This is a genomic window from Mycolicibacterium obuense, from assembly GCF_055397605.1.
In genome coordinates this window covers 1,817,020-2,043,615 of sequence record NZ_AP043663.1, presented here as the reverse complement: position 1 = coordinate 2,043,615, position 226,596 = coordinate 1,817,020, and the positions used below count along the sequence as shown (strand labels likewise).

General features: G+C 68.4%; 216 protein-coding genes, 2 tRNA genes and 1 pseudogene (2 of these 219 cut by a window edge). 61 read left to right on the top strand and 158 right to left on the bottom strand.

Annotated elements, in window-relative coordinates:
- The 10 genes from ACZ50N_RS09715 to ACZ50N_RS09670 form a co-directional block, all read right to left on the bottom strand.
- Positions 1 to 1,988 carry the 5' portion of a GcvT family protein gene (locus ACZ50N_RS09715; RefSeq protein WP_464475238.1) on the bottom strand. 478 nt of this gene lie to the left of the window's left edge, so 1,988 of the gene's 2,466 nt are visible here — the first part of the coding sequence; its start codon is at positions 1,986 to 1,988; its stop codon lies off the left edge, out of view.
- Position 1,989: 1 nt separating this feature from the next.
- The gene (locus ACZ50N_RS09710; protein WP_464468381.1) at positions 1,990 to 2,922 is read right to left on the bottom strand and encodes a phosphotransferase; all 933 of its coding nucleotides are present in this window, start codon (positions 2,920 to 2,922) and stop codon (positions 1,990 to 1,992) included.
- A 38-nt stretch (positions 2,923 to 2,960) separates the two neighbouring features.
- Positions 2,961 to 3,749 (bottom strand): GntR family transcriptional regulator, encoded by a 789-nt coding sequence (locus ACZ50N_RS09705; protein ID WP_133413206.1) that lies wholly within the window; start codon positions 3,747 to 3,749, stop codon positions 2,961 to 2,963.
- The gene (locus tag ACZ50N_RS09700; protein WP_464475237.1) at positions 3,746 to 4,066 is read right to left on the bottom strand and encodes an ArsR/SmtB family transcription factor; all 321 of its coding nucleotides are present in this window, start codon (positions 4,064 to 4,066) and stop codon (positions 3,746 to 3,748) included. Before ACZ50N_RS09700 ends, ACZ50N_RS09705 begins: the two co-directional genes overlap by 4 nt.
- A gap of 49 nt (positions 4,067 to 4,115) precedes the next feature.
- Positions 4,116 to 4,961 carry a class I SAM-dependent methyltransferase gene (locus ACZ50N_RS09695; RefSeq protein ID WP_464475236.1) on the bottom strand — a complete coding sequence of 282 codons (846 nt, stop codon included), beginning with the start codon at positions 4,959 to 4,961 and terminating at the stop codon, positions 4,116 to 4,118.
- Between the two features lie 70 nt (positions 4,962 to 5,031).
- The gene (locus tag ACZ50N_RS09690) at positions 5,032 to 5,763 is read right to left on the bottom strand and encodes a FadR/GntR family transcriptional regulator (RefSeq protein WP_046366816.1); all 732 of its coding nucleotides are present in this window, start codon (positions 5,761 to 5,763) and stop codon (positions 5,032 to 5,034) included.
- A gap of 20 nt (positions 5,764 to 5,783) precedes the next feature.
- Positions 5,784 to 6,560: a 3-oxoacyl-ACP reductase gene (locus ACZ50N_RS09685; RefSeq protein WP_172835711.1), complete on the bottom strand. Its 777-nt coding sequence runs from the start codon at positions 6,558 to 6,560 to the stop codon at positions 5,784 to 5,786.
- Entirely contained in the window at positions 6,557 to 7,927 is a 1,371-nt protein-coding gene (locus tag ACZ50N_RS09680) for an aldehyde dehydrogenase family protein (RefSeq protein WP_464475235.1), read from the bottom strand. The genes ACZ50N_RS09685 and ACZ50N_RS09680 overlap by 4 nt, the downstream gene beginning before the upstream one ends.
- Positions 7,924 to 8,700: a gamma-glutamyl-gamma-aminobutyrate hydrolase family protein gene (locus ACZ50N_RS09675; protein WP_201778428.1), complete on the bottom strand. Its 777-nt coding sequence runs from the start codon at positions 8,698 to 8,700 to the stop codon at positions 7,924 to 7,926. Before ACZ50N_RS09675 ends, ACZ50N_RS09680 begins: the two co-directional genes overlap by 4 nt.
- Positions 8,687 to 10,051 carry a glutamine synthetase family protein gene (locus tag ACZ50N_RS09670; protein ID WP_046364926.1) on the bottom strand — a complete coding sequence of 455 codons (1,365 nt, stop codon included), beginning with the start codon at positions 10,049 to 10,051 and terminating at the stop codon, positions 8,687 to 8,689. Before ACZ50N_RS09670 ends, ACZ50N_RS09675 begins: the two co-directional genes overlap by 14 nt.
- Before the next feature lie 182 nt (positions 10,052 to 10,233).
- Between ACZ50N_RS09670 and ACZ50N_RS09665 the strand changes: the two genes are divergently transcribed.
- The 3 genes from ACZ50N_RS09665 (at position 10,234) to ngg (ending at position 15,529) form a co-directional block, all read left to right on the top strand.
- A complete protein-coding gene (locus ACZ50N_RS09665; RefSeq protein WP_464475234.1) occupies positions 10,234 to 11,805 on the top strand; it encodes an amino acid permease in 1,572 nt (523 codons plus the stop codon).
- Positions 11,806 to 11,948: 143 nt separating this feature from the next.
- The gene (locus ACZ50N_RS09660; RefSeq protein WP_048425349.1) at positions 11,949 to 13,754 is read left to right on the top strand and encodes an N-acetylglutaminylglutamine amidotransferase; all 1,806 of its coding nucleotides are present in this window, start codon (positions 11,949 to 11,951) and stop codon (positions 13,752 to 13,754) included.
- Positions 13,751 to 15,529, top strand: a complete 1,779-nt coding sequence (gene ngg / locus ACZ50N_RS09655) for an N-acetylglutaminylglutamine synthetase (protein WP_048425417.1) — start codon at positions 13,751 to 13,753, stop codon at positions 15,527 to 15,529. Before ACZ50N_RS09660 ends, ngg begins: the two co-directional genes overlap by 4 nt.
- Positions 15,530 to 15,539: 10 nt before the next feature.
- Here the strand turns inward: ngg and ACZ50N_RS09650 are convergent, their stop codons facing one another.
- The 9 genes from ACZ50N_RS09650 to ACZ50N_RS09610 form a co-directional block, all read right to left on the bottom strand.
- On the bottom strand, positions 15,540 to 17,279 hold the full coding sequence (locus tag ACZ50N_RS09650) for a dihydroxy-acid dehydratase (RefSeq protein WP_464475233.1): 1,740 nt from the start codon (positions 17,277 to 17,279) through the stop codon (positions 15,540 to 15,542).
- Positions 17,276 to 19,006 (bottom strand): phytoene desaturase family protein, encoded by a 1,731-nt coding sequence (locus ACZ50N_RS09645; RefSeq protein ID WP_464475232.1) that lies wholly within the window; start codon positions 19,004 to 19,006, stop codon positions 17,276 to 17,278. The genes ACZ50N_RS09650 and ACZ50N_RS09645 overlap by 4 nt, the downstream gene beginning before the upstream one ends.
- 1 nt (position 19,007) lies before the next feature.
- Positions 19,008 to 19,334: a RedY/HapK family protein gene (locus ACZ50N_RS09640; protein ID WP_464475231.1), complete on the bottom strand. Its 327-nt coding sequence runs from the start codon at positions 19,332 to 19,334 to the stop codon at positions 19,008 to 19,010.
- Between the two features lies 1 nt (position 19,335).
- Entirely contained in the window at positions 19,336 to 20,772 is a 1,437-nt protein-coding gene (locus ACZ50N_RS09635) for an aminobutyraldehyde dehydrogenase (RefSeq protein ID WP_464475230.1), read from the bottom strand.
- Positions 20,773 to 20,807: 35 nt separating this feature from the next.
- The gene (locus ACZ50N_RS09630) at positions 20,808 to 21,380 is read right to left on the bottom strand and encodes a TetR/AcrR family transcriptional regulator (protein ID WP_464468389.1); all 573 of its coding nucleotides are present in this window, start codon (positions 21,378 to 21,380) and stop codon (positions 20,808 to 20,810) included.
- A 94-nt stretch (positions 21,381 to 21,474) separates the two neighbouring features.
- Positions 21,475 to 23,028, bottom strand: a complete 1,554-nt coding sequence (locus ACZ50N_RS09625) for an APC family permease (RefSeq protein ID WP_464475229.1) — start codon at positions 23,026 to 23,028, stop codon at positions 21,475 to 21,477.
- Positions 23,029 to 23,123: 95 nt separating this feature from the next.
- Complete coding sequence (gene dmpG / locus ACZ50N_RS09620) at positions 23,124 to 24,140, bottom strand: 4-hydroxy-2-oxovalerate aldolase (protein WP_201778427.1); 1,017 nt, start codon at positions 24,138 to 24,140, stop codon at positions 23,124 to 23,126.
- On the bottom strand, positions 24,137 to 25,072 hold the full coding sequence (locus tag ACZ50N_RS09615) for an acetaldehyde dehydrogenase (acetylating) (RefSeq protein ID WP_048425344.1): 936 nt from the start codon (positions 25,070 to 25,072) through the stop codon (positions 24,137 to 24,139). Before ACZ50N_RS09615 ends, dmpG begins: the two co-directional genes overlap by 4 nt.
- A gap of 21 nt (positions 25,073 to 25,093) precedes the next feature.
- Positions 25,094 to 26,056 (bottom strand): hypothetical protein, encoded by a 963-nt coding sequence (locus ACZ50N_RS09610; protein WP_464475228.1) that lies wholly within the window; start codon positions 26,054 to 26,056, stop codon positions 25,094 to 25,096.
- A gap of 145 nt (positions 26,057 to 26,201) precedes the next feature.
- On the opposite strand from ACZ50N_RS09610, the gene ACZ50N_RS09605 reads away from it, so the two are divergent.
- Positions 26,202 to 26,975, top strand: a complete 774-nt coding sequence (locus tag ACZ50N_RS09605) for an IclR family transcriptional regulator (RefSeq protein WP_464475227.1) — start codon at positions 26,202 to 26,204, stop codon at positions 26,973 to 26,975.
- Complete coding sequence (locus ACZ50N_RS09600; protein WP_464475226.1) at positions 26,972 to 27,739, top strand: SDR family NAD(P)-dependent oxidoreductase; 768 nt, start codon at positions 26,972 to 26,974, stop codon at positions 27,737 to 27,739. The genes ACZ50N_RS09605 and ACZ50N_RS09600 overlap by 4 nt, the downstream gene beginning before the upstream one ends.
- A 28-nt stretch (positions 27,740 to 27,767) precedes the next feature.
- Here the strand turns inward: ACZ50N_RS09600 and ACZ50N_RS09595 are convergent, their stop codons facing one another.
- From ACZ50N_RS09595 to dxr, 10 genes are all read right to left on the bottom strand, one after another.
- Positions 27,768 to 28,331: an alpha/beta fold hydrolase gene (locus ACZ50N_RS09595; RefSeq protein WP_073682365.1), complete on the bottom strand. Its 564-nt coding sequence runs from the start codon at positions 28,329 to 28,331 to the stop codon at positions 27,768 to 27,770.
- 60 nt (positions 28,332 to 28,391) lie between these two features.
- The gene (locus ACZ50N_RS09590) at positions 28,392 to 29,051 is read right to left on the bottom strand and encodes a hypothetical protein (protein ID WP_464475225.1); all 660 of its coding nucleotides are present in this window, start codon (positions 29,049 to 29,051) and stop codon (positions 28,392 to 28,394) included.
- Positions 29,052 to 29,071: 20 nt separating this feature from the next.
- Positions 29,072 to 29,929 carry a type I methionyl aminopeptidase gene (gene map / locus ACZ50N_RS09585; RefSeq protein ID WP_464475224.1) on the bottom strand — a complete coding sequence of 286 codons (858 nt, stop codon included), beginning with the start codon at positions 29,927 to 29,929 and terminating at the stop codon, positions 29,072 to 29,074.
- Positions 29,930 to 29,971: 42 nt separating this feature from the next.
- Positions 29,972 to 30,550 (bottom strand): DUF1707 SHOCT-like domain-containing protein, encoded by a 579-nt coding sequence (locus ACZ50N_RS09580; protein ID WP_046364913.1) that lies wholly within the window; start codon positions 30,548 to 30,550, stop codon positions 29,972 to 29,974.
- Positions 30,551 to 30,593: 43 nt separating this feature from the next.
- On the bottom strand, positions 30,594 to 32,417 hold the full coding sequence (locus tag ACZ50N_RS09575) for a penicillin-binding transpeptidase domain-containing protein (RefSeq protein ID WP_464475223.1): 1,824 nt from the start codon (positions 32,415 to 32,417) through the stop codon (positions 30,594 to 30,596).
- A 129-nt stretch (positions 32,418 to 32,546) separates the two neighbouring features.
- On the bottom strand, positions 32,547 to 33,224 hold the full coding sequence (locus ACZ50N_RS09570; RefSeq protein WP_048425341.1) for a GNAT family N-acetyltransferase: 678 nt from the start codon (positions 33,222 to 33,224) through the stop codon (positions 32,547 to 32,549).
- Positions 33,221 to 34,087, bottom strand: a complete 867-nt coding sequence (locus ACZ50N_RS09565; RefSeq protein ID WP_464475222.1) for a GNAT family N-acetyltransferase — start codon at positions 34,085 to 34,087, stop codon at positions 33,221 to 33,223. The genes ACZ50N_RS09570 and ACZ50N_RS09565 overlap by 4 nt, the downstream gene beginning before the upstream one ends.
- A 50-nt stretch (positions 34,088 to 34,137) precedes the next feature.
- Entirely contained in the window at positions 34,138 to 35,307 is a 1,170-nt protein-coding gene (gene ispG, locus ACZ50N_RS09560) for a flavodoxin-dependent (E)-4-hydroxy-3-methylbut-2-enyl-diphosphate synthase (protein WP_048425340.1), read from the bottom strand.
- Positions 35,308 to 35,317: 10 nt separating this feature from the next.
- A complete protein-coding gene (locus ACZ50N_RS09555; RefSeq protein ID WP_046363474.1) occupies positions 35,318 to 36,562 on the bottom strand; it encodes a M50 family metallopeptidase in 1,245 nt (414 codons plus the stop codon).
- A 29-nt stretch (positions 36,563 to 36,591) separates the two neighbouring features.
- A complete protein-coding gene (dxr, locus tag ACZ50N_RS09550; protein WP_073683598.1) occupies positions 36,592 to 37,746 on the bottom strand; it encodes a 1-deoxy-D-xylulose-5-phosphate reductoisomerase in 1,155 nt (384 codons plus the stop codon).
- Between the two features lie 163 nt (positions 37,747 to 37,909).
- Between dxr and ACZ50N_RS09545 the strand changes: the two genes are divergently transcribed.
- The 3 genes from ACZ50N_RS09545 (at position 37,910) to ACZ50N_RS09535 (ending at position 40,662) form a co-directional block, all read left to right on the top strand.
- Complete coding sequence (locus ACZ50N_RS09545; RefSeq protein WP_046363472.1) at positions 37,910 to 38,593, top strand: fasciclin domain-containing protein; 684 nt, start codon at positions 37,910 to 37,912, stop codon at positions 38,591 to 38,593.
- A gap of 38 nt (positions 38,594 to 38,631) precedes the next feature.
- Positions 38,632 to 39,210 (top strand): fasciclin domain-containing protein, encoded by a 579-nt coding sequence (locus ACZ50N_RS09540; protein ID WP_073683599.1) that lies wholly within the window; start codon positions 38,632 to 38,634, stop codon positions 39,208 to 39,210.
- 108 nt (positions 39,211 to 39,318) lie between these two features.
- Complete coding sequence (locus ACZ50N_RS09535) at positions 39,319 to 40,662, top strand: cryptochrome/photolyase family protein (protein ID WP_464475221.1); 1,344 nt, start codon at positions 39,319 to 39,321, stop codon at positions 40,660 to 40,662.
- A 9-nt stretch (positions 40,663 to 40,671) separates the two neighbouring features.
- Here the strand turns inward: ACZ50N_RS09535 and ACZ50N_RS09530 are convergent, their stop codons facing one another.
- Positions 40,672 to 41,520 (bottom strand): mycofactocin-coupled SDR family oxidoreductase, encoded by an 849-nt coding sequence (locus tag ACZ50N_RS09530; protein WP_464475220.1) that lies wholly within the window; start codon positions 41,518 to 41,520, stop codon positions 40,672 to 40,674.
- Between the two features lie 61 nt (positions 41,521 to 41,581).
- On the opposite strand from ACZ50N_RS09530, the gene ACZ50N_RS09525 reads away from it, so the two are divergent.
- Positions 41,582 to 41,836 carry a DUF2631 domain-containing protein gene (locus tag ACZ50N_RS09525; RefSeq protein WP_046363468.1) on the top strand — a complete coding sequence of 85 codons (255 nt, stop codon included), beginning with the start codon at positions 41,582 to 41,584 and terminating at the stop codon, positions 41,834 to 41,836.
- Positions 41,837 to 41,857: 21 nt separating this feature from the next.
- Here the strand turns inward: ACZ50N_RS09525 and ACZ50N_RS09520 are convergent, their stop codons facing one another.
- On the bottom strand, positions 41,858 to 43,282 hold the full coding sequence (locus tag ACZ50N_RS09520; protein WP_464475219.1) for a WS/DGAT/MGAT family O-acyltransferase: 1,425 nt from the start codon (positions 43,280 to 43,282) through the stop codon (positions 41,858 to 41,860).
- A gap of 108 nt (positions 43,283 to 43,390) precedes the next feature.
- On the opposite strand from ACZ50N_RS09520, the gene ACZ50N_RS09515 reads away from it, so the two are divergent.
- On the top strand, positions 43,391 to 44,188 hold the full coding sequence (locus ACZ50N_RS09515) for an acyl-CoA thioesterase (RefSeq protein WP_464475218.1): 798 nt from the start codon (positions 43,391 to 43,393) through the stop codon (positions 44,186 to 44,188).
- A gap of 46 nt (positions 44,189 to 44,234) precedes the next feature.
- Positions 44,235 to 45,248 carry an NADP-dependent oxidoreductase gene (locus ACZ50N_RS09510; protein ID WP_464475217.1) on the top strand — a complete coding sequence of 338 codons (1,014 nt, stop codon included), beginning with the start codon at positions 44,235 to 44,237 and terminating at the stop codon, positions 45,246 to 45,248.
- Between the two features lie 2 nt (positions 45,249 to 45,250).
- On the opposite strand, the gene rlmN is transcribed toward ACZ50N_RS09510, so the two are convergent.
- The 5 genes from rlmN to ACZ50N_RS09485 form a co-directional block, all read right to left on the bottom strand.
- Complete coding sequence (gene rlmN, locus ACZ50N_RS09505; RefSeq protein WP_464475216.1) at positions 45,251 to 46,360, bottom strand: dual-specificity RNA methyltransferase RlmN; 1,110 nt, start codon at positions 46,358 to 46,360, stop codon at positions 45,251 to 45,253.
- 16 nt (positions 46,361 to 46,376) lie between these two features.
- Entirely contained in the window at positions 46,377 to 47,258 is an 882-nt protein-coding gene (locus tag ACZ50N_RS09500) for a phosphatidate cytidylyltransferase (RefSeq protein WP_464475215.1), read from the bottom strand.
- 1 nt (position 47,259) lies between these two features.
- Entirely contained in the window at positions 47,260 to 47,817 is a 558-nt protein-coding gene (gene frr, locus ACZ50N_RS09495; protein ID WP_464475214.1) for a ribosome recycling factor, read from the bottom strand.
- Between the two features lie 55 nt (positions 47,818 to 47,872).
- Entirely contained in the window at positions 47,873 to 48,625 is a 753-nt protein-coding gene (pyrH, locus tag ACZ50N_RS09490; RefSeq protein ID WP_046363461.1) for a UMP kinase, read from the bottom strand.
- A 107-nt stretch (positions 48,626 to 48,732) separates the two neighbouring features.
- Positions 48,733 to 49,419 (bottom strand): class I SAM-dependent methyltransferase, encoded by a 687-nt coding sequence (locus ACZ50N_RS09485; RefSeq protein ID WP_464475213.1) that lies wholly within the window; start codon positions 49,417 to 49,419, stop codon positions 48,733 to 48,735.
- Between the two features lie 37 nt (positions 49,420 to 49,456).
- Between ACZ50N_RS09485 and ACZ50N_RS09480 the strand changes: the two genes are divergently transcribed.
- Positions 49,457 to 49,882, top strand: coding sequence for a MarR family winged helix-turn-helix transcriptional regulator (locus tag ACZ50N_RS09480; protein WP_464475212.1), 426 nt, complete (start codon positions 49,457 to 49,459; stop codon positions 49,880 to 49,882).
- Positions 49,883 to 50,062: 180 nt separating this feature from the next.
- On the opposite strand, the gene ACZ50N_RS09475 is transcribed toward ACZ50N_RS09480, so the two are convergent.
- From ACZ50N_RS09475 to rpsB, 9 genes are all read right to left on the bottom strand, one after another.
- On the bottom strand, positions 50,063 to 52,075 hold the full coding sequence (locus ACZ50N_RS09475; protein ID WP_464475211.1) for a primary-amine oxidase: 2,013 nt from the start codon (positions 52,073 to 52,075) through the stop codon (positions 50,063 to 50,065).
- Complete coding sequence (locus ACZ50N_RS09470; RefSeq protein ID WP_046363457.1) at positions 52,075 to 53,586, bottom strand: APC family permease; 1,512 nt, start codon at positions 53,584 to 53,586, stop codon at positions 52,075 to 52,077. Before ACZ50N_RS09470 ends, ACZ50N_RS09475 begins: the two co-directional genes overlap by 1 nt.
- 15 nt (positions 53,587 to 53,601) lie before the next feature.
- A complete protein-coding gene (locus ACZ50N_RS09465; RefSeq protein ID WP_048425330.1) occupies positions 53,602 to 54,297 on the bottom strand; it encodes an ABC transporter ATP-binding protein in 696 nt (231 codons plus the stop codon).
- A gap of 1 nt (position 54,298) precedes the next feature.
- Positions 54,299 to 54,865, bottom strand: a complete 567-nt coding sequence (locus tag ACZ50N_RS09460) for an FtsX-like permease family protein (protein WP_133413223.1) — start codon at positions 54,863 to 54,865, stop codon at positions 54,299 to 54,301.
- On the bottom strand, positions 54,862 to 56,037 hold the full coding sequence (locus ACZ50N_RS09455; protein ID WP_048425328.1) for an ABC transporter permease: 1,176 nt from the start codon (positions 56,035 to 56,037) through the stop codon (positions 54,862 to 54,864). Before ACZ50N_RS09455 ends, ACZ50N_RS09460 begins: the two co-directional genes overlap by 4 nt.
- A 123-nt stretch (positions 56,038 to 56,160) precedes the next feature.
- Positions 56,161 to 57,567 (bottom strand): amidase, encoded by a 1,407-nt coding sequence (locus ACZ50N_RS09450; RefSeq protein WP_046363453.1) that lies wholly within the window; start codon positions 57,565 to 57,567, stop codon positions 56,161 to 56,163.
- Positions 57,568 to 57,618: 51 nt separating this feature from the next.
- A complete protein-coding gene (locus tag ACZ50N_RS09445; RefSeq protein WP_464475616.1) occupies positions 57,619 to 59,040 on the bottom strand; it encodes a sugar transferase in 1,422 nt (473 codons plus the stop codon).
- Positions 59,041 to 59,488: 448 nt separating this feature from the next.
- A complete protein-coding gene (tsf, locus tag ACZ50N_RS09440; protein WP_046363452.1) occupies positions 59,489 to 60,304 on the bottom strand; it encodes a translation elongation factor Ts in 816 nt (271 codons plus the stop codon).
- 10 nt (positions 60,305 to 60,314) lie between these two features.
- Positions 60,315 to 61,172 (bottom strand): 30S ribosomal protein S2, encoded by an 858-nt coding sequence (gene rpsB, locus ACZ50N_RS09435; protein ID WP_046363451.1) that lies wholly within the window; start codon positions 61,170 to 61,172, stop codon positions 60,315 to 60,317.
- A 290-nt stretch (positions 61,173 to 61,462) separates the two neighbouring features.
- On the opposite strand from rpsB, the gene ACZ50N_RS09430 reads away from it, so the two are divergent.
- Positions 61,463 to 61,963, top strand: a complete 501-nt coding sequence (locus ACZ50N_RS09430; protein WP_464475615.1) for a M23 family metallopeptidase — start codon at positions 61,463 to 61,465, stop codon at positions 61,961 to 61,963.
- Between the two features lie 3 nt (positions 61,964 to 61,966).
- Here ACZ50N_RS09430 and ACZ50N_RS09425 read toward each other — a convergent pair whose 3' ends face one another.
- From ACZ50N_RS09425 to ACZ50N_RS09395, 7 genes are all read right to left on the bottom strand, one after another.
- Positions 61,967 to 62,869 (bottom strand): tyrosine recombinase XerC, encoded by a 903-nt coding sequence (locus tag ACZ50N_RS09425; RefSeq protein ID WP_046363449.1) that lies wholly within the window; start codon positions 62,867 to 62,869, stop codon positions 61,967 to 61,969.
- 33 nt (positions 62,870 to 62,902) lie between these two features.
- Complete coding sequence (locus ACZ50N_RS09420; RefSeq protein ID WP_464475210.1) at positions 62,903 to 64,063, bottom strand: lactate 2-monooxygenase; 1,161 nt, start codon at positions 64,061 to 64,063, stop codon at positions 62,903 to 62,905.
- 72 nt (positions 64,064 to 64,135) lie between these two features.
- Positions 64,136 to 64,981, bottom strand: a complete 846-nt coding sequence (locus tag ACZ50N_RS09415; RefSeq protein WP_046363478.1) for a siderophore-interacting protein — start codon at positions 64,979 to 64,981, stop codon at positions 64,136 to 64,138.
- Positions 64,982 to 65,076: 95 nt separating this feature from the next.
- The gene (locus tag ACZ50N_RS09410) at positions 65,077 to 65,382 is read right to left on the bottom strand and encodes an MGMT family protein (protein ID WP_048425324.1); all 306 of its coding nucleotides are present in this window, start codon (positions 65,380 to 65,382) and stop codon (positions 65,077 to 65,079) included.
- Positions 65,383 to 65,534: 152 nt separating this feature from the next.
- Entirely contained in the window at positions 65,535 to 66,680 is a 1,146-nt protein-coding gene (gene dprA / locus ACZ50N_RS09405) for a DNA-processing protein DprA (protein ID WP_464475209.1), read from the bottom strand.
- The gene (locus ACZ50N_RS09400; RefSeq protein ID WP_464475208.1) at positions 66,677 to 68,188 is read right to left on the bottom strand and encodes a YifB family Mg chelatase-like AAA ATPase; all 1,512 of its coding nucleotides are present in this window, start codon (positions 68,186 to 68,188) and stop codon (positions 66,677 to 66,679) included. The genes dprA and ACZ50N_RS09400 overlap by 4 nt, the downstream gene beginning before the upstream one ends.
- Positions 68,188 to 68,559 carry a YraN family protein gene (locus ACZ50N_RS09395; RefSeq protein WP_046363443.1) on the bottom strand — a complete coding sequence of 124 codons (372 nt, stop codon included), beginning with the start codon at positions 68,557 to 68,559 and terminating at the stop codon, positions 68,188 to 68,190. Before ACZ50N_RS09395 ends, ACZ50N_RS09400 begins: the two co-directional genes overlap by 1 nt.
- 142 nt (positions 68,560 to 68,701) lie before the next feature.
- Here ACZ50N_RS09395 and ACZ50N_RS09390 point away from each other — a divergent pair, with 142 nt between their 5' ends.
- Together ACZ50N_RS09390 and ACZ50N_RS09385 are read left to right on the top strand one after the other, a co-directional pair.
- On the top strand, positions 68,702 to 69,532 hold the full coding sequence (locus ACZ50N_RS09390; protein ID WP_046363442.1) for a DUF1206 domain-containing protein: 831 nt from the start codon (positions 68,702 to 68,704) through the stop codon (positions 69,530 to 69,532).
- A gap of 18 nt (positions 69,533 to 69,550) precedes the next feature.
- Positions 69,551 to 72,037, top strand: coding sequence for a non-ribosomal peptide synthetase (locus tag ACZ50N_RS09385; protein ID WP_464475207.1), 2,487 nt, complete (start codon positions 69,551 to 69,553; stop codon positions 72,035 to 72,037).
- On the opposite strand, the gene ACZ50N_RS09380 is transcribed toward ACZ50N_RS09385, so the two are convergent.
- The 8 genes from ACZ50N_RS09380 to rplS all read right to left on the bottom strand — a co-directional run bounded on the left by ACZ50N_RS09380 (position 71,997) and on the right by rplS (position 78,448).
- Complete coding sequence (locus ACZ50N_RS09380) at positions 71,997 to 72,827, bottom strand: acyl-CoA thioesterase (RefSeq protein ID WP_464475206.1); 831 nt, start codon at positions 72,825 to 72,827, stop codon at positions 71,997 to 71,999. The genes ACZ50N_RS09385 and ACZ50N_RS09380 overlap by 41 nt on opposite strands.
- Complete coding sequence (locus ACZ50N_RS09375) at positions 72,824 to 74,029, bottom strand: CoA transferase (protein WP_464475205.1); 1,206 nt, start codon at positions 74,027 to 74,029, stop codon at positions 72,824 to 72,826. Before ACZ50N_RS09375 ends, ACZ50N_RS09380 begins: the two co-directional genes overlap by 4 nt.
- 21 nt (positions 74,030 to 74,050) lie before the next feature.
- A complete protein-coding gene (locus tag ACZ50N_RS09370; protein WP_046363438.1) occupies positions 74,051 to 74,824 on the bottom strand; it encodes an HAD-IIA family hydrolase in 774 nt (257 codons plus the stop codon).
- 41 nt (positions 74,825 to 74,865) lie between these two features.
- Positions 74,866 to 76,095: a lipase family protein gene (locus ACZ50N_RS09365; protein ID WP_157850969.1), complete on the bottom strand. Its 1,230-nt coding sequence runs from the start codon at positions 76,093 to 76,095 to the stop codon at positions 74,866 to 74,868.
- 47 nt (positions 76,096 to 76,142) lie between these two features.
- Positions 76,143 to 76,448, bottom strand: a complete 306-nt coding sequence (locus ACZ50N_RS09360) for a DUF2469 domain-containing protein (protein ID WP_043407609.1) — start codon at positions 76,446 to 76,448, stop codon at positions 76,143 to 76,145.
- A complete protein-coding gene (locus ACZ50N_RS09355; RefSeq protein WP_464475204.1) occupies positions 76,445 to 77,188 on the bottom strand; it encodes a ribonuclease HII in 744 nt (247 codons plus the stop codon). Before ACZ50N_RS09355 ends, ACZ50N_RS09360 begins: the two co-directional genes overlap by 4 nt.
- Positions 77,189 to 77,223: 35 nt before the next feature.
- Positions 77,224 to 77,991 (bottom strand): signal peptidase I, encoded by a 768-nt coding sequence (lepB, locus tag ACZ50N_RS09350; RefSeq protein ID WP_419196953.1) that lies wholly within the window; start codon positions 77,989 to 77,991, stop codon positions 77,224 to 77,226.
- Between the two features lie 115 nt (positions 77,992 to 78,106).
- Positions 78,107 to 78,448, bottom strand: coding sequence for a 50S ribosomal protein L19 (gene rplS, locus ACZ50N_RS09345; RefSeq protein WP_046363434.1), 342 nt, complete (start codon positions 78,446 to 78,448; stop codon positions 78,107 to 78,109).
- A 373-nt stretch (positions 78,449 to 78,821) separates the two neighbouring features.
- On the opposite strand from rplS, the gene ACZ50N_RS09340 reads away from it, so the two are divergent.
- Positions 78,822 to 79,763: a serine hydrolase gene (locus ACZ50N_RS09340; protein WP_048425316.1), complete on the top strand. Its 942-nt coding sequence runs from the start codon at positions 78,822 to 78,824 to the stop codon at positions 79,761 to 79,763.
- A gap of 17 nt (positions 79,764 to 79,780) precedes the next feature.
- Entirely contained in the window at positions 79,781 to 80,698 is a 918-nt protein-coding gene (locus ACZ50N_RS09335; RefSeq protein ID WP_048425315.1) for a serine hydrolase, read from the top strand.
- Between the two features lie 27 nt (positions 80,699 to 80,725).
- Here ACZ50N_RS09335 and trmD read toward each other — a convergent pair whose 3' ends face one another.
- The 5 genes from trmD to ACZ50N_RS09310 form a co-directional block, all read right to left on the bottom strand.
- Entirely contained in the window at positions 80,726 to 81,412 is a 687-nt protein-coding gene (trmD, locus tag ACZ50N_RS09330; RefSeq protein ID WP_073683943.1) for a tRNA (guanosine(37)-N1)-methyltransferase TrmD, read from the bottom strand.
- 12 nt (positions 81,413 to 81,424) lie between these two features.
- On the bottom strand, positions 81,425 to 81,949 hold the full coding sequence (gene rimM / locus ACZ50N_RS09325; protein ID WP_046365804.1) for a ribosome maturation factor RimM: 525 nt from the start codon (positions 81,947 to 81,949) through the stop codon (positions 81,425 to 81,427).
- The gene (locus tag ACZ50N_RS09320) at positions 81,950 to 82,192 is read right to left on the bottom strand and encodes an RNA-binding protein (RefSeq protein ID WP_003928628.1); all 243 of its coding nucleotides are present in this window, start codon (positions 82,190 to 82,192) and stop codon (positions 81,950 to 81,952) included.
- 8 nt (positions 82,193 to 82,200) lie between these two features.
- Complete coding sequence (rpsP, locus tag ACZ50N_RS09315; RefSeq protein ID WP_046365805.1) at positions 82,201 to 82,710, bottom strand: 30S ribosomal protein S16; 510 nt, start codon at positions 82,708 to 82,710, stop codon at positions 82,201 to 82,203.
- Between the two features lie 152 nt (positions 82,711 to 82,862).
- A complete protein-coding gene (locus ACZ50N_RS09310) occupies positions 82,863 to 83,282 on the bottom strand; it encodes a nuclear transport factor 2 family protein (RefSeq protein WP_046365806.1) in 420 nt (139 codons plus the stop codon).
- A 45-nt stretch (positions 83,283 to 83,327) separates the two neighbouring features.
- On the opposite strand from ACZ50N_RS09310, the gene ACZ50N_RS09305 reads away from it, so the two are divergent.
- Both ACZ50N_RS09305 and ACZ50N_RS09300 read left to right on the top strand, forming a co-directional pair.
- Positions 83,328 to 84,212 (top strand): D-alanyl-D-alanine carboxypeptidase family protein, encoded by an 885-nt coding sequence (locus ACZ50N_RS09305; protein WP_048425314.1) that lies wholly within the window; start codon positions 83,328 to 83,330, stop codon positions 84,210 to 84,212.
- A gap of 103 nt (positions 84,213 to 84,315) precedes the next feature.
- On the top strand, positions 84,316 to 85,155 hold the full coding sequence (locus ACZ50N_RS09300; RefSeq protein ID WP_048425313.1) for a D-alanyl-D-alanine carboxypeptidase family protein: 840 nt from the start codon (positions 84,316 to 84,318) through the stop codon (positions 85,153 to 85,155).
- Between the two features lie 7 nt (positions 85,156 to 85,162).
- Here ACZ50N_RS09300 and ACZ50N_RS09295 read toward each other — a convergent pair whose 3' ends face one another.
- A complete protein-coding gene (locus ACZ50N_RS09295) occupies positions 85,163 to 85,834 on the bottom strand; it encodes a cyclase family protein (protein WP_464475203.1) in 672 nt (223 codons plus the stop codon).
- Between the two features lie 178 nt (positions 85,835 to 86,012).
- Here ACZ50N_RS09295 and ACZ50N_RS09290 point away from each other — a divergent pair, with 178 nt between their 5' ends.
- On the top strand, positions 86,013 to 87,545 hold the full coding sequence (locus ACZ50N_RS09290; protein WP_464475614.1) for a diflavin oxidoreductase: 1,533 nt from the start codon (positions 86,013 to 86,015) through the stop codon (positions 87,543 to 87,545).
- Here ACZ50N_RS09290 and ACZ50N_RS09285 read toward each other — a convergent pair whose 3' ends face one another.
- The gene (locus ACZ50N_RS09285; protein WP_048425312.1) at positions 87,546 to 88,619 is read right to left on the bottom strand and encodes an amidohydrolase family protein; all 1,074 of its coding nucleotides are present in this window, start codon (positions 88,617 to 88,619) and stop codon (positions 87,546 to 87,548) included. It abuts the gene before it with no gap.
- A complete protein-coding gene (ffh, locus tag ACZ50N_RS09280; protein WP_464475202.1) occupies positions 88,619 to 90,175 on the bottom strand; it encodes a signal recognition particle protein in 1,557 nt (518 codons plus the stop codon). Before ffh ends, ACZ50N_RS09285 begins: the two co-directional genes overlap by 1 nt.
- Before the next feature lie 125 nt (positions 90,176 to 90,300).
- Here ffh and ACZ50N_RS09275 point away from each other — a divergent pair, with 125 nt between their 5' ends.
- Positions 90,301 to 92,493, top strand: a complete 2,193-nt coding sequence (locus ACZ50N_RS09275; protein WP_464475201.1) for a molybdopterin-dependent oxidoreductase — start codon at positions 90,301 to 90,303, stop codon at positions 92,491 to 92,493.
- A 4-nt stretch (positions 92,494 to 92,497) separates the two neighbouring features.
- On the opposite strand, the gene ACZ50N_RS09270 is transcribed toward ACZ50N_RS09275, so the two are convergent.
- The 4 genes from ACZ50N_RS09270 to ftsY all read right to left on the bottom strand — a co-directional run bounded on the left by ACZ50N_RS09270 (position 92,498) and on the right by ftsY (position 98,338).
- Positions 92,498 to 94,957 carry a [protein-PII] uridylyltransferase gene (locus tag ACZ50N_RS09270; RefSeq protein ID WP_048425410.1) on the bottom strand — a complete coding sequence of 820 codons (2,460 nt, stop codon included), beginning with the start codon at positions 94,955 to 94,957 and terminating at the stop codon, positions 92,498 to 92,500.
- Positions 94,958 to 95,033: 76 nt separating this feature from the next.
- Positions 95,034 to 95,372, bottom strand: coding sequence for a P-II family nitrogen regulator (locus ACZ50N_RS09265; protein ID WP_011779408.1), 339 nt, complete (start codon positions 95,370 to 95,372; stop codon positions 95,034 to 95,036).
- A gap of 5 nt (positions 95,373 to 95,377) precedes the next feature.
- A complete protein-coding gene (locus ACZ50N_RS09260; protein WP_046366681.1) occupies positions 95,378 to 96,742 on the bottom strand; it encodes an ammonium transporter in 1,365 nt (454 codons plus the stop codon).
- A 186-nt stretch (positions 96,743 to 96,928) separates the two neighbouring features.
- Positions 96,929 to 98,338, bottom strand: coding sequence for a signal recognition particle-docking protein FtsY (gene ftsY / locus ACZ50N_RS09255; protein ID WP_464475200.1), 1,410 nt, complete (start codon positions 98,336 to 98,338; stop codon positions 96,929 to 96,931).
- A 39-nt stretch (positions 98,339 to 98,377) separates the two neighbouring features.
- Between ftsY and fni the strand changes: the two genes are divergently transcribed.
- A complete protein-coding gene (fni, locus tag ACZ50N_RS09250; RefSeq protein ID WP_464475199.1) occupies positions 98,378 to 99,406 on the top strand; it encodes a type 2 isopentenyl-diphosphate Delta-isomerase in 1,029 nt (342 codons plus the stop codon).
- Here fni and smc read toward each other — a convergent pair.
- The 14 genes and pseudogenes from smc to ACZ50N_RS09180 all read right to left on the bottom strand — a co-directional run bounded on the left by smc (position 99,390) and on the right by ACZ50N_RS09180 (position 114,130).
- Complete coding sequence (smc, locus tag ACZ50N_RS09245) at positions 99,390 to 102,974, bottom strand: chromosome segregation protein SMC (protein ID WP_464475198.1); 3,585 nt, start codon at positions 102,972 to 102,974, stop codon at positions 99,390 to 99,392. The two genes, fni and smc, sit on opposite strands and share 17 nt — an antisense overlap.
- A gap of 26 nt (positions 102,975 to 103,000) precedes the next feature.
- Positions 103,001 to 103,285 carry an acylphosphatase gene (locus ACZ50N_RS09240; RefSeq protein ID WP_048425307.1) on the bottom strand — a complete coding sequence of 95 codons (285 nt, stop codon included), beginning with the start codon at positions 103,283 to 103,285 and terminating at the stop codon, positions 103,001 to 103,003.
- The gene (locus ACZ50N_RS09235) at positions 103,269 to 103,685 is read right to left on the bottom strand and encodes an OsmC family protein (protein WP_046366017.1); all 417 of its coding nucleotides are present in this window, start codon (positions 103,683 to 103,685) and stop codon (positions 103,269 to 103,271) included. The genes ACZ50N_RS09240 and ACZ50N_RS09235 overlap by 17 nt, the downstream gene beginning before the upstream one ends.
- A 94-nt stretch (positions 103,686 to 103,779) precedes the next feature.
- On the bottom strand, positions 103,780 to 104,631 hold the full coding sequence (gene mutM / locus ACZ50N_RS09230; protein ID WP_048425306.1) for a bifunctional DNA-formamidopyrimidine glycosylase/DNA-(apurinic or apyrimidinic site) lyase: 852 nt from the start codon (positions 104,629 to 104,631) through the stop codon (positions 103,780 to 103,782).
- Positions 104,624 to 105,343, bottom strand: a complete 720-nt coding sequence (gene rnc, locus ACZ50N_RS09225; protein WP_046366019.1) for a ribonuclease III — start codon at positions 105,341 to 105,343, stop codon at positions 104,624 to 104,626. The genes mutM and rnc overlap by 8 nt, the downstream gene beginning before the upstream one ends.
- Positions 105,340 to 105,930, bottom strand: a complete 591-nt coding sequence (locus ACZ50N_RS09220; RefSeq protein WP_464475197.1) for a YceD family protein — start codon at positions 105,928 to 105,930, stop codon at positions 105,340 to 105,342. The genes rnc and ACZ50N_RS09220 overlap by 4 nt, the downstream gene beginning before the upstream one ends.
- Positions 105,931 to 105,999: 69 nt before the next feature.
- Positions 106,000 to 106,737: a cell division protein SepIVA gene (gene sepIVA / locus ACZ50N_RS09215; RefSeq protein ID WP_046366020.1), complete on the bottom strand. Its 738-nt coding sequence runs from the start codon at positions 106,735 to 106,737 to the stop codon at positions 106,000 to 106,002.
- 109 nt (positions 106,738 to 106,846) lie between these two features.
- Positions 106,847 to 106,990, bottom strand: a pseudogene (locus ACZ50N_RS09210) (hemerythrin domain-containing protein); the annotation flags it as partial.
- A gap of 24 nt (positions 106,991 to 107,014) precedes the next feature.
- Positions 107,015 to 107,491, bottom strand: coding sequence for a pantetheine-phosphate adenylyltransferase (gene coaD / locus ACZ50N_RS09205; protein ID WP_046366021.1), 477 nt, complete (start codon positions 107,489 to 107,491; stop codon positions 107,015 to 107,017).
- A gap of 46 nt (positions 107,492 to 107,537) precedes the next feature.
- Positions 107,538 to 108,104 carry a 16S rRNA (guanine(966)-N(2))-methyltransferase RsmD gene (gene rsmD / locus ACZ50N_RS09200; protein WP_082164403.1) on the bottom strand — a complete coding sequence of 189 codons (567 nt, stop codon included), beginning with the start codon at positions 108,102 to 108,104 and terminating at the stop codon, positions 107,538 to 107,540.
- Positions 108,101 to 111,541 carry a pyruvate carboxylase gene (locus tag ACZ50N_RS09195; protein ID WP_046366023.1) on the bottom strand — a complete coding sequence of 1,147 codons (3,441 nt, stop codon included), beginning with the start codon at positions 111,539 to 111,541 and terminating at the stop codon, positions 108,101 to 108,103. Before ACZ50N_RS09195 ends, rsmD begins: the two co-directional genes overlap by 4 nt.
- Positions 111,542 to 111,569: 28 nt before the next feature.
- Complete coding sequence (locus tag ACZ50N_RS09190) at positions 111,570 to 112,208, bottom strand: vitamin K epoxide reductase family protein (RefSeq protein WP_046366024.1); 639 nt, start codon at positions 112,206 to 112,208, stop codon at positions 111,570 to 111,572.
- Positions 112,205 to 112,969, bottom strand: coding sequence for a DsbA family protein (locus tag ACZ50N_RS09185; RefSeq protein ID WP_046366025.1), 765 nt, complete (start codon positions 112,967 to 112,969; stop codon positions 112,205 to 112,207). Before ACZ50N_RS09185 ends, ACZ50N_RS09190 begins: the two co-directional genes overlap by 4 nt.
- Before the next feature lie 54 nt (positions 112,970 to 113,023).
- Positions 113,024 to 114,130, bottom strand: a complete 1,107-nt coding sequence (locus ACZ50N_RS09180; protein WP_111508583.1) for an alpha/beta hydrolase — start codon at positions 114,128 to 114,130, stop codon at positions 113,024 to 113,026.
- A 149-nt stretch (positions 114,131 to 114,279) separates the two neighbouring features.
- Here ACZ50N_RS09180 and ACZ50N_RS09175 point away from each other — a divergent pair, with 149 nt between their 5' ends.
- The 6 genes from ACZ50N_RS09175 (at position 114,280) to ACZ50N_RS09150 (ending at position 119,232) form a co-directional block, all read left to right on the top strand.
- On the top strand, positions 114,280 to 115,119 hold the full coding sequence (locus ACZ50N_RS09175; RefSeq protein ID WP_046362334.1) for an aldo/keto reductase: 840 nt from the start codon (positions 114,280 to 114,282) through the stop codon (positions 115,117 to 115,119).
- A gap of 20 nt (positions 115,120 to 115,139) precedes the next feature.
- Positions 115,140 to 115,673, top strand: a complete 534-nt coding sequence (locus ACZ50N_RS09170) for a hypothetical protein (protein ID WP_464475196.1) — start codon at positions 115,140 to 115,142, stop codon at positions 115,671 to 115,673.
- A gap of 122 nt (positions 115,674 to 115,795) precedes the next feature.
- Positions 115,796 to 117,214 (top strand): PepSY-associated TM helix domain-containing protein, encoded by a 1,419-nt coding sequence (locus ACZ50N_RS09165; protein ID WP_073685068.1) that lies wholly within the window; start codon positions 115,796 to 115,798, stop codon positions 117,212 to 117,214.
- Complete coding sequence (locus ACZ50N_RS09160; RefSeq protein ID WP_046362384.1) at positions 117,207 to 117,704, top strand: copper chaperone PCu(A)C; 498 nt, start codon at positions 117,207 to 117,209, stop codon at positions 117,702 to 117,704. Before ACZ50N_RS09165 ends, ACZ50N_RS09160 begins: the two co-directional genes overlap by 8 nt.
- A 5-nt stretch (positions 117,705 to 117,709) precedes the next feature.
- A complete protein-coding gene (locus tag ACZ50N_RS09155) occupies positions 117,710 to 118,900 on the top strand; it encodes a Dyp-type peroxidase (protein ID WP_133413243.1) in 1,191 nt (396 codons plus the stop codon).
- Between the two features lie 92 nt (positions 118,901 to 118,992).
- Entirely contained in the window at positions 118,993 to 119,232 is a 240-nt protein-coding gene (locus ACZ50N_RS09150; RefSeq protein WP_131705458.1) for a hypothetical protein, read from the top strand.
- Positions 119,233 to 119,234: 2 nt separating this feature from the next.
- Here the strand turns inward: ACZ50N_RS09150 and ACZ50N_RS09145 are convergent, their stop codons facing one another.
- From ACZ50N_RS09145 to ACZ50N_RS09135, 3 genes are read right to left on the bottom strand one after another with little or no spacing between them, the layout of a single operon-like run.
- Positions 119,235 to 119,942 carry an HNH endonuclease family protein gene (locus tag ACZ50N_RS09145; protein ID WP_046362338.1) on the bottom strand — a complete coding sequence of 236 codons (708 nt, stop codon included), beginning with the start codon at positions 119,940 to 119,942 and terminating at the stop codon, positions 119,235 to 119,237.
- The gene (gene recG / locus ACZ50N_RS09140) at positions 119,939 to 122,170 is read right to left on the bottom strand and encodes an ATP-dependent DNA helicase RecG (RefSeq protein WP_464475195.1); all 2,232 of its coding nucleotides are present in this window, start codon (positions 122,168 to 122,170) and stop codon (positions 119,939 to 119,941) included. Before recG ends, ACZ50N_RS09145 begins: the two co-directional genes overlap by 4 nt.
- A 1-nt stretch (position 122,171) precedes the next feature.
- Complete coding sequence (locus ACZ50N_RS09135; RefSeq protein ID WP_133413244.1) at positions 122,172 to 123,836, bottom strand: fatty acid kinase ATP-binding subunit FakA; 1,665 nt, start codon at positions 123,834 to 123,836, stop codon at positions 122,172 to 122,174.
- A gap of 231 nt (positions 123,837 to 124,067) precedes the next feature.
- Between ACZ50N_RS09135 and rpmB the strand changes: the two genes are divergently transcribed.
- Positions 124,068 to 124,262, top strand: a complete 195-nt coding sequence (rpmB, locus tag ACZ50N_RS09130; RefSeq protein ID WP_014815134.1) for a 50S ribosomal protein L28 — start codon at positions 124,068 to 124,070, stop codon at positions 124,260 to 124,262.
- Between the two features lie 45 nt (positions 124,263 to 124,307).
- Here rpmB and ACZ50N_RS09125 read toward each other — a convergent pair whose 3' ends face one another.
- A complete protein-coding gene (locus ACZ50N_RS09125; RefSeq protein ID WP_048425295.1) occupies positions 124,308 to 124,985 on the bottom strand; it encodes a uracil-DNA glycosylase in 678 nt (225 codons plus the stop codon).
- Between the two features lie 70 nt (positions 124,986 to 125,055).
- The gene (locus tag ACZ50N_RS09120; protein WP_464475194.1) at positions 125,056 to 126,012 is read right to left on the bottom strand and encodes a thiamine-phosphate kinase; all 957 of its coding nucleotides are present in this window, start codon (positions 126,010 to 126,012) and stop codon (positions 125,056 to 125,058) included.
- A 135-nt stretch (positions 126,013 to 126,147) separates the two neighbouring features.
- On the opposite strand from ACZ50N_RS09120, the gene ACZ50N_RS09115 reads away from it, so the two are divergent.
- The gene (locus tag ACZ50N_RS09115; RefSeq protein WP_464468442.1) at positions 126,148 to 126,387 is read left to right on the top strand and encodes an Lrp/AsnC ligand binding domain-containing protein; all 240 of its coding nucleotides are present in this window, start codon (positions 126,148 to 126,150) and stop codon (positions 126,385 to 126,387) included.
- A 24-nt stretch (positions 126,388 to 126,411) separates the two neighbouring features.
- A complete protein-coding gene (locus ACZ50N_RS09110; RefSeq protein ID WP_046362343.1) occupies positions 126,412 to 126,960 on the top strand; it encodes a DUF3515 domain-containing protein in 549 nt (182 codons plus the stop codon).
- A 3-nt stretch (positions 126,961 to 126,963) separates the two neighbouring features.
- Here the strand turns inward: ACZ50N_RS09110 and ACZ50N_RS09105 are convergent, their stop codons facing one another.
- Genes ACZ50N_RS09105 through ACZ50N_RS09095 form a run of 3 tightly spaced genes read right to left on the bottom strand, consistent with a single transcriptional unit; the run spans position 126,964 to position 130,201 of the window.
- Complete coding sequence (locus ACZ50N_RS09105) at positions 126,964 to 128,067, bottom strand: D-alanine--D-alanine ligase family protein (protein WP_046362344.1); 1,104 nt, start codon at positions 128,065 to 128,067, stop codon at positions 126,964 to 126,966.
- 12 nt (positions 128,068 to 128,079) lie between these two features.
- Positions 128,080 to 129,201, bottom strand: a complete 1,122-nt coding sequence (locus ACZ50N_RS09100; protein WP_133413245.1) for a cystathionine gamma-lyase — start codon at positions 129,199 to 129,201, stop codon at positions 128,080 to 128,082.
- A 4-nt stretch (positions 129,202 to 129,205) separates the two neighbouring features.
- Entirely contained in the window at positions 129,206 to 130,201 is a 996-nt protein-coding gene (locus ACZ50N_RS09095) for an NAD(P)H-dependent glycerol-3-phosphate dehydrogenase (protein ID WP_236694426.1), read from the bottom strand.
- A gap of 53 nt (positions 130,202 to 130,254) precedes the next feature.
- On the opposite strand from ACZ50N_RS09095, the gene cofC reads away from it, so the two are divergent.
- The 3 genes from cofC (at position 130,255) to mutT1 (ending at position 134,096) form a co-directional block, all read left to right on the top strand.
- Positions 130,255 to 130,920, top strand: a complete 666-nt coding sequence (gene cofC, locus ACZ50N_RS09090; RefSeq protein ID WP_046676524.1) for a 2-phospho-L-lactate guanylyltransferase — start codon at positions 130,255 to 130,257, stop codon at positions 130,918 to 130,920.
- Between the two features lie 62 nt (positions 130,921 to 130,982).
- Positions 130,983 to 133,166 (top strand): RNA degradosome polyphosphate kinase, encoded by a 2,184-nt coding sequence (locus tag ACZ50N_RS09085; protein ID WP_464475193.1) that lies wholly within the window; start codon positions 130,983 to 130,985, stop codon positions 133,164 to 133,166.
- A gap of 33 nt (positions 133,167 to 133,199) precedes the next feature.
- Positions 133,200 to 134,096, top strand: coding sequence for an 8-oxo-(d)GTP phosphatase MutT1 (gene mutT1 / locus ACZ50N_RS09080; protein ID WP_046362347.1), 897 nt, complete (start codon positions 133,200 to 133,202; stop codon positions 134,094 to 134,096).
- A gap of 73 nt (positions 134,097 to 134,169) precedes the next feature.
- Here the strand turns inward: mutT1 and ACZ50N_RS09075 are convergent, their stop codons facing one another.
- From ACZ50N_RS09075 to leuC, 3 genes are all read right to left on the bottom strand, one after another.
- A complete protein-coding gene (locus ACZ50N_RS09075) occupies positions 134,170 to 134,850 on the bottom strand; it encodes an HU family DNA-binding protein (protein ID WP_046362348.1) in 681 nt (226 codons plus the stop codon).
- A gap of 201 nt (positions 134,851 to 135,051) precedes the next feature.
- The gene (leuD, locus tag ACZ50N_RS09070) at positions 135,052 to 135,645 is read right to left on the bottom strand and encodes a 3-isopropylmalate dehydratase small subunit (RefSeq protein WP_046362349.1); all 594 of its coding nucleotides are present in this window, start codon (positions 135,643 to 135,645) and stop codon (positions 135,052 to 135,054) included.
- A gap of 16 nt (positions 135,646 to 135,661) precedes the next feature.
- On the bottom strand, positions 135,662 to 137,107 hold the full coding sequence (leuC, locus tag ACZ50N_RS09065) for a 3-isopropylmalate dehydratase large subunit (protein WP_048425291.1): 1,446 nt from the start codon (positions 137,105 to 137,107) through the stop codon (positions 135,662 to 135,664).
- Between the two features lie 36 nt (positions 137,108 to 137,143).
- Here leuC and ACZ50N_RS09060 point away from each other — a divergent pair, with 36 nt between their 5' ends.
- Entirely contained in the window at positions 137,144 to 137,845 is a 702-nt protein-coding gene (locus ACZ50N_RS09060) for an IclR family transcriptional regulator (protein WP_046362351.1), read from the top strand.
- 55 nt (positions 137,846 to 137,900) lie between these two features.
- On the opposite strand, the gene ACZ50N_RS09055 is transcribed toward ACZ50N_RS09060, so the two are convergent.
- The 4 genes from ACZ50N_RS09055 to ACZ50N_RS09040 form a co-directional block, all read right to left on the bottom strand.
- Positions 137,901 to 137,973: transfer RNA gene (locus tag ACZ50N_RS09055), tRNA-Glu, on the bottom strand.
- A gap of 61 nt (positions 137,974 to 138,034) precedes the next feature.
- Positions 138,035 to 138,109, bottom strand: a tRNA-Gln gene (locus ACZ50N_RS09050).
- A gap of 129 nt (positions 138,110 to 138,238) precedes the next feature.
- The gene (gene gltX / locus ACZ50N_RS09045; protein ID WP_073684633.1) at positions 138,239 to 139,699 is read right to left on the bottom strand and encodes a glutamate--tRNA ligase; all 1,461 of its coding nucleotides are present in this window, start codon (positions 139,697 to 139,699) and stop codon (positions 138,239 to 138,241) included.
- 11 nt (positions 139,700 to 139,710) lie between these two features.
- A complete protein-coding gene (locus ACZ50N_RS09040; RefSeq protein ID WP_046362353.1) occupies positions 139,711 to 140,499 on the bottom strand; it encodes a fumarylacetoacetate hydrolase family protein in 789 nt (262 codons plus the stop codon).
- A gap of 118 nt (positions 140,500 to 140,617) precedes the next feature.
- Here ACZ50N_RS09040 and ACZ50N_RS09035 point away from each other — a divergent pair, with 118 nt between their 5' ends.
- On the top strand, positions 140,618 to 141,841 hold the full coding sequence (locus ACZ50N_RS09035; protein ID WP_464475192.1) for an MFS transporter: 1,224 nt from the start codon (positions 140,618 to 140,620) through the stop codon (positions 141,839 to 141,841).
- On the opposite strand, the gene ACZ50N_RS09030 is transcribed toward ACZ50N_RS09035, so the two are convergent.
- Genes ACZ50N_RS09030 through serA form a run of 3 tightly spaced genes read right to left on the bottom strand, consistent with a single transcriptional unit; the run spans position 141,820 to position 145,015 of the window.
- Entirely contained in the window at positions 141,820 to 142,371 is a 552-nt protein-coding gene (locus tag ACZ50N_RS09030) for a hypothetical protein (protein WP_413783382.1), read from the bottom strand. The genes ACZ50N_RS09035 and ACZ50N_RS09030 overlap by 22 nt on opposite strands.
- A gap of 38 nt (positions 142,372 to 142,409) precedes the next feature.
- Positions 142,410 to 143,420: a 3-isopropylmalate dehydrogenase gene (locus ACZ50N_RS09025; protein WP_046362356.1), complete on the bottom strand. Its 1,011-nt coding sequence runs from the start codon at positions 143,418 to 143,420 to the stop codon at positions 142,410 to 142,412.
- 8 nt (positions 143,421 to 143,428) lie between these two features.
- Positions 143,429 to 145,015, bottom strand: a complete 1,587-nt coding sequence (serA, locus tag ACZ50N_RS09020; protein ID WP_464475191.1) for a phosphoglycerate dehydrogenase — start codon at positions 145,013 to 145,015, stop codon at positions 143,429 to 143,431.
- 56 nt (positions 145,016 to 145,071) lie between these two features.
- Between serA and ACZ50N_RS09015 the strand changes: the two genes are divergently transcribed.
- Both ACZ50N_RS09015 and wrbA read left to right on the top strand, forming a co-directional pair.
- Entirely contained in the window at positions 145,072 to 146,502 is a 1,431-nt protein-coding gene (locus ACZ50N_RS09015) for a phytoene desaturase family protein (protein WP_464475613.1), read from the top strand.
- Between the two features lie 30 nt (positions 146,503 to 146,532).
- Positions 146,533 to 147,129, top strand: a complete 597-nt coding sequence (wrbA, locus tag ACZ50N_RS09010; protein WP_046362359.1) for an NAD(P)H:quinone oxidoreductase — start codon at positions 146,533 to 146,535, stop codon at positions 147,127 to 147,129.
- Between the two features lie 54 nt (positions 147,130 to 147,183).
- Here the strand turns inward: wrbA and ilvC are convergent, their stop codons facing one another.
- From ilvC to ACZ50N_RS08995, 3 genes are read right to left on the bottom strand one after another with little or no spacing between them, the layout of a single operon-like run.
- On the bottom strand, positions 147,184 to 148,197 hold the full coding sequence (ilvC, locus tag ACZ50N_RS09005) for a ketol-acid reductoisomerase (protein WP_048425290.1): 1,014 nt from the start codon (positions 148,195 to 148,197) through the stop codon (positions 147,184 to 147,186).
- 35 nt (positions 148,198 to 148,232) lie between these two features.
- Positions 148,233 to 148,733, bottom strand: a complete 501-nt coding sequence (gene ilvN / locus ACZ50N_RS09000; RefSeq protein WP_046362361.1) for an acetolactate synthase small subunit — start codon at positions 148,731 to 148,733, stop codon at positions 148,233 to 148,235.
- Positions 148,733 to 150,583, bottom strand: coding sequence for an acetolactate synthase large subunit (locus ACZ50N_RS08995; protein WP_048425289.1), 1,851 nt, complete (start codon positions 150,581 to 150,583; stop codon positions 148,733 to 148,735). The genes ilvN and ACZ50N_RS08995 overlap by 1 nt, the downstream gene beginning before the upstream one ends.
- Before the next feature lie 324 nt (positions 150,584 to 150,907).
- Between ACZ50N_RS08995 and ACZ50N_RS08990 the strand changes: the two genes are divergently transcribed.
- Positions 150,908 to 151,300, top strand: a complete 393-nt coding sequence (locus ACZ50N_RS08990; RefSeq protein ID WP_166429170.1) for a PH domain-containing protein — start codon at positions 150,908 to 150,910, stop codon at positions 151,298 to 151,300.
- Between the two features lie 3 nt (positions 151,301 to 151,303).
- Here the strand turns inward: ACZ50N_RS08990 and ACZ50N_RS08985 are convergent, their stop codons facing one another.
- On the bottom strand, positions 151,304 to 152,137 hold the full coding sequence (locus ACZ50N_RS08985; protein WP_046362364.1) for a DoxX family protein: 834 nt from the start codon (positions 152,135 to 152,137) through the stop codon (positions 151,304 to 151,306).
- A 147-nt stretch (positions 152,138 to 152,284) separates the two neighbouring features.
- Here ACZ50N_RS08985 and ACZ50N_RS08980 point away from each other — a divergent pair, with 147 nt between their 5' ends.
- A complete protein-coding gene (locus ACZ50N_RS08980; protein ID WP_046362365.1) occupies positions 152,285 to 153,406 on the top strand; it encodes a PQQ-dependent sugar dehydrogenase in 1,122 nt (373 codons plus the stop codon).
- Here ACZ50N_RS08980 and ACZ50N_RS08975 read toward each other — a convergent pair.
- The 6 genes from ACZ50N_RS08975 to gatC form a co-directional block, all read right to left on the bottom strand.
- Positions 153,403 to 154,773, bottom strand: coding sequence for a sensor histidine kinase (locus tag ACZ50N_RS08975; protein ID WP_111508614.1), 1,371 nt, complete (start codon positions 154,771 to 154,773; stop codon positions 153,403 to 153,405). The genes ACZ50N_RS08980 and ACZ50N_RS08975 overlap by 4 nt on opposite strands.
- A gap of 8 nt (positions 154,774 to 154,781) precedes the next feature.
- Positions 154,782 to 156,293 (bottom strand): Asp-tRNA(Asn)/Glu-tRNA(Gln) amidotransferase subunit GatB, encoded by a 1,512-nt coding sequence (gene gatB, locus ACZ50N_RS08970; protein WP_464475190.1) that lies wholly within the window; start codon positions 156,291 to 156,293, stop codon positions 154,782 to 154,784.
- A 9-nt stretch (positions 156,294 to 156,302) separates the two neighbouring features.
- On the bottom strand, positions 156,303 to 157,523 hold the full coding sequence (locus ACZ50N_RS08965) for a sensor domain-containing diguanylate cyclase (RefSeq protein ID WP_464475189.1): 1,221 nt from the start codon (positions 157,521 to 157,523) through the stop codon (positions 156,303 to 156,305).
- Positions 157,524 to 157,637: 114 nt separating this feature from the next.
- Entirely contained in the window at positions 157,638 to 158,669 is a 1,032-nt protein-coding gene (locus ACZ50N_RS08960; protein WP_046362389.1) for an ATP-dependent 6-phosphofructokinase, read from the bottom strand.
- Between the two features lie 18 nt (positions 158,670 to 158,687).
- Positions 158,688 to 160,211: an Asp-tRNA(Asn)/Glu-tRNA(Gln) amidotransferase subunit GatA gene (gene gatA / locus ACZ50N_RS08955; protein ID WP_048425286.1), complete on the bottom strand. Its 1,524-nt coding sequence runs from the start codon at positions 160,209 to 160,211 to the stop codon at positions 158,688 to 158,690.
- Positions 160,208 to 160,507, bottom strand: coding sequence for an Asp-tRNA(Asn)/Glu-tRNA(Gln) amidotransferase subunit GatC (gene gatC, locus ACZ50N_RS08950; RefSeq protein WP_046362390.1), 300 nt, complete (start codon positions 160,505 to 160,507; stop codon positions 160,208 to 160,210). Before gatC ends, gatA begins: the two co-directional genes overlap by 4 nt.
- A 73-nt stretch (positions 160,508 to 160,580) precedes the next feature.
- Between gatC and ACZ50N_RS08945 the strand changes: the two genes are divergently transcribed.
- Positions 160,581 to 161,249: an ACT domain-containing protein gene (locus ACZ50N_RS08945; protein WP_046362369.1), complete on the top strand. Its 669-nt coding sequence runs from the start codon at positions 160,581 to 160,583 to the stop codon at positions 161,247 to 161,249.
- Here the strand turns inward: ACZ50N_RS08945 and ligA are convergent.
- Positions 161,246 to 163,387: an NAD-dependent DNA ligase LigA gene (gene ligA, locus ACZ50N_RS08940; RefSeq protein WP_048425285.1), complete on the bottom strand. Its 2,142-nt coding sequence runs from the start codon at positions 163,385 to 163,387 to the stop codon at positions 161,246 to 161,248. The genes ACZ50N_RS08945 and ligA overlap by 4 nt on opposite strands.
- Positions 163,388 to 163,525: 138 nt before the next feature.
- Between ligA and ACZ50N_RS08935 the strand changes: the two genes are divergently transcribed.
- Positions 163,526 to 165,142 carry a 4-coumarate--CoA ligase family protein gene (locus ACZ50N_RS08935; RefSeq protein WP_046362371.1) on the top strand — a complete coding sequence of 539 codons (1,617 nt, stop codon included), beginning with the start codon at positions 163,526 to 163,528 and terminating at the stop codon, positions 165,140 to 165,142.
- Between the two features lie 16 nt (positions 165,143 to 165,158).
- Here ACZ50N_RS08935 and ACZ50N_RS08930 read toward each other — a convergent pair whose 3' ends face one another.
- Positions 165,159 to 166,169 (bottom strand): uroporphyrinogen decarboxylase/cobalamine-independent methonine synthase family protein, encoded by a 1,011-nt coding sequence (locus ACZ50N_RS08930; RefSeq protein WP_133413252.1) that lies wholly within the window; start codon positions 166,167 to 166,169, stop codon positions 165,159 to 165,161.
- A gap of 35 nt (positions 166,170 to 166,204) precedes the next feature.
- Here ACZ50N_RS08930 and ACZ50N_RS08925 point away from each other — a divergent pair, with 35 nt between their 5' ends.
- Entirely contained in the window at positions 166,205 to 166,858 is a 654-nt protein-coding gene (locus ACZ50N_RS08925; protein ID WP_464475188.1) for a sensor domain-containing protein, read from the top strand.
- Positions 166,859 to 166,864: 6 nt separating this feature from the next.
- Here ACZ50N_RS08925 and ACZ50N_RS08920 read toward each other — a convergent pair whose 3' ends face one another.
- Positions 166,865 to 167,467, bottom strand: a complete 603-nt coding sequence (locus ACZ50N_RS08920; protein WP_073682401.1) for a TetR/AcrR family transcriptional regulator — start codon at positions 167,465 to 167,467, stop codon at positions 166,865 to 166,867.
- A 95-nt stretch (positions 167,468 to 167,562) separates the two neighbouring features.
- On the opposite strand from ACZ50N_RS08920, the gene ACZ50N_RS08915 reads away from it, so the two are divergent.
- A complete protein-coding gene (locus ACZ50N_RS08915) occupies positions 167,563 to 168,282 on the top strand; it encodes an SDR family NAD(P)-dependent oxidoreductase (RefSeq protein WP_464475612.1) in 720 nt (239 codons plus the stop codon).
- Between the two features lie 40 nt (positions 168,283 to 168,322).
- On the opposite strand, the gene mnmA is transcribed toward ACZ50N_RS08915, so the two are convergent.
- From mnmA to ACZ50N_RS08900, 3 genes are read right to left on the bottom strand one after another with little or no spacing between them, the layout of a single operon-like run.
- A complete protein-coding gene (gene mnmA / locus ACZ50N_RS08910; protein ID WP_464475187.1) occupies positions 168,323 to 169,396 on the bottom strand; it encodes a tRNA 2-thiouridine(34) synthase MnmA in 1,074 nt (357 codons plus the stop codon).
- 2 nt (positions 169,397 to 169,398) lie between these two features.
- Positions 169,399 to 170,592, bottom strand: coding sequence for a cysteine desulfurase family protein (locus tag ACZ50N_RS08905; RefSeq protein ID WP_110815016.1), 1,194 nt, complete (start codon positions 170,590 to 170,592; stop codon positions 169,399 to 169,401).
- Between the two features lie 47 nt (positions 170,593 to 170,639).
- A complete protein-coding gene (locus tag ACZ50N_RS08900; protein WP_236694425.1) occupies positions 170,640 to 171,353 on the bottom strand; it encodes a lysophospholipid acyltransferase family protein in 714 nt (237 codons plus the stop codon).
- Positions 171,354 to 171,363: 10 nt separating this feature from the next.
- Here ACZ50N_RS08900 and ACZ50N_RS08895 point away from each other — a divergent pair, with 10 nt between their 5' ends.
- Positions 171,364 to 171,495, top strand: a complete 132-nt coding sequence (locus tag ACZ50N_RS08895) for a hypothetical protein (protein WP_269083363.1) — start codon at positions 171,364 to 171,366, stop codon at positions 171,493 to 171,495.
- Here ACZ50N_RS08895 and ACZ50N_RS08890 read toward each other — a convergent pair.
- The 3 genes from ACZ50N_RS08890 to ACZ50N_RS08880 all read right to left on the bottom strand — a co-directional run bounded on the left by ACZ50N_RS08890 (position 171,482) and on the right by ACZ50N_RS08880 (position 174,282).
- Positions 171,482 to 172,330: a GNAT family N-acetyltransferase gene (locus ACZ50N_RS08890; RefSeq protein WP_464475186.1), complete on the bottom strand. Its 849-nt coding sequence runs from the start codon at positions 172,328 to 172,330 to the stop codon at positions 171,482 to 171,484. The two genes, ACZ50N_RS08895 and ACZ50N_RS08890, sit on opposite strands and share 14 nt — an antisense overlap.
- Positions 172,331 to 172,477: 147 nt before the next feature.
- The gene (locus ACZ50N_RS08885; protein WP_133413255.1) at positions 172,478 to 173,434 is read right to left on the bottom strand and encodes an electron transfer flavoprotein subunit alpha/FixB family protein; all 957 of its coding nucleotides are present in this window, start codon (positions 173,432 to 173,434) and stop codon (positions 172,478 to 172,480) included.
- A 56-nt stretch (positions 173,435 to 173,490) separates the two neighbouring features.
- The gene (locus tag ACZ50N_RS08880; protein ID WP_046362378.1) at positions 173,491 to 174,282 is read right to left on the bottom strand and encodes an electron transfer flavoprotein subunit beta/FixA family protein; all 792 of its coding nucleotides are present in this window, start codon (positions 174,280 to 174,282) and stop codon (positions 173,491 to 173,493) included.
- A gap of 191 nt (positions 174,283 to 174,473) precedes the next feature.
- On the opposite strand from ACZ50N_RS08880, the gene ACZ50N_RS08875 reads away from it, so the two are divergent.
- Genes ACZ50N_RS08875 through ACZ50N_RS08865 form a run of 3 tightly spaced genes read left to right on the top strand, consistent with a single transcriptional unit; the run spans position 174,474 to position 178,091 of the window.
- Positions 174,474 to 175,289, top strand: coding sequence for a class I SAM-dependent methyltransferase (locus tag ACZ50N_RS08875; RefSeq protein WP_464475185.1), 816 nt, complete (start codon positions 174,474 to 174,476; stop codon positions 175,287 to 175,289).
- Entirely contained in the window at positions 175,286 to 176,851 is a 1,566-nt protein-coding gene (locus ACZ50N_RS08870; RefSeq protein WP_464475184.1) for a 1,4-alpha-glucan branching protein domain-containing protein, read from the top strand. The genes ACZ50N_RS08875 and ACZ50N_RS08870 overlap by 4 nt, the downstream gene beginning before the upstream one ends.
- A gap of 1 nt (position 176,852) precedes the next feature.
- On the top strand, positions 176,853 to 178,091 hold the full coding sequence (locus tag ACZ50N_RS08865; RefSeq protein WP_048425278.1) for a glycosyltransferase family 4 protein: 1,239 nt from the start codon (positions 176,853 to 176,855) through the stop codon (positions 178,089 to 178,091).
- Here the strand turns inward: ACZ50N_RS08865 and ACZ50N_RS08860 are convergent.
- Complete coding sequence (locus ACZ50N_RS08860; protein ID WP_046362381.1) at positions 178,088 to 178,825, bottom strand: acyltransferase; 738 nt, start codon at positions 178,823 to 178,825, stop codon at positions 178,088 to 178,090. The two genes, ACZ50N_RS08865 and ACZ50N_RS08860, sit on opposite strands and share 4 nt — an antisense overlap.
- Positions 178,826 to 178,957: 132 nt before the next feature.
- Here ACZ50N_RS08860 and ACZ50N_RS08855 point away from each other — a divergent pair, with 132 nt between their 5' ends.
- Entirely contained in the window at positions 178,958 to 180,235 is a 1,278-nt protein-coding gene (locus ACZ50N_RS08855; RefSeq protein WP_464475183.1) for a BamB-related PQQ repeat family beta-propellar protein, read from the top strand.
- Positions 180,236 to 180,351: 116 nt separating this feature from the next.
- Positions 180,352 to 181,902, top strand: a complete 1,551-nt coding sequence (locus ACZ50N_RS08850) for an alanine/glycine:cation symporter family protein (protein WP_073682409.1) — start codon at positions 180,352 to 180,354, stop codon at positions 181,900 to 181,902.
- Between the two features lie 12 nt (positions 181,903 to 181,914).
- On the opposite strand, the gene ACZ50N_RS08845 is transcribed toward ACZ50N_RS08850, so the two are convergent.
- From ACZ50N_RS08845 to ACZ50N_RS08810, 8 genes are all read right to left on the bottom strand, one after another.
- Positions 181,915 to 182,604 carry an esterase gene (locus tag ACZ50N_RS08845; protein WP_082164400.1) on the bottom strand — a complete coding sequence of 230 codons (690 nt, stop codon included), beginning with the start codon at positions 182,602 to 182,604 and terminating at the stop codon, positions 181,915 to 181,917.
- A gap of 87 nt (positions 182,605 to 182,691) precedes the next feature.
- On the bottom strand, positions 182,692 to 183,909 hold the full coding sequence (locus ACZ50N_RS08840) for a THUMP-like domain-containing protein (protein ID WP_413783383.1): 1,218 nt from the start codon (positions 183,907 to 183,909) through the stop codon (positions 182,692 to 182,694).
- Entirely contained in the window at positions 183,855 to 184,865 is a 1,011-nt protein-coding gene (locus ACZ50N_RS08835) for a class I SAM-dependent methyltransferase (protein WP_046363626.1), read from the bottom strand. Before ACZ50N_RS08835 ends, ACZ50N_RS08840 begins: the two co-directional genes overlap by 55 nt.
- 34 nt (positions 184,866 to 184,899) lie before the next feature.
- Entirely contained in the window at positions 184,900 to 185,565 is a 666-nt protein-coding gene (locus ACZ50N_RS08830) for an enoyl-CoA hydratase (RefSeq protein ID WP_133413259.1), read from the bottom strand.
- Positions 185,562 to 186,407, bottom strand: a complete 846-nt coding sequence (locus ACZ50N_RS08825; protein ID WP_133413260.1) for an NUDIX hydrolase — start codon at positions 186,405 to 186,407, stop codon at positions 185,562 to 185,564. The genes ACZ50N_RS08830 and ACZ50N_RS08825 overlap by 4 nt, the downstream gene beginning before the upstream one ends.
- Complete coding sequence (locus ACZ50N_RS08820; RefSeq protein ID WP_046363623.1) at positions 186,404 to 187,255, bottom strand: ABC transporter ATP-binding protein; 852 nt, start codon at positions 187,253 to 187,255, stop codon at positions 186,404 to 186,406. The genes ACZ50N_RS08825 and ACZ50N_RS08820 overlap by 4 nt, the downstream gene beginning before the upstream one ends.
- Before the next feature lie 13 nt (positions 187,256 to 187,268).
- The gene (yczE, locus tag ACZ50N_RS08815; RefSeq protein WP_236694432.1) at positions 187,269 to 187,892 is read right to left on the bottom strand and encodes a membrane protein YczE; all 624 of its coding nucleotides are present in this window, start codon (positions 187,890 to 187,892) and stop codon (positions 187,269 to 187,271) included.
- A 71-nt stretch (positions 187,893 to 187,963) separates the two neighbouring features.
- Entirely contained in the window at positions 187,964 to 188,116 is a 153-nt protein-coding gene (locus ACZ50N_RS08810; RefSeq protein WP_157863537.1) for a hypothetical protein, read from the bottom strand.
- 62 nt (positions 188,117 to 188,178) lie between these two features.
- On the opposite strand from ACZ50N_RS08810, the gene yczR reads away from it, so the two are divergent.
- Positions 188,179 to 189,618 (top strand): MocR-like transcription factor YczR, encoded by a 1,440-nt coding sequence (gene yczR, locus ACZ50N_RS08805; RefSeq protein WP_464475182.1) that lies wholly within the window; start codon positions 188,179 to 188,181, stop codon positions 189,616 to 189,618.
- On the opposite strand, the gene serB is transcribed toward yczR, so the two are convergent.
- Together serB and ctaD are read right to left on the bottom strand one after the other, a co-directional pair.
- Positions 189,619 to 190,848 (bottom strand): phosphoserine phosphatase SerB, encoded by a 1,230-nt coding sequence (gene serB / locus ACZ50N_RS08800; RefSeq protein ID WP_110797866.1) that lies wholly within the window; start codon positions 190,846 to 190,848, stop codon positions 189,619 to 189,621.
- A gap of 28 nt (positions 190,849 to 190,876) precedes the next feature.
- Entirely contained in the window at positions 190,877 to 192,622 is a 1,746-nt protein-coding gene (gene ctaD, locus ACZ50N_RS08795) for an aa3-type cytochrome oxidase subunit I (protein ID WP_046363637.1), read from the bottom strand.
- A 215-nt stretch (positions 192,623 to 192,837) separates the two neighbouring features.
- On the opposite strand from ctaD, the gene ACZ50N_RS08790 reads away from it, so the two are divergent.
- Positions 192,838 to 193,983 (top strand): iron-siderophore ABC transporter substrate-binding protein, encoded by a 1,146-nt coding sequence (locus ACZ50N_RS08790; RefSeq protein ID WP_048425399.1) that lies wholly within the window; start codon positions 192,838 to 192,840, stop codon positions 193,981 to 193,983.
- Here ACZ50N_RS08790 and ACZ50N_RS08785 read toward each other — a convergent pair.
- From ACZ50N_RS08785 to ACZ50N_RS08735, 11 genes are read right to left on the bottom strand one after another with little or no spacing between them, the layout of a single operon-like run.
- A complete protein-coding gene (locus tag ACZ50N_RS08785; protein WP_048425271.1) occupies positions 193,976 to 195,007 on the bottom strand; it encodes an isopenicillin N synthase family dioxygenase in 1,032 nt (343 codons plus the stop codon). The genes ACZ50N_RS08790 and ACZ50N_RS08785 overlap by 8 nt on opposite strands.
- 20 nt (positions 195,008 to 195,027) lie before the next feature.
- Positions 195,028 to 195,543 carry a hypothetical protein gene (locus tag ACZ50N_RS08780; protein WP_464475181.1) on the bottom strand — a complete coding sequence of 172 codons (516 nt, stop codon included), beginning with the start codon at positions 195,541 to 195,543 and terminating at the stop codon, positions 195,028 to 195,030.
- On the bottom strand, positions 195,540 to 196,559 hold the full coding sequence (gene alc / locus ACZ50N_RS08775) for an allantoicase (protein WP_464468461.1): 1,020 nt from the start codon (positions 196,557 to 196,559) through the stop codon (positions 195,540 to 195,542). The genes ACZ50N_RS08780 and alc overlap by 4 nt, the downstream gene beginning before the upstream one ends.
- Complete coding sequence (locus ACZ50N_RS08770) at positions 196,556 to 197,308, bottom strand: aspartate/glutamate racemase family protein (RefSeq protein WP_464475180.1); 753 nt, start codon at positions 197,306 to 197,308, stop codon at positions 196,556 to 196,558. The genes alc and ACZ50N_RS08770 overlap by 4 nt, the downstream gene beginning before the upstream one ends.
- Positions 197,305 to 198,606: an allantoinase AllB gene (allB, locus tag ACZ50N_RS08765; RefSeq protein ID WP_464475179.1), complete on the bottom strand. Its 1,302-nt coding sequence runs from the start codon at positions 198,604 to 198,606 to the stop codon at positions 197,305 to 197,307. Before allB ends, ACZ50N_RS08770 begins: the two co-directional genes overlap by 4 nt.
- Complete coding sequence (locus tag ACZ50N_RS08760) at positions 198,603 to 199,430, bottom strand: N-acyl homoserine lactonase family protein (RefSeq protein ID WP_046363615.1); 828 nt, start codon at positions 199,428 to 199,430, stop codon at positions 198,603 to 198,605. The genes allB and ACZ50N_RS08760 overlap by 4 nt, the downstream gene beginning before the upstream one ends.
- Positions 199,430 to 201,007 (bottom strand): ABC transporter substrate-binding protein, encoded by a 1,578-nt coding sequence (locus ACZ50N_RS08755; RefSeq protein ID WP_046363614.1) that lies wholly within the window; start codon positions 201,005 to 201,007, stop codon positions 199,430 to 199,432. The genes ACZ50N_RS08760 and ACZ50N_RS08755 overlap by 1 nt, the downstream gene beginning before the upstream one ends.
- A complete protein-coding gene (locus tag ACZ50N_RS08750) occupies positions 201,004 to 201,651 on the bottom strand; it encodes a cysteine hydrolase family protein (RefSeq protein WP_048425266.1) in 648 nt (215 codons plus the stop codon). The genes ACZ50N_RS08755 and ACZ50N_RS08750 overlap by 4 nt, the downstream gene beginning before the upstream one ends.
- Positions 201,652 to 202,656 (bottom strand): ABC transporter permease, encoded by a 1,005-nt coding sequence (locus tag ACZ50N_RS08745; protein ID WP_464475178.1) that lies wholly within the window; start codon positions 202,654 to 202,656, stop codon positions 201,652 to 201,654.
- Positions 202,653 to 203,537: an ABC transporter permease gene (locus ACZ50N_RS08740; protein ID WP_464475177.1), complete on the bottom strand. Its 885-nt coding sequence runs from the start codon at positions 203,535 to 203,537 to the stop codon at positions 202,653 to 202,655. The genes ACZ50N_RS08745 and ACZ50N_RS08740 overlap by 4 nt, the downstream gene beginning before the upstream one ends.
- Positions 203,537 to 205,546: a dipeptide ABC transporter ATP-binding protein gene (locus ACZ50N_RS08735; protein WP_464475176.1), complete on the bottom strand. Its 2,010-nt coding sequence runs from the start codon at positions 205,544 to 205,546 to the stop codon at positions 203,537 to 203,539. Before ACZ50N_RS08735 ends, ACZ50N_RS08740 begins: the two co-directional genes overlap by 1 nt.
- Positions 205,547 to 205,765: 219 nt before the next feature.
- Between ACZ50N_RS08735 and ACZ50N_RS08730 the strand changes: the two genes are divergently transcribed.
- Both ACZ50N_RS08730 and ACZ50N_RS08725 read left to right on the top strand, forming a co-directional pair.
- The gene (locus ACZ50N_RS08730; protein WP_464475175.1) at positions 205,766 to 206,431 is read left to right on the top strand and encodes a TetR/AcrR family transcriptional regulator; all 666 of its coding nucleotides are present in this window, start codon (positions 205,766 to 205,768) and stop codon (positions 206,429 to 206,431) included.
- A 116-nt stretch (positions 206,432 to 206,547) separates the two neighbouring features.
- Positions 206,548 to 207,594, top strand: a complete 1,047-nt coding sequence (locus tag ACZ50N_RS08725; RefSeq protein WP_048425395.1) for an NAD(P)-dependent alcohol dehydrogenase — start codon at positions 206,548 to 206,550, stop codon at positions 207,592 to 207,594.
- A gap of 6 nt (positions 207,595 to 207,600) precedes the next feature.
- On the opposite strand, the gene ACZ50N_RS08720 is transcribed toward ACZ50N_RS08725, so the two are convergent.
- A complete protein-coding gene (locus ACZ50N_RS08720) occupies positions 207,601 to 207,927 on the bottom strand; it encodes a DUF3349 domain-containing protein (RefSeq protein ID WP_046363631.1) in 327 nt (108 codons plus the stop codon).
- A gap of 222 nt (positions 207,928 to 208,149) precedes the next feature.
- Between ACZ50N_RS08720 and ACZ50N_RS08715 the strand changes: the two genes are divergently transcribed.
- Positions 208,150 to 209,745 (top strand): APC family permease, encoded by a 1,596-nt coding sequence (locus tag ACZ50N_RS08715; RefSeq protein WP_046363610.1) that lies wholly within the window; start codon positions 208,150 to 208,152, stop codon positions 209,743 to 209,745.
- Here the strand turns inward: ACZ50N_RS08715 and ACZ50N_RS08710 are convergent.
- The 5 genes from ACZ50N_RS08710 to ACZ50N_RS08690 all read right to left on the bottom strand — a co-directional run bounded on the left by ACZ50N_RS08710 (position 209,742) and on the right by ACZ50N_RS08690 (position 215,379).
- On the bottom strand, positions 209,742 to 210,734 hold the full coding sequence (locus tag ACZ50N_RS08710) for an FAD binding domain-containing protein (protein ID WP_464475174.1): 993 nt from the start codon (positions 210,732 to 210,734) through the stop codon (positions 209,742 to 209,744). The two genes, ACZ50N_RS08715 and ACZ50N_RS08710, sit on opposite strands and share 4 nt — an antisense overlap.
- Positions 210,731 to 211,267, bottom strand: coding sequence for a (2Fe-2S)-binding protein (locus ACZ50N_RS08705; RefSeq protein ID WP_464475173.1), 537 nt, complete (start codon positions 211,265 to 211,267; stop codon positions 210,731 to 210,733). The genes ACZ50N_RS08710 and ACZ50N_RS08705 overlap by 4 nt, the downstream gene beginning before the upstream one ends.
- Positions 211,264 to 213,432 (bottom strand): xanthine dehydrogenase family protein molybdopterin-binding subunit, encoded by a 2,169-nt coding sequence (locus ACZ50N_RS08700; RefSeq protein WP_464475172.1) that lies wholly within the window; start codon positions 213,430 to 213,432, stop codon positions 211,264 to 211,266. Before ACZ50N_RS08700 ends, ACZ50N_RS08705 begins: the two co-directional genes overlap by 4 nt.
- 110 nt (positions 213,433 to 213,542) lie before the next feature.
- A complete protein-coding gene (nrdF, locus tag ACZ50N_RS08695) occupies positions 213,543 to 214,505 on the bottom strand; it encodes a class 1b ribonucleoside-diphosphate reductase subunit beta (RefSeq protein WP_046363606.1) in 963 nt (320 codons plus the stop codon).
- A 136-nt stretch (positions 214,506 to 214,641) separates the two neighbouring features.
- The gene (locus ACZ50N_RS08690) at positions 214,642 to 215,379 is read right to left on the bottom strand and encodes a TetR/AcrR family transcriptional regulator (RefSeq protein ID WP_073682425.1); all 738 of its coding nucleotides are present in this window, start codon (positions 215,377 to 215,379) and stop codon (positions 214,642 to 214,644) included.
- A 151-nt stretch (positions 215,380 to 215,530) separates the two neighbouring features.
- On the opposite strand from ACZ50N_RS08690, the gene ACZ50N_RS08685 reads away from it, so the two are divergent.
- Positions 215,531 to 216,712 (top strand): geranylgeranyl reductase family protein, encoded by a 1,182-nt coding sequence (locus ACZ50N_RS08685; protein WP_046363604.1) that lies wholly within the window; start codon positions 215,531 to 215,533, stop codon positions 216,710 to 216,712.
- 111 nt (positions 216,713 to 216,823) lie between these two features.
- Entirely contained in the window at positions 216,824 to 217,240 is a 417-nt protein-coding gene (locus ACZ50N_RS08680) for a VOC family protein (protein ID WP_046363603.1), read from the top strand.
- 67 nt (positions 217,241 to 217,307) lie between these two features.
- Here ACZ50N_RS08680 and ACZ50N_RS08675 read toward each other — a convergent pair whose 3' ends face one another.
- On the bottom strand, positions 217,308 to 218,039 hold the full coding sequence (locus ACZ50N_RS08675) for a LysR family transcriptional regulator substrate-binding protein (protein WP_464475171.1): 732 nt from the start codon (positions 218,037 to 218,039) through the stop codon (positions 217,308 to 217,310).
- A gap of 29 nt (positions 218,040 to 218,068) precedes the next feature.
- Between ACZ50N_RS08675 and ACZ50N_RS08670 the strand changes: the two genes are divergently transcribed.
- Positions 218,069 to 218,455 carry a DUF5997 family protein gene (locus tag ACZ50N_RS08670; RefSeq protein ID WP_464475170.1) on the top strand — a complete coding sequence of 129 codons (387 nt, stop codon included), beginning with the start codon at positions 218,069 to 218,071 and terminating at the stop codon, positions 218,453 to 218,455.
- 85 nt (positions 218,456 to 218,540) lie between these two features.
- Here ACZ50N_RS08670 and ACZ50N_RS08665 read toward each other — a convergent pair whose 3' ends face one another.
- The 5 genes from ACZ50N_RS08665 to ACZ50N_RS08645 form a co-directional block, all read right to left on the bottom strand.
- Positions 218,541 to 218,924 carry a hypothetical protein gene (locus tag ACZ50N_RS08665; RefSeq protein ID WP_464475169.1) on the bottom strand — a complete coding sequence of 128 codons (384 nt, stop codon included), beginning with the start codon at positions 218,922 to 218,924 and terminating at the stop codon, positions 218,541 to 218,543.
- A gap of 29 nt (positions 218,925 to 218,953) precedes the next feature.
- Positions 218,954 to 221,122, bottom strand: coding sequence for a class 1b ribonucleoside-diphosphate reductase subunit alpha (gene nrdE / locus ACZ50N_RS08660; protein ID WP_464475168.1), 2,169 nt, complete (start codon positions 221,120 to 221,122; stop codon positions 218,954 to 218,956).
- Positions 221,089 to 221,535 (bottom strand): class Ib ribonucleoside-diphosphate reductase assembly flavoprotein NrdI, encoded by a 447-nt coding sequence (gene nrdI / locus ACZ50N_RS08655; protein ID WP_019514555.1) that lies wholly within the window; start codon positions 221,533 to 221,535, stop codon positions 221,089 to 221,091. The genes nrdE and nrdI overlap by 34 nt, the downstream gene beginning before the upstream one ends.
- A gap of 38 nt (positions 221,536 to 221,573) precedes the next feature.
- Positions 221,574 to 221,816, bottom strand: coding sequence for a glutaredoxin-like protein NrdH (gene nrdH / locus ACZ50N_RS08650; protein ID WP_046363601.1), 243 nt, complete (start codon positions 221,814 to 221,816; stop codon positions 221,574 to 221,576).
- A 461-nt stretch (positions 221,817 to 222,277) separates the two neighbouring features.
- Positions 222,278 to 222,820 carry an NADPH-dependent FMN reductase gene (locus ACZ50N_RS08645; protein ID WP_046363600.1) on the bottom strand — a complete coding sequence of 181 codons (543 nt, stop codon included), beginning with the start codon at positions 222,818 to 222,820 and terminating at the stop codon, positions 222,278 to 222,280.
- Positions 222,821 to 222,908: 88 nt separating this feature from the next.
- Between ACZ50N_RS08645 and ACZ50N_RS08640 the strand changes: the two genes are divergently transcribed.
- Genes ACZ50N_RS08640 through ACZ50N_RS08630 form a run of 3 tightly spaced genes read left to right on the top strand, consistent with a single transcriptional unit; the run spans position 222,909 to position 225,759 of the window.
- On the top strand, positions 222,909 to 223,517 hold the full coding sequence (locus ACZ50N_RS08640) for a TetR/AcrR family transcriptional regulator (protein WP_073682427.1): 609 nt from the start codon (positions 222,909 to 222,911) through the stop codon (positions 223,515 to 223,517).
- Entirely contained in the window at positions 223,514 to 224,599 is a 1,086-nt protein-coding gene (locus tag ACZ50N_RS08635; RefSeq protein WP_046366093.1) for a DNA polymerase IV, read from the top strand. The genes ACZ50N_RS08640 and ACZ50N_RS08635 overlap by 4 nt, the downstream gene beginning before the upstream one ends.
- 11 nt (positions 224,600 to 224,610) lie before the next feature.
- A complete protein-coding gene (locus ACZ50N_RS08630) occupies positions 224,611 to 225,759 on the top strand; it encodes an AAA family ATPase (RefSeq protein WP_048425255.1) in 1,149 nt (382 codons plus the stop codon).
- Between the two features lie 2 nt (positions 225,760 to 225,761).
- Here ACZ50N_RS08630 and ACZ50N_RS08625 read toward each other — a convergent pair whose 3' ends face one another.
- A protein-coding gene (locus ACZ50N_RS08625) for an SDR family oxidoreductase (RefSeq protein WP_048425254.1) crosses the window boundary here: on the bottom strand, positions 225,762 to 226,596 show its 3' portion. 29 nt of this gene lie beyond the right edge of the window; only the last 835 of its 864 coding nucleotides appear in the window; its start codon lies off the right edge, out of view; the stop codon is at positions 225,762 to 225,764.

Genomic DNA, 226,596 nt, shown 5'->3' with positions numbered 1-226,596 from the left:
CCGTAGTCGGCGCCGACCCGCATCAGGTCCTCGTAGACGCCGACGGCGAACTCGGTCGGCACGTACAGCTCCCATCCCAGCTCGCCGACGTAGGTGATGCGGGTGGCGCGCACCGTCGCATATCCCAGCGACAGCAGACGGCTCGTCCCGAAGCCGAAGGCGGCGTCGGACAGGTCGGCGTCGGTGAGCGCTGCCAACAGATCGCGTGAGCGTGGACCCATGACACCGAACACCGCGTAGGCCGAGGTGGCGTCGACGATGTGAGCATCCGCGTGTGCGCTCGGCAGGTTCCTGCGTACGTGGTCCTTGTCCCGCTCGGTGCTGGCCGCGCCGCTGACGACGAGGAACTCCTGAGCGCCGGTCCGCGTCACCGTGACGTCGGCTTCGTAGGTGCCGCGCGCGTTCAGCATCCCGGTGTAGACGGCCTTGCCGATCGGCACGGCGACGTCGGCGGTGCACAACCACTGAAGTGCGGCCTCGGCATCGCGGCCGACGACGAGATACTTCGAGAACGACGTCTGGTCGAAGACCGTCACGGCGTTGCGCGTGCTGGCCTGCTCGGCCGCCGACCACACCAGCCAGTTCGGTGCGTCCCAGGTGTACTCGATCACCGGCGCCTGCCCGTCCGGGGCGAAGAAATTGGCGCGCTCCCACCCCATCTTGCTGCCGAAATTCGCCCCGGCAGCCTCCAGAAGATGGTGTACCGGCGAGCGCCGGAACGGCCGCGCGGTGGTCATTTCCCGGTTGGGCCAAGGGATTTCGTAGTGGATGCCCAGCACCTCGGCGACGCGGTCGTGCAGCCAGCGGTTGTTGCCGTTGAACGGTGCGAAGCGCCGAATGTCGACGCCGGTCAGATCCGTGGTCGGGGCGCCCTCGACGATCCACTCCGCGAGTGCCCGCCCTGCGCCACCCGCCGTCGCGATCCCGACGGAGTTGAAGCCGGCACCGACGAAGAAGTTCCGGCACTCGGGGGCCTCGCCGAGGATGAACTGGTTGTCGGGGGTGAAGCTCTCCGGACCGTTGTAGAACTTCTTGATGCCGGTGGTCTCGAGCGCCGGGATGCGCAGCAGGGCGCTGTTCATCAGGATCTCGAAGTGCTCCCAGTCTTCCTCCAGCAGTTGGAATTCGAACGGGTACGGAATCGCGTCCGGTGACACCCACGGTTTGGCCTCGGGTTCGAACCCGCCAATGACCAGACCGCCGACCTCTTCTTTGAAGTAGGTGTAGCCGTCCGGGTCGCGCAGGATCGGCAGGTCCGGGTGCACCCCGGCGATGGATTCGGAGACGACGTAGAAATGCTCGGCCGAATGCAGCGGCACGTTGGCGCCGACCATCGCGGCCACCTGTTTGGCCCACTGGCCGGCGCAGTTGACGACGATGTCGGCCTCGATGTCACCGGCGTCGGTGCGCACTCCCGTCACCGCGCCGTCGGCGGTCGTCACGTCGAGCACCCGGGTCTTCTCGACGATGCGGGCGCCGCGCATCCGAGCCCCCTTGGCCAGCGCGAAGGTCAGGTCAGTCGGATTGGCCTTGCCGTCGGCAGGTAGCCAGATCGCGCCGACCAGATCGTCGGTGCGCATGACCGGGTAGTGGTCGGCGGCCTCGGCGGGGGTGAGGAGCCGGCAGTCGAGGTCGAATGCCGCCGCGTTGGCGGCGGTGCGGCGCAGTTGCTCCATGCGGTCCTCGGTGCGTGCCACCGTGACGCCGCCGCACTGCTTGTAGCCCGCCGACAGACCCGTTTCCGCCTCGAGCTCGGAGTACAGGGTCGTCGAGTACTGCACCAGGCGCGTCATTCCCTCGGAGGCGCGCAACTGGCCCACCAAACCTGCTGCGTGCCAGGTGGTCCCGCTGGATAGCTGCCCCTGTTCGATCAGCACCACATCGGTCAGGCCCAGCTTCGTCAGGTGGTAGGCCACGCTGGTGCCGATCACTCCCCCGCCGATGATGACAGCATGGGCGCGCGTGGGCAGGGACTTCGCGGAAGTCATGTCATCCTCGTCCGTCGTCGGCTGCTACCTGGTCGAGCAGCCGGTGATAAGCGGGACTGCGGAACTCGGCGACAGCAGCCTCGAAGCGCTCCATCGCCCAATCCCAGAAGTCGAAATCAAGTGCACTGGAGCCGCTTTGGATACAACCCCACAGGGTCCAGCCGTACTTGGCCACGATGCCCTGCAGGTGGGCCCGCGCCGTCATCTGCGGCCGCGGGCGACCGCAGTAGGCGGTGACGAGCTCGTCGAGTTGCTCCAGTGACAGTCCGCACTCGCTCCAGATGTTGCCCAGCTCGAAACACGGGTCGTTGTTGCCCGAGTATTCGTAGTCGATCAGATGGATGTGGTCACCGTCTTCGATGAAGTTGCCGGCCAGCAGATCGTTGTTGCAGGGCACCAGCGGGCTGTCACCACCGGCGAGCGCCCGCCGCGCCTCGGCGAACGCGTCGGCGTGAGCGTGGTACTCGGCCGGGATCGGGAACCCATGCCTCGCACAGGTCGCGAGGTAGGCCGGCTGGCGTTCGAACATGTCGAACCGGTTCACGAAACGCGGGCCCTCATGCAGCGCACGCACCGCGCGCGCGGACTTAGCGAGCACGCCCGGGCGACCAAAGTCGCTGTTGCACAGCGTCTTACCTTCGAGGTATCCGAGGAGCAGCACCCCGAGATCCGGCCGGTAGTCCAGCACCGGCGCCCCCACCCCGGCGCGGTGCGCTGCGACGCTGTTGGCGTGCTCGCAGTCCCGGTCGATCTCGAGCAGGTTGCGGGTGGTGTCCACACAGCGCGCGACGTAGATCCCGTCGGCCGTGGTGATCTTCACGTTGCGGTTGGTCAGACCACCGGAGAGGTCTTCGAGCGTCCGCGCCCGCCCGGCCAACACCGGGAGCTGTTCGAGCAGCTCGTCCAGGTGATCGTCCGACAGCGGTGACGACATCGCTTCACTCTACGGTGCATCGCCTCAAAGGTCTAGACTTAACCCGCCTCAGGCTCAGCGCGCGACCTGACCCGGATCGTGGTGCGGTCCGAGCGGTGGTAGTCACGCGAGTGCTCCACGGCAATGCCGTTGTCCGCGAACGACGTTCGCACGATGAGCAACAGCGGGCTGGCCGGGTCGACGCCGAGGATCGCGGCCTGCTCCGGGGTGGCCGACGTCGCCTCGATCCGCTCGTCTGCCGACGACGGCCCATGGCCATAGCGGCGCATCAGCGCATACAGCGAGCCGTCCAGATCGTGCTCCGGCAAGTCCGGAAAGACCGAGGCGGGCAGATAGGCCTCTTCGTAGACGATCGGCTCGCCGTCGGCCGTGCGCGCTCGCAGGATCTGGTGCACCTGATCGGCTCGGCGCAGTCCCAGCGCCCGACTCACGTCGGGCTGCGGCGCACCCGTGTGCACGCCGAGCACCTGGGCACCGGGCTCGACCTCGATGCGACGCATCTGCTCGGTGAACCCGGGCAGGCTCGCGTGGTCGAATTCGATTCTGGGCGATGTGACGAAGTTGCCGCCGAAGCGGCCACGGCGGCGATCGATCAACCCCTTGCTCTCGACGGCACCGAGCGCCTGCCGCAACGTCATCCGACTACACCCCAGCGCCGTGGCGATCTCCACCTCCGGCGGAAGCTTGTCCCCCGGCATCAGCCGTCCGGACGCGATGAGCCCCTGCAGCCAGGCGGCGATGCGCGCGTGCACCGGCCCGTCGCTCTTGCCGCCGAGGACCGGGCCCGGCGCCAGCGGCGGCTCGTCGATGCTCAGGACCCGCGTCACCCGTGTCGGGCTCCGATCCAGTGCAGCAGGTCGTGGACGGTGTCGTCGTCGAGGCGGTATCGCACCGACCTGCCGACCCGCTCGTTGCTCACCCACCCCTGTTGGCGCAGCACCCGCAACGCCTGCGACACCGCGTTCTCCGAGCGGCCGAGTGCGGCGGCCAGATCGCTCACGACGATTCCCGGCGAACGGTGCAGGCACAGGAGGATCTCGAGGCGGTGCGGATCGGAGACCAGGTCGAAGCGCTGCGCCCAGCCCGCCGTGTCGACCTCGGCCAGCGCCGATGACGCACGTTCGACGAGCTCGGCATCCTCCACACGTGCAATCTAGCGTCCGGACCACCGCGGGTGGCCGACATCCGCGCCGTCAGCGCTTCGTCGCGGTGACGAGGAGGTACTCCGCGTCGTAGGCGGTGCTGCCGGTGTCGTCGCTGCGATTCCACACGGTGAGGAACTCCAGGAAGTCACGGTCGAGGGCTTCGACGCGCTCGGGGTGCTCGCTGGTGAAGCGGTAGGCGGCGATGGTCGGACCGTAGTTGCGTTTCCAGTACTCCCTGAACTCCAGCGGCGAGGCACAGTGATCCATCCGCACGCTGCGCCGCCGCATCGACAGATCGGCGACACGTTCGCCGAACAGCTCGCGGACGTGGTCTTCACTGCCCCACAGGGGCGGCGGGCTGGCCCCGGGCGGGGGCGGCGGTGCGTACGGTTTCACCGTCGCGAACAGGTGTCCGATGAACCCCCCCGGTGTCCAGCTGATCAGACCGATCCTGCCTCCGGGTCGGGCCACCCGGATCAGTTCGTCGGCGGTGGCCTGGTGGTGTGGCGCGAACATCGCACCGACACAGGACATCACGATGTCGAAGCTGTCGTCGGCGAACGGGAGCGCCTCGGCGTCGGCTTCCACCCACTCGAGCGTCACCCCGCGCTCACCGGCGAGCCGTCGCCCCTCGTCGAAGAGCTCCGGGGTGAGGTCGCTGGCGGTGACGACGGCGCCTGTCGCAGCCGCAGGGATCGCGGCGTTGCCGGAGCCGGCGGCGACGTCGAGCACCCGGTCGCCGGCGGCCACGCCGCAGGCCGCGACGAGCTCGGGACCCAGGCTCGGGATGATCTCGGCGGCGACGGCGGGATAGTCGCCGGAGGCCCACAGCGCGCGGTGCCGGGCCTTGAGTGCCCGATCTTCTGCCGCCCGATGTTCTGTATCGCTGACCATGAGCGCTACCTCCGCACAGCGATGATCCCACTCCCCGCCGTGACCGACGAGCGTTTTCGCGCCCCTGGGTTCAGTCCAGGAAGCCGTGCAGCAGGGCCGCCGAACCCCACACGTGCGCCGCCATCGTCTGCGCGGCGGTGTCGACGTCACCGGCCAGGATCGCCGCGACGATCGCCTCGTGCTGCTCGTCGGAGTGTGCGATGTTGCGGCCCAGCAGCGGGATGCAGTCGAGCAGCTCGTTGAGCCGCATCCTGTTCTGCGCCACCAGCGGTACCAGCGACGGCACCCCGGCCGCCTCGGCGATCGCCAGATGCAGCCGGGAGTCCAGGCGCCGGTAGTCGGCGGGATCAGCGCCGCGCACATCGATCAGCCTGCTGCGCAACGCCTCCCGCTGGGCGGCGTCCAGCGTGCGCTCGGCGGCCATGCGTGCCGCCCCCACTTCGAGGATCTCGCGCAGCCGCAGCGCGTCGTCGATGTCGGCACGGCGCAGTTCGACGTCGGCGGTCCGCGGTGCGGGCAACTCGTCAGCGAGGAAAGTGCCACCGTAGCGGCCGCGTCGCGACACCAGATATCCCGCCTCGGCAAGGGATTTGATCGCCTCCCGCACCGTGTCGCGGCTGACGCCGAGTCGGGTGGCGAGCTCCCGTTCCGGCGGCAGCGACTCCCCCGGCGCCAGCACACCCAACCGGATCGTCTGCAGCAGCCGCTCGACCGTGTTCTCGAACGCGTTGAGCGGCCGCACCGGGCGCAGCAGTGCCGCACCCGGGTCGGAGTCCTCAGAAGGGTGGGGGCCGGCCGTCATCGCGTGTCCCGAGCGGCGTCTTACAGCGGTGTGACGTAGTGGCCGCTGATACCACCGTCGACGAGGAACGACGACGCGGTGATGAACGAGGCGTCGTCACTGGCCAGGAACGCCACCGCGGCGGCGAGTTCCTCCGGCTCGGCGAAGCGGCCGACGGGCACGTGCACCAGACGGCGCGCCGCACGCTCCGGGTCCTTGGCGAACAACTCCTGCAGCAGCGGGGTGTTCACCGGGCCGGGGCACAGCGCGTTCACGCGGATCCCCTGCCGGGCGTATTGCACGCCGAGCTCGCGCGACATCGCCAACACCCCACCCTTGGACGCGGTGTAGGAGATCTGCGAGGTCGCCGACCCCATCACCGCGACGAACGACGCGGTGTTGATGATCGAGCCCTTCTGCGCCGGAACCATGTGCCGCAGTGCGGCTTTGCAGCAGAAGAACACCGACTTGAGGTTGATGTCCTGCACCCGCTGCCACGCGTCGATGCCGGTGTTCTCGATGAGGTCGTCCTCGGGCGGGCTGATCCCGGCGTTGTTGAACGCGATGTCGACCCCGCCGTGCACCTCGAACGCCGTGTCGAACAGCTTGTCGACCGCCACCTGGTCGGAGACGTCGACCTGCACAAAGGTGACGTTCATGTCGCCCGCGACGCTGCGGCCGGTGTCCTCGTCGAGGTCGCCGATGACCACGATGGCCCCCTCGGCCTGCATGCGCTTGGCCGTCGCCAGACCGATGCCGCTGGCACCGCCGGTGATCACGGCGACCTTGCCCGCCAGACGCTGGGTGAGATCCATCAGTTTCCTTCCTCAACAGCTATGAAGACGTTCTTCGTCTCGGTGAACGACAGGGGGGCGTCCGGGCCCAGCTCACGACCCAACCCGGACTGTTTGAAGCCGCCGAACGGCGTGGTGTAACGCACCGACGAGTGCGAGTTGACCGACAGGTTGCCCGATTCCACGGCCCGGGACATCCTCAGCGCCCGCGACAGGTTGTCGGTCCAGATCGACCCGGACAACCCGTAGGGTGTGTCGTTGGCCAGTGCGATCGCGTCCGCCTCGTCGTCGAACGGCAGCACCGTCACCACCGGGCCGAAGATCTCCTCGGTGACCGTGCGATCGTCGGGCGCGGGGGTGAGAACCGTTGGCGGGAACCAGTACCCGGGGCCCGACGGCGCCTCGCCGCGAAAGGCCACGGGGGCGTCGTCCGGTACGTAGCCGGCGACCGATTCCCAGTGCGGCTTGGACACCAGCGGCCCCATCTCGGTGCCCTCGGCCCGGGGATCGCCCACGACGACACCCTTGACGGCAGGCTCGAACAGCTCCATGAAGCGGTCGAAAACACTGCGCTGCACCAGGATTCGGCTGCGCGCACAGCAGTCCTGACCGGAGTTGTCGAAAACGCCGTACGGCGCCGTCGCCGCCGCCTTCTCGAGATCACAGTCGTCGAACACGATGTTCGCGCTCTTGCCGCCCAATTCCAGCGTGACGCGCTTGACCTGCCGCGCCGCGCCGGCCATCACGCGCATGCCGACCTCCGTCGAGCCGGTGAACACGATCTTGCGCACATCGGGATGGGTGACGAAGCGTTCTCCGACCACCGAGCCGCGACCGGGCAGCACCTGGAAGAGGTCCGCGGGAAGTCCCGCCTCGACGGCGAGTTCGCCCAGGCGGATCGTGGTCAGCGGTGTCCACTCGGCCGGTTTCACCAGCACCGCGTTGCCGGCGGCCAGCGCGGGGGCGAAACCCCACGACGCGATGGTCATCGGGAAGTTCCACGGCGTGATCACCCCGACCACGCCGAGTGGTTCGTTGAAGGTGACGTCCAACCCGCCGGCCACGGGGATCTGCTTGCCGGACAACCGCTCCGGGCTCGCCGAGTAGTACTGCAGCACGTCGCGGACGTGGCCGGCCTCCCAGCGGGCGTTGCCGATCGGATGCCCGGAGTTGGCGACCTCCAGCTGCGCCAACTCCTCGACATGCGCGTCGACCACAGCGGCGAACGCACGCAGCGCTGCTGCCCGGTCGGCCGGGGCCAGCCGCGCCCACGCCCGCTGCGCGGAGCGGGCCCGGGCCACCGCGTCGTCGACGCCGGCCTCATCGGTGTGGGTGACGGTGCGCAGCACCTCCTCGGTGGCCGGGTTGATCACGTCACTGGTCTGGCTCATACGCTCACTTTCTGGGCTTTCTTGGCTGCGCGTTCTGCGGCGGCGCCGACCAGGCCCGCGAACAGGCGCAGGTCGTCGAGCCGCTCTTCGGGATGCCACTGCACCGCCACCACCCATCGGTCGGGATGCCGGCGAGGGTCCACCTCGATCGCTTCGACCACGCCGTCGGCGTCGGCCGCGCTGACGATCAGGCCGTCGCCGAGCCCGTCGATGGCCTGGTGGTGATAGCACTGCGCGTCGGTGGTGGGACCGACGAGCGCGGCCACCCGGGTGCCGGCCACGGTGGTGATCGTCGAGGTGGAGAACACCGCGTTGCCCTGCTGGTGGCGGGGGTGGCCGACCACATCGGGCAGGTGTTGGTGCAGGGTTCCGCCGAGCGCCACGTTGAGCACCTGCGCGCCGCGGCAGATGCCCAGCACGGGCAGCCCGCGACGCAGGGCCGCACGCAGCAGGGCCAGCTCGAAGACGTCGCGGGTGCGGCTGTCCGCGGTCGGCTCGTCGGTGGCGGGATGCGGGGCGCTGCCGTAGGCCGCCGGATCGACGTCACGCCCGCCGGTGATGATCAGCCCGTCCAGCCCGTCGAGAATCCGGTCGGCGATCGCGTCGTCGACCGGCTGCGGCGGAAGCAGGGTCGAGATGCCGCCGGCCAGCCCGACGCCTTCGAAGTAGATCGCAGGCAGGAAGCTGGCCCGCACATCCCAGACCCCGGTCTGGGCCTGCTGCAGGTAGGTGGTCAGCCCGATCACCGGGCGTGCCCCATCAGAGGCGTTCAAAGCCGCGCACCCTTTCCCAATCGGTCACCGCGGCGTTGAAGGCTTTCAGCTCCACGCGCGCGTAGTTGAGGTAGTGATCCACCACGTCGTCCCCGAACGCCTCGCGGGCGATCGTCGAGTTGTCGAACAATTCGACGGCCTCGGCCAGCGTGGTGGGCAGCCGCTCGGCGCCACTCTTGTAGGCGTTGCCCTCCAGAGCATCCGGCAGCTCGAGTTCGTTCTCGATGCCGTACAGACCGCCGGCGATCAATGCCGAGACCGCGAGGTACTGATTGACATCTCCACCGGGCGCACGGTTCTCCATCCGCATACCGGCGCCGTGGCCCACCACGCGCAGCGCACAGGTGCGGTTGTCGAAACCCCACGCGATCGCCGTCGGCGCGAAACTACCTTCGGCAAAGCGCTTGTAGGAGTTGATGTTCGGCGCGTAGCACAGGCTGAATTCCCGCATCGTGGCGAGCTGGCCGGCGATGAAGCTGCGGAACATCGGCGTCATCCCGTCCGCGGCGTCGGAGTCGGCGAACACCGCACTACCGTCGTCGCCGCGCAGCGAGATGTGGATGTGACAGCTGTTGCCCTCCCGCTCGTCGAACTTCGCCATGAACGTCAGGCTCTTGCCGTGCTGGTCGGCGATCTCCTTGGCGCCGTTGCGGTAGATCGTGTGGTTGTCGCAGGTGGTGCGGGCATGGTCGTAGCGGAACCCGACCTCCTGCTGGCCGAAGTTGCACTCCCCCTTGACGCCCTCGCAGTACATGCCTGCGCCGTCCATCCCGAGCCGGATGTCGCGCAGCAGCGGCTCCATCCGCGTCGAGGCGAGCATCGCGTAATCGATGTTGTAATCGGTCGCGGGGGTGAGGCCCTTGTATCCGGCGGCCCAGGCGTCGCGATAGGTGTCGTCGAACACGATGAACTCGAGTTCGGTTGCGGCATAGGGCACCAGACCACGCTCGGCGAGGCGGTCGATCTGGCGGTTGAGGATGCTGCGCGGCGCCTGGGTGACCGGCCGGCCGTCCGTCCAGGACAGATCCGCCATCACCAGCGCCGTACCCGGCTGCCACGGAATCAGGCGCAGCGTCGCGAAATCGGGCGTCATCACCATGTCGCCGTAGCCGGTCTCCCAGCTCGAGATCGCGTAGCCGTCGACGGTGTTGTTGTCGACATCGACGGCCAGCAGGTAGTTGCAGCATTCGGCACCGTGCTCGGCGACGTCGTCGGCGAACAACCGCGCCGAGATCCGCTTGCCGGTCAACCGGCCCTGCATGTCGCAGAACGCGACGATCACGGTGTCGATGTCCCCGGCCTCGACCAGCGCGTCCAGCTCGTCTCGCGACAACATGCCTCGTGTCCCCATCGGTGTCCCCATCCTCGTCACCCTGCGTCGACCCTCGTGCCCGTCGCGCGCTTCTCGCGCCCGAACACACTCGCACAAAACTGCCTTCAAAGGTAGGACACCAGACCAATAGCGGTTTATTGTCATGCTCTGCGCCTGCGCCGCCGCCGACGCGCACCTGTCCCCCTATACAGGAGGTCCCCGTGCCCGAGGGTCACGAACTGCTCGACGACGACGAAAAGCACCTCGCCTCGCTGGGATACACCCAAGAACTCCACCGATCGTGGTCGGCGTTCTCCAACTTCGCGATCTCGTTCTCGATCATCTCGATCCTGGCGGGCTGTTTCACCTCGTTCGGCCTGGGCTGGAACAACGGCGGCCCGGCGGCCATCGCCTGGGGCTGGCCGATCATCGCGGTCTTCATCCTGATCATCGGGCTCTGCATGTCCGAGCTGGTGTCGGCGTTCCCCACCTCGGGTGGGATCTACTGGTGGGCAGCCAAACTCGGCGGCCCCAAGGCCGGTTTCTACACCGGCTGGCTCAACCTCGTCGGACTCATCGCCATCCTGGCCTCGGTGGCCTACGGCAGCGCCACCTTCCTGGACCTGACGCTGGGCACCTTCAGTGAGAGCTGGCTCGCCGGCTACAGCCTCACCCGGACCTTCGTGATGTTCATCGTGATCCTGGTCGTCGTCGCGCTGATCAACATCTTCTCGTCGCACCTGTTGGCCGTCATCAACAACATCTCGGTGTGGTGGCACGTCATCGGCGCCCTCGCCGTCGTCGGCATCCTGTGGATCATCCCCGAGCAGCACGCCAGCCTCTCCACCGTGTTCGCCACCACCGTCAACAACACTGGCTGGTTCGGCGGCTCGACCTCCGGGTTCGGCTTCCTCCTCTTCGTGCTGCCGATGTCGGCGATCCTGACGCAGTACACGATCACCGGGTACGACGCGTCCGCGCACCTGTCCGAGGAGACCAAGAGCGCGGCCGACGGAGCTGCGAAAGGCATCTGGCGCTCGATCTTCTACTCGGCGATCGGCGGCTGGATCCTGCTGCTGACGTTCCTGTTCGCGGTCCAGGACGTCGACGGCGTGACCGCCGGCGGTGGCGCCGTGGCGACGATCTTCAGCCAGGCGATGGACTCCAAGTGGGTGGCGATCGTGCTGCTGATCTCGACGGCCGGGCAGCTGTTCTGCACCACCGCCTGCCAGACCAGCGCCTCCCGCATGCTCTTCGCCTTCAGCCGCGACCGGGCCGTGCCGGGTCATCAACTGTGGTCGAAGGTCAACGGCAATCGAGTGCCCGCCAACGCGGTGATGCTCACGGCGACCATCGCGGCGATCATCACCCTGCCCGCACTGGTCGAGGTCGACATCAACGGCGCCGCGGTGCCGGTCGCGTTCTTCGCCGTCGTTTCGATCGGCGTCGTCGGCCTGTACCTGTGCTTCGCGGTGCCGATCTACTACCGCTGGAAGGCCGGGGATTCCTTCCCGCTCGGCAGGTGGAACCTGCGCGGACACCACAAGTGGATGGCCCCCGTGGCGATCCTCGAAATCGTGATCACCTCGATCATCGCCATGTTCCCCACCTCGATCAGCGGCGCGCCGTGGGACCCGAGCTTCGAGTGGAAGTTCGTCAACTACACCCCGCTGCTCGTCGGCGGCGTGCTCATCCTGCTCTACATCTACTGGCACGCCTCGGTGAAGAAGTGGTTCACCGGGCCCATCAAGCAGGTCGACGAGTCCGGCGGCGAGCTGGAGAACGTCGGCTGACCGCACCTGTGACACGGATCTCGATCTTGATCGGCGAAAACGCGTTTGCCGTCCTGACCCGGGGGTAAACGTCGACATCGTCGCGCGTCGAAGCGCGGATGCAAACTGATCGAGGAACGCCGACACGGAGTAGGGTCGAACACGTGTGTGGAGCCACCGGCGAGGTACGCCTCGACGGAACCAGCCCAGATGTCCGCGCCGTCACCGCGATGGCCGAGGTCATGGTCCCCCGGGGCCCCGACGCCGCCGGCGTCTGGGCGCAGGGTCGTGTGGCACTCGGCCACCGGCGACTGAAGATCATCGACCTCACCGAGGCCGGCGCGCAGCCGATGGTCGACGCCGAGCTGGGCCTGTCGATCGCCTGGAACGGCTGCATCTACAACTACGAGGATCTCCGCGACCAGCTCTCGGGCCACGGTTACCGGTTCTTCTCCCACAGTGACACCGAGGTCCTGATCAAGGCCTACCACCACTGGGGTGACCGGTTCGTCGACCATCTGAAGGGCATGTTCGCGTTCGCGATCACCGAACGCGACAGCGGGCGGGTGCTGCTCGGCCGCGACCGGCTGGGCATCAAGCCGCTGTATCTGTCGGAGACGGCCAACCGGATCCGGTTCGCGTCGTCTCTGCCTGCGCTGCTGGCCGGTGGCGATATCGACACCCGCATCGACCCGATCGCGCTGCACCACTACATGACCTTCCACTCGGTGGTGCCCTCCCCCCGCACCATCCTGCGCGGCGTCACCAAGCTCCCGCCGGCCTCGCTGCTGGCGATCGAGCCCGACGGCACCCGCACCACGACGACGTACTGGGAGCCCGATTTCACCCGCCGCGCCGAGCGCGCCGACTGGTCCGACAAGGACTGGGAGGACGCGGTTCTCGATTCGCTGCGCGCCGCCGTGAAGCGCCGCCTGGTGGCCGACGTGCCGGTCGGCTGCCTACTCTCCGGCGGGGTGGACTCCAGCCTGATCGTCGGGCTGCTCGCCGAGGCCGGTCAGCACGGCCTCGCCACCTTCTCGATCGGCTTCGAATCGGTCAACGGGGTCGCCGGAGACGAGTTCAAGTACAGCGACATCATCGCCGAGCGTTTCGGCACCGACCACCACCAGATCCGCATCGACACCGCGCGCATGCTGCCCGCACTCGACGGCGCGATCGGGGCGATGAGCGAACCGATGGTCAGCCACGATTGTGTGGCGTTCTATCTGCTCAGCCAGGAAGTGGCCAAGCACGTCAAGGTGGTGCAATCCGGGCAGGGCGCCGACGAGGTGTTCGCCGGCTACCACTGGTATCCCCCGATGGGCGAGCCCGCCGCGGCCTCTCTCGAGGGTTCGGTCGCCAGCTATCGCGGCGCGTTCTTCGACCGGGATCGAGCCGGCTACAGCGACTTGGTGTCGGCGGCCTACCTCGCCGACGACGATCCGAGCGAGCTCTTCGTGACCGAGCACTTCGCACGGGCGGGAGCCGAGGGCGGCGTGGACCGTGCACTCCGTCTGGACACCACCGTGATGTTGGTCGACGATCCGGTCAAGCGGGTCGACAACATGACGATGGCGTGGGGGCTGGAAGGCCGCGTGCCGTTCCTCGACCACGACCTCGTCGAACTGGCCGCGACCTGCCCGCCACACCTCAAGACCGCCCACGAGGGCAAGGGGGTGCTCAAACAGGCTGCCCGGCAAGTGATCCCGGCTGATGTGATCGACCGTCCCAAAGGCTACTTCCCGGTGCCCGCACTGACCCACCTCGAAGGCCCCTACCTCGACCTCGTCCGTGACGCGCTGTACGCGCCCGCGGCCAAGGAGCGCGGCCTGTTCCGCCCCGAGGCGGTCGAACGTCTGCTGTCCGACCCCAACGGCAAGCTCACTCCGCTGCGGGGCAACGAGCTCTGGCAGATCGCCCTGCTCGAACTGTGGCTGCAGAAGCACGGCATCACCGGGTCGGCCGCATGACCAGCGTCGACAAGGCGGACCCGGCCGGCGAGCATTCCGAGGCCATCACGCTGGCCCTCCACGAGGCGTCCCCGCCGGACATGGTCGACGCGATGGCCGACGATGTCGTCCTCGAATTGGGCTGGGGCAGGCTCCTGTTCGGTCAGACGTTCAGCGACCCCGCCCGGCTGGCCGACGTGCTGCGCGCCGAAGCGCACGGTCGGCGCGACATCTGCATCTACGCGCGGGAACCTCACGTGCTGGTGTCGAAGGCCCCCGCGGAGCTGTTCATCGATCCCAGCCACACCTACCGTCTGCGCTTCTCCGACAGCGACGACGACGCGCCTGCGCCCACCGGTTTCCACGTGCGGACATTGGAGAGCCGCGACGACGCCGACGAGATCAACCGGGTGTACGTGCGATGCGGCATGGTGCCCGCCCCCACCGACGTCATCTGGGCCAACCATCAAGACCAGGAGTCGGTCGACTACCTGGTCGCGGTCAGCGACGAGGACGGCACCGTGCTGGGCACCGTCACCGGCGTCGACCACGCCACCCTGTTCGCCGACCCCGAGGACGGGTCGAGCCTGTGGACCTTGGCGGTCGACCCGGCGGCACCACTACCCGGCGTCGGTGCGGCGCTGACCCGCGCACTGGGGGCGCTGTACCGCTCGCGCGGGCGGGCGTACATGGATCTGTCGGTCACTCACGACAACACCGCGGCGATCGCTCTCTACGAGAAGCTCGGCTTCGCCCGCGTGCCGGTGATGGCCGTCAAGCGCAAGAACGCGATCAACGAGCCGCTGTTCACCCATCCGCCGGAAACCGTCGACGATCTCAACCCCTACGCGCGCATCCTCGCTGATGAGGCGATGCGGCGCGGCATCTGGGTGGAGGTGCTCGACGCCGAGGCCGGGGAGATGCGGCTGTCCCACGGTGGGCGAAGTGTCGTCACCCGAGAGTCGTTGTCGGAGTACACCTCTGCGGTGGCGATGAGTCGTTGCGACGACAAACGGCTGACCCGCCGCATCGTCTCCGAGGCCGGCATCGCCGTGCCGAAGGGCCGGCTCGCGACGTTCGACGCCGCCGACCACGAGTTCCTGGCCGAGGTCGGCGATGTGGTGGTCAAGCCGACGCGCGGCGAGCAGGGCAAGGGCATCACCGTGGGCGTCGACGGCGACGACGAGCTCGACGCTGCACTGGCTCGCGCGCGCGAACAGCATCCCGAGGTGCTGATCGAGCAGCGCGCCGAGGGTGATGACCTGCGGCTGGTGGTCATCGACAAGAAGGTCGTCGCCGCGGCGCTGCGGTTGCCCGCCGAGGTGACGGGCACCGGCAAGCACACCATCCGGGAACTGATCGAGACGCAGAGCCGGAGGCGAGCTGCCGCGACCGGGGGCGAGTCGAGGATCCCGATGGACGTCGTCACCGAGACGACGGTTCGGGAGGCCGGCTACTCGTTCGACGATGTGCTCGACGAAGGCGAGCGGCTGCGGGTGCGGCGTACCGCGAATCTGCATCAGGGCGGCACCATCCACGACGTCACCGCGACCGTGCACCCGGAGTTGTGCCGGGTCGCCGTGACCTCGGCCGAGGCGATCGGCATCCCCGTCACCGGCATCGATCTGCTCGTGCCCGATGTCACCCGGCCCGACTACGTGTTCATCGAAGCCAACGAGCGACCCGGGCTGGCCAACCACGAGCCGCAGCCCACCGCAGCAGCTTTCATCGACTTCCTGTTTCCCAACCAGCCGGGCCTGCCGCAGGCGTGGACGCCCGACGAAGTGGAGCGTTAGACCGCTCGGCTCACCAACCGCCCACCCAGCCGTCGAAGACGGCGTCGGGTTCGTTCTCGGGATGTTCGGACCGGCCGACTAGGAAGTCGAAGTCGCAGCCGCGGTCGGCCTGCAGCACACGGTCGACGTACATCGCCGCGTAACCGCGGTGGTGCCGCACCGGTGGTGTCTGGTCCAGTGCCGCGCGACGTTCGGCCAGTTCGGCGTCGGTCAACTCGACGTTCAGCACGCCTGCGTGAGCGTCCAGGGAGATGAGGTCGCCGTCGCGCACCAGCCCCAGCGGACCGCCCGCCGCCGACTCCGGGCTGATGTGGAGCACGCAGGTGCCGTAAGCGGTTCCACTCATCCGCGCATCGGAGATCCGCACCATGTCCGTCACCCCCTGGCGGAGCAGCTTGCTCGGGATCGGTAGCTGGCCCCATTCGGGCATGCCCGGTGCGCCGCGCGGCCCAGCGCTGCGCAGCACCAGCACGGAGTCGGCGGTGACGTCCAGGTCGGGATCGTCGAAGCGGGCCAACAGGTCCCGCATGTTCTCGAACACCACGGCCGGACCCTGGTGGACCAGCAGATCGGGGCTCGCGGCAGCGCATTTGATGACCGCACCGTTCGGGGCGAGGTTGCCGCGTACCACGGCGAGGCCCTGGGGCGGCTGGAAGGGCCGGTCCAGTGAGGTGATCACCGCGGTGTCGGCGACCGGCTGTGCGGGCAGGTTGTCGGCGACGGTCTTGCCCGTGACGGTCAGTGCATCGGTGTGCAGCAACGATTCCAGCGACTTCATCACCGCGGGGATACCGCCTGCGTGGAACACGTGTTCCACGAGGTGCTCCCCGGCCGGTCGCACGTTCACCAACAGCGGTGTGCGGGCGGACAACTCGTGGAATCGGTCGAGGGTCAAGGGCACTCCGGCGCGCCCGGCGATGGCGAGCAGGTGCACGATCGCGTTGGTCGAGCCACCGACCGCCAGCATCAGCGTGATGGCGTTGTCGAAGGCGTCGGCGGTGAGCACGTGCGACGGTCGCACCCCCTCGGCGGCCAAACCGACCGCGCGGGCGCCCACCTCCTCCGCGACCTGCATGCGCCGCGAGTCCATCGCGGGCACCGCCGCAGCGCCTGGCAGAGTCATGCCGAGCCCTTCGACGATGGTGGCCATCGTCGATGCCGTGCCCATCTCCGGGCAGTGGCCTCGCGACGGACCGGCGGCCGCCTCCAGACGCTCGTAGTCCGTCATCGACATGCGTCCGGCCCGGACGTCGTCGATGTACTCCCACAGATCGGTGCCCACGCCGAGCTGCTTGCCACGGAACACCGCGGGTGCGGCGGGCCCGCCGGTCAGCACGATGGCCGGCACGTCCGCACTCGCCGCGCCCATCAGCTGTGCGGGCACCGTCTTGTCACACCCGCCCAGCAGCACCACCGCGTCGAAGGGGTACGCGCGGATCGACTCCTCGACGTCCATCGCCATCAGGTTCCGGAACAGCATCGTCGTCGGCTTCATCAACTGTTCGCCGAGTGACATCGTCGGGAATTCGAGGGGGAAGCCGCCCGCCGCCAGCACTCCACGCCGCACTGAATCGGCGAGACCGCGAAAGTGCATGTTGCAGTTCACGACTTCGGACCACGAATTGCAGATCCCGACGATCGGCCTGCCTTCGAATGCCATCCGGGAGAACCCTGATGCCCGCATGGCGGACCGGTGGACGAAGCCCGGGACGTTCTGCCCGGCGAACCATTTGGCGCTGCGCAGAGTCATCGGACGCGTGCGGCGTACGCGGTGATCTTGCGCAGGGCGGGTTGACGCGCGGCCCGATAACCCACCCAGCGGCCCGGTCGCGTGGACATCAACGTGCCCACCATCCGCTGCTGCCAGGGCACCCGGGCGGCGCTGACCGGGGCCCGGCCCGCGGCTACCGGAACCCCCGCGGCGTCGGCGAGCGCCACCTTCGCGGCGTTGTGGCCGTTGGCGCCCATCACCCCGCCGCCGGGGTGCGTGCCGGAGCCGCACAGATAGTAATTGCGCACCGGTGTCCGGTAATTCGCGAGCTCTGGCAGCGGTCGGGCACCGAACAACTGGTCGAGCATCATCGATCCGTGGAAGATGTTGCCGTCGGTGATCAAGTACTCGTTGTCGAGGTCGTCGGGGGTGATGATCACCCGGTCCAGGATGTGCTCGCGCAGGTTCGGCGCATAGGTGAACAGATCCTCCAGCACGAGGTCGGCCCACTTCTCCTTCTCCGCAGCCCAGGTGGTGCCGGTGAGCTCCGACGGGAGCTGCTGGATGCCGAGCGTCATGGTGTGCAGTCCCCGCGGCGCCAGCGAATCGTCGGTCACCGACTGGGTGACGGCCTCGATGACGAAGGTGCTCGGGAAGGTGCCGCGCCGTTGCGCCTCGTAGGCTTCCTCGAACGCCTCGCGGCTGGGACCGAGCAGTTGATGCCCGTGGTGCTGCGGACCCTCGGAGGCGTCGGCGAACGGAAGATACTGCGGCAGTTCGTCGATCAGCAGGTGGATTCGGGCCATCGAGCCGCGTGTGTCGATGTTCTCCACGTCTCGCACCAGTCGCGCCGGCAACACGCCGCGTTCGAGAAGCGTCAGCAACGAGCGTTTCGGGTCGGCGTTCGAGAACACCTGCGCTGCGGTCACAATCGAGCCGTCGGCCAACCGCACTCCAGTGGCCACCCCACGTTCGACGATGACGGTGTCGACCGGAGCCGAGGTCCGGATCTTCGCTCCGTGAGCGCGTGCCCCCGCCGCGAGCGCCTCGCTGATCGCCCCCATGCCGCCACGCGCGAGGCCGAACTGCCCGAAGTTGCCGTTGAACTCACCCCACGAGTGGTGCCCGTAGGTGTAGGCGGTGCCGGGTGTCGACGGTCCGCCGAAGATGGACACCATCCCGAAGAACGTCAGCATGCTCTTGAGTCGCTCGTCCTCGAAGTAGCGGTCGAGCAGATCCCGTACCGACAGCAGGGTGAACTCGTCGAACAGCGTCTGCTCCCCCGCAGCCTCGAACGCGGCGAACACTTCGGAGCGCTCGGGTGGGGGCTGGAGCAGATAGGGCGTCACCAGTCCGGCGAACCGCTGCAGCCGCACCCCGAAGTCGAGGAACGCCTGGGCGTCCTTCTTGTTGATCTTCTCGAGTTCGCGAAGGGTCCGGTCGGTCTCCTTCCACATCGTGAAGGACGTGCCATCGCGGAACAGGCTGTACGACAGCGCATCTCCCTGATACAGGTCCAGACCGTACTTCGCCAGTTCCAGTTCGGCGATGATCTCGGGCCGCAGCAGGCCGGCGATGAACGCGCACGACGACCATTTCGAGCCCGGGATCAATTCCTCGGTGACGCAGGCACCGCCGACCACCTCGCGGGCTTCGAGGACCAGGACGCGCTTGCCTGCGCGGGCCAGGTAGTTGGCGGTGACCAGTCCGTTGTGGCCGGCGCCGATGATCACGGCGTTGTAGTCCGGCCCGGTGTTGTCGGGCATGTCAGATCTCCTGGGGTAGTGCGGAAGGACGGGTGAGAATGGTGGTGACGCTGTCGGGGTCGACGAGCTCGCCGAACCGCGCCAACACGGGTTCGAGTTCGGGCGCTTGGGCGAGAAGCTGTTGCCACCCCGGCCATGACGTCACTGTCATGACCTCGATGACGTCGGCCCCGCCGGGCCCGGGATCGTCGACGAAGAAGACGTCGAACGAGAGCACCACGTCGAAGGCGAGGCAGACCGGCCGGTCGAGTTCGGCGGAGAACCGCTCGAACTCGGCCAGCGCCACCCCGGGCCGCAGCCGGAACATATTGATCGCGCTGACCGCCATGTCAGGCGCTTTCGCGATTGATCATCACGTGCTTGATCTCGGTGTACTCCTCGAGTGCGTAGACCGACATGTCCTTGCCGTTACCGGACTGCTTGAATCCGCCGTGCGGCATCTCCGGCGTCACCGGCAGGTGGTCGTTGACCCACACCGTGCCGAACTGCAGCTCGCTCGAGGCCGTCATGGCTCGACCGATGTCCTGGGTGAACACCGAAGCGGCCAGGCCGTATTCGGTGTCGTTGGCCCAGGCCACGACGTTGTCGCTGTCGCCGAACCGGGTCACCGAGGTGACCGGACCGAACACCTCGTTACGCACGATCTCGTCACCCTGGCGCGCCCCGACGACCACCGTGGGCGCGGTGTAGAAGCCGGTGCCGGGGTTGTCGCCCTGGATCAGCTCGGTGTGGCCGCTCTGCTTCGCGCGCTCGACGAAGCCCTCGACGCGGTCCCGGTGCTCCGCGGTGATCACCGGTCCCATCGCGGTGTTCTCGTCGGCGATGTCGCCGAGATCCAAAGCCTTTACCGCTTTTTCGAGTCCGGAGACCAGTTCATCGTGTACCGAGTCGTGCACGTAGACCCGCGACGCCGCCATGCAGTCCTGTCCGGAGTTGCAGAACGCCCCTTCCATGATCTTGGCCACCGTCAGCGGGATGTCGGCATCGGGGTACACCAGCACCGGCGCCTTTCCGCCGAGTTCGAGGTGTAGCCGTTTGAGGTTGGTGTCCGCCGAGGCGCGCATCAGTGCCCGGCCGGTGTCGACGGACCCGGTCAGTGACGACATCCGCACCAGCGGGTGGGCGACCAGTCGCGCGCCGACATCCTCGCCGTCCCCGGTGACGACATTGAACACCCCGGCCGGGAACAGATCGGCGGCCAGCTCGGCCAGGCGCAGCACGGAGAAGGGCGTGTGCTCAGAAGGTTTGAGCACCAACGTGTTCCCCGTCAGCAGCGCCGGCGAGATCTTCCAGATCGCCATCAGCAGCGGGTAGTTCCACGGCGCGACCGAGCCGACGACGCCGAGCGGATCCCGCCGGATGATGCTGGTCTTGCCCGGCACGAACTCCCCCGCCGCGCGGCCCTCCATCGTCCGGGCGGCCCCGGCGAAGAATCGCAGGTGATCAGGGATCATCTCCATTTCTTCCAAGGCCAACCCGATCGGCTTGCCGACATTGCGCGACTCGATCTCGGCGAGTGTGCGGGCGTCTTCTTCGATGCGGTCGGCGAGCTTGAGGAAGGCTCTGGCACGTTCGCCTGCCGGCGTACGTGCCCAGTTTCCGAACGCCGCGTGGGCGGCGGCCACTGCGCGGTCGACGTCGTCGACGGTTCCGTGGGCGATCTCGGCGAACGCCTCGCCGGTGGCGGGTGCGGGCACCTGATCGACCGCGCCGCTCGACGACGGGGCCCACTCTCCGTCGATGAACATCGTGTTGTGAAAAGTCATGTCGTACTCCAATTCTCGGGAAGCGAACAAAGGATTCAGTTGTCAGCGGCGCCGGCGTTGGCGGCTGTGGTCAGCAGGGAACGCACCGCGTCCTTGGACATCGGCTGAGCGGCGATGGACATGTGCACCATCACGCCTTCGATGACCACGTCGAGCAGCCGTGCGGTGGCCCGGTCGTAGTGCTGGGACAGGGCGTCTTCTGCACGCTCCATCCATCGCTGGGTGATGCGTTTGTTGTCGGACCGTCGCACCGCGTCGCCGTAGAGCTCGTAGGTGACCGCGAGTTCGTTCGGATTGGCGGCCAGGTCGTCGGTGACTGCCGAGACGATGCACTCGATGAGGTCGTCGCCCGCATCACATGAGGCGAGTCGATCTTCGAAGCGCGTCGCGAGCTTCTCGACGTGTACCGAAAAGGCCTGGTTGACGATGTCGTCGAGGGTGGCGAAGTGGTAGGTGATGGAGCCGAGCGGGACGTCGGCGGCCTCGCCGATGGCACGGTGGGTGATACCGGCGACCCCGTCACGGGCCAGGACTGCCAACGCCGCCTCCACGATGCGTTCCTTTCTGTCGGGGTCGTGTCGGCGCGCGCGCCGGGTACCGGGAGCCATCTGCTCGCCCTTCCGTAAAGAACAGCCGTACGTATCGATAAGGACAAACGTACCTATCAATGCCCAGCCGCGCGCGCCTTCTTCGAAGATCGACCTACATCGCCTCAGGGGCGGGTTCGTCCAATTCACGTTCGTTGAGCGCTTTTCCGACGAGCTCGTATTTCTCCGGTGCGACGAACCGCAGGTAGGCGCCGTAGGCCATCCCGGCGAACAGCGCGACAAACACCAGCGAGACCATGACCGCCGCCACCACGCCCTGCACACCCAGCAGGATGTCGAGGCTGTTCAACGTCAAGACGAAGAAAGCACTCAGCCCGATGACCGCCAGGATCGGCGCGATCACGGTGTTCCACCGCCGCTTGTCGACATCGGATCTCCGGAAGAACACGAAGATCGCCACGCCGGCGACGAGCTGGGAGAAGATCACTCCGATGGTGCCGATGCCCGTGGCCCAGGTGAACAGGGTGGCGAACGGGTCGAGGCCGGCGACGGCGAACGCGATGATGACGATGCCGACCATCACGCTCTGGACGATCGACGCGACCCACGGCGTCTGACGGCGCGGCAGCGTCCAGCCCAGAGGCTTCCACACCAGGCCCTGGCGGCCCAGCGAGAACAGGTATCGCGAGACGTTGTTGTGGAAGGTCACGATCGCCGCGAACGTCGCGGTGACGATGAGGACCTGGAACAGCACCGAGATGTTGTGGCCGATGATGGTGTCGCTGGCCGCGAAGATGAAGTTGCCGCCGGTGTCCGTGGCGATCGAGACCACCTTGTCCAGGCCCAGCGCATTCATGATGAGCCAGCCGGAGATCGCGTAGAGGGTGCCCATGAACGCGATCGACAGATAGGTGGCCCGGGGAATCGTGCGCGCGGGGTCGCGCGCCTCCTCGCCGTAGATGGCCGACCCCTCGAAGCCGATGAACGAGGCGTGGGCGAACATCAACGCCACCCCGAGCGCGCCGCCGAACACGACGCTGGGCGCGAACGGCTCCAAGGAGAACTGCGAGACCGGCTCGTTGCCGCCGAACAGGCTGAACACGCTCAGCACGGTGATCATCGTGACCTCGAGGGTCATGAACACGCCGAGCACCTTGGCGCCGGAGTGCACCCCTTGCACTCCCAGTCCGAGACACGCGAGCAGTCCCACGAACGCGTACATCCACCATGGGATCGCCACGCCCAAAAGAGGATTGAGCAGCTCACTCGCGTAGTATCCGAAACCCCCGTACAGGCCGGCCTGGATGGCGTTGTAGGCGAAGATGGCCAGCGACGCCGAACCCAGCCCGGTGATCCGGCCCAAACCCAGCGTGACGTAGGCATAGAACGCCCCGGCATTGGTGACGTGACGGCTCATCGCCACGTATCCGACAGCGAAGATCATCAGCACGATTGCCGCGATCACGAACGCACCGGGCATGCCGACCCCGTTGCCTGCCCCGATGATGATCGGGTAGAGCGCGACGACGACAGTCAGCGGCGATGCGGCGGCGATGATGTAGAAGAAGATGCTCGGCACCCCGAGGCTGTTCTGCTTGAGCCCGTGGTTGAGGCGTCGGTTGCCGGCCGCGTGGGCGGCTGCCGAGTTGGCGGGCCGGCGCAAGCCGAGCCGCCGCGGGGGTGGAGTGAGTGTGGGAAGTTTTTCCATGGTGTTCCGTCTCTCGTGATTCACGATGTCTGAAGAGGGCACGACGTGTCCAGGCGCCGAACCGAGAACGGTCGAACGCATCGGAAGATCACTGTTCACCCCCTCAGATCCAGTGCGAGATCGATGAGCAGGTCTTCTTGACCGCCCACCATCGAACGGCGGCCGGCTTCGACGAGCAGCTCCCGCGTCTCGATGCCGACCTCGGCCGCGACGCGCTCTGCATGCAGCAGAAAGCTCGAGTACACCCCGGCATACCCCAGGGTGAGGGTTTCCCGGTCCACCCGCACGGGCCGCTTCTGCAGCGGTCGCACCAGATCCTCGGCGGCATCCATCAGCGAGTACAGGTCGCAGCCGTGCGTCCACCCGTTGAGCTCGGCGACCGCGACGAACACTTCGAGCGGGCAGTTCCCGGCACCGGCTCCCAAACCGGTCAGGGACGCATCCACGCGGTGCACGCCTTCGTCTACGGCGACAACGGAATTGGCGACACCGAGCGCCAGGTTGTGATGAGCGTGCACGCCGATCGTCGTCGTCGGCGCGAGCACATCGCGGTACGCCCGAACCCGGTCGCGCATCTCGGTCATCGTGAGTCGGCCACCGGAGTCGGTGACGTAGACGCACAGCGCTCCGGCCTCCTCCATGATCTTGGCCTGCGCCGCAAGATGATCGGGATCGGTCATGTGCGCCATCATCAAGAACCCCGCCACGTCGAGGCCCAGGCTGCGCGCGGTGGAGATGTGCTGGCGCGCGATGTCGGCTTCGGTGCAGTGGGTGGCGATCCGCACCGAGGTGACTCCGACGTCGACGGCAGCGCGCAGATCGTCGAGCGTGCCGATACCGGGGATGAGCAGCGTGGTGAGCCGCGCGCTGCGGATGACGTTGGCGGCCGCCGCGATCCACTCGCGGTCCTCGTGCGCCCCGGCCCCGTAGGTGAGGCTGCCGCCGGCCAGGCCGTCGCCGTGCGCGATCTCGATGGCGGCCACACCGGCCTGATCCAGTGCGCGGGCGATGCGCCGGGTGTCGGACAGGCTCAGCGAATGACCGACGGCGTGCATGCCGTCGCGCAACGTCACGTCCTGGACGTAGATCTCGGTGGTTCCGCCGGTCGTCACCGTGCAACCCTTTCGGACTGCCCCGCCATGACCGCCTGCTCGGCCACCCGAACCGCGGCGGCGGTCATGATGTCGAGATTGCCCGCGAAGGCAGGCAGATAGTCACCGGCACCCTCCACCTCGAGGAACACCGTCACCTGGGCCACGTCGACCGCCGTGTCGACGAACCGTCGGCGCCGATCATGCTGCGCCACAGCCGAATACCGCACCTCCTGACGCAGCCGGTAACCGGGAACGTATTCAGCCACCGCGTCGACCATGTCTGCCACCGCGCCGGCGACCACCGTCTCGTCGACAGCCGAGACCAACGCGCTGACGGTGTCACGCATGATCATCGGCGGGTCCGCGGGATTGAGGATGATGATCGCCTTTCCGCGTGCCGCGCCGCCGACCGTCTCGATCGCCCGCGCGGTGGTCTGCGTGAACTCGTCGATGTTGGCGCGCGTGCCCGGGCCCGCCGACCGCGAGGAGATCGAGGCCACGATCTCTGCGTAGTGCACCCTGGTCACCGACGAGAGCGCGGCGACGATCGGAACTGTCGCCTGCCCACCACAGGTCACCATGTTGAGGTTGCGCTGCCCGGTCAGCTCGGCCATGTTCACCGCGGGTACCACGAAGGGGCCGATAGCCGCCGGGGTGAGGTCCACCATCAGGCGACCCGTGCCGCGCAGCGCAGCGTCGTTGTGGCGGTGGGCCGCTGCACTGGTGGCGTCGAAGACGACGTCGACGTCGACGAAGGCGGGCATGGCCAGTAGACCGCTCACCCCATCCGCCGTGACCGGCACACCGAGGGCGGCCGCGCGTGCCAGCCCGTCACTGTCCGGGTCGATGCCGACCATCGCGGTGATGTCCAGCACGGCCGATCTCCGCAACTTGAGCATCAGGTCGGTGCCGATGTTGCCGGAGCCGATCACGGCGGCGTGGTATCTCATGGTGACTGGTCGCCGTCGGTGTCAGTTGGCGAGTGCAGGGCTGGCCGCACGGGGCCGCGGGGACACGACCACGTCGGGGCTGCTTGAGCGGGCGAGCTCGTTGAGAATCGCAGCGTGGCGGACCTTGTGGCGGATGAGCTCCTCGTGGAACTCGGGCCGCACCCAGCCGTTGTACATGACGGCTTCGGATTCGCCCGGCTCGATCTTGAAGTAGACCGGACCCGCGACGCGGGCGATGTCACCGGCTTCCCACAGCCGATTCATCCCGCCGAACGATTCGAACGTCTCGGCCCACACGTCCAGCGGCACATCGACCGCGTGGCGGATGGCGGCGAGCATCGGGCGGCTCAGGTCTCCCACCGGGTTCACGCTGTCTGCGCCGAGATCCTGGAGGATCCGGATCGAGGCGGGATTGGCGTGTCCCGCGTAGACCGAGATCTTGAACGTGGCGTCCGCCGGGATGTGCCCGGCGTCGCGCGCCTTGTTGAGGATGTCGAGGACTCCTTCGTCCCACACCAGGACGCCGCGGATGCCGGTGGAGAAGATCCGCAAGTAGTCGTCGAGCAAGTAGCGCACGTTGTCCAGACCACGGACGCGGCGGCCACCGGCCGTCCCTTCGGTGCTCAGCGCCTGGCGGCCGAGATCCCACCCGGTACGCGGCCCGGGAACGGCGATCAATTCGATGTGATTCTCGGCGGCCAACGCCGCCACATCGCTGAGTTCACTGGTGTTCAGCAGCGTGGTGCCGCCACCGAAGGCGATCACGCGGTGGATGAAGACGTCCTGCTTCGCGGCCTCGTCCAGCATCACCTCAAGCGTCGAAAGACGTTCCACGCCAGAGATTTCGAGACGGTACTGCCCGCCGTCGTCGAACGACTTGGTCGACGTGGCTAGCGAGTAGTCATCGGCCGACAGAAGGCCTTGAGACGCCAGGATGGCGGCCCCGTCGACCCTCGATGAGCGGCTGTCGGCTGCGGTGGGCATTGCATCTCCTTCGGGATCAGTGATTGCGCTATTTTCACTCAGTGAAGTATCTATGCGCTGAATGAAATCTAACTCAGGTCCACCGCCTCGTCAACAGGACGCGCCCCAGGCCGGCCCAGCACTCTGTGCTGGTAACCTTCACTGGGTGAAAACCGAAGAACGTCCGGAGAAGAGCTCGACCCTGATCGGCGTCGAACGCACGGCCCGGGTGCTCAGCGCGGTCGCCGATGCGAATGTCGGTAATCTGACCGAGATTTCGCGTCGAACCGAGCTCAACGAGGCCACGGTGCTGCGGTATCTGAACAGCCTCGCGGCGCTGGGTTACATCGAGCGTTTCAACACGACCCAGTACCGGCTCGGCTGGGAGGTGTTCCGACTCGGCCAGCGCGCATTCTCCGGCCAGGTGCCCTCCGACGCGGTCCTGCCGACCATGGAGCGGTTGATGCACGAGTTCAACGAGACCGTGAATTTCGCAGCGCACAAGGAGCGCAGCGTGGTCATCCTCGAGGTCGTCGAGGGTCGCCGCGCGGTCAAGAAGGTCAGCGATGTCGGGCAGTCCGATCCCTGGCACGCCTCCGCGCTGGGGAAAGCTCTCCTGGCCACCATGCCCGACAGTGTCTGGCGCGACATCGTCGCCTCCGCAGGCCTTCCGGAGCTCACGCCCCACACCATCACGACCATGAAGAAGATGGACGCGGAGATCAAGGAGATCCGCACGGTGGGGTTCGCGGTCGACCGGGAGGAGGCCGCGGAGGAACTGACGTGCGTGGCCGCGGCGATCCCGACCTCCGACGGCGGCCCGTCCCGCTATGCGCTCAGCATCAGCTTCCTGACGCACCGGTTGACCCCTGAGAGCCTCGAGCATGCCGGCGCCCAGGTGATCGCGGCAGCGCAGGAGATCGCCAAGAAGCTTCCGTGACGGCCGCGCAGGCGCCGGGCAGGTTCGACGGCAGGGCTGCACTGGTCACCGGAGCGACGTCGGGCATCGGGCTGGCGATCGCGCACCGGCTGCATGCCGAGGGCGCTCGGGTCCTGGCCACCGGCCGAGACCACGATCGTGGACGCGAGCTCGTCGAATCCTTGGGTGAGAGAACAGTGTTCATTGCCGCCGACCTCACCGATCCTGGTACCGCCGACCGGCTCGCAGGGGCGTGTCTGGAGTCTTTCGGCGCGCTGGACGTGCTCGTCAACAACGCGGGCCTCGACCACACCGGTGACTTCGCGACCAGCTCCATGGACTCTGTCCGGCAGGTGTTCGAGATCAACACCTTCTCGACCGTCGCGATGATGCAGAGCGCGGCACGCGTCATGCGCACCGGCGGGGCGATGGTCAACGTGACCTCGCGGCTGGCCACGGTAGGCGTGCCGACGATGGGCATCTATGCGGCGTCCAAGGGGGCGATTCACGCACTGACGCGCTCGGTGGCGATCGAACTCGCTCCGCGTGGAATTCGCGTCAACGATGTCGCGCCGGGGATGACGCGCACTCCCCTCTACGACGAATGGCTCGCCCGCATTCCAGGCGGGGAGAGCACCGAGGCCGAGGTGTTGGCCGATATCCCGTTGCGACGCTTGGCAACTCCGCAGGATGTGGCGGCCGCCGTGGCTTACCTCGCCTCGGACGACGCCGAATACGTGACGGGGACCACGATCGCCGTGGACGGGGGCTACACCGCGCGGTGACCCGCACCGACCCGGCGGGGCTGGCGCGTCACCAGGTGCTGGTGCGCATCACGATCTCAGCCGCGAGCTGGGCCGTCGAGTCGGCGGCCTGCCGCCGGCCCAGCAGGTCAACGATGCGGTACTCGCCGTAGACGAACCGCTGGCTCGCCTTCGCCACCGCGCGCGACGCAGGGGTGCTCACCAGCGCGGTGGTGTTGAGTTCGACCGGCGGGCAGGAATCGTCACGCACTGCGCCCGCCAGATCGGGCACCCGCGGGTGCCCGCGATCGATGACGACGAGCCCGATGAAACGATCCAGCCGCGTCGCCGCCAACTCCCAGGCCAGCTCACCGCCGAGGCGGTCCCCCACCAGCAGGGCCCAGCGCACGTCGAGTTTGTCGAGGATGTCGATCACCGACTTCGCGGTGAGCCGCGGATCGGGCCCGATGACGACCGTGCGCAGCGACGCGGTGTGCAGTCGCTGGCAGATGGCCTCGTAGGCGGCAGGTGCTTTCTGGGCGGCTCCGAGCAACACCACGACCGAACCGTTCTCGGGACCGGTGACCTCGACGGGCACCCCGACGCCGTCGACGGTGATCATGGGAGCGGGCATTGCGCCACGCTACCGTCCACAGCCGATTCGGCGGGCCGGATTCCTACGGTTGCGTAGGCGTCATGCCGCCGCAGCGCGTTCGGCCTGCCGCGCGACCGTGTCCAGGAAGGTCTGCGGCAGCGTGCCCGCCACCGGGATCGACGGATCGCGGGTCGGGAATGCGATACCGAAAACCGCTGTGGCACCGATGTTCTCGAAGGAGAAGTAGACCGTGCTGTCGGCGCCGGAGAGGTGCATGGTCTGCTCGTAGACCAGCGCGTCGGCGCGGTCGGTCTGCAGCCGGGTGGTGGTCATCGGAATACCGGGGTCGCTGGGAGCGAAGAACGTCTCGAACGAGGCGCAGCGCTCGGCGGTGGCGGCCAGCCGGCCGAGATCCAGCGGCCACGTCAGCACCGTGATGACCATGCGCGCTCCGTTGTAGGCCGCCACGTACTCGGCGGCGCTCCCGGGCCCACGCTGGGCGGTGGCGGCGATGTCTTTCGTCAGACCGTCGGTGCACCCCTCCGGCTTGGACAACATCGGCGGCGGGCCGCCTGCCCCGTCCGCGGTGCCCGGTTCCTTCTCGATCCGCTGGTAGCGCACGCCGGGCGGGAAATCGGCCGCCGTGAGCAGGGCCCGGTCCAGCCGCGCGCCCGGCCACGTCGCCGTTCCGGACACCGTCGGTGCGCAGCCGCCGATGAGCACCGCGACAGCGGTCGCGAGGGCGGCGCGCCTGATCATGGCATCAGGCTACCGACGGCTCAGAGCTGCGTGAGGATCTCCGCGCCGGACTCGGTGACCACCAGGGTGTGCTCGAACTGCGCGGTCCACTTCTTGTCCGTGGTCGCCACGGTCCAGTCGTCGTCCCAGATCTCGTAGTCCAGGCTGCCCAGGTTCATCATCGGTTCGATGGTGAACGTCATGCCCGGCTCGAGCACGGTCTGCACCGACGGTTGGTCGTAGTGCAGCACCACGAGGCCGTTGTGGAAGGTGGTACCGATGCCGTGCCCGGTGAAATCTCGAACGACGTTGTAGCCGAATCGATTCGCGTAGGCCTCGATGACCCGCCCGACCACCGACAGGGCGCGACCGGGTTTGACGGCCTTGATCGCACGCATGGTCGCCTCGTGCGTGCGCTCGACCAGCAGGCGGTGCTCCTCGGAGACGTCACCGGCCAGGAACGTCGCGTTCGTGTCGCCGTGCACCCCGTCGATGTAGGCGGTGACGTCGATGTTGACGATGTCGCCGTCCTCGATCACCGTCGAATCCGGGATGCCGTGGCAGATGACCTCGTTGAGCGACGTGCAGCACGACTTCGGATAGCCCTTGTAACCCAGCGTCGAGGGATAGGCGCCGTGGTCGACCATGTACTCGTGGGCGACCCGGTCCAGCTGATCGGTGGTCACCCCCGGCGCGACGGCCTCACCGGCGGCCGCGAGCGCACCGGCGGCGATCCGGCCGGCCACCCGCATCTTCTCGATCACCTCGGGCGTCTGCACCCATGGTTCGGTGCCCTCTTTCGCCGTGGGCTTCCACACGTACTCGGGACGGGGCACAGAGGCGGGCACCGGAAGCGTCGGCGACACGGTACCGGGACGCAGGGCGGTCCGAACAGACATGGGTCAATGCTAGACGCCGGGAGATCCCCCCACGTCTGCTGATCAGTGGCCGCGCCGGGGCAGGCCGACCCGCCAGGACTTCTGCGGCCCGCGGATGTCGACCGAGCCGCACACCACCTTGCCGGTCAGCACCACGTGCGGATTGCCCTCCGCGGGAGCTTCTTTGCGGTGGTCGGTGGCGCTGCCGACGTTGACCTCCACGTCGTCGATGGAAGCGCTGGCGCCGTCGGGCAGGCGCAGATCGAGACCGCCGAACTTCATGTCGAGCTCGATGATGACGATCGGTCCGGCGAACCGCGCTCTGGTGAGGTCGAGCTCCACCGAGCCCATCCGCCGGTACAGCGCCAGCCGGGTCGGCACGACCCACTCGCCCTGCCGCCTCAGCGAGCCGAACACCCCGCGCAGCTCCACGCGGTCGGCAGCCGAGGCCACGATCGCCCCCGGGCCGGGCAGATCACCGACGAGGGCATCGAGGTCGGACGGCAACCGGGCCCGCGACACCATCGCCGAGCGCTCTTCGAACTCGTCGATGTCGAGCAGGCCGAGCGCGACAGCGTTGTGCAGTCGGCGCAGGGTGCCGTTGCGGTCGGCGTCGGAGATCCGCATCTCGATATCGGTCATGACGGATCCACCGTACCGCCGGGCCGCGTCTGCAGCGCTGCCGTCAGGCCTGGTAGTCGGGCGGCAACGAGTCGAGCATGCCCTTGAGCATGCGCACCGCGTACTCCGAACTCCCACCGCCGACGATCAGCGCCGAGAACGCCATGTCGCCCCGATACCCGGTGAACCAGGAGTGCGAGCCGCCGGCGAACTCGGCCTCGCCGGTCTTGCCACGGACGTCGCCCGCGCCCTGCAGGTCCTTCGCGGTGCCGTTGGTGACGACGAGCCGCATCATCGGCCGCAGGTTGTCGACCACGCCCACGGGGATCTGCTGGCGGTCGCCGCTGATCTCGGTCTCGCGGCCGGCGATCAACCGCGGCACCGGAGTGTGCCCGGCCGCGACGGTCGCGGCCGCCAGCGCCATGCCGAACGGGCTGACCAGCACCTTGCCCTGGCCGAAGCCGTCCTCGGTGCGCTCGGTGAGATTGACCGTGGGGGGCACGGAGCCGCTGACGGTGGACAGCCCGGCGATCTTGTAATCCGGGCCTATGCCGTACTGCGAGGCGGCCTGGGTGAGCCCGCGCGGCGGCATACGGCTGGCCAGCTCGGCGAACGTGGTGTTGCAGGAGCTCGCGAATGCCCGCGACATCGGGACGGTGCCCAGGTCGAAGCCGCCGTAGTTGGGGACGGTGCGGTGCCCGATGTCGAGGTGACCGGGGCACCCGAGCAGCGTGTTGGGGGTGGCCATGTCCCGCTCGATCGCCGCGCCCGCGGTGACGATCTTGAACGTCGACCCCGGCGGGTAGAGACCCATCGTCGCGAGCGGGCCCTCGCGGTCGGCGGCGCCGTTCTGGGCGACGGCGAGGATCTCGCCCGTCGACGGCTTGATGACCACGATCATGGCCTGCTTGCCGGTGAAGTCCACCGCGTTCTGCGCCGCGTTCTGCACGGCCCGGTCCAGGCTGATGTTGATCGACGGAGCGGGTGTCCCCGGCACCTCGTTGAGGACGTCGACGTCCACCCCGTTCTGGTTGACCGTGACCACTCGCCAGCCCGGCGCTCCGTCGAGTTCGTCGGAGACCGTCTTCTTCACTTCGTCGATCAGGGCAGGCGCGAAATGTTCATCGGTGGGCACCATCTCGGGCTGCGGAGTGATCACGACTCCGGGCAGGGTGCCGATCGCCCCGGCGACGGCGTCGCGGTCCGCCTGACGCAGCGTCACCAGGTTCAGTGGTCCGGCCGTCGAGCTGGCCTGCTCGGCGAGCCGCTGAGGATCGAGGGTGTTGTCGAATGGACGCAGCGCGTCGGCGACCGCACGTGCCGTCGGCATCAGCTGCTCGCCCGCGGCCTTGGCGTCGAGAGCGAACCCGTAGCGGTAGCCCGGGACCAGCACCGTGGTGCCGCTGCGTTCGTTGACCGAGGCCCGCGGCGGCGCATCCGCGCGCAGGGCGAGCGTCTGGTTCTCGCCGAGGCGCGGATGCAGCCCGGTGGCTGTCCACCGCACCTGCCAGCGACCCTCTTCACGGATCATGTTGAGCTGGCCGTCGTAGGTCCAGCTCCGGTCCTTGGGCAGGTGCCAGGTGTAGCGGTAGGCGATGCTGCCGGTGTCCTCGGCGTATTTGGCGCTGAGGATCTGCGCGTCGAGGGCCTTGGCCTGCAGGCCGGCCCACGCCTCGTTGAGCGCCTCGCGGGCCGCGTCGGGCCGGTCGGCCAGCGCGGCCGCGGCGCTGGTGTCGCCGGTGGCGAGCGCGTCGAAGAACGCTTCGGCGGTGGGTTCGGGTCCGTCGGGCCGCGGGGTGCAAGCGCCGAGCGTCAGGGCCAGGACGACGACGCTGACGATTGCCGCCCAGCGCGCCCCTAGTGATGCGGAAGAGACTCTTGTGACCATTGGGACTGATGTTATGAAGTAACGATCCGATATCGCCGCAGGCGCACCGCGTCACAACCGCCCAAACCGACGTTTGGGCGCAAAAGTGCGAGAGAAATCGACGGTTTCGTCGATCTCGACGGGGAAAGATCAGGCGCCGGCGGCCGGGGCCCGCACCACGAGGGGCGCGGCCGGGAAGTAGGCCGCCATCTCCGAGCGCGACGTCCGCAGCGCCGCGGTGCCGTACCCCTGCTTGCGGTGGTCGGGGTGAACCCAGATCCGCACGTCGACCTCGCCGCCGGACAACTCGCCGAACACCATGCCGACCTTGACGGTGCCCGATGTGGTGCTGCCGACCTCGGCGACCAACCAGGCCGCCTCCTCGGCCGCGACCCTGCTCACCGCGTCGCGGATCTCGTCGGCCAGATCGCGCGGAGGCGCGTCGGTACCGTCCCCGGCTGCGCGGACGTCGTCGGTCCTGGCGGCGAAGATGTCCTGATCGAGATCCGCGCAGAACGGCCGCAGCCGCAGCCGGCGCGCCGAGCCCGGCGTCTGCTCAGCCGGTGCACGCACCGACTGCTGACTGGTCAGACTGTCCAACTCCGCGGCGATGCGGCGCCGCGACACCCGGGTCAGCCGATCGAACGACAACCGCAGCACCGCCTCGGCCGCCTCGGAGGTGGTGTCGAGCAGATCGGACAGCGCTTCGATCGCGGCGTCGTAGTCCTCGGAGGCCACCACCGCGTCGAGCACGTCGTGGCGGCGCTCCAACGCGCGCACCATTGCGTCGGCGACGATCGTGCGCTGCGCCGCGTCCTGATCGGTCACCAGTCCAGCAACACCGTGGCGAAGGAGGCGACCTCGGTGAAGCCGATGCGCGCGTAGGTGGCGCGCGCGACCGTGTTGAAGCTGTTCACGTACAGGCTCGCGATACGCCCGCTCGCCACGACGGCAGCGGCGACGGTCGCCGTACCCCCGGTGCCGATGCCGCGGCCGCGCAGGTCCGGGTGCACCCACACGCCCTGTATCTGGCCGACAGCCGGTGACTGAGAACCCACCTCGGCTTTGTACACCACCTGTCCGCGGTCGAAGCGGGCCCACGCCCGCCCGGCGGCGATCAGTCCGGCGACCCGGCGGCGATACCCGCGGCCGCCATCGCCGATGCGCGGATCGATGCCGACCTCGCCGATGAACATGTCGATCGCGGCGACCAGGTACGCGTCGAGCTCGTCCATCCGCACCTGCCGGACGGCCGGATCCACCGCGCACGAGGGTGCGGTGCCCAGCGCCATCAACGGCTGGTGAGCGCGAACGTCACGAGCCGGACCCCAGACCGGCTCGAGCCGCTGCCACATCGGCAGCACCAGCTCTGCGCGCCCGACCAGTGACGAGCACCTCCGTGAGGTGCTCATCGCCTTGTCCGCGAACGCATTCAGATCACCCGCCGCCCCGCGCAGCGGGATCAGGTTGGCACCGGCGTAGCAAAGAGATTCGCTGGCCCGCCGGCGCGTCCACAGCTCGCCACCGATGGCCGACGGTTCGATGCCGTGCTCGGCGACCCGCGACGCCACCATGCAGGAGGCGACCGGATCGTCGTCGAGGACCTGCCGGACGGCAGTCATGTCACGGATGTCGCGCACCACCGACACCCTTCGCTCGTCAACGAGGCGAAAAAGCGGAGGAGCCGACATCTGGACTCTTTCTGCGACGACCCTTGTGCAGCCCTAACAGGACCGTGCGTTCAGCTTACGGTCACAATCGGCGAACCGCTGGCATCCTCGGATCCTTGGGCCGTGTCCCCCATCTCGGCGGCCAACCGCATGGCCTCTTCGATCAGTGTCTCGACGATCTGCGCCTCGGGCACGGTCTTGATCACCTCACCCTTGACGAAGATCTGGCCCTTGCCGTTGCCGGATGCCACACCCAGGTCGGCCTCACGCGCCTCGCCCGGCCCGTTGACCACACACCCCATCACCGCGACCCGCAGCGGCACGTCCATGCCTTCCAGTCCCGCGGTCACCTCGTTCGCCAGCGTGTAGACGTCGACCTGGGCGCGCCCGCACGACGGGCACGACACGATCTCCAGACCGCGGGGCCGCAGGTTCAGCGACTCCAGGATCTGAGTGCCGACCTTGACCTCTTCGGCCGGTGGCGCGGACAGGGACACCCGGATGGTGTCGCCGATGCCGCGCGACAGCAGTGCGCCGAAGGCCACGGCCGACTTGATCGTGCCCTGGAAGGCGGGGCCCGCCTCGGTGACGCCGAGGTGCAGCGGATAGTCGCACTGTGCGGCCAGCTGTTCGTACGCCTCGACCATGATCACCGGATCGTTGTGCTTGACGCTGATCTTGATGTCGCCGAAGCCGTGCTCCTCGAACAGCGAGGCTTCCCACAGCGCGGATTCGACCAGCGCCTCCGGGGTGGCCTTGCCGTACTTCTCCAGCATCCGCTTGTCCAGCGAACCGGCGTTGACGCCGATCCGGATCGGGATGCCCGCGGCGCCGGCCGCCTTGGCGACCTCCTTGACCCGGCCGTCGAACTCTTTGATGTTGCCGGGATTCACCCGGACCGCGGCGCATCCGGCGTCGATCGCGGCGAAGATGTACTTCGGCTGGAAGTGGATGTCCGCGATCACCGGGATGTTGGCTTTCTTGGCGATGATCGGCAACGCGTCGGCGTCCTCCTGACGGGGACAGGCGACGCGGACGATGTCGCATCCGGACGCGGTCAGCTCAGCGATCTGCTGAAGCGTGGCGTTGATGTCGTGGGTCTTGGTGGTGCACATCGACTGCACCGAGATCGGCGAGTCGCTGCCCACGCCGACGTCGCCGACCTTGAGCTGACGGGTTGTGCGGCGCGGAGCCAGAACCGGCGCCGGCGCGGCCGGCATTCCTAAACCGATAGAGGTCATCAGAGCTTTCCTATTGGAACAACCTGATCGGGTTGACCAGGTCGGCGGTCACGGTCAGCAGCATGTAGCCGACCACCAACACCAGCACCACGTAGGTGGCCGGCATCAGCTTGAGGTAATTCACCGGCGCGGCGGCCACTTTGCCGCGCGCCGTCCGGAACAGATTGCGCAACTTCTCGTACAGCGCGATAGCGATGTGGCCGCCGTCGAAGGGCAGCAGCGGCACCAGGTTCACCGCGCCGAGCACGAAGTTGAGCTGGGCCAGGAAGAACCAGAACGCCACCCACAGCCCGGCCTCGACGGTGTCACCGCCGATGATGCTGGCGCCCACCACACTGATCGGGGTCTCCGGGTCACGTTCGCCACCGCCGATCGACTGGACCAGGGCCCCGACCTTGGTCGGGATCTTGGCCAGTGACTTGCCCAGCTCGACGGCCAGATCGCCGGTGAAGGCGAAGGTCGCCGGGACCGCGGAGAGCGGGTTGTACTGGGTGGGACCGAAACTGGCTGCGGCTACCCCGATCGTGCCGACCTGCGTCGGTGTCGGCTCGGCCCCGTCCTGCGCACCGCCCTTGATGTAGCGCTGGCTGGGCGTGACGTTGACCGTCGTGACGAACTCACGGGTCTGCCCGTTCTCGTCACGCTGCACGGTGAGCTCGGTCGGACCGTTGAGTTTGCGTACGGCGGTGGACATCTCGTCGAAGTTGGCCACCGGGGTGCCCCCGACTGCGACGATGACGTCCCCGGCCTGGATGCCTGCGGCCGCGGCAGGGCTGGCCGCCACGCACTCCCCCAGGTTGCCTTGCGTCACTTCGTCTTTGACGCACGACGTCTGCCCCACCATCGCGTTGGTGGGCTGGTGCAGGTTCGGCAGCCCCCAGATGACGGCGATCGCGTAGATGAGCACGAGGCCGATCACGAAGTTCATCCCCGGGCCGGCCGCGAGTACCGCGACGCGCTTCCACGTCTTCTGCCGGTACATCGCGTACGGGCGGTCCTCGGGGTCGAGTTCCTCGACCGAGGTCATGCCTGCGATGTCGCAGAAGCCCCCCAGCGGGACGGCCTTGACGCCGTACTCGGTCGAGCCGAGCCGGTTGGGTCGTCTGGTGGACCACAGCGTCGGACCGAAGCCGACAAAGTACCGGCGCACCTTCATGCCCGTGGCACGCGCGACCCACATGTGTCCGCATTCGTGCAGAGCCACCGAGAGCAGGATGGCCAGTGCGAAGAGCACGATGCCGACCGTGAACATCATCGTCTGAACATCCCTGTCTGCGCCTACTCCTAGCTGGTACCTGCGAAATCGTGCTCGATGGCGCGTCGGGCGCGCATCCGCGCCCAGTCCTGCGCGTCGAGCACATCGTCCACGGTAGCTGGTTCGGCGGCCCACTGGTCGGCAGCGCGCAGCACGTGATCGATGGTGCGCACGATCGAGGGGAAGCTGATCGTGCCGTCGAGGAAGGCCGCAGCCGACTCTTCGTTGGCGGCGTTGTAGACCGCGGTCAGACAACCGCCCCGCCGGCCGGCATCACGGGCCAGGGCCACCGCGGGGAACACCTCGTCGTCGAGCGGCTCGAACTCCCAGGTCGACGCCGTGGTGAAGTCGCAGGCAGCGGCGGCGCCGGCGACCCGGGACGGCCAGCCCAGCGCCAGGGCGATCGGCAACTTCATGTCCGGCGGGCTGGCCTGGGCCAGCGTCGAGCCGTCGGTGAACGTGACCATCGAGTGCACGATCGACTGCGGGTGGACGACCACCTGGATGCGGTCGTAGGCGACGCCGAACAGCAGGTGGGTCTCGATGAGCTCGAGGCCCTTGTTCACCAGCGACGCCGAGTTCAGCGTGTTCATCGGACCCATCGACCAGGTCGGGTGTGCCCCCGCCTGCTCCGGGGTGACCGCCTCGAGCTGATCGGCGGACCAGCCGCGGAACGGGCCGCCCGACGCCGTGAGCACCAGTGCCGCCACTTCGTCGGGGGTGCCCCCGCGCAGGCACTGCGCGAGCGCCGAATGCTCGGAGTCGACCGGCACGATCTGCCCGGGAGCGGCGGCCTTGACGACAAGCGGCCCGCCGGCGACCAGCGATTCCTTGTTGGCCAGCGCCAACCGGGCGCCGGTGTCCAGGGCCGCCAGCGTCGGCTGCAATCCCAGGGCGCCGACGAGCGCGTTGAGCACGACGTCGGCCTCGGTCTCGCGCACCAGGCGGGTCACGGCATCCGGTCCCGAGAAGGTGACATCACCGAGCTTGTCGGCCGCAGCGGGGTCAGCGACGGCGATGTTGGTGACGCCCGTGCGCGCCCGCTGCTCGGCGAGCAGGTCGACGTTGCCGCCGCCGGCAGCCAGCCCGACGACCTCGAACTGATCGGGGTTGGCGGCGATCACGTCGAGGGCCTGGGTACCGATCGATCCGGTGCTGCCGAGGATCAGAACGCGTCGCGTCACGGGTTCATTGTGCCGTGCCGGGAACCGGACCCGAACCTGTGAGGCGACTGTGACGCAAGTGTGACGGGAAGCCCCCCGACCGATCCGAAAAGCGAACAGCGGTGAATAACCCCCGTCAGTCAAGGACGGGCACCGACGCCCGCCCAACCGAAGGGAACACGTGATGATCACCGTCAAGCGCAAGACCGTCACCGCCGCGAGCCTGGCCGCCGTGGCCATCTTCGGAGCAGCAGCGTGCTCCAGTGAGGAAGCCGCCAGCACCGCGTCGTCGGCAACCAGCGCCGCCTCGTCGGCCGTCGAATCCGCGACCGGCAGCTCGTCCTCGCCGACGAGCGCCGCCGCCGATCCGGCCGCCAACCTCATCGGGTCGGGCTGCGCCGCCTACGCCGAGCAGGTGCCCTCGGGCCCGGGTTCGGTGGCCGGTATGTCAGCCGATCCGGTCACCGTCGCCGCGTCGAACAACCCGATGCTCAAGACCCTGACGCAGGCGCTGTCCGGCCAGCTCAACCCGAACGTCAACCTCGTCGACACCCTCAACGGCTCGGAGTTCACCGTGTTCGCGCCCACCGATGACGCGTTCGCGAAGATCGATCCCGCGACCATCGAGAAGCTGAAGACCGATTCCAACCTGCTGACCAGCATTCTCACCTACCACGTGGTGCCCGGCCAGGCCGCGCCCGACGCCGTCGCGGGCGAGCACAAGACCGTGCAGGGCGCGAACCTCAACGTGACCGGCGCCGGTAACGACCTCAAGGTCAATGACGCCGGACTGGTCTGCGGCGGGGTCAAGACCGCCAACGCGACCGTCTACATGATCGACACGGTCCTGATGCCCCCGGCCGCCTGACCCATCGGATCGACAGAACAGAACAGGAGTACACCGTCATGACCACAGCACGACACGCAGCAACGCTGGGCCTCACCGCGGCTGCTGCTGCCGCCCTGATCCTGGGTACCGCCCCGTCGGCGGCCGCCCAGCCGGCCGGTCCCGGCTGCGCTGCCTACGCCGAGCAGAATCCCGTCGGCCCCGGTTCGGTTCAGGGCATGTCGATGGCGCCCGTCGCCGAAGCGGCGGCGAGCAACCCGATGCTCAAGACGCTGACCGCGGCCGTGTCCGGCCAGCTCAACCCGCAGGTGAATCTCGTCGACACGCTCAACGGCGGCGAGTTCACGGTGTTCGCGCCGACCGACGAGGCGTTCGCCAAGGTGGATCCGGCGACCATCGAGAAGCTGAAGACGGACGCGCCGCTGCTCACCAACATCCTGACCTACCACGTGGTTCCGGGACAGGCCGATCCCGCGCAGGTGGTGGGCACCCACAAGACGGTTCAGGGCGCCGACCTGACCGTGACGGGTACGCCTGACCATCTGATGGTCAACAACGCCTCGGTGGTGTGTGGCGGGGTCAAGACCGCCAACGCGACCGTGTACCTAATCGATACGGTTCTGATGCCGCCGGCATGACCTGATCGCGTCCGGGCCCCCGCCGCTGTGGCGGGGGCCCGTTCGCGTCACCGATCCGTCAACGTCGTTTCCGTTTCCGTTGCAGCCGCACAGGGCAGCATCTAGACCATGCCCGCCGTCCTGTGGTTCCGCCGCGACCTGCGGCTCGCCGACTTGCCCGCCCTGCTCGCCGCCGCCGACGGCGATGGCGACGTGCTCGCTTGCTACGTCCTCGATCCCCGTCTCGAGAAGTCCGCAGGCCCGCGCCGGCTTCGCTACCTCTACGATGCGCTGCGCGATCTGCACGACAGCCTCGACGGCCGACTCCTGGTGACCCGCGGGGCTCCGCATTCCCGCATCCCGCAGTTGGCCAAGGCCATCGGCGCGACCGCGGTGCACGTGTCCGACGACTTCACGCCCTTCGGTCGGGCCCGCGACGAGAAAGTGCGCGACGCCCTCGGCGACATCGAGTTCGTAGCGACCGGATCGCCGTATCTGGTGTCCCCCGGTCGCGTCACGAAGAACGACGGCGAACCGTACAAGGTGTTCACGCCGTTCTTCAAGGCGTGGCAAAAACATGGCTGGCGCGCACCGGCCGACTCCAGCGCGAAGAGCGCGAACTGGATCGACCCCGGCGACGTCAAGGGCGCGAAGGCCGTGAAGATCCCGACGGGTCACAAAAACGGAGCCGAGATCGACCTGCCGGCAGGCGAGAAGGCTGCCAGAGACCAATGGAAGAAGTTCCTCGCCGACGGGGTGTCCGGGTACGACGACGATCGCAACCGCCCGGATCTGGCGGCCACCAGCCGGATGTCTGCCCACCTGAAGTTCGGCACGATCCATCCGCGCACGATGGCCGCCGACCTGGGCCGCGGCAAGGGCGCCGCGGCGTATCTGCGGGAGCTCGCTTTCCGCGACTTCTATGCCTCGGTGGTGTGGGAATGGCCGCGCAGCGTCTGGTGGAACTTCAACTCCGCGTTCGACGCGATCGAGGTGGACGAGGGCAAAGAGGCGAAGGCCGCGTTCGAGGCGTGGAAGGCGGGGCGAACGGGCTTCCCGATCGTCGACGCAGGCATGCGTCAGCTCGCCGAGAGTGGATTCATGCACAACCGGGTGCGGATGATCGTGGCGTCATTCCTGGTCAAGGATCTGCATCTGCCGTGGCAGTGGGGAGCGCGGTGGTTCCTCGAGCAGTTGGTCGACGGCGACATGGCCAATAACCAGCACGGCTGGCAGTGGGCGGCGGGTTGCGGCACCGACGCCGCGCCGTACTTCCGCGTGTTCAACCCGACCACTCAGGGCTCCAAGTTCGACCCGGACGGTGACTACATCCGGCGCTGGGTGCCCGAATTGGCCGACGTCGACAACGTCCACAAGCTCGAGGACAACCGGCCCGACGACTACCCGGAGCCGATCGTCGACCACGGCCAGGAACGCCAGGAGGCGCTGCGCCGCTACAGCAGCCTCGGGTGAGCAACCGGTCTAGCGCAGCTGCAACCCGGCGTCGATCGGCAGCGCGGCGCCGGTGATGTAGCGCCCGGACGGGCCGCACAGGAACATGATCGCGTCGGTCACGCTCGCCGGCTCCATCATCGGCAGCGTCATCAGCGGCATCTGCGACTCCCCGAACGACGGGTTCTCCGTGACGAATTGGGCCATCGCCTCGTTGATGACCATCGGCGTGGCGACACCGCCGGGGTGCACGGAGTTGACCCGGATGTTGCGGGCGGCCAGCGAGGTGGCGAAGTGCCGCATCAACCCGACGACGCCGTGCTTGGCGGCGGTGTAGCCGGCCGCGCCGTGGGTCATGGTGGCGAGGTCGGTGCTGACGGCCTTGAGCCCGGCCGCCGAACTGGTGATCACGATCGCACCGCCGTCGGGGTTGGCCAGCAGCGCCGGCAGCGCAGCGTCGACGGTGAAGTACACGCCGTTGAGCATGATGTCGACGGCGTCGGTGTACGCCCCGATCTCGCGACCCTGCTCTCCCGGTGCGGGCATGATCCCGGCGTTGGCGAGCACGAAGTCCAGCCGGCCCAATTCGTCGACACCACGCGCGACGACGGCGGCCATCCGGTCCCGGTCCCGGACGTCGCAGTGCTCGGCGACGATGCGGCGGCCCCTTTTCTCGATCAGCGCCACGGTCTCGGCGAGATCCTCCGGGGTGGCCATCGGGTAGGCCACGCTGTCCAGTTGCTCACACAGGTCGACGGCGATGATGTCGGCGCCCGCCTCGGCGAAGCGGACCGCGTGCTCACGGCCCTGCCCGCGGGCCGCGCCGGTGATGAACACCACCCGGTCGACGAAGGGCCCGTCTGGCTGCTGGGTTGCCATGGACGGGCAGCCTACGGGCTGTGTCAGAATGGCCCCAACACACGAGACCGGAGGAGCAGCCGTGGCAAGCACCGAGGTGGAGCGACACACAGGTGTCGACGTCGAGGACGTGCCGTCCGCCGAGTGGGGCTGGTCGAAGGAGAACCCCCGGCTCCAGCAGATCGGCGGGGTGTTCGCCGGGCTCTTCCTGCTGCTGATGACCCACGGTAACCACCAGGGTCACGTCGAGGACTACTTCCTGATCGTCGGCGCTTTCCTGCTGTTCGGCTACGTCGCGCGCAGCTGGTATCTGCACCGGAACAAGGACACCCGCTAAACCGGGGACACGCGCTGGCGGTCAGACCGCCAGCGGCAGCGCGCTGGCCACTGGCGTCAATGTCTCCGACAAGCCGGCCGCCGCGCGGATCTCGGCGAATGCGGCCAGGAGCGCGTCGGTCGCCTCGTGCGGATCGTCGAGTGTGCGATCGTCGGTGAGCACCGAGATGGACAGCTGATCGACGTAGCTCCACACCGTGATGTTCATGCCGCTCCCCGCGACGATCGGCCCCACCGAATAGATCTCTGTCACGGTCGCCCCCTGCACGAGCCCGCGTTCGCGCGGACCGGGCACGTTCGAGATCGTCAGATTCATCACCAATGACGACTCCAGCCGTCGGGCCTGCTGCCGGAAGATCTGCGGCGTCGTCGCCGGCGGCAGATACGACAGCCAGGACGGCAACAGGGTCGGCCCGAGCAGTCGGTGGTTCTCCTTGGCGATCGACGTGGCCGTCGCCGTCAGCCGCACCCGCTCGAGCGGATCGGCGATATGAACGGGCAGAGACGGTGTGATGTAGGTGAATTCGTTACCCATGATGCGCGTGGGCGACGTGTCGACGCTGACCGGTACGCCCGCGATGAGCGGCGCCTCGGCGGCGCCGTCGTAGCGCAGCTGCAGTGATCGCAACGCTCCGGCTGCCGTCGCCAGCACGATGTCGTTGAGCGTCACACCGAGGTGGCGCGCGGTGTCCTTGACGTCGGCCAGGGCCAACGGCGCGGTGGCGAAGCGCCGCACCGGCGACACGACGTGGTTGATGAACGTGGGCGGTGGGGCGAAGTTGCGCGCGAGGTCCGGGTGGGGCCCGCGCTCGCGGGCGCTGCGCCGCACCCGTGCCACACCCGCGGCGGTCTCGCGCAGCAGCATGGGCAGCCTGCGCAGCCCGCGGGCATGGTCGCGCCCCGCGGCGAGCAGCAAGTTGAGCGCAGCGGTCGAATCCGGGGGCGCCTCGGCCAGCGCGCCCCGCACATCGGGCTCCTCGGCCCCGATGACCATCGCCATCTGGTTCGCCGAGGCCATCCCGTCGGCGAGCACGTGGTGCACCTTGTGGATCACCGCGATCTTGTTGTTCGGCAACCCTTCTGCGACGTACATTTCCCAGAGCGGCCGCGAGCGGTCCAACGGCGTACTGGCGATCTCACCGATCAACTCGTCGAGTTCACGGCGCCCACCCGGAGCGCGGACGCGGGCCCGGCGGATGTGGTAATCCACGTCGATCTCCGCGTTCTGCACCCACATCGGATGGTGCAGTTTGAAGGGGATGTCGACGAGCTGGCATCGCAGCGGCGCCAGCGCGTGCAGCCGGGGCAGCGCCAGTTTCCGGAAGAGGTCGAAATCGTAGCCAGGTATCTGGGACACATCGAGCACCCCGATCTTGAGGGTGTGCATGTGGATCTCGGGTGTCTCGCTGTACAGCATCATGGCGTCCACACCGTTGAGCCGCTTCACTGTCCCACCCCTGCCACGCTCGCCATCCCGCTCCAACCCGTCGCCGCACTGCCGGACCTGGTACCCATTCCCTGCGATTTCGGCACCTCACGATAGCGTTCACCGTTGATGACACGTGTCGAGAAAAGCTGGATCGCCGAACTGCTGACTTTCGATCACCGCGAGGGTGACGTCTTCACCGTGGCAGCGCCGCCCGATGGACCGAACCCGACGTTGTTCGGCGGGATGATCGCCGCGCAAGCGCTCGCCGCTGCCGGCGCCACCGTGTCGGCCGAGAAACTGCCGCAGTCCCTCCACGTGTACTTCGTGCGCGGCGGCCGCTACCGCGAGCCCCTCGAATTCCGCGTCGAGCGCACCCGGGACGGACGGTCCTTCGACACCCGCCGCGTCACCGCCGTCCAGGCAGGCGCGGTGATCCTCGAGATGATCGCCTCGTTCCACGTCGCCGAACCGGGAGCCGACGAGCAGCCCGTCGCGCCGGCGTCACTGGCCTTCTCCGACGCCCAGCCGAAGATCGTGGACCTCGAATTCCTCGACCCGTTCGAGATCCGCACCGAGGACTCGGACGACACGGGGTTCGCGTTGCCGCCGTTCTGGATTCGCTCGCGCGACCGGATCGAAGACGACCCGCTGGTGCGCGCGTGCACGCTGACCTTCCTCTCCGACATCGGCCCCGTCCCCGTGGCCCGACCGTCCGGTGTCACGCTCGCGCGAGGCACCGGTTACGCCGCCAGCCTGGACCACTCGGTGTGGTTCCACCGCCCGTTCGCCCCGCACGACTGGCACCTCTATGACGTCGTGCAGCGCAACCACAGTGACTCGCGGGGGCTGGTGATGGGCTCGCTCTACGACCGGGACGGGGTGCTGGTCGCGTCGACGACGCAGGAAGCGCTGTGGCGGCCCTGACGCAACCGGGTCCGCCGCGGCTGCTCCTTCGGTAGGTTCTACCGACGTGCCGACGCTGACGAACCGCCAGATCGTGTTGCGCCGCCGACCGCACGGACTCGTTGCGCCGGAGGACACAGAACTCGTCGAGACCAGTGCGCCCACCCCCGCCGACGGGGAGGCGTTGGTCCGCACCACCTATGTCGGCATCGACGCCGCGGCCCGCACCTGGCTCGACGACCAACCGAGCTACCTGCCACCGGTCGCCATCGGCGAGGTGATCCGAGCCGCAGGCATCGGCGTCGTCGTCGAATCGCGTTGTCCGGCTTATTCGGTCGGCGACGTGGTGACGACGCTGACCGGGTTCTCCGAGTACACGATCGTGCGCGACGACCTGTTCACCACCCCGGTGCCGGGGCCGGGTGAGCAGGTCGACCAGCGCGCGGTGATGTCGCTGTACGGGCCGACCGGCGCGACCGCGTACTTCGGGATGACCGGTATCGGCAAGCCCGCGCCCGGGCAGACCGTCGTGGTGTCCGCAGCAGGCGGGGCGACGGGTTCGGTGGCGGGCCAGATCGCCCGTATCGCCGGGGCCCGCGTGGTGGGCATCGCGGGCGGACCGGAGAAGTGCCGTGCTGTGGTCGAGGAGTTCGGTTTCGACGCGTGCATCGACTACCGCAACGAGGACCTGCCCGCAGCACTGAAGACGCACTGCCCCCGCGGCGTCGACGTGTACTTCGACAACGTCGGCGGACCCATCCTCGACGCAGTGCTCGGCAGACTGGCGCACAAGGCGCGGGTGGTGCTCTGCGGGGTCATCTCGAGCTACCTGACCGGTGAGCATCCGGGGCCGGCGAACTACGTCAACCTGCTTGCCAAGACCGCGCTCATGCAGGGCTTCAATGCCCTGGACGAGTGGGGGCGATTCGACGAGGCGTTCGCCGCACTGCGGCGCTGGGACGCCGAGGGCCTGCTGGTGCACCGCGAGCACGTCTACGAGGGCATCGAGTCCTGCGTCGACGCGCTCAACGGGCTCTTCACCGGAGCGAACATCGGCAAGACCCTGGTCCGCCTCGGCTGACGTCAGTCCTGCGCGGCCAATTGGCCACACGCAGCCGCGATCTCGCGGCCCCGGGTGTCGCGCACCGTGCACGAGACACCGCGCTCACGGACGCGGCGCACGAACTCCCGTTCCGCGGGCTTGGGGCTGGCGTCCCACTTGCTGCCCGGCGTCGGGTTCAGAGGGATCAGGTTGACGTGGGCGAGCGGCCCCAACGCGCCGTGCAATTTCTTCCCGAGCAGATCAGCACGCCACGGCTGGTCGTTCACGTCGCGGATCAGCGCGTACTCGATCGACACGCGGCGACCCGTCGCGTCGGCGTAGTAGCGCGCCGCGTCGAGCGCTTCGGTGACCTTCCACCGGTTGTTCACCGGCACCAGGGTGTCGCGCAGCTCGTCGTCGGGAGCGTGCAACGACAGCGCGAGCGTGACGTTGAGCTTCTCGTCGGCGAGCTTGCGGATCGCCGGGGCCAGCCCGACGGTCGACACCGTCACCGACCGCGCGGAGATGCCGAACCCCTGCGGCGGGGGCGCGACGATCCGCCGCACCGCGGCGACGACGCGGTTGTAGTTGGCCAGCGGCTCGCCCATCCCCATGAACACGATGTTGGACAACCGCGAGCCGTCCCGCTCCCGCAGCTCCGCAGCCGCCGACCGCACCTGCTCGAGAATTTCGGCCGCCGACAGATTGCGCTTGAGACCGCCCTGACCCGTGGCGCAGAACGGGCACGCCATGCCGCAGCCGGCCTGCGAGGAGATGCACACCGTGTTGCGATCCGGGTAGCGCATCAGCACCGACTCGAACGTCGTCTGATCCACCGCCCGCCACAACACCTTGCGGGTCTCGCCCGCATCGCACTCGATCTCCCGGGCCGCGGAAAACAGCGTCGGGAACAGCGTCTGGCCCACCTGTTCGCGCACCGCGGCGGGCAGATCCGTCATCTGCGTCGGGTCCGCGATCAACCGGCCGTAGTACTGATTGGCCAGCTGTTTCCCGCGGAACGCCGGCAGACCCAGCTCGGCGACCGCAGCCCCCCGCGCGGCCTCGTCGAGGTCGGCGAAGTGCCGCGGCGGCATCGCGCGGCGCGGGGCATCGAAGACAAGGGGCAACGGAGCCCCGGCAGAACCAGACATGACTGCAGCCAGTATCTCAGGCCAACAGCGTCAAAACGATCCATCCGGCCACCGCGGACGGCAGCATCGCGTCGATGCGGTCCATCAGACCGCCGTGACCGGGCAGCAGCGTGCCCATGTCCTTGATGCCGAGATCGCGCTTGATCTGCGATTCGACCAGGTCGCCGAGCACTCCGGTGATCACCAGCATCAGGCCGAGCGGGACGCCGACCCAGGCCGGCTTCCCGAGCAGGAACGTGACCGACACCACCGAGGCGGCGACGCCGAACACCAGAGATCCGCCCAGCCCCTCCCAGGATTTCTTCGGGCTGATCGCGGGCGCCATCAGATGCTTGCCGAACAGCACACCCGCGACGTAGCCGCCGATGTCGGCGAACACCACGGTCGCGATCACCGTGAACACCCGCACCCCACCGTCGTCGGCGAAGATCAACAGCGCCGTGAAGGCACCGAACATCGGTACCCAGGTGGCCAGCAGCACGGTGGCGGCGATGTCGCGCAGGTAGTTGACCGGCTGGCTGTTCAGGCCCTGCTTGAGCAGCCGCCACACCATCGCGACCACGATCGTGCCGCCATAGCCGCCGAGTAGACCGGCCACACCGAAGGGCCATGTCAGCCAGATCATCGCCTGGCCGCCGACCAGCAGCGGGATCACCGGGAGCACGTAGCCGTGCTCTCGCAGGCGCCGGATCACCTCGTGGGTCGCGATTGCCATGGCCGCGGCCAGCAGCGGCAACCACCAGATCGGGGCGAAGAGCAGGATGCCGATCGCCATCGCGCCGAGCACCACGCCCACCGCGATGGCGGCGGGCAGGTTACGGCCGGCGCGGGATTTCTTCTGCGTCGGTGGAACGTCGGTCGGCTGGTCTGCCACAGGAGTCGGTTGCTGATCGGTCACCTCAGACCTCCAGCAGCTCGCCTTCTTTGTGTTTCACCAGGTCGTCGATCTGGCTCGTGTACTGGGCGGTCGTCTTGTCGAGGTCCTTCTCCGCCCGGGTCACCTCGTCCTCGCCGGCGTCGCCGTCCTTCTTGATGCGGCTCAGTTCCTCCATCGCCTTGCGGCGAACGTTGCGCACCGAGACCTTGGCGTCCTCCCCCTTGGCCTTGGCCTGCTTGACCAGATCGCGGCGGCGCTCCTCGGTCAGCTGAGGAATGGAGACCCGGATGACGTTGCCGTCGTTGGACGGGTTGACGCCCAGATCCGAATTGCGGATCGCGTCCTCGATGTGGCGCAGCTGGTTGGCTTCGTAGGGCTTGATGACGACGAGCCGTGGCTCGGGGACGTTGATACTCGACAGCTGCGTGATCGGGGTGGCGGCGCCGTAGTAGTCGATGCTGATCCGGTTGAACATGCCGGGGTTGGCGCGACCGGTGCGGATGCCCGCCAGGTCGTCCCGGGCCACCGACACCGCCTTCTCCATCTTCTCCTCGGCATCGAAGAGCGTCTCGTCGATCACCTGAATCTTCTCCCGTCGCGTCGCTCGCCGGTCACATCACCGATCACATCACTGATCACGAGGTGGTGACCAATGTGCCGATCTTCTCACCTGCGACGGCGCGGGCGATATTGCCGTCGGTGAGCAGGTTGAACACCATGATCGGCATCTTGTTGTCCATGCAGAGGCTGAACGCCGTCGCGTCGGCCACCGCCAGGCCGCGGTCGATGACCTCGCGGTGCGTGATGGTCGTCAGCAGCGTGGCATCGGGATCGGTGCGCGGGTCGGCGGTGAACACCCCGTCGACGGCCTTGGCCATCAACACGACCTCCGCCCGGATCTCCAGCGCCCGCTGCGCAGCGGTGGTGTCGGTGGAGAAATACGGCAACCCCATGCCGGCGCCGAAGATCACCACACGGCCCTTCTCCAGGTGCCGCTGTGCGCGCAACGGGATGTAGGGCTCGGCAACCTGACCCATGGTGATGGCCGTCTGCACGCGCGTGGCAATGCCTTCCTTCTCCAGGAAGTCCTGCAGCGCAAGGCTGTTCATGACGGTACCGAGCATGCCCATGTAATCGGAGCGAGTGCGCTCCATACCCCGCTGCTGCAGCTGGGCGCCGCGGAAGAAGTTACCTCCGCCGATCACGACCGCCACCTGGACGCCGCTCCGGACCACTTCGGCGATCTGACGCGCGACCAGGGCGACGACGTCGGGGTCGAGACCGACCTGGCCGCCGCCGAACATCTCACCGCCCAGCTTGAGCAGTACGCGGGTATAGGCGGGCCTGTAGACCGATGCCGGGCCCCCGTTGGCTGTACCGTCCGCCATCCGACTCCTTCTCGCTCGCGCTTGGCCGCCCCCGAGAGTGCCGCGGACGGCTCCCCCATCCTGCCTCATCGCAGGCCGCGCGCGTCGTTCAGGGGCGCCCGGGTGTGTCAGCCCGCGTGCGCGGTCAGCAGCCAGGCGCCCACCGATGTGCGCCCTGACGCCTCATCGCGGATGTCCGCGCCGGCGAAGGCCGCGAAGTGCGCGGCGAAAGACTCCGGCACGTTGGCGTGGATGCGGGCGGGGCGGATGTCGTCGACCGTCCAGTACCGGCCGACCACCTCGCGCAACTCGGGCTCGGTGACCGCGTTGACCGGGCCGCCGGCGGGCATCGCGGCCCGATCGAAGACGAGCACGACGTACGTCGCCCCGGGAGCCGCGGCTCGCACGATCGACTGCTGGTAGCCGTCGCGCAAGTCCACCGGCATGGAGTGGAACAGCGTCGAGTCGATGATCGTGCCGAACTGGCCGTCGTAGCCGGTGAACGCACTGATGTCGGCCACGTCGAAGGTGGCATCACGCAGGCCGCGGCGGGCCGCCTCGGCGCGCGCGAGCTCGATGGCCGTCGGCGACTGATCCAGACCGACGGTGCGCAAGCCCCGTTCGGCGAGGTACATCGACACCGCCGCTTCGCCGCAGCCGGCGTCGAGCACATCACCATGACAGATGCCGGCGTCGATCAGCGCGCGGATCTCGGGCTGCGGCTCACCGATGCTCCACGGCGGCCGAGCGCCGGCCATCTCCTCGGCTTCGCCGCGGTAGGCGGCGTCGAACATCGCGTCACTGGGGTTCGTCATGCCATCCTTGGTATCAACTAGATTGATATGCGTCAAGATGGTTGACATGGGCGAGCGCGACGGCATCCCGCTGGGCTATCTGCTGCACCGGTTGGCCTCGGCGCTGCGTGCCGACGTGACGACCGCTGTCCTGGAGCCGCTGAATCTCAGCTTCCCGCAATACATCTGCATGCGGCTCCTGTCGCGGCAGCCCGGACTGTCCAACGCCGATCTGGCCCGCGACGTGATGGTCTCCCCACAGGCGATGAACATGGTGGTGCGCAGCCTGCAGGAACGCGGCCTCGTCTCGCGGCCGACCGCGGTCACGTCAGGCCGCGCGCTGCCCGCCGAGCTCACCCGCGACGGGCGGGCCCTGCTCGCGCGCACCGACGACGGGATTCGGGACGCCGAGCAGCGGGTGCTGGGGTCGCTGTCAGAGCGTGATCAGCGTGACCTGCGCCGCATCCTCTCCGCGCTGAGCTGACCCCCTCCCCGCGACAGTGCGTGTCTGCATGCGACACGACGTCCTCGACGCGAACTTCTCGCACGCTCACCCTTCAGGGCACCGCGTGCTCGTGCGCACCGCTTCGTGACGAGCGTGCACGTACTCCCGCCTGAACCGGGGGTGTCGGCCGCAGACACGCACGCTCGCGGGGATGGGCGGTCAGGACTCCATCGCGCGCTCGGCCACCGGCAGCCCGCTGTGGTTCATGTGGCACGCCTTGGGTGGTGACGGCGGCAAGTCCAACGCGGGGTTGCCGTCGAAGAAGCCGATCGGCTTGAGGTGGAAGCCCGCATAGGCACACGGCATCACCGGCCAGTCCTCCGGCCGCACCACGTGATGGGCACCGAGGGTGTACCAGAGCACCACATCCGTGTTCTCCAGCGGAGCATCGTCGGCAATGAACTCCGGCAGGCCCTGCGCGTCCGCCGACTGGTACATGTAGTCGCCCGCCGCGAACATCTCCTCGGGGTCGTATCTCGTCACCCACAGGTTGTGCTGCACGAACCGCGCGCGGTCGTAGATGTAGGAGCCTTCCTGCACCATCACCGGCACGATGTCCTTGGGCACCAGCTTGTAGGCCACCGGGCTGCCGAGTTCGTTGACTTTCTCCGGGTTGGTCACCTTCCAGTACCGCCCTGTCGACCAGTTCCAGTCGCGGGCCCCGTCAGCCTCCGACTCCACCAGTGTGTCCTGCACGATCCAGGCGTTGTGGTGTGGATTGAGCTCCGGATCTGGCTCCGGGATCGAATCCACCTCGTACACGCTGTTGTTGGGGCCGTCGACACTCATGTCGAGTCGGAAGTTGAAGAAGTGCTGGTGATTCGGACCGTAGATGCCAGGGGCGACCATCTTGCCCCACCGCGGAGTCTCGCCCTCGGCGACGGCACCGGTCGTCAGCACCCCGGACAGCTTCACCTCGACCTCGATCGAGGCGTCGTTGTACAGGTACCAGAAGAACCCGTACTCGTAGTTGCCGACGGTGCAGATCATCGAGATCACCAGCCGGCGCGACCGCCGGACCTCCACCTCCTCGGTGCGAAAGTCGGTGTGCTTCCAGGAGATCCCGTAGTCCTCCTCGTGCATGCAGATCGCGTTCGGGATCGTCACCGCGTTGCCTGCCGAATCGTTGACCGTGCCGTCGAAGTAGAAGATCTCGCCCAGACAGTCGCAGCCCAGCGTCAGCGGGTTGGCGGAGAATCCCATCCCCACTTCGCCCATGTCGAAGACGTTCTTGTTCCAGTGCGTCGGTGAGGTGTCCCCATAGGGCACAACCATTTCCGACAGCGATCCGCGGTAGAGGATCGGCCGGGTGACACCACGGTCGGTGTAGGTGACCTCGTGCAGTGTGACGCCCTCACGCGGATTGAACCCGATGCGCAGCGACCATTTCTGCCAGGTGACGTTCCAGCCGTCGACGGTGAAGCTCGGGCCGTCCGGCTGGGTGATCTCGATCGGCTTCACGTCGTCCCGGAACTGTGTGAACGCCGGTCGGTTGTTGGCGTCGAACATGAACTGCTCGGAGTAGTTGCCCGCCGTCGGCGGCATGGGCACCACCCCGTGGTCCTCCACGTCGAGCACGGTCATGGCATCGAGGTCGAACGTGACGATCAGCCCCTCGACCGGGCGGGCGTATCCGTGTTCCGAGGGCGCGGCACGCATGAACGTCAGCGGCCGGCAGATCAGCGCCGAGTTGTCGTAATGGTCTGCGCTACCGTAATAGCCGGCCGGCCACGGATCGATCATCGCGAGGCTGAAGTCGGTAACGCCACGCTTGCGCATCGCGTCCTGCCAGCGCGGATCCTCCCGGACCTTCTCCTCGACCCCGGTCATGTGCTCGACGAGGTAGGACGGGAACCGGCCCGGCACAGGCGTCCACGATTCGATGAGACGGGCGCCCAGGTTGACCACCGCCTCGTAGACCATCTTGGCCGCGGCGTCGTACATCGAGACGAACGCGCACCGGGCAACCTCGATGTCCGCGAAGGTCAGCGTGGGCGTCTTCGCCGGTTCCGCGAGGTAGATCATCACGAATTTCAGTGTCGGCGTACCGTATTCGCTCGACCGCACGATCTCAGCGGCCGCCTCGATCTCGGCGCCGGTGAGCGGATCGAGCGGATAACGGCCGACCGCGGCACCATCGTCGGCGCGCGTACGGGTGTCCTCCATCGTCATCAGACGGCCCCTTCTGTCTTGTCCTTGTCGGTGAGGTCGAAGACGGCGAGGTGCGCCAGCGAATCTTCCTTGGAGACCTTGTGCGCCGAACGCCGCCCGAAGACATAGACGATCAGGCCGAGCGCGAACATACCCAGGCTGATGCCGCCCACCCAGGTCATCCACGTCGCCGACGGCACGTCGATCCACGGGGTGACGAACGAGTAGTAGACGCCGCCGATGGTGGCCACCGTGCCCACCACGACGGTGATCCACACACCGACCATGCCGCCGGGGATGCGCCAGAACTGTTCGTTGGCATAGCGATCGGCGTACTTGCGGCGGGCGATGATCACAGGGAACAGGAAGAAGAAGCCCGACAGCAACCACACCGTCGACAGCCCGCCCTGCAGGTAGATCGTCACGTTGGCCATGCTGCTCTGCGAGTACAACCCGACCAGGATCAGCGACGAGATGACGCCCTGGATCAGGATCGCGGTCACCGGGTTACGGGTGCGCGGGTTGAGATGGGTGAACAGGCGCGGCAGATGCCGTTCCAGACCGGACACGAAGATCAGCCGGGAGTACGCCACCTGGTAGGTCATCAGCGCGACGATGATGATGAACGCGAGCACGACCGCGCAGACCTCCATCAGGCCGGGGAATCCGGCGACGTCGAGCATGCCGATCACGCCGGTCACCGGGTCGATCTCGTCGCTGGGCAGCGCCATCATGGTGCCCAGCGTGGTGAGCAGATAGATCGCGACGAGCGCGGCCGATCCCCACAGGATCATCTTGGGCCCGCTCTTGCGCACCGACAGGAACTCCGCACCCATGTTGTAGGGCGTCTCGACTCCGAGCAGGTACAGTAGCACCGTGCCATAGAGGAATCCGGCAACCGCGAAGTTCGGGACGGTGGCCTCGGCCCAGCTGAACGGCGTGCCCGAGCCGTTGTTGACCGCGAAGAGCAGTCCGCAGACGAAGATCGTCAGCGTCAGGACGCCGTACACCACGAAGACGATGTTCATGATCTTCTGATTGGCCGCCAGTTTCGCGAGAGCGAGGCCGATCACCGTCCACAGGATCACCAGCTGCAGGATGATGCTCGTGGTCAGACCGAGTTCGGTGTGGAAGGCGAGCAGCAGGAATTGCAGCACCACCGCCGGTGACGATGCGGCGTTGAGGATCACGGGAACCCAGGACAGGTAACCGCCGATGAATCCCCAGGTCTCGCCCATGGTGCGGGTGGCCCAGATGTACACCCCGCCCTGACCGGGCCACAGGTTGCCCAGCTCCACGACCGCCATGCCGGCCGGGATCAGGAAGGTCAGAATGCCCAGCACCCACATCGGGATGGCGGTCCACCCGCCGGCGGCCATCACCGACGATCCGGTGACCCAGCAGATGATGAACACGTAGGCCGCGGTGAGGCCGAACGTCGTCATCACCTTGGGCAGAATCTGTTCAGGAACCAGTTCGGTGGTCATCAAGGCGTCGCGCCCCACGGGCGGCGCGGGCTCGGTCTGCGTCATACGTTGTCTCCCAACTCAGTTGACGATCTGTCCGTCTTTCATCCGGACGACACGGCTCGCTTCGTCGGCCACCGTGGGGTCATGGGTGCTGGCGACGACGGTCACGCCCATCGTCGAGCAGAGCTCGCGCAGCAGGCGCACCACGGTCTCACCGGTGCGGTGATCCAGGTTCGCGGTCGGCTCGTCGGCCAGTACGAGTGCAGGGTTGCTGATCAACGACCGCGCGATCGCGGTGCGCTGCTGTTCGCCGCCCGACATCTTGGTCGGTTGATGATGGATCCGGTGGCCGAGGCCGACGAGTTCGAGGAGCTCGATGGCCCGCTGGCGCAACGCGTCGCGGTCGTACGGCTCGAACATCAGGGGCAGCTCGACGTTCTCGACCGCCGACAGGAAGGGAATCAGGTTGTAGCTCTGGAAGATGAAGCCGACCTTGTCGTGGCGCAGCGCGGCGAACTGGCTTTCCGTCAGGGTCGCGGTGTCTTTGCCGGCCACGGTCACGGTGCCCTTGGTCGGCCTGTCGAGCCCGCCGATGATGTTGAGCAGCGTGGATTTACCGCTTCCGCTCGGACCCATCAGGCACACGAACTCGCCCGGCATGACGGTGAGATCGGCTGCCATCAACGCCTTGACGACTTCGTCGCCGAGCTTGTGCAGCTTCCAGACATCCGAGATCTCGATGACGGGCGCGGGTGCGGGTGCGGGTGCGGTCATGTCAGCTTCCTTCGGTCAGCGATCGGATCGGAGGGCGTGACGCCGCTTTCCACGTCGGCGCGATGCTGGTGACCAGGGCGGCCACGATGCTGACGCCGACCGCCACCGCGGCACCGACTGCCGTTCCCGCGAGCGACACCCCTGTGCCGACCAGCCCGGCCATCGCCAGGACCACGGCTGTCAGCGCCGCCAGGGACGCACCGGCGAGAGCACCCACCACCGCAGCGATCGCGGGTTCGACGAGGAGCGCGGCGACCACCGGCGGGCGCGGAACACCGTTGGCGCCCAGCACACCGAGTTCCCGGGTGCGTTGCGTGACCGTTCTGGTGGTCGCGACCGCCACCTCGGCGACGCCGACCAGCAGCACGGTCACGGCGATCAGGGTCACCGCGTGACCGATCTCGTCGGCGTGCCCGAGTACCGCTGACTGCCTGCGGATTCCGTCGCTCATCCCGAAGACGAGAACCACGAGAAACGCGCCGGTGGCGGTGGTGACGGCCGGGAGCACCATGTCGCGCACACGCCGGCGGGCGGCGAGCCACCCGTAGGCCAGACCCCTGGTGATCATCGCGCACCCAGGAGCTCGACCGGCCGGTGTTGGAGCAACCGGTGTACGGGTACCAGCGCGCCGACGATGGCCATGGCGGGCAGGAACATCGCAGTCATGGCGATGCCCTGCAGCCAGGCCGTCACCGTGGCGATCCCCGGAATGACCAGAGCCACAGCGATTCCCGCGGCAGTGATACCCACCAGGTAGGCCGCCAGGAACACGATGGCGGACTCGACGAGGAAGAAGTAGAGCACTTCGTCCGCCAAGCCGATACTCGACATGATGCCGAACTCGCGACGGCGCTCGGTGACCGAGGCCAGGAACGACGACACGGCGATGACGAAACCCAATGCGAGGCCGATGGTGGAGATGAGACCGAGAGTCGACCCGGTCACCTTGCCGGAGAACAGAGCCGAGAACTTCTGTTCGAAAGTCAGCGGACCAGAACCGCCGACAGTGTCGTAGACGAGTCCCCTGCCCTGAGGGTCGGGGCGCACGGACGGATCAGGCGTGGCGGGCAGGCCCACCTCCGCGGCGAACGTCTGCGCCAGATCGCGACGCTTCTCGGATCCCGCGGGCGCCGACACGATCCACCAACCACTCTGTCCGACAACGCTTTCGGCCACCGACGTGGGCACGACAATGGATTCGCCGACGCCACGGACGCGGACCTGCAGAGCCTGCCCCCCGATGGTGACCCGGTCACCGTCAGCCAGGCCGAGGCGCTCAGCCGCACCGGTCGCCACCGCCGCCTCCCCGGTGGCGATGTCGTCGCGTCCGCGCAACGACACCGGCTGACCGCTCACCTCCGTGACGCCGGACAAGGTCCGGATGGCCGGCCATCCGACCGGGACGTCGATGTCGGGGGCCGGTCCGTCGGCGACGAGCGCTTCGACGTCGGGGTCGTAGTGCACACCGGCGGCAGGGACCACCCACAGGGCGCCGCCGTCGAGCACATCGGTGACCGAATCTTGGCCTGTGATAGCGAAACTCGCCGACACAGTGCGCACCACCGTGACGCACGCGATCGCCAGCGCGATCCCGAGCACCGACAGGATGAAGCGTTCGGGCCGGCGCCGGATGTTAGCCAGCGCAAACCGGATGAGGCACATCACGGTGTTCTGCGAGCCGACGGGCAGCCGTTCGGAGCGCATCACCGCCGGCGATTCGCCGACCCGACTGGTCTCCACGAGAGAAGATGGTGGGAGCCCTACGTAACGCTCAGCACCACCGGTGGTGTCGTCGGTGTTAATACGCCAGCGGCCCGGTTACGGCAGGGTGTACCGCACGCAACGGATTTCGTTGCCGAACCGTCAGCCAGAGATGGTGGGCCACGGTCGCGCGGCCTCGAGCTCGTAGGCGAGCTCGAGCAGCCGCGCGTCCCGCCCGAGAGGTGCGGAGAACATCATGCCGATCGGCAGCCCCGACGCCGAGCGCGCCAGCGGCAGCGACATCGCCGGCTCGCCGGTCACGTTCTGCAGCGGCGTGAACGCGACCCAGTCGATGAGCCGCTCGATCACCTGCTGGTAGTCAGCCGTCGGATCCAGATGTCCGATGCGCGGAGTGACGTCGGCCAGGGTGGGGGTCAGCAGCAGGTCGTAGGTGGAGTGCAGTCGCTCCGTGATCCGACGGGTGCGGGCGAGCCTGACCAATGCGGCGGGCAGACGCACCAGGTTGCCCGCGGCGTGCCGTTCGAGCCCGAGGGTGAGGCTGTCCAGCCGCGTGCGGTCGAATGTCTCGCCGAACGTGCGGCGGCCGCCGCGCACCAGCGCGAACGCGAGGAACGACCAGTACAGAAGAAAGTCGTCGATGAACCGTCGCGGTATCGGGTTGTCCACCACGGTGACTCGATGACCGAGCTCTTCGAGCAGCGCGGCAGTCTGCAGTGTGAGGTCGGCGATCTCCGGTGCGGAGTCCCGTGCGATCGACTGCGTGCACACCGCGATGTGCAGGCGGGCGGCGCCCGGGCCCCGGATGTCGCCGATGCGGGGCAGCTTCGGGTGGGCGACGGTGCGCTCCATTTCGCGGTAGAAGGCCGCGGTGTCGCGCACCGACCGGGTGAGCACCCCGTTGTGCACGATCTGCAGCGGCATCTGCCGCACGTTGCGATCCAGTGGTAGCCGACCCCGCGAGGGTTTGAGGCCGACCAGACCGTTGCACGCGGCTGGGATGCGGATCGAGCCGCCGCCGTCGTTGGCGTGGGCGATCGGGACGACACCGGCGGCGACGAAGGCGCCGGAACCCGACGACGACGCACCCGCGGTGTAGTCGGTGTGCCAGGGGTTGCGCACCGCCCCCAGCCGCGGATGCTCCGCCGACGCGCTGAAGCCGAATTCCGAGAGCTGCGTCTTGCCGATCGGGATCAGCCCGGTGGCCAGGTACGGTCGCGCGAAATCGCCGTCGTTCGCTTCGATGCGCGCCTGCCAGGCGTCCGCCCCCTCCCGGGTGGGCATGCCGGCGACGGCGACGTTGTCCTTGATGAACGTGGGCACGCCGTCGAAATAACCGCCGTAGGGATAGGCGAGCCGCGCGCGCGTGCGCGCTCGGTCGAAGGCCTCATGGGCCATACCGTTGAGCGCAGGGTTGACCGCTTCGGTGCGCGCGATGGCCGCGTCGACGAGTTCGGCCGCGGAGACCGTGCCCGCACGCAGGGCGTCCACGGCGCCCACCGCGTCCAGCGTGCCGAGGGCGTCGTCGGTGAAGGCGTCGATGCGGGTCATGGCGCGACGGTACCAGAGCGTACCGGCGCCGCTCGGACGGTCACACCGTCCTCATTCAGCGCGCTGCAGCACCGCCCCCACGGTCATCGCCAGGATTCTCCAGTCAAGCCACAACGACCAGTTCTCGATGTAGAAGTTGTCCCATTCGGCGCGGTCGGCGATCGAGGTCTGGCCGCGCAAGCCGTGCACCTGGGCCCACCCGGTCATGCCGGCCTTGACCCGGTGCCGGTCGCCATAGCGTGCGATCTGGGCGTTGAACAGGTCGACGTACTCCGGCCGCTCGGGGCGTGGACCGACCAGGCTCATCTCACCCCTAATCACATTGATCAGCTGTGGCAACTCATCGAGTGAGGTGGCCCGCATGATCTTTCCGATCCGCGTGCGGCGGTCCTCCCCCTCGACCCCGCCCGGCGCGCTGTCTGAGCGCCGCTCGAAGGACGCATCGGTGACGCTCGGCGGTCGCATCGAACGGAACTTGAGGCAGTCGAACACGCGGCCGTCGCGACCCACCCGGGCCTGGCCGAAGAAAATGGGTCCCGGTGAGCTCAGGCGGACCGCCAGCATCAGGGACAGGAACAGAGGCGAGATCAGCGCCAGTCCGATGCAGGCGAACATTCGATCCGAGAAGTGCTTCACCGCGAACTGCCAGCCGCGCGGGTCCGTGCTCGGTACCGAGATCAGTGGCAGACCACCGATGTGGTCGATGGTGGCGTGCACGCCGATGGTGTCGAAAATGCGCGGCACGATCCACACGGCCATCCCGTGCCGGTGGGCGACCTTGACGGCCGCGGTCATGGCTTCGTCGCGGGTGCGGGAAAACGCGACGATCAAGCATTGCGCGTGGGTGGAGTTGATGGCCTGCTCGAGATTGTCCAGCTTGCCCAGATACGGGATGGTCGACGGCTTGTCGCGATCCAGCCCCATCGAGGGCAGATCGTCGTCGATCAGCCCGATGGGCCGCAGCCCGTAGTTGGGGCTGACCTCGAGGCGCTCGACCACCTTGGCGGCGATCCTGCCGTTGCCGACGATGAGCGTCGGCGCGATCATCTTGTCGCGGTGGAACATGCGTGTCCGGACGGTGTGCCAGACGAGGCGGCCCAGCGGGATCAGTACCGCGGCGCACACCCACACCTGGGTCACCGCAGTACTGCGGGACCCCTCGATGGTCTGATTCAGGACGAGCCCGCTCAACATGAGCATCGCTGCGACTGTGATCAGAGCTTCTATTTTCGGCAACTCGTCGAGGAACGAGCGATTCAGCGACCGCTTGTACAGCCCGCGGATGGCGAACAGGCCGACCACCGTCGGCGCGAAGAAGCACATCACCAACGGTGACGGCAGCTGCTTGTGTGTGTAATTGGCGACCGTCATGCCGATCGCGACCGCCGCGGACCCGGTGGCCAGATCGATCGCCATGGCGATCAGAGGGGACCATGCTTTGCGGCGTCGAGCCGGTACGACCTCGGTCAGCATCGGTAGCTCCAACTGGCGCAGTCCGGCATCAGCCTTTGCCACTGGTGGAGCATCGATCACACCAGTCATTGCTGACCTCCCCCGATTGCGCTGTGCTGCACGAGTAGAGATTAACTCTCTCGGCGGCTCCACCGCGGCATTTGGCGTCAACGTCAGCGTTTAGACAACCTCGACAATGCCGTCAGAAAATTTGCTCTGCCACGGTCGCCAGCGGCGGCGGCAAAGCAGCGGAGTCCAGACTCACAGCCATCGGCAACGGGTGGAACACCGCGTTATTGTCGCGAACGCAACTTCTCGACCGATTTTTGCGATCGTGGCAAACATCGAGCGAGCTAAGAGCAGTTGCCGTCGGCGCTTCTACTCTCCTGCTGTGACGTCGCCGGAACTCGCCCACAACGCACGCGGCCCCCGGAACACAGTGTTCCGGGGGCCGCGTGGTGGCGCTGGGTCAGGCCTGACCGACCTCGAACCGGACGAACCGCGTCACGGTCACGCCGGCCTCATCGAGCAGAGCCTTGACGGTCTTCTTGTTGTCGGACACCGACGGCTGGTCGAGCAGCACGACATCCTTGTAGAACCCGGTGACACGACCCTCGACGATCTTGGGCAGCGCCTGCTCGGGCTTGTTCTCGTTGCGGGCCGTCTCCTCGGCGATGCGACGCTCGTTGGCGACGATGTCCTCGGGCACGTCCTCGCGGGTGAGGTACTTCGCCTTCAGCGCGGCGATCTGGAGTGCGACCGCGTGGGCAGCAGACTTGTCGTCACCGGTGTACTCGACCAGCACACCGACGGCCGGCGGGAGGTCGGCCGCGCGCTTGTGCAGGTAGGTCTCCACCTGACCGTCGAAGTACGCGACGCGGCGCAGTTCGAGCTTCTCGCCGATCTTCGCCGACAGATCGGCGATGACCTGCTCGACCGTGGTGTCACCGGCCTGAGCGGCCTTGAGCGCATCCACGTCGGTCGCCTTGGCCGCGGCGGCGGCGGCCACGATCTGATCGGCCGCGGCCTGGAACTCGGCGTTCTTGGCGACGAAGTCGGTCTCGGAGTTGAGCTCGATCAGCGCACCGTCCTTGGCGGCCACCAGACCTTCGGCGGTCGCACGTTCGGCACGCTTGCCGACGTCCTTGGCGCCCTTGATGCGCAGCAGTTCCACGGCCTTGTCGAAGTCACCTTCAGCGTCGACGAGCGCGTTCTTGCTGTCCATCATTCCGGCGCCGGTCAGCTCCCGCAGGCGCTTGACGTCGGCAGCGGTGTAGTTAGCCATAGATGTGTTCCTAGGGATTCTGTGCGGGGGTGGGTTCGGTCTGGATGTCGGCCTCGGGCGTCCCGGGCGCGGCACCGGCAGCGGTCGGCGAGGCGGTGGCGCCGGCGAGCAGCTCCTGCTCCCACTCGGCGAGCGGCTCGGCACCCGCGCCGTCCTGGCCGGCCTCGGTCTTGCCGGCACCCGAGCGGGCCTGCAGCCCCTCGGCCACCGCGGCCGCGACGACCTTGGTGAGCAGGGCAGCAGATCGGATGGCGTCGTCGTTTCCCGGGATCGGGTAGTCCACGACGTCGGGATCGCAGTTCGTGTCCAGGATCGCGATGATCGGGATGTTGAGCTTGCGCGCCTCCGCGACGGCGAGGTGCTCCTTGTTGGTGTCGACGACCCAGATCGCCGACGGAACCTTCTGCATGTCGCGGATACCGCCGAGCGAACGCTCGAGCTTGTTCTTCTCGCGGGTCAGCATCAAGATTTCCTTCTTGGTGCGACCCTCGAAGCCACCGGTCTGCTCCATGGCCTCGAGTTCCTTCATCCGCTGAAGGCGCTTGTGCACGGTGGAGAAGTTGGTGAGCATGCCGCCCAACCAGCGCTGGTTGACGTACGGCATGCCGACGCGGGTCGCCTCTTCGGCGATGGATTCCTGCGCCTGCTTCTTGGTGCCGACGAACATGATCGATCCGCCGTGGGCGACGGTCTCCTTGACGAACTCGTAGGCCGAGTCGATGTAGGTCAGCGTCTGCTGCAGATCGATGATGTAGATGCCATTGCGGTCGGTGAAGATGAACCGCTTCATCTTGGGGTTCCAGCGTCGGGTCTGATGCCCGAAGTGGGTGCCGCTGTCGAGCAGCTGCTTCATGGTCACAACAGCCATGGTTGTTCCGTACCTTCAGTTGTCGGTTGTCGTCCGGCATCGGGTGAGCCGGACCCTGGCGACTGCTTCGATGCCGGACCCGAAGGAATCGGGACCGCCCGGCATACAGGTGACGAACCGCGAGGGGCTCGTGCAGACGCGCGAAGTCAGCCCGCGCAAGCGAGCTGCGGTGAGAAGTTTACACGCCCGGACGAGGTGGTTTGACCACGCTAATCAGGACGCCGAGCAGCCATCCCCAGCCGCTGAAGTGGGCCTGGAACGGTAAGCCGCGTCGCGGTGCACTGGCTGCGATGCGCATCCTGTCCGTACTACTTCTCTGCGCCGTGGTGGCGGCAGCGTCTGCCCAGGTACCCGCGGCGGCCGACGGTACCCGGCTGGAATGGCCGTTGCGGCCGCGGCCGGCGGTGGTTCGGGCGTTCGATGCTCCGCAGCGGAACTGGCAGCGCGGACACCGCGGTGTCGATCTGGCCGGTTCCGTCGGACAGGCCGTGCAGGCCGCGGCGGCCGGCACGGTGGTGTTCGCCGGCGAACTCGCCGGCCGGCCGGTGGTCTCGATCGCGCATCCGGGTGGGCTGCGCACCAGCTACGAGCCGGTGCAGGCCGTGGTGCGGGCAGGGCAGCTGGTCAGCGCCGGGTCCGTGATCGGCGCGCTCCAGCCGGGACACGCGGGATGCGCGGCACCGGCGTGCTTGCACTGGGGCGCCATGTGGGGCCCGGCGGCGCGCGCCGACTACGTGGACCCGGTGGCATTGGTGGTGACGACGCCGATCCGGCTCAAACCGCTGCGCTGAGCGTCACGCCCGGGGATGTGCCTGGTCGTGGACCGCGCGCAGCCGGGCGACGGTGACGTGGGTGTAGAGCTGCGTGGTGGCCAGCGTGGAGTGACCGAGGAGTTCCTGCACGACGCGCAGGTCAGCGCCGCCCTCGAGGAGGTGGGTGGCGGCGCTGTGCCGCAGCCCGTGCGGGCCGATGTCGGGGGCGCCGCTGACGGCGGCCACCGTCTGGTGGACGACGGTGCGGGCCTGTCGGGGGTCGAGGCGGCCGCCGCGGGTGCCGAGCAGCAATGCCGGGCCCGAGGCCGACGTCGCCAGTGCGGGCCGCCCGTCGGTCAGCCAGGACATCAGCGCCGCGTGTGCCGGATGTCCAAAGGGGACGGTGCGTTGCTTGTTGCCCTTACCGAGCACCCGCAGCACCCGACGGGAGGTGTCGATGTCGTCGATGTCGAGCCCGCACAGCTCGCTGACTCGCATACCGGTGGCGTACAGCATCTCGACGATGAGCCGGTCACGCAGGGCGACGGGATCACCCTGCTCGGCGCCGGAGCTGGCGGCGTCCATCGCGTCGACGGCCTGGTCCTGACGCAGCACCGACGGCAGCGTGCGACGTGCCTTGGGCGCCTGCAACCGCACGGAGGGGTCCTCGTCGAGCAGGCCGCGGCGGGCCGCCCACGCCGTGAACGTCTTGACCGCCGAGGCGCGCCGCGCCAGCGTGGTCCGCGCCGCCCCCGCCGACGCCTGCGCGGCCAACCACGAGCGCAGCACCGGCAGGGTCAGCCCGCGCAGACCCGCGTCGGAGTGACGCCGGGAGAGGAAGTCGAACAGTGAGCGCAGATCACCCAGGTAGGCGCGCCGGGTGTGCTCGGAGCGGCCACGTTCCAGCGCGAGGTAGGTGTCGAACTCCTCGAGAATCGCCTCCACGCAGGTCACGGTGACATCGAAGGGGTTCTGGCTCTACAGGACGCGCCGCAATGTGTCCGGAGTGAGATCAGCCCGTGTCGGATAACCGTCGACGGCCATCGTCAGGTCGGTCTCGGCCAGCAGCGAGCGCAGAACGTGCACCACGCCCTCCTCTCCGCCGATGGCCAGCCCGTAGGCGTAGGGTCGCCCGACCCCGACCGCGGTGGCGCCCAGCGCGAGCGCCTTGACGATGTCGGTGCCGCTGCGGATGCCCGAATCGAACAGCACCGGCAGGCCATCGGCGGCAGCCACCACGTCGGGCAGGCAATCGATGGCGGGCAGCCCGCCGTTGGCCTGGCGGCCGCCGTGGGTCGAGCAGTAGATGCCGTCGACGCCGCCGTCCTTGGCTCGGCGCACGTCGTCGGGGTGACAGATCCCCTTGAGCACCAGCGGAAGATCGGTCAGCGATCGCAGCCAGGGCAGGTCGTCCCAGGTCAGCGGGTTACCGAACAGCCCGACCCACTTGAGCACCGCGGCCTGCATGTTCTCCTCGGGCGGCTGGACGAGGCCGGCGCGGAACACCGGGTCGCTCATGTAGTTGGCCAGGCAGCGGCCGCGCAGTTGCGGGAAGTTCGACGTCGACAGGTCACGCGGGCGCCAGCCGGGAATCCAGGTGTCGAGGGTGACGATGATCGCCTTGTATCCGGCCTTCTCTGCACGCTGGACCAGGCTGGCGGCCAGGTCCCGGTCGGTCGGGGTGTAGAGCTGGAAGAACCCGGGGGTGTCGCCGAACTCGGCGGCGACGTCTTCGAGGGGGTCCTCGGTCAGGGTGGACACCGCCATCGGTACGCCGGTCCGCGCCGCGGCACGGGCGGCGGCGAGATCGCCGTGCCCGTCTTGGGCGCAGATGCCGATGACACCGACGGGCGCCATGAACAGCGGCGAGGGCAGGCTCAGCCCGAACAGGTCGACCGAGAGGTCGCGCTCCGTCGCGCCGACGAGCATGCGCGGCATCAGACCCCAGCGGTCGAAGGCGGTGCGGTTGGCCCGCTGGGTGTTCTCGTCGCCGGCACCGCCGGCGACGTAGGACCAGATGGACGGCGGCATGGCGACTTCGGCTTTGGCTTCCCAGCCGGCGTAGTCCATGGGCAGGGTGGGCTGCACGCCCGAGAGGCCCTGCAGATAGATCTCGTACTGGTAGTTACCGAAAGTCATGGCCCCACCCTGCCATCGGCGTCCGGGCCGGTAGCGGAGTTTGGCCAACCGGTCACCCGGTCGCCACCTCCGCTACCCAGCTTCTGAGGCGGCCAGCTCGCGCTTCCACTCGCGGAAGGTCTCCTCGGTGCGGCCGCGACGCCAGTATCCCGAGATCGACGACGCCCACTTGGCGTCGATGCCACGTTCCTTGCGGATGTAGGGCCGGAGGTTGTGCATGACGGCCTGCGCCTCGCCGTGGATGAACACCTGCACCTGTCCGGGTAGCCACGGCGCTTCCTTGACGGCGGTGATCAGTGGAGCGTGATCGCCGGCCTGGTCCTCGAGCACGAGGTCGGCGCGTCCGCCGCGGAACACCCATCGGATGTCCACGCTCTCGGGCGCGGTGAGTTCGATCATGTCCTCAGGGCCCGCCACCTCGATGACCGCCTGACCAATCGCGTTGTCGGGCAACGCTTCGAGCGCCGCGGCGATGGCCGGCAGCCCGGCCTCGTCGCCGGCGAACAGGTACCAGTCGGCGGCCGGGTCCGGAGCGTAAGCGCCACTGGGTCCCATCACGAAGAGCCGTTGGCCGGGTTGCGCATGTGCAGCCCAGGGTCCCGCGACGCCGTGCTCGCCGTGGACGACGAAGTCGATGGTGATCTCGCGCTTCTCAGCGTCGGCGCGGCGCACGGTGTACGTGCGGACCGTCGGCCGCTGCGCGGGCGGCAGCGCCGAGAAGCTGTCCAGTGTCAGGGGTTGCTCGAGCGCTTCGGCGTCCACCTCGTCGTCGACGAACACGAGCTTGACGTAGGCGTCGGTGTAGTCGTTCGGCGAGAACGTGTCGAAACCCTTGCCGCCGAGTACGACTCGCACGACGTGCGGGCTGAGCTGCTCGGTCCGCACGACTTCGAAGGTGTGTACCGGACGTCCTGCCACCTGACCGCCTTCCCTGCTGATGTCGCGCGCCGGGTGGCGCCCCATCGACTATACGAGCGGCGCCGGCGACGCAGGGCTCTCCCTCGTCGGGCGAACTACTCGGCGTCCGGCCACCATCGCGCCGCGGCGACGTCGACGATCCCCCGCCGCAGCGGCGTGCCCTCGTGGTGCCATTGCGTCTGCGCTTCGATCATCAGGTGCGGCGGCAGTGTCCCATTGGCGCGAACGACTCGCCACCAGGTCACCGCAGCGCCGTCCCGGGCCATCACACCGCCGACACCGCGTGGCCCTCCCCGCTGCAGGTACTCGGCGATGTCGCCGTAGGTCATCACGCGGCCGGCGGGGATGTGGTCGACGACCTCGAGTACCGAAGCGGCGAACTGCTCCTGGGTGTCGTTCACCGCAGAAGTTTACTGCCGAGTCCCGACGTCGGGGGTGCGTCCACAAGCCGGTCAGGCAGTTGATCAGCGGGATGCACGGCGGCCGCCGCGGCCATGCCGGAGGGAACCGCCGCCGCGCTGCCGACCCCGGCTCGCCGCATCCGATCCCTGTGTCAGCTCTGTCCGTTGCGTCGCAGCACCTTCCATTCGCCGTCCTGCTGCGTGACCAATCCGCGGATGTCGAGCATGGTGAGCTGTCCGATGACGTCGGTCTCGGGCATTCCGGCCGCAACCGCGATCTGATCCACCGACCGCGATCCGCGACCAGGCAACGCCTCGTACACGGTGAGCTCCTCCGGACTCAACCCGTCCACCTCGCTGTGCGGCCGCGGCGGCTCGGCGGCAAGCTCCCCGTAATTGCCGACCAACTCGACGATCTCGTCGGCCCGGGTGACGAGATGTGCCCCTGTGCCGTTCTTGAGCAGCTCGTGGCACCCCACCGACGCCGCCGACGTGATCGGTCCGGGAACTGCACACACGTTGCGACCCAACGCTTTCGCCCACGCCGCCGTGTTCGCCGCACCACTGCGAATCCCGGCCTCGACCACCACGGTCGCCCCCGACAGCGCGGCGATCAACCTGTTGCGCGCCAGAAAGTGACGCCGGCAGGGGCGACTACCCGGCGGATACTCACTGACCACCACCCCATGACGGGCCACCCGATGCAACAGCGCCGAATGCCCAGACGGATACGGCACATCCACACCGGAAGCCACCACTGCCACCGTCACCCCGTCGCACGACAACGCCGCCCGATGCGCGGCCCCATCGATGCCGTACGCCCCACCCGACACCACGGCCACATCACGCTCCACCAACCCCGCCGCCAAATCCGCCGCGGCGAATTCGCCGTAGTCACTCGCAGCTCGGGTACCGACCAACGCCGCCGCCCGTGCGGCAACCTCGACCAACGATGACGGACCCACCACCCACAGTGCCAGCGGCGCATACCCCTGCGGCCGCTTGGCTTTGTCCACCCCGTCGAAGCTGCCGAAGGCCGTCACCGGCCACTCCTCGTCCCCCGGCGTCAGCAGCCGACCGCCGATACGATCCAGCACCTCCAAATCCTCACGTGCACAATCGATACCGTGCCGAGCCTCGGTAGCGGACAGCAACTTCGCATCCGGCAGGTCCCGGCGCCGCACCCGCTCAGCAGCCTCCAGCACCCCCATCGTCTTCACCAGCACAGCGATCCGCGGATTCGGCGCCTCGGCCACCCGAGACAGATACGCCCACGCTCGTCTCTCGTCCTCGGTCACGACCGCTCCCCCACCTGCCGGTAGGACAACGCCGACACCACGTGCTCCCGCGTCGGCGACACCCCACCGGCCAAATCACACAGAGTCCATGCCACTCTCAGCGTGCGATCCATGCCACGAATGCTGAGCAACCCGCGGTCGACGGCGGCCTTGACCGGCTTCATCGCCTCGGCGCCCAACCGGAACTTCCGGCGCAGCAGAGAGCCACTCACGTCGGCGTTGGTGCTGACCCCGTACGGGCGCCACCGCTCCTGCGCCGCCGCCCGGGCCGCCCACACCCGCTCGCGCACCGCCGCCGTCGACTCGCCGGCGTCATCGGCGAACGTCCCAGCCCGCGACGCATGCATCTCGACCCGCAGATCGACGCGGTCCAGCAGCGGACCCGACAGCCTGCTGCGGTAGCGGCGCCGATCGGCTGACGCGCACACGCAGTCGCGGGGATCGGGCGGTGCGCAGGGGCACAGGTTGGCGGCCAGCACGAGCTGGAACCGGCACGGGTAGCTCGCCACGCCCTCGCGGCGGGCCAACCGAATCACGCCGTCCTCCAACGGTGTTCGCAGCGCCTCGAGCGCGGAGCTGTTGATCTCGGCGAATTCGTCGAGGAACAGCACGCCGCGATGGGCCCGGCTGACAGCACCTGGCCGCGCCATTCCCGAGCCGCCGCCGACGAGCGCGGCCACGCTGGAGGTGTGGTGCGGCGCGACGAACGGCGGCCGCGTGATCAACGGTGCCTCCCCGGTCAGCAGCCCGGCGACCGAGTGGATCGCCGTGACTTCCAGAGCCTCCGGTTGTGACAGCGGCGGCAACAGCCCGGGCAGCCGCTGCGCGAGCATGGTCTTGCCCACTCCGGGCGGACCCGTCATCACCAGATTGTGGCCACCGGCCGCGGCCACCTCGACGGCCCGGCGTGCCTGCGGTTGCCCGACGACGTCGGCCAGGTCGATCGACACGTCCGGCGCCTGATCGGGGTGGTCGATGCGGGCGTGCAAATCACCTTTGCCGGCCAGCCACGCGTGCAGCTGGCCCAGCGTGCTCACGCCCCACACGTCGACACCGTCGATCAGGCTGGCCTCCGCGAGGTTCTCGACGGGCACCACCACCGTCGGCCAGCCGTGACGCTGCGCCGCCAGAACCGCAGGCAGCACCCCTTTGACCGGCCGCACGCGACCGTCGAGCGCCAACTCCCCCAGCAGGACCGCCTTCTCCAGCTTCGGCCATCCCTTCTTGCCTTCGGCCGCGAGCACCGCTGTCGCCAATGCCAGGTCATAGACCGACCCCATCTTCGGCAGCGTCGCCGGTGACAGCGCCAGCGTCAGCCGGGTCTGCGGCCAGCTGAAGCCGCAGTTGTTGATCGCCGCCCGCACCCGGTCCCGCGACTCCTGCAGCGCGGCATCGGCCAGGCCGACGAGATGCACACCGGGAAGACCGTTGGAGATGTCGGCCTCGATCTCGACGATGTGTCCCTCGACCCCCCGCACGGCCACCGAGAACGCCCGCCCGAGCGCCATCACCCCACCCCCTGCAGGTGCGTGATCTCCGGGGTGCGGGTCCGGCCCACCATGACCGCGATGACGTCGATGCGTACCTGCGCCCAGCTCCCGTCGCGGTCAGCCAGCCACAGACCTGCGAGCCGCCGCAGACGACGCAGCTTCGGCGGTGTCACCGCCGCCAGCGCCCCGCCGAACTGCTCGCTGGTCCGCGTCTTGACCTCCACGAACACCACCGTCCGCGCGTCCTCGGCGGCGGCCACCACATCCAATTCCCCGTACCGGCACCGCCAGTTACGGTCCAGAATCTCCCACCCGAGCCCACGCAGGTGCTCCACCGCGAGCTGTTCTCCCAGCGCCCCGATCTCGGCGCGACTGCCTGTCTTCGTCATGCCGCCCACACTGGCTCGGCTCGCCGACACACTCGCCCCTCGGCCGGCCGTTCATCCCCAGAGCCGAATCCATCCACAGACCCGGTTTCGCCGGCGTCAAAACCGGGGAACCGGAGGACCACTGTCGGACCCGGAGGAACGCATGACCACCACACCTGCGAACGGTTCACTGCACGGCATCGCGCACCGCGCGACCGGCAGTGACGCCTTCGAAAAGCTCGCACGCGCCGGGTTCGCCGCCAGTGGCGTGCTGCATCTGCTTGTCGCGTTCATCATCGCGCAACTGGCGTTCACCGGAGCCGGCGGAAACGCCGACCAGTCCGGCGCGCTGGCCACACTGGCCGCTCAGCCCTTCGGCAAGATCGTGCTGTGGGTCGCCGCGGCGGGCCTCGTCGCCCTCGGCCTGTGGCGCGTGGCCGAAGCGATCATGGGCGCCAAGCCTCGTGAGGGCGCAGGTCGCAAGGAGGACAACGCGGCCTGGAAGCGCGGCAAGTCCCTCGCGCTGGCCGTCGTCAACTTCGCGATCGCGTTCTCGGCCGCCAAGTTCGCAATGGGCACCGGGCAGCAGAGCAGCCAGCAGAACTCGGGGATGTCGGCCCAGCTGATGCAATCGGGCGGCGGAAAGCTGCTCCTGATCGCCGTCGGCATCGGGGTGATCGCCGTCGGCGGATACCACGTCTACAAGGGCGCCTCGGAGAAGTTCCTCGAGGAACTGACCGTCTCGGGCGGACGCCTGGTCACGGCAACCGGCGTCGCCGGTTACGTCGCCAAGGGTCTGGTACTCGGCGGTGCCGGCGTCCTCGTCGTCATCGCGACGCTGCAGGCCGACCCCGCTAAGGCGAGTGGTCTCGACGCCGCGGTCAAGACCCTGGGTCAGGCTCCGTTCGGCAAGTTCCTGCTGATCCTGGCCGCTCTCGGGATCGCTGCGTTCGGCGCCTACAGCTTCATCCGGGCCAAGTACAACCGCATGTGACCCAGTAAGGTCGCCCTTATGCGGCCGCTGATCGACCACCTGCGCCGGTTCGCAGACCGCACGGCCGTCCTGACCGAGACCACCGAGCTGACGTACGGCCAACTCGCCGATCGGGTCGAGGCGTGCGCACCGACGTTGGGAGAACGGCGAGCCCTCGTCCTGCTCGAGGTCGACAACGACGTCGACACGCTCACGCACTATCTGGCGGCATTGGCCGCGGGCCATGTGGTGCTGCCTGTGCCCGCCGCAGGCGACACCGCGCTGACCGCCACCTATCGACCCGACATCGTCGTCGACCGCACCGGCGTCCGCCATGTCGACACGGGCGGCCACGTGCTGCATCCAGACCTGATGCTGCTGATGTCGACGTCCGGCAGTACGGGCTCTCCGAAGCTCGTCCGCCTCTCCCGCACCAACGTCGCAGCGAACGCACGCGCCATCGCCGACTACCTCGGCATCGTCGAGACGGACCGGGCCGCAACGACATTGCCGATGTCGTACTGCTACGGCCTGTCGGTGGTGCACAGCCATCTGCTCGTCGGCGCCGCGCTGATCCTGACCGACCGCTCGGTGTCGGAGCAGCAGTTCTGGGACCTGTTCGTCGCGCACCGCGGCACCACGTTCGCCGGTGTCCCCTACACGTTCGAACTCCTCGACCGCGTGGGCTTTTCGCACATGAAGCTGCCACACCTGCGCTATGTCACCCAGGCCGGTGGTCCGATGCCGTCCGAACGTGTGCGACGCTACGCCGCACTCGGGGAGCGCCGCGGCTGGGAACTCTTCGTGATGTACGGCGCAACCGAGGCCACCGCCCGAATGGCTTATCTGCCACCGCATCTCGCGCAATCACATCCGCAGGCCATCGGCGTCGCGGTCCCGGGTGCGAGCCTGACCATCGAACCGCTGGACGGGTGGCCCGACGACGAGTCCGGCGAACTCGTGTTCCGGGGGCCGAACGTGATGATGGGCTACGCCGAGCACATCGAGGACTTGGCCGACGGCCCCACCCTGCAGGAGCTGCGCACCGGCGATGTCGCCCGCCGGTGCGGACCGGGGCTCTTCGAGATCGTGGGCCGGACAAGTCGATTCGCCAAGATCTTCGGGCTGCGCATCGATCTGCAGCGGCTCGAGCGGACGCTGGCCGGGCACGGCGTGACCGCCCTGTGCACCGATGCCGGCGAGCGACTCGTGGTCGTCGCCGAAGGCCCCCACAGTCCGGCCGACGTGCGCAGGGTCGTCGCCGACGCCGCGAAGGTCCCCGTCGGCGCTGTCGACGCGGTCGCGGTGCCCGAGTTGCCGCGGCTGCCATCGGGTAAACCCGACTACCCGAGGGCCCGCACCCTCGTGACCCCCCGCCCGGAGGGCGACGACGACCTCGCGGACATGTTCGCCGACGTGTTGCACCTGGACCCCTCCGACATCACCGATGACGCCACCTTCGTCGACCTGGGCGGCAATTCGCTGACCTACGTGACGATGTCGGTGCGGCTGGAGCGGATGCTCGGGCACCTGCCGGCCGACTGGCCGCGGCTGCCGATCCGCGACCTCCGGCACCGGCCCGCGCCGCGGCAGCGGTGGTGGCGATCCTGGGGCAGCACCGTGGAGACCAGTGTGGCGTTGCGCGCGCTGGCGATCGTCCTCGTCGTCGCATCGCATGCCGGGCTCTTCGAGATGTGGGGTGGAGCGCACATCCTGCTCGGTATCGCCGGATACAACTTCGCCAGGTTCTGCCTGACCCCGCTGCCGCGGCGCCGGCGTGTGCGCCACCTCGGTTCGACCATCGGCTGGATCGCGCTACCCGCAGTCGCGTGGGTCGCCGTGGCCCTGGTGGTGACCGATGATTATCACGCGTCGAACCTGTTGCTGGCCAACAAGTTCCTCGGCCCGCACGACAGTATGACCGCAGGACGGCTGTGGTTCGTCGAAGTGCTGGTGTGGACGTTGGCGGTGCTGGCCCTACTGCTGTGGCTACCGCTGGCCGACCGGGCGGAGCGGAGGTTCCCGTTCGCGTTCGCGGCGGTGTTCCTCGCCGGCGGCATGGTGTTGCGTTACGACCTGCCGGGTTTCGGGCTGGGTCGGGATGCGTGGTTCACGATGCTCGCGTTCTGGTTCTTCGCCGCCGGCTGGGCGGCTGCCAAGGCGAGCACCAGTCTTCAGCGTCTGGCCGTAACCGTGGTGCTGATCGTCGGCGTGCACGGCTATTTCGGGAACACGGTGCGAGAGCTGCTCGTGACCGTGGGTCTGGTGCTGCTGATCTGGTTGCCCGCCGTCCGGTGTCCGGCGGTGGTGGCCGTCGCCGCGGGCGCGATCGCGGAGGCGTCGCTCTACATCTATCTGACGCACTTCCAGGTGTATCCGTTGTTCGGCAGTCACAAGCTCTACGGCGTGATCGCCTCCATCGTCATCGGCATCGCCCTGTCCGCGGTGATCACCCAGATCCGGCATCGGTGGCGGGATCGCCGACTCACGAAGCAGAATCGGGCGCGGGTTCCCGCTCTGCGATGAGGCCCTCCTGGGTCAGCGTGGCGGCAATTTCCCCGTCGCTGCGGATCAACGACGCCGTCACCACACCCCGGCCCCGACCCGCTGCCGGCGAGCGACATTCGAGCAGATTCCATTCGTCGGCCCGCAGCTCGCGGTGAAACCACATCGACGAATCGGTGGTTCCGCTGCGGTGCCTACGTGAAAGCATCGAATACCCGTGGACCTGCAGCGCCGGATCGATCAGATAGACGTCGGTGACGTAGGCCGCGACCAGCGTGTGCACCAGCGGGTCGTCACCCAGGTCCACGTCGGCGCGCCACCACAGGCGTCGGACGAACCCTTCGCCCGCACCGGAGTCGACGATCCTGAGGTCGAGTTCGTCGAGTGGCATCGACGGTGCGGGGCCGGCAGGCCCGGTGCGCGGCAACGTGTCCGGAGCTTCCCCGATGTCCAAGCCGACGTCCGACTTGCCGTGCTCCGGGCCGGGCAGCGGCGCGGCGAACGACACCGTCGCCGTCGTCAGCAGCCGACCGTCCTGGGTGGCGTCCACGCGGCGGGAGGCCGCGGTGCGGCCGTCGAACACGCGGTGCACCCGGTAGTCCACCGTCGCGCCGGCGTCTCCGCCACGCAGGAACTGCAGATGCATCGCGGTGGGCGCCTTGGCCGCCTCGACGGTGCGCGCCGCGGCAGCGAGACTCTGCGCGACCAACTGGCCGCCGTAGGCGCGCTTGCCCTCCGGACCGCTGGCCCGGCCCTGCCACACGTCCTCGTCGACGGGGGCGACATCGAGCAGGTCCAGTAACCGGCTCACGCGAGCGCTCCTGCCGCGCGCAGGGCGTCGATCCGCCTGGCATCGAGCCCGAGCCAGTCGCTGAGCACAGTCTCCGTGTCGTCGCCGAGCGCCGGCGCGACGTCCGGCGGTGGGTAGCAGCCGTCGATCGCCATCGGCACACCCGTGGCGGCGAACCGCCCGATGCGTGGCTGCTCGAGAGTGGTGAACAGTGGGTTGGCGGTGACGCGTTCGGAGGCGGCCGCCTCGGCGAACGTGCGGTAGCGCTCCCACAGCACCGAGGTGCGCCCCAGCGCCGCTGCGATCTCGTCCCCGGTGTGGCGGGCGAACCACCCGGCGAACAGGGCACTCAACGCTTCGCGGTGCGTGTAGCGCTGGCCCTCGTCAGTGAAGTCGGCGCCCAGCGAATCAGCCAGTGCTGCAACATCTTCGGTGGTATCAGTGAGTGCGGTGAGGTCGCGGAAGTGCCGGTTGGTCAGCGCCACGACCATGAACGCGGAGCCGTCGCTGCCGGTGAAATCGCGGCCGTAGGTGCCGTACACGGCATTCCCGATGCGCTCCCTCGTCGTGCCGCCGACCATCACCTCGGTGAGCAGGCTGAGATTGCTGGCCGTGGCCAGCGCGACGTTCTCCAGCGGGATCGTGACGTGCTGACCGTCGCCTGTCGCGTCGCGGTGGCGCAGCGCGGTCACCACCGCCAGCGCGGCGTACAGTCCGCAGCTGACATCCCAGGCCGGTAGCACGTGGTTGACCGGAGCCGCAGAATCCGGTGCACCCGTGACGAGCGGGAAACCGATGCCGGCGTTGACCGTGTAGTCCACCCCCGTACCGCCGTCGGCGCGTCCGGACACCTCCACCTGGATGAGGTCGGGTCGCCGTTGCCGCAGTGTCGGATGGGAGTGCCAGGGCCGACCCGTGACGTTGGTGAGGAACACACCGCTGTCGGCGATCAGCCGGGTCACGACGTCTTGCCCTGCGTCGGAACGCATGTCGACGGTCAGCGAGCGCTTGTTCTTGTTCAGACCGGCCCAGTAGATGCTCTCCCCCGCGTCGGTCAGCGGCCAGCGGTGGTAGTCGGCGGCCCCGCCGATCGGGTCGATCCTCACCACCTCGGCGCCCAGCTGCGCCAACGTCATTCCTGCCAGTGGTACCGCGACGAAGCTGGAGATCTCGACGATCCGCACCCCGGCCAGTGGTCGTGTCGGGTCAACAGTGACAGTCACGGCGCCAAGTGTAGGGATCGATCAGATCAGCTCGATCGCCTCCGCGATCGACGGCAGCACGCGGCTCGGGCGGAAGGGGTAGCGCTCGACGTCCTCGATCGTCGTCGAACCCGTGAGCACCAGGATGGTCTCCAGTCCCGCCTCGATGCCGGCGACGACGTCGGTGTCCATCCGGTCGCCGACCATCACCGTGTTCTCCGAGTGCGCCTCGATCTGATTCAGCGCGCTGCGGAACATCATCGGGTTGGGTTTACCGACGAAGTAGGGCTCCCGGCCGGTGGCCTTGGTGATCATCGCGGCCACCGAGCCCGTGGCCGGCAGCGGCCCCTCGGCCGACGGACCGCTGACGTCGGGGTTGGTCGCGATGAACCGCGCGCCGCCGAGGATGAGCCGCACCGCTTTGGTGATCGCTTCGAACGAGTAGGTGCGGGTCTCGCCGAGCACCACGAAGTCGGGCTCGACGTCGGTCATCGTGTACCCGGCTTCGTGCAGCGCCGTGGTCAGGCCGGCCTCGCCGATGACGTAGGCCGAGCCGGCGGGCAGCTGGTCGGCCAGGAAGGTGGCGGTCGCGAGCGCAGACGTCCAGATCGCGGATTCCGGCACGATCAGACCGGAGCGGGCCAACCGGGCGGCGAGGTCGCGCGGGGTGAAGATCGAGTTGTTGGTCAGGACCAGGAATGGCCGCTCGCGGTCGGCGAGCGTCTGCAGGAATTCCGCGGCCCCGGGGAGCGCATGCTCCTCCCGGACCAGGACGCCATCCATGTCGGTCAGCCAGCACTGCGGTGCGGAGCGCATGTCCCCCAGTCTGTCAGTTGGCCGCGGCTGCTGGCGAGGTCTCAGCGGCGGCGGCGCGCCAGCCCTGGTAGCACGCCGGCCAGATCGCGGTAGGTGCCGGTGTCGAGGACCGCCGGCCAGGTGCTGCGACCGCCGCGATGCTCCCTCTCCAGCCGATTGCCCAACCACCGCAGGCTCATCGGCACCGCGAAGGGGTACAGCAGGAGGTGCTCGGCCAGCGGATCGCGGTGATAGCGCACCGTGGCGCCACCCTCGGTGTAGCGGCGCACCAGACCGTCGACGTCACCGACGTCGACGATGCGGTCGTGCACACCCTGGATCACCAGGACCGGCATGCTCGGGATCGCCTGGCCGAGCCGCGTCATGTCGAAGATGTAGCGCAACTCGGGGAGGGCGAACAGTTCCTCGAAGGTGAGGTCGACGTAGTCGGCGATGTCCTTGTTGCGCAGCCGGTGGATCGCCGAGCCTGTCGACATCCCCTCGATCTCGCTCAGCAGTACCTTGCCCTCGGCGGTCGCGTGCTTGTCGACCACTGCGCGCGCCTCCGGGAACACGTGCACCAGCGAGGCGATCATCAGGGCGGCCAGACCCGCCCACCGTGTCGAGTTCAGCCGTCGCGCAACGTTTTCGGGATCGACGACGGGTGAGCCCAGGACGGCACCGGCCACGTCGAGTTCGGGGGCGTAGTCCGCGGCCGCCTCGGCGGCCCAACCGGTGGCCAGCCCCCCGCCCGAGTATCCCCACATCGCCATCCGGGCGTCCGGGGACAGGCCGAGTGGCTCGTGGGAGACAGCGGCCCGCAGCCCGTCGAGCACGCGGAAACCAGCCTCGTACGGGGCGCCCCACATCCCCTGCAACCCCTCGTGATCGGGGATGGAGACCGCCCACCCGCGTGCGAGGGCCGCGGCGACGAACAGGAACTCGGCCTGCACCGATGCTCCGACCAGCTGCGAACCGAGGCGCAGGGCGTACGACGGGAAGCAGCGCGCGGCCACGGCGTCGATGGCGCACTGATAGGACAGCAGCGGGCAGGTTCTCGGATCCCGGCCCCTGGGCACTACGACCGTGGTGACCGCGGCCTCGGGGTTGCCGTGTGCGTCGGTGCTGCGGTACATCAGCTGGGTCGCGGCGCCACGGCGGATTCGGCCGAAGAACGCCAGCTGCACCCGTCGCGACCGGACGACCGTGCCCGGCGGCAAGTCGGCGAGGCCAGGTGGCGGAGCGTAGAAGGGGTCATCACCCGGCTGGGGCACCGACGACGTCGAGCCCACACGGCCCGCTGCTGAATCCTGCCCCGCGTCCACGCTCCGATGTGCCCCTACTCCGGAAGCCGCAGCTCCGGCTTGTCGACCTCTTCGATGTTGACGTCCTTGAAGGTGATGACCCGGACCTGCTTGACGAACCGAGCGGGCCGGTACATGTCCCATACCCACGCATCACCGAGGCGCAACTCGAAGTACACCTCGCCGTCGGCGTTGCGGGGCACCATCTCCACACTGTTGGCCAGGTAGAACCGGCGCTCGGTCTCCACGACGTAACTGAACTGCCCGACAATGTCCTTGTACTCGCGGTAGAGCGAGAGCTCCATCTCGGTTTCGTACTTCTCGAGATCTTCGGCACTCATCGGCTCAGCTGTCCTTCGCGTAGGTCATACATCTCCGAGTCCACTGAACCCAGTGGACTCATCCTGTCAAAGTCATCTCGGACATCGTTGTCGACCTGCCCCGCGGGTTCCCCCAGGACGAGTCGTCTCACATTGATGAACGAGTAGCGGTGCTGGGTCGACGGCCCCAGCGTGGCCAGCGCCGCACTGTGCGCCCGCGTGCTGTAGCCCTTGTGCTCGGCGAAACCGTAACCGGGGTACTCGTCGTCCATCGCGACCATCAGCCGGTCGCGACTCACCTTGGCCAGCACGCTCGCCGCGGCGATGCACGCGGCCGCGGCGTCCCCGCCGATCACCGGCAACGACGACGCCGGCAGACCCGGCACCCGGAAGCCATCACTCAACACGTATCCGGGCCGCACCGGAAGGCCGGCCACCGCCCTGCGCATCCCCTCGATGTTCGCCACGTGGACGCCGCGGCGGTCCACTTCGGTCGAGTCGATGAACACGACATGGTAGGCCACCGCATACCGCTTGATCAGCGGGAAGAGCCGCTCACGCTCGGCTTCGCCGAGCTTCTTGGAATCGTCGAGCGCGGCGAGGCTCGCCATCCGGTTGGGTCCGAGCACACAGGCGGCCACCACCAGCGGACCGGCGCACGCACCTCGGCCCACCTCGTCGACGCCGGCCACCGGGCCGAGACCGGCCCGGTACAGAGCAGATTCCAAGGTGCGCAGACCAGAGGACCTGCGGATCACCATCCTCGGAGGCCACGCCGGCACTGTCGAGCCTCCCGCTAGCTCTGCGGATCCACCGAGCTCACGCCGCCCCACCGTGACGGCGGCCAGGCGATGAAGCGGGCCTTGCCGATCACGTTCTCGACGGGGATCGTTCCCGCCACCGGGTCGCCGGTGCACAGGATGCCGCGCTGCACGTCAGCCGGCTCGTTCGAGCAATGCGCGCGCGAATCCGCCGAGTGGGTCCGGTTGTCGCCCATCACCCACAGCCGGCCGTCGGGTACCTTGACCGGCCCGAATTCGTTGCCCAGGCACGGGTAGATCGCCGGGTCGGCGTTCATGGTGTTCGGGTCGAGATAGGGCTCGTTGAGTTTCTTGCCGTCGACAGTCAGCCCGGTGGTCACCCGGCATTCGACGGTCTGGCCACCGACAGCGATGATTCGCTTGACCAGGTCGTTCTCATCCGGCGGCACGAAGCCGATGAAGGACAGCGCGTTCTGCACGGTGCGGATGGCCGGATTCTCGGACCGGATCGACTTGTAGCCGATGCTCCAGTTGGGCGGGCCCTTGAAGACGATGACGTCACCGGGTTCCGGTTGGGAGAACCGGTAGGTGAGCTTGTCGACCATGATGCGGTCACCGACGCAGCCGTTGCAGCCGTGCAGCGTCGGCTCCATCGATTCGGAGGGAATCAGGTAGGGACGCGCGATGAACGTCAACATGACGTAGTAGAGAACGATCGCGACGGTGACCAGGATCGCCGCTTCGCGCAGCGCTCCCCGCTTCTTCTTCTCCGGCTTGTCCTCGGTCGACTCCGGCGTGTCCAGCGTCTCGTCGGCGGACGGGTCGTCGGTCTCGGGGGTGTCCCTGGGTCCGGTCACGAGATCAGAGTAGCCAGAGCCGGCTGGGAACCGCGCCGATCACGGTCCGAGCGAAGCGGTGTCAGCGCTTCTCCTTGATCTTGGCCTTCTTGCCGCGCAGCTCGCGCAGATAGTAGAGCTTGGCCCGGCGCACGTCACCGCGGGTGACGACGTCGATATGGTCGATGTTGGGCGAGTGCACCGGGAAGGTGCGCTCCACGCCGACTCCGTAGCTCTCCTTGCGGACGGTGAACGTCTCGCGGATGCCACCGTTCTGGCGCCGCAGGACGACACCCTTGAAGACCTGGATGCGCTCCTTGGAGCCCTCGATGACCTTCACATGGACGTTGACGGTGTCACCGGGACCGAAATTCGGCACGTCGTCGCGCAGCGACGCCTGGTCGACGAAATCCAGCGTGTTCATCGGTCACACTTCCTCGGTGTCGGCGGCTGCTGGCGGCGTCGCGGTGACGCGCGCAGAGCCTGGTGGTTCGGGCGTCTGGGGCCTGTCGTGCAGCGGGGCGCGGAGTACCGGCCGTGCACAGACAACTGTTCGATTGTGCCAGACGGAGTCCCGATCTCCGAAATCGGCGGCACCCCGGGGGGTGGGCGGGCGACGATGAGGCCGGCTCCCTGCCCGATGACGAGGCGGTGACAGGATGGTGACCCGGCCGTGGCGGTCGGCTTGGCAACAGATGCCCAGCGGGTACACAGCCGTTACCCTGGACGGCATCGGGTGTGCCGAGCGCCGACCCGTTCCAGGCATCAGGGTAGGGCCACACTCGGGAGGATAGGCGATGCGACCGCGGCCGTGGCGGCTGGCCAAGACCGCAGCTGGCCTGGGCGTGGTCACAGTGGCCCTGGGCGGTTGCCAGGCAGAGTTGTCCGGATCCCGGCCGCATCCGGACGGCCCGCAACTGACGGTGATCGCCCCGGCGGGCGCCGACGTAGCGCTACCCGCACAGCCCGTCGATGAACCCGCCCCGACGTTTCGCGGACTCGCCGACCGTGAACGCCAGGCCACGGCCACGGCGGCAGCTGACGGCGCGGAGATCACCGCGGCAGTGCTCGACCGCAACACCGGCGAGCTGGTGACCAACGGCAACGACCGCCCGATGGCCATCGCCTCCGTGGTGAAACTGTTCATCGCCGATGACCTCCTCCTGCAGGTGGCCAAGGGGCAGACCACGCTCTCGGCGGACGATCGCGACCTGCTCGACGTCATGCTGCGGTCCTCTGACGACAGCGCGGCAGAGGTGTTCTGGAATCGCAGCGGCGGCAGCGCGATCATCACTCGGGTCGTCGCCCGGTACGGACTCACCTCCACGCGACCACCCACCAACGGCAGGTGGTTCAACACCATGAGTACGGCCACCGATCTGGTGCACTACTACGACAAGCTGCTTGCCGGTACGGGCGGGCTGCCCGGCGAGCAAGCGAGCGTCATCCTCTCGAACCTCGCCGCATCGACGCCGACCGCTCCCGACGGGATGGTGCCCGGTGGGGTGTATCCGCAGCGGTTCGGGATACCCGAGGGGCTGCCGGGCGACCCGGTCGCGGTCAAACAGGGCTGGATGTGCTGCGTGAACGCGGATTGGATGCACCTGTCCACCGGTGTGATCGGTCGGGACCGGCGCTATGTGATGGCCATCGGCTCGATGCAGCCCAGCGACGCCGCCACCGCCCGCAAGACCATCACCGACGCGGTCCGCACGATGTTCCCGGACGGCCGCATATGACTATCTCGAGGAGAGACATGCAGACTCGCCCCCGGCGGCGGTCCGCCGTGACCGCGTCCCTGCTGTGTGCCGCTGTGCTCGTGGTCGGCGGCTGCCAGGCGCAGGCGCCCCGATCCGAGCGCACCCAGTCCTCGGCGGTGGCGCCGCAGAGCAACTCGGTGCCGCTGCCGGCCGCGCCGCCGGCCCCACCGTCGGCTGGGCTCGGCGGCCTCGACGCACGCATGCAGGAGGCCACCGCCGACGCGTCGTCGACGGGTGCCGACATCAAGGCAGTCGTGTTGGACCGGACCACCGGAGCGCTGGTGTCCAACGGCGACAATCAACCGTTCCCGATCGCCTCGGTGGTGAAGTTGTTCATCGCCGACGACCTGCTGCTGCAGGTGGCGCAGGGGAAGACCACCCTCTCCCCCGGCGACCGGCAGAGCCTCGACATCATGCTTCGCTCGTCGGATGACAGTGCCGCACAGAACTTTTGGGACCGTAGCGGCGGCAACGCGATCATCGGGCGCGTGGTGGCCCGATACGGGCTGACCGGCACGACCGCGCCGTACAACGGCCACTGGGACGTGACGCAGAGCACGGCGGCCGATCTCGTGCAGTACTACGCCAAGCTGCTCGACGGTAGCGGCGGGCTGCCCCGCGAGCAGGCCGAGGTGATCCTCGGCGACCTCGCGCAATCGACTCCGACGGGCACCGACGGATATCCGCAGCGCTTCGGCATCCCCGAGGGCCTCTACGCCGAGCCGGTCGCCGTCAAGCAGGGCTGGTTTTGCTGCTGGAACGGCGGCAACCAACTCCACGTGTCGACCGGGGTGATCGGCGCCGACCAGCGCTACGTGATGGCCATTGGCTCGCTGGACCCGACCAGCGAGGCGGGCGCACGCGCCGACATCACCCAGGCTGTCAAGACGATGTTCCCCGGCGGCCGGATCTAGGCCGGTCGGGGTTTCCGAATCCCGCACTCACTCCAGGAGATCGGGCCGTCGTTCCCTGGTGCGCTCGAGGCTCTGTTCGCGCCGCCACGCGGCGATGCGGGCGTGGTCCCCGGAGCGCAGCACCTCCGGCACATCGAGGTCACGCCACGTGGCCGGGCGGGTGTAGCTCGGCCCCTCGAGGAGCCCGCCGACCGACTCGGAATGCGAATCGTCGCGATGCGACTCCGGATTGCCGAGGACGTCGGGCAGGAGCCGCAGCACCGCCTCGATCATGACCACGGCCGCCGATTCGCCACCGGGCAGCACATAGTCCCCGATCGACACTTCCTCGACCCGCATCCGGCGGGCCGCGTCGTCCATCACCCGCTGGTCGATACCCTCGTACCGGCCGCAGGCGAAGACCAGATGTTTCTCGGCGCTCCAGCGCTGCGCCGCCTTCTGCGTGAAGAGCCGGCCTGCCGGGCTCGGCACCACGAGAAGGGTGTCAGCAGAACAGATCTCGTCGAGCGCTTCACCCCAGACCGGGGCCCGCATCACCATGCCGGGCCCGCCACCGTACGGGGCGTCGTCGACGGAGCGGTGGACATCGTGGGTCCACCCACGCAGGTCGTGCACCGCCAACTCGACGATGCCGGCGTCGATCGCCCGCCCCGGCAGGGACTGCCTCAGAGGATCGAGGAACTGCGGGAAGATCGAGACCACGTCGATGCGCATGCCGGTTCTCCGTCAGTCACTCAGGTCGAGAAGACCCTCGGGCGGATCGATCACCACAGAATCCTCGGACAGAGACACCGACACCACGATCGCGGACACGAACGGCACAAGCACCTCGCGGCCGTCATCACGCGTCACCGACAGCAATTCGCCTGCGGCGGTGTGCAAGACCTCGGCGACCCTACCGACGACGATGCCGTCGACAGTCGAGACGGTGAGCCCCTCGAGCTGGTGGTCGTAGAACTCGTCGGGGTCCTCGATCGGAGGCAACGACTCCGCGTCGACGAGGAACAACGTGCCCCGCAACGCGTCGGCGGCATCGCGGTCACCGACTCCGTCCAGCCGGATCAGGAGCCGATCACCGTGACTACGCACCGATTCGATGCGATATTCGCGCTCGGCTCCCCCGCGCGGCGCGCGGCCGCGCAGGGTGGCGCCGGAGACGAATCGGCCATCCGGGTCGTCGGTGCGCACGTCGACCGCGAGCTCACCGGTGACGCCGTGGGCCTTGACCACGCGCCCGACCACCAGGTCCATTTACTGGTCGGTGTCCACCACGTCGACGCGGATACCGCGGCCGCCGATGCCGGCCACCAGGGTGCGCAGCGCGGTAGCGGTGCGCCCACCCCGGCCGATGACCTTGCCCAGATCATCGGGGTGCACGTGCACCTCGACCGTGCGCCCGCGGCGGTTGGTCACCATGTCGACGCGAACATCGTCGGGGTTGTCGACGATCCCGCGAACCAAGTGCTCGACTGCGTCGACCACGACTGAACTCACTGTGTCGCTCAGCTTTCAGTGGCGCCGGCGACGGTGGCGTCCTCGCCCTCGGCCGCGGCCTCGGACTTGTCGGCCGATCCGGACGGATCAGCGGTCGCCTCGACGTCAGACGCTTCCTTCTTCGCGGCCGGCGCCTTCTTCTTCTTCGGCGTGGTGGCGTCGGTGGACGGGCCACCCTCGGCCTCGGCAAGCGCGGCGTTGAACAGGTCCAGCTTGGACGGCTTGGGTTCCTTGACCTTCAGCGTGCCCTCGGCGCCGGGCAGACCCTTGAACTTCTGCCAGTCACCGGTGATCTTGAGCAGCGAGAGCACGGGCTCGGTGGGCTGAGCGCCCACACCCAGCCAGTACTGGGCGCGCTCGGAATCGACCTGGATGAGGCTCGGCTCTTCCTTGGGGTGGTACCGGCCGATCACCTCGATGGCGCGACCGTCGCGGCGGGTGCGCGCGTCGGCGACGATGATGCGGTACTGGGGATTGCGGATCTTGCCCAGACGGGTGAGCTTGATCTTGACAGCCATGAACTACTCCTACTGAGGTGCCACGCTGCAATTCAGCGATGCAGGCGGGTTGCCTGATCCGGTTTTGCCTTACGTGTGTGACCGCCGCGGGGCCAGAGTCCCGGGCAGACAGCCGCCCATTGTGCCAGAGGGCAGGCGCGCAGCAGAAATCGTCACAGCAGCTTGTCGAAGCACTTCTCCTCGACACGCTTGCTCATCCGCCATCCCTGTTCGGTGCGGACGAACTCGTCGACGTACCAGATCCCCACGAAGTAGACCTGACCGGAATCGCCGCCCATGACCATCGGGTTGAAGCAGATCGCGCGCGAGGTCGCGGTGTCGCCGTCCACGCGGATGTCGACGTTGCCCAGCATGTGGTAGTAGATCGGGAAGTTCGGCAGCACCTCCTTCAACCACGCCTTGACCTCGGGAAAGCGCCCCTCGATTCCGCCCGCGACGCTGTAGTCGATGTACGCATCGGGGGTGAACACCGCGTCCAGATCGTCGAAACGCTTCTGGTCGATGGCGGTCGAGTAGTCGACCAGCAACTGTTGGATCTCCAGCCGGTCGGAGATCTCCTCGAGGCTCAGCATTCCTCGATTGAACACGATCGCGACATCCCGTTAGGCTCGGCCGCCATGATGAGGCTTCTCGCGTGTCTGGCGGTGCTCCTGGGCGTGGTCGGCGGTGTGACGGCCCCCTTCGCCGCGGCGACACCGCTCGCCGGGGTGAGCCAGCCCGCCGGCAGCGTGCCGATCCCCGCCGGTCCCGCCGAAGCCTGGATCGTGGCCGACATGGACACGGGCGCGGTGCTGGCGGGCCGTGAGGAGAACACGCGGTTCGCGCCGGCGAGCACGATCAAGGTGCTGCTGGCGCTCACCGTGCTCGACGAGCTGCCCCTGGACGCGACGATCGTGGCCAACGAGGCCGACACCACTGTCGAGTGCAACTGCGCGGGCGTCACGCCCGGGATGACCTACACCACGCGCCAGCTGCTGGAGGCGCTGCTGCTCGTGTCCGGCAACGACGCCGCCAACACGTTGGCGACGATGCTGGGCGGCCGCGACGTCGCGGCGGCGAAGATGAACGCCAAGGCGGTCGCGGTCGGCGCGTTGGGCACCGACGCTGGTTCGGCGTCGGGTATCGACGGCCCCGGCATCTCGGTCTGGTCCACCCCGCACGATCTGGCGGTGATCTTCCGCGCCGCGATGGCCAATCCGGTGTTCGCCCAGATCACGTCCCAGCCCACCGCGGTGTTCCCGACCCGCACCGGCGACGTCGTCTTGGTCAACCAGGACGAGCTGCTGCACCGCTACCCGGGCACCTTCGGTGGCAAGACCGGCTACACCGATCTGGCGCAGAAGACGTTCGTCGGCGGCGCCGAACGGGGCGGGCGGCACCTGGTCGTGGCGCTGATGCACGGTCTGGTCCACGAGGGCGGGCCGACCTACTGGGATCAAGCTGCCGCGCTTCTCGATTGGGGTTTCGCGCTGGGTCCGAACGCGGGCATCGGCGCGTTGTAGAGCGATTTCGGCGTGCTCGTCGTCGCTCAGCGTCGATTACCACGCCGAAATCGCTACCCGACGGTGATCGAAACGAGTCCGGGAGCGGTTAGCGTCAGCCCTCGTGCGGCGTGGATTCGCTGGGCTGGCGTGCGCCCTCGGTACGACGGTGGCCGTGGTGACGACGATGCTGCCCGCCACTCCCGCTGCCGCCCAGCCCAGCGCTGAACCCGCTGCGGCACAGGCCCTTCCACAGGGCCCGGCGCAGGCGTGGCTGGTCGCCGATCTGGACACCGGCCGCGTGCTGGCCAGTCGCGACCCGTACGGCCGCTATGCGCCCGCCAGCACGATCAAGGTCCTTCTCGCGATGGTGGTGCTCGATCGCCTGCGGCCGGACAACTTCGCGCGGGCCAACTCCTCCCATGACGACGTCGAATGTTCCTGCGTGGGGCTGAAACCCGGCCAGGCCTACACCACCACGCAGTTGCTCTCGGCACTGTTGATGGTCTCGGGCAACGACGCGGCGAACATGCTCGCCGACATGCTCGGCGGCCAGCAGGCCGCGGTGGCAGCCATGAACCGCAAGGCCGCGCTCGTCGGCGCACGCAGCACCAAGGCATCGTCCCCGTCGGGGCTCGACGGACCCGGCTGGGAGTCGGTCACCTCGCCGCACGATCTCGCCGTGATCCTGCGCGCGGCGCTGAAGTATCCACTCATTGCGACGATCATGCGCTCGCCGACAGCGCCGTTCCCGGGCAAGACGCTGCACAACCAGAACGAACTGCTGAGCCGCTACCCCGGGGATCTGGCCGGCAAGACCGGGTTCACCAACCTGGCCCGCAAGACCTACGTCGGAGCCGCCCAGCGGGGCGCCAAACGACTGGTGGTGGTCCAGATGTACGGCAGCGGCGACCTCTACGGCCAGGCCATCGACCTGTTCGACTACGGCTTCAACCAGCCCTGAGCCGTCACTACCCGTCGACCTCCGCGAACGCCCGCACCGGGAACGTGCCGAAACCCTCGATCGCCGGCGGGGCTGCAGTGAACCGGGCACCACGTCGCGGCACCGCACCCAGATTGGTGAGGTGCTCGACGACGTGCACACCGGCCCCCAGCAGCACCGTGTGGGCCGGGCGGCTCCCGCCCGACTCGATGTCATCGATGTTGACCGAGTCGATGCCGACCAGCACGGCTCCCGCATCGATGAGGTGTTGCGCCCCTTCCCCACTCAGGAACGGCGCCCCGGAGCCGTAGGCCGGTGTCCCGAAGTGCCTGTCCCAGCCAGTGTGCAGAAGCACAGCCGCGCCGCGGACGTCACGGCCGGCGAGGTCGTCGACAGTGATCGCCCGGCCGCGTTCCGGAGCGAGGTGAATCACCTCGGCCGGGAGCCCGACGAGCGTGGACAGGTCCAGACCGGCGAGGTCGGCCCCGTCCCCGTAGCGGTGGAACGGGGAATCGAGGTAGGTGCCCGTGTTGCCGATCATCGTGATGAGATCCATCGCGAATTCTGTTCCCGCCGCGTACTTCTCACGAGAATCTTCGCGTGTCAGATACGGACTGATGACGGGAGCCGGCAGCCCGGGATAGGTGATGAGGCCGGCCCGGATCGGATGGCTCAGGTCGACGATGCGGCGCGTGGACACCGCGACATCGTAGGCCTGACCGTCGGAGACTCGACCGCAGACGGCTCACCCGCGGAAGGGACATCCCCATCGCAAGCTCCCGTCAACTAAGGTCGCCCTAACTTGCGCCGTACAGTGCGGAGCGCCGACCGAGGGAGCGTCGTTGGCCGACCAGCTGATCATCGGATTCGGTACCGACATGGGCAACGCCGAAGACGCCGCGATGACGTGTGCGGAGGCGTGCCAGGCTGCCGGTTTCGCCGTCGAAGCCAGGGAACTCAACCAGATCGGTGTCGACGAATTGCGCGCCGCGACCCACTTTTTGGCCGTCACCTCCACCTTCGGCGACGGCGAGTTCCCCGACAATGCCGCGCTGTTCTGGAATGCACTGACCGCGCAGGACATCCCGCTGGATCATCTGAGTTTCGCCGTACTCGCCCTGGGCGACATCGGTTACGACTTGTTCTGCAACGCCGGCCGATTGCTCGACGAGCGGCTCGAGGCACTCGGCGCCACCCGATTGACCGAACGCATCGACATCGACGGTCCCTACGAGCGCGCGGCTGCAGCGTGGACCACCGACGTCGTCACGCTGCTCGCGGCCGCACTGGCCGAGCCGCCCGCGCCCGCGCCGGGCGCCGAACCCGCCGGCCGTGAGCGACACCATCGCGTCGCGACCAGATGCACGGTCAATCGGCTTCTCAGTGTCGCGGATTCCGAGCGGGAAGTCCGTCACTACGAGATCGACCTGACCGGCTCGGGCATCGCCTACCGCGCGGGCGATTCGCTGGCGGTACACGCCACCAACGATCCCGTGCTGGTCGACGCGCTGCTCGCCCAGTTGGGCGCCGCGCCCGACCACATCGTGGCCGGCCACGACGAGCCACTCGGCACGCTACTCACCGAACACCTCGACATCCGCGTTCCCTCCCGCGCGCTGCAGGCCCTGGTCGGCGCCCGCACCCGCAACGCGTCGGCCGCGGCAGCACTGCGCACCCACGCGGGCTCCTGGTGCTATGGCAAAGACGTCCTGGACCTGGTGCGGCTGGCCGATCTGGATGTGGGCGAGGTGGTGGACACCCTGCGCCCCTTGCAGTTTCGCGACTACTCGATCGCCTCGAGTCCACTGATGCACCCCGACAGTGCCCATCTGACCGTTTCCACCGTGCGGTACACCTGCGGCGATCGGCGCCACGGCGGTGTCGCGTCCACCTTCCTGGCCGACCGCGGCGAGAATCTCACGGTGCAGTTGCGCCCCAATCACAGCTTCCGCCTGCCGGATCCGGCCGTACCGATCATCATGGTCGGGCCGGGCACCGGTATCGCGCCGTTCCGTGGCTTCTTGCAGGAACGTCAGGTCACGGGTGCGTCGGGCCAGTCGTGGCTGTTCTTCGGTGATCGTCATCGGGCCACCCACTACCTCTACGGTGAGGAACTCGACGCGTTCGCCCGCGCGGGTACGCTGTCGCGTCTCGACCTCGCCTTCTCGCGGGACAGCGAGACGAAAACTTATGTGCAGCATCGTATGTGCGAGCGCGGCGCCGATCTGTTCGGATGGCTTCGCGACGGCGCACACCTCTACGTGTGCGGCGACGCCGACCGGATGGCCCGCGGCGTCGACGACGCACTGCGCGAGATCGTCGCCGTCCACGGCAGGCTGGACGCCGCGGGCGCGGATGCCTTCGTCGCCGATCTGATCACGTCGCACCGCTACGTGCGCGACGTGTACTAGCTAAAAGACCTTGCCGCGCAGGATCACCCGGTCGGGCGCCGCGAGCACGGCGGCACCGGTGCGGGGATCGTCGGTGTAGCAGACCAGGTCCGCGGATGCGCCGTGCTCGAGGCCGGGCCTACGCAACCACTCCCTGGCATCCCAGCAGGCAGCACCGAGTGCGTCCGTCGACGACATCCCGATGCCTTTGAGTGCATCCACCTCTTCGGCGATGCGGCCGTGTGCCACTGCGCTGCCCGCGTCCGAGCCCGCATAGATGGGCACACCCGCTTCCCGGGCCGCTGCGATGCGCTCGCCGCACGTCGCATAGAGGGCGCGCATATGGCGTTGGTAGCGCGGGTATCTGTCAGCGCCGGCAGCGATGTCCGGGAAGTTCTCGATGTTGATCAGGGTCGGTACCAGCGCGGTGCCGTACTCGACCATCAGGTCGATGGTGTCCTCGGTGAGCCCGGTGCCGTGCTCGATGCAGTCGATGCCGGCGCGGATCAGGCCGGGCAGCGCATCCTCGCTGAACACGTGCGCGGTCACTCGCGCGCCGTGGGCATGCGCGGCGTCGATCGCCGCGGCCAACACCTCGTCGGACCACAACGGTGCCAGATCGCCTGTGTCGCGGTCGATCCAGTCGCCGACGATCTTCACCCAGCCGTCGCCACGGCGCGCCTGCTCGGCCACCGCCTGCGGCAGCTGGTCCTCGTCGGCGAGTTCGGCGGCGAAGCCCCGCTGATAGCGCTTGGGCCTGGCGATGTGACGCCCGGCCCTGATAATGCGCGGTAGGTCGTCGTGATCGTCGAGAATCCTTGTGTCCGTCGGCGATCCGGCATCACGCAGGAGCAGGGCGCCCACCTCGCGCTCGACTTGGGCCTGCTCGATGGCCTCGTCCAGCGGGATCTCACCGTCGGGCCCCAGCCCGACATGACAGTGGGCGTCGACCAGACCGGGCAGAATCCAGCCGCCATCGAAGACGGTGTCAGCGCCCGCCACGGGTTCGGCCGACAGGCGCCCGTGGACCACCCACCACTCGACGGGCTCTCCGTCGGGCAACCCACGCCCGCGGACGTGCAGCGCCCCTGCCATCAGTTCTTGGGGAACTTCAGCTTCGACAGGTCGATGTCGGCGAGCCCCGGCGGCAGCTCGTCGAGCCCCTTGGGCATGTTGGACAGGTCGGGGAAACCGGCGGGCAGGCCGCCCATGGCGCCGAGCGGGTTGCGTGCCGGCGTGGGCCCGCGACCGCCCTTCTTCTTACCCGCCTGCTTGTTCTTGCCCTTGCCCGCTTTACGAGTGTTCTTGCGTCCGAACGGCATTCCCATCTGTCCGGCCATCTGCGACATCATCTTGCGCGCATCGAAGAATCGGTCCACCAGCTGGTTGACCTCGGCGACGGTCACCCCGGAACCGTTCGCAATACGCAACCGCCGGGACGCGTTGATGATCTTCGGATCTGCCCGCTCGGCCGGTGTCATGCCGCGGATGATCGCCTGCACACGATCGAGCTGGCTGTCGTCGACAGCGGCCAGGGCGTCCTTCATCTGGCCGGCGCCGGGCAGCATGCCCAGCAGATTGCCGATCGGGCCCATCTTGCGGATCATCAGCATCTGCTCGAGGAAGTCCTCGAGTGTGAGCTCCCCGCTGCCGATCTTGGCCGCGGTCGCCTCGGCCTGCTGCGCGTCGAAGACCTGTTCGGCCTGCTCGATCAGCGTGAGCACGTCGCCCATGCCCAGGATGCGGCTGGCCATCCGGTCGGGATGGAAGACGTCGAAGTCCTCGAGCTTCTCCCCCGCCGAGGCGAACAGGATGGGCACGCCGGTGACTTCGCGCACCGACAGCGCCGCACCACCGCGGGCGTCACCGTCGAGCTTGGTGAGCACCACGCCGGTGAATCCGACGCCTTCGCGGAACGCGTCGGCGGTGGTGACGGCGTCCTGACCGATCATCGCGTCGAGGACGAACAGGATCTCGTCGGGCTGCACCGCGTCGCGGATCGCGGCGGCCTGACCCATCAGCTCCTCGTCGATGCCCAACCGGCCCGCGGTGTCGACGATGACGACGTCGTGGTGCTTGGTCTTGGCCTCGGCCAGGCCCGCGGCGGCCACGGCCACCGGGTCGGCGGTGCCCTTGACCTCGGCAGCGCCGGGTGCGGTGCCCGGATGCGGGGCGAACACGCCGACCCCGGCCCGCTCGCCGACGATCTGCAGCTGGTTGACCGCACCGGGGCGCTGCAGGTCGCAGGCCACCAGCAACGGGGTGTGCCCCTGCCCCTTGAGCCACTTCGCGAGCTTGCCCGCCAGCGTGGTCTTACCCGAGCCCTGCAGGCCGGCCAGCATGATGACCGTCGGGGGGTTGCGCGCGAACGCCAGCTGGCGCGTCTGACCGCCGAGGATGCCGATGAGCTCCTCGTTGACGATCTTGACGACCTGCTGTGCCGGGTTCAGCGCGGCGGACACCTCGGCGCCCTTGGCGCGGTCCTTGATGCGGGCGATGAAGGCACGGACCACGGGCAGCGAGACATCGGCCTCGAGCAGTGCCAGGCGGATCTCGCGCGCGACGGCGTCGATGTCGGCATCGGTCAGCCGGCCCTTGCCGCGCAGGCCCGACAGGGCACCGGTCAACCGGTCGGACAGGGATTCAAACACCTCGCCAGCCTAACGGTCGGCCCGCCGGAGCGAGAAAGCCGCGCTGACCTCTGGTCACGCCTCTGGTCGTGCAGGGTGTGCAGCCGTTACCGTGAGGGCCATCCGACCAGCCCGCGGAGGTTCTGATGACAGCCGTCGACGTACCGCTGACCACCGCGCGCCGAGACGCCGACGCGCCCCGCGGCGAGGTCACCCACATCAGCCAGTGCACGCTCTGTGAGGCGCACTGCGGGCTGCACGTCACCGTCAGCGGCGGACAGGTCACCCGCATCGAGGGCAACCCCGACGACGTGTTGTCGCACGGCTACATCTGCCCCAAGGCCACCGCGATGGGCGGGCTGCATCACGACCCGGACCGGGTGCGCACCCCGCTGCGCCGCGTCGGCGACCGCTTCGAGCCGGTCGGCTGGGACGAGGCGTTCGCCGACATCGGCCGGCGGCTGCGCGCGGTGCGCGAGAAGAGCGGCAGTCAGGCGCTCGGCATGTACCTGGGCAACCCGGCCGCCCACAGCTCGGGCGCCGCCTATGGCTTCCTGTTGAGCCGGGCGCTGCGCACCCCGAACTTCTTCACCGCGTCGTCCATCGACCAGATGCCGCACGAGTTCGCCGCGTGGAAGGTGTTCGGCTCCAACGCACTGATCCCGGTCACCGACATCGATCGCACCCAGCGGCTGGTGATCCTCGGGGCCAACCCCGCGGTGTCCAACGGATCGTTGTCGATCATGCCCGGCGCCAAACGGCGGATCCGGGCGATCCGTGACCGCGGCGGCACGGTCGTCGTCGTGGACCCTCGCCGCACCGAGACCGCCCGCCTGGCAGACCAGCACGTCGCGGTGCGCCCCGGCGGCGACCTGTTCCTGTTGCTGGGCATGCTGCACGTCCTGCTCGCCGAAAAGCTCTGCGACACACAGGCGGTGGCCGAGCAGGCGACAGGTATCGCCGAGCTGGCCGACCTGGTCGCCGACGCGACACCAGAGGCGATGGCTCCGCGGGCCGGGGTCGACGCGGACGTGATCCGCACGTTGGCCCGCGAGCACGCGGCCGCCGAATCCGCGGCGATCTACGCGCGCATCGGCATCTGCCAGCAGCCGACGGGCACTCTGGTCAGTTGGCTGGTGATGGTCCTCAACGCGGTGACGGGCAACCTCGACCGTGCGGGCGGCACCATGTTCACCACACCCGTGGCGGACGTGCCCCGCCTGGCCAAACGGATACCGTTCCGGCCGGGCCGCTACACCGATCGGTCGGGCCGCTATCGCTCGTTCCGCTCGGAGCTGCCCGCCGTCGTGATGGCCGACGAGATCCTCACCCCGGGTCCCGGGCAGATCCGCGCGATGATCACCTATGCCGGCAACCCGGTGTCGTCGATCCCGCAACGCGGCCGGCTCGACGACGCGCTGGACTCGCTCGATTTCTGCGTCGCGGTCGACATGTACGTCACCGAGACCACTCGGCACGCCGACTACATCCTGCCCCCGGTGTCGCCGCTGGAGCGCGACGACGTCAGCCTGCTCACGCCGGTGTTCCAGGTGCGCAATACCGTTCGCTTCCAACACCGTTCGTTCGATCCGCCGCCCGGGGGCCTGGAGGACTGGGAAATCCTGACGCGGCTGGCCGTGGAACTGCTGCCCCGGCCGCTGCGCTGGATGCCGCGGCCGCTGCGGTCACGACTGATCTCGGCGATCAACCCGTTGCGGCTCGCGGCGCTGGCCGTGGCCACCGGACCGCACGGCCGGCTCCGCAGGGGCCGCAGGGGCATCACGATGGCCCAGATCCGCTCCAGCCCCGGCGGCATCGACCTCGGACCGCTGCGCCCCCGCCTGCGTGAGGTGATCGCGACGAAGGATCGCCGCGTGCACCTGGCACCCGGCGAGTTCGTCGCCGCGGCGCGGAGCCACCTGCAGGGCACCGACGCTGCGAAGGACGACGGTTACGACCTGCAGCTGGTCGGCCGACGGCAGCTCCGGAGCAACAACTCCTGGCTGCACAACGTGCCGTCGATGACGGGCGGCAGCAACCGGTGCACGATCCTGATGAACCCCGACGACGCGGCGGCCCGCGGTCTCGCCGACGGCGACATCGTGTGCGTCACCTCGGCGGTCGGCAGCATCGAGGTGCCGGTGGACATCACCGCTGACATCCGCGCGGGAACCGTTGCCGTTCCCCATGGTTGGGGTCATCGCGACACCGGGTGGCGGCACGCGGACACGCTGGCCGGCGCGAACGTGAACGAGTTGCACGATCCGGATCTGGTGGACACCTTCACCGGCACCGCGGCGGTCAACGGCACGTGGGTGTCGGTGAGCGCCGCGCGGTGACGGGCTAGCTGGCTTCCTCGACGGCGGGCGGCGGGGCAGGCAGCACCGCGAACAGCTCCCGATCCAGGGTCTGCCGCACCGCGCCGCTGTCCTGAGGCAGCACCACGCCGAACGCGTCGACCACCGACGAGCCCAGCGTGGTCACCTTCGCCCAGGCGATATCCACGCCGTTGCGCTCGAACACCGCGGTCAACGCCGTCAGCAGCCCGGCACGGTCGGTGGTGCGAATCTCGAGCACCGTGCGTCCGGCGTCGTCGGTGTCGTGCCACAGCACCCGCGACGGCGCCGCGGGAGCGTGCACGGGCACTGCCGCTCGGATCTCGCCCGCGCGGGTCGACGCCTGCGGATCGCCCTTCTTCTCCAGCGAGGACACGACGTCGAGATCTCCGTCGAGAGCGAGGATCACTTGCTGGCGCAGCAGTTCGGCCGCCGGCGGCGACCCGAAATGAGGTGAGACGACGAAGGTGTTGACCGCCGAACCGTTGTGGCCGTTGACCGACGCCGAATGCACTCGCAGAGAGTTCAGCGCTAGTACCCCGGCGGTCTTCGACAACAGCCCGCGCTGGTCGGGGGCGATCATCGTGACGGTGAAGATGTGGGGACTGTCACCCGGGGCCAGCTCCACGTGCACGCCCGGCCGGCCGGCCATCTCGAGGAAGCGGGGTTCGATCGGATCGGGTTGGGGCAGCGGCTCCCCCGCCATCACCAACCTGCACCGCCGGACCAGGTCACCGAGCAGCGAGGCTTTCCAGTCACCCCACACGCCGGGGCCGGTGGCCAGGGAATCGGCTTCGGCCAAGGCGTGCAGGAGTTCGAGGACCGTCAGGTCGCCGCCCATCGCGTCGACGACGGTGGCGATGGTCGCTGGATCCTGCAGATCACGCCGGGTCGCGGTGTGGGGCAACAGCAGGTGATGCCGCACCATCGCGGACAGAATCGTGATGTCCGACGGCCACAATCCCAGCCTCGTGCCGATCTGATGAGCCAGTTCGGCACCGATCACGCTGTGGTCGCCGCCGCGCCCCTTGCCGATGTCGTGGATCAGCGCGCCGAGCACCAACAGGTCCGGCCGGGCCACCCGGGTGGTCAAAGCGCTTGCCCGCGAAACGGTTTCGACAAGATGGCGGTCGACGGTCCAGATGTGGACAACGTCGCGGGGCGGTAGGTCACGGACCGCACCCCACTCCGGGAACAGCCGGCCCCACAGCCCGGTGCGGTCGAGAGCCTCGATGGTGCTGACCGCTGACGGGCCGGCGGCGAGCATGACCAGCAGATCCTTGAGCGCCTGTCGCGGCCACGGCGTCCGCAGTTCCGGCGCCGTCTCCACCAGCCGGCTCAACGTCGACGCCGCCATCGGGAGACCCGTGGTCGCCGACGCGGCAGCCACCCGGAGGATGAGCCCCGGGTCGCGTTCGGGACGGGCGTCCCTGGCGAGGATGACTTCGCCGTTGAACTCGATGACACCCTCGTCGAGCGGCCGCCGCACCGGGCGGCGCAGCGCAGAGAGGCCCCGGCGGGGCAACGCGTTACCGGCAGTGCGAATGCCTGCGTCGACGTAGTAGCTGACCGTGCGGGCGGCGTCGGAGAGCATGCGGGCCAGGTCGAACCGATCCCCGATGCGCAGCGAGGCGCCGATCTCGTCGGCGTGCTGGGCCAGGAGGAGTTCGCGGCCACGGCCGGCGACCCGGTGCAGCTCGGTGCGGACGTTGAGGAGAGCCAGATGCGCCTCACCGAGGGTTTCGGTGGGCGAGGCCAGCGATCGGCTCGGATACACGTCGGCCAACTGCGCGATCGCCAACGCATTGAGAAGCTGGACGTCACGAAGGCCGCCGCGGCCGCATTTGAGGTCGGGTTCGGCGCGGTGCGCGATCTGCCCGCTGCGCTGCCACCGGGCGCGGGTGTGCTCGACGAGTTCCTCGAAACGCGAGCCGATTCCGGTGCGCCACTGCCGCCGGGCGCCACCGATCAACAGCGAAGACAGGTCCGCGTCCCCGGCGATGTGGCGCGTCTCGAGCATCGCCAGCCCGGCGGAGGTGTCCTCCGCGGCGACCCGCAGCGCCTCGGGCACCGTGCGAACGCTGTGGTCGAGGCGAATGTTGGCGTCCCACAACGGATACCACAAAAGCTCGGCGACCTCACTGACGATGTCGGCCGGCATGTTGTCGTGCAGCAGCATCAGGTCGAGGTCGGAGTACGGGAGGACTTCACCGCGGCCCAGACCGCCCGTGGCGACGATGGCGAACCCACTGCTGGGGGTGATGCCGATGTCGTTGGCCTTGGTGGTGAGCCAGAAATCGTAGAGGTCGAGCAGGGCGTCGCGCAGCGCCGCCGAGTCCAATCGGGCTCCCCCGGACCGCAATTGCTCGACGGCAGCGGTCAGATCAGTTGCCGGAGTTGACGATCCCGCCGCCGGACGCACCCAACGGGGTGCGCCGGCGGCGGGTCGCGGTTGCTGCTCTGTCATGAGTTGTCCTCCCGGCACTTGATGTTCCAGCGCACCCGGCGCAGGCCGGGAGACGACTCGGTGTTCGACTGGTCTGTCAGAGAGCGTCGGCTCCCCTCTCACCGGTGCGCACCCGCACCACGGTCTCGACCGGGCTCACCCAGACCTTGCCGTCACCGATCTTGCCGGTGCGGGCAGCCTGGACGATGACGTCGACCACCTTGTCCACGGCGGCGTCGTCGACGACGACCTCGACGCGGACCTTTGGCACGAAGTCCACCGAGTACTCCGCACCGCGGTACACCTCGGTGTGTCCCTTCTGCCGACCGTAGCCCTGAACTTCGCTGACGGTCATGCCGAGGATGCCCGTCTGTTCCAGACCGGTCTTCACATCTTCGAGCGTGAACGGCTTGACGATCGCAGTTATCAGCTTCATATCCCTTATCCCTCCACGCCTGGGTGACGACCGAGTGCCGAGCCCCCGCCGACCGATGCGAAGTCGTAGGCGGTTTCCGCATGCTCCGATTCGTCAGCCCCGGTGGATTCATCCTCCTCGTTCAGCCGAAGTCCGACGGTGTACTTCACTATCAGAGCCAAGATAGCTGTCCCGATCGCCGAGTAGAGCAGAACCGCGCCCGCACCGACGGCCTGGCGCCACAGCTGATCGAAGCCGCCACCGTAGAAGAGGCCGGCCACACCCGCGCCGGTTTCAGGGGCGGCAACCAGCCCGACGAGCAGGGTGCCGACGATGCCGCCGACCAGGTGGACACCCACCACGTCGAGCGAATCATCATATCCCAGTTTGTATTTCAGCCCGACAGCCAGGGCGCACAGCGCGCCGGCGACGGCGCCGATGACGAGCGCTCCCACCACGTTGACCGACGAGCAGGACGGGGTGATCGCGACCAGGCCGGCCACGATGCCCGAGGCGGCACCGAGTGAGGTGGCCTTGCCGTCGCGGATGCGCTCGGTGAGCAACCAGGCCAGCATCGCTGCGGCGGTGGCCACCGTGGTGGTGACGAAGGTCGATCCGGCGAGACCGCCCGACGAGGTCGCCGAGCCGGCGTTGAAGCCGTACCAACCGAACCACAGGAGGCCGGCGCCGAGCATCACGAACGGCAGGTTGTGCGGACGCATCGGGGTGCCTGGCCAGCCGCGGCGCTTGCCGAGGATGATCGCGAGCACCAGACCCGCAGTACCCGCGTTGATGTGCACCGCGGTACCGCCGGCGAAGTCGACAGCGGCGAGCTTGTTGGCGATCCAGCCACCCGTCTCGGCGGTGACACCGTCGAACGAGAACACCCAGTGTGCGACCGGGAAGTACACGATGGTGACCCACAGAGCGGTGAACAGGAGCCAGCCGCCGAACTTGATGCGGTCGGCGACCGCGCCGGAGATCAGGGCGACGGTGATGATCGCGAACATCAGCTGGAAGGCGACGAACACCGTGGCCGGCAGGGTGCCGACCAGCGGGATGTTCACCACGTCCGAGGCTTCCACGCCGGCAGCCGGATCGGCGACGACCGCCGCGGCCGCGTTGCCCCCGATCAGACCCTTGAGGCCGAAGAACTGGGCCGGGTTGCCGAAGAGGTTGCCGACATCGTTGCCGAAGGCGAGCGAGTAGCCGTAGAGCACCCACAGCACCGTGACGACACCCATGGCCGAGATGCTCATCATGATCATGTTGAGCACGCTCTTGGCCCGCACCATGCCGCCGTAGAAGAACGCCAGGCCAGGTGTCATCAGCAACACCAGCGCGGCGCTGGCCAGCATCCACGCGGTATCACCGGTGTCCGGTATACCCATCGTCGGGAATTGGTCCACTCGCAGATTCCTCCTTCGTCATGCCACAGCCGCGCGGAATGACGACCGTTGCCTGGGACATGACAATGCGCAGTGGATGTTTCGACGAAGACGCACCGGTGTTTCGCTCGTGTGAACGGATACGCCGGTCACGTTTCGCTGCTGTTACATCACGCGATTCGCGGGCGCTCAGCCGAGCAGCGCGTCGACGAAGGCCGCGGGTTCGAACGGGGCGAGGTCGTCGGCGCCCTCCCCGAGCCCCACCAACTTCACCGGCACGCCGAGCTCCTGCTGGACCCGGAACACGATGCCGCCCTTGGCGGTGCCGTCCAGCTTGGTGAGCACGACGCCGGTGATGTCGACGACCTCGGCGAACACCCGGGCTTGGGGCAGGCTGTTCTGTCCGATCGTGGCGTCGAGGACGAGAAGCACCTCGTCCACCGCGGCACGTTTGCTCACCACGCGCTTGACCTTGCCGAGCTCGTCCATCAGCCCGGTCTTGGTGTGCAGGCGCCCCGCGGTGTCGATCACCACGACGTCGGCACCCGCGGCGATCCCGGTGTCGACGGCGTCGAAGGCCACTGACGCCGGATCGGCGCCCTCGGGCCCGCGGACCACCTGGGCACCCACTCGGGAGGCCCACGTCTCGAGCTGATCGGCCGCGGCGGCGCGGAAGGTGTCGGCGGCGCCGAGCACCACGCGGCGGCCGTCGGCCACCAGCACGCGGGCCAGCTTGCCCACGGTGGTGGTCTTGCCGGTGCCATTGACGCCGACGACCAGCAGCACCGACGGCTTGTCCTCGTGCGGCAGGGCTCTGATCGAGCGATCCAGATCGGTCTTGAGTTCGGAGATCAGCACGTCGCGCAGGACCGCGCGGGCGTCGGCCTCGGTGCGCACGTTGGCCGAGGCCATCCGGGTCCGCAGCGCGCTCACCACCGATTCGGTGACGACCGGGCCCAGATCGGCGATCAGCAGCGTGTCTTCGATCTCCTCCCACGAGTCCTCATCGAGATCGCCGCCGCCGAGCAGGCCCAGCATGCTGCGGCCCAGCGTGTTCTGCGACTTCGCCAGGCGGCCGCGCAGCCGGTCCAGCCGCCCTTCCGCCGGCGCGATGGTGTCGATCTCGGGGGTGATCTCCGGTGCGGTGTCCGGCGCCACCTCGGTCGTCGGCGCGGGTGGCGCGTCGGGCACCACCAGGTCGGGCACCACCGCGTCGGGCACCTGCACCGGCGGTTCCGGGCGGGCCTCGGTGACCGGATCGGGCAGCCGGACATCGGAGATGCGACGTTTGGGCGCATCGCGCGGGATGGTGGCATCATCGCCGACGGCCGGCAGTCCGGTGGTGTCGATACGCTCGGGTGCCTTCGGAGTGCGCGGCGGTGCCTCCGTGGGCGGCTCGGGCGGCGCCTGGGTGGGCGCCGAGGCCGAGAACGTGATGCCCGAGGCGGCTTTGTAGCCGCCCGACCGATCTACAGGAGTGGCAGTGTCTCGAGCGGACAGGCTGATACGACGCCGGCGGTACCGCACCAGGCCCACCACGAGCGCGACGAGCAGCAGGACGGCGATGACCGCGATGGCGATCCAGAGACCCTCACTCACCCGGCCATTGTCGCAGGGGCCTCTGCCGGGCCACAGCCGGTGAGCGTCAACTCCTGCTCCGCGGTCCATCAACGCAAGCGCCGCCACATCGACGTCTGCCTCACCGAGGCGGTCGACTACCAGACCGTGACCACCGGCTTCGAGCGCTACCGACTGCCCTACAACGCCCTGACCCAGACCGATCTGCGCTCGATCGATCTACGCACCGACTTCCTCGGCCGCCGGCTGGCTGCGCCGGTCCTGATCGGCGCGATGACCGGCGGCGCGGAACTCTCCGGCATCATCAATCGCAATCTGGCCGCCGCGGCGCAGCAACTGGGCATCGGCATGATGCTGGGGTCTCAACGAGTGATGATCGACGACGACGTCGCCGCGGCCAGCTTCGCGGTTCGCGAGGTGGCCCCCGACGTGCTGGTGATCGGCAACGTGGGGTTGGCGCAGGTGTCGCAGGACATGGTGCCCGGGCTGGCCGCTGCTCTGGCTCGGGTCGGCGCCGACGCCGTCGCGGTGCACACCAATCCGCTGCAGGAGGCCATGCAGCACCAGGGCGACACGGATTTCTCCGGGTCGCTGCGCCGGCTCGGCGATGTGATCGGGGCGCTCGACTACCCGGTGATGCTCAAGGAGGTCGGGCACGGCATCGGCGCCGTCGCGGCAGCCGAACTGACCCGCTGTCCCATCGCTGCCGTCGACGTCGCGGGCGCGGGCGGCACGTCGTGGGCCCGCATCGAACAGTTCGTCCGTTACGGAGAGATCCGCCACCCCGCGCTGGCCGAGTGGGGCATCCCGACCGCACAGGCGCTGCGGGAGGTGCGTCAGACGCTGCCGGACATGCCGCTGGTGGCCTCGGGCGGTATCCGCACCGGTATGGACGCGGCCAAGGCACTCGCGATGGGCGCCCAGGTCGTCGCCATCGCGCGGCCGCTGCTCGCGCCTGCGATCGAATCGGTTGACGCGGTGGTGGATTGGCTGGGGGTGTTCCTCGAGGAACTGCTGATCTGCCTGCATGGCAGCGGCGCGGCCGACCTCGCGGCGCTGCGCGCCGGCGGCGTCACGACGGGCTGGTGACCAGCTCCTGCCCCCGCATGCGCTGGGAGATGACGGTCGTGATGCCGTCGCCGCGCATGGTGACGCCGTAGAGCGCGTCGGCGACCTCCATCGTCGGCTTCTGATGGGTGATGACGATCAGCTGGGAACGCTCGCGCAGCTGCTCGAACAGGCTGATCAACCGCCGCAGGTTGACGTCGTCGAGGGCGGCCTCCACCTCGTCCATCACATAGAACGGTGACGGCCGGGCCCGGAAGATCGCCACGAGCATCGCGACCGCGGTCAGCGACTTCTCCCCACCCGACAGCAGCGAGAGCCGCTTGATCTTCTTGCCCGGCGGTCGGGCTTCGACCTCGATGCCGGTGGTCAGCATGTCGCTGGGATCGGTGAGCAGCAGCCGGCCCTCACCGCCGGGGAACAGCGTCGAGAACACCTGCGTGAACTCGCGTTCGACGTCCATGTACGCCTCGGTGAACACCTGCAGGATGCGGGCGTCGACCTCGGCGACCACATCGAGCAGGTCCTTGCGAGCGGCCTTGACGTCTTCGAGCTGGGTCGACAGGAAGTTGTAGCGCTCCTCCAGCGCGGCGAATTCCTCGAGCGCCAGTGGATTCACCCGGCCCAGCTCGGCGAGCTCCCGCTCGGCCCTCTTGGCGCGCCGCTGCTGGGTGGGCCGGTCATACGGCATCGGCGCCGGTGCGGTCACCTGCTCGCCGCGTTCGCGCGCCTGCTCGTACTCGGCCATCTCCAACTCCGACGGCGGCAGCGCGACGTCGGGGCCGTATTCGGCGACCAGGTCCGCGGCCGCCATCCCGAACTGCTCGAGGACCTGCGCCTCGAGCTGCTCGATCCGCAGCGAAGCCTGCGCCTTGGCGACCTCGTCGCGGTGCAGCGCATCGGTCAGTGCGGTGATCCTGGCGGTGAGTTCGGCGACCTCTTCGCGGGCCTTGCCCAGGGCAGCGGCGCGCACCTGACGTTCGGCGGCGATCTCGTCGCGGATGCGCGATGCGACTCCCACCGCGCTGCTCAACCGCGCGGCGACGAGCCTGCCGGCTTCGGCCACAGCCGCGGCCATGGCGGCGGTGCGAACCCGCACCTCCCGCGCCTGCTGGGCCCGGACGCGGGCCTCCCGCTCGGCCGACGCGGCGCGACGCAACGAATCAGCCCGTCCGCGAACAGCATTCGCACGCTCCTCGGCGGTGCGGACTGCGAGGCGGGCCTCCACCTCGGCGGCGCGGGCGGCCTCTGCCGCAGCCGTCCATTCCTGGCGGTCGACGGGCTCGGCGTCGAACATCGGCTCCTGCTGGGCGTGGTGCAGCCGTGTCTCGAGCTCACTGAGCTCGGCGATGGTGCGGTTGCGCCCGGCCTCCAGCTCGTCTCGCTGGGTGATCAGCCGTTGCCATTCGTCGTCGGCGGTGCGGGCTTCCTGGCCCAGACGGCCGAGCTGCTCGTAGATCGCCGAGATCGCCGTGTCCGACTCGTTGAGCGCGGCGAGCGCCTGCTCGGCCGCATCCTGTCTGGCGGCCTGCTCGGCGAGCGCCCCCGACAGGGCCGCCGACATCTCGGCGGTCTGCCGTTCAGCGTCGGCGAGCTCGGCACGCGCTTTGTCGACTTCGGACTGGATCTCCAGCGTGCTCGGCTTGCGATCCGAACCGCCACTGACCCACCCTGCTCCGACGAGATCGCCGTCGCCGGTCACCGCCCGCAAATCCGGTTGTGCAGCAACGAGTTCCAACGCAGTACGCAGATCGTCGACAACCGCGACACCGGCGAGCATCGCCGTCACCGCACCCTGCAGCCGGGTCGCGGGCTCGACGACGTCGCGGGCCCACACCGCGCCGGCGGGCAGTGCACCGGTGCTCGACGACGGTTGCGGCCAGTCACCCAGCACCAGGGCCGCCCGGCCGCCGTCGGAGTCCTTGAGGGCGCGCAGCGCGTCTGCCGCACTGGCGATCCCGTCGACGGCAAGCGCGTCGGCGGCTGCGCCCAGCACGGCCGCGATCGCCGACTCGTGACCGGGCGCCACCTTGACCATCGCGGCGAGTGAGCCCAAAAGCCCGCTGCCGCTGTGGTTTTGCTGCAGCCACGCGGCGCCGTCCTTGCGATCCAGGCCGACCGACAGCGCGTCGATGCGCGCCTGCAGGGAAGCGACCTGCCGTTCACCTGCCCGCTCGGCGGTCTGGAGTTCGGCGACGCGCTCGTCGGCCAGCCGCAGGGCCGACACCGTGCGGTCGTGGTGTTCGTCGAGACCGACCTCGCCGGCGTCGAGCTCGCTGACGCGCGCCTGCACCGTCTCGAATTCGGCCTGCGCCTGTTGGGCCCGAGCGGCCGCCTCGTCGATGCCCGCGGTGAGCCGCGCCACGGTCTCGTCGATGGATTCCACTCGGGTGCGCATCGTGTCGACCTGACCGGCCAGCCGTGCCAGACCTTCGCGCCGATCCGCCTCGGCCCGCGCCGCCGCCATGTGGGCGCGCTCTGCGTCGGCAGCGACCTGTTCGCGTTCGGCGAGCTCGGCGCGGGCGCCGTCCAGACGCTCACGCGATTCCTCGAGCTGCTCGAGCAGCGCGCGCTCCTGCTCGGCGATCTCGTCGGCCTGGGCCTCGAGCTCGTCGGGGTCCGGACCACTGGACCGTTCGGGCTCGGCGTCCAGATACTGGGCGCGTTCGCCTGCGATGCGCACAGTGGCGGCCACTCGTTCGGCCAGCGCCGACAGCCGGAACCAGCGCTGCTGCGCGGCATCGGCGCGCTCGCTGAGCTCGGCCACAGCGCTCTCGTGGGCGTCCAGCTCGAGGGTCCGCGTCTCCAGCCGCGCCGTCAGCTCGTCGTGTTCGCGGCGGAGCGTGGTCTCGGCCTGATTGGTGTCGTCGAACTCGGACTTGCGGGTCACCAGATCGTCGGCCGCCAGCCGGAGGCGGGCATCGCGCAGGTCGGCCTGGATCGTCTGTGCCCGCCGGGCCATCTCGGCTTGGCGGCCGAGCGGTTTGAGTTGGCGACGCAATTCGGTGGTCAGGTCGGTGAGCCGGGCGAGGTTGGCCGCCATCGAATCGAGTTTGCGGACCGCCTTCTCGCGGCGTTTGCGGTGCTTGAGCACACCTGCGGCTTCCTCGATGAAGGCCCGCCGATCCTCGGGACGTGACTCGAGGATCTCCGAGAGCTTGCCCTGCCCGACGATCACGTGCATCTCACGGCCGATGCCGGAGTCGCTGAGCAGCTCCTGCACATCGGTCAAACGGCAACGGCTGCCGTTGATCTCGTATTCGCCCGCGCCGTCGCGGAACATCCGCCGGGTGATCGACACCTCGGAGTACTCGATCGGCAACGCGTTGTCGGAGTTGTCGATGGTCAACGTCACCTCGGCGCGCCCGAGCGGCGCCCGCGACGACGTGCCGGCGAAGATGACGTCTTCCATCTTGCCGCCGCGCAGCGTCTTGGCGCCCTGCTCCCCCATCACCCAGGTCAGCGCATCGACGACATTGGACTTGCCGGAGCCGTTGGGGCCCACGACACAGGTGATGCCCGGCTCGAAGCGAAGAGTCGTCGGCGAGGCGAAGGACTTGAAGCCCTTCAGCGTCAGACTCTTCAGATGCATGACGCGTTACCCTACCGGCGCGGACCTCACCGCTCGGTGAAGCCGGAGAGCGCGTCGGATGCGGCGGACCAGTCCGCGACGACGGAGTCCACCCGCCCCGGCGTTGCACCATGTTCGAGCAGGTCAAGAAGCTTTTCGCAGGCCTCTCGCGGGCCCTGGGCGACCACGTGGACGCGTCCGTCCGCCTTGTTCGCGGCGAACCCGGTCAGCCCCAGTTCCAGCGCTCGGGAACGCGTCCACCAGCGGAAACCCACCCCCTGGACATGGCCGTGCACCCACGCGGTGAGGCGGACCTCACTCTCCCCCAACATCTTTCACCTCAAACGTCACTTCAGTACCCGATTTCAACGTGCGCCCCACTGTGCACACCGTGTCGATGGCGCGCTCGACGACGGTGAGCAGTCGGGCCTTCTCGTCGGCCGACAGGCTGGACAGGTCGATCTCCAGGGACTCCGCCAGCAGCGGGTAGCGCTCCTGCTCGCGGTCGGCCACCCCGGACACGCGGATCGTGGTCGCGTAGTCGTCCCCGAGCCGGCGCCGCAGCGGTTGGTCGCTGGACAACCCGCTGCAGGCCGCCAGGGCGATCTTCAGCAACTCGCCCGGCGTGAATACGCCCTCGACGTCGTCGGAGCCGATCAGCACCTCTGCGCCCCGCGTGCTGCGTCCCGTGTAGCGCCGCACGCCGGTGCGCTCCACCCATAGTTCCGTCATGCCCTATTTCTACAACCCCGCGCGGAACAGCATTCCTGGTCGCCCGTGGCGGCTCGGCACAGCCATGACTTCTCACCGGCGCGGGTGAGGAACGTCAGCGGGCGCGTGGGCGCGGTTGGCAGCGCGGGCAGTAGCACGACGAGCGATTCATGAACTTCTCCCGCCGCATGATTGCTCCGCACCGGCGGCACGGCTCACCGTCGCGGCCGTACGCGTCCAGCGACCGGTCGAAGTACCCGGACTCCCCGTTGACGTTGACATAGAGCGAATCGAACGAGGTCCCGCCTTGGCCCAACGCGTCGGTCATCACCGCGGTGGCCGCCTCGAGCACCTCCGCCAGCTTGGCTTTCGACAGACCCGAGGCCAGCCGGGCCCCGTTGACCTTCGCGCGCCACAGGGCCTCGTCGGCGTAGATGTTGCCGATCCCCGACACCACGGTCTGGTCGAGCAGCTGGCGCTTGATCTCGGAGTGCTTGCGTCGCAACACCGCAACGACACCATTGCGATCGAACTCGGGATCCAGCGGGTCCCGGGCGATGTGCGCGACGGGCCCCGGCACGTCCGAGCCGTCGACGGTCACCATGTCGGCGAGCATCCAGCCGCCGAAGGTGCGCTGGTCGACGAAGCTGAGCGTGGTCCCGTCGTCGAGGAGCGCAGCGATCCGCAGGTGGTTCTCGTTGGGCACCGCACCGAGCAGCATCTGGCCGCTCATGCCCAGGTGTACCACCACAGCCGAGCCGTCGGACAGCGTGAGCCACAGGTACTTTCCGCGCCGGCCGGTGCCCGTGATCGTCATGTCCAGCAGACGTGCGGTCAGGTCGGCTGGGCCCGCCTCGTGGCGGCGCACCGCGCGCGGGTGGTGTACCCGCACGCCGGTGATGGTCTTGCCGGTGACGTGCGCGGCCAATCCGCGACGGACCACCTCGACTTCGGGAAGTTCAGGCATTCCGCTCTTCGCTCGGCGGGCTCTCGGAGGTCAGCGCATTCCACGCGGCCGCAGCGGCTTTGAGCTCGGCTTCCTTCTTCGTCTTGCCGACCCCGGTGCCGTACTCGCGGCCTGCGATCACGACGGTGGCGGTGAACTCCTTGTCGTGATCGGGCCCTGTGGACGTCACGATGTAGGTCGGCGCACCGAGGCCTCGAGCCGCTGTGAGCTCCTGCAAGCTGCTCTTCCAGTCCAGGCCGGCGCCCAATGTCGGTGCGGTGTCGAGCAATTCGCTGAACAGCCGGAGGATCACCTCACGCGCGACCACCGCCCCGTGTTCCAGGTAGATGGCGCCGAGCAGGGATTCGACGCCGTCGGCGAGGATGCTCGACTTGTCGGCGCCGCCGGAGTTCTCCTCGCCCTTGCCCAGCAGCAGGTAGCTGCCCAACCCCTTGTCCGAGAGGCTGCGGCCGACGTCGGCGAGCGCCTGAGTGTTGACGATGCTCGCCCGCAACTTGGCCAGATCGCCTTCGGACCGTTCGGGGTGACGGTGGTAGAGCTCCTCGGTGATCGTGAGCCCTAGCACCGAGTCGCCGAGGAACTCCAGGCGTTCGTTGGTGGGCAGCCCGCCGTTCTCATAGGAATAGCTGCGGTGGGTCAGCGCAATCGTGAGCAGATCGGGCTTCAGCCGCACGCCGAGGGCGTCGAGTAGCGGTTCGCGATCGACCGTCACTGCTCGTCTCCGGTCGGCTCGCGGAACTGGGCGAGTTTGGCCCACCGCGGGTCGATCTGGTCGTGGTGATGCCCCGGCTCGGCGTCGGCCGCCCGCACGCCGCACTCCGGGCACAGGCCGGCGCAGTCGGGAGTGCACACCGGGGAGAACGGCAGCGCCAGCCCCACCGCGTCGATGATCGGCTGTTCGAGGTCGACGGTGTCGCTGCCGCCGTCGCGGCCGACCCTGGGGATCTCGTCCTCCTCGGTGGTGGCCTCGGTGGTGCTGTCGGGATAGGCGTAGAGCTCGGTCAGGTCGATGGCGACGTCTCCGGTGACCGGTGTCAGACAGCGGACACATTCGCCCTCGGTGGGTGCGGAGACCGTGCCGGTGACCAGCACGCCCTCGGACACTGACTCCAGCCGCAGGTCCAGGTGAACCGGTGCGTCCTGCGGGACTGCGATCAGGTCCAGCCCGATGCGGAACGGGCTGGGCACCGTCTCGTCGACCGTGATCATCGAGCCGGGCCGCCGGCCGAGCCGGGAGATGTCGATGACCATCGGCGACCGTGACCCCCGGCGCGCCGCGGTGTCGTCACGCCTAGCCATGTCATGCATCGTAGACGCGGACTCTGACCACCAATACGGCCGTACCGGCGCAGGTCGACGGACGGGTGTCTAGCGGGACACGTAGTCGTGGGTACCGGCGGCGGTGCGGAGCTGATGCCGTCCGCGGCCGACCGATCGGATGGTGCCGTTGAGGAAGTCCTCGAACTCGGCAAGCTTGCTGTCGACGTAGATGTCGCACTCGCCGCGCAGTCGGTCGGCCTCGGCATGTGCCGAGTCGATCATCCGGGTGGCCTCCGCGGTGGCGGTCGCGACGATCTCGGTCTGGCTGACCAGCCGCTGCTGCTCCTTGATGCCTTCCTGAACAGCCTTTTCGTAGGCCAGGTTGCCGCTCTCGAGGAGACGGTCGGCCTCCGATTTGGCCCGGCCGGTGCTCGCCTCGTACTCGCGCTTGGCGGTGGCCGAAATGCGCGCCGCCTCCTCGCGGGCCTCTCCGACCATGCGCTCGCTGTGCTGACGCGCTTCGGCGACCATGCGATCGGCCTGGCCTTTCGCGTCTGCCAGCAAGCGGTCGGCCTCGGCGCGGGCATGGTTGACCATCGAGTCCGCCTCGGCGTTGGCCGTCGACACCGTCGATTCCGCATGGTCCTTGGCTTCCCGCAGCATCGCGTCGCGGGCATCCAGAACGTCCTGGGCATCGTCGAGCTCGCCCGGAATGGCGTCCTTGATGTCGTCGATCAGTTCCAGCACGTCCCCGCGAGGTACGACGCAGCCGGCGGTCATCGGCACGCCACGGGCCTCTTCGACGATGGCACCCAATTCATCGAGCGCTTCAAAAACTCGGTACACGGCGACACCCTCCAGGCGTAGTTGTTAGTGACCAGTGTGCCTGGTGTTACGCCTGTGACTCAGTACTGCGGGCCGGTGTGTCGCGTCCGTTTCAGCCTCGTCGTTCGATTCAGCGCAATGCGGCGCTGATCACGTCGCGGGCGCGGTCGAGCATCGAGGCGAACGGACCCACCGCGAAGGTGAGCGTGGCCGATTCGACACCCGGGTGCGGACGCATCGGCGGGATGCGGCGCGCGGGCTGTCGCGCCTGCGCTGTCCCCACCCGCGGGCAGCCGGGTCAACCGCGCAACTTGGCCTGCAATCTGGTGTTGACGGCGGCAGGCAGCAGATCGGAGACGTCCCCGCCCAGCGTGGCGACCTCTTTGGCCAGCGACGACGACACGAACGAGTACCGAGGGGTGGTGGCGACGAAGAACGTGTCGACGCCGGCGACGTGCTTGTTCATCTGCGCCATCTGCAACTCGTATTCGAAGTCGGTGCCGGTGCGCAGGCCTTTGACGATCGCGGTCAGGCCGCGCTCCCTGACGAAGTCGACCACCAGGCCGCTACCGGATTCCACTCGCAGATTCGGCAGATGCGAGGTCGTCTCGGCGATCATCTCGATGCGTTCCTCGAGGGTGAACATGCCCTTCTTCGCCGGATTCACCAACACCGCGACGACGACCTCGTCGAATTGGGCGGCGGCACGCTCGAAGATGTCGACGTGACCCAGTGTCACCGGATCGAAGGATCCGGGGCAGACAGCTCCGCTCATGGACGACGACGCTAGCAGGGGCTCGGCGTACCAGACCGTCGAGTCGCTAGTCCGCCGTGCCGATTTCGAGGCGAGTGTCGCCGTAACGGCGAGGCTTGTCCGCCGACCATCCGCTGGGCCAGGCGATTTCGGCCGCGCCCGCGGGACGTTCGAGGACGGCGACCGTACCGGGCGAGGTCCAGCCGTGGGCCAGCAGGTCGGAGAGCAGCGCTTCGACGGTGGCGGTGGGCACCTCGTAGGGCGGATCGGCCAGCACGAGATCGACGGGCCGCGGCGCCGCGCTCGCCACCACGCTCGCGGCCGGCGCGCGCCGCACCTGTGCCCCCCGCGCCCCCAGCGTTGCGATGTTGCGCTCGATGACCGCGGCCGCGCGCGCATCGGATTCGACGAACACCGCCGAGCGTGCACCGCGGGAGAGCGCCTCGAGCCCCAACGCACCGGAGCCCGCGAACAGGTCGAGCACGTCCACGCCGTCGAAACCCACGCGCGCGACGAGCATGTTGAACATCGACTCCCGCACGCGATCCGTGGTCGGCCGTGTCCCGCGTCCCGACTTCTGTTGCGGCACAACGATTCGACGTCCGCCGTATGCGCCGGCGATGATCCGGGTCAGTGGGCTTCCCCGGCGGCCTCGCTGCGACCCGCAGACCCGACGACCACGAGCAGGTCCCCGCCCTCCACCTGGGCGGTGGCCGAGACCGCGACGCGGGTGACCGTACCCCCCTTGGGCGCTGTGATGGCAGCCTCCATCTTCATCGCCTCGATCGTCGCGATGGTCTGACCGGCCTCCACGGAGTCGCCTTCGGCGACGCCGACTGTCACCACTCCGGCGAACGGCGCGGCGATGTGGTCGGGATTGGTGCGGTCGGCCTTCTCGGCAGTGGGCACATCGCTGGCCACGCTGCGGTCCCGGACGACGACGGGCCGAAGCTGGCCGTTGATGATGCACATGACGGTGCGCATCCCGCGCTCGTCGGGATCGGAGATCGCTTCGAGCCCGATGAGCAGCTCCACGCCACGCTCGAGGGTGACGCGGTGCTCGTCAGCGTGCCGCAGCCCGTAGAAGAACTGATTGGCCGACAGGCTCGAGGTGTCGCCGAACTGCTCGCGGTGCGCTTCGAATTCCTTGGTGGGCCCGGGGAACAACAGCCGGTTGAGCGTTGCCTGCCGCTGCGGCCCCTCCTGGCCGAGCGCCTTCTCGTCGTCGGCACTGAGGTCGGCGGTCGGCTTGGCCTCCGCCCGTCCCGCCAGCGCCTTGGTGCGCAACGGCTCCGGCCAACCGCCCGGCGGATCACCCAGTTCACCGCGAAGGAACCCGATGACGGAGTCGGGGATGTCGAAACGGTCGGGCTCAGCGGCGAATTCGTCGGCGGTCGCCTCCGCGCCCACGAGCGCCAGGGCCAGATCGCCGACCACCTTCGACGACGGCGTCACCTTCACCAGCCGGCCCAGAATGCGGTCGGCGCCGGCGTAGGCGGCCTCGATCTGCTCGAAACGGTCACCGAGACCCAGTGCGGTGGCCTGCTGACGAAGATTCGACAACTGACCGCCCGGGATCTCGTGGGTGTACACCCGGCCCGTCGGCGTCGTGGGCCCGGCTTTGGCGACATCGAAGGGCGCGTACACCTTTCGCAGCGCCTCCCAGTACGGCTCGAGCTCGCAGACCGCTGCCAGCGACAGCCCGCTGTCGTACTCGGTGTGTGCAGTCGCCGCCACGATGGAGCTCAGCGCCGGCTGGCTGGTGGTGCCCGCGAGCGGCGCCGAGGCACCGTCGACCGCGCTGGCGCCGGCCTGCCAGGCAGCCAGATAGGTGGCCAGCTGCCCGCCGGGGGTGTCGTGGGTGTGCACGTGTACCGGCAGGTCGAAGCGACTGCGCAGCGCGCGCACCAGCGTCGAGGCGGCCTGCGGCCGCAGCAGACCGGCCATGTCCTTGATCGCGAGGACGTGGGCGCCGGCGTCGACGATCTGCTCGGCCAGCTTCAGGTAGTAGTCCAGGGTGTAGAGGTTCTCTCCCGGATCGGACAGATCACCGGTGTAGCTCATCGCGACTTCCGCGACGGCAGTACCGGTTTCGCGCACGGCGTCGATCGCGGGCCGCATCGAGTCGACGTTGTTTAGCGCGTCGAAGATCCGGTAGATGTCGATGCCGGTGGCCGTGGCCTCCTGCACGAACGCGTGCGTCACCGACTCCGGGTAGGGGGTGTAGCCCACCGTGTTCCGGCCGCGCAGCAGCATCTGAAGGCAGATGTTGGGCACGGCCTCACGCAGGGCCGCCAGCCGCTCCCAGGGATCCTCTTTGAGGAAACGCAGCGCCACATCGTATGTCGCACCGCCCCAGCATTCGATCGAGAGCAGCTGCGGGGTCAGGCGGGCGATGTAGGGCGCCACCATCAGCAGACCGGAGGTCCGAATGCGGGTGGCCAGCAGCGACTGATGCGCATCGCGGAACGTGGTGTCGGTGACGCCGACCGATTTCGATTCGCGCATCCACCGCGCGAATCCCTCGGGTCCGACTTCGGTCAGCAGGTGCTTACTGCCTCGCGGTGGCATCGTGTCGAGATCGATCGACGGCAGCTTGTCGTGCGGATACACCGACGACGTCCGCGGCCCGTGCGGCTGGTTGACCGTGACGTCGGCCAGATAGTTGAGGATCTTGGTGCCGCGGTCGGCGGGAGCCCGCGCGGTCAGCAGGTAGGGACGCTCGTCGATGAACGAGGTGGTGACGCGGCCGGCCCGGAAGTCGGGATCGTCGACGACGGCCTGCAGGAACGGGATGTTGGTGGACACCCCGCGCACCCGGAACTCCGCGAGCGCTCGGTGCGCACGGGCCACCGCGGTGTCGAAATCCCTTCCACGGCAGGTCAATTTGACCAGCATGGAGTCGAAGTGCGCGCCGATCTCCGCCCCGAGTACGGCACCGCCGTCGAGGCGGATGCCGGCACCACCGGGTGACCGGTAGGCCGTGATCCGGCCCGTGTCGGGCCGGAACCCGTTGGCGGGATCCTCGGTGGTGATCCGGCACTGCAGCGCGAAACCGCGCGGCGCGGTGAGCGAATCCTGGCTCAGCCCGAGATCGGCGAGCGTCTTCCCGGAGGCGATGCGCAGCTGGCTGGCAACCAGGTCCACGTCGGTGATCTCCTCGGTCACCGTGTGTTCCACCTGGATTCGCGGGTTGCACTCGATGAACACGTGGTGGCCGCGCTCGTCGAGCAGGAACTCCACGGTGCCCGCGCACGAGTAGCCGATGCCGCGGGCGAATGCGACCGCATCGTCGCAGATGCGCTGTCGCAGCTCGGCCGGCATGTTCGGGGCGGGCGCCAGTTCGATCACCTTCTGGTGCCGACGCTGCACGCTGCAGTCCCGCTCGAACAGGTGCATCACGTTGCCGTCGTTGTCGGCGAGGATCTGCACCTCGATGTGGCGCGGGTTGAGCACCGCCTGTTCCAGGTACACCGTCGGATCACCGAACGCCGACTCGGCTTCCCGGCTCGCGGCGTCGACCGCTTCGGCCAGCGCGTCGAACTCGGTGACCCGCCGCATGCCGCGACCGCCGCCGCCCGAGACGGCCTTGACGAACAGCGGGAACTCCATATCGCGTGCCGCGGAGACGAGCTCGTCCACCGACGACGACGGAGCCGAGGACGCCAGCACCGGCAGACCGGCGGCCCGGGCGGCTTCGATAGCGCGCGCTTTGTTGCCGGTCAGCTCGAGGACGTCAGCGCTGGGACCGACGAACGTGATGCCTGCGTCCGCACACGCCGCCGCGAGTTCTGGGTTCTCCGACAGGAATCCGTACCCGGGATAGACAGCGTCGGCGCCGGCCTCCAGCGCCACCCGCATGATCTCGTCGACCGACAGGTAGGCGCGCACGGGGTGACCGGTCTCGCCGATCTGATAGGACTCGTCGGCCTTGAGCCGGTGAAGTGAGTTGCGGTCTTCGTACGGATACACCGCGACGGTCGCGATGCCCATCTCGTAGGCGGCGCGGAACGCTCGAATGGCGATTTCTCCGCGGTTGGCGACGAGGACTTTGGTGATCTGGCCGGGCACGGTTCACCTTAACCCGCTGACGCGCAGGTCAGACCAAGGTCGACCAGTAAGTCCAGAACCGTTCGAGGATCATCAGCACCACGGCGGTGAACCACAGCGCGACCAGCGACCAGCGCCACGTGTAGAGCCCGCGCACGAGCGCGTTGGCGCTGCGCTGCGGCTGCGCGGCGATCGAGGTCGCGACCACCAGCAGCGGGATCGTCACGCTCCAGACGACCATGCAGTACGGGCAGAGCGCGCCGATGCGGTAGAGGCTCTGGAAGATCAGCCAGTGTACGAACACCGTGCCCAGCAGTGCGCCGGCTGCCAGGCCGGCCCAGTACCAGCGGGGCAGCGACACCCTGGCGACCGCGAGTACCCCGGTCACCACCACCACGGCGAAGCCGACGATGCCGAGCAGCGGGTTGGGGAAGCCGAACACCGAGGCCTGCGGGGTGATCATCACCGAACCACAGGAGAGCACCGGATTGATGCTGCAGGACGGCACGTAAGCCGGGTTGATCAGGATCTCGATCTTCTCGATCGTCAGCGTCAGCGCCGACGTGAGCCCGATGACACCGGCGATCAGGACCCACCATGCGCTACGTCGTGACACATCGACACCGCCCGGCCCGCCGGCCGGCGACGGATCGGCCTGCTCGACGGGTCCCGAGGCGGTGACGGTCATGACGCCGGGGCCGGTGCGGCGGCGGGCGCGGCCTCGAGCCCGGGCACATCACCCACGATGCTGCGGATCTTGGTGACGAACTCGTCGGCGGTGCTGGGCTGATAGTCCTCGCCGTTGATCTTGATGGTCGGGGTCGCCTTGATTCCCGCGGCGGCGGCCTGGCCCTTGACCATGTCGACGAAGCGGCCCTTGGTGATGCACTCGGGCACCGTTCCTGCCGCCCCGGCCTGGCGCGCCAGTTCGACCAGGCGAGCGTTGTCGGGGAAGCTCGTTCCGGTTTCACTCGGCTGCTGGGAGTAGAGCGCGGCGTGGAATCGCCGGAACGCGTCGTTGGACTCCTCTGCCACGCAGTAGCCGGCGCCACCGGAGCGCGACGAGTAATTCTGGTTCTGCGGACGGTCCAGGATGGAGACCATGTAGTAGTCGGCGGCGATCACGCCGGCATCGACGAGCTTGTTGATCGTCGGTCCGATCTGCATCTCGAAATTCCGGCAGGCCGGGCACAGGAAGTCTTCGTACATCGACACGACGGCCTTGGGCTCGTCGGTGCCCTCCTTCTTGATGACGCTCGCCGATGCGACCCGGATGGACTGCGTCTCACCGGCCGTCGGCTGTTCGTCGGCGGACATCACGATGTAGAGCACCAAAGCGACCGCGAAGATGACGACGACCGAGGTCAGCCCGACCTGGACGAGCAGGTTGCGCTTGCGGTCGGCTGCCTTCAGGTCGTACTTGGCGTTCTTCTTGGGTTTCGTGGCCACGGGGACAGAGTACCGGCGCCTCGACAGACGAGGTGGTGGCCTCATCCGACGGGGTCAGACCCGACTGAGATGCGCCCGCATCGCCGAGATCACATCGGCGGTCGCCGTGGCACTGGCCCCGCCGAGTGTGAAGAAGTTCGCGAACCCGTGCACGACGGCGCCGTACTCGCGGTAGTCCACAGGGGTGCCCGCCGCCCGCAGCGCCTCGGCATAGTGCCGGCCCTCGTCGCGCAGCGGATCGAAACCGGCGGTCGCGATGAGGGCGGGGGCCAGTCCGGAATGGTCGTCGGCGAGCAACGGGGACACATCCGGATGGTCGCCGCCGACCGACGCGCCGTCGAGGAACCGGGCGGTGAACCAGTCCATGTCGCGCTGGGTCAGGAAGAACCCGTTGGCGAACAGCGTCCGCGAGCGGGTCTGGGCACCGTGATCGGTGACGGGATAGAACAGCAGCTGAAGAGCCGGCTGCGGCGCATTGTCGGCGCGGGCGCGCAGCGCCACCACCGCCGACAGGTTGCCACCGGCACTGTCGCCACCTACCGCGACCCGCCGCGGATCGGCGCCCAGCGCTGCCGCATTCTCCCGGGCCCACAGGTACGCGGCATAGGCGTCGTCCGCTCCGGCGGGCGCCTTGTGTTCCGGCGCGAGCCGGTAGTCCACCGACAGCACATGGACTGCCCCGGACCGGCAGATCTCCCGGCAGAGGTCGTCGTGGGTGTCCAGGCTGCCGATGGCATGGCCACCGCCGTGGAAGAACACCAGCAGGGGCGCGTCGGGCTCGGCGGTGCGATAGTGCCGGGCCCGGATCGGCCCGACCGCTCCGGACACGGTCAGGTCGCTGACCTGCGGCACCGGGATACGGCGGGCGAAACTCGCCGACAGCAGCTCGAGCTGAGTCCGCGCCGCCGCGACGTCCTCGCCCACCACCAGCCCCTCGAGCCCGACGGCCTTCTGCCCGGCCAGCATCAACTGCAGGGTGGTGTCGAGGGTGTTGCCGTCGAGGACGATCGATCGCCCGCCCAGCATGGCTCGTTTCATCGGTTCGGGGATGCGGGGCAAGCCGCGCAGCGTCAGGCCCGCGATCGTGTTGACGAGTGCTTGGGCGCGCAGGGTGCGCCGACGGGCCCGAGGCTGCCCGGTCATGGTGAGCGTGTCGGTCATGGGGTGGCCCTTTCGCCGGCGGAACCCGTGTCAGCGCCATGCCGTACGGCATTGGCGCTGATTAGGCGGGGTAATACTGCGGCAATATAGTCAGTCACGCCCATCGCAAGCCAAAACCAAGCCCGACCCACTTCAGCAGAGAAGGTGACATGACTTCGGCGGCTGCAATCCCCTCCGTCACGCTCAACGACGACAACACGATGCCGATCATCGGTCTCGGCGTGGGCGAGCTGACGGACTCCGAGACCGAGCGTTCGGTCCGGACGGCGCTCGACGCGGGCTACCGCCTGATCGACACCGCCGCCGCGTACGGCAACGAGGCAGCGGTCGGCCGCGCCATCGCGGCCTCCGGTGTGCCGCGCGAAGAAGTGTTCGTCACCACGAAGTTGTCCCCCCAGGATTTCGGCTTCCAGTCCTCGCAGGACACGCTCAGGGCCAGCCTGCAGCGCCTCGGGCTGGACTACGTCGATCTCTACCTGCTGCACTGGCCCGCCGGCGAGGAGGGTAAGTACGTCGACAGCTGGGGCGGCCTGATGAAGTCCAAGGAGGTCGGCGAGACCCGGTCGATCGGGGTGGCCAACTTCCACGCCCATCATCTCGAGGACATCATCGGCCTGTCGTTCTTCACCCCGGCGGTGAATCAGATCGAGCTGCACCCCCTGCTCAATCAGGCCGAGTTGCGGGCGGTCAATGCGGACAACGGCATCGCCACCGAGGCCTACGGCCCGCTCGGCGTCGGCCGGCTGCTCGAGCATCCCGCCGTGACCGCGATCGCCGAGACCCTCGGCCGGACCCCGGCGCAGGTGCTGATCCGCTGGAGCATTCAGCTGGGCAACATCGTGATCCCGCGCTCGTCGTCGCCGGAGCGCATCGAAGCCAACATCGACGTGTTCGGGTTCGAACTCACCGACGAGCAGATGTCGTCGCTGAACGGGCTCGACGACGGGACGCGGTTCCGTCCGGATCCGGAGACGTACACGGGCGCGTAGGCCGCGATAGGGTGCGTGGCGTGAAAAGTCCCGCAGCACGCGCACGGCAGCTGCGTGGCGCGCTGATCGGGGTGTCCTCGGCGCTGATGACGACGGGCGCGCATGCCGCCGCCGGCGGCGGTGTTCCGCGCGGCCCCGCGCTCGTCGTGGTGCTGCTGATCTGCCTGACCGCCGGCACCCTCGCCGGCTGCGTGCGACCGGATCGGAACCCCTACGCCGTGACCGCCGCGGCGCTGTGCGGCGCGCAGCTGTCCGGTCACCTCGCGATGACGTTGGCCGCGCACCACCACCACGGCGGGCTTGGCGTGTCCATGGCGGCGGCGCATCTCGGCGCCGCCCTGCTGGTGGCCGCTGCGATCACGTCCGTCGAATTCCTGTACACCGTCTGCGTTTCCGTTCTGTGCTGGGTGCGTCTGTTCGCGCTGCGAGCACCGCGGCCACCCGCACCCCCCATCCGCCATCGCGCGACCATCGCGCGACCACGCCCTGTGCCGATCGGCGGGACGGGTATGCGGGCTCCGCCTGCGGTGGCGTCGGCCCTGACGCCGGCCTGACTTCGCGTCCTCACTCACTTCACTGACCGCGGCGTGCCGCTGCGCGTCCCCTTCGCGCGCTGATTCGTCGGCGCTGCTCCCCTCTTCTTCCGCGCGGCATCGCGCTGACCGAAAGCACCGTCATGACCCTGTCCGACGACACCGTCGAACCCCTGTCCCCCACAGTTCCGCCACCGCCCGCCCGCCACAACTGGCGTCCGCTGCTCGTGCGCCTGCATTTCTATGCCGGCGTTCTCGTCGGGCCGTTCCTGATCGTCGCCGCGGTCACCGGCGCCCTCTACGCGCTGGCTCCCAGCATCGAGCGTGTGGTCTATCGCGACCTTCTGGCCGTCGAAGCGCGGCCGGCGATCCCCCTCGACGAGCAGGTGCGTAGCGCCCGCGCCGGCCACCCCGACCTCTCGGTCACCGCGGTGCGTCCGGCGGCCGACGGCGGTGAGACCACGCGCGTCTCGTTCGCCGATCCGTCGCTGCCGGAGGACCATTCACGCACGGTGTTCGTGGACCCGGGCTCCGGCCGGGTGCTGGGCGAACAGGTGACGTGGTTGGGTTATCTGCCCATCAGCACGTGGCTCGACGGCCTGCATCGCCACCTCAACCTCGGCGAACCAGGGCGCATCTACAGCGAGATCGCCGCCTCCTGGCTGTGGGTGGTGGCCCTCGGTGGTACCGCGTTGTGGGTGAGCAAGGCTGTGCGGGACCGTCGCCGCGGCCGCCAGGGACGCATCGTGCGCGTGGACCGCTCGTCGACCGGACGGTCCCGAACGATGAACTGGCACGGGGCGACCGGTATCTGGCTGCTGTGCGGGCTGTTGTTCCTCTCGGCCACCGGCATCACCTGGTCGACGTACGCCGGCGCGCACGTCACCGACATCAGATCGGCACTCCATTGGCAACGGCCACAGGTGGATACGGAATCGTCAGACCCCCATGCCGGGCATCACGGGATGGCCGACGGCGCCGGTTCGGCAACGGATGACGGCGCGTTCGACTACTCCGGCGTGGTGGCTGCCGCCGCCGCGCACGGGGTTGCCGCCCCGGTCGAGATCACGATGCCCACCGAGCCGGGTCAAGCCGCCACGGTGACCGAGATCGACGCGCCGTACCGCATGACCACCAATGCGGCCGCGGTGACACCAGGAGACCTCTCGGTGCCCAGCGTCATCGATTACTGGCGCGACTACTCGACCATCGCGAAGCTCGCCGACTGGGGCATCCGGGCACACATGGGCTTCCTGTTCGGGCTGCTCAACCAGCTCCTGCTGTTGGCCGTCGCGCTCGGGCTACTGACGGTCATCGTGCGTGGATACCGAATGTGGTGGCAGCGCAGGCCGACTCGCGGGTCCGCGTGGGCTCTCGGCCGGCCGCCCGTGCGAGGCGGGCTGCGCGCGGTGCACCCCGCAGCCGCCGGTGCCGTCGTGATCGGCGCGCTCGCCGTGGGCTGGTTCCTGCCGCTGTTGGGCGCGACCCTGGCCGGCTTTGTGGTGATCGATCTCGCGCTGGGCCTGCGCAAGCGCCGTGCGGTGCGGAACTGCGATGCCTAGATTCCTCAGTATCGTTGTCGCCCTGCTGATCACGTTGCTGACCGGCTGCGGCGGCTCAGCGCCCGACGAGAGCACCATGGCATCCCACGTCGCGGTCAGCGATCAGTGGGCCAGCGCCTCCGATGACGGGATGGCCGCCGTCTTCGGCGTCTTCACCAACACCGGCGATCGCGACGCCACCGTTGTCGCCGGCGACTCGCCTGCCGCGGCCAGTGTCGAACTGCACGAGGTGGTGCGCGGGGGTGGCGGCGCCGGCGTGATGCAGCCGAAAGACGGCGGGTTCATCGTGCCGGCCGGTGGTCGGCACGAACTGTCCCCCGGCGCGGATCATCTGATGCTGATGCAGCTGAAGGAGCCGTTGCGGCCCGGCGCGGACGTCACGGTCACGGTGCGCTTCGCCGACGGTTCGTCACTACCGGTGACCGCACAGGTCCGGGACTTTCCCGGTGGGCAGGAGCCGTATCAGCCCGGCACGCACGGCCGTGGTTGATCGGCATGGTTGACCGACCCACGATCAACCGGCGGCGCCTCCTGACCGGAGGCGCCGCCGTTGCCGCCACAGGCGCCACGCTCGCAAGTGTCCGCGCCACCGAAAAAGGGACCGACACAGCGGGATTCGGCGCCCATCGCGAATCCTTCCACGGTGTGCACCAAGCCGGGGTGGCCACTGCGCCTCAGGCCCACGCCACCTTCGTCGCCCTCGATCTTCGTCCCGGGGCGGCCCGCTCCCCGCGCGAGGCACTCACCGCAGTGCTGAAGTTGTGGACGTCTGACGCGGCCCGGCTGACCCAAGGCGAACCCGCGCTGGCCGACACCGAACCGGAACTGGCTTTGCGGCCGGCGCGGCTGACCGTCACGGTCGGCCTGGGACCCGCAGTGTTCGATCAGATCGGAGCGCCGCACCTGCGACCCGACGGGGCGGCCCCGCTGCCGACGTTCGGTGTCGACCGCCTCGACGAGAAATGGTGTGGCGGTGACCTGTTGTTGCAAATCTGCGCCGACGACCTGGTGCCGGTCGCGCATGCATGCCGGGTCCTGCTGAAGAACGTCCGGACGCTGGCGACACCGCGATGGCGTCAGAACGGCTTCCGCGGCGCCCATGGCGCCGATACCGACGGCACGACCATGCGCAACCTCATGGGCCAGGTCGACGGGACCGCGAACCTGCGTGCACCAGGCGAATTCGACCGCTACGTGTGGGATGTCGGCGAGCAGCACCGGTGGTTCGCGGGCGGGACGGTCGCCGTGATCCGCAGGATCCGCGCCGAGATGGACACCTGGGACGAGCTCGACAGGACGAGCAAGGAGATGGCGTTGGGGCGTCGACTCGACACCGGAGCGCCGCTGACGGGTGCGCGCGAGTTCGACGAACCGGACTTCGCGGCTGAGGAGAACGGCATCCCGGTGATACCACCCAACGCGCACATCGCGCTGGCGCATGCGCGAACCGACGATGAACACTTCCTTCGCCGCGGCTACAACTACGACGACGCGGCGGGTGAATGCGGACTCGTGTTCGCCGCCTATCAACGCGCTCCGATGCGTCAGTTCGTCCCCGTGTTGCGGCGGTTGGCCGGCGCCGACGCGCTCAACGCGTGGATCACCACGGTCGGCAGCGCGACCTTCGCGATCCTCCCCGGGGTGCCAACCGACGGATACCTGGGTCAGCCTCTGCTCGAGGCGTGATCACCGGCGGGCCTGGCGGAACTCAGTGTCTGCGAGGTGCAATAGACGCACGATCCCAGCGAGAGGTGACGATGATGGTGAAACGTGCAGTCGTGGCTGCTTCGGCGGTCGGGGTGGCGGTCGGTGTGGCGCTGCTGCCCGCCTTCGTCGTCACCACTACGGTCGCCCAGCAGCCGTGGGACCCGGGCTGCTGGGGCCCGTTCGCGTGGGGGTCGAACGACTGCGACTGGTCGCCAACCTCGGGGCCCTCGTCGGGCGGACCCTGGGATCCGTCGGTGACCGGTCCCGGTCAGTTCAACCGCGCCGGAACCGGTTCGGGCTCCTCATCCTGAGCTCAGCCCGTCGGGCAGGTCGCGGCAGCCTCCCGCAGCACCGGCACCGACGGCGCGTCGACCGGTAGCCCGTAGCCGCGCAGAACCGCGATGAACTGCATGGCGTACTGGCAGTGGAATGCCGCATTCGGCGGCATCCACAGCGCCGGCTCCTTGTCTCCCTTGTCCTGATTGGCCTGTCCGTCGACCGCCAGCAGATTGGCCGGGTCGTTGGCGAATCGGGTGCGCAGGTCGTCCGGCCAGCCGCGGGCCCCGAGGTCCCAGGCCAGCGCCAGGGGGACGATGTGGTCGATCTGCACCGCGGCACCGATCTGGTTGCCGCGGGTGAACGCGACGACGCTGCTGGTGTAGGGATCGAGGAGAGTGCCGGTCGCCACCGCGGTGGGGCACCGCTTGATCGCCACGTACGTCTTCTCACTCAGGTCGCGGTCGAGGATGTCGTTGCGGGTGTCGCAGCCGTTGTGTCCGCCGGGAGCCGTGGTGTCGTCTGTCCACGATTCGCCGAACGCATCGCGGCGATAGTCGTGGCTGCGCGTGCGTGCAGGGATCTCGGCGACGCCCGCGAGGACGTCGACACCCGGCGCGACGGTGGGGATGTCAGCCTGGGCGATGAAGCGCGACGGCCCGCGCGGTGAGGTGCCGACCTGGACGGCGACGATGACGGCCAGAGCTGAGGCGACCGCGAGCCACAGCAGCTGCCTGCGCGTCACGACATGTCCAGGTATTGCACGCGGTCGGCGTCGACGAACGGAGCCGACAGGACCGCCATCCCGGGGTCCTGCGGATCCTGATCGAACACCTTCTCGCACAACTCTTTTGCGGTCTCGATGATCTCGCGATGGAGAGCCAGGGACAGAAAACGCAGGGTGATCGCGCGGCCGGATTGGTGCAGACCCAGTACGTCGCCCTCACTGCGCTCGAGCAGATCGAGATCGGCGAGGGCGAACCCGTCCAGCGTGCCGGCGACCGCCCTGAGGCGCTGCCCCGCCTTCGAGGTCTCCGGAAGGTTGGTGGCCAGCAGACACAGGCTGGGATGCTGGCCGCGGCCGATCCGGCCACGCAGCTGATGCAGCTGGCTGATGCCGAAGCGGTCGGCATCCATCACCACCATCACCGTGGCGTTGGGCACGTCGACCCCCACCTCGATCACCGTCGTACACACCAGAACGTCGATGTCGCCGGCGCGGAACGCCGCCATCACCGCATCCTTGTCCTCCGCGGCGAGCCGCCCGTGCATCAGACCCAACCGCAACCCGGCCAACGGCCCGTTGCTGAGCCGCTCGAACATCTGGACCACGGTGACCGGCGGAGGCCCACCCTGTCCCGCGTCGCGCCCGCCACCCTTGGCCGGCTTGTCGTTCTCGTCGATGCGGGAGGCCACCACGTACGCCTGGCGACCGGCACCGACCTCTTCGACGACGCGCTGCCAGGCGCGCGAGAGCCACGTCGGCTTCTCCCTGACGAAGATCGCGGTCGTCGTGATGGGCTGGCGGCCGCGCGGCAGCTCCCGCAACGTCGACGTCTCGAGGTCGCCGTAGACCGTGAGCGCCACCGTCCTCGGAATCGGTGTCGCCGTCATCACCAGAAGATGCGGGGTGATGCCTTCAGGAGCTTTGGCGCGCAATCGATCTCGCTGCTCGACACCGAACCGGTGCTGCTCGTCGACGACGACCATGCCGAGGTTCTCGAATTCCACGGCATCCTGCAGCAGCGCGTGCGTGCCGATCACGATGCCGGAGGTTCCGCCGGCCACCTCCCGGCGGGCATCGCGCTTCTGCTGCGCCGACATCGAGCCGGTCAGCAAGGTCACCGCGGTGGCTTGATCGGTGCCGCCGAGTTGGCCCGCCATCGCCAGCGGCCCCAGCATGGCGCGGATCGACTGGGCGTGCTGCGCGGCGAGCACCTCGGTCGGCGCGAGCAGCGCACACTGGTAACCGGCGTCGATCATCTGGAGCATCGCCAGCAGTGCGACAACCGTTTTGCCGGAACCGACTTCGCCCTGCAGCATCCGATTCATCGGGTGTGCCCCGGCGAGCTCGGCAGAGATCACGTCGAGTACGTCGCGCTGCCCGGCAGTCAGCTCGAACGGCAGCTGCGCCGTCATCGCGGCCGCCAGCCCGTCGTCGCGGGGCGCGGCGGCGGGTCCGGTGCCGCTCAGCTCACTGTGCCGGCGCACCACCAGACCCCACTGCAGCCCGATCGCCTCGTCGTAGGTGAGGCGTTCGATCGCCCGTTCCCGCTCGCGGGTGTCTTCGGAGATGTGCACCGCCCGCAACGCAGCGTCCTCGGACATCAGATCATGTTCTCGCACAACCCATTCGGGTAACGGATCGGGTACGGGGTCCAGCACGGCCAGCATCTGGCGCATACAGGCGTAGATGTCCCAGGTCTGCACCTTGGCCGTCGCCGGGTAGATCGGGAAGTACTCCTTCTCGAACGCAGCGAGGACGTCCGTTCCGGCGGCCCCGGCGGCGTCGGCGATCGTCGACAGGGATTTGGTGCCCTTCATGGTGCCGTCGTCGCGCAGGATCAGGAACGCCGGATGCGTGAGCTGCATGACGCCCCGGAAGTACCCGACCTCGCCCGACAGCATCACTTTGGCGCCCTTGACCAGTGAATGCTTCAGGTACTTGGCGTTGAAGAACGTGGCGGTGACCTTGGGCCTGCGTTGCCCCAGCGTCACGACCAGGAATTCCCGCTTGGGTTGCCGGTTGGTGTAGCGCAGAGTCGCCTCGGTGATGACGTCGACGAACGTGACGTGCTCGCCTTCTTCGAGATCGAGCTCCTCACCCTCGTCGCGCACGCTCATGGCGTCGCTGTACTTGCGGGGGAAGTACCGCACCAGGTCACCGCAGGTACGCAGCCCCAGATGCTCCTCGAGCGGCTCGGCAGCCTTGCTGCCCAACACGAAGTCGAGCCGATCACTCAGTGTCGCCACGTCATTCGACTCCGATCAGCAGCACGTCGCCGCCGTGGCCGGTGTGGAAACTGACCATGTCGGTCCCCGGGTGTTCGCGGTGGACGTGGTCGCGCAGGGCATCGGCGACGTCGGGCCCGACGCCTGAGCCGGTGAGTACGGTCACCAGCTCGCCACCGGCGGCCAGCAACAGGTCGATCAGCCCGGCACCCACAGCGGCCACGCTGTCGCCCACGAGGACGACCTCGTCACCGGCGATTCCCAGTCCGTCCCCCGGCCGGCACGCACCGGCCCACGTCAGCGCTTCTTCGGCGGCGACGCGCACCGATCCGTGGCGCACCCCGGCCGCGGCCCTGGTCATGGTGTAGCCGTCGTCGACCGGTCGATGGCCCGGATCGTGCACGGCCAGCGCGGCCAGCCCCTGCACCATCGAGCCGGAATACACGGGCACCATCGTGATCCCCCAGTCCGACGCCACTGCCCAGCCGGCGAGCAGCTCCTCGGCGGCGACGTAACCATTGGGCAGCACCATGACGTGTTCGGCGCCGGTGTTGACCAACGCGTGGAGCAACTGGTGAGCGCTCACCGGTAGCCCGGGCTCCGGGCGCAGGATCTGCGCGCCCTCGCTGGTGAACAGCTCCTCGGCGCCGTCTCCGTCGACGACGGCCAAGACGGCGCGCTCCCGCGCCCAGCCGCCCGCCGGGTGACGGTCAGCGCCGCCGGTCAGCGACGTGATCTGGATGCGGCTGGGAACACCGACCTGCAGGGCGGCCTCCACGGCGGCACCCGCGTCGTCGACATGGACGTGAACGGAGTACCGGCCCGTCTCCGCCGACGCCGCGATGGCGACGGATTCGCCGAGCTCGTCCAGGCGTGCCCGCAATACCTCCACTCCTGCCGGCTCGGCACCGCTGAGCAGGTACATGACCTCGAACTGCGGGGTCATCAGCGCCTTCGACACAGCGGTCACGGAGCGGGCCGGCTCCGCGGCCGCAGCATCGACGGGTTCGGGACGGTACCGCGGGCGGGGCTGTGCGCGCCCGGTGAGCGTGGTGGTCAGCGCGTCGAGAAGAACCAGCAGGCCCCGGCCGCCTGCGTCCACCACACCGGCGTCGGCGAGCACGTCGAGCTGTGTCGGGGTGCGGTCCAGCGCAGCGACGGCGGCCTGGGAGGCGGCAGCCACCACCTCGGAGAGCTCTGCCTCTCCGCCGTCACCGTCGTCGGCTTCCCGGGCGGCTGCCTCCGCGGCGTCCTGCAGCACCGAGGTGATGGTGCCGGGCACGGCCTCGCCCATCGAGGTGACGACCAGCGTGACGGCATGGCGCATCGCCGCGGCGAGCAGCCGGCCGTCGATGTCGGCGATCACGCGGTCCTCGCCGGCGGCAGTGGTGACGTCGGCCAGGGCACGCAGAATCTGCGACAGGATCACCCCGGAGTTGCCGCGCGCGCCGCGCAGCGCCCCGTCGGCGAGCGCGGCCGCCACCGCGGTCACGTCGTCGCCGGCGGCGGCGGAGTCGGCGTGCGCCCAGGCAGCGCGCATCGTGAACAGCATGTTGGTACCGGTGTCGGCGTCCGCGACGGGGAAGACGTTCAGTGCGTTGATCTCATCGGTGTGGCTGATCAGATCCGATACCGCGGTGTGGGCCCAGCTGCGCAGCGCCGATGCATCGAGCCGCCGAGCCGACATTCTCACCTCCGCACGCCAGGGCGCCGCTGCGCCGAAACGAGCGCGCGCCCGCGCCAGCCTAGCCACTACCTCGGACAGCGAGCAGGTGGCGAGCTCGGGGTTGTTGACAGCTTGGGAGAGCGATGGATGCCGTTTTGGCGAACCTCGGGGCAGCCCGGTAGTCTGATCGGGTTGTCGGGTCACCCGTCAGGTCGTTGACCCCCAAGCGCTGACTTATGAGGAGTTCTCACTATGGCTGCCGTGTGCGATATCTGCGGGAAGGGCCCCGGCTTCGGTAAGTCGGTGTCGCACTCCCATCGCCGGACGAGCCGTCGGTGGAATCCGAACATCCAGTCGGTGCGCGCAGTGGCCCGTCCGGGCGGCAACAAGCAGCGCGTGAACGTGTGCACCTCCTGCCTGAAGGCCGGCAAGGTCACCCGCGGCTGATTGCCGTCCACACCACACTTCGTCACTCCCGATCGGCCCGCCCTGCTACGGCAGGCGCCAATCCACCGGCTCGGCACCCATCTGCGTCAACAGCTCGTTGGCCCTGCTGAACGGTCGCGACCCGAAGAAGCCCCGTGACGCCGACAGCGGCGACGGGTGCGCTGACTCGATGATGGCCGTGTCACCGAGCATCGGCTTGAGGGTGGCGGCGTCTCGTCCCCACAGCACCGCCACCAGCGGGCGTTCCCGGGCGACCAAGGCCCGGATCGCGCACTCGGTGACGGCTTCCCAGCCCTTGCCCCGATGCGAGGCCGGCGTCCCGGGGCGCACGGTCAGCACCCTGTTCAGCAGCATGACACCCTGCTCGGACCACGGGGTCAGGTCCCCGTTGGCGGGCGCCGGGTAGCCGAGATCCTGCTGATACTCGGTGTAGATGTTGGACAGGCTGCGCGGCAGGGGGCGCACATCAGAGCCGACGGAGAAGCTCAGCCCGACAGCATGACCGGGGGTCGGGTACGGGTCCTGACCGACGATGAGGACACGGACCTCGTCGAAGGGATACGTGAACGCCCGCAACACCTGCGCTCCCGTGGGGAGGTAGCGGTGTCCGGCAGAGAGTTCCGCGCGCAGGAACTCCCCCATCTCGGTGACACGGGCGTGCACCGGCTCCAGGGCGCTCGCCCACGATTCGTCGACCAAGTCCTGCAGGGGGCGTGCTGTCACGACAGGCCAACTTAGCGCCCCGGCGATCAGTAGGCACTCACTAGGCGCTCAATAGGCCCTCATTAGGCCCTTAATAGGACTGCCAACCGGCATTGCCGGTCCACGCCGCACCGTCGACGGTGACCGCGCCCGCACCGAATCCCGCTGCGGGACGCCGCACCCGCCCGATCGCGCGCCAACCGGGAGGCGGTTCGTCCGGGAACGTCGCCACCAGGGCGTGATCTTCACCACCGCCGAGCACCCAGTGCCGGGGGTCGACTCCGGCGGCGTGCGCGGCCGGTCCGAGCGCGTCGAGGTCGTCGTGCAGCAGCGCGACGGCGAGGTCGACGTGGACCCCCGATGCGGCCGCGATGTGCCCGAGATCGGCGAGCAGCCCGTCGGAGACATCGGTCATGGCCGTGGCGCCTGCCCGCGCTGCGGCAGCGCCCTGCCCGTACGGTGGCGCCGGCACCAGGTGGCGACGACGTAACGCCTCGAATCCCTCGATGTCGTTGTGCCACAGCGCGTAACCCGCGGCCGACCGACCGAGTTCGCCCACGACCGCAACCACGTCACCGGGCCTGGCGCCACCGCGCAACACGGGCGGTCGGCCGTCGAGGTCACCCAGCACGGTCACCGAGACCACCCACTGCGGCGCGGCCACCATGTCGCCGCCGACGATGCCGGCGCCGACCCGCGTGGCCTCGTCCCACAGTCCGTCGGACAGCGCGACGGCCTGCGCTGTCTCGGTGTCGCCGGGGGCGCCGTAGCCGACGACGAACGCGGTGGCGCGGCCGCCCATCGCCTCGATGTCAGAGGCGTTCTGCGCGATGGCTTTTCGCCCGATGTCGTACGGGGTCGACCAGTCCAGCCGAAAGTGCCTGCCTTCGACCAACATGTCGGTGCTCACCGCGGTCGCGCCCGTGCCCTTCAGGACCGCGGCGTCGTCGCCCGGCCCGACGACGACGGACGGCGGCTGCCGGCGCCCGCTGACCAATCGGTCGATGACCGCGAACTCGCCGTCTGCTGCCAGCGTGCCGTCGGCCATGTCTGCTCTCCTCGCCTGCGAAGGATCGTGGCCTGAACGCCGGGCTCACCTGCGGTACCTTGAATTTCCCACAGAGTTTATGCGCCGCCGTCGACGCCGCCGGTGTCTGCGCAGACCGAACGGAGGGATCACGGCGTGGTCGAGGCTTTCGTGCTCATCCAGACCGAAGTCGGCCGCGCCGAGATCGTCGCCAAGCAGCTCGCCGGCCTTCCCGGTGTGTTGTCGTCGGAGGCGGTGACGGGACCCTATGACGTGATCGTGCGGGCAGGGGCCCCCACGCTGGCCGAGCTGACGTCGGCCGTCGTGCCCACGGTGCAGCAGGTCGCGGGCATCACGCGGACGCTGACGTGCCCGATTGCCGGCGCGATGGCGTAGGTGGCCCGCCCGTAGAGTGTCGCCATGGCCGACACCCCCGGCGACGGTCCGCCCCGCGCTGCGCTGATCGCGGCGGTCGTGCTCGCGGTCGGTGCGGCCGTCGGGTTCCTCGTGTTCGCCGCGGTCACTCAACACCAGCGCGGTCCCGCGCCCGTGGCACTTTCGGCGGTGCCCGCCCCGCGTGCAGACGGCCCCGAGTGCGCCCGCCTGATCGGCACGCTGCCCGAGAAAGTGGGTGACTACCGGCGCGCGCCGCTGGTCGAGCCCGCCCCGGCCGGGGCAGTCGCGTGGCAGCGCGACGACGGCGGCGAGCCGCTGGTGCTGCGGTGCGGCGTGGAACGCCCGGCGGACTTCGTGGTCGGAGCACCGCTCACCGTGGTCGACGCGGTGTCGTGGTTCCGGGTCCAGGATCCGAGCGATGCCGATCGGGCCACCTGGTTCGCGGTCGACCGGCCGGTCTACGTGGCGCTGACGCTGCCGCGCGATTCGGGTCCCGACGCCATCCAGACGGTGTCGACGGCCGTGACCGCGACATTGCCGGCCCAGCCGGCCGATCCAGGTCCCGCGGCCTAGCAGCTAGCGCAGGCCGGTGCCGCGGGCGACGGCGGTGTCCACCATCGTGGCGAGCAGCGTCGGGTAGTCGACGCCGCTGGCCGCCCACATGCGCGGATACATCGAGATCGTGGTGAAGCCCGGCATCGTGTTGATCTCGTTGATGACCGGGCCGTCGTCGGTGAGGAAGAAGTCGACGCGGGCCAAGCCCTGACAGTCGATGGCCTGGAAGGCCCGGATCGACAGGGCGCGGATCTCGTCGGCGGCGTCGTCGTCGATCTTGGCCGGGACGTCGAGTTCGGCCGCGTCGTCGAGGTATTTGGTCTCGAAATCGTAGAAGCCGTCGTCGCGGCCGCGTACCCCGGCGACGCGAATCTCGCCGACGGTGCTGGCGTCGAGCCGGCCGTCGGGGAACTCGAGCACCCCGCACTCCAATTCGCGGCCGAGCACGGCGGCTTCGACGATCACCTTCGGATCGTGGCGCCGCGCCAGCTCGATCGCCGACGGCAGCAGATCCCATGAGGTGACGCGGCTGACCCCGATCGACGAGCCGCCGCGGGCCGGTTTGACGAAGACGGGCAGCCCGAGACGCTCGCGGTCGGTCAGCGACACCGTGCTGTCCTGGGGCCGCAGCACGATCTGGTCGCCGATCGGCAGGTCGGCGGCGGCCAGCAGCTTCTTGGTGAACTCCTTGTCCATGCCGACGGCGCTGGCGAGGACACCGGCGCCGACGTAGGGCACGCCGGCCAGCTCGAGCAGGCCCTGGATGGTGCCGTCTTCACCGTAGGGACCGTGCAGGACCGGGAAGACCACGTCGACCGAGGCCAGCACGTCACCGGCGGCCTCCCCCATCGACAGCAGCTGTCCGCGCCGGGCCGGATCGGGCGACAGCGCGAGCGCGGTTCCGGAGGCCTCGCTGACACCGGGCAGCCTGCCGTCGGTGATGGCCAGCCCGTCGGGGCGGCCGTCGCCGAGCACCCACGATCCGTGCGGGGTGATACCGACGGCGACCACCTCGAACCGCCCCGGATCGAGGTTGCGCAGGATGCTGCCTGCGGAGACACACGAGATCGCGTGCTCAGAACTCCGTCCGCCATAGACGACGGCAACGCGGGTGCGGGCAGTCACAGTCTGGAGAGGCTACCGGCCGGCCCCGGCGAGGGCCGAGTCGATATCGGCCAGCAGGTCGTCGGTGTCCTCGATCCCGCAGGATATGCGGGCGAAGCCGGGTGACACCGGGTCGCCCCATCGGGCCCTGCGGTCGACCGAGGTGTGCACGCCGCCGAAGCTGGTGGCGCCGACGAGCAGCGCACTGCGGCGGACGAGATCGTGTACCGCATCGGCGTCGGCCAGCTCGACGGAGACGATGCCGCCGAAGCGGCGCATCTGCCGGGTCGCGATGGCGTGGGACGGATCGTCGGGCAGACCGGGGTAGCGCACGGCAGTCACCGCGGGGTGCGAACGCAGCATCATCGCGACGGCCGCGGCGTTCTGGCATTGCCGTTCGAAGCGCAGGCCGAGCGTGCCGAGGCCCCGCAGCACGAGCCACGCCTCGAACGCGCCGAGGATGGGCCCGGCCAGCAGTCGCTCGCGCTGCAGCCGCTCGATCACATCGGCGCGGTTGCCTGCGACGTAGCCGGCGAGCAGATCGTGATGCCCGGAGAGCGCTTTGGTGGCGCTGGCCACCACCAGGTCGGCCCCCAGGGCCAGCGGCTGCTGCCCCAACGGGGTCGCCGTCGTGTTGTCCACCACCAGAAGAGCACCGCGCGGTCGGCACTGCATCGCCAGGCGGTGCAGATCCACCACATCCAACCCCGGGTTCGACGGCGTCTCGGCCAGCACCACGTCGGCGTCGCGGGCGGCCTCGCACATCTGCGCGCACGTGGCCTGCACGACGGTGACGCCGCGAGGAGCGAGGTATTCGGTGGCGTAGGCGCGCACCTGGTAGTAACCGTCAGCCGGGACGACGAGCGTGCTGCCCGGCTCGGTCACCGCGCGTAGCACCGACGTGATGGCCGCCATGCCCGATCCGAACGCGACCGCTGCGGCGGCGCCCTCCAGCGTCGCGAGGGCCGATTCGAGCTGCCGCCAGGTGGGGTTGTGCCGCCTGCCATAGCTGTCCAGCGCGTCGTCCTCGTCGGCACCGAGGTGGTATGCCGCCGCCGGCACCGGTACCGGCCCCACCGGGTCACCCGGAACATGTTCAGCAGCAATAGCTTTCAGGCTGCGGGTGGAATCGCCGTAGGTCTCGCCATAGGTCACGGGATCACTCCGGTTTCGTGGAACGACCGAGCAGCAGCGCCACCGCGTCCTCGACCGACAGACCCTTGTGGCACACACCGTGCACCGCTTCGGTCAGCGGCATCTCGACGTCGTAGCTCGCCGACAACGCCAGCACCGACCGGCAGGAGGTCACACCCTCGGCGACGTGACCGCCGGTGGCGGCCATCGCCGCCTCCATCGTGCCGCCCTGGCCCAGCCGTTCCCCGAAGGAACGATTGCGCGAACGCGGGGACATGCACGTCGCAACGAGATCCCCGATGCCGGCCAACCCGGCCAGCGTTGCCGGCTTGGCGCCCAACGCGATTCCCAGCCGCATGATCTCAGCCAGCCCGCGGGTGATGATCGCGGCCGCGGTGTTCTCCCCCAACCCCGCACCCGCCGCCATCCCCGACGCGAGGGCGATCACGTTCTTGCACGCTCCGCCGATCTCGGCACCGATCACATCGGCGTTGGTGTAGGGCCGGAAGTATCCGGTGGACAACGCCCGCTGCAACGCGACCGCACGGCCGGAGTCGCTGCATGCGACGACCGTGGCGGCGGGCTGTTCGGCGGCCACCTCACTGGCCAGATTGGGTCCTGTGACCACGGCGACGCGGGCGGCGTCGGCGCCGGTCACCTGCACCACCACCTGGCTCATCCGCATCAGCGTGTCCAGCTCGATACCCTTGGCCACGCTCACCAGGGTGGTGTCGTGACCCAGATACGGTGCCCACTCGGTCAGGTTGGCGCGCAGCGTCTGTGACGGTACGGCGAGCAGCACGGTGCAGGCACCGTCGAGCGCTTCGGCACAGTCACCGGTGGCCCGGATCGAGGCCGGCAGGGGGACGTCGAGATATCCGGGGTTGCAGTGCGTGCGGTTGATCTCGGCGGCCCGCTCGGGGTTGCGCGCCCACAACCTCACTCCATTTCCTGCATCGGCCAGCACCTTCGCCAGTGCCGTACCCCATGCCCCTGCACCCATCACCGCAGCCTCGACCACGGCTCCAAGACTAGTCGGGAATAACTGCTGGCAGGATGGCGCTCGTGACCGGCATGACCACCTCATCGGCCGCCGGCGCCCGAACCCCGGACGCGGGCGTCAGCGTGGTGATCGCTGTCAAGCGTCTGACCGCGGCCAAGACCCGGCTGGCTCCGGCGTTCCCGCCGGCCGCCCGCGGGGGTGTGGTGCTCGCCATGCTCGAGGACACGATCGCCGCCGCCACCGCGGTGCCGGCGGTCCGGTCGATCATCGTGGTGACACCCGACGCCGACGCCGCGGCCGCCGCCGGCCGCCTGGGCGCGCTGGCTCTCGACGACCCCACTCCGGCGAATCACGGCGACCCCCTCAACAACGCGCTGGCCGCCGGTGAGGCGCTCGCCCGCCGCGAGAGCGTCAATGTGGTTGCCCTGCAAGGCGATCTGCCGGCTCTCCGAGTCGCCGAGCTCACCGAGGCGATCAGCGCCGCCAGCGCCCATCCCCGCAGCTTCGTGAGCGATCGGCACGGCTCGGGGACCGCGGCATTGTTCGCGTTCGGCGTCCCCCTGCGCCCGCTGTTCGGCGCTGAATCGTCCGCCCGGCATCGCCGTTCGGGCGCGGCGGAGTTGACCGGGGACTGGCCGGGATTACGGTGCGACATCGACACCGCCCAGGATCTTCTGGACGCCCGCCTCCTCGGAGTCGGGCCCGCGACGTCGCAGGTGATCGGCGCGCTGCGCTGAACGCGTACCCGGCGAACCTCTCCTCCTAGCCGCGGCGCCCGCGAATAGGGAATCATCGGGGCATGACCGAAGCGCAGACCCGACCGGAGGACGCGGACACCACGGCGGAGGCCTCCGGGGACAGCAAGTCAGCGGCTGTACCCGACACCGCGCCCGAGGCGCCCCCGGCCGCCACATCGCCGGCAGTCGAGAACCCGCTTCCCGAAGACCGTTACCTCAACCGCGAGTTGAGTTGGCTCGACTTCAACGCCAGAGTCCTGGCGCTGGCGGCTGACCCATCGCTGCCCCTGTTGGAGCGGGCGAAGTTCCTGGCGATTTTCGCGTCCAACCTCGACGAGTTCTACATGGTGCGCGTCGCCGGTCTCAAGCGCCGCGACGAGATGGGGCTGTCCGTCCGCTCGGCCGACGGCCTGTCTCCCCGCGAACAACTCCGCCGGATCAGCGAGCGCACCCAGCAGCTCGCGAGCCGGCACGCGCAGGTGTTCCTCGACGCAGTGCGCCCGGCGCTGGCCGACGAGGGCATCGTGATCGTGACGTGGGCCGAACTCGACGACAACGAACGCGGCCGGCTCTCCACGTACTTCCACGAGCAGGTGTTCCCGGTGCTGACGCCGCTGGCTGTCGATCCCGCCCACCCGTTCCCGTTCGTGAGTGGGCTGAGCCTCAACCTCGCCATCACCGTCAAGCATCCCGACGGCGGACAGCACTTCGCTCGAATCAAGGTGCCCGACAACGTGGACCGCTTCGTCGAGCTGGCGGCGCGGGAGAACACCTCGGACGTCGCGCGCTTCCTCCCGATGGAAGAGCTGATCGCCGCGTTCCTGCCGGTGCTGTTCCCCGGCCTGGAAATCGTGGAGCACCACGCTTTCCGGATCACTCGCAACGCCGACTTCGAGGTGGAGGAAGACCGCGACGAGGACCTGCTCAAAGCGCTCGAGCGTGAGCTCGCGCGGCGCAGGTTCGGCTCCCCCGTGCGCCTCGAAGTCTCCGATGACATGACCGAGGGCATGCTCGAACTGCTCCTGCGCGAACTCGACGTGGCGCCCGGGGACGTCGTGGAAGTGCCCGGCCTGCTGGATCTCTCATCGCTGTGGCAGGTCTACGGCGTCGACCGGCCGGCGCTGAAGGACCGTCCGTTCGTGCCGGCGACACCCCCGGCGTTCGGTGAACGCGAGACGCCCAAGAGCATTTTCGCGACACTGCGCGACGGCGACGTCCTCGTCCACCACCCCTACGATTCGTTCTCCACCACGGTGCAACGCTTCATCGAGCAGGCGGCTGCCGACCCGAACGTGCTCGCGATCAAGCAGACCCTCTATCGCACCTCGGGTGATTCCCCGATCGTCAACGCGTTGATCGACGCCGCCGAAGCAGGCAAGCAGGTGGTGGCGTTGGTCGAGATCAAGGCCCGGTTCGACGAACAGGCCAACATCAAGTGGGCGCGCGCACTCGAACAGGCCGGCGTGCACGTGGTGTACGGACTCATCGGGCTCAAGACCCATTGCAAGACGTGCCTGGTGGTGCGACGCGAGGGATCGATGATCCGCCGGTACTGCCACATCGGCACGGGCAACTACAACCCGAAGACCGCGCGTCTCTACGAAGACGTGGGCCTGCTGACGGCGGCTCCGGACATCGGCGCCGACCTCACCGACCTGTTCAACTCGCTCACCGGGTACTCCCGCAAGGAGTCCTACCGCAACCTGCTCGTCGCCCCGTACGGCGTGCGCCGCGGCATCATCGAACGCATCGACCGCGAGATCGCGGCCACCCGGGACGGCGCCGAAGGGCGAATCCGCCTCAAAGCCAACGCATTGGTGGACGAGCAGGTCATCGATGCGCTCTACCGGGCCTCCCAGGCCGGGGTCCGGGTCGAGGTCGTCGTGCGCGGTATCTGCGCGCTCAAGCCCGGCGGAGAAGGGTTCTCGGAGAACATCGTCGTGCGCTCGATCCTCGGCCGGTTCCTCGAGCATTCACGGATCATTCATTTCCGCGCCATCGACGAATACTGGATCGGCAGCGCCGACATGATGCATCGTAATCTGGACCGCCGCGTCGAGGTCATGGCTCAGGTCAAGGACCCACGGTTGACCGAAGCGCTCGGCAACATCTTCGAATCCGCCCTGGATCCGCGGACGCGGTGCTGGGAGCTCGGCGTCGACGGAAAGTGGACAGCGTTGCCACAGGAAGGACAGACAGTGCGAGACCACCAGGTGTCGTTGATGGAAAGCCACCGCCATCCGTAATCGTCCGATCGAGCAGAGCAGGCACCAAGCGCTGTGAAGACCGAACCCATCCTCGCCGCCGGCGCAGTCCTGTGGCGCCCACAGGAATCCACGGGCACCCCGGAAGTGGCGGTGATCCATCGGCCGCGCTACGACGACTGGTCCCTGCCCAAGGGGAAACTCGAGCGGGGAGAGACCGAACCGGTCGCCGCGGTGCGAGAGATAGAGGAGGAGACGGGCTTCCGCGCGCATCTCGGGCGCCGGCTGGCATCGGTGAGTTACCCCGTCGGGGACGCCACGAAGAGGGTCCGCTATTGGATGGCGCGCAGCGTCCGGGGTGAGTTCGCGGCGAATGAAGAGGTGGACGAACTGAAGTGGCTGCCCGCCGAAGACGCGATGAGCCAGGTGCATTACGCGCTGGACCGCAAGGTGCTCCGTCGGTTCGTCAAGTTGCCGGTCGCCACCCAGACGGTGCTCGTCGTGCGGCACGCCACCGCCGGAAGCAAGTCACGCTATTCCGGTGATGACCGCAAACGCCCGCTGGACAAGCACGGCCGCGCACAGGCTGAGTCGCTGGTGGATCTGTTGACGGCGTTCGGCGCCGGCGAGCTGTTCGCCGCCGACCGTGTGCGCTGCCATCAAACCCTCGGACCGCTTGCCGAGGAATTGGGCGTTCCGGTGATCACCGAAACCGCTTTGACGGCAGAGGCATACGCGGACAAGCCGAAGAGGGCCCGGCAGCGCGTGCTGGAGATCGCCGGTACGACGTCTCACCCCGTGATCTGCACGCAGGGTGAGGTCATCCCCGATCTGATCGCGTGGTGGTGTGAACGCGACGGTGTGCGCCCCGACAAATCGCGGAACCGCAAGGGCAGCACGTGGGTACTCACGCTGTCCGGCGAACAGCTGATCAGCGCGGACCACATCAGCTCACCGCTGGCGCCCCGCTAGCCCGATACGCGACAACGCCGTGGGCGTGGGCCCACGGCGTCGTCGGTGAAGCTGTGTGTGCGGTCGAAACTGCTTACTTGCGACCGCGCTTGGCGGGAGCCTTCTTGGCAGGCGCTGCCTTCTTGGCGGCGGTGGCCTTCTTGGCCGGAGCCTTGGTCGCAGCCTTCTTGGCCGGAGCCTTCTTGGCAGGCGCTGCCTTCTTGGCGGGGGCGGCGGCCTTCTTGGCCGGAGCCTTGGTCGCAGCCTTCTTGGCCGGAGCCTTGGTCGCGGCCTTCTTGGCCGGAGCCTTGGTCGCGGCCTTCTTGGCGGGAGCCTTGGTGGCGGTGGCGGCCTTCTTCGCCGGAGCCTTGGTCGCAGCCTTCTTCGCCGGAGCCTTGGTCGCGGCCTTCTTGGCCGGAGCCTTCTTGGCCGCCTTGCGGGCGGTGCTCGAAGCGGTCACGCCGCGCTTGACGGCGGGACCCTCGGCCGGAAGCTTCTGTGCGCCCGCGACAACGGCTTTGAACTGAGCGCCGGGGCGGAACGCCGGAACGGACGTCGGCTTGACCTTCACCGTCTCACCGGTGCGCGGGTTGCGGGCGACACGAGCGGCGCGGCGGCGCTGCTCGAAGACACCGAAGCCAGTGATGGTCACGCTGTCACCCTTGTGCACGGCGCGCACGATGGTGTCGACGACGTTCTCGACCGCGGCGGTCGCTTGCCGACGATCCGAGCCCAACTTCTCAGTGAGTACGTCGATGAGCTCTGCCTTGTTCATGCAAAACCTCCGGGAACTGTGGTCCTCTTTGGACCGACTAGAGGACACGGTAAACCCATTGCCCGTTGATTTCCAAGAACCACGCGCAATTTCAGAAAATCTCAGCGAACTTTTTTCAATCCGCTTGGCTCCCTTTGTGTCCTACCGGGGCGCCCCAAAAGAGGATTGCAGAGCGGATATTTCACCGCCGCCAGCCACCGATCAGGTCGTCAGAGTCCGCGGCTTCCACTCCGGGCGCCGCGCCTCATAGTCTTCGATCTGATCGAGTTTCCGCAGCGTGAGGCCGATATCGTCGAGCCCCTCCAGCAGCCGCCACGCGGTGTAGTCATCAATCTTGAACGGCACCAGCACCGTTTCCGCCGCGATGGTCCGATCTTGAAGATTGACAGTGATTTCCGTCCCCGGACGCTGCTCGATGACCTTCCACAACAATTCGACATCGTCTTGGGCGACTTCGGCCGCCAGCAGCCCGGCCTTGCCGGAGTTGCCGCGGAAGATATCGGCGAATCGTGACGAGATGACGACCCGGAAGCCGAAGTCCATCAGCGCCCAGACCGCATGCTCGCGTGACGAGCCGGTGCCGAAATCGGGCCCCGCCACCAGAACCGAGCCGCGGTCGAATGGCGACTGATTGAGGACGAACGACGGATCGTTGCGCCACGCCGCGAACAGACCGTCCTCGAATCCGGTGCGCGTCACGCGTTTCAGATACACCGCCGGGATGATCTGGTCGGTGTCGACATTGGAGCGGCGCAGCGGCACGCCGATCCCGGTGTGAGTGGTGAATGCTTCCATGACGGCGTCTCCGTTATCAGTGGGTGGTCGCGGGGATCAGATCGGCCGGGGACGACAGGGTGCCCCTGACGGCGGTCGCGGCGGCGACGGCCGGCGACACCAGATGTGTACGACCACCTTTGCCTTGCCGGCCCTCGAAATTGCGGTTGGACGTCGAGGCGCAGCGCTCACCGGGGGCGAGCTGGTCGGGGTTCATACCCAAGCACATCGAGCAGCCGGCCTGGCGCCATTCCGCGCCTGCCGCGGTGAAGATCTCGCCCAGGCCTTCGGATTCGGCTTGCGCACGCACCCGCATCGAGCCGGGCACGATCAGCATACGAACCCCGTCGGCGACGGACCGACCGCGCAGCACGTCGGCCACCACACGCAGATCCTCGATCCGGCCGTTGGTGCAGGAGCCGACGAACACGGCGTCTACGGCCACGTCACGCATCGGGGTACCCGCTTCGAGACCCATGTATGCCAACGCCTTTTCGGCCGTCTGGCGCTGATCGTCGTCGAGCATCGCCTCCGGATCGGGCACCGCGGCGGACAGCGGTACACCCTGGCCCGGATTGGTTCCCCACGTGACGAACGGGCTGAGACTGGCGGCGTCGATGTGGACCTCGGTGTCGAATTCGGCACCGTCGTCGGTTCGGAGTTGACGCCACGCAGCGACCGCGTCATCCCATGCGGCCCCCTTCGGGGCGTGGGGTCGACCCTCGAGGAAGGCGAAGGTGGTGTCGTCCGGTGCCACCATGCCGGCTCGGGCGCCCGCCTCGATGCTCATGTTGCAGATCGTCATCCGACCTTCCATGGACAGCGATTCGATGGCACTGCCCCGGTATTCGATGACGTGCCCCTGTCCGCCGCCGGTCCCGATCTTGGCGATGACGGCCAGGATGATGTCCTTGGCGCTGACCCCGGGCGGCAGCTCGCCGTCGACGTTGACGGCCATGGTCTTGAAGGGTCGCAACGGAAGTGTCTGCGTGGCCAGCACGTGCTCGACCTCCGAGGTGCCGATGCCCATGGCCAACGCACCGAACGCGCCGTGGGTGGAGGTGTGGCTGTCACCGCACACGACCGTCATCCCGGGCTGGGTCAGACCCAGTTGCGGGCCGATGATGTGGACGATCCCCTGCTCGGCATCGCCCATCGGGTGCAGCCGCACACCGAATTCGGCGCAGTTGCGCCGCAACGTCTCCACTTGGGTTCGCGACACCGGGTCGGCGATCGGCTTGTCGATGTCGACGGTGGGCACGTTGTGGTCTTCGGTCGCGATCGTCAGATCGGGGCGCCGCACCGGCCTTCCCGCCAACCGCAGCCCGTCGAACGCCTGGGGGCTGGTCACCTCGTGCACGAGGTGAAGATCGATGTAGATGAGGTCCGGCTCCCGGGCATCACCCTGCCCGCCGCCCGCCGCGACGACGTGATCGCTCCACACCTTCTCGGCGAGAGTCCGTGGGTTGTTCGCCTTGTCCATTGACGATCTCACAATCTGGGAAGCTAGTATCTCTGTGTGAGACAGGATAGCGGTATCGGCGTGCTCGACAAAGCGGTGACGGTCCTTCACGCGGTCGCCGAGTCTCCCTGCGGTCTCGCGGATCTGTGCGACCGCACGGCCCTGCCGCGGGCGACCGCCCACCGGCTGGCCGTCGGGCTGGAAACGCACCGGTTGCTTGCGCGCGACGCCGATGGCCAGTGGTGCCTGGGCCCTGCACTGGCCGAACTGGGCAGCCATGTCCGCGATCCCCTGGTGTCGGCGGGCGCGGTGGTGCTGCCGCGCCTGCGCGAGCTGACCGGGGAAAGTGTGCAGCTCTACCGCAGGGACGGGACCGCGCGGATCTGTGTCGCGGCGCTGGAACCGCCTGCGGGTCTGCGGGATACCGTGCCGGTCGGCGCGCGACTGCCGATGACGGCCGGCTCCGGAGCCAAGGTGCTGCTCGCCTACGCGGATCCGGCCACTCAGCGCAGCGTTCTGGCCGACGCGGCATTCACCGACCGCGCCCTGGCGGAGGTACGCAAGCGCGGTTGGGCGCAGAGCGCGGCCGAACGGGAACCCGGGGTGGCGAGCGTGTCGGCACCGGTGCGCGACGGCCGCGGTGCGGTGATCGCCGCCGTGTCGGTATCCGGACCGATCGACCGGATGGGACGGCGCCCGGGCGCACGCTGGGCCGCCGATCTGGTGGCCGCCGCGGACGCGCTGACAAGACGGCTCTGACCCGCCGGCAGAGACGAAAAAACTCGCAGGCCCTGACAGGACCTGCGAGCTGATGTACCCCCGATGGGATTCGAACCCACGCTACCGCCGTGAGAGGGCGGCGTCCTAGGCCGCTAGACGACGGGGGCTAGAACTTGTTACGGACGGAAAGCATAGCTGAGGGACACAGTGCTGACCTAATCCGCGCGTTGGCTGGGGTACCAGGACTCGAACCTAGAATGGCTGAACCAGAATCAGCTGTGTTGCCAATTACACCATACCCCATTGGCAGCCCGTCACCGCAGGTCACGGGCTATTTTTCGGCCCTGGCGCCTCGCGGTTGTGCCGCGCTGCGCCGTCTTGCGAGCCGACGAGCAGACTACCAAAGATTCTCGGGTGGTTTTTCCACCCCCGTCACGCGGACGCTCCGGCATGGTCGCGGCCCGCGCGCAGCCGGGCCAGTGTGCGGTCCCTGCCCAGCAGTTCCAACGATTCGTACAGCGGCGGGCTGATCGATGACCCCGTCACCGCGACTCGAATGGGCCCGAACGCCTTGCGAGGCTTGAGGTCGAGCCCGTCGATCAGCGCCGCCTTGAGCGCTTCTTCGATCCGTGGGCCACTCCACTCCCCGATCGCCTCGAGAGCGCCGAGGGCGGCGTCGAGAACGGGGACCGCGTCGGGCCGCAGTTCCTTGCCCGCCGACTTCTCGTCGAGCGCGAAGGAGGCGTCGTCGAGGAACTTCAACAGCCCCCAGGCGTCGCCGAGAACGACGATCCGCGTCTGCACCAGGACGGCCGCTTCGGCGAATGCGTCGTCGTCGAGTCCGGTGTCGTGGCCGTGAGCACGGAAGTACTCGGCGAGGCGGCGGGTGAACTCCGCGGGCTCGAGCAGCCGGATGTGCTCGGCGTTGAGTGCGTCGGCCTTCTTCTGGTCGAACCGCGCGGGATTGGAGTTCACGTCGACGACGTCGAAGGCCGCCACCATCTCGTCGATGCCGAACACGTCGCGGTCATCGGCGATCGACCACCCCAGCAGCGCAAGGTAGTTGAGCAGGCCCTCGGGAATGAAGCCGCGATCCCGGTGCAGGAACAGGTTCGATTGCGGGTCCCGCTTCGACAGCTTCTTGTTCCCGTCCCCCAGGACGGGCGGCAGGTGGGCGAAGCGCGGTGTCCCGTCGGCGATGCCGAGCCGCTCGAGCGCGGCATAGAGCGCCAACTGGCGAGGGGTCGACGGCAACAGATCCTCCCCCCGCAGCACGTGGGTGATCTTCATCAGTGCGTCGTCGACCGGATTGACCAAGGTGTACAAGGGTTCTCCGTTGCCCCTGGTCAGCGCGAAGTCCGGGATCGAACCAGCCGGGAACGTCGTCTCCCCACGAACCAGGTCGTCCCACGTCATGTCCGTCTCGGGCATGCGCAGCCGGATGACCGGCGAGCGGCCCTCGGCACGGAACGCTGCCCGCTGCTCATCGGTGAGGTCGCGATCGAAGTTGTCGTACCCCAGCTTGGGGTTGCGCCCCGCCGCGAGGTGGCGCGCTTCGACCTCCTCGGCGGTGGAGAACGCCTCGTAGGCCTCGCCGGCGTCGAGCAGCCGCTGCAGCACGTCGGTGTAGAGCTCGCGACGGCCCGACTGGCGGTAGGGCTCATAGGGTCCGCCGACCTCGGGGCCTTCGTCCCAGTCGAGGCCGAGCCAGCGCAAGGCGTCCAGGAGCGCCCGGTAACTGTCCTCGCTGTCGCGCGCCGAGTCGGTGTCCTCGATCCGGAACACGAATGTTCCGCCGGTGTGGCGGGCGTACGCCCAGTTGAACAGCGCGGTGCGGATCAACCCCACATGGGGGGTGCCCGTCGGCGACGGACAGAACCTGACTCTGACGATCGGTGGGGCGGTCACGATTTTCCTTTGCGCACAACGGGATTGGTGAGCGTTCCGATGCCCTCGATGCTGACGCTGACGGAGTCGCCGTGCTCGAGAGGTCCGACGCCCTCGGGCGTGCCGGTCAGGATCAGGTCACCCGGCAGCAGCGTCATGACCGCCGAGATCCACTCGATGATCGCGCCGATGTCGTGGATCATCAACGATGTTCGGCTGCGCTGCTTGACCTCACCGTTGACCTCGGTGCGGATCTCGAGATCAGTTGCATCCACATCGGTGACGATCCACGGGCCGACCGGACAGAACGTGTCGTGGCCTTTGGCGCGCATCCACTGGCCGTCTTTCTTCTGCTGATCGCGCGCAGAGACGTCGTTGGCAATCGTGTAGCCGAGGATGTTCTCGGCAGCCCGCGAGGCAGGCACGTCCTTACACGGACGACCGATGACTGCAGCCAGTTCGCCCTCGAAGTGCACGGGATGCGCGTCAGCCGGCAGTTGGATCGCGGTACCCGGGCCGATGATCGCGGTGTTGGGCTTGAGGAAGATGATCGGATCCTCGAAGGTGCCGCCACCCATTTCTTCGATGTGAGCGGCGTAGTTCTTGCCCATGCAGACGACCTTGCTGGCGAGGATCGGCGCCAGCAGGCGCACATCGGCCAGCGGCCACTGCCGGCCGGTGAATGTCGGTGTGCCGAAGGGATGCTCGGCGATCTCCCGGGCGATGGCTTCACCGGGCTCGTCGACCGGCCCTTCGATGGACACGAAAGCCACGCCATCCGGGCTGGCGATTCGACCAAGACGCATGGGGCTCAGCCTAGCGGCAGCGCCGGCCGCCGCGGCAGGCGCACAGCTCACACACCAGCAGTCTCACATGATGAGATATAGGTTCTGCATATTGAGACGTTCTTGTCACGATGGCCAGATGGACCCCGCCTCGATCAGCACCGCACGCCGATGGTCGATGCTGATCGTCGCTCTCGGCGCCACGTTGTGCGCCAACGTGTTCATCAACGGTGTGGCCTTTCTCATACCGACGCTTCATCGGGAACGCGGCCTCGACCTCGCACAGGCCGGCCTGATGTCGGCGCTGCCCAGCCTCGGGATGGTGGTGACGCTGATCGCCTGGGGCTATGTGGTCGACCGCTTCGGCGAGCGCACCGTGTTGACCCTGGGTTCCGCGTTGACCGCGGCCGCCGGCTTCGGCGCCGCATCGGCGGACTCGTTACCTGCGGTCGGGGCTTTCCTCTTCCTCGGCGGCATGGCGGCGGCGAGCAGTAACACTGCCAGTGGGCGCCTCGTGGTGGGCTGGTTCGCCGCGGAGAAGCGGGGCCTGGTGATGGGGATCCGCCAGACCGCACAGCCGCTCGGCGTCGGACTCGGCGCCCTCGTGATTCCGCGACTGGCCGAATCCCGCGGGGTGTCGGGCGCGCTGCTGTTTCCCGCTGTGGTCTGCGCCGCCGCAGCCGTCGTGTGCGCCGTCGCGGTGCTGGACCCACCGCGGCCCGCACGCGCGGAAGCCAGTGACGCCGACCTCGCCAACCCCTACCGGGGTTCTTCGCTGCTGGTGCGCATCCATCTCACCTCGCTGCTGCTGGTGGCTCCGCAGGCGATGGTGTGGACGTTCACGCTGGCCTGGCTGATCACCGACCGGGGATGGTCCGCCGGGTCCGCGGGCGCGATGGTCACGGTCGCCCAGCTTTTCGGCGCCGGCGGGCGCATCGCCGCGGGCCGATGGTCAGACTTCGTGCTGCGCCGGTCCGGCGACGTGCTGAGCTCTCGGATGAGACCCATCCGGACGATCGCCGCGGCCGCCGCGGTGTCGATGGGGCTGCTGGCGCTGACCGACTGGCTGGACTCCCCGATCAGTGTCGCGCTGATGGTCGTCGCATCGGTGGTCACGGCGTCCGACAACGGGTTGGCCTTCACCGCGATCGCCGAAGTCGCGGGACCGTTCTGGAGCGGCCGCGCGCTGGGCACGCAGAACACCACGCAGCTGCTCACCGCCGGTGTCACACCGCCGTTGTTCGGGGCGCTGATCGGCGCGGCCGGCTACCCGGCGGCGTTCGCGGTGTGTGCGCTCATCCCCCTGCTGGCGATCCCGTCGGTGCCGGCCACCAGCGCACCTCAGGCCCGGGAAGCAGCCTGACCCGGCAACAGCATCAGGGCAGCGGCCAGGAAGCACAGAGCCCCGGTGAAGGTGCCGAGATTGGCCAGCCGTTCGTCTTCGGTGACGCCTGTCGCGCGCACGAATGCAGCGGCCGCCGACACCCCGAACGCCACGCAACCGACCATGTTGACCGCCGCGGCCCACCAGTCACGCGATCGCAGATCGATCAGCGCGCCGGTCGCGACCACACCGAGAACTCCGCTGACCAGAAAAGCCGTCGAGCCGGCCACGTCGGGCACCCACACGTAGTGCCGCTCGCTGGCCACGGCGTGCGCCAGGACCGAGGCGCCGGTACTGACGTTGAACAGCAGCGTGCCGACCAATTGCACTGCAGCACTTGACCACTCCGCGCGGTCGGTGCGGTTGCTGCGGAGCAGCTGGATGCCGGCCGCGGTGGTGAAGAACCAGGAGCCGCAAAAGCACAACAGGTTCGCCCCGCCCGCGCCCAGCCACGCCGGGACGCCAGGCGCGGTGGCGAGCGCGAACAGCGACGATCCGACGACGAACAGCCAGCACTGCGCAGACAGCGTGGCCGCGACCCGGATGGCTACAGCTTCCCGAGGATGCGCTCGCCGACTTCGGCGGTGGTCAGCGTCTGGTCCCCGCGGGTCGCGAGATGTTCGGCGACCGCCGCGTCGACACGGGCGGCGGCGTCGAGCTCACCGAGGTGGGCCAGCAGCAGCGACACGCTCATGATCGCCGCCGTCGGATCCGCGATACCCTGCCCCGCGATGTCGGGCGCGCTGCCGTGCACCGGCTCGAACATCGACGGATTGGTCAGCGTCGCATCGATGTTGCCGCTGGCCGCCAACCCGATGCCGCCGCACACCGCCGCGGCCAGGTCGGTGATGATGTCGCCGAACAGGTTGTCGGTGACGATCACGTCGAAGCGGCCCGGATCGGTCACCATGTGGATCGTTGCCGCATCGACGTGCTGATACGCCACCTCGACGTCGGGGTATTCGGCCGCGACGCTCTGTACGGTGCGCCACCACAGCGAGCCGGCGTAGGTCAGCACGTTGTTCTTGTGCACCAGCGTGAGGTGCTTGCGACGGCCCTGCGCGCGATGGAACGCGTCGAGCACGACGCGACGCACCCCGTAGGCGGTGTTGACGCTGACCTCGGTCGCTATCTCGTGCGGGGTGTCCACGCGGATCGCACCGCCGTTCCCGGTGTAGGGCCCCTCCGTGCCTTCCCGCACCACGACGAAGTCGATCTCCGGATCGCCTGCCAACGGGCTGCGCACCCCGGGGTAGAGCCGGCCCGGACGCAGGTTGACGTGGTGGTCGAGCTCGAAGCGGATGCGCAGCAGCAGCCCTCGCTCGAGGACACCGCTGGGCACCGAGGGGTCACCGATGGCGCCGAGCAGGATCGCGTTGTGCGCCTTGAGCTCGTCGATCACGGAGTCCGGCAGCACCTCGCCGGTCTTGTGATACTGGCGCGCGCCCAGCTCGTATTCGGTCTTCTCCACTCCGGGCAGCACGGCGTCGAGGACGGTGAGGGCCTGGCCGATCACCTCGGGACCGATCCCGTCGCCGCCGATCACCGCGAGTTTCACAGGAGCACTCATGTCAGGTCGACCACTTCCAATGTCGCAGCGTTGACGTCGCGGCCGATGGTGGCCAGCACGTCGCCGGGCACGTTCCGGTCCAGGCGCAGCATGATCGTCGCGCCCTTTCCGTCGGCGTCCTGACTGAGCTGAGCGGCCAGGATGTTGACCTCGGCGCTGCCGAGGAGGGTGCCGATCTTGCCGAGCGCGCCGGGCTGATCGTCGTAGTTGATGATCAGGTTCACGCCCTCGGCGCGCAGATCGAGGTTGCGGCCGTTGACCTGGACGATCTTCTCGACCTGCTGGGGGCCCGAGAGCGCGCCGGCCACGTTCACCGTGGTGCCGTCGGCAGCGACCGCGCGGACGTCGACGACGCTGCGGTGGTTGGGACTCTCCGATTCGGTGTCGATGGACGCCTCGACACCGCGCTCGGCGGCCAGCGCCGGGGCGTTGACGAAGGTCACCGGATCTTCGATCACCGCAGAGAACAGGCCGCGCAGCGCCGAGAGGCGCAGCACCTCGACCTCCTCGCTGGCCAGCTCGCCGCGCACCTGCACGCAGAGGTTGGTGGGCAGTTCCGCCGACAGGGCTCCGACGAGCAGGCCGAGCTTGCGGACCAGATCCAGCCAGGGCGCGATCTCTTCGCCGACGGCGCCGCCGCCGACGTTGACGGCGTCGGGCACGAACTCACCGGCGAGTGCGAGCTTGACGCTGGCCGCCACATCGGTGCCGGCACGGTCCTGGGCTTCGGCGGTCGACGCACCCAGGTGCGGCGTCACGACGACCTGAGGCAGCTCGAACAGCGGACTGTCGGTGCACGGCTCGGTGGCGAACACGTCGAGGCCGGCGCCGCGGACATGGCCGCTGGTGATCGCATCGGCCAGGGCCTGCTCGTCGATCAGTCCGCCGCGTGCGGCGTTGACGATGATCACACCCGGCTTGGTCTTGGCCAGCGCGTCCGTGCCGATCAGGCCTGCCGTCTCCTTGGTCTTGGGCAGGTGCACCGAGATGAAGTCGGCGCGGGCGAGGAGCTCGTCGAGGGTGAGCAGTTCGATGCCGAGCTGCGCCGCGCGGGCGTGCGAGACATAGGGGTCGTAGGCGGTGATGTGCGCGCCGAACGCCGCCAGCCGCTGGGCCACCAGCTGGCCGATCCGGCCGAGGCCGACGACACCGACCGTCTTGCCGAAGATCTCGGTGCCGGAGAACGACGACCGCTTCCACGTGTGCGCACGCAGTGTGGCGTCGGCGGCCGGGATCTGGCGGGCCGCCGACAGCAGCAGCGCCAGCGCGTGCTCGGCGGCGCTGTGGATGTTCGAGGTGGGGGCGTTCACCACCAGCACACCACGGGCGGTGGCGGCGTCGACATCGACGTTGTCCAGTCCGACGCCGGCACGGGCGACGATCTTCAGCTTGGGTGCGGCGGCCATGACCTCTGCGTCGACGGTGGTGGCGGAGCGCACCAGCAGCGCGTCCGCGTCGGCGACGGCGGCCAGCAGCTTCTCCCGGTCCGGGCCGTCGACCCAACGGACCTCTACCTGGTCGCCCAACGCTTCGACGGTCGAGGGGGCCAGCTTGTCGGCGATCAATACCACGGGCAGACTCACGAGGCCTCAGCCTAGTGGGCTCTAATAGTCGGGTGGTGGGCGGGAGAAACTCCAGCGTGGACGTCACCGTCGTCGGAAGCGGCCCGAACGGGCTGGCGGCCGCGGTCATCTGCGCCCGCGCGGGCCTGTCGGTGCGGGTGATCGAGGGTCAACCCACCGCCGGCGGCGGCGCCCGCTCCGCACCGGACCCCGAGTACCCAGGTGTCCTCCACGACATCTGTTCGGCCGTCCACCCGCTGGGGGTGGCCTCCCCGTTCTTCGCCGAATTCGATCTCGCGGCCCGCGGCGTGGCGCTGCGCACGCCGGATGTGTCGTACGCGAACCCGCTGCCCGACCGACCGGCCGCGGTCGCCTACCGCTCGTTGGAGCGCACATGCGCGGAGTTGGACGACGGCGCGTCCTGGCGGCGGCTGTTCGGTCCGCTCACCGAGCACGTCGACGGGGTGCTGGGGTTCTTCCTCGGCGACAAGCGTTCCCTGCCGCCGGATCTGCTCACCACCGTGCGCACCGGGTTGCGGGTCTTGGCGATGGGTAGCCCGGCGTGGGGGCTCTTGCGCGGCGAGGATGCCCGCGCTCTGTTCACCGGCGTTGGCGTACATGCCATTTCGACGATGCCCTCACCCGTCAACAGCGGCGCGGGCCTGATGCTGGGCACGGTGGCGCACACCGCGGGGTGGCCGGTGCCCGTCGGCGGAACGCAGGCGATCGCCGATGCCCTGATCGCCGATCTTCGGACACACGGCGGCGAACTGGCGCTCGGCGAACCGGTGACCACGCCACCCGGCGGAGTCGTCATCTGGGATACCGCGCCGACGGCACTGCTCGACATCTACGGCGACGCGGTGCCGACACGTTATGCAAAAGCATTGCGGCGCTACAGGTTCGGGCCGGGCGTCTGCAAGGTCGACTTCGTGCTCTCCGGCGAGATCCCGTGGCGCGACCAGCGCCTCGCCCAAGCGGGCACCCTGCACATGGGCGGCACACGGGCGCAGATGGCGCTGGCCGAACGCGAGATCGCCGCGGGCCGCCACGCCGAGTGGCCGATGACACTGGCCGCGCTGCCGCACGTGGCCGACCCGTCGCGCATCGACGACCAGGGCCGGCGGCCGCTGTGGACCTACGCCCACGTCCCGGCGGGTTCCACCGCGGACCTCACCGAGACGATCACCGGCCTGTTCGAGCGTGCCGCACCCGGGTTCCGCGATCTCGTGGTCGCCGCGCGATGCGTGCCCGCAGCCCGGATGGCCGACCACAACGCGAACTACGTCGGCGGGGACATCATCGTCGGTGGCGCCACGCTGTTCGCGGCGATGGTGGGACCCACACTGCGACTGAACCCGTGGACCACGCCGATTCCCCAGGCGTACCTGTGCTCGTCGGCCACGCCGCCCGGCACCGGCGTGCACGGCATGGCCGGCTACTACGCGGCGCGCACCGTGCTGCGCCGCGAATTCGGCATCACGAATCTGCCGCGCTTGTCACCCTGATCCTGCGGGGGCCGCGCGTAGTCTCGCGTCATGACCAAGCTCTCAGTGATCTACTACTCGGCCACCGGACACGGCACCGCGATGGCCAACCGCGTGGCCGCCACCGCAGAGTCCGCAGGCGCGGAGGTGCGTCTGCGCCACATCGCCGAAACCCGCGACCCGGAGTCGTTCGCAGAGAACCCCGCCTGGTCGGCGAATTACGAAGCCACCAAGGATCTTCCGGCGGCAACCGGCGACGACATCGTGTGGGCCGACGCGGTGATCTTCGGCTCCCCCACCCGATTCGGCAACACCGCCTCGCAGTTCCGGGCCTTCATCGATTCCCTCGGCGGCCTGTGGGCCCAGGGCAAGCTGGCCGACAAGATCTACGCCGGGTTCACGTCGTCACAGACCGCGCACGGCGGCCAGGAGACCACGCTGCTGACCCTCTACATCACGCTGATGCATTTCGGCGGGATCATCGTGGCCCCCGGCTACACCGACGGGGTCAAGTTCGCCGACGGCAATCCGTACGGTGTGGGCCACGTGACGGGTCCCGAGAACCGCAACGAGCTCGACGAAGCCACGCTGGCGGCACTCGACCACCTGGCACGGCGCGTCGTCAGCACCGCCGACCGCCTCTCCTAGAAACACGAAAGTCGGTGCCGTTCGCGGAGAACGGCACCGACTTCGCGGGCGAAACTAAGCGGTTTCGGTGATCGGGCGATCGACCCAGCTCATCAGGTCGCGCAGCTTCTTGCCGGTGACCTCGATCGGGTGCTCGGCATTCTCCTTGCGCAGCTGCTCGAGCTCCTTGTTGCCACCCTCGACGTTGGCGACCAGGCGCTTGACGAAGGTGCCGTCCTGGATGTCCTTGAGGATGTCCTGCATCCGCTTCTTGGTGTCGGCGTCGATGACCCGCGGGCCCGAGAGGTAGCCGCCGAACTCGGCGGTGTCGGACACCGAGTAGTTCATCCGGGCGATGCCGCCCTCATACATGAGGTCGACGATCAGCTTCAGCTCGTGCAGCACCTCGAAGTAGGCCATCTCGGGCGCGTAGCCCGCCTCGACCATCACCTCGAAGCCGGTCTTGACCAGTTCTTCGGTGCCGCCGCACAGCACGGCCTGCTCGCCGAAGAGGTCGGTCTCGGTCTCTTCCTTGAACGTGGTCTTGATGACGCCGGCGCGGGCACCGCCGATGGCCTTCGCATAGGACAGCGCGAGCGCCTCACCCTCACCCTTGGGGTCCTGATCGACGGCGATCAGGCAGGGCACGCCCTTGCCGTCGACGAACTGCCGGCGCACGAGGTGGCCGGGGCCCTTCGGCGCGACCATGCCGATCGTGACGTTGGCCGGCGGCTTGATGAGGCCGAAGTGGATGTTCAGACCGTGACCGAAGAACAGCGCATTGCCGTCTTCGAGGTTCGGCTCGATGTCGTTCGCGAAGATCTCGGCCTGCGCGGTGTCGGGCGCCAGCAGCATGATCACGTCGGCCCACTTGGCCACCTCGGCCGGGGTGTCGACGTCGAGGCCCTGCTCGGTGACCTTCTCGCGGGACTTCGACCCCTCCTTGAGGCCCACCTTCACCTGCACACCGGAGTCGCGCAGGCTCAGCGAGTGCGCGTGCCCCTGGCTGCCGTAGCCGATGACGGCGACCTTGCGGCCCTGGATGATCGACAGGTCCGCGTCGTCGTCATAGAACATCTCAACTGCCATTGTCGTGAATCTTCTTTCTACTCTTTGCTTTTCAGCTACTTGGTGCCGATTCCGCGGGGGCCACGCGACAGCGACACCACACCGGACTGGACGATTTCTCGGATACCGTACGGCTCCAGCACGCGCAGGAGCGCCTCGAGCTTGGCCGGGGTTCCGGTGGCCTCGACCGTCAACGACTCGTTGGACACGTCGACGACCTTGGCGCGGAACAGGTTCACGGCTTCGATGACCTGACCGCGGGTTGTCGCATCCGCGCGCACCTTGATCAGTGCGATCTCGCGCGACACCGCGTTGTCCTCGTCCTGCTCCACGATCTTGATCACGTTGACCAGCTTGTTGAGCTGCTTGGTGATCTGCTCGAGCGGCGAGTCCTCGACGTCGACGACGATCGTCATCCGCGACAGGTCCTTCTGCTCGGTGGCGCCGACGGCGAGGGATTGGATGTTGTATCCGCGCCGCGAGAACAGCGAGGCGACGCGGGCGAGCACGCCGGGCTTGTCCTCGACGAGCACCGACAGTGTGTGCGTGGTGGTCATCAGGCGTGTCCCTCTTCGTTGTCGAACAGCGGGCGGATGCCGCGCGCCGCCTGGATCTCGTCGTTGCTGGTGCCCGCGGCGACCATCGGCCACACCTGGGCGTCGGCGCCCACGACGAACTCGATGACCACCGGGCGGTCGTTGATCTCGCGCGCCTGATTGATCACGTCGGCGACGTCCTCTTCGCGCTCGCAGCGCAGCGCGACACAGCCCAGGGCCTCCGACAGCTTGACGAAATCAGGGATGCGGCGGGTGTGTGTGGCCAGATCGGTTTGGCTGTAGCGCTCTTCGTAGAACAGCGTCTGCCACTGCCGCACCATGCCGAGGTTGCCGTTGTTGATCAGCGCGACCTTGATCGGCACGCCTTCGATGGCACACGTGGCGAGCTCCTGATTCGTCATCTGGAAGCAGCCGTCGCCGTCGATGGCCCACACCTCGGTGTCCGGGCAGCCCATCTTCGCGCCCATCGCGGCAGGCACCGCGTAGCCCATCGTCCCCAGACCACCGGAGTTCAGCCAGGTCTTGGGCTTCTCGTATTTGATGAACTGCGCTGCCCACATCTGGTGTTGACCCACGCCGGCCACGTAGATCGCGTCCGGGCCGGCGATCTTGCCGAGCGTCTCGATCACGTACTCGGGTGAGAGGCTGCCGTCGCTCTGCGGGCCGTAGCTCAACGGGTAGGTCGCCTGGATACCGGCCAGGTACTCCCGCCAGTTGGCCAGCGGAGTCGAGCCGAGTCCACTGTCCCGGCGGAGGGCCTCGATCAGGTCGGTGATGACGGCCTTCACGTCACCCACGATCGGGACGTCGGCGTGCCGGTTCTTGCCGATCTCGGCGGGGTCGATGTCGGCGTGGATCACCTTGGCTTCGGGGGCAAAGGAATCCAGCTTGCCGGTCACCCGGTCGTCGAAGCGGGTGCCCAGCGCGATCAGCAGATCGCTGCGCTGCAGCGCCGCCACCGCGGCCACCGTGCCGTGCATGCCGGGCATGCCCATGTTCTGCGGATGGCTGTCGGGGAACGCGCCGCGCGCCATCAGCGTGGTGACCACCGGGATGCCGGTGAGCTCGGCCAGTTCCAGCAGCTGCTCGGAGGCCTCGCCGCGGATGATGCCGCCACCGACGTAGAGGACCGGCTTGCGGGCCGCCGCGATCATCTTGGCGGCCTCACGGATCTGCCGGTTGTGCGGCTTGGTGTTCGGCTTGTAGCCGGGCAGTTCGAACTTCGGCGGCCAGCTGAAGGTGCACTGGCCCTGCAGCACGTCCTTGGGGATGTCGACGAGCACCGGGCCGGGACGCCCGCTGGCGGCGATGTGGAACGCCTCGGCGATGACGCGCGCGATGTCGTCACCATTGCGGACCAGGAAGTTGTGCTTGGTGACGGGCATCGTGATGCCGGAGATGTCGGCTTCCTGGAAGGCGTCGGTGCCGATGAGCGCGCGGCCGACCTGACCGGTGATGGCGACCACCGGGATCGAATCCATGTAGGCGTCGGCCAGCGGCGTCACCAGGTTGGTGGCCCCGGGGCCCGAGGTCGCCATGCAGACGCCGACCCGGCCGGTCGCGTGGGCGTAGCCGCTGGCGGCGTGGCCGCCACCCTGCTCGTGCCGGACCAGAACGTGGCGCAGCTTCACCGAGTCGTACAGCGGGTCGTAGACGGGCAGCACCGCACCACCCGGGATGCCGAAGATCACGTCGACGTCGAGTTCCTCGAGTGCCCTGATCACGGCTTCTGCGCCGGTCAGCTGAAGTGGCGCAACCTTTTTGGGCTGCGACGGGGCGGGGGCGGCGGTGCGAGTCCCGTTGGCCGGGGTCGCCGGCTGCTCAGGTGCTCGCGTGGTGGGTGCGCTCACGGTGTCCTCTGTGTCCTGTCCGGCCTGAATGGCTTGGGTTAGATCTTCTCAAATCGGTGCTGGGGCAACAAAAAACCCCCGTCAGCCGGGAGGCTGAGCGAGGGTTGCGCGTCGATGCGGTTGTGCTATGCCCGGACCGGGGCTAGCGCGGCATCAACGCGCAACCCAATTACTACGAGCGAGCCCGGGATCTGCATAGCTCCCGACGGTAGCCCGCGAACCGGACTTCGGTCAAATTCCCGGCTCCGCCGGTATCGGCCACATTCCCGGCTCCGCCGCGGTCGGCCACATTCCCGCCCTGGCCCCGGATGGAATGATGGGCCCATGGCCTCCGCCACGTCGTCGCCCGCCCCGGTCGTGATCCGCATATCGCCCATGGCGCATCTCGCCGTCGCGCTCTTCGCCCTGGCCTTGCTGTCCATCGTGTTCGCCGGCCCCGGCTGGTTCGCCGTGTTGCTGCTGATCCCCATCGCGATGTCGGTCGCGATCGCGCGCTACCGAACGGTCGCCGACCGGGAGACCGTCACCGTGCGGACACTCTTCGGCACTCAGAAGATGCGGTGGGCGGACATCGAGGGACTGCGCTTCGGCCGCAAGGCGTGGGCTCTGGCGCGGAAGTCCGATGGCAGCGAGACCACGCTGCCGGCGGTCACGTTCGCGAGCCTTCCGGTGTTGACGGCCGCCAGCGGCGGCCGGGTACCGAATCCGTACGAGTAGACGTCAGGCCAACGGGTTGGCGCCGTTGAGCAGCACCCAGACCGCGACGCCGGCGCCGATCCCGAGGACCAGTGCAGCGAACGAGCCGAGGAACGGGCGTCGGGCCCAGCCGCGACCGGCGTCCAGACCGTACCGGCCGGGTCCGGTCAGGATGATCGCCGCGACCGCCGCGACGAGCACCACCTGATACTCATGGCCATCGGTGAGGAACGCCGACAGTCGCGCGTCGTTGTGGGCCGCCAACGCCTCGGCGAGCACGGCATTGATCAGGTAGGCCAGCGCACCCGCGGCCGCCACCGGGGTGAACAGCCCCAGCACCAGCAGGATGCCGGCCGCGACCTCGCCACCGGCGGCCACATAGCTGAGGATGTCGGCGTACCGGAAGCCCGCGTCGGCGATGTAGTCGCGGAAACCACCCAACCCGGGACCGCCCCACAACCCGAACAAGTTCTGCAGGCCGTGCGCCACCAGCAGGACCCCGACGGCCACCCGCAGCACGAGCAGGCCGAGATCCTGGGTGCCGCGGCGATCGCGCTCCCGGCTCTCGTCGAACGCCCCGACCTCGGTCGGCGCGGCCGTCGTCGCCCCGTAGGAGCCGGGCGCCAGACCTGCACCCGGCTGGACGTACGGCAGGGGTTCGGCGTCGCCCAGCAGGCCGAACGGCTGCTGACCAGCTGGTTTGGCGGTGTCATAGCGAGGGATCGCGGTCGTCTCGAAGTCGCCGCCGTAGTGCTCCGAGGGCAGATCGTCTTCCGGGTCCACCAGACGCGCCGACGCGGGCCGGCCACCCGAGTCGGCGGGCCGCTGCCAGGGTTGTGAGTCTTGCGGGCTGGTCACACCTAGCAGGGTAAGGGCTGACCAGGTCGTACCCGGGAATTCGCTCGGCGCGCCCGACCACGTGTTTGACGGGTGCACCGACCCGTCTGACCTGGTCGACCCGGGCGCCGTGGCGAGCACCGCGCAACGATCCGTAATCTGGCTCGCATGAGTCGACGCCGGTCGTTGCGGGTAGCCGCGGTGGTGGCCAGTGCAGCCCTGCTGGGCATCACCGGCTGCGCGCGCTTCGATTCGGCGCAGTCGCAGCCGTTCACCACGAAGCCGCAGATGGCGCCGGGGCCCACGTCGACGCCGCCGCCGCCGGCGCCCCTACCCGCCCAACCGTTCCCCAAGGCGTGTCCGGCGCAAGGCGTCATGCAGGGCTGCCTGGAGAGCACCAGCGGGCTCATCATGCTGCCCGACAGCCAGTCGGCGCTGGTGGCCGAACGGGTGACCGGCGCGGTCAAGCAGGTCGCGACAAGGGCCGAGCCCTTCGTCAAGATGACGATCCCGGTCGACGGCAGCGGCGACGGCGGGCTGATGGACATCGTTCAGTCGCCCACCTACCAGCAGGATCGGTTGACCTACGCCTACATCAGCACCCCGACCGACAACAGGGTGGTACGCATCGCCGACGGTGACGTGCCCAAGCCGATCCTGACCGGCATCCCGAAGGGCGCCACTGGTAACACCGGGTCACTGGTCTTCACCAGCCCCACCACGCTGATGGTGCAGACCGGCGACGCGGGCGACCCGGCGTTGGCCGCCGATCCGGGCTCGATGGCCGGCAAGCTGCTGCGCATCGAGCAGCCCACCACGGTCAACCAGGCGCCCACCACCACCGCGCTGTCCGGCCTGGGGCCGGGCGGCGGCATGTGCATCGACCCGTCCGACGAATCGCTCTACGTCACCGACCGGACCCCGACCGCGGATCGGCTGCAGCGCATCACCAAGGACTCCAAGGTGTCGACGGTGTGGTCCTGGCCGGACCGGCCCGGGGTGGCCGGCTGCGCCGCTCTCGACGGCACCGTGCTGGTGAACCTCGTCAACACCAAGCAGACCGTCGCGGTGCGGATGGCACCCGACACCGGCGCGGTGACCGGCGAGCCTGAGGTGGTCCGTAAGGATCAGCACGGCCATGCCTGGGCGCTGCAGGTCGCTCCCGACGGCAACATCTGGGGCGCCACGGTCAACAAGACCTCCGGAGACGCGGAGAAGCTCGACGACGTGGTGTTCCCGCTGTTCCCGCAGGGCGGTGGCTTCCCCCGCGCCAACGACGAGAAGACCTAGACCGAACTGGGCCCCGACCCGGGCAGGCGCAGGATCAGCCGTGTGCCACCCAGCGGGCTGTGCTCCAAAGCCGCGGTGCCGCCGTGGATTTCGGCCTGTTGCGCGACGAGTGCCAGGCCCAGGCCGGAGCCCGAGCGGGACGCCGTCGTCCCCCGGTGGAAGCGTTGGAACACTTCTTTTCGTTCCTCCTCCGGCACGCCGGAACCGTTGTCGTCCACCGCGATCTCGACCCCGTCGGCCGAGCTGATCACACTCAGCTGCACCCGCGTCGCGCCGCCGTGCTTGACGGCGTTGGCGATCGCGTTGTCGACCACCAATCGCAACCCGGCAGGCATTCCCAGCATCAGCACCGTCGTCGACGACGCCAGCGAGACTTCCAGCCCCGGGTAGTTGTGCCGGGCGTCGTGGGCGGCACGGTCGAGCAGTTCGGCGACATCGAGGGGGACGAAGTCGGCCACCGTGGTCAGCTCGCCCTGCGCCAGTCGCTCGAGCGCCGACAGAGTGGCCTCGATCCGCGACTGCGTGCGCATGACGTCGCCGATGACCTCCCGGCGCTGCTCCGGGCTCAGGTCGAGGGTCATCAGGACCTCGAGATTGGTGCGCATCGCCGTCAGCGGGGTGCGCAGTTCATGGGAGGCCACCGCGGCGAAGTCGCGCGCCGATTCCAGCGCTGCCCGGGTCCGCTGCTGCTCGTTGCCGATGCGGGCGAGCATGCCCTCCACCGCCTCGGAGATCTCGACAGCCTCCCACACGCCGCGCACCTGCACCTCGTCCGGATTGGACTGGGCGTTGATGGCACGCGCCTGCTGCGCGAGCAGCCGGAACGGATTGACCATGATCAGCGCGATCACCCACCCCACCAGCAGCGTGGCCAGGATCACGCCCGCGCAGATCCAGAACACCCGCCAGTGCAGCGAGTCGATCCGCGCCTGGGTGTCGGCCAGCGGCGCGCCGAGTGCGATCGACGCGGCGCCGGTGGTGATGGTGCGGATGCGGTACTCGACGCCGCCGATCGTCGCGTCGGCGTACCCGTTGGGCAGCTCGGGCAGGACGATGTCGGGCGGCATCGACACGGCGACCGGTCCGATGCGCGCCGTGCGGACGAGGCCGCCCTCGGCCGGTTCGGGCCCCACTCCTTCCTGCGCGCTGCGCAGCAGCGTGTTCACGTCACCGAGGCTCGACAGCGAGTCCAACCGACGGTCGAGCTGATCGTATTGATCGTTGGTGACGCCCACCCACACCCAGATGCCGAGCGTGAGCACCAGGATGATCACGCCGACCTGCGCCAGGATGACGATCGAGCGCAGCGACAGCAGCCGCAGCGGATGCGAGAGCAGGCGCAGTACCAGGTCTTGGGCGCGCTTCATCGGCAGCGTCAACTGCAGGCGGCCATGACCAGCTCACGCACGCGCGCGGCGTCCGCCTGCCCCTTGGTCGCCTTCATCACTGCACCGACGATCGCGCCTGCCGCGGCCACCTTGCCGCCGCGGATCTTCTCGGCGATGTCCGGGTTGGCGGCCAGCGCCTCGTCGACCGCGGACTGGATGAGTGAATCGTCGCGAACCACCGCGAGCCCGCGCCCGGTCATCACCTCATCGGGTTCGCCCTCGCCGGCCAGCACCCCCTCGACGACCTGGCGGGCCAGCTTGTTCGAGAGCTTCCCGTCGTCGACGAGCTTGACCACCGCGGCCACCTGGGCGGGCGTGATGGGCAGCTCGTCGAGTTCCACGCCTTTCTCGTTGGCCTTCTGCACCAGGAAGTTTCCCCACCAGGCGCGCGCAGCGTCGCTGGACGCGCCGTGCGAGACCGTCGCGGTGATCAGATCGAGCGCCCCGATGTTGACGAGATCGCGCATCACCTCATCGGAGATGCCCCACTCCTGCTGAATGCGCTTGCGCGACAACCAGGGAAGCTCGGGAATGGTGCCACGCAACCGCTCGACGAGTTCATCACTGGGCGCGACGGGCTCGAGATCGGGTTCGGGGAAGTAGCGGTAGTCCTGAGCGGTCTCCTTGCTGCGGCCCGGTGAGGTGTAGCCGTCCTCGTGGAAGTGCCGGGTCTCCTGGGTGACGGTGCCACCGGACTCCAGAACTGCTGCCTGCCTGCGCATTTCGTAGCGCACCGCGACTTCGACGCTCTTGAGCGAGTTGACGTTCTTGGTCTCGGTGCGGGTACCGAACTCGACCTGTCCGATCGGCTTGAGCGAGACGTTGGAGTCGCAGCGCATCGAGCCCTGATCCATGCGGACGTCGGAGACGTCCAAGGCGCGCAGCAGGTCTCGCAGTGCGGTCACGTAGGCGCGGGCAATCTCGGGGGCGCGGGCACCGGCGCCTTCGATCGGCTTGGTGACGATCTCGATCAACGGCACGCCGGACCGGTTGTAATCGGCGAGCGAGGTCGTCGCGCCGGCGATACGGCCGGTGTCACTGCCCAGGTGGGTCAGCTTCCCGGTGTCCTCCTCCATGTGCGCGCGCTCGATCTCCACGCGCCATGTGCTGCCGTCGTCGAGCGGCACCTCGAGGTGGCCGTTGACGGCGATCGGCTCGTCGTACTGGCTGATCTGGTAGTTCTTCGGCTGATCGGGATAGAAGTAGTTCTTGCGGGCGAACCGGCCCCACGGCGCGATCTGGCAGTTCAGCGCCAGACCGATCCGGATCGCGGACTCGACCGCCGACTCGTTGAGCACCGGCAGCGAACCGGGCAGCCCGAGGCACACCGGGCACACCTGGGTGTTGGGTTCACCGCCGAAGCGGTTCGGGCAGCCGCAGAACATCTTGGTCTGCGTCGAGAGCTCGACATGCACCTCGAGGCCGAGAACCGGCTCGTAGGCGGCGATGACCTGGTCGTAGTCCAGCAGCGGTGCGGTGGCCGAGGTCACGGAAGTCATGCCCCGATCCTAAGTGCTGGGCGCTGCCGAGCCGGTGTCCGGTCCGTGCACCACCCGGTTGCGGCCCTCCCGCTTGGCGCGGTAGAGCTGGGCGTCCACGCCGGTCAGAATGCGGGCGATGTCGAACGGGCGGCGGCAGGTCAGCACTCCGGCGCTGACGGTGAGGGCCGCTGCCGTCATCGACGCGGGATGCGCGATCTCCAGTTCCGCCACGGCGGTCTGGCACTGTCGGGCGACCTCGGCCGCGGCCGCCTCGTCGGCGCGCGGAAGTAGGCACAGGAACTCCTCGCCGCCGTACCGGGCCGCGAGCCCGCCCTGCGCGGCGGCTATCCGATCGAGAACCGAGGCCACCTGTCTCAGGCATTCGTCCCCCGCGCTGTGGCCGAGGTGATCGTTGAACACCTTGAAGTGGTCGATGTCGATCATGATGATCGACAGAGGATCGCCCGTGACGGCATGGTTGTCGACGAAATCGGCCAGTACCGCGTCGAATCGGCGACGATTGGCGATCCCGGTGAGATCGTCGGTGATCGACAGTCGGGTGATCTCCTCGTTCAGCGCAAGCAGCCGCGACTCGACGACCTTGCGCTCGGTGATGTCCCGCACGATCGAGCAGTTGTACTCCTCACCGTCGAAGTCGACGTAGTTCACCGTCACCTCGATCGGTATGTCGGTTCCGTCTTTGGTGGTGTTCACCGTCTCGATGACGAAGGATTTGCGTTCCACGATGTCGCGCCAGTGCTCTCGCCAGATCTCGTCGTCGAAGAACGGATCGACGTCGACCACGCGGAGCCGGGACAGTTCGTCAGCGGTGTAGCCGAGCAGACTGCAGGCCGCGGCGTTGACGAAGACGTACCTGCCGTCTCGGTCCAGCCAGATGATCATGTCGGTGACGCGCTCGATCGTCGCCTCGGTCAGGTGCAGACGGCGCAGGCGGGCCTGCTGGACATCGACGTTCTCGACTTCGACGTCATAGCGATCGCCGCCCTTGGCCGGCCGGACGACGATGCGCAGCCCGCCGGTGTCGAACACGGCCGCGTGCCGGTGTCGGCCGCCCAGGTAGTCGAGCACTTCGGCCGCGGTATTGCCGTCGAGGACATCGCGCAGATCCGCGCCGGGGACGGCGCGGTCGCCGAGCATGGGAACGACGGCCGGATCGGCGGCGACGACGGTGCCGGCCTCATCGACGACGAGACGCGCGTGCAGTGGTCCCCGCGACTCGCCGTGCATGGGTGCAGTCTGCCGTGCCGCGCAACGGACGGGCACTTTTCTCCCGCGAGAAGACACGAACTCGAGTGTTTTCCCGGCGAGTCACTCGAGTTCGTACCTGGTCGCCGAAAAAACTCAGCCGAAGAACTCGGCGGCGTCGTCGTAGCGGCTCTGTGGCACGAGCTTGAGTTGGCGCACCGCATCGGCGAGAGGCACCCGGCCGATCTCCTGACCCCGCAGCGAGACCATCATGCCGTACTCCCCCGCGTGCGCCGCGTCGGCGGCATTCACGCCGAAACGTGTGGCCAGCACCCGGTCGTACGGCGTTGGGGTGCCACCGCGTTGGACGTGGCCCAGCACGGTCACGCGCACCTCCTTCTTGATGCGCTGCTCGACCTCGAGCGCCAACTGCTGAGCGACGCCGGTGAACCTCTCGTGACCGAACTCGTCCATGCCGCCCTTGCGCAATTGCATGGTGCCCTCGGCCGGCTTCGCGCCCTCGGCGACGACGCAGATGAAGTGCGAATCACCGCGCTGGAAGCGGCGTTTGACCAGTCGGCACACTTCTTCGACGTCGAAGGGCTGCTCGGGGATCAGTGTCATGTGCGCGCCCGAGGCCATCCCGGCGTTCAGCGCGATCCACCCCGCGTGCCTCCCCATCACCTCGACGAGCATCACGCGCTGATGTGATTCCGCGGTGCTGTGCAACCGATCGATGGCCTCGGTGGCCACGTGGAGGGCCGTGTCGTGCCCGAATGTGACGTCGGTGCAGTCGATGTCGTTGTCGATGGTCTTCGGAACACCGACGACGGGCACCCCCTCCTCGGAGAGCCAGTGCGCCGCGGTCAGCGTGCCCTCTCCCCCGATCGGGATCAGCACGTCGATGCCGTTGTCCTCGAGGGTCTGTTTGATCTGGTCCAGGCCGGCGCGCAGCTTGTCGGGGTTCGTCCTGGCCGTGCCGAGCATGGTGCCGCCCTTGGCGAGCAGCCGGTCGTTGCGGTCGTCGTTGGCCAGCTGGATGCGCCGGTCCTCGAGCAGGCCGCGCCAGCCGTCGAGGAACCCGACGACCGAGGAGCCGTACCGCGCGTCGCAGGTTCGCACCACCGCCCTGATCACCGCGTTCAGTCCTGGACAGTCACCACCGCCGGTCAGTACTCCGATGCGCATGGTCTCCATCCTCCCCTGTCACAGCGCAGTTGGCAGAGCACCCCGGGCAACTTCATAGGCCGCACCCACCCGATAGAGCCGGTCGTCAGCCAGTGCCGGCGCCATGATCTGCAGGCCCACCGGCAGATTGTCATCACTCGACAGCCCCGACGGCACCGACATCCCGCAGTGCCCGGCCAGATTCAGCGGCAGCGTGCACAGGTCGAACAGATACATCGACAGCGGGTCGTCGACCTTCTCCCCGAGACGGAATGCGGTGGTCGGCGTCGCCGGGGACACCAGCACGTCGACCTTCGTGTACGCCTCGTCCAGATCACGCGCGATCAGCGTGCGGACCTTCTGCGCCTGGTTGTAGTACGCGTCGTAGTAGCCCGCCGAGAGTGCGTAGGCACCGATCATGATGCGGCGCTTGACTTCTGGACCGAACCCAGCGGCGCGGGTAAGGGCCATCACCTCTTCGGCGCTGTGGGTGCCGTCGTCGCCGACGCGCAGGCCGTAGCGCATCCCGTCGAATTTCGCCAGGTTCGACGACACCTCCGACGGCAGGATCAAGTAGTAGGCCGGCAGCGAGTAGTCGAAGTGCGGGCAGTCCACCTCAGTGATCTCCGCGCCGAGCGCGCTGAGCTGGTCGACGGCCGCGGTGAACGACGCGAGCACGCCGGGCTGATAGCCCTCGCCACTGCGCAGCTGCTTGACCACCCCGATGCGCACGCCCGTCAGGTCACCGGCGGCTCCGGCCTTCGCCGCGGCGACGACGTCGGGCACCGCGGCGTCGATCGACGTCGAATCCCTCGGGTCGTGCCCGGCGATGACCTGGTGCAGCAGCGCCGTGTCCAGCACGGTGCGGGCGCACGGGCCTCCCTGGTCGAGCGAGGACGCACACGCGATCAGCCCGTAGCGCGACACCGTGCCGTAGGTCGGTTTCACCCCGACAGTGGCAGTCAGCGCGGCGGGTTGGCGGATCGACCCGCCGGTATCCGAGCCGATGGCCAGCGGCGCCTGGAACGCGGCCAGCGCGGCCGCACTGCCACCGCCGGAACCGCCGGGCACCCGCTCGGTGTCCCACGGGTTGCGGGTGGGGCCATAGGCGGAGTTCTCGGTCGAGCTGCCCATCGCGAACTCGTCCATGTTCGTCTTGCCGAGGATCGGGATGCCCGCGGCGCGCAGCCGGGCCGTCACCGTGGCGTCGTACGGCGACGTCCAGCCCTCGAGGATCTTCGACCCGCAGGTGGTGGGCATGTCGGCGGTGGTGAACACGTCCTTGAGGGCGAGCGGAACGCCGGCCAGCGGAGAGCTCAGCTGCTCACCCGCGGCCACAGTTTTGTCGACCTCGGCGGCGGCGGCCAACGCCTGCTCGCCCGCGACGTGCAGGAATGCGTGATAGTCGCCGTCGGTGGCGGCGATCTGGTCCAGGCAGGCCTGCGTCGCCTCGACCGAGGACACCTCGCCGACGGCGATCTTGCCGGCCAGCGTGGCGGCGTCGAGCCGGATCAGGTCGTTGCCTTCTGCTCTTCGCGCAAGCGGCTCATCGGTGTGGCTCATTCGGGCTCCCCCAGGATGCGCGGCACGGCGAAGCGTCCTTCGGCGGCGTTGGGTGCCTCCGCCAGCGCCTGCTCCTGCGTCAGACACGGCTGCGGCTCGTCGGACCGGTAGACGTTCACGCTCGCGAGCGGGTTGTCGGTGGCGGCGACGCCCGTGACGTCGACGGCCTGGATGTGGCTGACGTGGCCGATGATGGCGTCGAGCTGACCCGCGAAGCTGTCGAGTTCATCGTCGGTCAGGGCCAGACGGGCCAGCCGCGCCAAGTGCGCTACCTCGTCTCGGGAGATCTGGGACACGACCACGAAGCCTAGTTGAACGCGACTCCGGCGCTTGCGTCCGAGTCGCCGCCGCCCGGGAGTCCGTGACACAGTGTTGCGCGTGCCGTCGTATCTGCTGCGTGTCGAGCTGGAGGACCGCCCGGGCAGCCTCGGTTCGCTGGCCGTGGCCCTGGGGTCCGTCGGCGCCGACATTTTGTCCCTGGACGTGGTCGAGCGCACCTCCGGCTATGCCGTCGACGACCTGGTGGTCGAACTCCCGCCGGGTGCGATGCCCGACATGCTGATCACCGCCGCCGAGAAGATCAGCGGCGTCTACGTCGACAGCATCCGGCCGCACACCGGGCTGCTCGAAGCGCACCGTGAGCTCGAGCTCATCGACCACGTGGCCGCGGCGAACGGCAAAGATCGCCGCCTGCAGGTGCTGGTCGACGAGGCGCCCAAGGTGTTGCGGGTCGGCTGGTGCACGGTGACGCGCCTGACCGAGCAGGGACCTCAGCGCGTGGTCGGCAGCTCAGGGGCCCCGGAGACGCAGGCCGCGCAGACCCCATGGCTGCCGCTGGATTCTCCGAAAGCGCTGGACGGCCACGCGGACTGGGTGCCCCAGGTGTGGCGCGACATGGACACGACGCTGACGGCCGCACCGCTGGGCGACACCCACACCGCGATCGTGCTCGGTCGGCCGGGCGGACCCGAATTCCGTCCCAGCGAGGTGGCGCGGCTGGGCTACCTGGCCGGCATCATCGCGACGATCCTGCGTTAGCCCTCGGGCGGGACGGCGTCTGCCACCGCGTCGGGGCCGCTGTCGAGCAGTCGGCGGAAACCATCCTCGTCGAGCACCGGGACGCCGAGTTCGATGGCCTTGTCGTACTTGGATCCCGGGGCGTCGCCGGCGACCACGTACGCCGTCTTCTTCGACACCGAGCTGGCGGCCTTGCCGCCGCGCGCGATGATCGCTTCCTTCGCGTCGTCGCGGCTGAAGCCCGCCAAGGAGCCCGTGACGACGATCGACAGGCCTTCGAGCGTGCGCTCGATGCTGGCGTCGCGCTCGTCTTCCATCCGGACGCCGGCCGCCCGCCACTTGTCGACGATCGCGCGGTGCCAGTCGACGGTGAACCAGTCGGTGACGGCGGCGGCGATCGTCGGGCCGACACCTTCAGTGGCGGCGAGCTGATCTTCCGAGGCCGACGTGATCGCCTCGAGGCTGCCGAATTCCGTGGCCAGCGCGCGCGCCGCCGTGGGACCGACGTGTCGGATGGACAGCGCCACCAGTACCCGCCACAGCGGTTGCGCCTTGGCCTTGTCCAGATTGGTCAGCAGCCGCTTGCCGTTCGCCGAGACCTGACCGGCCTTGGTGGTGAACAACTCGGTCCGCAGCAGATCGTCGGCGGTTAACCCGAAGATGTCGCCCTCGTCGGTGATGACGCCGGCCTGCAGCAGTGCGGTGGCGGCCTCATAACCGAGTCCCTCGATGTCGAAGGCGCCGCGACCGGCGACGTGGAACACCCGCTCCCGCAACTGCGCCGGACAGGACCGGGAGTTGGGGCAGCGAATGTCGGCGTCACCCTCTTTGGCCGGTGCCAACTCGGTTCCGCACTCGGGGCAGTGCGTCGGCATCGTGAATTCACGCTCGGAGCCGTCCCGCAGATCCACCACCGGTCCGAGCACCTCGGGAATGACGTCGCCGGCTTTGCGGATCACCACCGTGTCGCCGATCAACACGCCCTTGCGCTTGACCTCCGACCCGTTGTGCAACGTAGCCAGCCCGACCGTCGACCCCGCGACCTTCACGGGCTCCATGTAGGCGAACGGAGTCACCCGGCCCGTGCGGCCCACATTGACGCGGATGTCGAGGAGCTTGGTGGTCGCCTCCTCCGGCGGATACTTGTATGCCACCGCCCACCGGGGTGCTCGCGATGTCGCCCCCAGCCGGCGCTGCAACGCCACCTCGTCCACCTTGACCACCACGCCATCGATCTCGTGCTCGACATCGTGGCGGTGCTCACCCCAGTAGGCGATGCGTTCGGTAGCCGCCTGAAGACCCTTGACCTGGGCGGTGTGGTCGGACACCGGCAGCCCCCACGCGCCGAGCGCGCGGTAGGCATCGTGCAGCGTCGCGAACGGAAAGCCGCCGGGGCTCTCGATGTGCCCCAGTCCGTGGCAGATCATCCGCAGCCGGCGCTTCGCGGTGATCGCGGGGTTCTTCTGACGCAGTGAGCCTGCGGCGCTGTTGCGTGGATTGGCGAACGGGGGCTTGCCCTCGGCGACCAGGCCCGCGTTCAGCTCTTCGAAGTCCGCCACCCGGAAGAACACCTCGCCGCGCACCTCGAGCACCGGCGGGACAGGGAATTCGTCTGTGGCGGTGAGGGTTTCGGGGATGTCCTCGATGGTGCGCGCGTTCAGTGTGACGTCTTCGCCGGTGCGCCCGTCACCTCGCGTGGCCGCGCGGACGAGCCGCCCGTCGCGATAGACGAGCGCGAGTGCCACGCCATCGATCTTGAGCTCACACAGGTACTGGGCGTGCGGACCGATCTCCCCCGCGATGCGCGCCGCCCACGCAGCCAGCTCCTCGGGATCGAAGACGTTGTCCAGGCTGAGCATCCGCTCGAGGTGCTCAGCCGGGGTGAAGTCCGTCGCGAACCCGGCGCCGCCGACGAGCTGGGTCGGCGAGTCGGGTGTGCGGAGCTCGGGATGGTCGTCCTCCAGCGCCTGCAGGCGGCGCAGCAGGGTGTCGAACTCGGCGTCGGAGACGACCGGCGCATCGCGCACGTAATAGCGGAACTGGTGCTCGCGCACCTCGTCGGCGAGCTCCTGCCACTGCCGCCGGACCTCCGCTTCCGGGGCGTCGTCGGCCTGCTCGGCCAGCACTGCCTCGGGATCAGGGGACGCCTTCGGACTCACCCTGGCAGGCTATCGAAGCGCACCGACACCGCCGGTCCCGCCTGCTGACTACGCTCTCGGTGGCGTCGAACAAATTGATGACGCAGCTCGACGAAGAGCGAGCCGGCGCGGTCCGGACATGATTCGATCGGAGACACCATGAGCTTCTCTAGCCCCTTCCCCGAAGTCGACATCCCCACCGCGAGCGTCTACGACTACCTGTTCTCCGGACTGGCGGGCCCCGACGCCGAGCACCTGGACCGCATCGCGTTGATCGACTCCACCACCGGCCGGCAGACCAGCTACCGCGAAATGGTCGGGCGCATCGACTCATTCGCGGGTGCGCTCGCCGCCAGGGGGTTGGGCGTCGGCGATGTGGTCGGACTCCTCGCCCCGAACAGCTCGGCATTCGCGGTGGCATTTCACGGCATTCTGCGATCCGGGGCGACGGCGACGACCATCAACGCCCTGTTCACCGCGAAAGACATCGCTAAGCAGCTGACGGACTCGCGGGCGGCGCTGCTGATCACGGTGTCGGCGCTGGCCGCGCAGGCCGCCGAGGCCGTCGAACTGGTCGGTCTGCCCGCGGAGAACCTCGTGGTGCTCGACGGAGCGGGACGGGCGGCCGACGGTCACCCCAATGCCGTCGAACTGCTCGACGGCAACGCCGCGGCACCGGAGGTGACGTTCGCCCCGTCGTCGCATCTGGCGGCGCTGCCCTACAGCTCGGGCACGACGGGCAACCCCAAGGGTGTGATGCTCACCCACCGCAACCTGGTGGCCAACGTCGCACAGATCAGACCGCTGCACGGCATGGTGCCCGATGACGTGGTGCTGGCGGTACTGCCGTTCTTCCACATCTACGGGATGACCGTGCTGCTGAACGCTGCGCTGCACGCCCGCGCCCGCCTGGTCATCATGCCGAGCTTCGATCTCGCCAAGTTCCTCGGCAACATCGCCGAGCACCGCGCCACGATCGCGTTCATCGCGCCGCCGGTGGCTGTCGCCCTCGCCAAGCACCCGATGGTCGACGAGCACGACCTGTCCTCCCTGAAGGTGGTGATGTCGGGGGCGGCTCCGTTGGACGCCGAACTCGGTCGCGCCGTGGCGGAGCGGCTCGACTGCCGGGTCGTGCAGGGCTACGGGATGAGTGAGCTCAGCCCGGTCAGCCACATCACCCCGTTCGACGCCGGTGCCCACGACATGCACGTCGACGCACCGCTGAGTTCGGTGGGATGGACGGTGTCCAACGCGGTGTCCAAGATCGTCGACCCGGAGACCGGCAAAGACATCAACCCGCCGGACGAAGGCCTGTCCGCCACCGGCGAACTGTGGTTCAAGGGACCCAACGTGATGGCCGGATACCTCAACAACGACGAGGCCACCCGCAGCACCGTCGACGACGACGGGTGGCTGCACACCGGAGATCTCGCCCAGGTCGACGCCCACGGGTGCGTGTACATCGTGGACCGGCTCAAGGAGCTCATCAAGTACAAGGGCTACCAGGTGCCACCGGCTGAACTGGAGGCCGTGCTGCTGGGCCATCCCGGAATCGCCGACGCGGCCGTCATCGGGGTGACCAACGACGAGGGCGAAGAGGTACCCAAGGCGTACGTGGTGAAGCAGGCCGACACGGACCTCACCGAGGACGAGGTCATCGAGTTCGTCGCGGGCCAGGTGGCGCCCTACAAGAAGGTGCGCAAGGTCCAATTCATCGACGCCATACCGAAGTCGGCGTCGGGGAAGATCCTGCGCAAGGATCTGCGCACCGCCTGAGCAGCACCCCTTGGCGCTAGGCGGAATCCGGGTCCTCGGCCAGGCCGTCGGCGACTTTCTGCGCCAGCTCGACCGCACGCCGGGCCCACTCGGCCGTCGCACCGGCCAGCCCGCACGCCGGAGTGACACCCACCCGGTCGCGCAGCACGGTCCGGGGGAAGCCGAGCCGATCGGTCACCGCGGCGACCGCGGCCGCGACCTCCTCGACGGCGGGACGGTGCGAGGGCGCGACCGCCGGCACCGCACCCAGCAACACCGTGCGACCGGATTCGAGGAACTCCCCCACCCCGTCGAGATCGGTCGCGCTCAGGGTGCCGACATCGACCATCACCGCCGCAATCGTGCTGCGCTGCAACACAGTCCATGGGATGTCGGCGGCGCAGCAGTGCAGCGCGACCTCGCCGCCCACGCGGGCGACGCACTGATCGAGCAGATCGACGACCACCGCGGCGTCCACCGGGTGGACCGGGTTCAGACTGCTCACTCCGCTCAGTCGGCCGGTCAGCGCCGCCGGCAGGGTGGGCTCGTCGAACTGCACGACGACGGTGGTCTGCAGGCGCCGCTCCAGCTGAGCGCGATGCACCGCCACGCCTTCGGCCAGTGACGCGGTGAGATCGCGCACGGCGCCGGCATCGGTGATCGCGCGGTGTCCGCCACCCAGTTCCAGGTGCGCGGCGAGCGTCACCGGGCCGGGGGCCTGCACCTTGACCACCCGGTCGCCACCACGCAAACCCGCCTTCTCCCAAGCTTCTTCGAGCGCGTCGACGTCCTCGTCGAGCAGGCTCATCGCGCGGCGCGTCGCGGCGCTGCGCCCCGCGGCGATGCGGTAGCCGCGCGGCACGGTGTCCAGGGTGATGTCGACCAGCAACGCACCCGCGCGGCCGATCAGGTCCGCACCCACGCCGCGGCCCGGCAGCTCGACCAGATGGGGCAGCCGATGCAGCTCCCCCACGACAACCTCGGCCGCCTCACGGACCGACGTACCCGGCCACGATCCGATCCCTGTCGCGGCGGCGAAAGCACTCACTCGCCCGACGATAGGCGACGCACTACTGTCGGGGCATGACGGGCCGTGTGCTGCTGTGCGCGCTGGCCGTCGTCGTTTCCGGGTGTACACAGACCGTCTCGGGCTCTGCCACGCGGCCGGTACCCGCGCTCGACGAGAACTCCCGGTCGCCGGTCGATGTCAACGCCGTGTTGTTGGATCGGTCGCAGATGCAGGCGCTCAGCGGTGCCGGTTCCGATCTGACGCCGGTACCCGGAATGGAAAGCAAAGTGCCGGTGGACATTCCGACGGATCAAGGGTTCCTGCCCGACGCATTCGCCCGGGATCTTCCGCAGGAGTGCGGCTGGCTGTTCGCCGAGACCGAGGTGTTCGGACCTGACGTCGAGGAGTTCCACAAGACCACGTACCAGAGCCCCCGACGGGGCGGTCTGCTCTCCCAGGCCGCTGCTGGTTATCGCGACACCGCGACCGCAGTGACCGCACTGACCGACCTGACCCGGCGCATTTCGGCCTGCGGGGGTACCGAACGAGGCCCGATGCTGGTCGGCGACGTCGTCGCGACGGGTGACTCGGTGCGAATCCGTCCGGGCTCGTGCGGCCGCGACTACCGGGTGAAGTCGGTGGTGCTGATCGAGGTGACGTCGTGTTCGTTCCCCGACTCGGTGCCCGACCTGGTGATGACGAACATCGCCGACAACGTGCCGGGCTGATCGGCGCTACGGAAGCACCGGCGCGGGGTGCGGGAGCGGGTGGGCGCCCTGCGGGCGCAACCCGTCGAAGATGATCGCGAGGTAGCGCCGCCACAGCGTCGGCGACGGATCGGCGACGTTCTCGACGGCATGGACCGGTGCACACATCAGCAGGAAGACGTCGGCTTCGGTGATGTCGGCGCGGATGACTCCCGCCTCCCGGGCGCGCCCGACGAGCACGTCGAGGCTCTCGTGTAATTCGGTGCGCGCGTTCACCACTCGGGGATCGTGATCGCTGGCGGTCTGGGCAAACGTCAGGTCGTGTTGACGACGCTGGTCTGCGGCGACGGTGAGGAACTCCAGCAGGGCTTCTCCCGGATCGGGAGCATCGGCGAGTTTCCTTGCCGCGCCGGACAATACGGCGAGGTGGTCACAGACGATCGAGGCGATCAGATCTTCTTTGGTGGCGAAGTGCCGGAAAACGGTGCCCTTGGCCACCCCGGCCGCCGCGGCGATGTCGGCCACAGAGGCAGCGTGGCCTTTCTCGGCGAAGACCTTCTCGGCCGCCGCCAGCAGCGACGCGCGATTGCGGGCGGCATCGGCGCGCTGGGTCCTGACGGGTGGCGTCATGACCTCAGGGTACCAAGTTGACCACCCGGTCATCTTCTGCCAGAGTGAAGAACATGACCGCATGGTCATGTTCACTGCCCGACGAGGAGAACATCATGCAGATCAACGGCGCCACCGCGCTGGTCACCGGCGCGAACCGCGGCCTCGGCCGGTCGTTCGCCGTCGAACTACTGCGCCGCGGTGCGACGGTGTACGCCGCCGCGCGGCGTCCCGAGCTCGTCGACATCCCGGGCGTCCGCGCCCTGCGCCTCGACATCACCGACGCCGCCCAGGTCGACGCCGCCGCCGAGATCGCCGGCGACGTCGACCTTCTGGTCAACAACGCGGCCGACACCGCCGGGGGCAATCTGATCACGGGCGACCCGCGGGCGATCAGATCGGTGATGGACACCAACTACCACGGCACCCTGGCGGTGATCCGTGCATTCGCACCCGTCCTCGCCCGCAACGGAGGCGGCGCGATCCTCAACGTCCTGTCGGCGGCCGCCTGGACGACTGTCGATGGAAACGCCGCCTACGCTGCCTCGAAGTCGGCCGAGTGGGGTCTGACGAACAACGTGCGCATGGAACTCGCCGGGCAGGGCACGCATGTCGCAGCACTGATTCCGGGTCTGATCGGCACGCAGACGCTCTTCGACTTCGCAGAACAGCAAGGAATCGACTTACCCGAGGGAGCTGTCATCGATCCCGCCGACCTCGTCAGCGTGGCCCTCGACGGGCTCGAGGCGGGCGAGGTGGAGATCTTCGACTCGCTCGGTCGCAAGGCCAAGGAATATCTGTCCGGGCCACCGACCAGCTTTCCCTTCGCCGTGTAGTCACGGCCGGGGCGCGCCGAAAGCCTTGCGCTGCAGTCGGTCAGCGCGCCTCGGTGATCGTGGCACTGCCCAGCACCTCGTCCCCGAGCGGGTCCGGGCGGTACAGGACGAGCGTCTGACCCGGCGCCACCCCGCGCAGCGGAGCACGAAGATCGACGACCACGACACCGTCGTCGACGTGTGCCACCGCGTCCGCCATACCGCCGTGGGCGCGCACCTGCACCGTGCACTCGATCGGCCCCTCGGGGACCACCCCTGAGGTGAACACCGGCCGCTCTCCCCGCAGCGAGTGCACCTCGAGATCGGCGACATCACCCACGTAGACCGTGGCGGTGTCGGCGTCGATACCGGTGACGTAGCGCGGCCGGCCGTCGGGGCCGGGACCGGGGATCCCCAGGCCCTTGCGCTGACCGATCGTGAACCCGTGCACGCCTTCGTGTTCGGCCAGGACCGCACCGGTGGTGTCGACGACGGTGCCCCCGCGCACGCCGATCCGTGCCCCCAGGAACGCTCGGGTGTCCCCGGACGGGATGAAGCAGATGTCGTGACTGTCGGCCTTGTCGGCGACCGACAGTCCCCGCCGGGCGGCCTCTTCGCGGATCTGCGCCTTGGGGGTGTCCCCGATCGGGAACACCGCGTGCCGCAACTGCTCTGCGCTCAGCACCGCCAGCACGTAGGACTGGTCCTTGTCGTGATCCACAGCGCGGCGTAACCGCCCGTCCGACAGCTGGGCGTAGTGACCGGTGGCCAGCGCGTCGAAGCCCAGCGCCAACGCGCGAGCCGCCAACGCCGAGAACTTGATTCGCTCATTGCAGCGCACGCAGGGGTTGGGAGTCTCACCCCTCGCGTAGGACTCGACGAAGTCGTCGATGACGTCCTCTTTGAACCGGTCGGCGAAATCCCAGACGTAAAAGGGGATGTCGAGCACATCGGCGACGCGACGGGCATCGCCGGCGTCCTCCTTCGAGCAGCATCCGCGTGAACCGGTGCGCAGCGTGCCCGGCGCGGACGACAGCGCCAGGTGCACGCCCGTCACCTCGTGTCCGGCGTCCACCATCCGCGCCGCCGCCACCGAGGAGTCGACGCCGCCGCTCATCGCGACCAGAACCCGCATGACTACGCCCGTCCCGCGGCGCTCGCCAGAGCCGCTTGCCGTGCGCGCTCGACGGCAGCGGGCAGCACCGCCAAGACCGCGTCGATGTCGGCGTCGGTGCTGGTGTGCCCCAGCGAGAATCGCAGCGATCCGCGAGCACTGGCGGGGTCGGCGCCCATCGCGGTCAGCACGTGTGAGGGCTGCGCCACCCCGGCGGTGCACGCCGAACCAGTGGAGCATTCGATTCCCTTGGCGTCCAACAGCATCAGCAGCGAGTCGCCCTCACACCCGCGGAAGGTGAAGTGGGTGTTGCCGGGCAGCCGGTCCGCCCCCGTCGGGCCGTTGAGGTCGACGTCGTCGATGGTCGCGAGCACCTCGGCGATCATCCGGTCCCGCAGGGCACGCACCCGCGCGGCCGTGGCATCCATGGTCTCGACGGCGTCGCGCGCCGCGGCCGCCATACCGGTGACGCCCGCGACATCCTGCGTGCCCGAACGCACGTCGCGTTCCTGACCACCGCCGTGCAGCTGCGGGGTGCACGCGGTGTCGCGCCGCAGCAGGAGCGCGCCCACCCCGGTGGGTCCACCGAACTTGTGGGCGGTGACGCTCATCGCCGACAGCCCGGACGCGGCGAAGTCGACCGGGAGCTGACCGACGGCCTGCACCGCATCGCTGTGCATCGGAACGCCGACGGCCGCGCAGACCTCGGCGAGCTCGGCGATCGGCATGATCGTGCCGACCTCGTTGTTGGCCCACATCACCGATACCAGGGCGACGTCGGCGGGATCGCCGATCGCGGTGCGCAACGCCTCGGCCGAGACCACCCCGTGCCGATCGACCGGCACCCAGGTCACCTCGGCTCCCTCGTGGTCGACCAGCCATTCGACGGCGTCGAGGACCGCGTGGTGTTCCACCGGCGTCGTGACGATCCGACGGCGGGCGGGGTCGGCGTCGCGGCGGGCCCAGTAAATGCCTTTGACGGCGAGGTTGTCGCTCTCGGTACCGCCGGCCGTGAAGATGACCTCCGAGGGGCGCGCGCCGAGCAGGCCGGCCAGCGTCTCACGCGACTCCTCCAGCCGGCGCCGCGCCGAGCGGCCCGATCCGTGCAGCGAGGACGCGTTCCCGACCGAGGTCAGCGCGGCGGCCACCGCCTCGATGGCAGCGGGGCGCATCGGGGTGGTGGCAGCGTGGTCGAGATACACCGCGGACGCAGTCACAACGCTCCACAATAGCCGTGACCGGAGCCGCGCCCGTAGTCGAGAGCTCAGGCCGCCAGGGCGTGACGCTGGCCGCGGGCGGTGACCGCAGAGGTACCGGTCCCCCGCACCGCGGCCTCGCACCGCGCGGCGAGGTCTCGCCGATCCTCGCCCGGCAGCTGCAACGATTCGACGCGCACGTGCACGACGGTGCGTTGCGCTGTGACGAGCCTGCGGATCGAGGTGAGCAGGCTGTCGTCGCCGATGTAGGCCGCGGCCGTCGACGCCCGCCCGTCGCGGTGGTGATAACTCAGCCGCAGGGGTTGCACGGGCCGACCGGCGTCGATCGCGGCCTGGAACATCGCCGGGCGGAACGGGCCGTATGCCAGGCCGCACCACGTCGTGCCCTCGGGGAACGCCACGACGGTGCGTCCGGCGCGGAGCCTCTCGGCGACGGCGTGAACCACCTCGGGAAGGCGGCGCAGGTTGTCCCGTTCGATGGGGATCACCTTCATCAGCCGGGCCAGCGCGCCGAGCCCGGGCCACCCGATCATCTCCGCTTTGGCGACGAAGGCGCCGGGCATTACGGCCCCGATCGCGAAGACGTCCACCCAGGACACGTGCCCGCTGACGACGAGCACCCCGGGCACGTTACGAATCGGCCCGCCGGACACGGTGATTCGAATACCCAGGCAACGCAATACGACGCGGCAGTACCGGCGCTGCAGATGGGACCGGCCCGGCAGCGGCACCGCCAGCAGCGGCAGGGTGGGCAGCAGCACGATCGTCAGCGTGGCTCGCAACGCGACGCGGCAGATGACCGCGGCGCGCCGGCTCGACGTCTCGCTGCCCGCGGAGATGCAGGTCGGGCCGCAGGACGCGGCGGGTAACCAGGCGTGGGGACGGGCGTTCACGACGCGCTGACCGCCGCGGTCGCCGCACCTGCAGAGCGCAACCGCGCCAGATACCGGGTGTCGGCTCGGCGCTTGTCGAGTAGAGCCGGGAAGTCGCCGACGCCGAAATCGGGATCGTGGGCGGGTTCACCGCAGACCTGGGCGCCCAGCCGCAGGTACCCACGCATCAGCGGCGGCACCGAGGCCCGGGCGGGCGGCGCGATGTCGTCGAGCGACCGGCCGTCGACGACCACCGGACGGTAGGGGTGGACGGTGAGTTCGCGCGGTGCGCGGTGGCGGCGCGTCACGAAGTCGCGGACGCCGCGCAGGTGGGCGCCGGCGGGTTCGATCCCGGCGGGATCGGCGACCGGCACCGACACGCATCCGGTCACGTAGTCGTAACCGCTGTGGTCGAGGTAGGCCAGGATGCCGGACCACATCATCAGCACGACCGCCCCGTTGCGGTGCCCGTCGCGCACCACCGCGCGGCCCATCTCGACCAGCGACGGCCGGAGCGCATCGAGGGCCGAGACGTCGAATTCGGTGGCGGTGTAGAGACCCCCGGCGGCGATCGCGCCGGGCGGCGGGAGCATGCGGTAGCACCCGACCAGCTCGCCGGTGCGCTCCTCGCGGACCAGCAGGTGATCGCAGTACTCGTCGAAGCGGTCGGCGTCCAGATCGGCTCCGCTGTCGGCGAGCGCAAAGCCCGGCTCCGAGGTGAACACGTCGTGGCGCAGCCGCTGGGCGGCCTCGATCGAGGCGTCGTCGCGGCACAGCAGCAGCGAATAGCGGGGCGCCGGGCCGGCAGCCGCGTCGGGGTTGGCTGGGGCGTCTTGGGCGGAGATGAGTACAGAAGCAGTGCTCATGGTCAGCACGGTCGCGCAGGAGATCGGCGTGACGGCAAGCGGTGCGTGACGTGTTCATGAGCGCTGGGTGACGGTTCGGGTGCACCCTGCAGAGCGCGAACGGCCCCCGTCGCGGAGACGGGGGCCGTTCGGTGAAGCTGCTGGCGATCAGCCCTTACGAGCCTTGATGGCCTCGGTCAGCTGCGGGGTGACCTTGAACAGGTCGCCCACGATGCCGAGATCGGCGATCTCGAAGATCGGTGCCTCTTCGTCCTTGTTCACCGCGACGATCGTCTTCGACGTCTGCATGCCGGCGCGGTGCTGGATCGCCCCGGAGATGCCGAGCGCGATGTAGAGCTGCGGCGACACGGTCTTGCCGGTCTGGCCCACCTGGAACTGCCCCGGGTAGTAGCCGCTGTCGACGGCCGCACGGGAGGCGCCGACCGCGCCACCGAGCGAGTCGGCGAGCTCTTCGACGACCTTGAAGTTCTCCTCGCTACCGACGCCGCGACCGCCGGAGACGACCACGGTCGCCTCGGTCAGTTCGGGGCGGTCACCCGCGACCGCGGGCTCGCGCTTGGTGATCTTGGTCGCATTCTCCGCGGGTGCGGGCACCTCGACGTTGACGACCTCGCCGGCGCCGTCGGCCGGCGCCGCCTCGATCGAGCCGGGACGGACGGTGATCACCGGGGTGTCGCCGACGGCCTCGGCCTCGACGGTGTAGGCCCCGCCGAAGATCGAGTGGATGCCGACGCCGCCCTCGCGGACCTCGACGACGTCGCTGAGGATGCCCGCCCCGATGCGTGCGGCGAGCCGTCCGGCGATCTCCTTGCCGTCGGCGCTGGACGCCAGGATGACCGCCGCAGGCGATGCGGACTCGGCCAGCGAGGCGAGCACGTCGACGTAGGGTGTGATCAGGTAGTTCTCGGCGTCGTCCGATTCGGCGACGTAGATCTTCGCAGCGCCGGCTGCCTTGAGGCCGTCGACGAGCCCGTCGGCGGTGCCGGGCTTGCCCACCACGACGGCGGAGGGCTCGCCCAGTGTGCGGGCGGCGGTGATCAGTTCGGAGGTGACCTTCTTCAGCGCACCTTCAGCGTGCTCCACGAGCACCAGTACTTCAGCCATGAGATTCGTTGCCTCTGAGTCTTTCGGTGATGGAAGGGGGGAGTGGAGGGGGGTGCCTAGACGATCTTTTGAGCGACCAGGTACTCGGCGATCTTCGTGCCGCCCTCGCCCTCGTCGGTGACCTTCTCGCCCGCGGTCTTGGGCGGCTTCGGCGTCGACGTCCGCACCTTGGACCCGGCGTTGGCGACGCCCACCTCGTCGGCTTCCACGCCGATCTCGGCGAGCGTCAGCTTCGTCACTTCCTTCTTCTTGGCGGCCATGATGCCCTTGAAGGACGGGAAGCGCGGTTCGTTGATCTTCTCGTTGACGCTGACCACGGCGGGCAGGTTCGCCTCGAGGGTGAACACGCCGTCGTCGGTCTCGCGCTCGCCGGTGACCTTGCCGCCTTCGACGGTGAGCTTGCGCACGTGCGTCAACTGCGGGAGGCCGAGGTACTCGGCGATGATGGCCGGCACGGCGCCACCGGTCCCGTCGGTGGCCTCGTTACCGGCGATGACCAGCTCGGTGCCCTCGATGGTGCCCAGTGCGCGAGCCAGCGCCCACCCGGTCTGCACCATGTCCGAGCCGTGCAGACCCTCGTCGACGAGGTGCACCGCCTTGTCGGCGCCCATGGACAGCGCCTTGCGGATCGCCTCGGTGGCACGCTCGGGCCCGGCGGTGAGCACCGTCACCGTGCTGTCGCCACCCTCGCGCTCCTTGATCAACAGCGCCTCCTCGACGGCGCGCTCGTTGATCTCGTCGAGCACGGCGTCGGCGGCCTCGCGGTCGAGGGTCCAGTCACCCTCGGACAGCTTGCGCTCGGACCATGTGTCGGGAACCTGCTTGATCAGAACCACGATGTTCGTCATGAGTTCGTCCTTCTCGAAGGGGCCGGTGACCGGCCCGCCTTATCACGTTTGGAGCTCTCATCCCCATGTTACCAGTCGGTAACTTAAGGCGGTTCGCAAAAACACCATAGCTGGTCGAAGTTTGCGATCTCGCCCGCCCGGGTGCGACGAACTATTCGTCATCGCTCGGTTACGGGTTAGCCTGCCTTCCGATGAGCACACACGTGACCACCTCCGAGGCGAATCAGCCGCCGGCCGAGGCGCCCATGGCCCTGACCGGCGAACGAACCGTGCCCGGCGTTGCCGAGGAGAACTACTGGTTCCGCCGCCATGAGGTCGTCTACCGCGATCTCCTCGACCGCCTGGCCGACCGCTTCGCCGGCGCCGACGTCCTGGAGGCCGGCTGCGGCGAGGGTTACGGAGCCGACCTGATCGCCGATGTCGCCCGCGGTGTGATCGGCCTCGACTACGACGAATACGCCGTCGCCCACGTCCGGGCCCGCTATCCCCGCGTCGACATGCGCCACGGGAACCTCGCCGAGCTACCGCTGCCCGACGAGTCGGTGGACATCGTGGTCAATTTCCAGGTGATCGAGCACCTGTGGGACCAGGGGCAGTTCGTCGCCGAATGCCGACGGGTCCTGCGGCCCGGCGGCCTGCTGCTGATGTCGACGCCCAACCGGATCACCTTCACCCCCGACAGCGACACCCCGGTCAACCCGTTCCACACCCGCGAGCTCAACGCCGCGGAGCTGACGGAACTGCTGACCGACGCCGGCCTGCGCGTGGACGCCCTCTACGGCGTGTACCACGGCGCCCGACTGCGCGAGATCGACGCACGGCACGGCGGATCGATCATCGACGCCCAGATCACCCGCGCGCTGTCCGATGCGCCGTGGCCGGCGGACCTGCTCGGCGACATCGCCTCGATCACGATCGAGGACTTCGACATCGAGCAGGACACCGAGCAGGACAGCCGTCCCATCGACGAGAGCCTCGATCTGGTCGCGATCGCGGTACGACCGTGACCTCGGAGCAGTCGACAGCCGAGCCGGTACCGGGGCTGTTCACCTTCGTCCTGCACACCCATCTCCCGTGGCTGGCTCACCACGGCCGCTGGCCGGTCGGCGAGGAGTGGCTCTACCAGTCGTGGTCGGCGGCCTACCTGCCGCTGGTGCGGGTGTTGCGCACCCTGGCCGCCGAGAACAGGCAGCACCTACTCACCCTTGGCGTCACCCCTGTCGTGGCGGCCCAGCTCGACGATCCGTACTGCCTGCAGGGCATGCACCACTGGGTGGCCAACTGGCGGCTGCGCGCCCGCGAAGCCGCCACGATGCGCACCCCGACGGGACCATCCCCCGCTTCCACACCAGAAGCATTGCGCCGCTTCGGGTCCCGCGAGCTCGCCGAAGCCGACCGCGAGCTCGCGGAGTTCGAGACACTGTGGCGCCACGGCGGCAGCCCGGTGCTTCGGGAACTCATCGACGGTGACGTCATCGAGTTGCTGGGCGGCCCGCTGGCGCACCCCTTCCAGCCCCTGCTCACCCCGCGGCTCCGCGACTTCGCCCTGCGCGAGGGCCTCGCCGACGCGGGCCAGCGCTTCGCTCACCAGCCGGCAGGCATCTGGGCGCCCGAATGTGCCTACGCCCCCGGAATGGAAAGCGATTACGCCGCAGCAGGAGTCGGCCACTTCATGGTCGACGGCCCGTCACTGCACGGCGACACCGCCCTCGGGCGACCGGTCACAGACTCCCCGGTGGTGGCGTTCGGCCGCGACCTAACCGTGAGTTACCGCGTGTGGTCGCCACGCTCCGGGTATCCCGGCCACGCCGCCTACCGCGACTTCCACACCTACGACCACGCCACCGGACTCAAACCCGCCCGGGTCACCGGACGCAACGTGCCCTCGGAGGAGAAGGCGCCCTACGACCCCGAGCGCGCCGCGTCGGCCATCGAGGTGCACGTCGCCGATTTCGTCGCGACAGTGCGGGATCGCCTTCTCAGCGAGAGCGCCCGCATCGGCCGGCCCGCCCACGTCATCGCGGCGTTCGACACAGAGCTGTTCGGGCACTGGTGGTACGAGGGCCCGCAGTGGCTCGAGCAGGTTCTGCGCGCGCTGCCGGCGGCGGGCATCCAGGTGGGCACCCTGGCCGACGCACTGGCTGCCGGGTACGTGGGTCAGCCGGTCGAATTGCCGCCCAGCTCATGGGGATCCGGTAAGGACTGGCAGGTGTGGTCGGGCGAGCAGGTGGCCGACCTGGTACGCCTCAACACCGAAGTCGTCGACACCGCGCTCAGCACCGTCGACAAAGCACTGGCGAATTCGCAGGGCTCCCGGATGGTCGTGGCCGACCAGATCCTGCGGGAGACCCTGCTGACGGTGTCGAGCGACTGGCCGTTCATGGTCAGCAAGGACTCGGCTGCCGACTACGCCCGCTACCGGGCGCACCTGCACGCCCACGCCACCCGCGAGATCGCCGACGCCCTGGCCTCTGGCCGCACCGAGCACGCCGAACGTCTGGCGGCAGGCTGGAATCGCGCCGACGGTCTGTTCGGCGCGCTGGACGCGCGCCGTTTGCCGAGCCCGTGACATGAAGGTCCTCCTGATCTCGTGGGAGTACCCGCCGGTCGTGATCGGTGGGCTGGGCAGGCACGTCCACCACCTGGCGACCGAACTCGTCGCCGCCGGTCACGACGTCGTCGTGCTCAGCCGCAGGCCCACCGGGACCGATCCGGCCACCCACCCGACGACCGACGAGGTGAGCGAGGGCGTGCGCGTGGTCGCCGCCGCCGAGGATCCGCACGAATTCGCCTTCGGCACCGACATGATGGCCTGGATTCTAGCGATGGGTCACGCCATGCTGCGCGCCGGCCTCACCCTCGGCGACTGGCGACCCGATGTCGTGCACGCCCACGACTGGCTGGTGGCCCATCCTGCCGTCGCACTGGCGCAGTTCTTCGATGTACCACTGGTTTCCACCATCCACGCCACCGAAGCGGGCCGGCACTCAGGCTGGGTGACAGGGTCGGTCAGCCGGCAGGTACACGCGCTCGAATCCTGGTTGGTGCACGAATCCGACTCTCTCATCACGTGTTCGGCGTCCATGCGCGAGGAGATCACCGCACTGTTCGGCCCCGGCCTGTCCGAGATCGCCGTCATCCGCAACGGAATCGACACGCACGGTTGGCCTTTCGCGTCGCGTCGACCGCGGACCGGGCCCGCGGAGCTGCTCTACTTCGGCCGACTCGAGTACGAGAAGGGGGTCCACGACGCGATCGCCGCCCTCCCCCGCATCCGGCGAACCCACCCGGGGACGACGCTGACGATCGCCGGGGACGGCACCCAGCGGGCGTTCCTGGTCGAGCAGGCACGTCGGCATCGCGTGCTCAAGGCCGTCGACTTCGTCGGCCAGGTCGACCACGAACAACTCCTGGCCCTGCTGCACCGGACCGACATCGCGGTGCTGCCGTCGCGGTACGAACCGTTCGGCATCGTCGCGTTGGAGGCCGCCGCAGCGGGCGCACCCCTGGTAGTGTCCGACGCCGGCGGCCTCGGCGAGGCCGTCGGCCACGGCACCACCGGCCACACGTTCCCCCCGGGCGACGTCGCCGCGCTGGCGAGCGCCGTGCGTACCGCCCTCGATGACCCCGACGCCGCCCAACGCGCAGCGATCGCCGCCCGTGAACGGCTCACCTCCGAGTTCGCGTGGGCGACCGTCGCCGCAGAGACCGCGCAGGTTTACCTCGGCGCCAAACGTGGCGAGCGCCGGCCTCACCCGCGCCGACCGATTGCCGAGCTGGCGCTACCCGAGCGACACCGCGACGGCTAGCGCGAGGCTTTCTTGCGTTCGATGTCGGCCAGCGCCGCCGCCAGTTCCGCCCGCTGGGCGGCCGTCGTCTCCCACGACGTCTTGCGGTTCTTGACCACCTTGGCCGGCGCCCCCACCGCGATCGAGAAGTCCGGGATGTCCCCTCGGACCACCGCGTGTGAGCCGAGCACGCACCCGCGCCCGATCGTGGTGTTCCGCAGCACGCTGACCTTCACCCCGACCCAGGTGTCCGGGCCGATCCGCACCGGGCCCTTGATGATTCCCTGGTCCTTGATCGGCAACTCGATGTTGTCCATCCGGTGGTCGAAGTCGCAGATGTAGCACCAGTCGGCCATCAGTACCGAATCGCCGAGCTCGATGTCGAGGTAGGTGTTGATCACGTTGTCGCGGCCGAGCACCACCTTGTCGCCGATCCGCAGGGACCCCTCGTGGCAGCGGATGGTGTTCTTGTCGCCGATGTGCACCCACCGGCCGATCTCCATCTGGGAGAGCTCGGGCGTGGCCTGGATCTCCACGTCCTTGCCGAGGAACACCATGCCGCGCGTGATGATGTGCGGGTTGGCGAGCTTGAACTTCAGCAGACGCCAGTACCGGACGAGGTACCACGGCGTGTAGGCGCGGTTGGCGAGCACCCATTTCAGCGACGCCATCGTGAGGAAGTTGGCCTGGCGAGGATCCCGCAGCCGCGATCCACGCCAGCGCTTGTGCAGCGGCGCGCCCCACATCGTCGTCATGGCCGGAAAGCCTACGCGAGGGTGCAGTACCCATTCCCGTGTCGCTCCGCTCCTGCCCACCGGGGGCAAGCGGTTACCCTCACGGGGGCTCTCGGTCCACCGCTCGTGTCCCCCGCGACCAGAAAGGAACCCGTGCTCCGGCGAATCATCGTGCTGGCCAGCGCCGTTCTCGTCGCCGCCGCTGCGGCAGGTTGCGGAACCACCGATTCCTGGGTCGAGGCCCGCGCCGCATCGGGCTGGGCCGCCCAGTACGCCGACGCCGCCAACCGGAGTTCCGTCTCGCTCTCGGGTGCCGACTCGCTGCGGCTGGAGTGGGTGCGTTCGGTCAAGGGTGAGCTCGCCGCGCAGGTGTCGCTGGGCTCGGGCAACTACCTCGCCGTCAACGCCCAGACCGCCGGCGGCTGCTCGCTGATGGTGTGGGAGGCGAACAACCGCGCACGTCAACGGTGGTGCACCCGCCTCTGGCAGGGTGGCGGCCTCTCGAGCCCTCTCTTCGACGGCTTCGACAACCTGTACGTCGGCCAGCCCGGCGCGGTGCTGTCGTTCCCTCCGACGCAGTGGATTCGCTGGCGGCAGCCGGTGATCGGCATGCCGACCACGATGCGATTCCTCGACCCGGGCCATCTGCTGGTGGTCACGCACCTCGGCCAGGTGCTGGTGTTCGACGCACACCGGGGCACGGTCGCGGGCAGCTCGCTGGACCTGGTGGCAGGCTTGGATCCGCGCGACTCCGAACGGGGTCTGCAAGACTGCCGACTCGGCGGACCGGAATGTCCCGTGGCGGCCGCACCGGCCTTCTCCGAGTCCTCCGGCGCCATCGTGCTGACCCTGTGGCAACCGGGTGCCGAGGCACCTGAACTGGTGGGGCTGCGCTACCGGCCCGGGCAGACGCCGCTGATCACCCAGGAGTGGACCAGCAACGCCGTCGGCCGCGGCCCGCTCGGCAGCCCGGTGTTCTCCCCGGACGGCAACACCGTCTACGTCAACGGCCGCGATGAACGGTTGTGGGCGATCAACGCCGAGGACGGTTCGGTGAAGTGGTCACAGCCGCTCGACTATCTGGCGCAGACCCCGCCCTCGGTGTCGCCCGAGGGACTGATCCTCGCCGGTGGTGGCCCCGGCGCGAAGCTGACCGCCGTCCGCGACACCGGCGACGGGCCGGAGCGGCTGTGGCGGCGCGACGACACGGCGCCGCTCACCACGAGCAGCATCGCGGGCGTCGGGTACACCGTCACCCGCGACGGCGACGGGATGGCTCTGACCGTGTTCGATCTGGGTGACGGGCACACCGTGCACTCCTACCCGTTGCCGAACGCGACGGGCTGGCCGGTCGGGGTGTCGATCGGCCATGACCGTCGGGTGGTGACCGCGACCAGCGACGGCCGGGTCTACGGTTTCGCGCCCGCCTAGCCGCCTGCAGACATTCAGGTTTCTTACAGCAACTTCACAGCACGGTAACCCCCGATCGCACACAATGGGACGACCTGTCGGCGCGAAAACCCACGATCGAGGGAGACCACTGCGGCATGTCCGACTTCCTGAGCACTGTCAACGGCTTTGTCTGGAGCAATGCACTGGTCTATCTGTGCCTGGCCGCCGGGGTGTACTTCTCGATCCGATCCCGCTTCGTCCAGGTCCGGCAGGTCCCCGAGATGATCCGGTTGATGGTCAAGGGCGACAAATCGCCGTCGGGGGTGTCGAGCTTCCAGGCGCTGACGATGTCGCTGGCGGGACGCGTCGGCACCGGCAACATCGCCGGCGTCGCCACCGCCATCGCCTTCGGCGGCCCGGGGGCGATGTTCTGGATGTGGCTCGTCGCCTTCCTCGGCGCGTCCACGTCCTACGTCGAATGCACACTCGGCCAGATCTACAAGGACCGTGACAAGCTGACCGGCGAATACCGCGGCGGCCCGGCCTACTACTTCAGCCGGGCGTTCGCGCACACCGCGGCCGGGCCGGCCATGAAGGTGTACGGCTACGTCTTCGCCGCGGTCACCATCCTGGCGATGGGCCTGCTGCTACCCAGCGTGCAGTCGAATTCGATGGCGTCGGCGATGAACTCGGCATGGGGATTCTCGAAGTGGTGGGTCGCCGTCGGAACGGTGATCGTGCTGGCGTTCGTCATCATCGGCGGCGTGAAACGGATCGCCACGTTCGCATCGATCGTGGTGCCGTTCATGGCGGTGGTCTACATCGTGCTGGCGCTGATCATCGTGGTGATCAACGCCAGTGAGCTTCCCGGCGTGCTGAGCCTGGTGTTCTCTAGCGCTTTCGGCATCGACTCCGCATTCGGCGCCATTCTCGGTGCGGCGGTCATGTGGGGCGTCAAGCGCGGCATCTACTCCAACGAGGCGGGTCAGGGCACCGGACCGCATGCCGCCGCGGCAGCAGAGGTGTCCCATCCCGCCAAGCAGGGTCTGGTGCAGGCCTTCGCCGTGTACATCGACACGCTGTTCATCTGCTCGGCGACCGGCTTCCTGATCCTGTCCACGGGCGCCTACCGCGTGTTCGAGGGCGAGAGCGCGACGGGTGCGGTGATCCGGGAGGGCGGCACCGTGCTGGCACCGGACGCGGAGGTGGGTCCTGCGTTCGCCCAGGCCGGTTTCGACACGCTGTGGAACGGTGCGGGCTCCAGTTTCATCGCCGTCTCGCTGGCCTTCTTCTGCATCACCACGATCATCGCGTACTACTACATGGCGGAAACCAACCTGCGTTTCCTGCTCGGCAGGTTCGCCACGGCGCAGGTGCCGCTCGTGCGCGGCTCGCTGGGCGCCACCACGACGATGCTGCTCCAGGCGTTGATCCTGGTGTCGGTCACGATGGGCGCGGTGTCCACGGCGTCGGACGCCTGGGTGCTCGGCGACATCGGCGTCGGCCTGATGGCATGGCTCAACATCCTCGGCATCATCGTGCTGCAGCAGCCGGCCTACAAGGCGCTGTGGGATTACGAGAAGCAGAAGCAACAGGGCCTCGACCCGGTGTTCGACCCGGTGAAGCTCGGGATCACCGGTGCGACGTTCTGGGAGAACTACGATCCGGTCCGCAGCCGCGATGAGCGATCCAGCGCGACGCTGTAATGCTCGCCCCGCTCAGGCCAGCATCGATGCGACGGCCGAACGCGGCACCGTGGCCTGCAACGCCCCGCCAGCGCCGGCCATGACCTCTCCTTGACCGAAGAAGAAGATGATCGAGTCATCGGTCAGGGCGAACTCCGAGTACTTGGCGGGGTCGAGCCCGTCGGTCGCGGTGATCGGAGAATCGACGCCCAGTTGACGGGAGACCTCGGACTGCACGATCGGGAAGATCACGTCCAGCGGCCGGGTGTCCGGCTTGAACAGCGACGCGAAGCTGATCGGCGCCTTCTTGGCGACGTCCCAGTTGAACGATTTGTACCAGGTCTGCGGGTGGGCGCCGCCGACGTTCTCGTACACCTCGAACACGACGCTGCGGGTCCCGCCGTCGTCGGGACCGCTGCGGTACCCGGTGCCCTTGCCGTCGAGAACGTAGGGCAGGTTCCACGAGCCGGGCATCTCCGCCACGTTGACGAAGCCGTCCCTGGTCTGGGTCAGGTAGCCGATCAGGGCCTGTTGGTCGGGGTAGTCGGCGGGAAACGTGAAGTCCACGGTGTAGGTGGGGTTCTCGATGTGCACGGTGCACACCTGCGCCGTGTCGACCGTGCCGCCGAGATCGGCGCACGCCGGCTCCGCGGCGGCGGCCGGGGTCGCGACCGCGCCGGCGAGCACACCGGCGGCCAGCAGGGCGGCGGCGATCACGCGCATCGTCAACAGCATCCTCATCGTCGGCGCCGCACTCTGTCGGGCGCATCGGAACATCACTGGGGAATCACCGCCAGGGTACGTGAGCGCTCAGCGTGACGGACGACATATGAATGCCGTTGCCCGGCTTGCCGCCCCGGAACCGATGCGGGTGATGACGACCGACGCCTGCTGGTCACCGCGCAGTCGCAGTCGCCTGCGCAACGCGTCGGGATCGACGTCGACACCGCGGATCAGGATCTCGACCGCTCCCACCGCGCGTCCCGAAAGCGCCTGGCGCAGGTGGCGTTCGCTGTAGCCGAGCTGCTCGAGCACCTCGAATCCGCGCACCCCGTCCGGAAGCCGGTCTCCGGACAGGTAGGCGATGTCGGGGTCGATCTGCCACAGTCCGTGCCGCGCCGCGTAGTGACGCACCAGCCCGGCGCGCACCACGGCCCCGTCCGGGTCGACGAGCCAGCGGCCGGCCGGTGCGACGCCGCAGTCGTCGGGGTCGGTGTCGACGACCTGCTCCCCTGTGTCGAGCATCGTCGCCCGCCGGCGCACCCCGGTGTCCGCCAGGCCCGGTGACCACAGGCATGCCTCCCGCACGCTGCCGGCAAGCGAGGTCACTTCGATCTCGCCGCGGAAACCCATGTCCTCGACCACCGCGAAATCGATTCCGGGAGCGCACTTCACGGCGTGGTCACGGGAAGCGAGCGCGGCGAACAGGTCTCCGAGAGGCGGCTGGTAGGCACGGGGGTCGAAGCGGCGCGTGGACCCGCTCCGGCGCGCCGGGTCGGCCAGCACCACCGCGTCCTTGCTGACCGGATGCAACGCATCGGCGCGGCAGAGCGCAACCTGGTCGCCGACGTTGTGCCTGGCCATCGCCAACCGCACCGGATCGAGATCACTGCCCATCACGAACGCGGCCGAATCATCAAGCGCCACAAGCTCGGAACCGATCGAGCAGGTGAGGTCGTGCACCGCCATGCCTGCGAGACGCTGCGCCCGGTGCGCCGCGACCGGCGCCGCGGTGGCCTGCTGCAGCGCCTCGTCGGTGAATAGCCATTGTGCGGCGTCGTCGAACTTGGCTGCAGCCCTGCGGCGCAGCGCCACCGTCTCGACCAGCACCGCGGCTCGCTCACCGAACCGTGTTCGCGCTGTTGCCACGTCGGCGACCAGCGTCGCGGCACTCAGCTCGAGGCGACCGACCTCGCTGAGCGCCTGCCGCCCGGATTCGCTGCGCAGGAAGCGCACATCGTCGAGGCCGAACGCTACGACGACGGGCCGCCCGGCTTGACCCCCGTCACCATGACGTTGTAGAACCAGCCCTTCGGCACGACCCGTCGCCACACATTCGAGTCCACCCACGACAGCGTCGTCCAGCTGCTGAACGCGAATCTCGCCCAGCCCCAACCGAGGCGGCCGGGAGGCACCGCAGCCTCGAACGTCCGGATGGGCCAGCCGAGCATCGCTGCGGTGAATTCTTCGCTGGCCGTGCGCACGTCGACGGCACCGGCGTTGGTTGCCATCCGCTCGAGGTCGGCCGGATCGAAGGTGTGGAGGTCGACCACCGCCTCGAGCGCCGCGGCCCGCGACGACTCGTCGAGTTCGGTCTGCGGCCGGCGCCAGTCCGAGAGCATCGGGAGCTTGGTGACGTTGGTGGCGATCCGCCAGGTCAGCGTCGACAGCTCGCGGGCGTAACGGTTGCCCACCGTGGTCGGCTCACCGGCGAACACGAAGCGACCGCCGGGCTTGAGGACCCGCACGACCTCGCGCAGGGACAGCTCCACGTCGGGGATGTGGTGCAGCACGGCGTGGCCGACGACCAGGTCGAATGTGTCGTCCGGGTACGGGATGCCCTCGGCGTCGGCGACCCGGCCGTCGATGTCCAGCCCGAGGGACTGGCCGTTGCGGGTGGCCACCTTCACCATGCCCGGCGACAGGTCGGTGACCGAGCCGCGCCGCGCGACCCCGGCCTGGATCAGGTTGAGCAGGAAGAACCCCGTACCGCAGCCCAGCTCCAACGCGCGGTCATAGGGCAGCTCCCGCTGCACCTGCTCGGGCACCGCGGCGTCGAATCGGCCGCGGGCGTAATCGACGCAGCGCTGGTCGTAGGAGATCGACCACTTCTCGTCGTAGGTCTCGGCCTCCCAGTCGTGGTAGAGCACCTGGGCGAGCTTGGTGTCCTGCATCGCGGCTTCGACCTGCTCTTTGGTCGCTCGCGGGTTCGGAGCCGGGACGGCGACATCGGGGCCAGTGCCGGCGTCGTTCGTTGTCGTCATGCAGGGCAGCCTAACGCTCCGGCGGCAGCGCCGGTCACGGCCGGTCGAAGGCGGCCTTGGCCGCAGCGAGCACGTCGGGGGGATAGTCGAGGAAGCGGCGCGCCCGGGTCAGCGCGGCGTCGTAGACGCCGTCCGGCGCGACCAGTTCGTCGACCAGACCGAGTGCGAGTGCCTCCCGCGCGTCCACGAAGCGCCCCGTGAACACCAGGTCTCGAGCCTTGCTGGGGCCGACAGCGGCGGCCAGGCGCGTCGCGCCGCCACCGACGGGCGCCATCCCGGCCAGGATCTCGGTCGCCCCGAACTTCGCGTTGTCGCCGCTGACGCGCCAGTCGGCGGCCAGCGCAAGGGCCAGTCCTGCTCCCAGGGCGTAGCCGGTGACGGCGGCGATCGTCGGGCGGGGCACCGCGGCGAGCGCCTCGACGGCCGTCCGGCACAGCTGCGCGGCCGCCGCGGCCTCGTCGGTGTCCAGGGTCTGCAGTTCGGGCATGTCCTCGCCGGCGGAGAAGATCTCGTGGCCGCCGAACACGATGATCGCGGCGAGATCCTGCCGCTGCCCCAGGTCCTCGGCGGCCTCGACGATTTCCCGGCAGACCTGGCGGGTCAGCGCGTTCGTCGGCGGCCGCGACAGCAAGAGTGTGGCGATCCGGGGCTCGTCGGAGGCCTGGTCGCGGCTGGTGTGGACGCTGACGAACTCGCTCACGGCTGCGAGGCGCGGTCAGTGTGGCCTTGCGGGGCGCGGCGATTGCGGGCGGCGTTGTAGCGCTCGCTGTTGAAGAATTCGATCTCCCAGTTGCCGCCCGGCTTCGCCGACAGCGACGGCTCGATCGCGACGATCTGCCGCTCGACGGCGAGCACCTCGGCCACCGTGCGGCCGGCCAGCGCGTCGAGCTGTGTCCAGGTCGGCGGGAGCAGGAAGCTGCGGCCCTCGGCGAAGTCGTCGAGCGCAGCCTCAGGGGTCACCCAGCCGGCCTTGTCGGTTTCGGTGTTGTCGCCGTCGGCGCGCTGCCCCTGCGGCAGTGCGCCGACGAAGAAGTACGTGTCGTAGCGGCGGGTGCGCTCTTCCTTCGGAGTCACCCAGTTGGCCCAGGGCCTCAGCAGATCCGACCGCAATACGAGCTTCTCGGCGCGCAGGAACTCACCGAACGACAACTGCTTGCTCTCCAGCGCGGCACGCTGTTCGCGGTAGACCGACGCGTCGTCGACCAGCAGGTCGGGATCGTCAGCAGAGCCCGCGAACAGCACTCCGGACTCTTCGAACGTCTCCCGCGCGGCGGCACACACCAGCGCCTCGGCGAGTTCGCTGTCCACACCGAGCCGCTCTGCCCACCAGCGCGGCTCGGGGCCGTGCCAGGCGATGTCCGCGTGGCGATCGCGGTCGTCGACCCCGCCGCCGGGAAACACCATCACCCCGGCGACGAACTCCATCGCCGCGTGCCGGCGCATCAGGAAGATTTCGATTTCTTCGGCCGTCCCATGGGCCTTGTCGCGCAGCAGCATCACGGTCGCCGCGGGGCGCGGAACCAGCGGATCGTCGGACGTCATGAACGCCTCCTGTGGGCGGCTCGGGTGCGCGCGCGGCGCGCGAAGTAGCGGCCGTCGATCAGATCCAGGGCGATCGACTGACCGAAGGCGGCGGACAGATTGTCTGCGGTGAGCACATCGCTGAGCAGGCCGGCGGCGACGACCGAGCCCTCGGACAGGATCAGGCAGTGTGAGAAGCCGGGCGGGATCTCCTCGACATGGTGGGTGACCAGCACCATCGCCGGCGCGTCCGGGTCGAGTGCGAGATCACTGAGGCGGGCCACGAGTTCCTCACGGCCGCCGAGGTCCAGCCCCGCGGCGGGCTCGTCGAGTAGCAGGAGCTCGGGGTCGGTCATCAGAGCGCGCGCGATAAGCACCCGTTTCCGCTCGCCTTCGGACAGCGTGCCGTAGGTGCGGTCGGCCAGATGCTCGCCGCCGACGCTTTCGAGCATGTCGAGAGCCTGGGCGTAGTCGACGTCGTCGTAGCGCTCCCGCCACCGGCCGAGCACCGCGTAGCCCGCCGACACCACGAGGTCACGCACGATCTCGTCGTCGGGAACCCGTTGGGCGAGAGAGGCGCTGCTCAGCCCGATGCGGGCCCGCAGCTCCGACATGTCGACCCGGCCCAGTCGCTCACCGAGGATGAAGGCGGTGCCCGACGACGGGTGTTCCATGGCGGCGGCGATGCGCAGCAGCGACGTCTTGCCGGCTCCGTTCGGTCCGACGATCACCCACCGTTCGTCGAGCTCCACCGACCAGGTGATGGGCCCGACCAGCAGACGCCCGTTGCGCCGCAGCGTGACCTTCGCGAAGTCGATGAGCAGGTCTTCGTCGGCTACTGGTTCTTCATCACCGGGGTCGGCTGGCACCCGCTCATCGTAGTCAGCCCTCGCGGTGTGACCTGTGAGCGACGCCTGACTCGACGAGTGGGCCCGCCTCGCCCGCGGTGACAGGTCGACGGACCTGCGCCCATCCGCTGACCGCGAGGAGGCGCGGCGGGGTCAGCCGGACGAACAGCTGCACCAGCGGCCCGATCCCGAAGGCGTACGCCAGCGTTCCGATGCCGACGGTGCCGCCGAGGAGCCACCCGAGTGCCAGCACGGTGACCTCGATCGTGGTGCGGACCAGACGAACCGAGCGACCGGTGGCGCCCACCAGTCCCGTCATCAGTCCGTCCCGCGGTCCGGGCCCGAGCCCCGCGCCGATGTAGAGGACCGTGCTCAGTGCGTTGAGGACCACGGCGCCCACCATCAGCGCGGCGCGGGCCGGCAGGGACTGCGGCGCCGTGATGAGGGTCAGCGCACCGTCGACGGTGACGGCGATGACGACGACGTTGGCGACGGTGCCGATTCCGGGTCGGTTGCGCAGCGGGATCCAGGCCAGGAGCACTGCCACCCCGACGACCGCCGAGGCCGTGCCGATCGTCATTCCGGTGCGCAGTGCCAGCCCCTGGTGGAAGACGTCCCAGGGGTCCAGCCCGAGGCCGGCGCGCACCATCATCGCCATGGACGTGCCGTAGCCGGTGAGCCCGGCGAGCAGAACGGCGCCACGCACGGCTCCCCTACCGACTGCGGACCTCACGCGTGGTCGGGGAAGTGCATGCGGATCGCGTCGAGCTCGGTACGCATGCGGCGGGCGTCGGAGTCGCGCTCGTCGAGCGTTCCGCCGACAGACGGGAGGTAGTACAGGTCAGCCAGCCGGAGGGCCAGTCGAGATATCCAGTGCGTCATATCGCCATCATCTGGCTGGACTGGCTTGCTCATCAATAGCCAGTTGGGCAATACTGGCCTCAATGACTGCGTCAATGACTGCCAGATCCCTGGATGTGGATCTGCTGAGCCGGGAACTGGGCAACTGGCGCACGTCCAGTCGCACCGGGCCGGCCTACCACGGCCTGTCCGATGCGATTCGGCTGCTGATCGTGGACGGTCGTATCCCGATCGGGGCGCGACTGCCCAGCGAGCGCGCGCTGGCCGAGGCATTGCACGTCTCCCGCACCACGGTGACCGCGGCGTACACCCAGCTGCGCGAGGACGGGTATCTCAACGCCAGGCAGGGTGCCCGCAGCACGACCGCGCTGCCCGTGTCCCCGTCGGCACCCTCGTTGACCATTCCGACCGCCAACCTGGCCGCCGCGACGCTCGCCGCTCCTGCCGCGGTGGTGTCGCAGGCCTATGCCGACGCGGCAGAGCTGGTCACGCCGCATCTGCGCGACATCGGCATCGAACTGCGTGGAGTGCCGGCACTACGCGAGGCCATCGCCGAAAGATATTGCGCCAGAGGACTTCCCACCGATCCGGACGAGATCATGGTGACCACCGGCGCGCTGCACGCGATCGGCCTGATCCTGGCCACCTACACCCAGCCCGACGATCGCGTGCTCGTCGAACAGCCGACGTATCACGGTGGACTCGCGGCGATGGCCACCCGCGGCGTGCGGCCGGTGCCCGTGGCGATGACATCCACGGGATGGGAGCTCGACGCCGTGGACGCGGCGATCCGGCAGCTGGTGCCGAGCCTGGCCTATCTCATCCCCGACAACCACAACCCCACCGGGTTGACGTTGCCGCCCGCCGGCAGGCGCCGGCTCGCGCAGATCATCGCCGATACCCGCACCCGCACGATCATCGACGAGACCATCACCGACATGTGGCTCGACGAGCAGGTACCACCCCCGTTCGCCGCGTCGCTGACCGCGGGCCGGGATCTGGTGCTGACGGTCGGATCGATGTCGAAGTCGTTCTGGGGTGGGCTACGGATCGGCTGGATCCGCGCGGAGCGAACCACGCTCGCGACCGTGGCGGCGTTGCGACCAGCGGTCGACATGGGTACCCCGGTCTTCGAACAGCTCGCTGCGGCAAGGCTTTTGGCCGCGGAGAGCGACGTGCTGCCGGAACGGCGGGAGATCCTGCGGACCCGGCGGGCGCTGCTGCTCGACCTGATGCGCGAGCATCTGCCCGACTGGCGCCCCGCACCCGGAACGGGCGGGATGTCGCTGTGGGTGCGGTTGCCCGCGCCGATGAGTTCGGCGTTGTCCGCGGCGGCGTCGCGAATGGGTCTGGAGATTCCGCCCGGCCCCCGCTTCGGGGTGGACGGTACGCTCGAGCGGTTCATCCGCGTGCCCTATACGTTGCCCGACGATCAGCTCATCGAATCCATCACGCTGCTGGCTCGGGCCTGGCGAACGGTGACCGGGACGGCACCCGCCGAACCAGCCGCCGTCATCGTGTGATCAGTCCGGGATGTCGACCCGGCGCACCATCCCGTCGAGCGCGTCGGCGGCCTCGATCTCCCCTCGGGTGATGCCGAGGATGAAGAGCACCGTATCGAGGTAGGGGTGGCTCAGCGAGGCGTCCGCGACCTCGCGCAGAGCGGGTTTGGCGTTGAAGGCCACGCCCAGCCCGGCCGCGGTGAGCATGTCGATGTCGTTGGCGCCGTCGCCGACCGCAACCGTCTGCTCCATCGGAACGCCGAACGCAGCGGCGAAGTCCCGCAATGCCTTTGCTTTGCCGGGGCGATCCACCACCGTGCCCGTCACGCGCCCGGTCAGCATGCCGTCGACGATCTCGAGGTGGTTGGCGGCCACGAAATCGAGCATCAGGTCTTCGGCGAGCGGTTCGATGACCTGCCGGAAACCGCCGGAGACGACGCCACAGTGATAGCCGAGCCGCCGTAGCGTGCGCAGCGTCGTCCGGGCACCGGGGGTGAGCTCGATCTGCTCGGCCACCTCGTCGACGACCCGCGCGGGCAACCCGGCCAGTGTCGCGACCCGTTCGCGCAGTGACTCCTCGAAGTCCAGTTCACCGCGCATCGCGGCCTCGGTGATCTGGGCGACCTTGCCCTCGACGCCGGCGCGCGCCGCCAGCATCTCGATCACCTCACCCTGGATCAGCGTGGAATCGACGTCGAAGACGATCAGCCGCTTGGCCCGGCGAGAGAGGCTGTAATCCTCGACCGCGATGTCGACGGCTTGCTCGGCACTGACGGTGGCCAGGACCGTCTGCAGTGACCGGTAGGTACCCGCCGGCACCGACACCCGCATCTCCAGCCCGGTGACGGGATAGTCGGAGACACCACGAATGGTGTCGATGTTGACTCCCAGCGCAGCGGCCTCTCGGGCCACCACACCGAAGGCACCGGCGGTGATGGGTCTGCCCAGCACCACGATGGTGTGGGTGGAGGGCTGACGCAGAACGGGAAGACCGTCACTGCCCTCGATCGTCACGTCGAGTCCGACGTCCCAGATCGCCGACTGCACCTCGTCACGCAACGTGGTGCCACCCGCCACGTCTGCCGGTCCCGCCACCAGGACAGCGAGCGTCAGACGACCGCGGACCACGACCTGCTCGACATTGAGGAGCTCGACGTCATGCGCGGAGAGCACTTCGAAGAGCGCCGACGTGACACCCGGTTTGTCTCGACCGGTGACGGTGATGAGAACCGACACCTTCGACGTGGTCACCACCCCCGCAGAACCCGAGCGCGCGGGATCAGCTGCGCACCTCGACGCCGTCGATCCGCGTCACGTCGCCGTCCTCGGGTCCGTGCGCGCGCCCGACGTGGGCCTCACGCCGCATGCGCTCCACCATGTGGGGGTAGTGCAGCTCGAACGCGGGCCGCTCGGACCGGATGCGGGGCAGCTCGGTGAAGTTGTGCCGCGGCGGCGGGCAGCTGGTGGCCCACTCCAGGGAGTTGCCGTAGCCCCAGGGGTCATCGACCATCACCGGCTCGCCGTAGCGCCAGCTCTTGAAGATGTTCCACAGGAACGGCAGCGTCGACAGGCCGAGAATGAACGCACCGATGGTCGACACGATGTTCAGCGTGGTGAACCCGTCGCTGGGCAGGTAGTCGGCGTAGCGGCGAGGCATGCCCTCGTCACCGAGCCAGTGCTGGACCAGGAACGTGGTGTGGAAGCCGATGAACGTCAGCCAGAAGTGCACCTTGCCCAGCCGCTCGTCGAGCAGTCGGCCCGTCATCTTCGGGAACCAGAAGTAGATGCCGGCGTACGTCGCGAACACGATGGTGCCGAAGAGCACGTAGTGGAAGTGCGCGATCACGAAGTAGCTGTCGGTGACGTGGAAGTCCAGCGGCGGGCTGGCCAGCAGCACACCCGAGAGACCACCGAGCAGGAACGTGACGATGAACCCGACCGAGAACAGCATCGGTGTCTCGAAGGTCAGCTGCCCCTTCCACATGGTGCCGATCCAGTTGAAGAACTTGATGCCCGTGGGGACGGCGATCAGGAACGTCATGAACGAGAAGAACGGGAGCAGCACCGCGCCGGTCGCGTACATGTGGTGCGCCCACACCGCCACCGACAGCGCGGCGATACCGAGCGTGGCGTAGATCAGCGTGGTGTAGCCGAAGATCGGCTTGCGGGAGAACACCGGGAAGATCTCACTGACGATGCCGAAGAACGGCAGCGCGATGATGTACACCTCGGGATGGCCGAAGAACCAGAACAGGTGTTGCCACAGCAGCACACCGCCGTTGGCGGGGTCGTAGACGTGGGCGCCGAGGTGCCGGTCGGCGGCGAGGCCGAACAGAGCCGCGGTCAGCAGCGGGAACGCCAGCAGCACCAGGATCGACGTCACCAGGATGTTCCAGGTGAAGATCGGCATCCGGAACATCGTCATGCCCGGGGCGCGCATGCACACGACCGTGGTGATCATGTTGACGGCACCGAGGATGGTGCCCAGACCGCCGACGGCCAGACCCATGATCCACAGGTCGCCACCCGCGCCGGGCGAGTGGATCGAGTCGGTCAGCGGTGAGTACGCCGTCCAGCCGAAGTCGGCAGCGCCACCCGGGGTGATGAAGCCGGCGATCGCGATCATGGCGCCGAAGAGGAACAGCCAGAACGAGAACGCGTTCAGCCGCGGGAAGGCGACGTCAGGGGCGCCGATCTGCAGCGGCAGCACCAGGTTGGCGAACCCGAACACGATCGGGGTCGCGTAGAACAGCAGCATCACCGTGCCGTGCATGGTGAACAACTGGTTGTACTGCTCGTTGGACAGGAACTGCAGACCCGGCACCGCGAGCTCGGTGCGGATGAACAGCGCCATCAACCCACCGATGAGGAAGAACGCGAAGCACGCGACGCAGTACATGATGCCGATCAGCTTGTGATCGGTGGTCGTGATCAGCTTGTAGATCAGGTTGCCTTTGGGCCCGATGCGCGACGGGAAAGGACGCCGTGCCTCGAGTTCTCCGATTGGGGGCGCTTCGGCTACCAATTGGTCCTCCAACCTTCCTGACGCACCGGGATGGCACAGGCTTGCCGACACGCTTTCCCGGTGAAGTTCGACCGCAATCCTAACCCCCGAACCCGACAGAAGTCGGGGTGGTCCTACAAACTGTCGTAATCACGTCAGCACCTGCCTCGCCGACCCGCGTGACCAGCATCGGGAGCCCCGGCGGAGAGGCCGGTGTTACCGTCTGCGTCGTGTCGATGGCCGTGTCGCTGGCAGCAGCGTGGACCAGCCGTTCCGGCGCTCAGCGCGTGCCCGTGATCGCACTCGGCACCGTACTGGCGGCCCTGCTGTCCGGATGCGGTCAATCGGACCAGGCGACGGGACCCGCGGCCCCTCCGACGTCGATCGTCACCAGCACCACCCGCATCGCGAGCGCAGGCGTCCTGGGCAACGACCGGCGACCGGACGAATCCTGTGCACCGGAGCCCGCACCTCTCGACGACGGTCCGCCCGAGCGGGAGGTGCGCAATGCCACCGGGCACGCCATCACTCCCCCGATCCCCGACACCACGACGGTGGTGGCCGACCCGCAGCGCATCGTCGCGCTCGCCGGCGACCAACTCGACGCGCTGTGCGCGCTAGGCCTGCAGTCCCGCGTCGTCGCTGCCGCGCTGCCCGACGGCTCTCCCGATCAACCGTCCTACCTCGGTACCGCGATCCACGAGCTGCCTGCGGCCGGGAGCCGGACCGATCCGGACCTCGACGCCGTGCGCGGTGCCCGACCCGACCTGATCCTCGGCTCGGTGGGGCTCACCCCCTCCGAGCACCCAGCTCTCGCGCAGATCGCGCCGACGGTGTTCACCGGTCCGCCGGGCACGGCGTGGAAGGACGATCTGCGCGCGGTCGGCGCCGCGACGGGTCGGCTCGAGGCCGCCAACCGGCTTGTCGAGGATTTCGACCGCCAGGCCGACCGGGTGGGCTCCGACAGCGACGCCACCCACTTCCAGGCCTCGGTCGTGCAATTCACCGACACCACCATGCGCATTTTCGGCACCGACAACTTCCCAGGCAGTGTCATCGCCGATGTCGGAGTGGATCGACCTGTCACACAACGCTTCTCGGACAAGCCCTACGTCGAGGTGGGCATCACCGACACCGACCTCGCGGGCTCTCCCGACTTCTCCGCCGCCGACGGCGACATCGTCTACGTCTCGTTCGCCACCGCCGAGGCTCGCGATCGGGCGCCGGCGGTGATGGACAGCGATGCGTGGAAGAAGTTGTCGGCCACCCGCGACAACCGCGTCTACGCGGTCAACAACGAGGTCTGGCAGACCGGCGAGGGCATCGTCGCCGCCCGCGGCATCATGGCCGACCTGCGGCTGGTCAACGCGCCGATCAACTGACCCGGTCGCGATGACGTGACTGCTGACCGAACTGATTGGGTTCGAGCGCTCCGTCGGGCAGAACCAGTTCACCGGATTCGATGCGGCTGCGCAGATACGCGAAGGTCTGCGCGGTCTGCGCGAAGAGATGTTCGCCCGCGCGCAACGCCGGGCGTTGCGCCGCGCCGGCATCGGCGAACTGCGGCAGCGGCGCGACGACGGTGTCGTAGTCGACGTTGAAGAACAGGGGGAAGGAGTAGCGCTCCTCGGCGACGCGCCGGACGCGATGGCTGGTGGCCACGAACACCCCGTTGGTCCACAACTCCAACAGGTCACCGATGTTGACCACGTACGTGCCCTCGATCGGCGGCACGTCGATCCACTCCCCGGCGCCGTTCTGCACTTCCAGCCCCGGCGCTGTTGGTTTGAGCAGCGTGAAGCATTCGTAGTCGGTGTGCGCGCCGATCCCGGGTGCGTCACTGGCCTGCGAATTGAACGGGTAGTGGACCAGGCGTAGCTGACTCGGGGGCTTGGTGGCGTGTTTGGAGAACACGTCCGGGTCCTCCCCGAGCGCCACCGCGAACGCCCGGAGCAGCCGGTGCCCGACGGCCATGATGGCGTCGTAGTAGGCCGTCACCGCGGCCGCGAAGCCGGGTACCGCGGGCCAGGTGTTCGGCCCGAGCATCGGGTTCCCGCTCAGGTGGTCGGGGTCGTCGGCAGGGAGGTCCAGGCCGGTGTCGAATGCCTCCTTGTAGTCGCCGACACCGGTTTCGACACCTTCCTCCCCGATGGGGACGTACCCGCGGTGGCATCGGGACAGACCGATGTAGCTGCGCATCTTCTCCTCGACGGGGAGAGCGAAGAACTCTTTCGTGGCCGCCAGCAGGTGGTCGAACAATGCCTCGTCGATGCCCGATCCGCTGATGTAGAAGAAGCCGATGTCGCGGGCGGCGGCCCCGATCTCCTCCGCGACCCGCTCCTGGTCGGCGATCTCGTCCGAGTACAGACCGCTGATGTCGATGACCGGTATCGACGTGAAGGACATTCCAGCGTTGCCAGCACTGCTCACGGTGTCGTTACTCCTTCTCGTGCGGTGATCGTCCAGCGGACTCCGTCGACGACGATGTGATCGTCGTGGCATCGCCAGTCGCGTGTCTGGTCTGCGTGGATGACCTGGGCGCCTGCGGCGGTCGCCCAGCCGATCAGCTCACCCACGCGGACCAGGACGGCCCTCTGCGGACCGGCCGACAGGAACAGTGCACCTGCGGGTTCGACGGGACCGTCTTCGCGCACCCAGTGTTCGGTGTAGTTCTCGTGGACGCCGGTTTCGACGAGTGTTGTTCCGTCCCAATGCATCCGACCCGCATCGGGGATGTCGGTCGGCTCGGAGTCGACGTCGCGGCGCCAGTGGAACACGTCGTCTGTCGCAGAGAGGACGCCGGCGAAGCCGCGGGTGTCGACATAGCCGGTCGGCCCTTGCAGCCACAGCACGTCGGTGGACGTGTCCGGCGGCCCCTCGGCCGGTATCAGCAGCACGCGCCGCCACAGTCCGATGTGCTCGCCCACCGACACCTCGGTCATCGGGCCTCGTCCCAGCGCGTCCGAAGGCGTTGCATACCTGCTGGTGTCGGTGTGCCGATCGCCCTGATGCGGGCGATCCCGCCGTCCGGATAGGCCTGCACCCGCAGTGCACAGACGTCGTCGACGGCGACGGTGAACCGGTGCCGGGTGTCCGGTGCCAGCGGGGTCCGGTCCAGCACAGCGACGTCGAACGGCACCCTCGCCCAGCCGTTGTGGTCGGGGCGATGGCGACTGCCCAGCACCGACACCTCGAGGGAGGCGTTGAACACGAACCAGGAGGTGTCGATCTCGAGCCGCCGAAGGTCGGCCGGGAACCCGAACGAGATCAGGACGGCGTCGTGGGTCTCGGGTCCGACGTCGCGACGCCTGCGGGTCTCCCAACCGTCCCCCATGGTCCGCGGTCGGTCCGGCCGGATGAGCGCGCAGGCATCGGAATAGAAGCTGTCGCTTGACCATTCGACGCGACCGCCCTGTTCGAGCCCCGAGACTTCGACGCTGACATCGCAGAAGTCTGCCGGATCGGGCAGGACGTCACCGTAGACACGAACGCGGGCCACCCCGCCGTCGGAGGCGAGGCGCAGCCGCACGTGCGTCCACCGTCGGTGGTCGGCCACGGTCAGCATGTTGGGCGAATCCGGTTTCAGCGCAGTCCATTCCGTGAGCGAAACCCAGTTCACGGTAGGTGCGCACGCGTCGTCGGCGACGCCGAGCACGCAGGCGTCCACGCGGCACGCGGTCGGGTGGTTGCCCGAGAAGAACCGGGTGTCGACGTCGACGGCGCGCAGCACGCCCGGCGCGCCGAGGCGGATGATGACCCAGTCGCCCCCGGGCCCGGCGTGGCGACGGGTCTCCCACCCGTCCACCACCTCACCGCGCAGGTCGTAGGTGCCGGGCACGAACGCCGGTTCGGCCGGGTCGACTAGACGTTCTTTGACACCGAACGATTCGTCGCTGGCAGCGACCACACGTCCGCCAAGAATCCGCGAGGCGAGGTCGATCCCGTGCTGCCCGGTCACGAGCCAAGCCCCAGCGCCGCCGACAACGGCCAGTGGCTGCGCGCGTTGGCCGGCCCGGTCGCGTACACGCCGGCTTTACTGGTCGAGAGCCCCAGCCCGACGACCGCCTGGGCCAGCGCGACGGCCGCGGCGACACCGTCGACGGCGGGCACTCCGACGTCCTCGGCGATCGCCGCGGTCACGCCCGCCATGCCCGCACAGCCGAGACAGATCACGTCGGCGCCGTCCTCGGCGACGGCGCGCACCGCCTCGGCGACAATGGCCCGGACCGCGCCCTCGGGGTCGGCGTCCACCTCCGCGGTGCCCAGACCGCAGGCCCGCACGGAGGCGCAGTGCGCGTCCAGACCGGCCAGCAGCAGCCGATCCTGGATCGGCGCGATCGATCTGGCCAACGTCGTGATGACCGAGAACCGGCGCCCGATCAGGTGGGCCACGTGGGCCGCGCACTCGGCGATGTCGAACACCGGGACCGTGAGCATCTCGGCCAGGGCGTCGCGGCCGTGCTCGCCGAATCCTGCGAGTACGACGGCGTCGAAGTCGAACTCCCCCGCCGCCTGCAGGGTCGCGACGATGTCCATCACCGCGACGGCCGACACATAGCTCTCCCCCGCGGAGTCGATGGCGACCGACCCGAACGGCGCACTGCGACAGATGATCTCGGTGTCCGGAGCAGCGGCGGCGACCGCAGACGATGCGATCTCAGCGCCCATCGACGCCGACGTGTTGGGGTTCAGGACGAGCAGTCTCACGCCGCCACCTCGAGCGCCTCGTAGACAGTCCTGCCCTCCACCCACGTTCGATGGACACGACCGCGCAGCACCATCCCGTCGTAGGGGGTCAGTGCGTGCCGGTGCCGCAGGTGCGCTGCTACCACCTGTTCGGTCGCATCGGGATCGAACTCACACAGGTCCGCCCGGGCGCCGACCGCGATGCGACCACGGTCCGTCCATCCCGCCAGCCGCGCCGGGCGCTCCGACATCCACCGGCTCAGCTCAGCCACACCGAAACCCCGTGACGCGGCCTGTGTCCAGACGGCGCGAGGGCTCACCTGCAGTGAGCTGATCCCTCCGAATGCGACACCGAAGTCGCCGGCGCCCTTGAGATCCGGCGCGCAGGGTGAGTGGTCCGAGACCACCATGTCGAGGACTCCGTCGGCCAGGCCCGCCCACAGCGCGTCCCGATCGTCCTCGGACCGGATCGGCGGGCAGGCCGCGAACTGTGTACCGCCGACCGGGACGTCGTCGGTGGTGAACGTCAGATAGTGCGGGCATGTCTCGGCCGTCACGGTCACGCCGTCCGCGCTGGCAGCGGCCAGGACCTGCACCGCCTCGGCGCTCGACACATGGACGATGTGGACGCGGGCTCCGGTGTCGCGCGCCACCTCGACCGCCAGGGCGACCGCGTCGACCTCGGCGGCTGCCGGACGGGACGCCAGGAACGACTGGTAGGACCGTCCCGACGGCGGTGCGCTCCGGGTGAGGACATCGTGATCCTCCGCGTGCACCAGCAACACCGATCCGAGGTCGGCGATCTCGCGGGCGGCGGCGGCGAACTCCTGGGGTGTGAGATGACCGAAGTGGGGGTTGCCGGAGTCGGCGAGGAAACACTTGAAGCCACGCACGCCGGCGTTCGCCAGTGGCTGCAACGCGCCGATGTTCTCCGGGACCACGCCGCCCCAGTATCCGACCGCAACGCGGCACCGACCCTGTGCCACAGCTTTTTTCGCGTCCAACGCGGCGACGGTCGTGGTCACCGGCAACGAATCCAGCGGCATGTCGACCAGCGTCGTGATGCCGCCGCGGGCGGCGGCCTCGGTCGCGCTGGCGAAGCCTTCCCAGTCGGGGCCGGGGTCGCTGACGTGGACATGGCTGTCGACGAACCCCGGCAGCAGCACGGCGCCGGCCGGTACCGTCACCTCGGCGCGGGCGTCGTAGGCAGCGTCGCGGGGCCCGACGTCGACGACGACCCCACGCACGACGGCCACCGCTGCCGGGCGGACGCCGCCGTCGATCAACGCCCGGTCGGCCCGGAGCACCAGATCGATCACCGCGCGAACCGTTCGTGGAAGTGCTGTGTCATCTCCGGCCAGACGTGTGGATCATGGCCGGGGATCAGCGGATAACCCTTCTCCTCGGCCAGTCTCTTGAGCCGTCTGATCGGTTCCACCGTGTCGGCGGGATCGACGTCGATGAAACCCCCGATGGCCAATTCGTGGTCGATGTTCTCGGTCAGGTCGGCCGCGTCGAAGGCGAAGACGTAGCCGCCCCCGCCGACCGACTCGTCCAGTTCGACGACGAAGCTCTGATGACCCGGGGTGTGTCCGTAGGTGGGTACCGCGGTGATCCCGGGGGCGATGTCGGCTTCTCCGTCGGCGAGCTGCCAGTCGATCGACGGGTCATCGAAGTCCACACGGAAGATGGCGTGCCGCTCGGGCTCTGGATGATTGGCCAACCCGTACGCCACTTCACGCCGCTGGGCGTGCACCGGCACCTTGCCGGCGAACAGCTTCAGCCCGCCGGCGTGATCGGTGTGCAGGTGCGACACCGCCACCACCCGGATGTCGTCGACGTCGATTCCGATGTCGGCCAACGACTCCTCGATCGGCTCGCCCGGCCCCGGCAGGATGGGCTGGTACTCGACACTCGGGTAGTAGCGGCGCCGCAGATGGGGATCCCGGATCAGCGCGGTGTTGAAGCCGGTGTCGAGCAGCACCCAGCCGCCGTCGGTCTGCAGCAGCACACCGGGGACCGGTTCCCGCAACCGGATGTCGTCGGGTGCACCGTGCACCGACACCGACTTCGGCAGGTCCTCCCATCCGAGCGTCAGCAGCACGATGCGCCGAACGCCACTGCGGCGCACCAGCGTCGCCATCAGCCGACCGACAACGCAGCCAGGCGCAGCGAGTTGGGATTGGTCACGACGTGCGCCGCTTCGACGCCCTTGAGCCATGGCTGAGCCACCATGAAGTCGTTGACGTCGGCGACGTTGAGCCAGCAGCCCGTCTTCACCGCTTCCTCACCGGCGGTGGAGAAGTCGGCGTCCGCCCCGGTGGGCAGGCCCTTGGCCAGCGCATCGGCGATCCCCGGCGAGGAGCATCCGAAGAAGTTCAGACCGCCGTCGGCATCCCAGGAGATGTGGCCCCAGGTGTAGGGCGACGGTGCGTCGGGCCACCCGAGGTAGGTCATGATCTCCGGCGCCGCCTGCCCGTCACCGCCGATCCAGCCGTAGATCTCCGAGGTCGGGTACGCCTGCACCTTGGCCGTCAGACCGGCTGCGGCCAGCTGGGTCTGGAGCAGATTGCTGATCAGCTGGTTGTCCGGGTTGGACGAGTCGTAGCCGATGGTGACGGCCTTCTGGTCGGCAGGCAGACTCGCCGCGATGCCGGAGAGCACCGACGGATCGTGGGTCACCGACTGCTTGGCGTACTGCGCCTCCATGACGTTCGGCGGGTAGATCTGCTCGGCTTTCTTGCCGCGGCCGAAGTAGGTCTGCTTCACCAGTTCGTCGACGTCGACGGCTTGCATGACGGCGTTGCGGTTCTTCGCGTCGGTCATCATCCCCTTCTTGGGGTTGATGTAGACGAAGTTCGACATCATGGTCGGCAGCGAGTAATTGGCGAACGCCTTGTTGTCGAGGTACGACTGCACCGCCGAGGACGGCAGGTCGTGCAGGATCGCGGCGAGCTGACCGTTGTTGAACTGCAGCTGCTGCGCCGAGACGTCGGTGATGACCGGCATCTCGACCTTTTCGAAGTAGGGCTTGGCGCCCCAATAGTCGGCGAACGCGGTCAGCTCGTACTTCGAGCCGACCTCGGCGGCCGTCAGCGTGTACGGGCCCGTGCCCAGGTCATGATTGGTCAGGTAGCCCTGCGCATTGTCGGCGCCCGCATTCTTCTGCAGCCCTTCGGGACTGAGCATCCTCGGGCCGTACGGACACGCGAGATAGTCGAGGAACGCCGAGTTGGGCGCCTTGAGCGTCACGGTCACGTCGTAGTCGCCCTGCGTCGTGACCGACTCGATGTCGGAGACCATGTACGCCGGCCCCTGGTTGACTGCGGCCCGCCGGTCGAACGAGGCTTTCACCGCGGCAGACGTGAACGGTGTCCCGTCGTGGAACTTCACTCCCTGGCGCAGCGTGAAGGTGTAGACCCGGTTGTCCGGCGACACGGTCCACTTGGTGGCGAGCAGCGGCTCGAATTCGGGCTTCTCGGTACCGCCCTTGTACTGCAGCAGACCTTCGTAGGTGTTCGTGGTCAGCAGCAGACCCTGGCCGGCGTAGTAGATGTCGGGATCCGGCGGCTGGCCGATGTCCTGCAGGAACGACAGGTGCAGCACCTTGTCGGTGGGTGCCGCGTTGGGCGTGCTGCTCCCGGAATCCGAGCCGCCGCAGGCACTCAGGGTCAATACCACCGCAGCCAGGGCGGCGCCGAACCTCAGACGTCGGCTCATCGTGCCGCTCCTTCCAAAACGTTTGTCGCCGCCCCGATCTCGTTGAAGGCGTCGACGATCTCCTCGGTGGTGCGCATCGCACCGGTCTGCAGGTACTCCATCGCGTCGAGCGCGGCGTCGTGCCGGTACTGCGTCGAGCCGCCCACACAGTCGGTCACCACACGCACGTAGAAGTCGCGCTGGTGGGCGTCGGCGAACGTGTAGTGCACGCAGACGTCGGTGAGGCCACCGACGAGGATCAGCGTGTCGGCCTTCAGTCCGGAGAGCACGATCTCGAATTCCGTGCCGATGAACCCGGAGTAGCGCCTCTTGACGATGTGGAATTCGTGGTTGGGCCCGTTGAATTCGGGCAGCAGCGCGGGGTGCAGCGGGGTGCCGGGGCGGCCCTCCACGCAGTGCTCGCCTTCCACACCGTCGAGTTCCCGGCCGAAGTCGATGCCGCTGGGGCGGTGCACCTCCTGGAAGAACACGATGGGGATGCCGGCCGCGCGGGCGGCGTCGATCATGCGTTGGGCGCGGGCGATGCGATCGTCGTAGCCGGGCATGTGTTCGATGCCCACCTCCTCGGCGGGCATACCACCGGCCTCCTGCATGTCGACGACGACGAGCACTGGGTTGCCCACGATCAGTGGCTGTTTCGGCACCTATCCTCCTGTGACTGCGATGCGGGGGTCTGCGGCGGCCTGGAGCAGGTCCACGGCCGTGTTGATGACGACGTAGAGGGCGCCGAGCATGAGCGTGACGCCGGCGATGGCGGGAAAGTCCGCGACGGGGATGCTCTGGGCGATGTACTGGCCGATGCCCGGCCAGCCGAACACCTGCTCGACCACCAGCACACCGGAGAACATCAGTCCGATCTGCAATCCGGTCATCGACAGCGCGGCGCCGACGCAGTTGCGCAGCACATGGCGGGCCATGATCTGGGTCTCCGACAGGCCTTTGGCGCGAGCCGTCCGGGCGTAGTCGCTGTCGATGTCGTCGAGCAGGCTGCTGCGCAGCACACGTCCGATCGCCACGGCGGGGCCGAGCGCGATGACGACGGCCGGCAACAGGAGGTGGTGCAGCGCGTCACCGACGACGTCGAACCGTCCGTGCAGCAGCCCGTCGACCGTCAGCAGACCTGTCGGTCCGTCGGGTACGTCCGCCAGCGCGATACGGCCGTTGGCCGGCACCCATCCGAGCGTCTTGTAGAACACGAGCAGGCCGAGGATGCCCAGCAGGAACATCGGTGCCGAGGCACTGGTGAACAGGACGGCCCGCAACACCTGCGCGCCCGGCCATTTCAGCGTGGTGCTGAATGCGAGCAGGACGGCGAGCACCAGTGCGATGGCCAGACCGTACATGGCCAGTTCCAGCGTGGCCGGGAAGAACGTGCCGAGATCCGACAGGACACCATGTCTGGTCCGATAGGACGTACCGAGGTCACCGGTCGCGGCGCCGGTCAGATAGTGCCAGAACTGCACCAGCACAGGATCGTTGAGGCCCAGCTCCTCCCGGCGCGCCGCCACGGCTGCACCGGAGGCTTGGGCACCCATCTGGGCCTTGACCGGGTCCAGCGGCGAGATGTGCTGCAGCAGGAACATCACCCCGGTCAGCGCGACCAGGATCGCGAACATCGCCGCGACCCGCGTCATCACGAACGTCTTCATGCGCGGTCCTTCATCAGGTTGCGCAGGCAGTCGCCTGCGATGTTGCCCACCAGAGCCAGGACGAGCACGGCCAGGCCGGGCATCACCGGAATCCACCACTGCTGCAGGAAGTAGCTCAGATTGCGCGCGGAGTCGGCACCGAGTTCGGGGGCGGGCGCGGCCTGACCGAGCCCGAGGAAGGACAGTGCCGCCAGCGTCAGGATCAGCGTGCCGATGTCGAGGCTCGCGGCGACCAGACTGTTCGGCAGTGCGCCGGGCAGCAGGTGCCGGATGGCCAGCCGAATCGGGTTGACCCCGGCCAGTTTTGCGGCCTCCACGTGCGGGCGGGCCGCCAGTCGGGCCACCTCTCCGCGGACGAGTCGGGCGTAGAAGGGCCACCACACGATCGACACGGCGATCAGCGTGTGGACGAAGCCCGGCCCGAGCGCGGCGACCACGGCGATCGCCAAGACGGGGGCAGGTAGCGAGAGGAACGCGTCGGTGATGCGCATGAGCACGGTGTCGAGCCACCCACCGGTCGCGCCGGCGATCAGGCCGATCAGCCCGCCGATGAACAATCCGACGGCGACGACGACCAGGGCGGCGAACCAGCTGGAGCGAGCGCCGTAGAGCACCCGCGACAGGATGTCGCGGCCGATGCTGTCGGTGCCCAGCAGGAACCCGTTGCTGCCCGGCGCCTGCAGCGGCATGCTGACCGGCAGCAAGGGGTCGTGCGGCGCCAGCACCGGCACCGCGAGCGCCACCGCGGTGACGACGAAGATCGACGCGAACCCGATCCAGTTCACCAGCGGCAGCGTCGCCGCGGGCATGCGCACGAGGCGCAGTGAACCGCGCTGCCGCCGCGAACCGACGGTCGTCACACCTGGCACCGCCATGGCCATCAGTGGGCCCGCCTTTCGATACAGGCGACGCGGTGCGCGCTGCCGGGACGGCCTTCGAGCCGGACGTCGAGACCGGGGTCACCGCACGCGTCGATCGCGATCGGGCAACGCGGATGGAACGCACAGCCATCCGGCGGCGCCAGGGGGCTCGCCGGTTCGCCTGACAGAGAACGCAATTCGCGGCCGAGATCAGGTATCGAAGCGACCAGCGCCTGGGTGTAGGGATGGGCCGGACGGCTGATCACCTCGTCGGCGTGGCCGACCTCGACGATGCGGCCCAGGTACATCACCGCGATACGGTCGGCGACCACGCGCGCCACCGCGAGATCGTGGGTGACGAACAGCACCGACATGTTCAACGAGCGGCGCAGGTCGCCGATCAGATTGAGCACCGACGCGGCGAGCGAGACATCCAGTGCGCTGGTCGGCTCGTCGCACAGCAGCACCGAGGGCGGGATCACGGTGGCCCTTGCGAGCGCGACGCGCTGGCGCTGACCGCCCGAGAGTTGACCGGCACGGGCGGTGGCGATGTCCGCGGGCAGTCCGACGCGCTCGAGAACCTCGGCCACCGCGGCGCGACGCTGGGCGCGCGAGCCCTTCCTGACCCGTTCACCGATGATCTCGCCGACCGACAGCCACGGCGTCAGCGATGCGCCTGCGTCCTGGAACACCATCTGCGGACGCTGACCGTCCGCCAGCGCCACCGTGCCCGACGTCGCCTTCTCCAGGCCCGCGATGACCCGCAGCAGGGTGGACTTCCCGGACCCGCTCTCCCCCACCAGCGCCACCGACTCGCCCTGCGCCACCCGCAGTGACACGCCGCGCAACGCCTGGAGCTTGCCCGCACCGGCGGTGCGGTCGAGCCACCGGCGCGCCACGGTGAACGTCTTCGTCACGTCGCGCAGGTCGACAGCGCTCGGGCCGTCCTCCTGAATCGTCACCTCGGACCGGGTGGGTTCGTCGTCGGGTTCGACCGTCGTTCTGTACTCGTCGGTGACCTGGTCGGGGGTTCGCACACAGGCGCTGACCCGGCCGGGTCCGACCGCGACGGGATCCGGTGGGGTCTGCTCGCATTCGGGCGCGGCGAGTGCGCATCGGGGGACGAATGCGCAGCCGGGAAGCGGGTCGGCCGCGCTGGGCACCGAGCCCCCCAGCGCGGCGAGCCTGCGGTCTCGCTCTGTCTGCAGCGTCAGCCGCGAGCCGAGCAGACCGGCCGTGTAGGGATGCGCCGGCGTGTCGAGAACCTCTGCGGTGGGCCCGATCTCGGCGATGCGGCCGGCGTAGAGCACCGCGATGCGGTCGGCGATCTGTGCGGCGACCCCGAGATCGTGGGTGATGAGCACGATGCTGCACCCGATCTCATCGCGCAGCCGCTGCAGAAGAGCCAGCACCTGTGCCTGCACGGTGACGTCGAGGGCCGTCGTGGGCTCGTCGGCGATGACGAGCTCAGGGTTGCCCGCGATCGCGATCGCGATCATCACGCGCTGCCGTAGACCGCCCGACAGTTGATGCGGGTAGGCGCGCATCCGGGACTGCGGGTCGGGGATACCGACCGCGGTGAGCAGGCGAAGCGCCTCGGCGGAGCTGCCGGCGACCTCTTCGACCTGCTTGCCGATCCGCATCGTCGGGTTCAACGAGGTCATCGGGTCTTGGAACACCGCGCCGAGGTCGAGCCGACGCACCTTGCGCAGATTCCTGGGGTCGAACCCGGGCATCCCGGGCAGCATGTCCGATTCGGCGACACGGACCCGGCCCTGGACTCGCGCACCGTCGGCGAGCAGCCCGAGCATGCTGAAGCCGAGCACACTCTTGCCCGATCCCGATTCGCCTACCAGACCGAGGATTTCGCCCGGCGCGATCGCCAGCGAGACGCCCCGCAGGGCGTGCACGTCGCGCCCTCTTCTGGTGAAGGTGACATGGAGGTCGGCGACCGTGGCCACCGGGGCGCCGGTCGCCGACGCGTCCGGGACCGCTGCCGTGTCGGCGACGGTGGATGCGGTGCTGCCCACGTGGACGCTCCTGGAAGGTGATGGGTCTCGGGGTCGGCGGCAGCGCGTCGATGCGCAGCCGGCCTGTCAATCGACAGTTTTCTCGGCGTGGGCGCCCGATGGGTGTCGCTGGAGTAACCAATTGACGGCCGAGGTAACCGATGGGTGTCCCGTGTTTCTATCGTGTGACAGATATGGACGGTGGTACCGAATCGGCTCGGGCTGAGCCACGATGAAGTCATGCCGCTGACCCGCGCCGGACGACCCCGGCTGCAGTCCCAGCGCCGCCCTGGCGTCACCGCTCGCGACGAAATCCTCGATGCCGCAGGCGAACTGTTCACCACCCAGGGTTACGCCGCGACGTCGACGCGCCACATCGCCGAATCCGTCGGCATCCGGCAGGCGTCGCTGTACCACTACTTCAAGACCAAAGACGACATCCTGTGCGCGCTGTTGAGCCAAACGGTCTCCCCCACCCTGTCGATCATTCCGGTCCTGCGTGACGCGGAACCGGTGATGACCGAGGCTCAGCAGCTGCACGCCCTGGCGGTCTTCGACGGCAGACAGCTGCTCAGCGGTCGGTGGAATCTCGGCGCCCTCTACCTCCTGCCGGAACTGCGCGACGCGCGGCTCGAACCCTTCTACTCCGAGCGCGAACGGTTGCGCCGCCACTACCTGGAGCTGAGCGCGCGCATCCTGGCCGGCACGGGGATCGATCCGGCGGCCGCCGATCTACCGTTTCGACTCGTCGAATCCCTGGTGAATGTGTGGTCCACACCCGAAGGGATGGCGCGCCAGCGGCTGCCCAGCCACGTCGCCGACGCCTGCCTGAGAGTGCTCGGCATCGCCGACCCGGCAGCGCTGCACGACCGCACGCAGGAGGCGCTCACCGCGGCCAACCGGTGACGATTCTCACCACGAGGTATGCGCATGGATGAATACGGGGCATCCTCGACGTTGGACTGCTCGGCCCGCCGCGGCGGGCCGGAAAAAACGCTGTGAAGACGAAAGAGGATGAGACTTTGACCACCGTATCGGCATATGCCGCCACCTCGGCCACCGAGCCGCTCACCAAGACCACGATCACCCGCCGCGACGTCGGCCCGCACGACGTCGCCTTCGACATTCATTTCGCCGGGATCTGCCACTCGGACATCCACACGGTGAAGGCCGAATGGGGTCAGCCCAACTATCCCGTCGTCCCGGGACACGAGATCGCCGGTGTCGTCACCGAGGTCGGCTCCGAGGTCACCAAGTACAAGGTCGGCGATCACGTCGGCGTCGGCTGTTTCGTCGATTCCTGTCGCGAGTGCGACAACTGCAAGGAAGGCCTGCAGCAGTACTGCACGGGCACCGGCATGGTCGGCACCTACAACGCCGTCGGTCGCGACGGTGAACCCACCCAGGGCGGCTACAGCGGCGCGATCGTCGTCGACGAGAACTACGTCCTTCGTATCCCCGACTCCATTCCGCTGGACAAGGCGGCACCGCTGCTGTGCGCGGGCATCACGCTGTTCAGCCCCCTGCGCCACTGGGAGGCCGGCCCCGGCAAGAGCGTCGCGATCATCGGCCTCGGCGGCCTGGGCCACATGGGCGTGAAGCTCGCCAAGGCGATGGGCGCCCACGTCACCGTGCTGAGCCAGTCACTGAAGAAGATGGAAGACGGTCTGCGCCTCGGCGCGGACGAGTACTACGCGACCAGCGACAACGACACCTTCAAGGCGCTGCGAGGCAAGTTCGACCTGATCCTCAACACCGTGTCGGCGAATCTGGACCTGGGCGCGTATCTCGGCCTGCTCAAGCGCGACGGCACATTGGTCGAACTCGGAATGCCCGAGCGGCCTATGGAGGTTCCGCCGTTCCCGCTCGCCGGAATGCGCCGCAGCCTGTCCGGCTCCATGATCGGCGGCATCCCCGAGACCCAGGAGATGCTCGACTTCTGCGCTGAGCACGACGTCACCCCGGAGATCGAGGTGGTCCAGCCCGAGTACGTCAACGAGGCGTACGAGCGGGTGCTGGCCAGCGACGTCCGCTATCGCTTCGTCATCGACACGTCGACCCTGAGGTAAATCCCGTCAGTCCGGCCGCTCGTCGAGGTTCACCCCGGCGAGCGGCCAACCGGCTGCCGCCAGGCGCGCCGCGACGCGCGCGACGTTCTCCGGCCCCGCGTCGTGGTGGGTGACTTCCGAGATGAACTCGGCGATGTGGTCGCGGTCGAGCACCGCATCAGTCCGCGCTCCGTGGGCCGTGATCAGCGCGATGACCTCCGTGATCTGTTCTTCGGTCAGTGGAGTGGCACGCAGCAATGCCAGCAGTGGCACGCGATCGGGTCCGGGCACCCCGTCGGGGTAGCCCGCGCGTAGCCAGGTGAGGATCGACTGCAGCAACGACGTGGTGGTCACCCCTTCAGTCTGAATCGTCGCGTTCTGCGGCGCCACGTCCGAAGGTCCCCGCTTCTCGTGGTCGCGCGAAGACTCTGGTTCGCAGCCGACCTGTGAGGTCGCTGGACGCTGTGTAAACACTTCATTTCACCGGTTGTCGCGTGGTCTATACAGTGCGACGCTGTCGTTCGGTCCGCCTGTGGGCGGGCCGTTCTCGCACTGATGACGTTTCCAGGAGACGCGATGGCCACCGAATCCGAAGCTGAATCCGCAGCAGCCACCACCGCTGCGCCGGCGGGGTTGAAGAAGGGCGCGATCGGCATGGTCGCGGTCATCTTCATGGCGGTCGCCAACGCCGCACCGATCACCGCCATGACCGGAAACGTGCCGATCGCCGTGGGTTTCGGCAACGGCCTCGGCGCACCCGCCGGGTTCCTGTTCGCCACGATCGCCCTGACGTTGTTCGCACTGGGCTACGTCGCGATGGCCAAGCACATCACGACCACCGGCGCGTTCTACGGCTTCATCTCGCACGGCCTCGGGCAGGTGTGGGGCATGGCCAGCGGCTTCCTGGCGACCTTCGCCTACGTGGTCTTCGAAGGTTCTCTGATCGGCGGCTGCGCGTACTTCGCCAACGACGCGGTCAATACCATTGCCGGCGTTGATGTTCCGTGGCTGGTCTTCGCGATCGCCGCGATTGTGGTCATCGGCGTGCTCTGCCATTTCCACATCAGCCTCACCGCGGCCATCCTCGGGGTCACGCTGGTGTCCGAAGTGCTCATCCTGCTCGCGTTGGCATTCACGGTCATCGTCAAGGGTGGCGGACCCGACGGCTTCATGCTGGATCAGACGGTGCTGCTCAACAACGCGTTCGAGAGCCTGCCCGAAGGTGCGTTCGGCACCGCCGCAGCCGCCGGCTCGATGGCCATCGGCCTGTTCTTCGCGTTCTGGTCCTGGGTGGGTTTCGAGACCACCGCCGTCTACGGCGAGGAGTCACGCAATCCGAAGAAGATCATCCCGCGCGCCACCCTGATCGCGGTGATCGGCCTGGGCCTGTTCTACACGTTCATCTCCGCGATGGTGCTGGCCGGCAACGGCGCGAAGACCTCGGTTGAGGCCTCGATCAGTTCGTCGCCACTCGACCTGTTCTTCAACCTGGTCCAGAGCAACCTCGGCGGCTTCCTGCTCGACGTCTACAAGATACTGTTGGTGATCGGCTCGTTCGCCTGTGCGCTGGCCTTCCACAACGCGGCGTCGCGCTACCTGTTCGCCCTCGGTCGCGAAATCCCCGTTCGCGCAATCAAGTCGACGCTCGGCGCCGCGCACCCCAAGCACGGATCGCCCTACATCTCCTCGGCGGTGCAGGCCGTCATCACCCTGGTGATCGTGGTGCTGTTCGCGGTGTTCACCGCCGTGCAGGTACCCGACGCCGACGGCGTGCCGGTCGATACGCCGAGCCTGGTGCCCTACGTCAACATCTATGGTCTGCTCGCGCTGATCGGCACCGCCGCGATCCTTCTCGTGCAGGCGATCTGCTCGGCCGCGGTGATCTGGTACTTCTGGGTGCGAAAGACCCACCGCGGTAACGTGATCACCACCCTGGTGTGCCCGCTGCTCGGCGGCGTGGCGATGGGTTACGTGGTCTGGCTGCTGTGGGACAACCGCGCCTTCGCCGCGGGCTATGCCGCCAACTCACTGGTGTTCAAGAACGCTCCGTTCTTCATCCTCGCGGTGTTCGTGATCGGCATCGTCTACGCGCTGTGGTTGCGCACCGCGCGGCCCGACACCTACGCCGAGATCGGCCGGACCGTCATGGAAGACGCCCACGAGCGCAGTTAGGCGCGCGCCGCGGCGCGCGTGAGCGCCCGGATGACGCTGTTGTGCGCCAACGTCACCTTGAACGCGTTCTGGCTCAACGGCTCTGCGCCCGCCACGGCGGTGCGCGCAGCCGCGGCGAAGGCCTCGGGCCCCGGCGCCGTGCCCACCAGTTGTGCTTCGGCCGCCGGCACCCGCCATGGCTTGGCCGCGACACCGCCCAACGCGACGGCTGCCGACCGGATCACCCCGTCGACGATGTCGACGCCCGCGGCCACCGACACCAGCGCGAACGCATAGCTGTGCCGATCGCGCACCTTGAGATACCACCCGCGCTCGCCGAAGGTGCTGGGTGGCAGCTCGACCGCGGTGATCAGTTCCCCAGGTGCGACAGTGGTGTCGCGCTGCGGCTGATCGGCGGGCAGGGCGAAGAAGTCGCCGATCGGGATCGATCGTGACCCTGCGGGCCCGGTGACGTGCACGACGGCATCGAGAGCGGCCAGCGCCACCGCCATGTCGGACGGGTGCACGGCGATGCACGTGTGCCTCCCCGGCGCGGCCCCGAAGATCGCGTGCTCTCGGTGCACGCCTGTCGCCGCGCCGCATCCGGAGCCCGGGTCTCGCTTGTTGCAGACACTGAGCTCGGGATCCATGAAGTACGGGCAGCGGGTGCGCTGCATCAGGTTCCCGCCCACCGTGGCCATGTTGCGGATCTGCGTGGTCGCCCCCGACAGAATGGCCTGCGAGAGCATCGGATACGACGTCCGCACCAGCGGATCGTTGGCCACCGCGCTGTTGGACAGTCCCGAGCCGATGTGCAGGCCGCCCGACTCGCTGGCATGCAGCGAGTCGAGGTCCAGAGAACCGACGTCGACGAGTGAGTCAGGATTCTCGACCCCGGTCTTCATCAGGTCGAGCAGATTGGTGCCGCCGGCGTAGTACCGCGCGCCACCTGCGGCACGCCCGACCGCATCGTCGAGCGTCACCGCGCGATGGTAGGTGAACGTCTTCATGAGTTCTCGTGCACGCTGCTGATCGCGGCGACGATGTTCGCATAGGCACCGCACCGACAGATGTTGCCTGCCATCCGTTCTCGGATCTCCTCCTGCGTCAGCCGGGGCGGGCCGGACACCACGTCGTCGTGGTTCCCCTCGAACGACGCCGCCGACAGATCTCCCGCGGCGAACTCACGCAACAGCGCTCGCGACGAACACAGCTGTCCCGGTGTGCAGTAACCACACTGGAAACCGTCGTGGTCGATGAACGCCTGCTGCAGCGCAGTCGGCGTCTGACCGTCGGCCATCCCTTCGACCGTGTCCACGCCCGCGTCGTCGATGGAGGCGGCCAGTGTCAGGCAGCTCAGCACCCGCCGGCCGTTCACCTCGACCGTGCATGCCCCACAGAGCCCGTGGTCGCAGCCCTTCTTCGTCCCGGTGAGCAGCAGCCGCTCCCGCAGCACGTCGAGCAGGGTCGACCGGATGTCGATGTCGATCTCGTGCCGGACGCCGTTGACGGTGAGCCGGACGTGATGGGCGCCAGCACTCACGACTGTCCTCCTCGGTCGGGTTCCAACAGGTCTTCGCAGACGATCGGTAAGGTGCGCAACCGTTTTCCGGTCGCATGGTGAATGGCGTTGGCGATGGCCGCGGGTACTCCGCAGACGCCGATCTCCCCGATTCCGCGAACTCCGATCGGATCGAGTTCGTGGTCTGGATGCTCGAGGAAGGAGATGTCGAAATCCGGTCGATCAGCGTGAGTCGGTACGTAGTACTCGCCGAGCGGCGCACCGGTCGTCGGGTCGTGGGGCACCTGTTCGAGCAGCGCCATGCCGACGCCGAAAGTGATGCCGCCCATGACCTGGTTGGCCGCCAGCTTCGGGTTGAGCACTCGGCCGCAGTCCATCACCGCCACCCAGCGGGTCACCGTGGCCCGGCCCAGCATCTCGTCGACCTCGACCTCGCAGAAGTGCGCGCCGAAGGACTGCGAGACCGCGCCGGTCTCCGGTACGCCGTCGCTCGTCACCGTGAAGGTGAGTTCCGCTGCCAGCTCGGGGTCGGCGCTGTCCGTCGGGAATGTCCGTGTGCCCAGTCTGCGTGTCCATTCCCGGGCTGCTGCGTACACCGCGGACCCGACCGTCGCAGTGGTCTGCGACGCCCCGCTGTAGGGGGCGTCGGGAAAGTACGAGTCGCCGGAGTGGAAGCTCACGCGATCCAGCGGCAGGCCGGTCGTGTCGGCGGCCACCTGCGTCATGACGGTCCGCACGCCGGTGCCCACCTCGTGGGTGGCGGCGCTGAACCTAACGTGTCCGTCGGGCAGCGTCTCCACACTGCAGCTCGCCGGCATGCGCCGACCCGGGTAGGTGGCCGTCGCCATCCCCCAGCCGACCTGAACCCCGTTGCGCACCAACGATCGTGGCGCCGACGGGCGGTCGTCCCACCCGAAGCGGCGCGCCCCGGTCTGATAGCACAGTGTCAGATCGGCCGCCGACCACGGCCTGCCGTTGGTCTGGTCGCGGTCGGTCACGTGTGCCATCCGTAGCTGCAACGGATCCTGGCCGGTCGCCGCGGCCAGCTCGTCCATCGCGACCTCGAGCGCAAACAGACCGGGCGCTTCGCCCGGCCCCCGCATGAAACAGGGAGTGGGCGCGTTGATGCGAGCCACCTCGTGCGACACGATCATCCGAGGCGAACGGTAGAGGAACCGGGTCGACAAACCGGCGGGTTCACAGAAGTGCGCGACGGTCGAGGTTTCGGTCAGGGTGTGGTGTTCGGTGCTGACGATCGCGGCGGCCTCATCGGCCACGAGCCGGATCGTCTGCTCGGTGCGGGGCCGGTGACCGGTCGAGGTGTACATCTGGTCACGGGTCAGCACGAGCTTGACCGGTCGGCCGACCTCGCGCGCGGCGACCGCACACAACACCACGTGCATCCACAGAAAGCTCTTGCTGCCGAACGCACCACCGACCAGCGGCGAGAGAATCCGAATCCGATCCTCGGCGATCCCCAGATACGCTGCGAGCGCTCGCCGTTCGCCGGTGATCCACCGGGTGCAGTCGTGGACGACGAGATCGTCACCCTCCCAGCGGGCGATCGTTGCCGACAGCTCGATCGGATAGTGAGTGTTGATCGGCGTCCGATAGGTGGATTCGATTCGGGCGCCGGCGGGCTCGGTGGCCGGACCCCGATGATCCTGCAACTTTTCTTCGGTGAGCTTGACGAAGTGATCGGGGCGGTAGGCGCCGTGGCGGACCGATCCGGCGTCGGGAACAGCCGGCTCGGCCAGAACCTGCCCCGCGCTCAGCTGGGCGGGTGACGCCTCGTAGTCGAAGCTCATCAGCGATGCGGCGTAGGTGGCGTTCTCCGGCGAGTCGGCCACCACCATCGCCACATGCTGACCCACGTGCTGAACCGTCAGATCCGACAGTGGGGGCCGCCGCTCCAGTGGCAGATCCCACGTCATGTCCTCTGGGAGTGTGTGCAGCACTGGACAATTGAGAGGGGTCAACACGAAGATCGACCCCGGCGCGCTCGCCGCCCGGGCGGCCGCGGCGGCCATCGAGTCGGCGGTGATGCGACCGTGCGGGATCCGGGCCTGCACCAACACCGCGAACGCAGGGTCATCGATCGGCGTGTCGGCGGTGTAGCGCGCCGCGCCGGTCACCTTGTCCACTCCCTCGACCCGTGAGACGGGCTGACCGATCGAACGCGCCATGGCGACCAGTCTCGCGCATCAGCACCGAGATCGCGGCGCGACTGTGGACCGCGCACGACAGTTCCCGATCGCGCACAGGGCGCAGAGACCGAGCCGTCGTAGCCGAGCTACTAGAAGTCCCAGTCCTCGTCCTCGGTAACCACGGCCTTGCCGATGACGTAGCTGCTGCCCGAGCCGGAGAAGAAGTCGTGGTTCTCGTCGGCGTTGGGGCTCAGCGCGGACAGGATCGCCGGGTTGACGTCGGTCTCGTCCTTGGGGAACAGCGCCTCGTAGCCGAGGTTCATCAGCGCCTTGTTGGCGTTGTAGCGCAGGAACTTCTTGACGTCCTCGGACAGGCCGACACCGTCGTAGAGATCCTGGGTGTACTCGACCTCGTTGTCGTAGAGCTCGAAGAGCAACTCGTAGGTGTAGTCCTTGAGCTCCTGCTTGCGGGCTTCGTCGGCCAGGGCCAGGCCCTTCTGGAACTTATAGCCGATGTAGTAGCCGTGCACGGCCTCGTCGCGGATGATCAGCCGGATCATGTCAGCGGTGTTGGTGAGCTTGGCGCGGCTCGACCAGTACATGGGCAGGTAGAAGCCGGAGTAGAACAGGAAGCTCTCCAGCAGCGTCGAGGCGACCTTGCGCTTGAGCGGGTCGTCACCCTTGTAGAAGTCCATCACGATCTGCGCCTTGCGCTGCAGATTCGGGTTCTCTTCCGACCAGCGGAAGGCCTCGTCGATCTCGGCCGTCGAGCACAGGGTGGAGAAGATGTTGCTGTAGCTCTTGGCGTGCACCGACTCCATGAACGCGATGTTGGTGTAGACCGCTTCCTCGTGCGGGGTGAGCGCATCGGGAATCAGGCTGACCGCGCCGACGGTGCCCTGGATCGTGTCCAGCAACGTCAGACCGGTGAAGACCCGCATCGTGAGCTGCTTCTCGTGGTCATTCAACGTGCCCCAGGACGGGATGTCGTTGGACACCGGGACCTTCTCGGGCAGCCAGAAGTTGCCGGTCAGACGCTCCCAGACCTCGGCGTCTTTCTCGTCCTGCAGGCGGTTCCAGTTGATCGCAGAAACGCGGTCGATCAGCTTCATTCCCTCGGACACCTGGACCCCATTTCGCCGGATTTTCGCCTGTGTGAGCTGTTTTACAGGCCGCCACCGACACTACAACTTCTTGGGTGCAGAAACGGGTTCCGACGCAACATGTTGTGGTGCGTGTCGCGAACGGTCAGGCCACCTGTTCGCGCCGGGTGACGCCCTCGTGCAGCGGCAGATCCGGGTCGATCCGAATCCCCAGCACCTCACAGGTGCCGTTGATCGAGCCGAGCATGATCGTGGTCAGGTAGTCGACGAACCTCTCGGCCGGCAGCCGCCGCGGCGTGTCCTGCGCAGTGCCCAGCCACCAGTCGGTCGCCGAGGCCGCGGCCCCGAACGTGGCGAATGCGGCCAGCTCGAACGCTGCGCCGTCGAGCTCCATGTCCTGCAGCTCGTGGCTGAACATGTCGGCCATCGCCAGCGTGATGTCGCGGCCCTCGTTCACCGCACGGATCGTCGACTCGCTCTCGGCGAACCGGCCCTGCATCAGGAACCGGACCACATTCGGATGGTCGTCGACCAGCCGGACGTACTGCTCCACCGCCCGGCGGATGATCGTGTGCGCCGGATCGGTCGAGACGTCGATCGACGGGAAGATGGCCGACCACAACATGTCCCGCATGCGTTGACCGATGGCCTGGAACAAGTCGGACTTGTCGGTGAAGTGCCGGTAGATCTTCGGCTTGGCCGTGCCGGCCTCTTCGGCGATCTCCCGCAGCGACACCTCGGGGCCCTGCCGATCGATCGCCCGGAATGCGGCGTCGACGATCTCCGACCGCACCTTCTTGCGGTGTTCGCGCCAGCGTTCACTGCGGGCGTCCACCTTGACGCCCGGCTCGTCGGCTGCGCGCCCTCTCGGCCCTCGTCGCACGCGGTCACTCTACCCGGTGGACACGCGGCTGACCTGCCCCGACCGCGCGCGGCGGCGCAGGCGTCACCAACACATCATCGCGGCCGCGCCGCGCGGCGAGCCGCAGAATCGGTACTATCTCGGGCGACAGCCGCGCAACGAGACGAGAGATATGACGCAGCGATACGACCTGGTCATCGCAGGCGGGGGTCCTTCGGGATCGGCAGCCGCATGGCAGGCCGCCCAGACCGGCGCGAAAGTGGTGGTGCTCGACAAGGCACAGTTCCCGCGGGCCAAGCCCTGTGGTGACGGCCTGACCGCGCGCGCGGTGAGCTACCTGCAGAAGATGGGGCTGGCCGACGAGGTCGCCACCTATCACCGCGTCAACCGGGTGACGGTGTTCAGTCCCAGCCGCTGGGAGCTGTCGTTCCCGACACGTCCGGGTATGCCCAATCACGGGCACACCGTCAGCCGCGAGCACCTCGACACGACGCTGCTCAAGCACGCCGAATCCGCGGGTGCCGAGGTGCGGCAGGGCGCCGAGGTGGCCGGCCCCGAGCTCGATGCCAACGGCCGCGTCATCGGCGTGGTCCTCAAGGGCGGCGAGAAGGTCTACGGCGACGCGGTGATCGCCGCGGACGGCGCCTACTCCCCCATCAAGCGGGCTCTGAAGATCGATTCCGAGTACAACGGCTACTCGGCCATCGCGATCCGCTCGGAGATGCCGGCCAACCGCGCCGACTCCGACAGCCTCGACATCTATCTGAAGCTGCAGTTCCAGGGCGACCAGCTGCCCGGCTACGGCTGGGTCTTCCCGATGGGCGACGGCATCTTCAACATCGGTCTGGGCTACGTCAACAGCTATAAGAACTGGCAGTCGATCAATGCGACCCAGTTCCTGGGCGACTTCCTGCGCACGCTGCCCCGCGAATGGGACCTGCCGCCCATCGAGGAGCTGAAGAAGAACAAGAGCGTGCGCGCCTGGCGGTTGCCGATGGGCTTCACGGCGTGGCCGGCGTGGCGCCCGGGAGTGCTCTTCACCGGCGACTCGTTGGGTGCGGGCAAGCCGGCATCGGGTGCGGGCATCTCGAAGGCACTCGAATCCGGACTGGCTGCGGGCGAGTGCGCGATCGCCGCGCTGACCAACGGCGGCCCCGACGACTTCACCAATTACGGCCAGCGCATGGAGGCCGCGTGGGGCCGGGAGTACAAGCGGGGCAGGTACTTCCACAAGCTCGCGGGCATTCCCGCGGTCGCCAACACCGGCATCAAGCTGATCGACAACGCCCACTTCCGCGACCGGATGCTCAAGTCGCTCTACAAGAAGGCACAGGGGCCTCAGCACACCTATTAGTCGTTGACCGCCGAGAAGCCACCCCGCCGCAACGTCGGCGCCCCGCCGGGTGTTGGAGTGACAGTCCACGCCCGGCGGTGTGGTGTCGGGGGTCGGCGCTACGGTCGCCCCATGGAGCAACGCATCAGCCTGATCACGCTCGGCGTCGACGATCTCGTGCGGGCCCGCCGCTTCTACGAGGACGGTTTGGGCTGGCGGCCCCATGACGCTCCCGAAGGCGTGGTGTTCTATCAGTTGCCCGGTATCGCAGTGGCGTTGTTCGGCCGCGCCGATCTCGCCGAAGACGCTCACCATCCTGTCGACGGACGCTTCAGCGGTATCACCATCGCGGTCAACCAGCGCTCGGAAGCCGAGGTCGATGCCGTCCTCGAGCAGGCTGTCGCCGCAGGTGCCACGCTGCTCAAGCCCGCCGAGCGGGTGTTCTGGGGCGGCTATTCGGGCTACTTCGCCGACCCGGACGGTCACGTGTGGGAGGTGGCGCTCAACCCGGCGTGGACGATCAACGAGGACGGCACGCTGACGATGTGAGCGCCGAGACTGCGGTGAGATCGCGCGTAGCGCCGAAACGGCGATCTGTCCGCAGTCTCGACAACGGTCATCGGCTGCGCTTGCCGGGCTTGCCTGGCTTGCCTGGCTGGCGGGCGACCTTGCCGGCCGCGGCTCGGGCAGCCTGCTTGGCCATGGTCTTCTCCCGCGCGGTGCGCTTGGGCGCCGGTTCCGTCTGACCGCGAGACGAGCCCGGTGTGCGGCCGCGGACGACACCGATGAAATCGTCGACCAGCGCCGGTTGCGGCCCCTCGGGCACGGCGAGCGCGACGGCGCAGGTGGGCGCATCGACGATGGGCCGGTAGGTGACGTCTTTTCGGTGGTGCAGCCGCGCCAGGGACTGCGGGGCGACGAGCACACCCGCTCCGGCGGCGACGAGTTCGATTGCCGCTGAGACGGTTTCGGGGCGATATTCAGCCGGGACGCCGGGCGCGTCGGGCCAGTCGACGACGTCGTCGAGGGGTACGAGGCGTGGTTCGCCGGTGAGGTCGGCGGCAGTGATCTCGTCCGCTGCGCTCAGCAGGTGATCCGTCGGGACGACGGCCACGGTGGTTTCGGCGTAGAGCGGAATGACCGCGAGACCGGAGGTGTCGGTGGGCAGGCGCAGTACGGCGACGTCGACGGTGCCGGTGCGTACGGCCTCGGCGGCGTCGGCCGCGGGAATCGTGATGAGCTCCAGCCGAACCTGCGGGTGACGCTGCGTCCAGCGCCGAGCCCACTTCGCGGGCGTGCCGCCAGGGACGTAGCCGACGGTGATCGACGGCTGCGACGGCGAGACCATCGCCACAGGCTACCGATACTCTGAGCGGCATGAGCAGGCCGAATTCCCAGTCCATGAAACCCGCGACGGCGGCGAAGAAGCTGGACGTCTACCTGCCGGCGACACCCGCCGAGTTCCAGAAAACCGCCATCACCCGCGACGAACTCGCCGCGCTGCAGGCCGATCCGCCGCAATGGCTGCAGGAGTTGCGCAAGAACGGCCCGCACCCGAAGAACCTGGTGGCCGCAAAGCTGGGCGTCTCGATCGCGGGTCTGGCGCGGGGCGGAGTCACCGAGGCGTTGACCACCGAGGAGATCGACACACTGCTGGCTGACAAGCCGGACTGGCTGGTGGCCGAACGGGAGAGCTACCAAAACGTGCTGCGCGAGGAGCGGCGCCTCAAGGCAGTGCGCGCGGAGCAGGCCGCCGAGAAGTAGGCCTGGCGCCGCCGAACGTGGGCATTATGCACGCGAAAGTGGCTTTCGCCGTGCATAACCCCCACGCTCGAACGCGGTGTCGGAATTAACTGCTTCGAAGACGGTACGGATTATGCGCGAAGGCAGTTTCAGGAATGCCAGCCCTTACGGCATCCCCGTAGGTGGTAACGCCCGTTCGCGCGTCCCCGTTCGGGAGCTGTTCCCAACCCTGATCCAGATCGCCGTTCTCGTACGCGTGAACTAAGTCGACAAGATCGACGGTCAGGTGTAGGTGATCGCAATCCACCTGCGTGTTGATGTACACATGGTGCGGTCGGACGTTCGAGCAGAACAAGGCTGCGCACAATATGCCTGAGTTCGGGATGTCGCCGATGGCGCTGAGCGCCTGGACGTTTCCTCGAAAGCCTGCCATCTTGAGGCGCTTGCGCAAATCCCTGACATTCAGGGGGAACACAATCCCCTCGGCCATGTCCTACCTCCAATTCACTCTGCGCGAGCTCACAACATGCAGCTGACGCAGTTCTCCACCTCAGTGCCTTGAAGCGCCATCTGCCGCAGCCGGATGTAGTACAGCGTCTTGATTCCCTTGCGCCAGGCGTAGATCTGCGCCTTGTTCACGTCGCGGGTGGTGGCCGTGTCCTTGAAGAACAGCGTCAGGCTCAACCCCTGGTCCACGTGCTGGGTGGCCGCGGCGTAGGTGTCGATGATCTTCTCGTACCCGATCTCATAGGCATCCTGGTAGTACTCCAGGTTGTCGTTGGTCAGGTACGGCGCCGGGTAGTAGACGCGACCGATCTTGCCTTCCTTGCGGATCTCGATCTTGCTCGCCACCGGGTGGATCGAGCTGGTCGAGTGGTTGATGTAGCTGATCGACCCGGTCGGCGGAACCGCCTGCAGGTTCTGGTTGTAGATCCCGTGCTGCTGCACCGACTCTTTGAGCCGCTTCCAGTCGTCCTGGTTCGGAATCCGAATGTTGGCATCGGCGAAGATCTGCCGCACCTTGTCGGTGGCCGGCTCCCATACCTGCTCGGTGTACTTGTCGAAGAACTCCCCCGACGCGTACTTCGAGCGCTCGAATCCACCGAACGCCCGGCCCCGTTCGATCGCAATGCGATTCGATGCCCGCAACGCGTGGTAGAGCACCGTGTAGAAGTAGATGTTGGTGAAGTCCACGCCCTCGTCGGACCCGTAGAAGATCCGCTCGCGGGCCAGATATCCGTGCAGGTTCATCTGCCCCAGGCCGATGGCGTGGGATTCGTTGTTGCCCTGCTCGATCGAGGGCACCGACGTGATCGAGGTCTGGTCGCTGACCGCGGTCAGCGCACGGATCGACACCTCGATGGTCTGCGCGAAGTCCGGCGAATCCATGGCCTTGGCGATGTTCAGCGAGCCCAGGTTGCAGGAGATGTCCTTGCCGATCTTCGAATACGAGAGGTCGTCGTTGAACTCCGACGGCGTGGACACCTGCAGGATCTCCGAGCACAGGTTGCTGTGGGTGATCTTGCCGTCGATGGGGTTGGCCCGGTTCACCGTGTCCTCGTACATGATGTACGGGTAGCCGGATTCGAACTGGAGCTCGGCCAGGGTCTGGAAGAACTCGCGTGCCTTGATCTTCGTCTTGCGAATCCGCGCGTCGTCGACCATCTCGTAGTACTTCTCGGTCACCGAGATGTCGGCGAAGCCGACGCCGTAGACCTTCTCGACGTCGTACGGCGAGAAGAGGTACATGTCCTCGTTCTTCTTCGCCAGCTCGAACGTGATGTCGGGGATGACGACACCGAGCGAGAGCGTCTTGATCCGGATCTTCTCGTCGGCGTTTTCCCGCTTGGTGTCGAGGAACCGGTAGATGTCGGGGTGGTGTGCGTGCAGGTACACCGCGCCGGCGCCCTGCCGGGCACCGAGCTGATTGGCGTAGGAGAACGAATCCTCGAGCAGCTTCATGATCGGGATGACACCCGAGCTCTGGTTCTCGATGTTCTTGATCGGCGCGCCGTGCTCACGAATGTTGCTCAGCAGCAGGGCAACTCCGCCACCGCGCTTCGACAGCTGCAGCGCCGAGTTGATGGAGCGGCCGATCGACTCCATGTTGTCCTCGATGCGCAGCAGGAAGCAGCTCACCGGCTCGCCTCGCTGCTTCTTGCCCGAATTGAGGAACGTCGGGGTGGCCGGCTGGAATCGGCCGTCCATGATTTCGTCCACCAGCTTCTCGGCCAGCGTGGTGTCGCCGGAGGCCAGCGTCAGCGCCACCATCACCACACGGTCCTCGAAGCGCTCGAGGTAGCGCTTCCCGTCGAAGGTCTTGAGCGTGTAGGACGTGTAGTACTTGAACGCGCCGAGGAACGTCGGGAACCGGAACTTCTTGGCGTACGCGCGATCCAGCAGCGTCTTGACGAAGTTGCGCGAGTACTGGTCGAGCACCTCGCGCTCGTAGTACTCCTTCTGCACCAGGTAGTCGAGCTTCTCGTCCTGGTTGTGGAAGAAGACCGTGTTCTGGTTGACGTGCTGCAGGAAGTACTCCCGCGCCGCCTGCACGTCCTTGTCGAACTGGATCTTCCCGTCGGCGTCGTACAGATTCAGCATCGCGTTCAGGGCGTGGTAGTCCATCTCGCCCGGAAGCGCGTGCACGCCGGTGGTTACAGGTTCTGCAGCTGTGACGGTTGGTGGCACGTCTGGTCCTTCCAGAAGTCTTGTAATCCTGCGCGAACGGCGAAGACGTCGTCCGTCGTTCCCATGAGTTCGAACCTGTAGAGAAAGGGGACGCCGCACTTACGCGAGACGACCACCCCGGCGTAGCCGAATTCGGCGCCGAAATTGGTGTTGCCCGCGGCGATGACACCGCGGATCAATGACCGGTTGTGCTCGTTGTTGAGAAACGCGATCACCTGCTTGGGGACGTATCCCCCGCGATCGGGATCGGGGCCGTTGGCGTGCCCGCCTCCGTAGGTGGGGAGGACGAGTACGTACGGTTCGTCGACCTGGATCCGTTCCTTCAGAGGAATTCGGATGGCCGGCAGCTCGAGCTTCTGCACGAATCGATGAGTGTTCTCCGACACGCTGGAGAAGTAGACGAGGTTGCTCACTCCCCTGCTCCTCTCGGTCGATTCGTCGGTCGGGGTCTCTAGGCGGTGACGGCGGATGCGCCGGCCAGGGCCTTGATGCGGTCCGGGCGGAAGCCCGACCAGTGCTCGTTGCCGGCGACCACGACGGGCGCCTGCAGGTAGCCGAGCGCCATCACGTAGTCGCGCGCCTCGGTGTCCACGCTGATGTCGACCACGTCGTATGCCACGCCCGCTTTGTCGAGAGCCTTGTAGGTGGCGTTGCACTGAACGCAGGCCGGCTTGGTGTACACGGTGACAGTCATATGCGGGCTCCCTCAGCGAAAGTTTTGATCAACAACGAGCGTTTTCCTGGTAACTGCGAGTCACTGCACACCCCATCCGACGATCCGGCTGGCCGGGCGATCACCCTCCCTGCTCTCAACGTCGATCCGAGGAGGGAACTTCCCCCCGAACCCCCGCCGAGCGCAGATCGCGTCTCTCGCCGCTCTCCACCCTAGGGCACTAGATGTTGTGCCTCGTTAGTAGAGCACACACAAGATGGTCGTAATAACACGTTTGGAATTTTCCCTGGTCACCACGGTGTGTCGCGGCGTTTCAGGCGTGTCGCAGATCACATCGAGGTCCTCGCCCATCCATTCCCCTGGTCTACCAGCACCCACCGACAGAACCGGCGTCCCGGGCGCCGCGCCGAAAAGCGGTCAGCAAACGCCATCGCCCGGCTTCGCGCAGGAGCGAGGCCGGGCGATGGCGAGAAAAGGGGACGTCAGCCGATCTCGGCGACCAACTTGCCGACGATGTCACGGACTTTCGCCGCCACCTCGGCGTTCTCCCGGGGATGCTTCCCGTCGAGCGACGCCGCGGGCAGAGACAACTCGAGATCCTCCACGACGCGCGGCCCGGCGATCCCGAACGACTTGCGGGTCTCGTCGTGGGCCCACACGCCGCCGTACTGCCCGAGCGCAGCGCCCACCACAGCCAGCGGCTTGTCCTTCAATGCACCGGCGCCGTACGGCCGCGACAACCAGTCGATCGCGTTCTTCAGCACGCCGGGAATACTCCCGTTGTATTCGGGGGTGACCACCAGCGCGGCGTCGGCGCCGGCGGCGGCCTCGCGCAGGGCTACCACGGGCTCCGGCGCGGACTCGTTGTCGATGTCCTCGTTGTAGAACGGGAGCTCGCCGAGGCGATCGAACCGTGCGATTGCGACTCCGTCGGGTGCGACTTCGGCGGCCAGTTCGGCGAGCTGCCGGTTGACGGACTCCTTCCGCAAGCTGCCGACCAGGACCAGGACCGTGTTCTGCGCCATCTCATCTCCTCGGGATCGTTGTGCTCGATACTTGCAGAGTTTAACCGGACTGCGGTCCGATTGATTCCGGCTGAGTTAAAGTTGCACAGTGAGCGCCTCTGATGGCCTGACGACGCTGTCGGTCAGCGATTCCGGCCCCCCCGAGCGGGGTGACGCCGCGCGCAACCGGGCATTGCTGCTGGAGGCCGCGCGCCGCCTGGTGGCCGAGCACGGCGCCGACGCCGTGACCACCGACGACATCGCCGCCGCCGCCGGCGTCGGCAAGGGCACGTTGTTCCGCCGGTTCGGCAGCCGCGCGGGCTTGATGATCGTGTTGCTCGACGAGGACGAGAAGGCCCAGCAGCAGGCCATCCTGTTCGGGCCACCGCCGCTCGGCCCGGGCGCGGCCCCGCTGGACCGGCTGATCGCCTACGGCCGCGAACGTCTGTGCTTCGTCAACAGCCACCACGCCCTGCTGTCGGACGTCGGCCGGGACCCCCAGATGCGCTTCAGCGCGCCCATGGTGCTGCACCATCGGCACGTGCGCGTGCTGCTCGAAGATGCCGGCACCACGGGCGATCTCGACGCTCAGACCACGGCACTGCTGGCGCTGCTGGACGCCGACTACGTCCACCACGAAACCGCCGACCGCGGCCGGACGCTGGATCGACTCGGCGACGCATGGGAGACGCTGGCCCGCAAGATCTGCGGGACATGACGACCGCGGGCCAGTCCAGCGGGTGGATCCTGCACGTGGACCTGGACCAGTTCCTCGCCTCGGTCGAACTGCAGCGCCACCCGGATCTGGTCGGCCTGCCCGTCATCGTCGGCGGCAGCGGCGACCCGACCGAGGCACGCAAAGTGGTCACGTGTGCGTCGTACGAGGCCCGGGCCCACGGGGTGCACGCGGGGATGCCATTGCGCGTGGCGGCCAGGCGCTGCCCCGACGCCACGTTCCTGCCGTCGGACCCGGACGCCTACGACGCCGCGTCCGAGCGCGTGATGACGGCGCTTCGGGACCTCGGCCACCCCGTCGAGGTGTGGGGCTGGGACGAGGCGTACATAGGCGCCGGCCAGGCCGACCCGTTCGCGCTCGCCCAACGCATCCAGGACACCATCACCACCGAGACCGGGCTGACCTGTTCGGTCGGCATCAGCGACAACAAACAGCGCGCCAAGGTGGCCACGGGCTTCGGCAAGCCGGGCGGGATCGCGGCACTGACCGACGAGAACTGGATGTCGACGATGGGTGATCGGCCCGTCGACGCACTCTGGGGCGTCGGGCCCAAGACAGCCAAAAAGCTTGCTGCGATGGGCATCACGACCGTCGCCGAGCTGGCGACCACCGACGCCCCCCTGTTGACCGCGACGTTCGGCCCGACCACCGGTCTGTGGATTCTGTTGCTCGCCAAGGGTGGTGGCGACACGACGGTCAGCGCCGCACCCTGGATACCGCGCTCCCGTAGTCATGTGGTCACGTTCGCCGAGGACCTCACCGACCCAGCCGACATGGCGGCTGCGGTCACCGACCTGACACAACGCACGCTGGCCGAGATCGTCGAGCAGCAGCGGGTGGTGTCCCGGGTGGCGGTCACCTTACGCACCGCGACGTTCCACACCCGCACCAAGATCCGCACGTTGCCGGCACCGACGGTCGACGCGGCCACGGTGGTCGCCACTGCACTGGCGCTGCTGGGCGACTTCGACCTCGACCGCCCCGTGCGACTGCTCGGCGTTCGCCTCGAACTGTCGATGCCCGACATGGCGACCGGCGAAGCGACTGTCGGTGCCGGGAGCTAGCGTCGGTTGCGATGTTGCACACCGTCGCCGTTCGTGGATACCGCTCACTTCGGGATCTGGTGCTGCCGCTGGGACGACTGACCGTCGTCACCGGCGCCAACGGCACCGGTAAGTCCTCGCTCTACCGGGCGCTTCGCCTGCTGGCCGACTGCGGTCGCGGCGAGGTGATCGGCTCCTTCGCCAGGGAGGGCGGCGTCGAATCGGCGATGTGGGCCGGTCCGGAACACCTCGGCGGCGCCCGACGGACGGGGGCCGCCCAGGGCGGTCCGCGGACCCGTCCCGTGTCCATCGAATTAGGTTACGCTGCTGACGATTTCGGATACCTGGTGGACTTCGGACTGCCGCAGGCGGTCGACTCGGCGTTCACCCGCGATCCGGAGATCAAACGCGAGTTGGTCTTCGCCGGCCCGGTCGCCCGCCCCACCACGACGCTGGTGCGCCGTGTGCGGGGCATGGTCGAGGTCGCCGCCGAGGACAGTCGCGGCTTCGACGAGTTGTCGCGGAATCTGCCGGCGCACCGCAGCGTGCTCGCGGAATGGGCGGGCGCCGCGCCCGAACTCGTGATGGTTCGGGAGCGGTTGCGGGACTGGCGGTTCTACGACGGTTTCCGTGCCGACGCCCACGCTCCGGCACGGCGCCCCCATGTCGGCACCCGCACGCCTGTGCTCGCCGATGACGGCTCGGATCTGGCCGCGGCGATACAGACGATCGTGGAGACCGGCGTCGACGACCTCGACCGTGCGGTGGCCGCCGCGTTCGACGGCGCGACGGTGTCGGTCTCGGTCACCGACGGGCTCTTCGACCTCCTGGTGCACCAGCGTGGCATGTTGCGACCGCTGCGCAGCGCCGAAATATCCGACGGGACATTGCGTTTCCTGCTCTGGTCGGCGGCGTTGCTGAGCCCGCAGCCGCCGTCTCTGATGGTGTTGAACGAGCCGGAGACGTCGTTGCACCCGGACCTGTTGCCGCCGCTGGCGGACCTGATCTGCGCCGCCGCCACGACGACACAGGTGATCGTCGTGACCCATTCCGCGACGCTGCGGGAGCGACTCGGCGGCGACGGCACAGCCGAGATCGAGCTCGTGAAGGACTGGGGCGAGACGACGATCGCCGGTCAGGAGCTGCTGACCACTCCCCCGTGGAACTGGGGTGCGCGCTGAGCTCAGCGGCGCCGCGGGGCCGGCCGCAGCGCGCGGGTGAACAGCACGTTCACCCGCGTCATCGCGAACGCGTACGGCCACCAGAAGAATCGCTTGGCGAAGTACAGCGCGCGGATGTCCACCGAGGTGTAGACCAGATAGCTGTTGCGTCGTACGCCACGCAGGATCTTGTCAGCCGCTTTCTCGGGCGACACCGCATGCCCGCCGAAGCGGTCGGTCCAGCGCTGCACGCGCGGGTCCTCGCGATCCACGCCGACGATCTGAACCGATTGCACCAGAGGCGTTTTCACCGCACCGGGCACCACCACCGACACCCCGATCCGGTGGCGTGCGAGGTCGAAGCGAAGCACCTCCGACAACCCACGCAGACCGTACTTGCTGGCTGAATAGGCCGCGTGCCACGGCAGAGCGACCAGACCCGCCGCCGACGAGACGTTGACCAGGTGGCCGCCACGGCCGGCCGCCACCATCGGCGGCACGAAACATTCGATGACGTGGATCGGCCCCATCAGATTGACGTCGATCATCGACTTCCAGTGCTGATGGGTGAGCTGACTGACAGTCCCCCACGCCGACACGCCCGCGATGTTCATCACGACGTCCATTGCGCCGTGGGCAGTGTGGATGTCGGCGGCGAAAGCCGTGACTGCGTCCAGGTCGGTGATGTCGAGCACGCGGTGCGCCGCGACGACCGCTCCGAGCGCCTGCGCATCGGACACAGTGGCGGCCAGCCCGTCGGCGTCGCGGTCGGTGAGATAGAGCTCGGCGCCCTGGGCCGCGAGTTTCAGTGCCGTCGCGCGTCCGATGCCACTGGCCGCGCCGGTGAGCAGACACCGT

What these genes read in the sequence shown, in the direction of transcription:
- ACZ50N_RS09710 (WP_464468381.1), bottom strand. Translation starts at nt 2,922, where the DNA reads ATGTCGTCACCGCTGTCGGACGATCACCTGGACGAGCTGCTCGAACAG.
- ACZ50N_RS09695 (WP_464475236.1), bottom strand. Translation starts at nt 4,961, where the DNA reads ATGGTCAGCGATACAGAACATCGGGCGGCAGAAGATCGGGCACTCAAG.
- ACZ50N_RS09690 (WP_046366816.1), bottom strand. Translation starts at nt 5,763, where the DNA reads ATGACGGCCGGCCCCCACCCTTCTGAGGACTCCGACCCGGGTGCGGCA.
- ACZ50N_RS09680 (WP_464475235.1), bottom strand. Translation starts at nt 7,927, where the DNA reads ATGAGCCAGACCAGTGACGTGATCAACCCGGCCACCGAGGAGGTGCTG.
- ACZ50N_RS09670 (WP_046364926.1), bottom strand. Translation starts at nt 10,051, where the DNA reads ATGGGGACACGAGGCATGTTGTCGCGAGACGAGCTGGACGCGCTGGTC.
- ngg (WP_048425417.1), top strand. Translation starts at nt 13,751, where the DNA reads ATGACCAGCGTCGACAAGGCGGACCCGGCCGGCGAGCATTCCGAGGCC.
- ACZ50N_RS09650 (WP_464475233.1), bottom strand. Translation starts at nt 17,279, where the DNA reads ATGACTCTGCGCAGCGCCAAATGGTTCGCCGGGCAGAACGTCCCGGGC.
- ACZ50N_RS09645 (WP_464475232.1), bottom strand. Translation starts at nt 19,006, where the DNA reads ATGCCCGACAACACCGGGCCGGACTACAACGCCGTGATCATCGGCGCC.
- ACZ50N_RS09640 (WP_464475231.1), bottom strand. Translation starts at nt 19,334, where the DNA reads ATGGCGGTCAGCGCGATCAATATGTTCCGGCTGCGGCCCGGGGTGGCG.
- ACZ50N_RS09635 (WP_464475230.1), bottom strand. Translation starts at nt 20,772, where the DNA reads ATGACTTTTCACAACACGATGTTCATCGACGGAGAGTGGGCCCCGTCG.
- ACZ50N_RS09630 (WP_464468389.1), bottom strand. Translation starts at nt 21,380, where the DNA reads ATGGCTCCCGGTACCCGGCGCGCGCGCCGACACGACCCCGACAGAAAG.
- ACZ50N_RS09625 (WP_464475229.1), bottom strand. Translation starts at nt 23,028, where the DNA reads ATGGAAAAACTTCCCACACTCACTCCACCCCCGCGGCGGCTCGGCTTG.
- ACZ50N_RS09615 (WP_048425344.1), bottom strand. Translation starts at nt 25,072, where the DNA reads ATGAGATACCACGCCGCCGTGATCGGCTCCGGCAACATCGGCACCGAC.
- ACZ50N_RS09610 (WP_464475228.1), bottom strand. Translation starts at nt 26,056, where the DNA reads ATGCCCACCGCAGCCGACAGCCGCTCATCGAGGGTCGACGGGGCCGCC.
- ACZ50N_RS09595 (WP_073682365.1), bottom strand. Translation starts at nt 28,331, where the DNA reads ATGCCCGCTCCCATGATCACCGTCGACGGCGTCGGGGTGCCCGTCGAG.
- ACZ50N_RS09590 (WP_464475225.1), bottom strand. Translation starts at nt 29,051, where the DNA reads ATGATCAGGCGCGCCGCCCTCGCGACCGCTGTCGCGGTGCTCATCGGC.
- map (WP_464475224.1), bottom strand. Translation starts at nt 29,929, where the DNA reads ATGTCTGTTCGGACCGCCCTGCGTCCCGGTACCGTGTCGCCGACGCTT.
- ACZ50N_RS09580 (WP_046364913.1), bottom strand. Translation starts at nt 30,550, where the DNA reads ATGACCGATATCGAGATGCGGATCTCCGACGCCGACCGCAACGGCACC.
- ACZ50N_RS09575 (WP_464475223.1), bottom strand. Translation starts at nt 32,417, where the DNA reads ATGGTCACAAGAGTCTCTTCCGCATCACTAGGGGCGCGCTGGGCGGCA.
- ACZ50N_RS09565 (WP_464475222.1), bottom strand. Translation starts at nt 34,087, where the DNA reads ATGTCGGCTCCTCCGCTTTTTCGCCTCGTTGACGAGCGAAGGGTGTCG.
- ispG (WP_048425340.1), bottom strand. Translation starts at nt 35,307, where the DNA reads ATGACCTCTATCGGTTTAGGAATGCCGGCCGCGCCGGCGCCGGTTCTG.
- ACZ50N_RS09555 (WP_046363474.1), bottom strand. Translation starts at nt 36,562, where the DNA reads ATGATGTTCACGGTCGGCATCGTGCTCTTCGCACTGGCCATCCTGCTC.
- ACZ50N_RS09545 (WP_046363472.1), top strand. Translation starts at nt 37,910, where the DNA reads ATGATCACCGTCAAGCGCAAGACCGTCACCGCCGCGAGCCTGGCCGCC.
- ACZ50N_RS09540 (WP_073683599.1), top strand. Translation starts at nt 38,632, where the DNA reads ATGACCACAGCACGACACGCAGCAACGCTGGGCCTCACCGCGGCTGCT.
- ACZ50N_RS09535 (WP_464475221.1), top strand. Translation starts at nt 39,319, where the DNA reads ATGCCCGCCGTCCTGTGGTTCCGCCGCGACCTGCGGCTCGCCGACTTG.
- ACZ50N_RS09530 (WP_464475220.1), bottom strand. Translation starts at nt 41,520, where the DNA reads ATGGCAACCCAGCAGCCAGACGGGCCCTTCGTCGACCGGGTGGTGTTC.
- ACZ50N_RS09515 (WP_464475218.1), top strand. Translation starts at nt 43,391, where the DNA reads ATGACACGTGTCGAGAAAAGCTGGATCGCCGAACTGCTGACTTTCGAT.
- rlmN (WP_464475216.1), bottom strand. Translation starts at nt 46,360, where the DNA reads ATGTCTGGTTCTGCCGGGGCTCCGTTGCCCCTTGTCTTCGATGCCCCG.
- pyrH (WP_046363461.1), bottom strand. Translation starts at nt 48,625, where the DNA reads ATGGCGGACGGTACAGCCAACGGGGGCCCGGCATCGGTCTACAGGCCC.
- ACZ50N_RS09485 (WP_464475213.1), bottom strand. Translation starts at nt 49,419, where the DNA reads ATGACGAACCCCAGTGACGCGATGTTCGACGCCGCCTACCGCGGCGAA.
- ACZ50N_RS09480 (WP_464475212.1), top strand. Translation starts at nt 49,457, where the DNA reads ATGGTTGACATGGGCGAGCGCGACGGCATCCCGCTGGGCTATCTGCTG.
- ACZ50N_RS09475 (WP_464475211.1), bottom strand. Translation starts at nt 52,075, where the DNA reads ATGACGATGGAGGACACCCGTACGCGCGCCGACGATGGTGCCGCGGTC.
- ACZ50N_RS09470 (WP_046363457.1), bottom strand. Translation starts at nt 53,586, where the DNA reads ATGACGCAGACCGAGCCCGCGCCGCCCGTGGGGCGCGACGCCTTGATG.
- ACZ50N_RS09465 (WP_048425330.1), bottom strand. Translation starts at nt 54,297, where the DNA reads ATGACCGCACCCGCACCCGCACCCGCGCCCGTCATCGAGATCTCGGAT.
- ACZ50N_RS09460 (WP_133413223.1), bottom strand. Translation starts at nt 54,865, where the DNA reads ATGATCACCAGGGGTCTGGCCTACGGGTGGCTCGCCGCCCGCCGGCGT.
- ACZ50N_RS09450 (WP_046363453.1), bottom strand. Translation starts at nt 57,567, where the DNA reads ATGACCCGCATCGACGCCTTCACCGACGACGCCCTCGGCACGCTGGAC.
- ACZ50N_RS09445 (WP_464475616.1), bottom strand. Translation starts at nt 59,040, where the DNA reads ATGCTGACCGAGGTCGTACCGGCTCGACGCCGCAAAGCATGGTCCCCT.
- tsf (WP_046363452.1), bottom strand. Translation starts at nt 60,304, where the DNA reads ATGGCTAACTACACCGCTGCCGACGTCAAGCGCCTGCGGGAGCTGACC.
- rpsB (WP_046363451.1), bottom strand. Translation starts at nt 61,172, where the DNA reads ATGGCTGTTGTGACCATGAAGCAGCTGCTCGACAGCGGCACCCACTTC.
- ACZ50N_RS09430 (WP_464475615.1), top strand. Translation starts at nt 61,463, where the DNA reads ATGCGCATCCTGTCCGTACTACTTCTCTGCGCCGTGGTGGCGGCAGCG.
- ACZ50N_RS09420 (WP_464475210.1), bottom strand. Translation starts at nt 64,063, where the DNA reads ATGACTTTCGGTAACTACCAGTACGAGATCTATCTGCAGGGCCTCTCG.
- ACZ50N_RS09400 (WP_464475208.1), bottom strand. Translation starts at nt 68,188, where the DNA reads ATGGCGCTCGGGCGGGCGTTCTCGGTGGCCGTGCGGGGGGTCGAGGGA.
- ACZ50N_RS09395 (WP_046363443.1), bottom strand. Translation starts at nt 68,559, where the DNA reads ATGACGAAGACAGGCAGTCGCGCCGAGATCGGGGCGCTGGGAGAACAG.
- ACZ50N_RS09390 (WP_046363442.1), top strand. Translation starts at nt 68,702, where the DNA reads ATGACCACCACACCTGCGAACGGTTCACTGCACGGCATCGCGCACCGC.
- ACZ50N_RS09385 (WP_464475207.1), top strand. Translation starts at nt 69,551, where the DNA reads ATGCGGCCGCTGATCGACCACCTGCGCCGGTTCGCAGACCGCACGGCC.
- ACZ50N_RS09370 (WP_046363438.1), bottom strand. Translation starts at nt 74,824, where the DNA reads ATGCGCTCCGCACCGCAGTGCTGGCTGACCGACATGGATGGCGTCCTG.
- ACZ50N_RS09360 (WP_043407609.1), bottom strand. Translation starts at nt 76,448, where the DNA reads ATGAGTGCCGAAGATCTCGAGAAGTACGAAACCGAGATGGAGCTCTCG.
- ACZ50N_RS09355 (WP_464475204.1), bottom strand. Translation starts at nt 77,188, where the DNA reads ATGGTGATCCGCAGGTCCTCTGGTCTGCGCACCTTGGAATCTGCTCTG.
- rplS (WP_046363434.1), bottom strand. Translation starts at nt 78,448, where the DNA reads ATGAACACGCTGGATTTCGTCGACCAGGCGTCGCTGCGCGACGACGTG.
- ACZ50N_RS09340 (WP_048425316.1), top strand. Translation starts at nt 78,822, where the DNA reads ATGCGACCGCGGCCGTGGCGGCTGGCCAAGACCGCAGCTGGCCTGGGC.
- ACZ50N_RS09335 (WP_048425315.1), top strand. Translation starts at nt 79,781, where the DNA reads ATGCAGACTCGCCCCCGGCGGCGGTCCGCCGTGACCGCGTCCCTGCTG.
- trmD (WP_073683943.1), bottom strand. Translation starts at nt 81,412, where the DNA reads ATGCGCATCGACGTGGTCTCGATCTTCCCGCAGTTCCTCGATCCTCTG.
- rimM (WP_046365804.1), bottom strand. Translation starts at nt 81,949, where the DNA reads ATGGACCTGGTGGTCGGGCGCGTGGTCAAGGCCCACGGCGTCACCGGT.
- rpsP (WP_046365805.1), bottom strand. Translation starts at nt 82,710, where the DNA reads ATGGCTGTCAAGATCAAGCTCACCCGTCTGGGCAAGATCCGCAATCCC.
- ACZ50N_RS09310 (WP_046365806.1), bottom strand. Translation starts at nt 83,282, where the DNA reads ATGCTGAGCCTCGAGGAGATCTCCGACCGGCTGGAGATCCAACAGTTG.
- ACZ50N_RS09305 (WP_048425314.1), top strand. Translation starts at nt 83,328, where the DNA reads ATGATGAGGCTTCTCGCGTGTCTGGCGGTGCTCCTGGGCGTGGTCGGC.
- ACZ50N_RS09290 (WP_464475614.1), top strand. Translation starts at nt 86,013, where the DNA reads ATGGGCAACGCCGAAGACGCCGCGATGACGTGTGCGGAGGCGTGCCAG.
- ACZ50N_RS09285 (WP_048425312.1), bottom strand. Translation starts at nt 88,619, where the DNA reads ATGGCAGGGGCGCTGCACGTCCGCGGGCGTGGGTTGCCCGACGGAGAG.
- ACZ50N_RS09275 (WP_464475201.1), top strand. Translation starts at nt 90,301, where the DNA reads ATGACAGCCGTCGACGTACCGCTGACCACCGCGCGCCGAGACGCCGAC.
- ACZ50N_RS09270 (WP_048425410.1), bottom strand. Translation starts at nt 94,957, where the DNA reads ATGACAGAGCAGCAACCGCGACCCGCCGCCGGCGCACCCCGTTGGGTG.
- ACZ50N_RS09265 (WP_011779408.1), bottom strand. Translation starts at nt 95,372, where the DNA reads ATGAAGCTGATAACTGCGATCGTCAAGCCGTTCACGCTCGAAGATGTG.
- ACZ50N_RS09260 (WP_046366681.1), bottom strand. Translation starts at nt 96,742, where the DNA reads ATGGGTATACCGGACACCGGTGATACCGCGTGGATGCTGGCCAGCGCC.
- smc (WP_464475198.1), bottom strand. Translation starts at nt 102,974, where the DNA reads ATGCATCTGAAGAGTCTGACGCTGAAGGGCTTCAAGTCCTTCGCCTCG.
- ACZ50N_RS09240 (WP_048425307.1), bottom strand. Translation starts at nt 103,285, where the DNA reads ATGTTGGGGGAGAGTGAGGTCCGCCTCACCGCGTGGGTGCACGGCCAT.
- ACZ50N_RS09235 (WP_046366017.1), bottom strand. Translation starts at nt 103,685, where the DNA reads ATGACGGAACTATGGGTGGAGCGCACCGGCGTGCGGCGCTACACGGGA.
- mutM (WP_048425306.1), bottom strand. Translation starts at nt 104,631, where the DNA reads ATGCCTGAACTTCCCGAAGTCGAGGTGGTCCGTCGCGGATTGGCCGCG.
- ACZ50N_RS09220 (WP_464475197.1), bottom strand. Translation starts at nt 105,930, where the DNA reads ATGGCTAGGCGTGACGACACCGCGGCGCGCCGGGGGTCACGGTCGCCG.
- coaD (WP_046366021.1), bottom strand. Translation starts at nt 107,491, where the DNA reads ATGAGCGGAGCTGTCTGCCCCGGATCCTTCGATCCGGTGACACTGGGT.
- ACZ50N_RS09190 (WP_046366024.1), bottom strand. Translation starts at nt 112,208, where the DNA reads ATGACCGTCACCGCCTCGGGACCCGTCGAGCAGGCCGATCCGTCGCCG.
- ACZ50N_RS09180 (WP_111508583.1), bottom strand. Translation starts at nt 114,130, where the DNA reads ATGACCGACACGCTCACCATGACCGGGCAGCCTCGGGCCCGTCGGCGC.
- ACZ50N_RS09175 (WP_046362334.1), top strand. Translation starts at nt 114,280, where the DNA reads ATGACTTCGGCGGCTGCAATCCCCTCCGTCACGCTCAACGACGACAAC.
- ACZ50N_RS09165 (WP_073685068.1), top strand. Translation starts at nt 115,796, where the DNA reads ATGACCCTGTCCGACGACACCGTCGAACCCCTGTCCCCCACAGTTCCG.
- ACZ50N_RS09160 (WP_046362384.1), top strand. Translation starts at nt 117,207, where the DNA reads ATGCCTAGATTCCTCAGTATCGTTGTCGCCCTGCTGATCACGTTGCTG.
- ACZ50N_RS09155 (WP_133413243.1), top strand. Translation starts at nt 117,710, where the DNA reads ATGGTTGACCGACCCACGATCAACCGGCGGCGCCTCCTGACCGGAGGC.
- ACZ50N_RS09135 (WP_133413244.1), bottom strand. Translation starts at nt 123,836, where the DNA reads ATGTCGGCTCGGCGGCTCGATGCATCGGCGCTGCGCAGCTGGGCCCAC.
- rpmB (WP_014815134.1), top strand. Translation starts at nt 124,068, where the DNA reads ATGGCTGCCGTGTGCGATATCTGCGGGAAGGGCCCCGGCTTCGGTAAG.
- ACZ50N_RS09120 (WP_464475194.1), bottom strand. Translation starts at nt 126,012, where the DNA reads ATGGCCGACGGCACGCTGGCAGCAGACGGCGAGTTCGCGGTCATCGAC.
- ACZ50N_RS09110 (WP_046362343.1), top strand. Translation starts at nt 126,412, where the DNA reads ATGGCCGACACCCCCGGCGACGGTCCGCCCCGCGCTGCGCTGATCGCG.
- cofC (WP_046676524.1), top strand. Translation starts at nt 130,255, where the DNA reads ATGACCACCTCATCGGCCGCCGGCGCCCGAACCCCGGACGCGGGCGTC.
- ACZ50N_RS09085 (WP_464475193.1), top strand. Translation starts at nt 130,983, where the DNA reads ATGACCGAAGCGCAGACCCGACCGGAGGACGCGGACACCACGGCGGAG.
- ACZ50N_RS09075 (WP_046362348.1), bottom strand. Translation starts at nt 134,850, where the DNA reads ATGAACAAGGCAGAGCTCATCGACGTACTCACTGAGAAGTTGGGCTCG.
- leuD (WP_046362349.1), bottom strand. Translation starts at nt 135,645, where the DNA reads ATGGAAGCATTCACCACTCACACCGGGATCGGCGTGCCGCTGCGCCGC.
- leuC (WP_048425291.1), bottom strand. Translation starts at nt 137,107, where the DNA reads ATGGACAAGGCGAACAACCCACGGACTCTCGCCGAGAAGGTGTGGAGC.
- ACZ50N_RS09040 (WP_046362353.1), bottom strand. Translation starts at nt 140,499, where the DNA reads ATGCGTCTTGGTCGAATCGCCAGCCCGGATGGCGTGGCTTTCGTGTCC.
- ACZ50N_RS09035 (WP_464475192.1), top strand. Translation starts at nt 140,618, where the DNA reads ATGGACCCCGCCTCGATCAGCACCGCACGCCGATGGTCGATGCTGATC.
- wrbA (WP_046362359.1), top strand. Translation starts at nt 146,533, where the DNA reads ATGACCAAGCTCTCAGTGATCTACTACTCGGCCACCGGACACGGCACC.
- ilvC (WP_048425290.1), bottom strand. Translation starts at nt 148,197, where the DNA reads ATGGCAGTTGAGATGTTCTATGACGACGACGCGGACCTGTCGATCATC.
- ilvN (WP_046362361.1), bottom strand. Translation starts at nt 148,733, where the DNA reads ATGACCACCACGCACACACTGTCGGTGCTCGTCGAGGACAAGCCCGGC.
- ACZ50N_RS08990 (WP_166429170.1), top strand. Translation starts at nt 150,908, where the DNA reads ATGGCCTCCGCCACGTCGTCGCCCGCCCCGGTCGTGATCCGCATATCG.
- ACZ50N_RS08980 (WP_046362365.1), top strand. Translation starts at nt 152,285, where the DNA reads ATGAGTCGACGCCGGTCGTTGCGGGTAGCCGCGGTGGTGGCCAGTGCA.
- ACZ50N_RS08975 (WP_111508614.1), bottom strand. Translation starts at nt 154,773, where the DNA reads ATGAAGCGCGCCCAAGACCTGGTACTGCGCCTGCTCTCGCATCCGCTG.
- gatB (WP_464475190.1), bottom strand. Translation starts at nt 156,293, where the DNA reads ATGACTTCCGTGACCTCGGCCACCGCACCGCTGCTGGACTACGACCAG.
- ACZ50N_RS08965 (WP_464475189.1), bottom strand. Translation starts at nt 157,523, where the DNA reads ATGCACGGCGAGTCGCGGGGACCACTGCACGCGCGTCTCGTCGTCGAT.
- ACZ50N_RS08960 (WP_046362389.1), bottom strand. Translation starts at nt 158,669, where the DNA reads ATGCGCATCGGAGTACTGACCGGCGGTGGTGACTGTCCAGGACTGAAC.
- gatA (WP_048425286.1), bottom strand. Translation starts at nt 160,211, where the DNA reads ATGAGCCACACCGATGAGCCGCTTGCGCGAAGAGCAGAAGGCAACGAC.
- ACZ50N_RS08935 (WP_046362371.1), top strand. Translation starts at nt 163,526, where the DNA reads ATGAGCTTCTCTAGCCCCTTCCCCGAAGTCGACATCCCCACCGCGAGC.
- ACZ50N_RS08925 (WP_464475188.1), top strand. Translation starts at nt 166,205, where the DNA reads ATGACGGGCCGTGTGCTGCTGTGCGCGCTGGCCGTCGTCGTTTCCGGG.
- ACZ50N_RS08920 (WP_073682401.1), bottom strand. Translation starts at nt 167,467, where the DNA reads ATGACGCCACCCGTCAGGACCCAGCGCGCCGATGCCGCCCGCAATCGC.
- ACZ50N_RS08915 (WP_464475612.1), top strand. Translation starts at nt 167,563, where the DNA reads ATGCAGATCAACGGCGCCACCGCGCTGGTCACCGGCGCGAACCGCGGC.
- mnmA (WP_464475187.1), bottom strand. Translation starts at nt 169,396, where the DNA reads ATGCGGGTTCTGGTCGCGATGAGCGGCGGCGTCGACTCCTCGGTGGCG.
- ACZ50N_RS08890 (WP_464475186.1), bottom strand. Translation starts at nt 172,330, where the DNA reads ATGAGCACTGCTTCTGTACTCATCTCCGCCCAAGACGCCCCAGCCAAC.
- ACZ50N_RS08885 (WP_133413255.1), bottom strand. Translation starts at nt 173,434, where the DNA reads ATGGCTGAAGTACTGGTGCTCGTGGAGCACGCTGAAGGTGCGCTGAAG.
- ACZ50N_RS08880 (WP_046362378.1), bottom strand. Translation starts at nt 174,282, where the DNA reads ATGACGAACATCGTGGTTCTGATCAAGCAGGTTCCCGACACATGGTCC.
- ACZ50N_RS08875 (WP_464475185.1), top strand. Translation starts at nt 174,474, where the DNA reads ATGAGCACACACGTGACCACCTCCGAGGCGAATCAGCCGCCGGCCGAG.
- ACZ50N_RS08865 (WP_048425278.1), top strand. Translation starts at nt 176,853, where the DNA reads ATGAAGGTCCTCCTGATCTCGTGGGAGTACCCGCCGGTCGTGATCGGT.
- ACZ50N_RS08860 (WP_046362381.1), bottom strand. Translation starts at nt 178,825, where the DNA reads ATGACGACGATGTGGGGCGCGCCGCTGCACAAGCGCTGGCGTGGATCG.
- ACZ50N_RS08850 (WP_073682409.1), top strand. Translation starts at nt 180,352, where the DNA reads ATGTCCGACTTCCTGAGCACTGTCAACGGCTTTGTCTGGAGCAATGCA.
- ACZ50N_RS08845 (WP_082164400.1), bottom strand. Translation starts at nt 182,604, where the DNA reads ATGCGCGTGATCGCCGCCGCCCTGCTGGCCGCCGGTGTGCTCGCCGGC.
- ACZ50N_RS08835 (WP_046363626.1), bottom strand. Translation starts at nt 184,865, where the DNA reads ATGACGACAACGAACGACGCCGGCACTGGCCCCGATGTCGCCGTCCCG.
- ACZ50N_RS08825 (WP_133413260.1), bottom strand. Translation starts at nt 186,407, where the DNA reads ATGACGTCCGACGATCCGCTGGTTCCGCGCCCCGCGGCGACCGTGATG.
- yczE (WP_236694432.1), bottom strand. Translation starts at nt 187,892, where the DNA reads ATGGCGATGATGGTGCGCGCCGGCCTCGGGCTGGACCCCTGGGACGTC.
- ACZ50N_RS08810 (WP_157863537.1), bottom strand. Translation starts at nt 188,116, where the DNA reads ATGACGCACTGGATATCTCGACTGGCCCTCCGGCTGGCTGACCTGTAC.
- yczR (WP_464475182.1), top strand. Translation starts at nt 188,179, where the DNA reads ATGACTGCGTCAATGACTGCCAGATCCCTGGATGTGGATCTGCTGAGC.
- ACZ50N_RS08790 (WP_048425399.1), top strand. Translation starts at nt 192,838, where the DNA reads ATGGCCGTGTCGCTGGCAGCAGCGTGGACCAGCCGTTCCGGCGCTCAG.
- ACZ50N_RS08785 (WP_048425271.1), bottom strand. Translation starts at nt 195,007, where the DNA reads ATGTCCTTCACGTCGATACCGGTCATCGACATCAGCGGTCTGTACTCG.
- ACZ50N_RS08780 (WP_464475181.1), bottom strand. Translation starts at nt 195,543, where the DNA reads ATGACCGAGGTGTCGGTGGGCGAGCACATCGGACTGTGGCGGCGCGTG.
- ACZ50N_RS08760 (WP_046363615.1), bottom strand. Translation starts at nt 199,430, where the DNA reads ATGGCGACGCTGGTGCGCCGCAGTGGCGTTCGGCGCATCGTGCTGCTG.
- ACZ50N_RS08755 (WP_046363614.1), bottom strand. Translation starts at nt 201,007, where the DNA reads ATGAGCCGACGTCTGAGGTTCGGCGCCGCCCTGGCTGCGGTGGTATTG.
- ACZ50N_RS08745 (WP_464475178.1), bottom strand. Translation starts at nt 202,656, where the DNA reads ATGAAGACGTTCGTGATGACGCGGGTCGCGGCGATGTTCGCGATCCTG.
- ACZ50N_RS08740 (WP_464475177.1), bottom strand. Translation starts at nt 203,537, where the DNA reads ATGGCCATGGCGGTGCCAGGTGTGACGACCGTCGGTTCGCGGCGGCAG.
- ACZ50N_RS08730 (WP_464475175.1), top strand. Translation starts at nt 205,766, where the DNA reads ATGCCGCTGACCCGCGCCGGACGACCCCGGCTGCAGTCCCAGCGCCGC.
- ACZ50N_RS08715 (WP_046363610.1), top strand. Translation starts at nt 208,150, where the DNA reads ATGGCCACCGAATCCGAAGCTGAATCCGCAGCAGCCACCACCGCTGCG.
- ACZ50N_RS08710 (WP_464475174.1), bottom strand. Translation starts at nt 210,734, where the DNA reads ATGAAGACGTTCACCTACCATCGCGCGGTGACGCTCGACGATGCGGTC.
- ACZ50N_RS08700 (WP_464475172.1), bottom strand. Translation starts at nt 213,432, where the DNA reads ATGGCGCGTTCGATCGGTCAGCCCGTCTCACGGGTCGAGGGAGTGGAC.
- nrdF (WP_046363606.1), bottom strand. Translation starts at nt 214,505, where the DNA reads ATGAAGCTGATCGACCGCGTTTCTGCGATCAACTGGAACCGCCTGCAG.
- ACZ50N_RS08685 (WP_046363604.1), top strand. Translation starts at nt 215,531, where the DNA reads ATGACGCAGCGATACGACCTGGTCATCGCAGGCGGGGGTCCTTCGGGA.
- ACZ50N_RS08680 (WP_046363603.1), top strand. Translation starts at nt 216,824, where the DNA reads ATGGAGCAACGCATCAGCCTGATCACGCTCGGCGTCGACGATCTCGTG.
- ACZ50N_RS08675 (WP_464475171.1), bottom strand. Translation starts at nt 218,039, where the DNA reads ATGGTCTCGCCGTCGCAGCCGTCGATCACCGTCGGCTACGTCCCTGGC.
- ACZ50N_RS08670 (WP_464475170.1), top strand. Translation starts at nt 218,069, where the DNA reads ATGAGCAGGCCGAATTCCCAGTCCATGAAACCCGCGACGGCGGCGAAG.
- ACZ50N_RS08665 (WP_464475169.1), bottom strand. Translation starts at nt 218,924, where the DNA reads ATGGCCGAGGGGATTGTGTTCCCCCTGAATGTCAGGGATTTGCGCAAG.
- nrdH (WP_046363601.1), bottom strand. Translation starts at nt 221,816, where the DNA reads ATGACTGTCACCGTGTACACCAAGCCGGCCTGCGTTCAGTGCAACGCC.
- ACZ50N_RS08645 (WP_046363600.1), bottom strand. Translation starts at nt 222,820, where the DNA reads ATGGCGCAGAACACGGTCCTGGTCCTGGTCGGCAGCTTGCGGAAGGAG.
- ACZ50N_RS08635 (WP_046366093.1), top strand. Translation starts at nt 223,514, where the DNA reads ATGACGACCGCGGGCCAGTCCAGCGGGTGGATCCTGCACGTGGACCTG.
- ACZ50N_RS08630 (WP_048425255.1), top strand. Translation starts at nt 224,611, where the DNA reads ATGTTGCACACCGTCGCCGTTCGTGGATACCGCTCACTTCGGGATCTG.